Origin of the sequence: Maribacter aquivivus (assembly GCF_900142175.1) — a bacterium.
Classification (GTDB): domain Bacteria; phylum Bacteroidota; class Bacteroidia; order Flavobacteriales; family Flavobacteriaceae; genus Maribacter; species Maribacter aquivivus.
In genome coordinates, this window is the sequence record NZ_FQZX01000001.1 from 57,672 (window position 1) to 288,357 (window position 230,686).

The 230,686-nt window shown below is 35.7% G+C and carries 203 protein-coding genes, 2 tRNA genes and 1 pseudogene (2 of these 206 only partly in view); 116 read left to right on the forward strand and 90 right to left on the reverse strand.

Annotated elements, in window-relative coordinates; all coding sequences use genetic code 11:
- Positions 1 to 224 carry the 5' end (the start) of an alanine/glycine:cation symporter family protein gene (locus BUC31_RS00220; RefSeq protein WP_073240369.1) on the reverse strand. The gene continues 1,141 nt to the left of window position 1, outside the view, so 224 of the gene's 1,365 nt are visible here — the first part of the coding sequence; it begins with the start codon at positions 222 to 224; the stop codon falls past the left edge of the window.
- 194 nt (positions 225 to 418) lie between these two features.
- Between BUC31_RS00220 and BUC31_RS00225 the strand changes: the two genes are divergently transcribed.
- The 22 genes and pseudogenes from BUC31_RS00225 to BUC31_RS00325 all read left to right on the forward strand — a co-directional run bounded on the left by BUC31_RS00225 (position 419) and on the right by BUC31_RS00325 (position 24,476).
- A tRNA-Met gene (locus tag BUC31_RS00225) sits at positions 419 to 491 on the forward strand.
- 264 nt (positions 492 to 755) lie between these two features.
- Positions 756 to 1,175 carry an HYC_CC_PP family protein gene (locus tag BUC31_RS00230; RefSeq protein WP_073240370.1) on the forward strand — a complete coding sequence of 140 codons (420 nt, stop codon included), beginning with the start codon at positions 756 to 758 and terminating at the stop codon, positions 1,173 to 1,175.
- A 119-nt stretch (positions 1,176 to 1,294) separates the two neighbouring features.
- Positions 1,295 to 5,047, forward strand: a complete 3,753-nt coding sequence (locus tag BUC31_RS00235; protein WP_073240371.1) for an efflux RND transporter permease subunit — start codon at positions 1,295 to 1,297, stop codon at positions 5,045 to 5,047.
- Positions 5,044 to 6,261, forward strand: a complete 1,218-nt coding sequence (locus BUC31_RS00240; RefSeq protein ID WP_073240372.1) for a TolC family protein — start codon at positions 5,044 to 5,046, stop codon at positions 6,259 to 6,261. Before BUC31_RS00235 ends, BUC31_RS00240 begins: the two co-directional genes overlap by 4 nt.
- Positions 6,262 to 6,264: 3 nt before the next feature.
- Positions 6,265 to 6,831 carry a helix-turn-helix domain-containing protein gene (locus tag BUC31_RS00245; protein ID WP_073240373.1) on the forward strand — a complete coding sequence of 189 codons (567 nt, stop codon included), beginning with the start codon at positions 6,265 to 6,267 and terminating at the stop codon, positions 6,829 to 6,831.
- A gap of 72 nt (positions 6,832 to 6,903) precedes the next feature.
- Positions 6,904 to 9,306 (forward strand): multicopper oxidase domain-containing protein, encoded by a 2,403-nt coding sequence (locus BUC31_RS00250; protein WP_073240374.1) that lies wholly within the window; start codon positions 6,904 to 6,906, stop codon positions 9,304 to 9,306.
- 31 nt (positions 9,307 to 9,337) lie between these two features.
- Complete coding sequence (locus BUC31_RS00255; RefSeq protein ID WP_073240375.1) at positions 9,338 to 9,928, forward strand: DUF3347 domain-containing protein; 591 nt, start codon at positions 9,338 to 9,340, stop codon at positions 9,926 to 9,928.
- Positions 9,929 to 10,189, forward strand: a pseudogene (locus BUC31_RS20455) (heme-binding domain-containing protein); the annotation flags it as partial.
- Complete coding sequence (locus tag BUC31_RS00260) at positions 10,169 to 10,588, forward strand: universal stress protein (RefSeq protein WP_396627743.1); 420 nt, start codon at positions 10,169 to 10,171, stop codon at positions 10,586 to 10,588. The pseudogene BUC31_RS20455 and the gene BUC31_RS00260, both read left to right, overlap by 21 nt.
- Before the next feature lies 1 nt (position 10,589).
- Complete coding sequence (locus BUC31_RS00265; RefSeq protein ID WP_073240377.1) at positions 10,590 to 10,883, forward strand: phosphoribosylpyrophosphate synthetase; 294 nt, start codon at positions 10,590 to 10,592, stop codon at positions 10,881 to 10,883.
- 14 nt (positions 10,884 to 10,897) lie between these two features.
- The gene (locus BUC31_RS00270; RefSeq protein ID WP_073240378.1) at positions 10,898 to 12,253 is read left to right on the forward strand and encodes an APC family permease; all 1,356 of its coding nucleotides are present in this window, start codon (positions 10,898 to 10,900) and stop codon (positions 12,251 to 12,253) included.
- A 14-nt stretch (positions 12,254 to 12,267) separates the two neighbouring features.
- Complete coding sequence (locus BUC31_RS00275; RefSeq protein ID WP_073240379.1) at positions 12,268 to 14,778, forward strand: heavy metal translocating P-type ATPase; 2,511 nt, start codon at positions 12,268 to 12,270, stop codon at positions 14,776 to 14,778.
- A 19-nt stretch (positions 14,779 to 14,797) separates the two neighbouring features.
- Positions 14,798 to 15,289, forward strand: a complete 492-nt coding sequence (locus tag BUC31_RS00280; RefSeq protein WP_073240380.1) for a DUF305 domain-containing protein — start codon at positions 14,798 to 14,800, stop codon at positions 15,287 to 15,289.
- Between the two features lie 109 nt (positions 15,290 to 15,398).
- Complete coding sequence (locus BUC31_RS00285; RefSeq protein WP_073240381.1) at positions 15,399 to 17,141, forward strand: efflux RND transporter periplasmic adaptor subunit; 1,743 nt, start codon at positions 15,399 to 15,401, stop codon at positions 17,139 to 17,141.
- Between the two features lie 145 nt (positions 17,142 to 17,286).
- A complete protein-coding gene (locus tag BUC31_RS00290; RefSeq protein ID WP_073240382.1) occupies positions 17,287 to 18,117 on the forward strand; it encodes a class I SAM-dependent methyltransferase in 831 nt (276 codons plus the stop codon).
- Positions 18,118 to 18,282: 165 nt separating this feature from the next.
- The gene (locus BUC31_RS00295; RefSeq protein ID WP_073240383.1) at positions 18,283 to 19,077 is read left to right on the forward strand and encodes a CPBP family glutamic-type intramembrane protease; all 795 of its coding nucleotides are present in this window, start codon (positions 18,283 to 18,285) and stop codon (positions 19,075 to 19,077) included.
- Positions 19,078 to 20,003: 926 nt separating this feature from the next.
- Positions 20,004 to 20,348, forward strand: a complete 345-nt coding sequence (locus BUC31_RS00300) for a single-stranded DNA-binding protein (protein WP_073240384.1) — start codon at positions 20,004 to 20,006, stop codon at positions 20,346 to 20,348.
- A 78-nt stretch (positions 20,349 to 20,426) separates the two neighbouring features.
- Positions 20,427 to 20,807 (forward strand): DUF6876 family protein, encoded by a 381-nt coding sequence (locus tag BUC31_RS00305; RefSeq protein ID WP_073240385.1) that lies wholly within the window; start codon positions 20,427 to 20,429, stop codon positions 20,805 to 20,807.
- A 12-nt stretch (positions 20,808 to 20,819) separates the two neighbouring features.
- On the forward strand, positions 20,820 to 21,017 hold the full coding sequence (locus tag BUC31_RS00310) for a hypothetical protein (RefSeq protein WP_073240386.1): 198 nt from the start codon (positions 20,820 to 20,822) through the stop codon (positions 21,015 to 21,017).
- Between the two features lie 432 nt (positions 21,018 to 21,449).
- Positions 21,450 to 21,830, forward strand: a complete 381-nt coding sequence (locus BUC31_RS00315; protein WP_073240387.1) for a BfmA/BtgA family mobilization protein — start codon at positions 21,450 to 21,452, stop codon at positions 21,828 to 21,830.
- 10 nt (positions 21,831 to 21,840) lie between these two features.
- Positions 21,841 to 22,872 (forward strand): MobB family relaxase, encoded by a 1,032-nt coding sequence (gene mobB / locus BUC31_RS00320; RefSeq protein ID WP_073240388.1) that lies wholly within the window; start codon positions 21,841 to 21,843, stop codon positions 22,870 to 22,872.
- A 5-nt stretch (positions 22,873 to 22,877) separates the two neighbouring features.
- Positions 22,878 to 24,476, forward strand: a complete 1,599-nt coding sequence (locus BUC31_RS00325) for a type IV secretory system conjugative DNA transfer family protein (protein ID WP_073240389.1) — start codon at positions 22,878 to 22,880, stop codon at positions 24,474 to 24,476.
- A 299-nt stretch (positions 24,477 to 24,775) separates the two neighbouring features.
- Here BUC31_RS00325 and BUC31_RS00330 read toward each other — a convergent pair whose 3' ends face one another.
- The 14 genes from BUC31_RS00330 to BUC31_RS00400 form a co-directional block, all read right to left on the reverse strand.
- Positions 24,776 to 26,743: a heavy metal translocating P-type ATPase gene (locus tag BUC31_RS00330; RefSeq protein WP_073240390.1), complete on the reverse strand. Its 1,968-nt coding sequence runs from the start codon at positions 26,741 to 26,743 to the stop codon at positions 24,776 to 24,778.
- 41 nt (positions 26,744 to 26,784) lie between these two features.
- Positions 26,785 to 27,201, reverse strand: a complete 417-nt coding sequence (locus BUC31_RS00335; RefSeq protein ID WP_073240391.1) for a Fur family transcriptional regulator — start codon at positions 27,199 to 27,201, stop codon at positions 26,785 to 26,787.
- Between the two features lie 9 nt (positions 27,202 to 27,210).
- Entirely contained in the window at positions 27,211 to 28,353 is a 1,143-nt protein-coding gene (locus BUC31_RS00340) for an efflux RND transporter periplasmic adaptor subunit (RefSeq protein ID WP_139251874.1), read from the reverse strand.
- A gap of 43 nt (positions 28,354 to 28,396) precedes the next feature.
- Entirely contained in the window at positions 28,397 to 32,782 is a 4,386-nt protein-coding gene (locus tag BUC31_RS00345; protein WP_073240393.1) for a CusA/CzcA family heavy metal efflux RND transporter, read from the reverse strand.
- A gap of 118 nt (positions 32,783 to 32,900) precedes the next feature.
- The gene (locus BUC31_RS20615) at positions 32,901 to 33,212 is read right to left on the reverse strand and encodes a DUF6660 family protein (protein ID WP_073240394.1); all 312 of its coding nucleotides are present in this window, start codon (positions 33,210 to 33,212) and stop codon (positions 32,901 to 32,903) included.
- A 371-nt stretch (positions 33,213 to 33,583) separates the two neighbouring features.
- The gene (locus tag BUC31_RS00355; protein ID WP_073240395.1) at positions 33,584 to 33,844 is read right to left on the reverse strand and encodes a hypothetical protein; all 261 of its coding nucleotides are present in this window, start codon (positions 33,842 to 33,844) and stop codon (positions 33,584 to 33,586) included.
- Positions 33,845 to 33,847: 3 nt separating this feature from the next.
- Positions 33,848 to 34,210 (reverse strand): hypothetical protein, encoded by a 363-nt coding sequence (locus BUC31_RS00360; protein ID WP_073240396.1) that lies wholly within the window; start codon positions 34,208 to 34,210, stop codon positions 33,848 to 33,850.
- A gap of 7 nt (positions 34,211 to 34,217) precedes the next feature.
- On the reverse strand, positions 34,218 to 35,051 hold the full coding sequence (locus tag BUC31_RS00365; RefSeq protein ID WP_073240397.1) for a DUF4138 domain-containing protein: 834 nt from the start codon (positions 35,049 to 35,051) through the stop codon (positions 34,218 to 34,220).
- A gap of 32 nt (positions 35,052 to 35,083) precedes the next feature.
- The gene (gene traM, locus BUC31_RS00370; RefSeq protein WP_073240398.1) at positions 35,084 to 36,013 is read right to left on the reverse strand and encodes a conjugative transposon protein TraM; all 930 of its coding nucleotides are present in this window, start codon (positions 36,011 to 36,013) and stop codon (positions 35,084 to 35,086) included.
- Complete coding sequence (locus BUC31_RS00375) at positions 35,994 to 36,617, reverse strand: conjugal transfer protein TraK (RefSeq protein ID WP_073240399.1); 624 nt, start codon at positions 36,615 to 36,617, stop codon at positions 35,994 to 35,996. Before BUC31_RS00375 ends, traM begins: the two co-directional genes overlap by 20 nt.
- Before the next feature lie 20 nt (positions 36,618 to 36,637).
- Complete coding sequence (locus BUC31_RS00380) at positions 36,638 to 37,462, reverse strand: hypothetical protein (protein WP_073240400.1); 825 nt, start codon at positions 37,460 to 37,462, stop codon at positions 36,638 to 36,640.
- Entirely contained in the window at positions 37,462 to 38,049 is a 588-nt protein-coding gene (locus BUC31_RS00385) for a conjugal transfer protein (RefSeq protein ID WP_073240401.1), read from the reverse strand. The genes BUC31_RS00380 and BUC31_RS00385 overlap by 1 nt, the downstream gene beginning before the upstream one ends.
- Positions 38,050 to 38,053: 4 nt before the next feature.
- Complete coding sequence (locus BUC31_RS00390; RefSeq protein WP_073240402.1) at positions 38,054 to 40,456, reverse strand: TraG family conjugative transposon ATPase; 2,403 nt, start codon at positions 40,454 to 40,456, stop codon at positions 38,054 to 38,056.
- A 271-nt stretch (positions 40,457 to 40,727) separates the two neighbouring features.
- On the reverse strand, positions 40,728 to 41,015 hold the full coding sequence (locus BUC31_RS00400) for a hypothetical protein (protein WP_073243663.1): 288 nt from the start codon (positions 41,013 to 41,015) through the stop codon (positions 40,728 to 40,730).
- Between the two features lie 188 nt (positions 41,016 to 41,203).
- Here BUC31_RS00400 and BUC31_RS00405 point away from each other — a divergent pair, with 188 nt between their 5' ends.
- The 7 genes from BUC31_RS00405 (at position 41,204) to BUC31_RS00435 (ending at position 46,715) form a co-directional block, all read left to right on the forward strand.
- On the forward strand, positions 41,204 to 41,833 hold the full coding sequence (locus BUC31_RS00405) for an N-acetylmuramoyl-L-alanine amidase family protein (RefSeq protein WP_073240404.1): 630 nt from the start codon (positions 41,204 to 41,206) through the stop codon (positions 41,831 to 41,833).
- 212 nt (positions 41,834 to 42,045) lie between these two features.
- Complete coding sequence (locus BUC31_RS00410; protein WP_073240405.1) at positions 42,046 to 42,420, forward strand: ArsR/SmtB family transcription factor; 375 nt, start codon at positions 42,046 to 42,048, stop codon at positions 42,418 to 42,420.
- On the forward strand, positions 42,417 to 43,016 hold the full coding sequence (gene merTP / locus BUC31_RS00415; protein WP_073240406.1) for a mercuric transport protein MerTP: 600 nt from the start codon (positions 42,417 to 42,419) through the stop codon (positions 43,014 to 43,016). Before BUC31_RS00410 ends, merTP begins: the two co-directional genes overlap by 4 nt.
- On the forward strand, positions 43,016 to 43,222 hold the full coding sequence (locus BUC31_RS00420; protein ID WP_073240407.1) for a GDCCVxC domain-containing (seleno)protein: 207 nt from the start codon (positions 43,016 to 43,018) through the stop codon (positions 43,220 to 43,222). Before merTP ends, BUC31_RS00420 begins: the two co-directional genes overlap by 1 nt.
- A 35-nt stretch (positions 43,223 to 43,257) precedes the next feature.
- Entirely contained in the window at positions 43,258 to 43,668 is a 411-nt protein-coding gene (locus BUC31_RS00425) for a Fur family transcriptional regulator (RefSeq protein WP_073240408.1), read from the forward strand.
- Between the two features lie 67 nt (positions 43,669 to 43,735).
- Positions 43,736 to 45,919 carry a TonB-dependent receptor gene (locus tag BUC31_RS00430; RefSeq protein ID WP_073240409.1) on the forward strand — a complete coding sequence of 728 codons (2,184 nt, stop codon included), beginning with the start codon at positions 43,736 to 43,738 and terminating at the stop codon, positions 45,917 to 45,919.
- 1 nt (position 45,920) lies between these two features.
- Positions 45,921 to 46,715 (forward strand): cation efflux transmembrane domain-containing protein, encoded by a 795-nt coding sequence (locus tag BUC31_RS00435; protein ID WP_073243665.1) that lies wholly within the window; start codon positions 45,921 to 45,923, stop codon positions 46,713 to 46,715.
- A gap of 6 nt (positions 46,716 to 46,721) precedes the next feature.
- Here BUC31_RS00435 and BUC31_RS00440 read toward each other — a convergent pair whose 3' ends face one another.
- From BUC31_RS00440 to BUC31_RS00470, 7 genes are all read right to left on the reverse strand, one after another.
- A complete protein-coding gene (locus BUC31_RS00440) occupies positions 46,722 to 47,384 on the reverse strand; it encodes a P-loop NTPase family protein (protein WP_073240410.1) in 663 nt (220 codons plus the stop codon).
- Positions 47,368 to 48,120, reverse strand: coding sequence for a hypothetical protein (locus tag BUC31_RS00445; protein ID WP_073240411.1), 753 nt, complete (start codon positions 48,118 to 48,120; stop codon positions 47,368 to 47,370). Before BUC31_RS00445 ends, BUC31_RS00440 begins: the two co-directional genes overlap by 17 nt.
- Before the next feature lie 3 nt (positions 48,121 to 48,123).
- Complete coding sequence (locus BUC31_RS00450; protein WP_073240412.1) at positions 48,124 to 48,408, reverse strand: helix-turn-helix domain-containing protein; 285 nt, start codon at positions 48,406 to 48,408, stop codon at positions 48,124 to 48,126.
- A 320-nt stretch (positions 48,409 to 48,728) separates the two neighbouring features.
- Positions 48,729 to 49,565: an RteC domain-containing protein gene (locus BUC31_RS00455; protein ID WP_073240413.1), complete on the reverse strand. Its 837-nt coding sequence runs from the start codon at positions 49,563 to 49,565 to the stop codon at positions 48,729 to 48,731.
- Between the two features lie 271 nt (positions 49,566 to 49,836).
- Positions 49,837 to 50,751, reverse strand: a complete 915-nt coding sequence (locus tag BUC31_RS00460) for a helix-turn-helix domain-containing protein (protein WP_073240414.1) — start codon at positions 50,749 to 50,751, stop codon at positions 49,837 to 49,839.
- Positions 50,752 to 50,762: 11 nt separating this feature from the next.
- Positions 50,763 to 51,248 (reverse strand): asparaginase domain-containing protein, encoded by a 486-nt coding sequence (locus tag BUC31_RS00465; protein ID WP_073240415.1) that lies wholly within the window; start codon positions 51,246 to 51,248, stop codon positions 50,763 to 50,765.
- A gap of 104 nt (positions 51,249 to 51,352) precedes the next feature.
- On the reverse strand, positions 51,353 to 52,558 hold the full coding sequence (locus BUC31_RS00470; RefSeq protein ID WP_073240416.1) for a site-specific integrase: 1,206 nt from the start codon (positions 52,556 to 52,558) through the stop codon (positions 51,353 to 51,355).
- Positions 52,559 to 52,821: 263 nt separating this feature from the next.
- Here BUC31_RS00470 and BUC31_RS00475 point away from each other — a divergent pair, with 263 nt between their 5' ends.
- The 3 genes from BUC31_RS00475 to BUC31_RS00485 are packed head-to-tail and all read left to right on the forward strand — an operon-like array spanning position 52,822 to position 55,343.
- The gene (locus BUC31_RS00475) at positions 52,822 to 54,141 is read left to right on the forward strand and encodes a tyrosine-type recombinase/integrase (RefSeq protein ID WP_073240417.1); all 1,320 of its coding nucleotides are present in this window, start codon (positions 52,822 to 52,824) and stop codon (positions 54,139 to 54,141) included.
- Positions 54,134 to 54,877: a hypothetical protein gene (locus BUC31_RS00480; protein WP_073240418.1), complete on the forward strand. Its 744-nt coding sequence runs from the start codon at positions 54,134 to 54,136 to the stop codon at positions 54,875 to 54,877. The genes BUC31_RS00475 and BUC31_RS00480 overlap by 8 nt, the downstream gene beginning before the upstream one ends.
- 37 nt (positions 54,878 to 54,914) lie before the next feature.
- Positions 54,915 to 55,343, forward strand: coding sequence for a hypothetical protein (locus BUC31_RS00485; RefSeq protein WP_073240419.1), 429 nt, complete (start codon positions 54,915 to 54,917; stop codon positions 55,341 to 55,343).
- A gap of 927 nt (positions 55,344 to 56,270) precedes the next feature.
- Here the strand turns inward: BUC31_RS00485 and BUC31_RS00490 are convergent.
- The 11 genes from BUC31_RS00490 to BUC31_RS00535 all read right to left on the reverse strand — a co-directional run bounded on the left by BUC31_RS00490 (position 56,271) and on the right by BUC31_RS00535 (position 69,742).
- Complete coding sequence (locus BUC31_RS00490; protein WP_073240420.1) at positions 56,271 to 57,230, reverse strand: fumarylacetoacetate hydrolase family protein; 960 nt, start codon at positions 57,228 to 57,230, stop codon at positions 56,271 to 56,273.
- A gap of 15 nt (positions 57,231 to 57,245) precedes the next feature.
- Positions 57,246 to 58,385 carry an FAD-dependent monooxygenase gene (locus BUC31_RS00495; RefSeq protein WP_073240421.1) on the reverse strand — a complete coding sequence of 380 codons (1,140 nt, stop codon included), beginning with the start codon at positions 58,383 to 58,385 and terminating at the stop codon, positions 57,246 to 57,248.
- Positions 58,386 to 58,425: 40 nt separating this feature from the next.
- Positions 58,426 to 59,541, reverse strand: coding sequence for an alpha/beta hydrolase family protein (locus tag BUC31_RS00500; RefSeq protein WP_073240422.1), 1,116 nt, complete (start codon positions 59,539 to 59,541; stop codon positions 58,426 to 58,428).
- Between the two features lie 48 nt (positions 59,542 to 59,589).
- Positions 59,590 to 60,582, reverse strand: coding sequence for a VOC family protein (locus BUC31_RS00505; RefSeq protein WP_073240423.1), 993 nt, complete (start codon positions 60,580 to 60,582; stop codon positions 59,590 to 59,592).
- Between the two features lie 282 nt (positions 60,583 to 60,864).
- A complete protein-coding gene (locus BUC31_RS00510; protein ID WP_084134913.1) occupies positions 60,865 to 61,497 on the reverse strand; it encodes an O-methyltransferase in 633 nt (210 codons plus the stop codon).
- Between the two features lie 6 nt (positions 61,498 to 61,503).
- A complete protein-coding gene (locus tag BUC31_RS19850) occupies positions 61,504 to 61,800 on the reverse strand; it encodes a DUF3861 domain-containing protein (RefSeq protein ID WP_084134914.1) in 297 nt (98 codons plus the stop codon).
- A 99-nt stretch (positions 61,801 to 61,899) separates the two neighbouring features.
- Complete coding sequence (locus BUC31_RS00515; RefSeq protein ID WP_073240424.1) at positions 61,900 to 63,111, reverse strand: MFS transporter; 1,212 nt, start codon at positions 63,109 to 63,111, stop codon at positions 61,900 to 61,902.
- A gap of 12 nt (positions 63,112 to 63,123) precedes the next feature.
- A complete protein-coding gene (locus BUC31_RS00520) occupies positions 63,124 to 64,749 on the reverse strand; it encodes an arylsulfatase (RefSeq protein WP_139251875.1) in 1,626 nt (541 codons plus the stop codon).
- A gap of 134 nt (positions 64,750 to 64,883) precedes the next feature.
- Positions 64,884 to 67,757: a TonB-dependent receptor gene (locus tag BUC31_RS00525; protein WP_073240425.1), complete on the reverse strand. Its 2,874-nt coding sequence runs from the start codon at positions 67,755 to 67,757 to the stop codon at positions 64,884 to 64,886.
- A gap of 290 nt (positions 67,758 to 68,047) precedes the next feature.
- A complete protein-coding gene (locus tag BUC31_RS00530; protein ID WP_073240426.1) occupies positions 68,048 to 68,959 on the reverse strand; it encodes a helix-turn-helix domain-containing protein in 912 nt (303 codons plus the stop codon).
- Positions 68,960 to 68,983: 24 nt separating this feature from the next.
- Entirely contained in the window at positions 68,984 to 69,742 is a 759-nt protein-coding gene (locus BUC31_RS00535) for a cyclase family protein (RefSeq protein ID WP_073240427.1), read from the reverse strand.
- Positions 69,743 to 69,960: 218 nt separating this feature from the next.
- On the opposite strand from BUC31_RS00535, the gene BUC31_RS00540 reads away from it, so the two are divergent.
- From BUC31_RS00540 to BUC31_RS00565, 6 genes are all read left to right on the forward strand, one after another.
- Entirely contained in the window at positions 69,961 to 71,022 is a 1,062-nt protein-coding gene (locus tag BUC31_RS00540; protein WP_211573843.1) for an aromatic ring-hydroxylating dioxygenase subunit alpha, read from the forward strand.
- Positions 71,022 to 71,999, forward strand: coding sequence for a PDR/VanB family oxidoreductase (locus BUC31_RS00545; protein ID WP_073240428.1), 978 nt, complete (start codon positions 71,022 to 71,024; stop codon positions 71,997 to 71,999). The genes BUC31_RS00540 and BUC31_RS00545 overlap by 1 nt, the downstream gene beginning before the upstream one ends.
- Before the next feature lie 24 nt (positions 72,000 to 72,023).
- On the forward strand, positions 72,024 to 73,322 hold the full coding sequence (locus tag BUC31_RS00550) for an MFS transporter (RefSeq protein ID WP_073240429.1): 1,299 nt from the start codon (positions 72,024 to 72,026) through the stop codon (positions 73,320 to 73,322).
- A gap of 41 nt (positions 73,323 to 73,363) precedes the next feature.
- On the forward strand, positions 73,364 to 73,957 hold the full coding sequence (locus BUC31_RS00555) for a protein-methionine-sulfoxide reductase heme-binding subunit MsrQ (RefSeq protein ID WP_073240430.1): 594 nt from the start codon (positions 73,364 to 73,366) through the stop codon (positions 73,955 to 73,957).
- 418 nt (positions 73,958 to 74,375) lie between these two features.
- Positions 74,376 to 74,825, forward strand: coding sequence for a hypothetical protein (locus tag BUC31_RS00560; protein ID WP_139251876.1), 450 nt, complete (start codon positions 74,376 to 74,378; stop codon positions 74,823 to 74,825).
- A 221-nt stretch (positions 74,826 to 75,046) separates the two neighbouring features.
- Positions 75,047 to 77,815: a TrlF family AAA-like ATPase gene (locus tag BUC31_RS00565; protein ID WP_073240432.1), complete on the forward strand. Its 2,769-nt coding sequence runs from the start codon at positions 75,047 to 75,049 to the stop codon at positions 77,813 to 77,815.
- A gap of 160 nt (positions 77,816 to 77,975) precedes the next feature.
- Here BUC31_RS00565 and BUC31_RS00570 read toward each other — a convergent pair whose 3' ends face one another.
- Positions 77,976 to 78,845, reverse strand: a complete 870-nt coding sequence (locus BUC31_RS00570; RefSeq protein ID WP_073240433.1) for a helix-turn-helix domain-containing protein — start codon at positions 78,843 to 78,845, stop codon at positions 77,976 to 77,978.
- A 203-nt stretch (positions 78,846 to 79,048) separates the two neighbouring features.
- Between BUC31_RS00570 and pcaH the strand changes: the two genes are divergently transcribed.
- The 8 genes from pcaH to BUC31_RS00610 all read left to right on the forward strand — a co-directional run bounded on the left by pcaH (position 79,049) and on the right by BUC31_RS00610 (position 87,298).
- On the forward strand, positions 79,049 to 79,756 hold the full coding sequence (pcaH, locus tag BUC31_RS00575; RefSeq protein ID WP_071340299.1) for a protocatechuate 3,4-dioxygenase subunit beta: 708 nt from the start codon (positions 79,049 to 79,051) through the stop codon (positions 79,754 to 79,756).
- A 6-nt stretch (positions 79,757 to 79,762) separates the two neighbouring features.
- The gene (gene pcaG / locus BUC31_RS00580) at positions 79,763 to 80,305 is read left to right on the forward strand and encodes a protocatechuate 3,4-dioxygenase subunit alpha (RefSeq protein ID WP_073240434.1); all 543 of its coding nucleotides are present in this window, start codon (positions 79,763 to 79,765) and stop codon (positions 80,303 to 80,305) included.
- 13 nt (positions 80,306 to 80,318) lie between these two features.
- A complete protein-coding gene (gene pcaB / locus BUC31_RS00585; protein WP_073240435.1) occupies positions 80,319 to 81,629 on the forward strand; it encodes a 3-carboxy-cis,cis-muconate cycloisomerase in 1,311 nt (436 codons plus the stop codon).
- Positions 81,630 to 81,633: 4 nt separating this feature from the next.
- Positions 81,634 to 82,764 (forward strand): bifunctional 3-oxoadipate enol-lactonase/4-carboxymuconolactone decarboxylase PcaDC, encoded by a 1,131-nt coding sequence (gene pcaDC / locus BUC31_RS00590; protein WP_073240436.1) that lies wholly within the window; start codon positions 81,634 to 81,636, stop codon positions 82,762 to 82,764.
- Between the two features lie 4 nt (positions 82,765 to 82,768).
- A complete protein-coding gene (locus BUC31_RS00595) occupies positions 82,769 to 83,962 on the forward strand; it encodes a 4-hydroxybenzoate 3-monooxygenase (RefSeq protein ID WP_170861910.1) in 1,194 nt (397 codons plus the stop codon).
- Between the two features lie 6 nt (positions 83,963 to 83,968).
- Complete coding sequence (locus BUC31_RS00600; protein WP_073240437.1) at positions 83,969 to 85,315, forward strand: 3-oxoacid CoA-transferase; 1,347 nt, start codon at positions 83,969 to 83,971, stop codon at positions 85,313 to 85,315.
- A 4-nt stretch (positions 85,316 to 85,319) separates the two neighbouring features.
- Complete coding sequence (pcaF, locus tag BUC31_RS00605) at positions 85,320 to 86,537, forward strand: 3-oxoadipyl-CoA thiolase (RefSeq protein ID WP_073240438.1); 1,218 nt, start codon at positions 85,320 to 85,322, stop codon at positions 86,535 to 86,537.
- Between the two features lie 191 nt (positions 86,538 to 86,728).
- Positions 86,729 to 87,298: a glycoside hydrolase family 3 C-terminal domain-containing protein gene (locus tag BUC31_RS00610; protein WP_073240439.1), complete on the forward strand. Its 570-nt coding sequence runs from the start codon at positions 86,729 to 86,731 to the stop codon at positions 87,296 to 87,298.
- A gap of 461 nt (positions 87,299 to 87,759) precedes the next feature.
- Here the strand turns inward: BUC31_RS00610 and BUC31_RS00615 are convergent, their stop codons facing one another.
- The 4 genes from BUC31_RS00615 to BUC31_RS00630 form a co-directional block, all read right to left on the reverse strand.
- Positions 87,760 to 88,134 (reverse strand): BLUF domain-containing protein, encoded by a 375-nt coding sequence (locus BUC31_RS00615; RefSeq protein ID WP_084134915.1) that lies wholly within the window; start codon positions 88,132 to 88,134, stop codon positions 87,760 to 87,762.
- A gap of 132 nt (positions 88,135 to 88,266) precedes the next feature.
- Positions 88,267 to 89,538, reverse strand: coding sequence for a Y-family DNA polymerase (locus tag BUC31_RS00620; RefSeq protein WP_073240441.1), 1,272 nt, complete (start codon positions 89,536 to 89,538; stop codon positions 88,267 to 88,269).
- The gene (locus tag BUC31_RS00625) at positions 89,535 to 89,900 is read right to left on the reverse strand and encodes a S24 family peptidase (protein ID WP_073240442.1); all 366 of its coding nucleotides are present in this window, start codon (positions 89,898 to 89,900) and stop codon (positions 89,535 to 89,537) included. The genes BUC31_RS00620 and BUC31_RS00625 overlap by 4 nt, the downstream gene beginning before the upstream one ends.
- Before the next feature lie 20 nt (positions 89,901 to 89,920).
- A complete protein-coding gene (locus BUC31_RS00630) occupies positions 89,921 to 90,193 on the reverse strand; it encodes a hypothetical protein (protein ID WP_073240443.1) in 273 nt (90 codons plus the stop codon).
- Between the two features lie 376 nt (positions 90,194 to 90,569).
- Here BUC31_RS00630 and BUC31_RS00635 point away from each other — a divergent pair, with 376 nt between their 5' ends.
- Together BUC31_RS00635 and BUC31_RS00640 are read left to right on the forward strand one after the other, a co-directional pair.
- Positions 90,570 to 92,630, forward strand: a complete 2,061-nt coding sequence (locus BUC31_RS00635) for an ATP-dependent helicase (RefSeq protein WP_073240444.1) — start codon at positions 90,570 to 90,572, stop codon at positions 92,628 to 92,630.
- Between the two features lie 9 nt (positions 92,631 to 92,639).
- Positions 92,640 to 94,046 carry an exonuclease domain-containing protein gene (locus BUC31_RS00640; protein ID WP_084134916.1) on the forward strand — a complete coding sequence of 469 codons (1,407 nt, stop codon included), beginning with the start codon at positions 92,640 to 92,642 and terminating at the stop codon, positions 94,044 to 94,046.
- Between the two features lie 67 nt (positions 94,047 to 94,113).
- Here BUC31_RS00640 and BUC31_RS00645 read toward each other — a convergent pair whose 3' ends face one another.
- The 4 genes from BUC31_RS00645 to BUC31_RS00660 form a co-directional block, all read right to left on the reverse strand.
- A complete protein-coding gene (locus BUC31_RS00645; protein WP_073240446.1) occupies positions 94,114 to 96,414 on the reverse strand; it encodes a type IA DNA topoisomerase in 2,301 nt (766 codons plus the stop codon).
- Between the two features lie 303 nt (positions 96,415 to 96,717).
- Complete coding sequence (locus BUC31_RS00650; protein ID WP_073240447.1) at positions 96,718 to 97,158, reverse strand: DsrE family protein; 441 nt, start codon at positions 97,156 to 97,158, stop codon at positions 96,718 to 96,720.
- A 150-nt stretch (positions 97,159 to 97,308) separates the two neighbouring features.
- The gene (locus BUC31_RS00655) at positions 97,309 to 97,776 is read right to left on the reverse strand and encodes a response regulator (RefSeq protein WP_139251877.1); all 468 of its coding nucleotides are present in this window, start codon (positions 97,774 to 97,776) and stop codon (positions 97,309 to 97,311) included.
- Positions 97,777 to 97,952: 176 nt separating this feature from the next.
- The gene (locus tag BUC31_RS00660) at positions 97,953 to 98,393 is read right to left on the reverse strand and encodes a BLUF domain-containing protein (protein WP_073240449.1); all 441 of its coding nucleotides are present in this window, start codon (positions 98,391 to 98,393) and stop codon (positions 97,953 to 97,955) included.
- A gap of 231 nt (positions 98,394 to 98,624) precedes the next feature.
- Between BUC31_RS00660 and BUC31_RS00665 the strand changes: the two genes are divergently transcribed.
- Both BUC31_RS00665 and BUC31_RS00670 read left to right on the forward strand, forming a co-directional pair.
- A complete protein-coding gene (locus BUC31_RS00665) occupies positions 98,625 to 99,089 on the forward strand; it encodes a hypothetical protein (RefSeq protein ID WP_139251878.1) in 465 nt (154 codons plus the stop codon).
- A gap of 109 nt (positions 99,090 to 99,198) precedes the next feature.
- Positions 99,199 to 99,708 carry a peroxiredoxin-like family protein gene (locus tag BUC31_RS00670; RefSeq protein WP_073240451.1) on the forward strand — a complete coding sequence of 170 codons (510 nt, stop codon included), beginning with the start codon at positions 99,199 to 99,201 and terminating at the stop codon, positions 99,706 to 99,708.
- 93 nt (positions 99,709 to 99,801) lie between these two features.
- Here the strand turns inward: BUC31_RS00670 and BUC31_RS00675 are convergent, their stop codons facing one another.
- Together BUC31_RS00675 and BUC31_RS00680 are read right to left on the reverse strand one after the other, a co-directional pair.
- Positions 99,802 to 100,518 carry a ribonuclease activity regulator RraA gene (locus BUC31_RS00675; protein WP_073240452.1) on the reverse strand — a complete coding sequence of 239 codons (717 nt, stop codon included), beginning with the start codon at positions 100,516 to 100,518 and terminating at the stop codon, positions 99,802 to 99,804.
- A 23-nt stretch (positions 100,519 to 100,541) separates the two neighbouring features.
- Complete coding sequence (locus tag BUC31_RS00680) at positions 100,542 to 101,510, reverse strand: sugar phosphate isomerase/epimerase family protein (RefSeq protein ID WP_073240453.1); 969 nt, start codon at positions 101,508 to 101,510, stop codon at positions 100,542 to 100,544.
- A 173-nt stretch (positions 101,511 to 101,683) separates the two neighbouring features.
- Between BUC31_RS00680 and BUC31_RS00685 the strand changes: the two genes are divergently transcribed.
- From BUC31_RS00685 to BUC31_RS00710, 6 genes are all read left to right on the forward strand, one after another.
- Positions 101,684 to 104,002 (forward strand): chondroitinase-B domain-containing protein, encoded by a 2,319-nt coding sequence (locus BUC31_RS00685; protein ID WP_073240454.1) that lies wholly within the window; start codon positions 101,684 to 101,686, stop codon positions 104,000 to 104,002.
- A 26-nt stretch (positions 104,003 to 104,028) separates the two neighbouring features.
- The gene (locus tag BUC31_RS00690; protein ID WP_073240455.1) at positions 104,029 to 105,081 is read left to right on the forward strand and encodes a polysaccharide lyase family 7 protein; all 1,053 of its coding nucleotides are present in this window, start codon (positions 104,029 to 104,031) and stop codon (positions 105,079 to 105,081) included.
- 246 nt (positions 105,082 to 105,327) lie between these two features.
- Positions 105,328 to 107,664: a chondroitinase-B domain-containing protein gene (locus BUC31_RS00695; protein WP_073240456.1), complete on the forward strand. Its 2,337-nt coding sequence runs from the start codon at positions 105,328 to 105,330 to the stop codon at positions 107,662 to 107,664.
- A 5-nt stretch (positions 107,665 to 107,669) separates the two neighbouring features.
- Positions 107,670 to 109,898, forward strand: coding sequence for an alginate lyase family protein (locus BUC31_RS00700; protein WP_073240457.1), 2,229 nt, complete (start codon positions 107,670 to 107,672; stop codon positions 109,896 to 109,898).
- Between the two features lie 19 nt (positions 109,899 to 109,917).
- The gene (locus tag BUC31_RS00705; RefSeq protein ID WP_036156630.1) at positions 109,918 to 110,292 is read left to right on the forward strand and encodes a cupin domain-containing protein; all 375 of its coding nucleotides are present in this window, start codon (positions 109,918 to 109,920) and stop codon (positions 110,290 to 110,292) included.
- Between the two features lie 106 nt (positions 110,293 to 110,398).
- A complete protein-coding gene (locus BUC31_RS00710; protein WP_084134917.1) occupies positions 110,399 to 111,649 on the forward strand; it encodes an Nramp family divalent metal transporter in 1,251 nt (416 codons plus the stop codon).
- A gap of 2 nt (positions 111,650 to 111,651) precedes the next feature.
- Here the strand turns inward: BUC31_RS00710 and BUC31_RS00715 are convergent, their stop codons facing one another.
- Positions 111,652 to 112,746, reverse strand: coding sequence for a type I phosphomannose isomerase catalytic subunit (locus BUC31_RS00715; protein WP_073240458.1), 1,095 nt, complete (start codon positions 112,744 to 112,746; stop codon positions 111,652 to 111,654).
- A gap of 613 nt (positions 112,747 to 113,359) precedes the next feature.
- On the opposite strand from BUC31_RS00715, the gene BUC31_RS00720 reads away from it, so the two are divergent.
- From BUC31_RS00720 to BUC31_RS00740, 5 genes are all read left to right on the forward strand, one after another.
- Positions 113,360 to 116,359: a SusC/RagA family TonB-linked outer membrane protein gene (locus tag BUC31_RS00720; RefSeq protein ID WP_073240459.1), complete on the forward strand. Its 3,000-nt coding sequence runs from the start codon at positions 113,360 to 113,362 to the stop codon at positions 116,357 to 116,359.
- 25 nt (positions 116,360 to 116,384) lie between these two features.
- Positions 116,385 to 117,980, forward strand: coding sequence for a RagB/SusD family nutrient uptake outer membrane protein (locus BUC31_RS00725; RefSeq protein WP_073240460.1), 1,596 nt, complete (start codon positions 116,385 to 116,387; stop codon positions 117,978 to 117,980).
- A gap of 273 nt (positions 117,981 to 118,253) precedes the next feature.
- Positions 118,254 to 118,955, forward strand: coding sequence for a FadR/GntR family transcriptional regulator (locus BUC31_RS00730; protein ID WP_073240461.1), 702 nt, complete (start codon positions 118,254 to 118,256; stop codon positions 118,953 to 118,955).
- 110 nt (positions 118,956 to 119,065) lie between these two features.
- A complete protein-coding gene (locus BUC31_RS00735) occupies positions 119,066 to 120,373 on the forward strand; it encodes an MFS transporter (RefSeq protein WP_073240462.1) in 1,308 nt (435 codons plus the stop codon).
- Between the two features lie 24 nt (positions 120,374 to 120,397).
- On the forward strand, positions 120,398 to 121,159 hold the full coding sequence (locus BUC31_RS00740; RefSeq protein ID WP_073240463.1) for an SDR family NAD(P)-dependent oxidoreductase: 762 nt from the start codon (positions 120,398 to 120,400) through the stop codon (positions 121,157 to 121,159).
- 57 nt (positions 121,160 to 121,216) lie between these two features.
- On the opposite strand, the gene BUC31_RS00745 is transcribed toward BUC31_RS00740, so the two are convergent.
- Positions 121,217 to 122,233, reverse strand: coding sequence for a LacI family DNA-binding transcriptional regulator (locus tag BUC31_RS00745; protein ID WP_073240464.1), 1,017 nt, complete (start codon positions 122,231 to 122,233; stop codon positions 121,217 to 121,219).
- Between the two features lie 149 nt (positions 122,234 to 122,382).
- On the opposite strand from BUC31_RS00745, the gene BUC31_RS00750 reads away from it, so the two are divergent.
- The 6 genes from BUC31_RS00750 (at position 122,383) to BUC31_RS00775 (ending at position 128,877) form a co-directional block, all read left to right on the forward strand.
- Positions 122,383 to 123,429 (forward strand): sugar kinase, encoded by a 1,047-nt coding sequence (locus BUC31_RS00750; RefSeq protein WP_073240465.1) that lies wholly within the window; start codon positions 122,383 to 122,385, stop codon positions 123,427 to 123,429.
- Between the two features lie 35 nt (positions 123,430 to 123,464).
- Positions 123,465 to 124,685 carry a 6-phosphofructokinase gene (locus BUC31_RS00755; protein WP_073240466.1) on the forward strand — a complete coding sequence of 407 codons (1,221 nt, stop codon included), beginning with the start codon at positions 123,465 to 123,467 and terminating at the stop codon, positions 124,683 to 124,685.
- A 7-nt stretch (positions 124,686 to 124,692) separates the two neighbouring features.
- Complete coding sequence (locus tag BUC31_RS00760; protein ID WP_073240467.1) at positions 124,693 to 125,361, forward strand: bifunctional 4-hydroxy-2-oxoglutarate aldolase/2-dehydro-3-deoxy-phosphogluconate aldolase; 669 nt, start codon at positions 124,693 to 124,695, stop codon at positions 125,359 to 125,361.
- 255 nt (positions 125,362 to 125,616) lie between these two features.
- Positions 125,617 to 127,278, forward strand: coding sequence for a tetratricopeptide repeat-containing sensor histidine kinase (locus BUC31_RS00765; protein ID WP_073240468.1), 1,662 nt, complete (start codon positions 125,617 to 125,619; stop codon positions 127,276 to 127,278).
- Between the two features lie 3 nt (positions 127,279 to 127,281).
- Positions 127,282 to 127,947 (forward strand): response regulator, encoded by a 666-nt coding sequence (locus tag BUC31_RS00770; RefSeq protein WP_073240469.1) that lies wholly within the window; start codon positions 127,282 to 127,284, stop codon positions 127,945 to 127,947.
- A 207-nt stretch (positions 127,948 to 128,154) separates the two neighbouring features.
- Positions 128,155 to 128,877, forward strand: coding sequence for a hypothetical protein (locus BUC31_RS00775; RefSeq protein ID WP_073240470.1), 723 nt, complete (start codon positions 128,155 to 128,157; stop codon positions 128,875 to 128,877).
- 73 nt (positions 128,878 to 128,950) lie between these two features.
- On the opposite strand, the gene BUC31_RS00780 is transcribed toward BUC31_RS00775, so the two are convergent.
- The 3 genes from BUC31_RS00780 to BUC31_RS00790 are packed head-to-tail and all read right to left on the reverse strand — an operon-like array spanning position 128,951 to position 135,740.
- Positions 128,951 to 129,841, reverse strand: coding sequence for a transglutaminase family protein (locus BUC31_RS00780; RefSeq protein WP_073240471.1), 891 nt, complete (start codon positions 129,839 to 129,841; stop codon positions 128,951 to 128,953).
- A 2-nt stretch (positions 129,842 to 129,843) separates the two neighbouring features.
- Complete coding sequence (locus tag BUC31_RS00785; protein WP_073240472.1) at positions 129,844 to 132,405, reverse strand: circularly permuted type 2 ATP-grasp protein; 2,562 nt, start codon at positions 132,403 to 132,405, stop codon at positions 129,844 to 129,846.
- An 11-nt stretch (positions 132,406 to 132,416) separates the two neighbouring features.
- Positions 132,417 to 135,740 (reverse strand): transglutaminase family protein, encoded by a 3,324-nt coding sequence (locus tag BUC31_RS00790; RefSeq protein WP_073240473.1) that lies wholly within the window; start codon positions 135,738 to 135,740, stop codon positions 132,417 to 132,419.
- A 251-nt stretch (positions 135,741 to 135,991) separates the two neighbouring features.
- Here BUC31_RS00790 and BUC31_RS00795 point away from each other — a divergent pair, with 251 nt between their 5' ends.
- Genes BUC31_RS00795 through BUC31_RS00805 form a run of 3 tightly spaced genes read left to right on the forward strand, consistent with a single transcriptional unit; the run spans position 135,992 to position 139,923 of the window.
- A complete protein-coding gene (locus BUC31_RS00795; protein ID WP_073240474.1) occupies positions 135,992 to 136,534 on the forward strand; it encodes a DUF4287 domain-containing protein in 543 nt (180 codons plus the stop codon).
- Between the two features lie 28 nt (positions 136,535 to 136,562).
- Positions 136,563 to 138,998 (forward strand): carboxypeptidase-like regulatory domain-containing protein, encoded by a 2,436-nt coding sequence (locus BUC31_RS00800; protein WP_073240475.1) that lies wholly within the window; start codon positions 136,563 to 136,565, stop codon positions 138,996 to 138,998.
- A 52-nt stretch (positions 138,999 to 139,050) separates the two neighbouring features.
- Positions 139,051 to 139,923, forward strand: a complete 873-nt coding sequence (locus tag BUC31_RS00805; protein ID WP_073240476.1) for a cation diffusion facilitator family transporter — start codon at positions 139,051 to 139,053, stop codon at positions 139,921 to 139,923.
- A gap of 1 nt (position 139,924) precedes the next feature.
- Here the strand turns inward: BUC31_RS00805 and BUC31_RS00810 are convergent, their stop codons facing one another.
- The 5 genes from BUC31_RS00810 to BUC31_RS00830 form a co-directional block, all read right to left on the reverse strand.
- Complete coding sequence (locus BUC31_RS00810) at positions 139,925 to 140,815, reverse strand: flavin reductase family protein (protein ID WP_073240477.1); 891 nt, start codon at positions 140,813 to 140,815, stop codon at positions 139,925 to 139,927.
- A 31-nt stretch (positions 140,816 to 140,846) separates the two neighbouring features.
- On the reverse strand, positions 140,847 to 142,082 hold the full coding sequence (fahA, locus tag BUC31_RS00815) for a fumarylacetoacetase (protein ID WP_073243675.1): 1,236 nt from the start codon (positions 142,080 to 142,082) through the stop codon (positions 140,847 to 140,849).
- 17 nt (positions 142,083 to 142,099) lie between these two features.
- Positions 142,100 to 143,254, reverse strand: coding sequence for a homogentisate 1,2-dioxygenase (locus tag BUC31_RS00820; RefSeq protein ID WP_073240478.1), 1,155 nt, complete (start codon positions 143,252 to 143,254; stop codon positions 142,100 to 142,102).
- 162 nt (positions 143,255 to 143,416) lie between these two features.
- A complete protein-coding gene (gene hppD, locus BUC31_RS00825) occupies positions 143,417 to 144,547 on the reverse strand; it encodes a 4-hydroxyphenylpyruvate dioxygenase (protein WP_073240479.1) in 1,131 nt (376 codons plus the stop codon).
- A gap of 62 nt (positions 144,548 to 144,609) precedes the next feature.
- Positions 144,610 to 145,716 carry a pyridoxal phosphate-dependent aminotransferase gene (locus BUC31_RS00830; protein WP_073240480.1) on the reverse strand — a complete coding sequence of 369 codons (1,107 nt, stop codon included), beginning with the start codon at positions 145,714 to 145,716 and terminating at the stop codon, positions 144,610 to 144,612.
- Positions 145,717 to 145,836: 120 nt separating this feature from the next.
- On the opposite strand from BUC31_RS00830, the gene BUC31_RS00835 reads away from it, so the two are divergent.
- The 4 genes from BUC31_RS00835 (at position 145,837) to BUC31_RS00850 (ending at position 147,663) form a co-directional block, all read left to right on the forward strand.
- Positions 145,837 to 146,283 carry a MarR family winged helix-turn-helix transcriptional regulator gene (locus BUC31_RS00835; RefSeq protein WP_073240481.1) on the forward strand — a complete coding sequence of 149 codons (447 nt, stop codon included), beginning with the start codon at positions 145,837 to 145,839 and terminating at the stop codon, positions 146,281 to 146,283.
- Between the two features lie 104 nt (positions 146,284 to 146,387).
- Positions 146,388 to 146,461, forward strand: a tRNA-Arg gene (locus tag BUC31_RS00840).
- Between the two features lie 136 nt (positions 146,462 to 146,597).
- Positions 146,598 to 147,029 (forward strand): BLUF domain-containing protein, encoded by a 432-nt coding sequence (locus tag BUC31_RS00845; RefSeq protein WP_073240482.1) that lies wholly within the window; start codon positions 146,598 to 146,600, stop codon positions 147,027 to 147,029.
- Between the two features lie 196 nt (positions 147,030 to 147,225).
- Positions 147,226 to 147,663 (forward strand): response regulator, encoded by a 438-nt coding sequence (locus BUC31_RS00850; RefSeq protein WP_073240483.1) that lies wholly within the window; start codon positions 147,226 to 147,228, stop codon positions 147,661 to 147,663.
- A 174-nt stretch (positions 147,664 to 147,837) separates the two neighbouring features.
- Here BUC31_RS00850 and BUC31_RS00855 read toward each other — a convergent pair whose 3' ends face one another.
- From BUC31_RS00855 to BUC31_RS00880, 7 genes are all read right to left on the reverse strand, one after another.
- Positions 147,838 to 148,833 carry a helix-turn-helix domain-containing protein gene (locus BUC31_RS00855; RefSeq protein ID WP_073240484.1) on the reverse strand — a complete coding sequence of 332 codons (996 nt, stop codon included), beginning with the start codon at positions 148,831 to 148,833 and terminating at the stop codon, positions 147,838 to 147,840.
- Positions 148,824 to 148,985, reverse strand: a complete 162-nt coding sequence (locus BUC31_RS20210; protein WP_170861911.1) for a hypothetical protein — start codon at positions 148,983 to 148,985, stop codon at positions 148,824 to 148,826. The genes BUC31_RS00855 and BUC31_RS20210 overlap by 10 nt, the downstream gene beginning before the upstream one ends.
- A gap of 119 nt (positions 148,986 to 149,104) precedes the next feature.
- Positions 149,105 to 151,036: a PAS domain-containing sensor histidine kinase gene (locus BUC31_RS00860; RefSeq protein WP_073240485.1), complete on the reverse strand. Its 1,932-nt coding sequence runs from the start codon at positions 151,034 to 151,036 to the stop codon at positions 149,105 to 149,107.
- A gap of 130 nt (positions 151,037 to 151,166) precedes the next feature.
- Positions 151,167 to 151,607, reverse strand: coding sequence for a response regulator (locus BUC31_RS00865; protein ID WP_073240486.1), 441 nt, complete (start codon positions 151,605 to 151,607; stop codon positions 151,167 to 151,169).
- Between the two features lie 37 nt (positions 151,608 to 151,644).
- Positions 151,645 to 152,178, reverse strand: coding sequence for a helix-turn-helix domain-containing protein (locus tag BUC31_RS00870; RefSeq protein WP_073240487.1), 534 nt, complete (start codon positions 152,176 to 152,178; stop codon positions 151,645 to 151,647).
- Positions 152,179 to 152,358: 180 nt separating this feature from the next.
- Positions 152,359 to 154,155: an alpha-amylase family glycosyl hydrolase gene (locus BUC31_RS00875; RefSeq protein WP_073240488.1), complete on the reverse strand. Its 1,797-nt coding sequence runs from the start codon at positions 154,153 to 154,155 to the stop codon at positions 152,359 to 152,361.
- A gap of 199 nt (positions 154,156 to 154,354) precedes the next feature.
- Positions 154,355 to 156,007, reverse strand: coding sequence for a PAS domain-containing sensor histidine kinase (locus BUC31_RS00880; RefSeq protein WP_073240489.1), 1,653 nt, complete (start codon positions 156,005 to 156,007; stop codon positions 154,355 to 154,357).
- Positions 156,008 to 156,375: 368 nt separating this feature from the next.
- Here BUC31_RS00880 and BUC31_RS00885 point away from each other — a divergent pair, with 368 nt between their 5' ends.
- From BUC31_RS00885 to BUC31_RS00975, 20 genes are all read left to right on the forward strand, one after another.
- Positions 156,376 to 157,236: a sigma-70 family RNA polymerase sigma factor gene (locus BUC31_RS00885; protein ID WP_073240490.1), complete on the forward strand. Its 861-nt coding sequence runs from the start codon at positions 156,376 to 156,378 to the stop codon at positions 157,234 to 157,236.
- A 141-nt stretch (positions 157,237 to 157,377) separates the two neighbouring features.
- Complete coding sequence (locus BUC31_RS20065) at positions 157,378 to 157,569, forward strand: hypothetical protein (protein ID WP_073240491.1); 192 nt, start codon at positions 157,378 to 157,380, stop codon at positions 157,567 to 157,569.
- A gap of 34 nt (positions 157,570 to 157,603) precedes the next feature.
- Positions 157,604 to 158,425, forward strand: a complete 822-nt coding sequence (gene proC, locus BUC31_RS00895) for a pyrroline-5-carboxylate reductase (RefSeq protein ID WP_073240492.1) — start codon at positions 157,604 to 157,606, stop codon at positions 158,423 to 158,425.
- Positions 158,426 to 158,663: 238 nt separating this feature from the next.
- Positions 158,664 to 159,362, forward strand: coding sequence for an NUDIX hydrolase (locus tag BUC31_RS00900; protein ID WP_073243677.1), 699 nt, complete (start codon positions 158,664 to 158,666; stop codon positions 159,360 to 159,362).
- A gap of 27 nt (positions 159,363 to 159,389) precedes the next feature.
- On the forward strand, positions 159,390 to 160,268 hold the full coding sequence (locus BUC31_RS00905) for a sugar phosphate isomerase/epimerase family protein (protein WP_084134918.1): 879 nt from the start codon (positions 159,390 to 159,392) through the stop codon (positions 160,266 to 160,268).
- Between the two features lie 166 nt (positions 160,269 to 160,434).
- Positions 160,435 to 160,947 (forward strand): hypothetical protein, encoded by a 513-nt coding sequence (locus BUC31_RS00910; protein WP_073240494.1) that lies wholly within the window; start codon positions 160,435 to 160,437, stop codon positions 160,945 to 160,947.
- 375 nt (positions 160,948 to 161,322) lie between these two features.
- The gene (locus BUC31_RS00915) at positions 161,323 to 162,597 is read left to right on the forward strand and encodes a metal-dependent hydrolase family protein (RefSeq protein ID WP_084134919.1); all 1,275 of its coding nucleotides are present in this window, start codon (positions 161,323 to 161,325) and stop codon (positions 162,595 to 162,597) included.
- A gap of 140 nt (positions 162,598 to 162,737) precedes the next feature.
- Entirely contained in the window at positions 162,738 to 164,498 is a 1,761-nt protein-coding gene (locus BUC31_RS00920; RefSeq protein WP_073240495.1) for a serine hydrolase, read from the forward strand.
- Between the two features lie 403 nt (positions 164,499 to 164,901).
- Positions 164,902 to 165,285, forward strand: coding sequence for an endonuclease domain-containing protein (locus BUC31_RS00925; RefSeq protein ID WP_073240496.1), 384 nt, complete (start codon positions 164,902 to 164,904; stop codon positions 165,283 to 165,285).
- A 311-nt stretch (positions 165,286 to 165,596) separates the two neighbouring features.
- On the forward strand, positions 165,597 to 165,821 hold the full coding sequence (locus BUC31_RS00930; protein ID WP_073240497.1) for a hypothetical protein: 225 nt from the start codon (positions 165,597 to 165,599) through the stop codon (positions 165,819 to 165,821).
- Positions 165,822 to 166,533: 712 nt separating this feature from the next.
- Positions 166,534 to 166,677 carry a hypothetical protein gene (locus BUC31_RS20215; protein WP_170861913.1) on the forward strand — a complete coding sequence of 48 codons (144 nt, stop codon included), beginning with the start codon at positions 166,534 to 166,536 and terminating at the stop codon, positions 166,675 to 166,677.
- Positions 166,678 to 166,744: 67 nt separating this feature from the next.
- On the forward strand, positions 166,745 to 166,945 hold the full coding sequence (locus BUC31_RS00935) for a hypothetical protein (RefSeq protein ID WP_073240498.1): 201 nt from the start codon (positions 166,745 to 166,747) through the stop codon (positions 166,943 to 166,945).
- A gap of 12 nt (positions 166,946 to 166,957) precedes the next feature.
- Positions 166,958 to 167,278, forward strand: coding sequence for an HPF/RaiA family ribosome-associated protein (locus BUC31_RS00940; protein ID WP_073240499.1), 321 nt, complete (start codon positions 166,958 to 166,960; stop codon positions 167,276 to 167,278).
- A 2-nt stretch (positions 167,279 to 167,280) separates the two neighbouring features.
- Positions 167,281 to 167,661, forward strand: coding sequence for a hypothetical protein (locus BUC31_RS00945; protein ID WP_073240500.1), 381 nt, complete (start codon positions 167,281 to 167,283; stop codon positions 167,659 to 167,661).
- 723 nt (positions 167,662 to 168,384) lie between these two features.
- Positions 168,385 to 169,767 carry an AAA family ATPase gene (locus tag BUC31_RS00950; RefSeq protein ID WP_073240501.1) on the forward strand — a complete coding sequence of 461 codons (1,383 nt, stop codon included), beginning with the start codon at positions 168,385 to 168,387 and terminating at the stop codon, positions 169,765 to 169,767.
- A 1-nt stretch (position 169,768) separates the two neighbouring features.
- Positions 169,769 to 170,623, forward strand: coding sequence for a DUF4435 domain-containing protein (locus BUC31_RS00955; protein ID WP_073240502.1), 855 nt, complete (start codon positions 169,769 to 169,771; stop codon positions 170,621 to 170,623).
- Between the two features lie 117 nt (positions 170,624 to 170,740).
- On the forward strand, positions 170,741 to 171,481 hold the full coding sequence (locus BUC31_RS00960; protein ID WP_073240503.1) for a hypothetical protein: 741 nt from the start codon (positions 170,741 to 170,743) through the stop codon (positions 171,479 to 171,481).
- A 276-nt stretch (positions 171,482 to 171,757) separates the two neighbouring features.
- Positions 171,758 to 172,999: an alginate lyase family protein gene (locus BUC31_RS00965; RefSeq protein ID WP_084134920.1), complete on the forward strand. Its 1,242-nt coding sequence runs from the start codon at positions 171,758 to 171,760 to the stop codon at positions 172,997 to 172,999.
- Between the two features lie 141 nt (positions 173,000 to 173,140).
- On the forward strand, positions 173,141 to 173,635 hold the full coding sequence (locus BUC31_RS00970) for a hypothetical protein (RefSeq protein ID WP_073240505.1): 495 nt from the start codon (positions 173,141 to 173,143) through the stop codon (positions 173,633 to 173,635).
- Positions 173,636 to 173,680: 45 nt separating this feature from the next.
- Positions 173,681 to 174,217, forward strand: a complete 537-nt coding sequence (locus tag BUC31_RS00975) for a DinB family protein (protein WP_073240506.1) — start codon at positions 173,681 to 173,683, stop codon at positions 174,215 to 174,217.
- A 5-nt stretch (positions 174,218 to 174,222) separates the two neighbouring features.
- On the opposite strand, the gene BUC31_RS20590 is transcribed toward BUC31_RS00975, so the two are convergent.
- Entirely contained in the window at positions 174,223 to 174,357 is a 135-nt protein-coding gene (locus BUC31_RS20590) for a hypothetical protein (protein ID WP_262987443.1), read from the reverse strand.
- Positions 174,358 to 174,533: 176 nt separating this feature from the next.
- Here BUC31_RS20590 and BUC31_RS00980 point away from each other — a divergent pair, with 176 nt between their 5' ends.
- Complete coding sequence (locus tag BUC31_RS00980) at positions 174,534 to 175,775, forward strand: DUF2130 domain-containing protein (RefSeq protein WP_084134921.1); 1,242 nt, start codon at positions 174,534 to 174,536, stop codon at positions 175,773 to 175,775.
- Positions 175,776 to 175,901: 126 nt separating this feature from the next.
- On the opposite strand, the gene BUC31_RS00985 is transcribed toward BUC31_RS00980, so the two are convergent.
- Complete coding sequence (locus tag BUC31_RS00985) at positions 175,902 to 176,096, reverse strand: hypothetical protein (RefSeq protein ID WP_073240507.1); 195 nt, start codon at positions 176,094 to 176,096, stop codon at positions 175,902 to 175,904.
- A 284-nt stretch (positions 176,097 to 176,380) separates the two neighbouring features.
- Here BUC31_RS00985 and BUC31_RS00990 point away from each other — a divergent pair, with 284 nt between their 5' ends.
- On the forward strand, positions 176,381 to 176,680 hold the full coding sequence (locus tag BUC31_RS00990; protein ID WP_073240508.1) for an immunity 53 family protein: 300 nt from the start codon (positions 176,381 to 176,383) through the stop codon (positions 176,678 to 176,680).
- Positions 176,681 to 176,708: 28 nt separating this feature from the next.
- Here BUC31_RS00990 and BUC31_RS00995 read toward each other — a convergent pair whose 3' ends face one another.
- The 3 genes from BUC31_RS00995 to BUC31_RS01005 all read right to left on the reverse strand — a co-directional run bounded on the left by BUC31_RS00995 (position 176,709) and on the right by BUC31_RS01005 (position 179,006).
- Positions 176,709 to 177,470, reverse strand: coding sequence for a LytR/AlgR family response regulator transcription factor (locus BUC31_RS00995; RefSeq protein ID WP_073240509.1), 762 nt, complete (start codon positions 177,468 to 177,470; stop codon positions 176,709 to 176,711).
- Complete coding sequence (locus BUC31_RS01000) at positions 177,467 to 178,501, reverse strand: sensor histidine kinase (protein WP_073240510.1); 1,035 nt, start codon at positions 178,499 to 178,501, stop codon at positions 177,467 to 177,469. The genes BUC31_RS00995 and BUC31_RS01000 overlap by 4 nt, the downstream gene beginning before the upstream one ends.
- A 121-nt stretch (positions 178,502 to 178,622) precedes the next feature.
- Positions 178,623 to 179,006 (reverse strand): hypothetical protein, encoded by a 384-nt coding sequence (locus BUC31_RS01005; protein WP_073240511.1) that lies wholly within the window; start codon positions 179,004 to 179,006, stop codon positions 178,623 to 178,625.
- Between the two features lie 207 nt (positions 179,007 to 179,213).
- On the opposite strand from BUC31_RS01005, the gene BUC31_RS01010 reads away from it, so the two are divergent.
- Positions 179,214 to 179,708 (forward strand): heme-binding domain-containing protein, encoded by a 495-nt coding sequence (locus tag BUC31_RS01010; protein WP_073240512.1) that lies wholly within the window; start codon positions 179,214 to 179,216, stop codon positions 179,706 to 179,708.
- Between the two features lie 39 nt (positions 179,709 to 179,747).
- Here BUC31_RS01010 and BUC31_RS01015 read toward each other — a convergent pair whose 3' ends face one another.
- Positions 179,748 to 182,063: a glycoside hydrolase family 113 gene (locus tag BUC31_RS01015; protein WP_073240513.1), complete on the reverse strand. Its 2,316-nt coding sequence runs from the start codon at positions 182,061 to 182,063 to the stop codon at positions 179,748 to 179,750.
- Positions 182,064 to 182,324: 261 nt separating this feature from the next.
- On the opposite strand from BUC31_RS01015, the gene BUC31_RS01020 reads away from it, so the two are divergent.
- Positions 182,325 to 183,005 (forward strand): head GIN domain-containing protein, encoded by a 681-nt coding sequence (locus BUC31_RS01020; protein ID WP_073240514.1) that lies wholly within the window; start codon positions 182,325 to 182,327, stop codon positions 183,003 to 183,005.
- Here the strand turns inward: BUC31_RS01020 and BUC31_RS01025 are convergent, their stop codons facing one another.
- From BUC31_RS01025 to BUC31_RS01060, 8 genes are all read right to left on the reverse strand, one after another.
- On the reverse strand, positions 183,006 to 183,188 hold the full coding sequence (locus BUC31_RS01025; protein ID WP_073240515.1) for a CPXCG motif-containing cysteine-rich protein: 183 nt from the start codon (positions 183,186 to 183,188) through the stop codon (positions 183,006 to 183,008). It lies immediately after the preceding gene.
- Positions 183,189 to 183,197: 9 nt separating this feature from the next.
- Positions 183,198 to 183,866, reverse strand: a complete 669-nt coding sequence (locus BUC31_RS01030; protein WP_073240516.1) for a hypothetical protein — start codon at positions 183,864 to 183,866, stop codon at positions 183,198 to 183,200.
- Positions 183,867 to 183,923: 57 nt separating this feature from the next.
- The gene (locus tag BUC31_RS01035) at positions 183,924 to 185,285 is read right to left on the reverse strand and encodes a TolC family protein (RefSeq protein ID WP_073240517.1); all 1,362 of its coding nucleotides are present in this window, start codon (positions 185,283 to 185,285) and stop codon (positions 183,924 to 183,926) included.
- Positions 185,285 to 188,572, reverse strand: a complete 3,288-nt coding sequence (locus BUC31_RS01040) for an efflux RND transporter permease subunit (protein ID WP_073240518.1) — start codon at positions 188,570 to 188,572, stop codon at positions 185,285 to 185,287. The genes BUC31_RS01035 and BUC31_RS01040 overlap by 1 nt, the downstream gene beginning before the upstream one ends.
- Entirely contained in the window at positions 188,572 to 189,702 is a 1,131-nt protein-coding gene (locus BUC31_RS01045) for an efflux RND transporter periplasmic adaptor subunit (protein ID WP_073240519.1), read from the reverse strand. Before BUC31_RS01045 ends, BUC31_RS01040 begins: the two co-directional genes overlap by 1 nt.
- A gap of 428 nt (positions 189,703 to 190,130) precedes the next feature.
- Positions 190,131 to 191,015, reverse strand: a complete 885-nt coding sequence (locus BUC31_RS01050) for a leucine-rich repeat domain-containing protein (protein WP_073240520.1) — start codon at positions 191,013 to 191,015, stop codon at positions 190,131 to 190,133.
- 211 nt (positions 191,016 to 191,226) lie between these two features.
- On the reverse strand, positions 191,227 to 192,102 hold the full coding sequence (locus BUC31_RS01055; protein ID WP_073240521.1) for a leucine-rich repeat domain-containing protein: 876 nt from the start codon (positions 192,100 to 192,102) through the stop codon (positions 191,227 to 191,229).
- A 161-nt stretch (positions 192,103 to 192,263) separates the two neighbouring features.
- Positions 192,264 to 194,174 (reverse strand): ABC-F family ATP-binding cassette domain-containing protein, encoded by a 1,911-nt coding sequence (locus BUC31_RS01060; RefSeq protein ID WP_073240522.1) that lies wholly within the window; start codon positions 194,172 to 194,174, stop codon positions 192,264 to 192,266.
- Positions 194,175 to 194,314: 140 nt separating this feature from the next.
- On the opposite strand from BUC31_RS01060, the gene BUC31_RS01065 reads away from it, so the two are divergent.
- On the forward strand, positions 194,315 to 194,710 hold the full coding sequence (locus BUC31_RS01065) for a DUF983 domain-containing protein (protein ID WP_073240523.1): 396 nt from the start codon (positions 194,315 to 194,317) through the stop codon (positions 194,708 to 194,710).
- Here BUC31_RS01065 and BUC31_RS01070 read toward each other — a convergent pair.
- From BUC31_RS01070 to BUC31_RS01110, 10 genes are all read right to left on the reverse strand, one after another.
- Entirely contained in the window at positions 194,700 to 195,743 is a 1,044-nt protein-coding gene (locus tag BUC31_RS01070) for an NAD(P)/FAD-dependent oxidoreductase (protein WP_073240524.1), read from the reverse strand. The genes BUC31_RS01065 and BUC31_RS01070 overlap by 11 nt on opposite strands.
- Before the next feature lie 99 nt (positions 195,744 to 195,842).
- Positions 195,843 to 196,730: a type IX secretion system ring subunit PorN/GldN gene (gene porN, locus BUC31_RS01075; protein WP_073240525.1), complete on the reverse strand. Its 888-nt coding sequence runs from the start codon at positions 196,728 to 196,730 to the stop codon at positions 195,843 to 195,845.
- A 64-nt stretch (positions 196,731 to 196,794) separates the two neighbouring features.
- The gene (gene porM, locus BUC31_RS01080; RefSeq protein WP_073240526.1) at positions 196,795 to 198,354 is read right to left on the reverse strand and encodes a type IX secretion system motor protein PorM/GldM; all 1,560 of its coding nucleotides are present in this window, start codon (positions 198,352 to 198,354) and stop codon (positions 196,795 to 196,797) included.
- A 55-nt stretch (positions 198,355 to 198,409) separates the two neighbouring features.
- Positions 198,410 to 199,066, reverse strand: a complete 657-nt coding sequence (gene porL / locus BUC31_RS01085) for a type IX secretion system motor protein PorL/GldL (RefSeq protein WP_073240527.1) — start codon at positions 199,064 to 199,066, stop codon at positions 198,410 to 198,412.
- Between the two features lie 84 nt (positions 199,067 to 199,150).
- Positions 199,151 to 200,515: a T9SS ring complex lipoprotein PorK/GldK gene (gene porK, locus BUC31_RS01090; protein ID WP_073240528.1), complete on the reverse strand. Its 1,365-nt coding sequence runs from the start codon at positions 200,513 to 200,515 to the stop codon at positions 199,151 to 199,153.
- A 121-nt stretch (positions 200,516 to 200,636) separates the two neighbouring features.
- Entirely contained in the window at positions 200,637 to 201,794 is a 1,158-nt protein-coding gene (locus tag BUC31_RS01095) for a formimidoylglutamase (RefSeq protein ID WP_073240529.1), read from the reverse strand.
- Between the two features lie 58 nt (positions 201,795 to 201,852).
- Positions 201,853 to 204,357, reverse strand: coding sequence for a type I DNA topoisomerase (gene topA / locus BUC31_RS01100; RefSeq protein WP_073240530.1), 2,505 nt, complete (start codon positions 204,355 to 204,357; stop codon positions 201,853 to 201,855).
- A gap of 214 nt (positions 204,358 to 204,571) precedes the next feature.
- Positions 204,572 to 205,492 carry an LVIVD repeat-containing protein gene (locus BUC31_RS01105; RefSeq protein ID WP_244533987.1) on the reverse strand — a complete coding sequence of 307 codons (921 nt, stop codon included), beginning with the start codon at positions 205,490 to 205,492 and terminating at the stop codon, positions 204,572 to 204,574.
- 24 nt (positions 205,493 to 205,516) lie between these two features.
- Entirely contained in the window at positions 205,517 to 205,837 is a 321-nt protein-coding gene (locus BUC31_RS20465; protein WP_244533988.1) for a hypothetical protein, read from the reverse strand.
- 58 nt (positions 205,838 to 205,895) lie between these two features.
- Positions 205,896 to 206,639 carry a hypothetical protein gene (locus BUC31_RS01110; RefSeq protein ID WP_073240531.1) on the reverse strand — a complete coding sequence of 248 codons (744 nt, stop codon included), beginning with the start codon at positions 206,637 to 206,639 and terminating at the stop codon, positions 205,896 to 205,898.
- A gap of 170 nt (positions 206,640 to 206,809) precedes the next feature.
- On the opposite strand from BUC31_RS01110, the gene miaB reads away from it, so the two are divergent.
- The 7 genes from miaB (at position 206,810) to groL (ending at position 213,767) form a co-directional block, all read left to right on the forward strand.
- Complete coding sequence (miaB, locus tag BUC31_RS01115) at positions 206,810 to 208,255, forward strand: tRNA (N6-isopentenyl adenosine(37)-C2)-methylthiotransferase MiaB (protein WP_073243683.1); 1,446 nt, start codon at positions 206,810 to 206,812, stop codon at positions 208,253 to 208,255.
- A 20-nt stretch (positions 208,256 to 208,275) separates the two neighbouring features.
- A complete protein-coding gene (locus BUC31_RS01120; RefSeq protein WP_073240532.1) occupies positions 208,276 to 209,562 on the forward strand; it encodes a sigma-54 interaction domain-containing protein in 1,287 nt (428 codons plus the stop codon).
- A gap of 21 nt (positions 209,563 to 209,583) precedes the next feature.
- Positions 209,584 to 210,105 (forward strand): LptE family protein, encoded by a 522-nt coding sequence (locus tag BUC31_RS01125; RefSeq protein ID WP_073240533.1) that lies wholly within the window; start codon positions 209,584 to 209,586, stop codon positions 210,103 to 210,105.
- A 5-nt stretch (positions 210,106 to 210,110) separates the two neighbouring features.
- Positions 210,111 to 211,229 carry a tetratricopeptide repeat protein gene (locus BUC31_RS01130; RefSeq protein WP_073240534.1) on the forward strand — a complete coding sequence of 373 codons (1,119 nt, stop codon included), beginning with the start codon at positions 210,111 to 210,113 and terminating at the stop codon, positions 211,227 to 211,229.
- 6 nt (positions 211,230 to 211,235) lie between these two features.
- Complete coding sequence (secG, locus tag BUC31_RS01135; RefSeq protein ID WP_073240535.1) at positions 211,236 to 211,589, forward strand: preprotein translocase subunit SecG; 354 nt, start codon at positions 211,236 to 211,238, stop codon at positions 211,587 to 211,589.
- A 148-nt stretch (positions 211,590 to 211,737) separates the two neighbouring features.
- Positions 211,738 to 212,016, forward strand: coding sequence for a co-chaperone GroES (locus BUC31_RS01140; protein WP_073240536.1), 279 nt, complete (start codon positions 211,738 to 211,740; stop codon positions 212,014 to 212,016).
- Positions 212,017 to 212,135: 119 nt separating this feature from the next.
- Complete coding sequence (gene groL, locus BUC31_RS01145) at positions 212,136 to 213,767, forward strand: chaperonin GroEL (protein ID WP_073240537.1); 1,632 nt, start codon at positions 212,136 to 212,138, stop codon at positions 213,765 to 213,767.
- A gap of 418 nt (positions 213,768 to 214,185) precedes the next feature.
- Here the strand turns inward: groL and BUC31_RS01150 are convergent, their stop codons facing one another.
- From BUC31_RS01150 to BUC31_RS01165, 4 genes are all read right to left on the reverse strand, one after another.
- Positions 214,186 to 214,551, reverse strand: a complete 366-nt coding sequence (locus BUC31_RS01150; protein ID WP_073240538.1) for a heavy-metal-associated domain-containing protein — start codon at positions 214,549 to 214,551, stop codon at positions 214,186 to 214,188.
- A gap of 21 nt (positions 214,552 to 214,572) precedes the next feature.
- Entirely contained in the window at positions 214,573 to 216,837 is a 2,265-nt protein-coding gene (locus BUC31_RS01155; RefSeq protein WP_073240539.1) for a TonB-dependent receptor, read from the reverse strand.
- 21 nt (positions 216,838 to 216,858) lie between these two features.
- Positions 216,859 to 219,351, reverse strand: coding sequence for a heavy metal translocating P-type ATPase (locus BUC31_RS01160; protein ID WP_073240540.1), 2,493 nt, complete (start codon positions 219,349 to 219,351; stop codon positions 216,859 to 216,861).
- A gap of 213 nt (positions 219,352 to 219,564) precedes the next feature.
- Entirely contained in the window at positions 219,565 to 219,969 is a 405-nt protein-coding gene (locus BUC31_RS01165; protein ID WP_244533989.1) for an HYC_CC_PP family protein, read from the reverse strand.
- A 220-nt stretch (positions 219,970 to 220,189) separates the two neighbouring features.
- Between BUC31_RS01165 and BUC31_RS01170 the strand changes: the two genes are divergently transcribed.
- From BUC31_RS01170 to rodA, 8 genes are all read left to right on the forward strand, one after another.
- The gene (locus BUC31_RS01170) at positions 220,190 to 221,287 is read left to right on the forward strand and encodes a hypothetical protein (protein ID WP_073240542.1); all 1,098 of its coding nucleotides are present in this window, start codon (positions 220,190 to 220,192) and stop codon (positions 221,285 to 221,287) included.
- Between the two features lie 113 nt (positions 221,288 to 221,400).
- Positions 221,401 to 221,850: a GAF domain-containing protein gene (locus tag BUC31_RS01175; RefSeq protein ID WP_073243685.1), complete on the forward strand. Its 450-nt coding sequence runs from the start codon at positions 221,401 to 221,403 to the stop codon at positions 221,848 to 221,850.
- Positions 221,851 to 221,942: 92 nt separating this feature from the next.
- Positions 221,943 to 223,475 (forward strand): bifunctional phosphoribosylaminoimidazolecarboxamide formyltransferase/IMP cyclohydrolase, encoded by a 1,533-nt coding sequence (gene purH / locus BUC31_RS01180; RefSeq protein WP_073240543.1) that lies wholly within the window; start codon positions 221,943 to 221,945, stop codon positions 223,473 to 223,475.
- 56 nt (positions 223,476 to 223,531) lie between these two features.
- Positions 223,532 to 224,560 (forward strand): rod shape-determining protein, encoded by a 1,029-nt coding sequence (locus BUC31_RS01185; protein WP_027066022.1) that lies wholly within the window; start codon positions 223,532 to 223,534, stop codon positions 224,558 to 224,560.
- A 168-nt stretch (positions 224,561 to 224,728) separates the two neighbouring features.
- Positions 224,729 to 225,550, forward strand: a complete 822-nt coding sequence (gene mreC / locus BUC31_RS01190; RefSeq protein ID WP_073240544.1) for a rod shape-determining protein MreC — start codon at positions 224,729 to 224,731, stop codon at positions 225,548 to 225,550.
- The gene (mreD, locus tag BUC31_RS01195) at positions 225,543 to 226,052 is read left to right on the forward strand and encodes a rod shape-determining protein MreD (protein ID WP_073240545.1); all 510 of its coding nucleotides are present in this window, start codon (positions 225,543 to 225,545) and stop codon (positions 226,050 to 226,052) included. The genes mreC and mreD overlap by 8 nt, the downstream gene beginning before the upstream one ends.
- On the forward strand, positions 226,049 to 227,917 hold the full coding sequence (gene mrdA, locus BUC31_RS01200) for a penicillin-binding protein 2 (RefSeq protein WP_073240546.1): 1,869 nt from the start codon (positions 226,049 to 226,051) through the stop codon (positions 227,915 to 227,917). Before mreD ends, mrdA begins: the two co-directional genes overlap by 4 nt.
- A complete protein-coding gene (gene rodA / locus BUC31_RS01205) occupies positions 227,907 to 229,190 on the forward strand; it encodes a rod shape-determining protein RodA (RefSeq protein ID WP_073240547.1) in 1,284 nt (427 codons plus the stop codon). The genes mrdA and rodA overlap by 11 nt, the downstream gene beginning before the upstream one ends.
- On the opposite strand, the gene BUC31_RS01210 is transcribed toward rodA, so the two are convergent.
- Positions 229,187 to 229,999, reverse strand: a complete 813-nt coding sequence (locus BUC31_RS01210) for a DNA/RNA non-specific endonuclease (protein WP_073240548.1) — start codon at positions 229,997 to 229,999, stop codon at positions 229,187 to 229,189. The genes rodA and BUC31_RS01210 overlap by 4 nt on opposite strands.
- Positions 230,000 to 230,088: 89 nt before the next feature.
- Here BUC31_RS01210 and msrB point away from each other — a divergent pair, with 89 nt between their 5' ends.
- The gene (gene msrB / locus BUC31_RS01215) at positions 230,089 to 230,547 is read left to right on the forward strand and encodes a peptide-methionine (R)-S-oxide reductase MsrB (RefSeq protein ID WP_073240549.1); all 459 of its coding nucleotides are present in this window, start codon (positions 230,089 to 230,091) and stop codon (positions 230,545 to 230,547) included.
- A protein-coding gene (gene msrA / locus BUC31_RS01220) for a peptide-methionine (S)-S-oxide reductase MsrA (protein WP_073240550.1) crosses the window boundary here: on the forward strand, positions 230,540 to 230,686 show its 5' end (the start). 396 nt of this gene lie beyond the right edge of the window; 147 of the gene's 543 nt are visible here — the first part of the coding sequence; the start codon lies at positions 230,540 to 230,542; its stop codon lies off the right edge, out of view. The genes msrB and msrA overlap by 8 nt, the downstream gene beginning before the upstream one ends.

Sequence of the window (230,686 nt, forward strand, 5' to 3'; positions counted from 1 at the left end):
GTTGCAGCAACAGCTGCCGATAAAGCCTGAAAAGAACTTACATCTCCTTTTGAATCTTTATTATCATATTTACCCGCTGTAATTGCGATTGCATGACCGAAAAAACGGTATGGCATTAGTTTTGAATAGAAGACAAGGAAGAGTCCGCCACCTATTAATAAAAGGAACATTGGCCACTCCGTATACGGTAGTGCGCTGGCTATAAAGTCGTTAATTGTATCCATAGAATTGTAAAAAACCGAAGTTATGGATTTAATGTTTTTTAAAAGATAATGGTCTTAAAAAATATTATTTAAATAAGTTTTGAATATAGAGAAAATGTGTTGTATATTTGCAGCCCGTTACAAATAGTAACGCACCTTTATCTCGTCAGCTTAATGACCTGAAGTCGCAAGACAAGTGAGATAAAAACCCATATCGCGGGGTAGAGCAGTAGGTAGCTCGTCGGGCTCATAACCCGAAGGTCGCTGGTTCGAGTCCAGTCCCCGCTACTAATAAAATCAAGCCTTTCAAGAAATTGAGAGGCTTTTTTTATGCTTGGGTACAACATAGGTACAACATTTCTTTGTTTTGCTAATCAAAATAAAAATTATCATTATTTGACATTAAAAACAGTCAATAGCAATTATTTGAGTACTACTCCCAAAGATTTTAAATTGTAAGTCCCCGATTTTCAGCTTACTTGGTTCAAACCATTACAAATTAAATTATTGTTAAACTCAATAAAAATTTTAAATTTTTATATATTTGTGCTAATGAAAAAAGTATCTCAAAAAATAATGTCAATCTTGATGGCGTTCGTAGTGTTATTCTCTACGATGTCATTTACCATTGATTTGCATTACTGTGGAGATACTATTGTCGATTATTCTTTCTTTCATAATGTGGAAACTTGTGGAATGAAAAAAGAGCAAGTTGTATCAACTTGTGAAAATCCAGAAATGAAAAATAAATCCTGTTGCTCAGATGAACAAATCATCATCGAGGGACAAGAAGATTTAAAAAATAATTTCAGCACACTCACATTTGAGCAACAGATTTTTGTTGCATCATTCCTTTACTCTTACATCAATCTTTTTGAAGGAACGGCATCAGAGGAGGTTCCTTATAAAGATTATCCACCACCATTTGTCATACGGGATGTGCAAGTCTTGCACCAGACCTTCGTAATTTGATTTATTAAACATTCGTGATTCGCCCTTCGATAACTATCGACTAGGGCTCAATTTGTTGTATTTGTATTTCTGTGTTTCAGGATTTCAAATCATTCGTAAATGTTTAATAATCAAAGTATATGCTTAATAAAGCTATCAAATTTCTTATCGAGAATAAGCTCGTTGCAGCTCTATTGTTATCCCTGTTTGTAAGCTGGGGAATTATAAGCACTCCATTTAATTGGAATACCGGAATTCTACCATCAAATCCTGTTGCCGTAGATGCAATACCAGATATAGGAGAAAATCAACAAATAGTATTTAGCAAATGGGTTGGTAGGTCTCCTCAAGATATAGAAGACCAAATTACGTACCCTTTAACAACCACTCTTTTGGGAATACCTGGAGTTAAAACTATTCGTAGTTCATCTATGTTCGGCTTTTCTAGTATTTACATCATTTTTGAGGAGGATGTTGAATTTTACTGGACTAGAAGCCGAATTCTTGAGAAAATAAATTCTTTACCTAATGGTTTGCTTCCCGATGGTGTCAACCCCACATTAGGACCTGATGCTACAGGATTAGGACAAATTTATTGGTACACTTTAGAAGGTCGAGATAAGGATGGTAATGTAACCGGTGGATGGGATTTACAAGAACTACGAAGCATTCAAGATTATTATGTTAAGTATGGCTTGGCTTCTGCAGGTGGTGTTTCTGAGGTTGCATCAATTGGTGGTTATGTGCAAGAATACCAAATTGATGTTGAGCCTGAAAAAATGCGTCAATATGGTATTGGATTAAGTGATGTCGTTAAGGCGGTTAAAAGGTCTAATCAAGATATTGGTGTACAGACTTTAGAAATGAATCAAGCGGAATATTTAGTTCGTGGCTTAGGTTATGTGAAATCTATTTCTGACCTAGAAGATGCTGTGGTTACTTCAAAAAACTTTACCTCAATTCATATCAAGGATATTGCGAATGTACATTTAGGCCCCCAAACGAGAAGAGGTATTCTAGATAAAGAAGGAGCTGAAGTTGTAGGTGGCGTTGTGGTTGCTAGATATGGTGCCAATCCATTAGAGGTAATTAACAATGTAAAAGAACAGATTGTAGAAATTTCATCAGGTTTACCCTCAAAAGTATTGAAAGATGGGAGAACATCTCAGTTAACAATTGTCCCCTTTTATGATCGTACAGAGCTTATTCAAGAAACCTTACATACGTTAAACGAAGCACTTACGCTAGAAATTCTTATTACTATTCTTGTAATTATAGTTATGGTGTTCAATCTACGTGCATCTATACTTATTTCGGGTTTATTACCGGTTGCAGTATTGATGGTCTTCATTGCCATGAAATTGTTTAATGTAGACGCAAATATCGTTGCTTTATCTGGAATTGCGATCGCTATAGGTACTATGGTAGATGTCGGGGTAATACTCGCTGAGAATATGATTCGGCATTTAGAAGATGAGAAACTGCGCTTTCAAGCAAATGGTGTAGAGTATACAACCAATGAAATTATATATAACGCAACGGCAGAAGTATCAGGGGCAATATTAACAGCTGTCCTAACAACGATTATTAGTTTTTTACCCGTATTTACAATGATAGGTGCAGAAGGTAAACTTTTTCGTCCGCTAGCATTTACCAAAACAATGGCATTAACGGCATCTTTGGTAATTGCACTTTTCTTGATACCACCAATCGCCGCATTTCTTTTTAGAAAGCGAAGTTTAAAAACAGCAACAAAATTCGTTATTAATGGGTTATTAATAATTCTAGGTTGTATCGCCATTTTTTATGGCTATTGGTTGGGCTTATTGTTAATTGCTTTTGGTGCTGTGGCTTTTTTAAAGATCAGGTCTTTTATATCATCGAAACAAGAGAATTTGACAAACATCGTACTATCAACGTTAGCGATTGTAATCTTACTTGCAGAATACTGGAGACCACTTGGGTTTGATCGTAGCATTATCATGAATTTGATTTTTGTTTCTATTATTTGTTTCGGTCTATTGGGAGTATTTACCGTTTTTAAAAAGTATTATGACCAAATTCTTCGCTGGGCTTTAGAGAATCGACTTCTTTTCTTAACGATACCAACAGTGATTTTAATACTGGGGGTTCTCATTATGAGAAATACTGGCAAAGAATTTATGCCTGCTCTTAATGAAGGCTCTTTTCTTTTGATGCCTACTTCTTTACCGCATGCTGGTGTTGAAGAAAATAAACGTGTTTTGCAACAACTAGATATGGCTGTTGCCAGTATTCCAGAAATAGAGACTGTGGTTGGCAAATCTGGTAGAACAGAATCTGCGCTTGACCCAGCTCCTTTATCTATGTACGAAAACATGATTCAGTATAAGTCTGAATATATGAGAAATAGTAATGGATTAAGGCAACGTTACAAGGTTAACGATGACGGATTGTTTGTCCTTAATAATGACAAGTATATCATCAACCCGAACAATGACATAAATGATGATGCAATTTATGAAGCTTCAAAACTAAAAACTACAGCTACTAACAGAGATTTAATTGCTGATGATGACGGAGAATATTACCGAAATTGGCGACCAGAAATAAACAGTCCAGATGATATTTGGAATGAGATAGTTAAGGTAACCAAATTTCCAGGTGTAACATCTGCCCCAAAATTACAGCCTATTGAAACTAGACTTGTAATGTTACAGACCGGTATGCGAGCTCCAATGGGTATTAAGGTAAAAGGTCCCGATTTAAAAACTATCGAAGATTTCGGATTGCAATTGGAAACCATTTTAAAGGAGGTGAATGGTGTAAAGAAACAAGCTGTTTTTGCAGATCGCATCGTTGGTAAGCCCTATTTACTAATTGACATTAAGAGGAAGCAATTAGCCCGTTACGGATTAACCATAATGGACGTTCAAGAGGTACTACAAGTAGCGGTTGGCGGTATGTCTCTTACGCAAACGGTAGAAGGAAGGGAACGATATGGAGTAAGAGTTCGTTACCCAAGAGAATTAAGGTCAAACCCAGAAGATTTGAAAAATATCTATGTTCCCATTAAAAACGGTACACAAGTGCCACTTGGTGATCTTGTAGATATAAGATATGAACAAGGACCACAGGTAATTAAAAGTGAGGACACCTTTTTAATAGGTTATGTATTGTTTGATAAATTAGATGGTTTTGCTGAAGTTAATGTTGTAGAAAGTGCACAAGCTCGAATTGAACAAAAAATCGAAAATGGTAGTTTAATAGTTCCGCAGGGTGTCAGTTATCGCTTTACCGGAACCTATGAGAATCAGATAAGGGCAGAGAAAACACTTTCAATCGTAGTGCCTATGGCGCTGTTAATTATTTTCTTGATATTATATTTTCAGTTTAAATCGGTAGCCACATCATTAATGGTATTTACAGGAATCTCGGTTGCATTTGCTGGTGGCTTTATTATGATCTGGTTATATGGTCAAGATTGGTTTTTCAATTTTAGTTTATTCGGAGAAAATCTACGGACACTTTTTAATATGAAAACCATTAACCTAAGTGTAGCTGTCTGGGTTGGTTTTATTGCACTGTTCGGTATAGCTACTGACGACGGTGTTGTTATGGCCACCTACCTGACCCAAACATTTGATAGAGAAAACCCTACTGATAAAAAAGGGATTAGACAAGCAACTTTAGAAGCTGCAGGCAAGCGAATAAGACCTTGTTTAATGACAACCGTAACTACCATATTGGCACTACTGCCTGTATTAACATCTACAGGAAAGGGAAGTGATATTATGATACCGATGGCCATTCCCATATTTGGAGGAATGATCATAGATATAACTTCCTATTTTTTGGTTCCTGTTCTGTATAGCTGGAAAAAGGAGTATGAACTTAAAAAAGTATACAAATGAAACAGTTAAATCTAGTTATTTGCTTATTCCTTCTAACTGCATTTGTTAATGCCCAAGAATTACAGTCTTTTATACAGGAAGCTAAAAGTAATAGTCCAGAGATACAAGCATACAATCTTCGCCATAACATAGCTGAAGAAAAAGTGAACGAAGCTAATTGGATTCCGAATACGGAATTTAGCGCTGGCTATTTTGTAAGTGAGCCAGAAACTAGAACGGGAGCTCAACGAGCACGTTTTTCAGCAAAACAAATGCTGCCTTGGTTTGGTACTATCACAGCTAGAGAAAATTACGCGAGTTCAATAGCTAATGTCGAATATGTAGAAATCGTAATCGCCAAGCGTAAACTAGCACTTTCCGTCTCTCAGTCGTATTACAGCTTATACACAATTAAGACAAAACAAAAAGTGCTTGACGAGAATATAGAGCTACTTAAGACCTATGAAAAATTGGCACTTACTTCCGTAGAAGTTGGCAAAGCTTCAGCGGTAGATGTGTTGCGATTGCAGATTAGACAAAACGAATTGCAGCAACAAAAAGAGGTGCTGGAGGAAACCTATTTGGGAGAGCAAACTTCCTTCAACAAGTTGCTGAATCGAGATGGAAATACAGGTGTAACCATTCTCGAAGCATTGATGTTGCCCAGCGAAGACATCTTTTACGATGAAAATAACCTATCACTTAATCCAGAGTTGCTTAAATATGACAAACTCTATGAATCCATAGCACAATCAGAACTGTTGAATCAAGCCGAAAGCAATCCTATGATTGGTTTTGGATTGGATTATTTGCCAGTTTCTGAGCGTCCCGATATGAATTTTAGTGATAATGGGAAGGATATTTTAATGCCGATGGTTTCGGTCTCTATCCCCATTTTCAATAAGCAGTACGATTCTAGAAGCAAGCAAAACGAATTGAAACAGTTAGAAATCAACGCTCAAAAAGAGAATCGATTGAATGTTTTAGAATCCGCTTTCGCGAAAGCGCAATCGCAACGTAATCAATCCAGAATAGCATACAATACACAAGCTAAAAATTTAAAGCAAGCTAAAGATGCTGAGCAAATTCTTATTAAAAACTATGAAACAGGCACTATCGATTTTAACGATGTACTGGATATACAGGAGCTTCAACTCAAATTTGAGTTGAATCAGGTGGAATCCATACAAATGTATTACATACAATCTGCACTGATTAATTACCTAATTAACTAACCGATGGAAAAGAAATTATTCATAAAAAATATGGTGTGTAATCGCTGTATTAAAGCAATTCAGAGGGATGTTGAAATATTAGGTATTCAATTAAAGCATATTCAATTAGGCTCTATAATCTATGAAGAGAGATCTAAAGATGATTTTAATAATATAAAAACGATTTTAGAAAATAATGGTTTTGAAATTCTACTTGCTCAAGACCAGCAACTAGTAGAACAAATTAAAATTGAACTCATCAAGTTACTGCAAAAACTGCCTTTACAATTGGAAAAAACTCTCTCTAAATATTTAGAAAGCACGATGAGTATCGAGTACTCAAAAATCAGTAAGATTTTTTCATTTAATGAAAGTATAACTATAGAAAAATACTTTATCAAGTTAAAAATAGAAAAAGTAAAAGAGTTGATACAATTACAAGAAAACAACTTTACAGAAATTTCACAACTACTTGATTATAGCAATGTCAATCATTTAAGTAGGCTATTTAAGAATGAAACTGGTATGAGTTTAACGGAATATAAGAATAGTCAAAAAAGCATAAGAAACGCCTTAGACCAAATTAGGTAGATAAGAACCATAATTGTGATACAAAAAGCTTTAATTCAAGAGTAATTTCGTGTCTACAAAATAAAAGCTAAAATGAAAACTAAAATAATTTTGTTGTTTCTAATTGGGTTAACTACAGGTGTTTATGCACAAGACACACAAGGAAATATAGATAACCTTCCAGTAAGAGAACACACTATTACCTTGCGTGAGGCTACTGTGAATAAAGCAGGCAAAGATGTTGTGGGAATGACCGTTAACGGGACAATTCCCGGTCCAACTTTAGAGTTTACAGAAGGTGAATATGCAATAATATATGTAAAAAATGAAATGAGTGTAGAAACCTCAGTGCATTGGCACGGACTTTTACTTCCTAACTTTTACGATGGTGTACCGTACTTAAATACACCACCTATAGAACCAGGACATACACAGAAATACGAATTTCCTATCAAACAATCTGGAACCTATTGGTACCATTCCCATACAATGTTACAAGAACAAAGCGGCGTATACGGTTCCATTGTTATTCAGCCTAAAGAAAAAGTGTTGGATTATGACAAAGAATTGGTGTTGGTCTTATCTGACTGGACGAATGAAAAGCCGATGAACGTTCTGCGTAATTTAAAGCGTGGGAATGAATGGTACAGTATTAAAAAAGGAACAGCTACACCTTTAAATCAAGTAATTGCGCGTGGCGCTTTTGGAGCACAACTCAATTTTTGGAGGCAACGTATGGAAGGTGCAGATATAGCAGATGTATATTATCCTGCATTTTTAATTAATGGAGAAGAAAGCATTGACTATCCAGAATTTAAAGCTGGTGAAAAAATAAGACTGCGAATGATTAATGGAGGAGCTTCTACCTCTTTTTGGATGACGTTTGGAGGAGAGATACCTGTACTGGTTTCTTCAGATGGATTAGATGTGGTTCCTGTCGAAAGAAATAAAACTTTTATAGGAGTAGCCGAAACGTATGATTTTATTGTCACGGTACCAAAAGAAGGTAAGATGGAATTTAGAATTACTGCACAAGATGGTTCTGGTACAGCCTCTGCTTTTATAGGTAATGGTACAATTTTACCTGCAATGGATGTTGCTCGACCAGATAAAATCGGGATGATGCAGAAAATGGCTAAAATGGATATGAAAATGGGTGCACACGCTTTAAAATTTCAGCCAGGTAAGGATGAGCGTTTTGAGATGAAAGAGGAATACGGGATGCAGATGGATAAAATGGAAGGAATGAAAATGGATGGAGAGATGAAAATGGATCATTCTAAAATGAAAGGTATGAAGATGGATCATTCAAAAATGTCTGGAATGGATATGAATAAGCCAAAAGATACTACAGAAATGGGTAAGATGGACCATTCTAATATGGCAGGAATGGATATGAAGAAAGACAAAACAATGTCTGGAATGAATATGAAGAAAGAGAATTCTATGCCAGGAATGAAGATGGAGGGAATGGATCTATTTGCCGAATACAATTATGATTATTTGAAGTCGCCCAGCAAAACAACATACGACAAAGATGTTCCCGTTAAGGAAATATTACTAAATCTTACTGGTAATATGAATCGTTACATCTGGAGTATGAATGGTGTACCACTATCTGAGGCTGATAATATCAAAATAAATAATAAGGAGGTAACGCGCATTACATTCAATAACCTGACGATGATGCACCACCCAATGCACTTACACGGTCACTTCTTTAGAGTACTTAATGAAAATGGAGAGTACTCGCCATTAAAGCACACGGTAAATGTGCCCCCAATGGAAGAAATGACTATCGAGTTTTATGGAAATAATGGCGATGAGGCTGGAGACTGGTTTTTCCATTGCCACATTTTATATCATATGATGGGTGGTATGGCAAGAGTAGTGTCTTATGATACGCCACGAGACCCAAGAATGGATGAATTTCCAGCTTCTAAAATTATTGAAGAAACCAACAAATGGTATTCTTGGGGACTGGTAGATGCAGCGTCGCATACTACTGGTTTTAATTTGATGACCTCTAATATTAGAAATCAATTTAATGCTTCTTTTGAATATGGATGGAATGAAAATCTGGAAGGAGAATTCACGTATGAACGGTATCTACACGATTATTTACGAGTTTTTGGTGGTGTAAACATTGAGAATTCAACACGTGATAGCTTAAATGAGTTTAGCACAACGGCAGTTGTTGGTGTTCGCTATTTAACGCCCTACTTATTCAATTTAGATGTGCGTGTTGATAATAAATTAAGACCAAGAATTGGTGTAGGTCGCAGTATAATGATTTTCCCAAAACTGTCTGTATTCGGTTATTATGAATACCAAATAGATTTAGGTTTCGTAGATGACCTACCTATGAATAAAGACTTTACTTCAGAAACAGTATGGAGTGCAGGAGCTGAATATATGCTATCAAGAAACTTTTCTCTTATGGCGAGTTACGATAACCGTTTTGGTGCCGGTGGAGGATTATCAGTAAGATTTTAAGTAAATAATATTAACAATAAAACAAATAAAAATGAAAACAATTAAAAGAAGTATTAGAACAGTAGCCTTAGTCGCTACAATGATTTTAACCGTGTCTTGTAAAGATGCTAATAAGAATGAAGCACCTTCGTCTGCTAGCAATGAAGTAATGCAAGAAAATATGGATAGCTCAAAAAATATGGCAATGAATAATTCTCAAAACGCAATGGCAGAAGCTATTTTAAAAGATTATTTTAATCTTAAAGATGCGCTAGTAGGAGATGAAAATGACAAGGCTAAGATGCTCGGTGGAACACTTGCTAAATCACTTGGCAATCTTGACAAGTCAACATATTCTGAAAGTCAACAAAAGGAATTAACAGACATTATTGAAGATGCAACAGAACACGCAGAGCATATTTCTGAAAGCGATATCAAACACCAACGTGAACATTTTAAAATTTTGAGCAAGGACATTACAGTTATGGTTTCCATAACAGGAACTGCGACAAAGTTGTACGAGCAATTTTGCCCAATGTACGATGGTGGAACAGCCTGGTTAAGTACAAAGAAAGAAGTAAGAAACCCATATTACGGAAGCTCAATGTTGAAGTGCGGTAAAGTACAGCGAGAAATCAACTAAATGAAAATTGTAAAAATCATAGCTTGGGTAGCATTAATCGCCTTTGTGATTATTCAATTTTTTCCAACGGATAAAAATGAAAGGTACACAATACCTGAAACTGATTTTATGATGTTTAACAAAGTACCGTCTAAAATCGAGAATCAGCTTAAGGTGTCTTGCTATGATTGTCACAGTAATAATACTGTATATCCTTGGTATAGCAAAGTTCAGCCAGCAGCTTGGTTTTTAGAAGACCATATTAAAGAAGTAAAAGAAGATGAAATAACATTTCCTTTTAAAAATATTGCTTTCGTATCTGACTTTAAAGAAGACATATCCAATGCATTCAAAAATGCAGAAGAAATCGCAAAAAAATGCAATGCAAAAATTCACTTGTTAAACATCAATACGACATCAGATTTTAATAGTGTTGAAAATGGTTTACAACCAATAAAGGACTTCTTAACGCATTTTCCAAAATTGGAAAACTATCAGATGCACGTTTATAGTGAAACTAATATAGAAAGTGGTATTGAAAAATTTGAAGATTCTATTGATGTAGATTTAATAGTAATGTACACTCATAGTAGAAAGGGATTATCAAGCATATTTTCAAAGAGTATTACTGAAAGTATTACCAATCATTCAAAAAAACCAGTGATGACAGTTCATTTATAATATGGAAAATTACGATACCCTTTCAGAAGCAATAAGTAATCTACAGACAAGAGGCTATACCGTTGATTTCAATTTGAAAGAGAAACATCTGGAATGTAATGCCTTAAAGTTAAAGATACATCCAGAAGATTTTGATGTTGATGAGATGCATCGTTTTGAAGGGATGAGCAGTACAGATGACAATAGTGTGCTTTATGCCATTTCATCCAAAAACGGAATTAAAGGCTTATTGGTGGATGCTTATGGAGTTTACGCCGAAAATATTTCAGAAGCAATGCGGAAAAAATTAAGATAAATACAGATTATTAAATGAAACCCTTAAAAACAAATACCCAAAAACTGTCATTATTAGGCTCTGTATCATTAGGTACAGGTGTGATGATAGGTGCTGGTATTTTTGTATTAATGGGGCAAATAGCCGAATTGGTCGGCGATTTATTTCCTATTGCATTTGTGGTAGGAGCTTTTATCGTAGGATTTAGTTCGTATTCGTATGTAAAATTCTCAAACGCTTATCCGTCTTCTGGAGGGGTTGCAAAATTTTTAACAGAGGCCTATCACCCAGGTACACTTGCGGGTTCATTTTCCTTGTTAATGTACGTTTCAATGGTTGTTGCCGAGAGTTTGGTGGCAGGTACTTTTGGGGCGTATGCATTACGACTGTTTCCGCAGGAGTATGCCGGCTACGCATCTGTATTGGGAGTCATACTTATTGGTATTGCATATATTGTCAATATTTCAGGTAATAAAATTATTGAACGTACCGCCACCTTTACTGCAATTATAAAAGTTGTTGGTATCGCTGTATTGGCCATTTCGGGATTGGTTATTTCTGGTTTACCTACTATCACAGGTAGTTATAGTCCTGCAACTACCCAATCCTTTCCTGAGGGTTTTGGATTTGTTGCCGCATTAGCCTTATCGATTCTTGCTTATAAAGGATTCACGACAATAACGAATCAAGGTGGCGACATAAAAAATCCTCATAAAAATGTTGGGCGTTCCATAATTATTTCAATTATCGTTTGTACAGTTATTTATGTTGTTTTGGCGTTATCGGTTGCTGGCGGATTGAGCATTGAAGAAATTATAGTAGCAAAAGATTATGCTTTGGCAGCTTCCGCAAAACCACTATTTGGCGAATGGGGTTCCACTTTAACAATTTTACTTGCCATTGTAGCAACAGTTTCCGGTGTCATTGCCAGCGTGTATTCTGCTTCAAGAATGTTAGGAATGTTAAGCGATATGAAACAAGTTCCTAATTTGAATAGAATCAAGAAACTTAAAAACCCTTCGTTGATTCTTACCGTTTCATTAGCAATACTATTAACTATTTTGTTCGACTTAACTCGAATAGCGTCTATTGGAGCAATTTTCTATTTGATAATGGATATTGCCATTCATTGGGGACTTTTTAAACACCTTAAAAACAAGGTAAAATTCAATCCAGTAATTCCCATAATTGCTTTAGTAATGGATATTGTTGTTTTGGCAGCATTTATCTATTTAAAATTTTTGACCGACCCATTTGTGCTTATTGTCGCAGCAATAGGTATTGCTCTCATTTTTCTTTCTCAATTTCTATTTATGAAATCACATACAGATAAGGACGGCAATATGAATATGGGAATGGAAATGAGTGAAGATGAAATGACCAAAATGTAAAAAATTAAAATAAAATGAAACACACCTATCACATACAAGGAATGACCTGCAACGGTTGTCGCAGTCACGTTGAGCAAACTTTATCTAAAGTTGATGGTGTGACAAACGCATCTGTTGATTTAAAAAAGCAGGAAGCAACAATTGAGATGAGTTCTCATATTTCTCTGGAAACTTTTCAGAAAAGCTTAAAGGATGATGGAGGGCGTTATTCCATCCACAACCTTGGCGAGCATCATCATAAGGAAGATTCGGCAAAAGAGAAAAAGCTAAAACAAAAAGGCAAAGGAACTGGCACTTTCTACTGCCCGATGCATTGCGAGGGCGACAAAACATACGACGAGCCAGGAGATTGTCCTGTTTGCGGTATGGATTTGGTTGAAGAAGTCAATCTTTCCGCAACCACTACAGAACAATGGACGTGTCCAATGCACCTAGAAGTCGTGAAAAACGAAGCTGGAGCTTGCCCTATTTGCGGAATGGATTTAGTACCGATGGAAGCAGATAGTTCAGCAGAAGAAAAGAACTATAAAAAGCTGTTGAAAAAATTCTGGATAGCTGTTGGGTTCACGTTACCCATTTTTATAATCGCAATGAGCGAGATGATTCCTAACAATCCGTTATACGATGTAATGGAGCAAAAATGGTGGAACTGGATTCAATTTGGCTTATCCATTCCAGTTGTGTTTTATGCCACGTGGATGTTTTTTGAACGTGCCTATCGCAGCATCAAAACTTGGAATCTCAATATGTTTACGCTAATAGGAATAGGTGCTGGTGTGGCGTGGCTATTTAGTGTTTTCGGAATGCTGTTTCCAGACTTTTTTCCAGAACAGTTTAAAACAGAGTCTGGTGCAGTACACGTTTATTTTGAAGCAGCAACCGTAATACTCACATTAGTTTTAATGGGTCAAGTTTTAGAAGCGCGTGCGCATAGCAAAACCAATTCCGCAGTTAAGGAATTATTGAAACTTGCACCCAACAAAGCCATTAAATTAGTTAATGGAAATGAAGAAGAAGTTTCCATTGACCAAATAGAAAAAGGAGATATTCTACGAGTGAAGCCTGGAGATAAAATTCCCGTCGATGGCAAAATTACCGAAGGCGAAACTACTGTAGATGAATCGATGATTTCGGGCGAACCTATACCAGTTAACAAAACTACAGATGATAAAGTAAGTAGTGGTACAATCAACGGCAATCAGTCTTTCTTGATGGAAGCTGAAAAAGTAGGTAGTGATACGCTGCTTTCCCAAATTATACATATGGTAAACGATGCCAGTCGTAGTCGTGCACCTATTCAGAAGTTGGCAGATACCGTTTCCGGGTATTTTGTACCTGTTGTAGTAATTATTTCGCTCATCACTTTTGCGGTATGGGCAATTTGGGGTCCAGAACCAGCTTATGTTTATGCCTTGGTCAATGCCATTGCCGTATTAATTATAGCCTGTCCTTGTGCTTTAGGATTGGCTACACCTATGTCTGTGATGGTAGGAGTTGGCAAAGGTGCACAAAATGGTGTACTAATCAAGAATGCCGAAGCCCTTGAGAAAATGGATAAGGTGGATACCCTTATCGTGGACAAAACAGGAACCATTACGGAAGGGAAACCAACCGTTGAGAAAATAGGTATTTTTGGAGACCACTTTCGCGAAAGCGAGATTCTACATTTTATCGCATCCCTAAACAGTTCCAGCGAGCATCCACTTGCCGAAGCTACCGTGAAATATGGAAAGGAACAGAAAACCGAAATATCCAAAACCGAAAACTTTAGCGCAGTAACAGGAAAAGGCGTAGAAGGAACAGTTGATGGCAAGAAGCTCGATTTAGGCAATGTCAAAATGATGGAGTACGCAAATGCTACGCTATCATCTGAAATGGAAACCGAAGCACAATCCTTTCAGAAACAGGGAAAGACCGTTTCTTACTTATCCATTGATGGCGAAGTTTCAGGCTATGTGGTCATAGGCGATAAAATAAAAGAAACGAGTGCCAAGGCAATCAAAGAATTGCAAGACAAAGGCATCGAAGTAATAATGCTCACAGGAGATAATCACGACACCGCCCAGGCAGTAGCCAACGAACTTAATCTCGCCGACTTCAAAGCGGGAATGTTACCAGAAAACAAACTGGACGAGGTTAAAAAGTTACAAGAACAAGGCAAAGTAGTGGCGATGGCTGGCGACGGTATAAACGATGCACCAGCATTAGCCAAAAGTGATGTAGGTATTGCAATGGGAACAGGAACGGATGTCGCTATTGAAAGTGCAATGATAACATTAGTAAAAGGCGATTTACACGGCATCGTAAAAGCAAAGAATTTAAGTCATAAAGTAATGCGGAATATCCAGCAAAATTTATTTTTTGCCTTGATATACAATACCCTCGGTGTACCCATTGCAGCGGGAGTTTTATTCCCATTTTTTGGAATACTCTTATCGCCAATGATTGCCGCGTTGGCAATGAGTTTCAGTTCGGTTTCGGTCATTGTAAATGCACTCAGACTTAAAACAAAATCAATTAATTAAAAACTAAAAGCCATTAGAAATGAATTCAAAAGAGAACAATCACGGAGAAATGAAAAAAGGAAATTACTCAAAATTTGTTGGTATGCTCGTGGCATCCTTTATAGCAATGTACATCACGATGTATCTAAACACCTATGCAATCGAACACGTATATTTTAGCCTCACAAGGTTTTATATGAGCTGTTTAGGTATTGCAGCGATGGCCATAATAATGTTTGTGGCAATGCGAAATATGTATCAAAATAAAAAGAAAAATGTTGCCATAGTTTTAGGAAGTATTATTCTATTTGTTGGTGCGCTAGGACTGGTACGTGACCAAAAATCAACTGTGGGCGATGTACTCTGGATGAAAGCTATGATACCGCACCACTCGATAGCAATATTAACCAGTGAGCGTGCAAATATTCAAGACCCTGAAGTGAAAAAATTAGCCAATGATATCATTAAAGCTCAAAAGAAGGAGATAGAAGAAATGAAACAAATGATTGACCGATTGCAAAATCAGAAATAGAGCATTCGAGCAGTCTTTTCGCTATATCTTTTGTTTGCAGAAATAGCAAAAAAAGGATGCCGCTACAATCCCTAACACCCATCGTGCTACACATTAAACAATTTTTATTATGAACAAAAACATATTATATATAGCAGTCGCAGTAATAGTGGGATTATTTGCAGGCTGGCTCATTTTCGGAAATTCTGAGATTGATGTTGACGCAAGCAAGGATTCGTCTAATATGTCAGATTCCCACAACCACTCTAGCGATACGGCAAACCAAATGTGGACTTGCTCAATGCACCCACAGATTATGCAACCAGAAGCAGGCGACTGTCCTATATGCGGGATGGACTTGATACCTGCTGAGTCTGGCGCTGAAGGTCTCGCTTTGAATGAGATAAAAATGACAGATAACGCAATGGCGCTGGCCAATATTCAAACTACAGTTGTAGGTAGTGGTGCACCTTCTGATGAAGACGGAATGATCTCACTCTCAGGAAAGATTGCTACAAACGAAGAAAATAACGCTGTACAAGCAAGCTATTTTGATGGTCGTCTGGAAAAATTGAATGTAAGCTATGAAGGTCAAAAAGTAAATCGTGGTCAATTACTGGCTACTATTTATGCGCCTAATTTAGTAGCGGCACAACAAGAGCTTTTAACTACGACTGCTTTAAAAGAATCGCAACCTGCTTTGTATAAAGCTGTGCGAAACAAGTTGAAACTCTGGAAGCTTTCAGAAAGTCAAATTAATGCTATTGAAACTTCTGGGAAGGTTCGTGATAATTTCCCCATTTATGCTACTGTTTCAGGAACTGTCTCAGAAGTTGCGGCAAGAGAAGGAGACTATGTAAAACAAGGTCAACCAATTTTAAAAGTGAGTAATTTGAATTCAGTTTGGGCAGAATTTGATGCCTACGAAAGTCAAATCTCTAATCTAAAAGTAGGTCAGAAAATGATGATAGTAACCAATGCCTATGCCAATAAAGAATTTGACGCCACGATTTCTTTTATTGACCCTATGCTGAACAACGCAACGCGTACTGTTACCGTAAGAGCAACACTTAAAAATATAGATGCCCTATTTAAGCCAGGAATGTTTGTCACGGGCAAACTCAAAGGAGAATCCAAAATGAATGACGATTTAATTACCGTTCCTGCAAGTGCAGTGATGTGGACAGGAGAACGCTCATTGGTGTATATAAAGACCAATCCTAACGAACCAATTTTTGAAATGCGTGAAATTGTGATTGCGAATCGTAATGGAGAAAATTTTAGGGTAAAAGAAGGGCTTGAAAATGGCGATGAAATCGTGACAAATGGAACATTCTCAGTAGATGCCGCCGCACAATTACAAGGAAAAAAATCGATGATGAACAAGAGCAAAAAGGAAACATCGGATATGTCATTGTCTCAAATGATAATAGACTTACCATCAAGTTTTCAGAAGGACTTTGAAAAAGTGCTCACATCCTATCTTCAAATGAAAGATGCATTTGTCTCAAACGATGCTAACCAAGTTGCCGCTTTTGCAAAAGAGACATCCAAGGCCTTAAAATCTATAGATATTAGTGGTTTAGGAAAGATGGAGCAAGCACACTTAAATAAAACTATTAAAATGTTTGACGCCATTGTAGAAAATGATAATCTGGAAAATCAACGTGACCATTTTGTAATTCTGAATGAAAATTTAGTGCCCATTGCTATGAATATTGAGAATGTTGATCCCATACTATATTTGCAAAAATGTCCTATGGCAAATAAAAATAAAGGTGCTTTTTGGCTAAGTAAAGATAAAGATATTCGAAATCCATATTATGGAGATGAAATGTTGACTTGTGGAAGTATCATTAACATAACTAAGTAAACTGTCAAAGAATAGAACACAAATTTTTCAAATAGTCCAGATTAAAATAGTTTAAGCTAAAACCTTAGAAAAGATAAATTTTTCTAGGATATAAAAAGAACCAAACTATAGAATTAAAGAAATAAATGTTATAGCACACTAGCAAATGAAAAAAATAATTAAAGAATTCATTGGAGCAATTTTGATTAAGTTACAACCCCAAAAAGTTGAAATATTAATAAAAAAAGGCATCAGTTTTAATGTCAAAAATGAACTCAGTTTAAGTGAGCGATTCATGCGTTCGGCACTTTTAAAAAATGCCGAAAAAAACCAAGACTTCGATTTGCTGGCAGATTATCATGAAAATTTTTGGAAAGAGACAGGTAGAAAATATTTTTCAGATAAAGAGAATGTATTGAAAGATTTTTTTTTTCCTAATTGTTTACCAGTATTTGAAAAGCTTCAGAATATTTTAAAAGATACATCACATGAATTTCACACCATTGTCGAGATTGGAACAGGCAATGGGGATGTTTTAGATTACTTGAGCGCTGAATTTTCACAAATTGAAAGATTTATAGGTATTGATTTAAGTGTTGAGCAAATTAAATTTAATAAAAAACAGTATGTTGAGAATATTAAAATCGAATTTGTAGCCGCAGATGGATTTGATTGGATTAAAGAAAACGGAACCAATAATATGATAATCTTTACTTCAGGTGGTGTCCTAGAATATTTTTCAGAACAACGATTGCAAGAGTTCTTTTCTTACCTAAACAAATTAGGGACTTCAATATTTATTGCAATTGAGCCCATTGGAGCAAATATTGACTTTAGCAAGAATCCAAATTCTCAACCTTATGGTGTTGAGCGATCATTTTCTCATGATTATGCACGCCTTTTTAAAAATGCAGGTTTTAATTTATGGCACGAGTCTAAGGCACCAGGCAAGATGCATGAAGATTATTTTGGGGTTTTTGGAGCAATAAATAAATGAATGTTATTCATTAATAATTACATAGAAATTGACGTTTAATCCAACATAACAGTTCGAATAACCAAAAGGTCTTGTATAAAAAAATGATAAGACTATCTTGGCAAACGATTTTTTTACAAAGAGATTAAATCAAAATAACACCAAACCATAACTAGAAATTTACTGATGACCACAAAAATGATAGACTTTTTAAAGAGGTACGAAATATGGGTGTTTTTAACACTTGCACCAATGCTGAATTTTGTAATAACTTTTGCTAAAAGCAAAGGCGTAATAGAATTTTTCCCGTACACCAATGGTCGCTTTTACGCTTTAATGTTTTTGTTGTTATTTATTGTAAAAATTACAAAAGGTAATGAAGGTATAAAGAATTTATTTAGACCTATGCTAGTTTGGAAAGTACACCCAAAGTGGTATGTATTTAGCTTACTGTTCGCATTTACCATAGGTTTAATAACTTTAGTAATTGTAGCTTTTTATAATGGAGATATGTCCATTCTTGATTTCGAAATTTATATACCTACCTTAAAATTCACTTTGTTTCTTTTGTCTTGGGCATTTCTAGGTGAAGTGGTATGGATAGGTTATGCATTTCGTGAACTTTCGAAAATTACTAAACCATTTTACGCAACTCAGGTTATCGGCTTTGTATGGTCTTTATGGTGGCTACCTTCCGTTTATATAAATGTTGGTGTAATTGAAGACCTTCCTGTATGGCCGTTGTTTTTAAATATGATGGGAGCTGCTGGTATGTGTGCTATTGTATATTCAAAAACCAGAAGTGGAATATGTGTACTGGTAATACAATCGATGTTAAATATGTCTCTTGTTTTGTTGCCGATTTCACCAGATGCGGGTGACCATACCTATACTATATTTGCGGTTCTTTACTTTATAATAATGTTGGTCTTTATGTATTTTATGCCACCAAAGATAGATTCTAATTCATTGAAATTGTAGTCTTTCTTATTAATTAATTACTTTAAAAAATTTTAAATATTATCCGTCAGCACATACCCCAACATTCCGCGAAGAGCTTCATTTCGGGAAAAGCGCTTCATTAAAGGTCTTAGACACAATCCCAAAGATTCCGATTTCCACTACGCTAATCCCGCCCAAAAGCAGGAAACGCTTCATTCCCAATCTACATATTTGAAATTTAGTCCGCTTTAAATTCTGCTAAAGAGGTTAATTCGTTTTCACAATCCGTTCAGCACATTCCCCTACATTCCTTAAAAAACTTCATTCCGTGAAAAGAGCTTCTCTACAAATGTCTTGGACACACCTATTGTTTTGCTTCCTTCATTACGTTAACCCGAACCGCTACGCTGGTTTGGGACACTTCATTTCGTTAGAAAAAATAGGTAAGTCCAACAAAACATCGGAAAGCCATCGACTCGATTTTCTTAACAGGATTTTCGGCGAAGTCTTCTTGAGCCTTCACTCGAAAATCCTTAAAAACCGAACCGCTGCCTTACACATTTTAAGGGGTTTATAATGGATAAAGCCTTTGTTGTTTTTCGGGGCGTCGAAAAACAGGCACGACATAACCAATTCTAATTTAATCACAGCTGCTTATCTCGCTTAACTGTCGGTACGCTCAAACGCAACTGCGCTTAAAAGAATTACTAATGCCCTTATGGAACTTGTCAAGACTATACAAGTTTTAGTGAAAAAGAAGGTTTCTACTTCCTTGAAAATCCAAGGATTTTACTACGTCGCAAACACACCTGATTTGTTCCCGAAAAGTCTGGACAAAACCCACTCTATCCATTGTGCGGTGCACAGAAGAAAAGAACAAACACCCCTTAAAACTTAATTCAGTTTAAATCAAATAGGGGAAATATAAACCAGTCTGTAACAAAGCAGACACAAATCTTTTTATTATGAGTACTATTAAAAATCACGTACAGTTAATTGGAAACGTTGGACAAGAACCAACTATTACGAACCTTGAAAGCGGAAAGAAAGTAGCCCGTTTTTCACTCGCCACAAATGAGTATTACAAAGATGCCAAAGGCGAAAAACAAACTGACACTAATTGGCATACGGTAGTTGCTTGGGGCAAGACTGCCGAAATTGTAGAGAAGTATGTTGTTAAAGGCAAAGAAGTTGGAATATCGGGAAAACTTAAAACCCGAAGTTATACAAGTGATGATAACGAACAACGCTATGTTACGGAAGTTGTAGCCGATGAAATTCTATTACTTGGAAGCAAAGACGACAAGTAAATCTTAAAATGAAAGAGGGCGTAACCGTCGAAAGATGCGCCCTCTTTTTCATTATTCACACTTTAAATAATATGTACAATGAAAGCACAAGTTAACGAAATCAAAGAAGGATTGCAACATTTTCACGGAACGGAAATGTTCTATCAAATCCCATTATTAAAAACACGTTTTACAGACGGTCTAAAATACCTTGCTAACGTGGCAGATTGTTTTTGGCTCATTACAGATACATCCGTAATCGCAAAAAGTTTGATGAACCGAAGCGAATTTGTAACCATAGACTTCAAAAGATTGTCCGAAGAAAAACAGGATTTTACAGGTTATGAAGCTGAAATTATTTATACAGATGGCAACGATACTATTTTAGAAAAACACAGCTATCGTGTAACCGATTTTCCACTCGACGAACTGCGGTTATTTTTTGTAAATAATACGCTGATGTTACCTAGCGAATATTAGAATTTTGAAGCTATGATTTACATAAAATTTCAGGATTTGAGCGAGGAAAAACAAGAGGACCTTTTACAGGTTTCGAGAGAGCACGTAACACATCTTTATGGGGAATCCATAAAAAAATATGTGGAAGAAACTGGTGCAGATTATGAAAACTTGATTGACGAGGAAATGATTAAAAACTTATACACCTATAATTTCGTTTTCAATATTTAGCACTATTATATAGAGCAACGAACACCTCTAAAATTTTAGAGGTGTTTTTCTATGCAATTAATATATAGTCAAGAAAAAAACGTATCTTTATTTCGCTGAAATTCAGCATTCAAATTTAAGTAGGGTTATCCACTTTTCGACTTTCGCCGATAACCGTACACATCGAAAAATAACATATCGGAAAATCATTTTCCCTGAAAATGGCAATCGGCTTTTTAGCCGGATTGTATGGATTTTTGTCACGCTTGCGCGTGACGAAAAGGAATAGCAAGAGGGTAACACGCTGCGCGATGTTTCGGATTCCTTTTCGTTTTCAAATAGCTGATTGCCAGCGATTTGAAGGTGTTTTAATTTCCTGACAATCAGAGATTTGCGACAAACGAGCTGTAAACGCCCATTTTTAGGGAAGATTTTGCGACAAATAGGCGAAATATGGACTCATTTATTGGAATTAGATTTAAAAAGGAAACTGCAAAACGCTTCCAAAGTTTCTCACGCACTTACTTCAAATCGCACACCGAAGCAATGGCTACGATGCTCGATTTTTTCTTCTACAATGAAATCTCGCCAAAGGAAAAATTGGGTCCGACGGGGCGAACCATCGAAGCCAAATTACTTAAAAGAATCAATGCTGTAATTGCCATAATGAGGGATGTGGAAAAGACACAAACCAAACCTACGGTAGCGATGATTCAATCACTTTTTGAAACAGAAGAACCAACCAAAAAACCGTTGATTGTAGAAAAGAAATATGCCGAACAAAAACCTAAAGTGAGATTTCAGGAAAAACAAAATCAGAATAACGAACTCTAATTTTTGAACTATGTACATCACAATAACACCCCAAAAATTAGGTGGCACTTATGGTCAAAGTTCGGCGGATTTTGTAGGCTATTTAGAGAAAGAAAACGAAGGTTTAGAACAACGAGATATGGAACACTTTTTCAACCAATATGGCGACGAGATTCCCGCTGAAGAAGTGGTCAAAGAAATTGATGGAAATACCGCAAAATTAAAAAAGAAAGAACCCAAGTTTTATTCGATTACGGTCAGTCCTTCAAAGTATGAATTACGAAAACTAAAGAACAATAGCCAAGATTTAAAAAATTACACTCATGAGCTGATGAAGGATTATGTCGCCAGTTTCAATCGGGAAATAAATGGACGACCTATATCAATCAATGACATAAAGTACTATGCTAAAATTGAACATCAAAGAACATTCAAGGGTACAGATTTTCAGATTAAAGAGAACCAACCTTACGCTTCAAAAATTCTTCAACTAAAAACTGAAATCCGAAATATTCAAGATGGACGAGCAAAAGGGAATATTAAAAAGATGAACAGGGAAATTGCCAAACTGGAACGCCAAGCACCGCATCAACAAAATGGAAAACGCATTGTCCAAGGAATGTCAAAAGATGGAAACCAAAGTCATATCCATATTATCGTAAGCAGAAAGGATGCTTCCAATTCGGTAAGTCTTTCGCCTGGTAGTAAACACAAAGCTTCTGAAGTAGAGATGCACGGCAAAAAGGTAAAGCGAGGTTTTGATAGGGATGCCTTTTTCGTTAAAGCGGAAAAGACGTTTGACAAAACTTTTGGATATAAACGCAATTTTGCCGAGACCTATAAAGCAAGAAAAGATTTTGTTAAAAACCCTAACCTCTATTTTGCTGCCTTGATGAAACTACCAGCTAACGAAAAGGCATTGGCTTTTAAAATGATTACAAAAACAGGCTTGCCAGTAATACCTAGTATTCCTTTAAGCCAAGCACAAATTGCGCTTCGGGTTTTCAAACGGTTAAGACGTGGTGCAGAAATAGCAATTAAATCAAGTTCCATCGGAATATAAGTAGTATGCAGATAGATAATATCATAACGACACTTTCAATTATTGGTTTTACCAGTACTGTTTTCTATGCGATGTTTCGGCTAAGTAAGTTTGCGTTTCTTTTGAATATCGCAATACTGTCATTTTTCGTATTCTATGTTGCTGCTGGAAATGAATTAACATTCATTTTGTTGTATCTAGTTTGTCCGCTACTATTAATTAATACAGGACTATACGTTTTTCTGCATAAAACTGAAAATTCGCAAAATGGCGATAGTAAATACCAAGTCAACTTTGCTACGAGCAAAGGGAATTTTAAATTGGATAATATTAAACGTGGCGCATCCGTCATCGGATCCGCTGGAAGCGGAAAAACCGAAAGTGTCGTTTACGGATTTCTTAAACACTTCCAAAAAGAAGGCTTTTGCGGAATCATTCACGATTACAAAGATTTTGAATTGACCGAAATGGCATATCCACTTTTCAAGGATAGCGATATTCCATTTAAGGTCATTTCCTTCGATAAAATCATCCATAGGGTAAATCCTATTGCGCCACGCTATTTAGAGAACGAGGAAAGCGTCAATGAGGTGTCAAGGGTGTTAATCGAAAACCTTTTAGAGCAAAGAGAAAGCGGAACAACTGGCACGACAAAATTCTTTAACGATGCTGCAGAGGGGTTGATTGGTGGTTTGATTTGGAAACTGAAAACGGAATATCCAAAATACTGTACGTTACCCCATTTGATAGCTGTTTATCAATTCCTTGATACAAAAAGCCTAATCCAGTTTCTGGAAACCAACACCACCTCAAGGGCGATGGCAGATGCTTTTATTAGTGGCAAAGATTCTGAAAGACAGACTGCTGGTGTAAAAAGCACCTTGGCCAATGCGCTCAAACGAATTAGTACCCAACGTATTTTTATGGCATTGTCCGCAGACGAAGTGCCATTGAATATTAATAGCGAGGAAAATCCATCAGTAATTTCAATAGTGAACAACCCAAAATTTGAAACCTCCTATTCGCCCGTCATTGCTACCATCATTCATACTATCACCAAGCAAATGAGCGTGCGGAATTCTAAACCGTCGTTCTTGCTGATGGAAGAAGCACCGACCATACGTTTGTTGAATATGCATCGTATTCCAGCAACCTTACGTAGTTACAACATCTCAACTATTTACGTGATGCAAGACAAGATTCAGAATGATATGATGTATGGCGATAAAGCAAGTAAAGCGATTTTGAGCAATTTATCCTATCAATTCTTCGGTAAGGTCAATGACCCGGACACCGCCAAATATTACGAACGCTTTTTTGAAATTATTAAAGACCCGACCAAGAGTATCAGTCGAGGACATAACCTTGATTTTGATACGCGTATTACTACGGGCGAAAAGGAAATTCCAAAGATTAGAGCTGATGTTTTCTTCAGGTTGAAACAAGGCGAATTTATTACTTACGCGGATGGAAAGGATAAGAAAATTCAATTTAAATTGGATGATATTCAAAGAGAATTACCAAAGGAATCGAAACAGTTTGCACAGGCTGATTTAGCAGCTAATTTTGAACGGGTTTATGATGAGGCGCGTTCGATATTTGAAAAGCGACTGTATGTGAGTTAAAGTAGCGACGTTCTTTGTACTCTTAGCAAAAAGCGGATTTTGTAAAGAGTGTGGCATTTTTGAAGCATACTTTAATGAGTTTGACTGCAATAACGAAACGAAGCACAACAAGTATAATGTTAAGAGTACATTTAAACAATCGTTTAATTATACTTTTTTAGTTCCGTAAAAGGTGAATTACCGGAACTACTAAAAAGAACGACAAATTGAACTGGAAGCGAATATGTTAGCAACATTTTCAAGTCATTTTGTAAAACGGCCGTTTTAAGGAACTAAAATCTATGTATTTTATTTCTTTACTAACTCCACTTCATCTTCTGCAATCGCACCGCATTCAATATAGCTAGCAACGCCACCCCCACATCCGCAAAAACGGCTTCCCACATTGTGGCAAGTCCACCAGCACCAAGAATAAGAACTATAATCTTTACACCAAATGCCAAACCAATATTTTGCCAAACAATTTTTCGGGTAGAACGCCCAATTTTAATTGCTCTTGCGATTTTTGAAGGTTGGTCCGTCTGGATAATGACATCCGCCGTTTCAATGGCAACATCGCTACCCAAACCGCCCATCGCGATACCTACATCACTTGCTGCCAATACCGGTGCATCGTTGATACCGTCGCCTATGAAGGCAACCTTCAAATCTGGTTGTGCTTTGAGCTTTTCGACTTCGTTCAATTTATCTTCCGGTAATAGACCGCCCTTAGCCCAATCTATGCCCAATTCTTTTGCGACCTGTTGAGTTATGGAATCCTTATCGCCCGAAAGCATAATGATTTTGGAAATCCCAGAATCCCTAATTTGCTTTATGGCTTGGTGCGCATCTTCCTTTAGTTCATCGGCAATGGTCACATAGCCCGCAAATTTTCCATCAATGGCGACCATGACGATGGATTCCACAATGTCATTGGTTGCAGATGGAGCTTCGATGTTATTTGAGGTCATCAAAGCCTTATTCCCTACCAGAACAGTCTTACCATTAACCGTTCCCAATAAGCCTTTTCCAGCCACCTCAGAAACATTCGTGGCATCTAAATCTGCACCTTCAGCTTTATATTCCAGAATTGCTTTTGCAATAGGATGGGTAGATTGTTCTTCCATTGCCATCAAGTATTTCATAAATACCGCTTCCGAGAAATTGGAACTGTTTATTACTTCCTTAATCTTGAAAACACCTTTGGTCACGGTTCCCGTTTTGTCCATTACCACAGTAGTCACTTTGGTCATTGCATCCAAAAATGAAGCTCCTTTAAATAGTATACCGTTGTGCGAGGCTGCACCCAGACCACCGAAATAGCCGAGAGGAATCGAGATGACCAATGCACAAGGACACGAAATCACGAGAAATATTAAAGCTCTGTACAGCCAATCACGAAACACATAATCATCCACGAAAAAGTAAGGCAAGAATGTCAGACCGATAGCGAGAAAAACAACGATAGGCGTATAAATCCTTGCGAACTTCCTTATAAATAATTCCGTCTTTGATTTTCTTGCAGTCGCATTCTGTACCATATCAAGAATTCGTGCAATGGAACTATCTTTAAACTCTTTTGTGGTCTCGATTTCGATTACACCATCGAGATTTATGCTTCCGGCAAAAACACTATCTCCTTTGGCGATAGTATCGGGTTTGCTTTCGCCTGTTAAAGCTGCGGTATTAAATGAACCTTTATCAGAAAGCAGAATACCATCGAGTGGTACTTTTTCGCCCACACGCACCTGAATCTTTTCGCCTATCTGAACAGTCTCGGGATTGACCGAAATGAAATCGCCATCACGGTTTACCAAGGCTTCATTAGGGCGCACGTCCAATAATGCTTTTATATTTCTTTTAGCACGGTTAACAGCAGCATTCTGAAACAGTTCTCCAACGGCATAGAAAAGCATTACCGCAACACCCTCGGGATATTCGCCTATGGCAAATGCGCCCAAGGTTGCAATGGACATTAGAAAAAATTCTGTAAAGAAATCGCCATTCTTGATACTGTTCCATCCTTCTTTTATGACTGGAAATCCAACTGGAATATAGGCTACCGTATACCAGACAACACGAATCCAACCCTTAAAAAATGGAAAAGCATCGAAATAATCAATGGCGATTCCTGCTATCAACATTACAAAGCTAAAAATCGCTGGTAAATAAGTTCTGAAATTGGAGGCTTCTTCTGGACTGCCGTGATTGTGTCCGTCATCGTGATTGTGCCCGCCTTGGTGTTCCTTTGGGTCTAAATCCCGTAAGTTTACTTTTTTCTTTTTCATGAGTGTAATTTCCTAATTATTTTGATGCAACAGAAGTGCATTTATTGCCTGCTGCATTTGTCACAGATTCCCTTCAAAACCAAATTTGCGTCTTCGGCAACGTAACCGTCCGGGAGGTTGATATGTGGAATCTTATGTTCAGTCAGACAGACCGTCTCATTGCAGTTGCTGCAATGAAAATGAAGGTGTAAATCCTGTTCAATCTCACAGTTACAACCGGGCTCACATAAGGCATACTTGGTTGTGCTAGTGCCATCGTCTATCTGGTGTACGATTCCTTTTTCCTCAAAGGTTTTCAGCGTTCGGTATAACGTAGTCCTGTCAGATTTCGCGAAAGCGTTCTCAATATCCGTAAGGGCGACCGCAATTTCCTTTTCGGCCATATATTTATAGATCAAGATGCGCATTGCCGTAGGACGCACATTTTTATTTTCCAATGTTTTTTCTATTTCCTTCATGCTTTATTATTAATGGCCGTGACCTCCTTCTTCTTCGCTATTCTTTGCTTTTGCCAAAAGGGTAAAAGAATCCTTTAAAACAATTTCCATAGAAGTAATGTCCTGCGTTTCATCGACAAATTCGAACGCAACAAAACCTTCTTCCTCGTTACCTTTTGTGATTTCGAGCATTTCAAAATCATTCATCGGGTTTTCACCTTCTCTCCGTTTTCCGAGGGATTTAAAAATATACTGTTTTGCTTCAAATCGAACTATGGCTTCTTCTGGAACGGCATATCGTTCCTGCGCTTCCACTTCAATAGCTGCATTGACGAACATTCCTGGCAATAAGTCTTCATTTTTTTCCTTTAAATGACCGTGAATCGTAATAGACCTATCGTCACGCACGTTGCTTCCAATGAGAAATACTTCGGCTTCCATCCATTCTTCCGGTGCATTTGCCAGTCTAAAGCGAATGCGTTGCCCATTACGAATCAAGGGAATATCATCTTCATATACCTTAAGTTCTACATGTAAATCTGTTGCATCGGTAATATCCATTATTACATCTTGGGGATTGAAATATTTTCCTGTGTTGATATAAACATCCCGAACCACACCATTTATGGGCGAATACACATTCACGACAGTTGATAGATTACCATTTTTTACACTTGTTGGGTTTATACCTATCAATCGAAGTTTACTTTCAAGCGACTTGATGTTTGCCTGATTGGTCAAATACATACTTTTCGCCTTTTGGAATACTTTTGTTGATGTTACATTTTCATCGTTCAAGGTTTGCTGACGGTCAAAATCTGCTTTGAGATAATCATTATTTGCCAGAGCTTCCAAATATTCCCTTTGGAACTCGATAAATTCTGGATTTTCCACACTTGCTATTACCTGACCCTTTTTAATTCTGCTACCAGGAAGCATTTCGGTATATTTCAAAAATCCCCCGTACAGTACTGTAACTGAAATATTGCCCTGTGGTGGCACATCAATCATTCCGTTTACCGAGATTTCGTGTCCTATTTTTCGTTTTTCAACCTTACCAATGACAATGTTGGTCTGTTCCATTTGCGCATCGGTCAGTTCAACTTGATTTTCTTCTCCTTTGTGGTCATCTTCAACCATTGGTTGTGCATTATCCTTACAACCTGTTGACATTAAAGCGACGATAAAAAAGATTGTTATATATATATTCTTCATTTTATTGATTATTAGCGATGAGTTCTTCGATTTTTATGAGTGTTTGATTGTACTGGTTTACAAAATCCAAATATTTCACTTGAATAGTCATTGCCCTGTTAAGCCCTTGGATGTATTCGATATACCCAACTTCCCCTTCCTGAAATCCACGTTGGGAATTTTTCAACAGCAATTCCGCTTGCGGCAAAGCATTGTTTTTGTACGATTCCAGATTTGTTTGCTCCGTTTGAAGCGTTTCCCATAAGGTATCAAACTGGGTCTGCGCTCTGTTTTTTATAGCTTCCAATTGTGCTTCGTTCTCCATTTTTTGGATTTTGGCAGCTTTGATTTTCGCTGTGTGTGGTTTTAACCAAATTGGGATACTCAAACCCAATTGCACACCTGTAAATCTATCTCCAGAATCGAATACTGTTGGTGTTCCGTTTGCGGTTTCGCCATTGCCTATAAAGGATTGATTGAAATAACCCAATGTGATATCTGGTAATAGTTTTGAAACAGCCACGGATTTTTCATTTTCGGCAAGTTCGATTTGCTTTTGGTAAAAAGCGAGCGTTGGATTATTTGAGATTGCTGTGGAATCCTTCAACTGGGGTAACATTTCAGTTTTTACTTCTAAATTTCCTACATTGATATCAACCAAACTATCTGTATTCATCAGATTTTGCAATTGTAGTTGATGGTTTTTAAGGACAGAAGCGTTATCCAAAATCATAATCTGAATATCTGCCAGTTCCACATTGGCTGTTGCCTGCTCCAATGCATTGCTTTCGCCTGTTTTATAACGCAAGTTCGCGGCGTAGGCAAACCGTTCATAAATGCTGTCCTGTTTTTGCAGTACCATTTGTTTGCTCTTGATATACCACAATTCGTAATACGTGGATTTAACTTGGGCAATCAAATCATTTTTTAGAACCGCTTCATTCAGTTCGCTTGCCTCAATTTTGGTTTTTACCAATTTATTTTGGCTTCCATAAAGTGTTGGGAACGCAAACTTTTGACTAACGCTAAAACGTGTATCATTATCTGCAATGCTATTGATTTGTCCATATTCCAAACCAAAATCAGTTTTAGGTAAATCGAAACTACTGCCTTTCAATGCCTGCTGCTGTTCTGTCTCCAAACGTGACACCTTGATATTGGGATTGTTTTTTAATGCTGTTTCAATTACTTCATCAATATTTTGATAGACTTTTACTTGAGAAGTTGTCTGCGCATTTATGGAAAAGGCACTTCCGAATAATGCCATCAGCATAACAAGAGCTGTCTTATTAGGTTTCATCTTTAATTTTTTTTCAGAATAATAATAGAGGATTGGCAATACCACGAGCGTTAAAAAGGTTGCTGTAATCAAACCACCAATCACTACGGTTGCCAAAGGTCGCTGTACTTCTGCGCCAGAAGTTTGGGAAATTGCCATTGGCAAAAACCCTAGAGAGGCTACGGAAGCGGTCAAAATTACAGGACGTAAACGGGTCTTTGTGCCTTGATAGATGCGTTGGAAAATATCTGAAATTCCGTCTTTTTTAAGTCGGTTAAATTCCGCAATTAAAACGATACCATTTAGGACCGCTACACCAAACAAAGCAATAAATCCAACTCCTGCAGAAATACTAAATGGCATATCTCGAAGCCAAAGTGCAAACACACCCCCAATGGCTGATAATGGAATTGCCGTAAAAATGAGCACACCTTGTTTGATTGACCCAAACGTAAAGTATAACAGAATAAAAATGAGCAACAATGCGAGTGGAACTGCAATTGCCAAACGTTCTCGTGCTTCCACAAGATTTTCAAACTGCCCTCCATACGAAATAGTATAGCCTGGTTTCAGATTGATTTGTGAATCGATTTTTGAACTTATTTCATCAACAACGCTTTCCACATCCCGATTACGCACATTGAAGGCTACGATTATTCGTCGTCGTGTATCATCTCGTTGAATTTGGTAAGGTCCATCTTTTATGGAAACATTTGCTACCTGTTGCAAGGGAATCTGTTGGCCATTGGCACCATTGAGATACAGATTCTGGACATCGTGAAGGTCTGTTCTGTTTTTATTTTCCAAACGTACTACCAAGTCAAACTGCTTTTCGCCTTCATACACCAAGCCTGTGGAAGCTCCAGCGAATGCAGCTTGAATCGTATTGTTTACCGATTTTATATCCAATCCGTATTTTGCAAGTTGTCCACGATTGTAGTTGATGACTATTTGTGGCACTCCCGTGACCTCCTCCGTATAGACATCCACAGCACCTTCCACCGTTCCTGCCAATTTTCCGATTTGGCTTGCATAGGTAGAAAGTTGATTTAAATCTTCGCCATAAATCTTGATGGCGACATCTTGACGCACACCTGTCATCAACTCATTAAAACGCATTTGAATCGGTTGTTGAAAACCAAAGGTAACACCAGGAATAACTTCAAGTGCTTCAGCCATTTTATTTGCCAAATCTTCCCTGTTGGATGCCGAAACCCATTCTGATTTATCTTTAAGAATTATCATTAAATCGGCAGCCTCAATCGGCATCGGATCTGTTGGGATTTCTCCCGAACCAATTTTAGATACGACTTGTTCCACCTCTGGAAAATTATCCAAGAGGATTTTTTCAGCTTTGGTAGTCGCTTTTATTGTATTTGAAAGGGAACTTCCCGTAATAACTCGTGTTTCTACCGCAAAATCGCCTTCTTCAAGTGTTGGAATAAATTCGCCACCCAAGCTTTGGAACACTAAAAAAGCGGTGACGAAAAGTGCAATGGTACTACCAACTACAATAATTCTTGTACGCATTGCCCAATGTATGATTGGTTCGTAAATGCAATAAAAGAAGTCCATTATTTTATCGGAAATATTCCGCTTGTGTTCTGTTTTTTTGCTCAAGACCAATGCCGACATCATTGGAATGTAAGTCAGCGACAATAAGAATGCTCCCAAAATAGCGAAACTTACCGTTTGCGCCATCGGTCCGAACATTTTGCCTTCCGTTCCCACCAAGGCTAAAATAGGTAGATATACAATTAGGATGATGATTTCTCCGAAAGCTGCTGAATTTCGAATTTTACTTGCAGATTGATACACTTCTTCATCCATTTCAGCCTGCGTCAATTTTCTGGAAATTTTTAACGCCCCTAAATGGAATAGGGTCGCTTCCACAATAATGACCGCACCATCCACAATTAAACCAAAATCAACTGCTCCCAAACTCATCAGGTTTGCCGAAACACCAAAAATATGCATCATACTAAACGCAAATAGTAAAGCGAGAGGAATAACGGATGCTGTAATCAAACCAGCACGCCAATTGCCCAACAATAAAAGTAAAATGAAAATCACGATAAGCGCACCTTCCACAAGATTGGTGGTAACTGTACCAATGGCATTGTCCACCAATTTAGTTCTATCCAGAAAGGGTTCGATAACCACACCTTCGGGCAAGGTTTTGCTAATGGTTTCAATTCTATCTTTTACATCCTTTATTACTTTGGCGGAGTTAGCGCCTTTCAACATCATAACAATCGCACTAACCACTTCGCCTTCGCCATTTCGGGTTGTTGCGCCATAACGAATCGCCTTTCCTGTTTGAACTGTTGCAACATCACTTATCAAAATAGGAATGCCACTTTCTGTCTGCTTTACAAGAATATTCTTGATATCTTCTATCGAACCAACAAGGCCTTCGCTTCTAATAAAAAGTGCTTTGTCATTTTTTTCAATATAAGCACCGCCAGTATTTTGATTGTTATTTTCGAGTGCGCTGAAAAGGTCGGAAATGGAAACACCCATACCGTTCAAGCGTTCTGGACGAACTGCAATTTCATATTGTTTTAGATAGCCACCAAAACTACTGACGTCTGCAACGCCTTTCGTTCCCAATAGCTGGCGTTTAATGACCCAATCTTGTATCGTCCGAAGCTCTGTTGCTGTGTATTTGTCCTCATAACCAGGCTTTGTAGCAATGACATATTGATAAATTTCACCAAGTCCCGTAGTCAATGGTGCGATTCCTGGCTTACCGATGCCCTCTGGAATTTGGGATTGAGCATCCGCCAGACGTTCGTTTACCTGTTGTCTTGCCCAATACACATCTACATTCTCCTCAAAAACAATGGTTACAACCGATAATCCAAAACGTGAAAAAGAACGAATTTCATCGATTTGGGGAATGGTTGTCATTGTGAGTTCAATGGGAAAAGTGATTAATCGCTCAACCTCTTGGGCTGCAAGTGTTGGCGAGGTCGTAATGACCTGTACTTGATTATTGGTAATATCCGGAACGGCATCTACAGGAAGCTGTTGCAATGAATAAGCACCCGTGATAATCAAGGCTAGAGTGAGTAAACCAATAACCAGCTTATGGGTTATGGAATACCTAATAATTTTATTAAGCATAGAAAGAATTTAATACAGTTAAACATCACGGAATTATGCCAAAAAATTGCAATTGTCCGCAGCGGAGTGTGACCTTTCTCGGTCAAAATCGGATATAGTTATCCTAGTGTAAAACTGACTATGCCTTTGGAGGCTGGAAAAGAGAGTGTGAAATGTCATTGCCGAAGCTATCGAAATGCGCAAATTTTTCCTTGAAATTCATAAGAATCAAGGGTTCGAACGAAATAATGTTGGATTCGATGGTATGGATATGGCAGCAATGGCAATTGCAAAATGGGGAACACAGGTCGGTTGCGCCATGGTCATGATTTCCATCCATCGCGATTACATTTTCGATTTCCGCATCATCACTTGACATCTTCCCATCATTACACGGAATGAAATTGAGTGCCAAAAAATATAGCGATAATATGATTGCGATTGATTTCACTTTCCAAAGATAACAAGAAATTCATGCAACTGTATTGCAAAGCTTTACTATGCTATGAGTTCCTAAAAAAAGAAAGTTGTACGGGACTGCATTTAATTTCTAAAGTTCAAATAAGGGTATTTCCATAGAATTTAACTAGTACGTTTAAACCCACCTTTATTTAGACTTTCAAAATTGCAGATTTAGTCTACTTATAACGACCGTTTAAATGGACCTTTCTCAACATTATTTAGTAACTATTTACAAATAGCACTTTTAATAGAAAGTTTTTGCATAGAGGACTATTACATAAAAGGTGCAAATAGTGAAGTAATCTCTTCTAGATAAAATTAACGATAAAATCTATTTTAGACAGAGTTCAGTTTACACCATCATTCATGGACTAACCGATTGTAATAGGATACAAATTCCACAACATCCTCATCGCTGATTTCATCCGAAATTTGTTTAGATGAGATGACCATATCTTTGATATTAATTTTCAAAATATCGTTGAGTTCTATTAAGTCTGATTGGTTATGACCAAAAGCGGTATAGGCTTCAATTTTACCTTTTATAATACTCTTGAAAATATCCAGCGCTATAAACGCGGTATCAGGGATATTATTGTTATGGACCTGTTCATTATCCATAGCTTAAAAAGGCCCTTTTTCCCTCGGTCTTTTACTGGTAACTTTCCATTGACCGTTTTCTCTAACCAACTTGAAAATTCCAGTTTTCCCATCGTAGGTGCTGCTGTATTTTATCCAGGCAATTTCGCCATCAACAGCTTCATCTAAAATTTCCACTTCGATGTTTTTATCAGAATCCGGTATCATATTCTGTACAGTAATCAAACTGGCATAGCCTTCTGTAGTAGTATGTTTTTTTAAAGCTGATTCATCTTTTGAAAAAAAACTTCCCGCAACTGCCTTGGCAGTTTCAGAAGGGGATTTTGTTGTGCTTTCTGAACAAGAAAGGAACAACAGTACAAGCGAGCAAATGACGATTTTTTTCATAACAATTTTAATTTGGGTTATTGATATACTTATGCGATACCTTCAATTTTAAATCCCTTTCCCCATTTTTCTCATTCAGCTCAACCACTAATCTACGGTCATTAATTATTGAAAATTTAGGCATTACATAAACTAATTTTACAACTTCGCCCTCAGCTATTCTGGACGGTACGTTGTGCTTAAAAATGGGTTCTTGAAGCAGCTTTTGTAACGATTTTCTTTTGCCTTTTTGTCTTGTTTCTAGCGAGAGATTTAAGAAATTTAAGTCGTAATCCAAACTCGATTTATTCTCAATCTGGATAACAAAGTAGAGTTCTTCCTTATCAAAAACTATATTCTCAACACTCAAAACGATGCTTTCATTTCGTTTTTGTATCGTACCTATTCGTTGCTTTCTTTCAAGAAGATAAGAAGAGAATTTTGTGTAGTAAAATCTGCTGTTATCTACTAAATTCTCAACTTCAGTTACTTCGGTAGTGTCAATGATGATAGGTTTTTCATTGCCTATACTACTTGATTGTGACACGAAATAATTGAGCTTCGATAGCTGCTTTCTATATCTTATAATATACGAAAAAATCGCCCCATTTCTATTGATTATCAATAAATTACTTTCTTTTCCAGGGGTTGCCTGAAGCAATCCAAAGTACTGTTCTTTTTCACGATTGTAGGTAAAGACAAAATTATCCGAACCAGTTACACCTTGCCTAATAGGTTCTGGAAAGAACAGCGCAACGTTTTTGGTGTCGTTGGCATAAATGGTGTCGAGAACTTTGGTTGTTTGTGCTTTCGCGAAAGCGGAAATACATATGACTGCTATTATTAAGACTGAATTTTTCATAAGAGTGCGTTTTTAAATACCCATTATAGGCCTCATAATTTTGGTTTTAAGATTAATTTGTAATTGTTCAAAACCGTAACTTTTACGTTACGATTACTACGTCTAAGAACTTTTGTAATTCCACCTACTTGCGGAACGGCAGGTATGTTGATGTCGCCAATAATGTCGTCAAGAACTTCGGTGGTGGCTTCTGCTCTAAAGTTATTCTCAACATAAATACCTTCGCTTCCATCTTGCAAATCGAATGCTTTGAGCTTTGTAGGATGATGACTAATATTTTCAATTTCAATCAGCGCGCGATTGGGTTGAAAACTAATAAACCCAAAAACTGGTGTATTCTTTGGCATCAGCTTACCATTGATAGTTGCCGATTTAGTAAGGCGCATTCTTAATCTTGTATTTGCCATTACGATTTGGCTGCCATCAACGATGACATAGATACTGTCATCTGTATTTCCAATACTAGAAAAGGCATTGGGTTTAGGCGAAGCAGCAAAAAACAATTGATGTTCTAGACCCAATTCTTTAGCTTGAATTTTTTGTTCTCTTTTAATATCGGCTGAGTCAATTTGCTGGATATTCTTTTGAGCGACTTTCCTTTGTCCAAAATTTTGATATCGTTTTTCAGAATATTGAATTTTACCAGCATTATAAATACTATCCACAATACGTTCTTTTTCACGTTCCGGAAGGTCTTGGTCATAAAATCCCAAGGAATCAATTAGTTTTTCATCGTAGATACTAGGCGCATTATTTTCTCGCACTTCCTTTAGGTCGTTAATAGCATCCAATTTAGAATCATACTCTTTTTGGTTTTCGTCCAAATCGGGTATCAAGGTCTGTTCAAGGTTTTCAGTTTCACTTTCATCATCGCCCATAACCATTACAGAATAGGAAATCAGGAATATGAAAATCACAGCCAATACAGCTGCAAAGACAATTTTATTTTTCTCTACTTTCATCAGATAATTTTTTAAGTGTGTTTTCAAAGTATTCCGTAATCAAAAGACCGTGCGGATTGTTTGGAAAGTTTCTATCAACTGGAATTAAGTTTCCACTAGAAACGAGTTCGTAGGTATCTATTATTGAACCTCTATTAATTTCAAAGACGCTAACCGTTCTAAATACGTATGTTCCATTTTGTTCTTCGATTTGTGAGTCTATACTCAGTACTTTTTGAACTAGCGAATATTGTAGCAATCGGTTATAGACACCATCTGCTTTTTTCTGACGGTACAAATTATCCACAGAACTATTACCCAACCAAAGCGCCTTTTCCAGATTCCGTTCATAATTGCTAGCATCAATGTTATAGAAGTACTTATGGAACAGGTCTAAATGGGCTAAAGCTTCAACCTGAAAATTTTCTTTTTGGGTAACGAGTTTAAGCGGAATAATACTGCCATCGGTATTAATGGCGAAAGCGCTATTGAGTGCTTTTTTATTCGTTTTAAAAGCCATCCAAAGTGAAAAGGTGCTGGACAGCATTGCAAAAATGACAACTGCCAACACGATAAATCTGTTTAATTTTAAGACCTTGTATATGTTCTTGTATGGTGTTTTCATATTTCTATTTTTAATCTGCCTTAGGCAGTAAACAATCTGAGCGTAAAAGATGTGGCGCGTTTATATAATTTGAACTTTAGAAAAAGAATGAAACCAACAGACCCAAGCTGAACGACAGGTGCAAAAAAGCCCTGGCCAACATCTGTCCCAAAAAGGTTTGTCCAAAAATTTGTATTGATTTCAGTATAGAGAGCGTTTACAAATACATTGACCAAAAAGAAGGCTGGCACCAACATATAGACCGCAGCGTACAACTTGAAAAATGTATAAGCAAGCGAACGGAATTTTCCAAAAACTGCTAAACTTATAACCAAGGGGAAGAAGGCTTGCATTATGCCCAATAAAAAATAACGTTCTGAAAGGAATAACGGATAGATGAACAAATCCAAAATCCAGAGGAAAAGGCTAATAATAAATGCAAGTATTTTGAACCCGTAAAGTGGTGTCACCAATGCTTCATATAGCAGCGTCATTGCTGCTGTTGCGACCTCGATAATATTGACATCTTCTTCAATGGGAATATCCTGCATCTGCAAAGGCAATAAAGCTGGTGCTGTACCACGATACTGCCCTTCAATGGAAACTAGGATGCTATCGAAAAAACCTAGTACTTGTGTAGAGAAAATCACCAGAAGAACAACTGCAAAATTCTTTGTGAGTTCCGAAGGACTTAGCCCCCAGGTATAACCATCTTTATCCGCAACCCCTTCATTATATTTTTTTAGGATATTGACCAAAAAGAATAGTACAGCAAGCGTTTTCATTCCAGCAATGGTGTATTGCGAAAAATCACTTGCCTTTATCGTTTGAAAGACTGCATCTACATATTCAAGCCCAAAACTCATTAGTAATCTGTTTCGCGGTTATTGACTTTATCCTGCATTTTTCTAAAGGAAATAATATCCCTGTAGCGTTTCGTTTTTGTCTCAATATTGGAAACCATTTGTTTAGATTCTAGTTCTTTTTCCTTTAAAACTTCAGCACGTTCAGCATCCGACATTTTTAGGTTATCGCTTGATAAAATTTCACCCATAAAATCAACCGTATCTAATGAGTTTTGGACTATGGCATCAAATGATTCCGCAACCCGTGTTACTTCCTCGGGCTTGATGTAAGGCGAGTTTAAAATATCCTGTAAGTCGTTTTGCATTACATTAATAAGGCGTTGATTGTTTTGTGCAATTTGCTCAACTGCTCTAAGTTGTTGTACCACACTCGATACTTTCTCAATGCTTTCTTTTGCATCTTTCAAGAACTGTACGGACTTAATCATTTGAGCTGTCTGCTTTCCAGATTCTACCAGTTGTTTTACTAAACTGATAAAATTGGTATTGTCGTAAGTGGGCATTCCTTGGGCAGTAGCACCGCCAGGCAATAAAATGGCTACCGTGAAGATTAGTCCGAACAAGATTGTTTTGATTTTTGTGTTCATAATATTATGTTTTATATGTGAATTCAATTATTGCTTTTTCCATATCGTGATGCTCATCGTAGAGCTTCATTATTTCCTCGTTTTCTTGTCCATCCGTTAAGTAAGCTGCATACACTTCTTTGGGAACTTCTAACCTGAAAATGTTGCTTTCCTTGCCTATTTTGATGAACATTTCGGTGTATTTCCGTGGACCAGAAAGATTGTTTTTGATGGATTTTAATTGGTTTAAATCGTGGCTGGATAGGTTGAGTCTTTTGACCAATTCGTCATAACCCTTTTCATTGTTCAGGCTATAAATGACTTGTGTGTTTTCAAGTATGCTTGCCGATGTTGCATTATTTGGAAGCTGATTTATCGACTGAAGAATAATACCAATAGCACCATTTTGTTTACGGATGGCTTGGTAATAGAATTCCACACTTTCCAGTACATTATCAAACTTCAGTTGCTTTGCAAACTCATCGAAAAGGATGATGCCTTTTTCAGCACGATTTTTCCATATCGTTCTTTGAATGGCTGACTTTATCAACTTCAACATTACGGACAAGATTTCTTTATTGTCCTTGACTTCATCCAGTTCAAACACAATCAAGCGTTTGTCTTCAATTTTATAGGTTTGGTCTTCACTAACTTCAAACAGGAAGCTATATAGACCATCGCCGACATATTCGGACATTACGTGCAAGAAGCTTGTAATATTGAAGTAGTCGGGATGGATTTTTAAGGTGTCCAGAAGATCTTTCTGATTCCTCTCTATAAAGTTGTAGAAACCATCTAAGGAATGATTTTCTGAAGTATTATTGTAATAATGGCGTAGTATCTTTTTAACCGAAACCGATTGTGCTTTGGTAACTTTTAAATCTGAGGCGAAAAGTTCAAACAAGAAAACGGACAAGTCTTCCAAACGTTCTGGTGTTAGGTCATTTTTATCACTTATATAAAAAGGATTGATGCCTAAATTTTTGCCACTTTCATAGCGAAGCACAGTATATTTTTCGGGATAGAGTTTGGCAAATTTGGTGTAGGATCCACCAAGGTCAATTATGACCAGGCGGACACCACTTTCAAAATACTGGCGCAGAATGTTATTTGCCAAAAAGGACTTGCCTTCGCCAGTAGGTGCAAAAATGGCAAAGTTTCTTGCCTTAATGCGCTTCTTGCGTTCGTCCCAAACATCTTTAAGAACAGGCACATTATGTTCCCTATCATTAAAGATGATTCCGGTAGTATCAGAATTATAATTGGTGTTATTGATGAACAGGCATAAAGCGTGTTTTAAATCGGTAACATATAAATCGTTATTTGAAAAGTTTGAAGAAAAACAGCAGTAACTATTTAGGATATAATTCTTTCGTTCCTCACCTCTAGGATAGTAAGGAATAATGTCTAGTTCCTTAAACTCGGTCTTTATTTTTGAACCGATTCGACTTAAATTTTCTGGGTTCTTGTCCCAATAGATGATGTTTAAATGACCTCGAATAATACGTGCATTATCATCAGCGTTGATTTGGTCAAGGATATGCTGAATTTTACCGAGGACTACTTTATTCTGCGAACCGAAGTTGGAACTTTTATTAAGTTCTTCAACTTTCTTATCCAGTAGCTTGCGCCACTTCTGTTTGTCATCCAGATAAAGGATTTGATTGACAATATGATTTTCATTAAGCGTGAGCCCTAAGCCATCAATAAACCCTTGATGAAACACAAAATCGTCAGAAGTGAATTTCTCATTGGTCTTGCTACTCTGTACACTTTCGCCAAAGCACAGTTCGCTATTGATAGCCAGGGCATCAAAATGGTTTTCGCCAATATTGACGCTTTTTTTATCTAATATGATATCGGTGTCAAACCCTTCATTAAAACCATTGAAATATCCATTCGTTAACTGCTGAATATCTTTCGCTTTAAGCGAAGCAAATTTCATTTTTCGACTATTGTTTATGAAGGAAACAGAATCACTAACAGAACCGACAAAGCTCTTAACGTTGTCATCCAATTGTTGTGTAATCCCTTTGGAAACTTTACGGAAAGGGTTGACATATTTTGAATTGTTCAGCGCTTTATTCTTAGTGAGCGTAAAGAACAAAAAGCAACGATGTTCCATATAATCACGTCCTTTGAAGTGGTCGTGTGTTGCTTTTTCCAAAAACGTTGTATTTGGAAGCGCTTCTGAAGTGTATGTTTTTTTAAGATATATGTCCTGTTTTTGCACTACAGTACCAATAGGTAATGATTTCAAAGCCTGAAACCAAGCACCGTGTATATCTTCAAAGTCTTTTTCGGACAATGAATAAATCTCTGGTAACGTACCTTCATAGCACAGGACAACATTACCATTGTTGGCAAATATGATATTGTCTTGAATATCTACAATAGGTTGATATGCTGAAAGATTAATCTTGTTCATAGTTGAAGCCAGAGTTTCTTTTGTTACTTATTATTCTCGGAAAAGCATTAGCCATCTGAAAAATTTGTGGGTTATGTGTTATTCTCGTTAAGGCTACGTACAAGGCAGCATTAAAAACGAGTATTCCAATTATTATCCCGAAGCTGAAAGAGAAGATTATGATGAGCAGCGAAGCCAAAATGGAAACCATCATTAACGCAAACAGGGAAATAGGCAGCCCAAAAATGACCGCCCGTTTCCTAATGTTTTTATAGACCTCGAAGCGTTTCATCTATACTACGATTCCTATTAGGTATGTGAAGATGCCGACAACTGCGCCAGCAATCAAAACAAACACTAGCACTCTGGTAATCCCTTTTTTAAGGTCTGCATTTTCCCCAAAGAAATGCCCTGCATTAAACAGGAAACCAACTAAAAAAATGACACCAAGTAAAATTGGAAAGATGGTACGTATGGTATCGCCCACATCATTAACGGAATCTTCAATGCCACCAATTTGTGCAAAAAGTGATGTTGAGAGCAACGATAAAAAAGTTGCTAAATAGATTGATTTTTTCATAATAAAACTGTTTAAATTTTTATTCATTTTCTCTTTCTGAAATTTACATATATTTGTACATAAATAACTGATAATCAAATATTTGTGAAAAAAATATTATTTGAAATCCATTGAATTTAATTACTATTATTTGGCATCAAATTCTATGATTTTTTGAATGGAAATTGTTGATAACCTAAAAACTGAAAATGAAAAAAGTGCTCAAAAACGTCAGTTTTGTCTTTTTGCTTCTAAAAATGTGTATCGTTTTGGGACAAGAGACAAGTACTAAAAAACGAATTATAATTGATGTTGGACACGGTGGAAAAGATACCGGTGCGATAGGCATAAATAAAATCCAAGAAAAGGATGTTGTATTGGATATAGCGAATGCCATTTTGAAGCTGAATAATAAATTAGATACCCCTTTGGATATTTATTTAACCAGGTATACTGATACACTCATTTCGTTATCGGATAGAGCAAAACTGGCCAAAGCTCTAAAAGCCGATTTGTTTGTGTCGCTGCATTGCAATCATTCAGATAATCCAGATGCAAGAGGGATAGAAGTTTATGCTTCACAAAAGGGAACAAATAATTCCAAAGAATCTATTTATACAGGTTATCAAATTGAAAAAGCACTTTGCAAAGCCATAGGATATAAAAGTAGAGGAGTGAAGTTTGCAAATTTTCAGGTACTACGTGAAACTATTGACTATTGTACTTCGGTTCTTTTGGAACTGGGTTTTTTGAGTAATAGGGATGAAAGCAGTTATATTTCTGCTTCTAAGAATATCAAATTAATTGCCTTAGCCATTTTATTATCTATTAAAAACTAATACTATTATGAAAGATATATTTTTAGAGTTGACAAAAAGTTTAAAAGCTATTGTACTACAATTTATTGCAGAAGTAGTTTTATTATATAAGTCTTTTAGAAACTAGACTACTGCCATTTGTTTCTAGCAGTTCTATTAATCAAATAATTGCTATATTAAATATTATATATTTAAGTGTTTGCTTAAATAATAAAATAATGTAACTTTGCTTTATGGACAATAATTCTTGCATAAGACAACAAGCCGATTTAGAACAAATTAATCGTTGCAAAGACACGGTTTCGGAATTAAACGAATCGTTCGACTATTTGGCGAATGGACTTTCATTAGTTGGGAATAGCGTAAGACTTAAAGTACTATACCTACTCTTTGAAGAAGATAGGCTTTGCGTTTGTGATTTAAGTGATATTCTTGGAATGAATATTTCGGCCATTTCCCAGCATTTGAGAAAAATGAAAGACCGAAATCTATTAGAAACCGATAGAGAAGCCCAAACGATTTATTACTCATTGACCGCTGAATATGAAAAACTACTCAATCCGTTTTTCGCAATACTTGATAAGAACAAAGTTTTAGAAGCAATATGAAAAGTGAAAATAAATTAATTGGAGCAGGCTTGCTAACTGCAATTACAGCTTCCTTATGCTGTATTACGCCTGTTTTGGCTCTTATCGCAGGAACAAGTGGGATTGCTTCAACATTCTCTTGGATAGAACCTTTTAGACCTTACCTAATCGGGCTTACAATTTTAGTTCTTTGTTTTGCCTGGTATCAAATGCTAAAGCCTAAAAAGGAAATCGATTGTGAATGTGAGACAGACGAAAAACCAAAATTCACACAGTCCAAAACTTTTTTAGGAATTATAACTGTATTTGCAATAGTAATGTTGGCATTTCCATACTATTCAGGAATTTTTTACCCAGACACGGCAAAACACATTATCGTAGTAGATAAATCGGATATTAAAACAACTGAATTTAAAATTAGTGGAATGACCTGTGCGGGTTGTGAGGAACACGTAAACCACGAAGTAAATAAACTCAGCGGAATCGTGAGCTCAAAAGCATCATACGAAAGTGGAAATGCAATCATTGAATTTGATAAAACCAAGACCAATGAAGCGGAAATTGAGAAAGCAATTAATTCTACAGGTTATAACGTGACCGACAAAAAAGAAAAATAATGGAAACTATATTGACATCTGAAATAACTTGCCCAAACTGCGGACATAAAAAAGTAGAAGAAATGCCAACGGAATCTTGTCAATTCTTTTATGAATGTGAGAGTTGCAAAACGGTTCTAAAACCAAATGAAGGAGATTGTTGTGTTTATTGTTCTTACGGAACTGTGCCTTGTCCGCCGATTCAAGAAAACAAAAGTTGCTGCTGAAAAGACAATACTCTAAAAAATGATATATTAGGAAAATGCAAACGGAAGAAGAAATCCTAAAAATAAAAAAAGTAAAAAACACCGCAGTACGAATGGTTGTTCTGCGCCATCTTTTAAGCCTAGAAAAAGCTCAATCATTAAAGGATATTGAAAATGCGCTGCCCTATACGGATAGAAGTTCTATTTTCAGAACACTAAAAACATTTGAGGAAAACAAAGTTATCCACAGCATTGAAGATGGCTCTGGAATGACCAAATATGCAGTTTGTGCGGAAGGCTGTAACTGCGACCCAAAAGATTTGCACTATCATTTTTATTGTACTAACTGCGACAAAACGTTTTGTCTTTTCGACGTTCCTATTCCCAATATTCAACTTCCAAAAAATTTCAAGTTGCAACAAGCAAATATGGTCGTGAAAGGCCTGTGCGACAACTGCAACAGATAATCTTTGCAATCGAGTTGCGGTAAATGCTAAATACATTTGCAATATTCTTAAAAACCAGAATAAGCAAATGAAAAAAGTATTTTTAAACACATTATTTTTAATGTTATCAATTATATCATTCGCACAAACGAGTGATATTTCCATTTCTGTGAGCGATGCCGAAACAGATGGGCCATTATTGGGAGCGACTGTATATTTTGAAGAATTAGAGAAAGGAGCAGTAACAGATTTTGACGGAATTACCACATTTACAGAAATCCCAAATGGAAACCAAACCGTAAAAATTTCATATGTAGGTTTTAAAACCATTGAAACCACTATTGAGGTTGGCACAAAAAAAGAGTTCTCTTTCAAGCTCGAATCGGGAGGAAATGAATTGGATGAAGTCGTAATACAATCTTCAAGAAGTACACGAACTGTTAGAAAAATACCTACGAGAATAGAATTTATAGGTGCGGAAGAATTAGGCGAAAAAGCAGTAATGAATCCGACTAATATTTCAATGGTGCTTCGTGAAAGTACCGGAATACAAATGCAACAAACCTCGTTAAGTAGTGGAAACACCAATATTAGAATTCAAGGTCTCGATGGACGTTATACACAACTTTTAAGAGACGGATTTCCTTTGTATGGTGGATTTTCAAGTGGTTTGAGTATTTTACAAATTCCGCCTCTAGACCTACAACAATTTGAGATAATAAAAGGAAGTTCTTCTACACTTTATGGAGGAGGGGCTATTGCGGGTTTAATAAATATGGTATCAAAAACACCTGATGAAGAACCATCTTTGGATATTATGCTAACTCAAACACAAGCGTTGGGTAGTACAGCAAATGTCTTTTATAGTAAGCGAAATGAAAAATTTGGAGTTTCATTATACAGTTCTGGTCATTACCAAAAAGCGTATGACCCAGAAGATGATGGTTTCAGCAATCTACCAAAAACAACTTCGTTATCTTTTAACCCCAAATTCTTTTATTATCCTTCAGAAAAAACAACTTTTTGGATAGGTTTAAATGGAACTTATGACGACAGAATTGGTGGAGACATTACAAAAATTGAAAGTGGCGAAAATGGGATTCATCAATATACCGAAGAAAATCTTTCTAAAAGATTGACCAGTCAGGCTGTTTACGAAACACAGATAGATTCGGTCAGTTCATTGAACATCAAGAATAGCATCTCATTTTTCGATAGAAAACTATCTATTACCGATTTCAGTTTTGACGGCAAACAAACCAATACATTCACAGAAATCAACTATCAAAAGGCATCCAAAAAAACCGATTGGATTTTTGGTGCAAATTTATACACATCTAATTTTGATGAAAATGATAATGCGACATTACAACGAGACCAATCAGACGTTACTTATGGAGCATTTGTAAACAACATTTACGACGTTTCAGATAGTTGGATTTTAGAAACAGGATTAAGAGCAGACTACAATACAGATTTCGGTTTTTTTCCACTTCCAAGAGTTTCCTTGCTTTACAAGAACGACAGCGGATTTTCGAGCAGAATTGGTGGTGGATTAGGTTATAAAATTCCAGATATTTTCACCGAAGAGGCGGAATATATCAGTTTTGAAAATGTACTTGCTATAGATAAATCTGCTTTAAAGGCAGAACGTTCCTATGGTGTCAATTTTGATGTGAATTACCAAACAAGGTTATTCGATGTGGTAGGTTTTAGTGTTAACCAACTCTTCTACGTTTCAGCTATTAACAACGGGCTATTATTAAACTCAACAGACGATGGATTTTTTATGTTTGAAAATGCAACCGATAAAATAATAAGCAAGGGAGCGGAAACCAATATTAAATTTACGTACAAGGATTTTAGATGGTTTTTAAACTATGCACTCATTGATACAAAGCTGAACTATTTGGCAGGAAATCCGCAAAAACCGCTCACAGCAAAACATAATGCAGGTAGCGTTTTAATGTACGAATCTGATAAATGGCGCATAGGTTATGAAACTTTTTACACAGGAAAGCAGTTTTTGTCTAATGGCACAGAAACCACGGATTTTATAACTATGGGATTGCTTTTAATGCGCAATTTCAAATGGGGAACAACCTTTGTAAATTTTGAAAACTTTACAGACAGAAGACAAAGTAGGTTTTCACCTTTGGTTTTGCCACCACACGACAATCCAGAATTTCCAGAAATTTATGCGCCTACGGACGGTTTTATTTTTAGTGTAGGAGTAATTATTAAACCTTTTGGAAACGAAGATGAAGACTAAAATGAACAAAACGGTATTTGAAATTAGCAAGATGGATTGTCCTTCCGAGGAAAACCTAATCCGAATGAAACTGGACGGAATTCCAGAAGTTAAAAACCTTGACTTAGACATCGCTAAACGAAAACTGACCGTTTTTCACAACGGACAGGCAGACCAAATTGAAAAGTCGATTGACGAATTGAAATTAGGAGGAAAGAAAATTTCAACAGAACAAACCCACGAAACGGATTTTGATGAAAAAACAAGCCAAAAAAGGTTACTTTGGATTGTTCTTGCAATTAATTTCGCCTTCTTCATTATTGAAATGACGACAGGACTGATTTCAAAATCAATGGGATTAGTTGCGGATAGTTTGGATATGCTTGCGGATAGTTTTGTTTATGGAATTAGCTTGTTTGCGGTTGGAGGAACGTTGATTAAGAAAAAACGCATTGCAAAATTAGCTGGATATTTTCAAATAACACTTGCAATTATTGGATTTGTGGAAGTGTTGAGAAGATTTTTCGGAGCCGATAGGCTTCCCGATTTTTCGACAATGATTATCGTTTCAATTTTTGCACTTATTGCGAACGGCTTGTGCCTTTATATTTTGCAAAAGTCCAAAAGCAAAGAAGAGGCACATATGAAAGCGAGTATGATTTTTACTTCTAATGATGTCATTATTAATTTAGGGGTTATAACCGCAGGAGTTTTGGTCAATTGGCTAAATTCTAATAAACCTGATTTGATTATCGGAACAATCGTATTTGTCTTGGTAATTCAAGGTGCTTTTAGAATTTTAAAACTTGGTAAGTAATTTATTCTACTTTCTCTTATCCCCAGCCCGCTTGTCAAAAGCAATCAAATTAAACAGTTCTCGCATTCTGCTACGAACGCGATTACCATAGCGTTCTTCTAGTTCCTCGGCATTCAGATTAGTTGTAGCGTGGGTTTTCATTTTATGTTTGGTCTCAAGGTAAAGTTCGTATCGGGAAAGTAATACTTCGCCCATCACGTTTAAATCTTTACCATAAAATCTTCCTGCAGGTTCAATACCCAAATCATCAAAGCAATAGAATTTGGTACTGCCATAATCTTCAATAGTCTTAAAGCCTAGGTGGTTAAAGCTAAAAGCAACATTCCTGCACGGAATCATTTCGTACGGTCGTTGTAGCGGTACGATGTGTCGCAATAATTTCATTAAACTTGTTTTTCCACAGCCTACGGGTCCAGAAAGCAAAATGCCTTTGTCAATGTCTATTCCATACTTTTCACAATTGTCCTTATCCTTGATAAAATAGTGGCAGAGCTTTCGGATGATTGTGATATCTTCATCGTAAATTCTGAAATTTTTTCCGAATAATTGTCGGCCTTTGGCATTCAAGTAAATCAAGATTTTATCAAAATCGTAGAGAACACTTTTGCCATCAAATTTTCCTAGCGAATATTCCACGCCACCTTCGTTAATTTTAGAGGGGTTGTCCATAGTCTTTGTTTTTAGTGGTTCGCAAGTTGTCCTTGATTTGGGACGCCTCTTTAAAGTTTGGTTTGTTTTCCTCAGCGAAAAGTTCGGTTCTATCCATCCAATTTGTAGCTACTGCGCGCCAATCTCTAATCGCTTTTCCGTCGCTAGTTTGCCAATTACGAGTTTCATAGTGTTTATAGAATTTTTTTCCTTCATCAGCATTAATACCTTTTTCAATAAAAAAATCAATAATGGCCTGCCAGCCCTTTGGTTGTTTTATATTGTTTACTTGTTTGGTATTGTTTATAGTAGATACTAATGCTTGTCCACCTATGGGAGGGTGCAAGTCCACAGCTTGTCCGTTTATGGGATGGTGCTGTCCCGTAAGCGGTACACCATTGGGACGGTACTGTTCCGCAACCTGTTCTAATATGGGACTGTACCGTCCCATATCCGGTTCATCACTTGTCCCGATAATGGACATCTTGATTTTACTGCCCTTATATGGATTGTTGGAAGGAAAGTAGCTTAGATAGTCCCAAGCATTTAAATCGGTCACACATCTGTGGTATGTGGATTTTGAGCCTATTTTAGACGCAAGCATCAAATCCCTGCGGTTCACGTAAAATTCATCCGCAAATCTAGAGCTGTTCCATTCTTGGAACAGCGCCATATACAAACTGATATGTGTAGGATTGAGCCGGTCATCAAAAAAGAACTTTTCAAAAGCCGCATTGAGTAGCTTTATATAGTTCATCGCCTAAGAATTAAGACCGTGCTGCACTCGGTTGGCGGTCATTATCGTTTGAATTTCTTCAGAATCATAGTAAATGATTCCCCCAACTTTGGTGTAAGGCAATGTACCATTGATACGTAGGTTTTGTAAGGTGCCTGGACTTACTTGTAATAAATCCATAACCTCGGAAGATTTGAGGTATTTCTTGAGCTTTCCCTTGGCCTGATTGGTCAATAGTTTTTTAATGTCATCGAGTAATTCTAGTTTGAATTCCCGAAGGTCGTCTGTGGTAATAATACTTGTCGGCATAATAAAACGGGTTTAATGGTGAGGGACTATCTGAGTTTGAACTTTTAATTGATAGCCCCTGACCTGATTTGACTTTCGTTCTACAAATTTGAATAGGTTTATCGGATTTTATTCCCCAGTACGACCGTAGTACGGGCAAAATTTAACATATTGAAATTTGATATGTTCTGTAGTGTTTTGAAGGTCATAAAATAGAAATCACACGCCAAATCATAGTAAAATAAATGAAAAAAGTTTTCAAAATCGAAAGACCGTAGGTCTACCGTAGTACGGTCTTATTTTAACATTTTAAAATTGAGTTTAAGGAAATCATTAAAGGCTTATTCTTCGCTCTTTTTTATTTCGATTTGAAGTGCTATCGAAAGGTCGTCAAGAAAAAGAGTTCTACTATTTTTCCGATTTTTAATGTCCTGAAAAGTTTTGTAAATGTCTTTTGGCTCAAAATCGAATACCTGCTGCAATCGCTTAGAAACTTTCATTATACTTTGATTATCCTGCTTGCCTAAACCTTTTGCACAAAGGGCATAGACCAATTCTACCCAATCCGTATTAGAAAACGGCCACCGGATTTTTTGAAAAGATGTAGCTGAAGTTAAAGGGACATTTGAACCATTCTGAATTCGAGTTTTTTTTTCATCCAGATAAATTATCAGAGAATTGAACGCCTTGAACTTTCCTAAAAGCATATCTCTTGGTGTGCAAAATTCTGGGTCTTGAAAATAGAATTTTGAGGTAATAATGCGAAAAGTGTTCATATGGTCTCTTGTATAATACTCTTTATCAAAATGAACTGCTTCAGAATTAATATAACGCCCAAAATCGATATTATACAAGAAGAAACGATTGAGTTTGTTGATTTTCTTTTTGATATATTTTAACTGATTATTTTTACCCGCCTTCGGGAACTGTGTTTCAAAAGAATGTATCTCTGAAAAATAAATTAGTGCTGTTAGCGGAATTTGCTTGGTTTCCTTAAAGAATGTTATTTCGTCCTTGATGGTATTAAATCCTTCTCTAAGAATTTCTTTCTTAAAGGTGCTGAGTAAACTGCTGCATAGTGCGATGGATTGATACGCCCTTTCCAAGATGTCATCATTTTGAATTCTAACATCATCCAAATCTTTTATCAGCTTTTTTGATAATAATTGTAAATTCATAAGAAGGCGTATTAAAAGTGTAAAACATATTAACGTGTTTTAATTAAAGGTTTCAAAAAGGATATTTTTGTGATTTAAACTAGATTAAATCGCACCCATATTCTAAAAAAATCAAGTTTTGCAAGGGTTGTAATGGAATTCTTGTTAATTTACTTTTTTAGTAAAATAAAGTCAAGAAAATGTGACGTACTTAATTACGGAATATACCGTATTTTTCTACGGAACTACAGTCATTTACTGTAAACACTAGGTTTGAAGTCTTTGGTAGCTATTACTTTTTCTTCCGGAATCGTTTTAAAAATTCAGTTCTATTTTTCACGCCACTCTTTTTAAAAATATTGGAAGCGTGTTTTGATACTGTACTTTCAGCGATGAATAAATCTTTAGCGATATTTTTGTAGCTCAAGTTACTTAAAATGGAAACTGCAACCTCGATTTCACGCCGGGTCAAATCTTCATAGATAATCTTATTCTTTATTAATTCGGTTCTATGCTTTTTCTTCAACGCAAAAACCTGATACATCCTGTTCTTGTTTTCGATAAAATAAAGATACCTGTCGATTTCTATGGTCGTAATGGCGTAAAATGCAATATTCATTACGCTAAATGTAAGCCATTGATAATCGCCTATCAGCGTGCAAACGGGAAGCAATGCAATACTTGATGCGCCAATTAATGAAAGTTTGTTCCTTCTCAAGATAACAGGCTTAGGATTATTTGGTATTGATATTCGACGATAGAAAATGGCTAGAAAAACGAAGGCAATTATCGAAATCGGAATTGAAAAAAAAAGTCTTGCCGAATTAAGATTGTCCGTTAGTGAATAAGGAATTATAAATAATATTAAAAAACAGACTGCTACCATTATAGCAACATTCCGAACAGATGATTTAAAGGATAGAACTACTATATCGTATTCTTTATATAAGTGGTATATAATGAAAACGCAAAGGGCAATGGCCACGCTATAGGTAACGATATATTGAAGAATAATTGGACCTGGTAAGCTATCTACAGGAAGTAAACCGCCTGTAATATTGTATGTAATAAAAAGTAAGCCTAGACTGATAAAACGTTCAAGGCTCCTACAGTTCTGTTTTCTAGAAGCGTAAATTGCAAACAATACAATAAACGTATCTAGCAATAGATAGAAAAACGTTGTCCAATGTATAGATGTACCAAACATTTATAATGTTACTATTCATTATGCTCAAATTTGTTGGTTTCTAAGTTTTTTGAAACATTGTTCCAATGAAATACTTTTCCGTTCATAGCAATATAAACATCTGGCTTTAGAAATTGTAGTGAGCTAATTGCATACCCTAAATTAAATGGGGCATCCGTATTAGCAGACGACCCTAAAATGAAAGACCCAACTAAAACTATAGTTTTGCCAATATTGAGCTTTCCTATATAGTTTGCGGTAGCTTCCATCGTGAAAGTACCGTGTGTAATTAATACTTTGGTCGCATTAGTTCCAATTATCTTACTGACAAGCAATTCAAGGTCATTTTCAGTAATAGCTCGACTATCCTTTTTAAAGATACTTTCGATGGTATATTCAAAGTCAACATTTGCACTATCTAAAAAGTCTTTAATTGTTATATTAGTTTCTGTAACACCTTGGTCATTTTCATAATCCAAACCTTCGATTGTGCCGCCCGTTGTGAATATATGTATCATAATTAATTGTCATTGTAATACTTTTAAAGTTAACCGAAATATTTTATAATGGTTTTGAGGGGATTTAATGTAGATAAATTTTAAGATTAAACATACAAGTATGATTAGAAATTAATGACACTATCAAGCGCATCATCAGTATCTTTATTGATGAAGTTTGCTTGGTAGCGTATTGTTGTGGTCACCGAAGAATGACGATATAATTTTTGTAACATTTGAATTGGTATTTTATCCCCAGAAATATTTCCGAAACTATGTCGAGCTATATGCATACTTATGTTTTTAGTTATGCCTAGTTGCTTTGCTGCAATTTTTAGCCTTCTGTTTAGGTTTCTGGTAATGGATTGTGTCCTTTTTGAAACTTCCTCGGTATTATTTAGGTCTATATGATTTAATTGAGGAAACACCAATCCGTTGCTTTCTGATTCATCCTTATAATTTTCGATTATTTCAATTGCTTTTTCAGGAACCTTTAGAGAAACCAGTTTGCTATTTTTATTCATTCTATAAAGTAGCCTACCATCATTAAAATCCGACCATTTTAGTTGAAGTACATCCCCAACTCGTATGCCAGCGAAATAAAAACTAATAAGCCAAATATGAATTGCCTTTTGTTGGGCTTCCGTTATACCTTGCGCATTTTCAAGTTTTTGTATTTCATCGGCGGTAAACCCTATTTTTTGAGATTCAGGAATTCTAATGGTCATCTTACCTTTCCCAAAAGGATACAACCCTCTATCTACAATAGATTCTGAAATAGCTAAATTATAAATGGTTCTTATAAGAATCAGATAATTCACAACAGTTCTAGGCGATAGGTTTTTGCGATGTAATAAGTGTGTTTCAAACTTCTTTAGGATTGTAACGTCCAGCTTGTTAAAAGGAAGTGAATCCTTACCTAGAAACTCTTTAAACTTTTTCAATCGACCAAATTCCGTATCGTACTGATGGTGTTTGTTTCTGTTCTTAAGATTTTGAAGATGCATATCTGCAACCGTAAAAAAGTCTAAACCCTTCTTCTTAATTATTTTATTTCTTATTTCTGAAACAGTTTCATACTCAGATTTCATTTCCGATTTGAGAACCTTGTCATTTGCTTCGGCTAGCTTACCTGTTATAAAATTGTTGAGGACTTTGGAGTTAGGGTGGGATTTTCTAACATTACGATTCCTTTCATCCCAAAACTTTTCATCGATGTATTGACCCGTATTTAGAAAGGTGCTTTTACGGTCTTTTGTGATTCGAATAGCAATAGGAAGCTGTCCAGCTTTGTTTTTTTTCTTTCTCGTAACTGCTCTAATTGTTGCCATATCGAATTTATTAAATCTTCAGTATAAAGGTAATCATTTTGGGTACAACATAGGTACAACATTTGTTGATTTCGTTTGATATTATTTGATACCAAATTATATTAATTTTTAATTAAATAATTGAATATCAGTATGTTTATATTATTATGATGCATTAGTATCAAAAACTCATAACCCGAAGGTCGCTGGTTCGAGTCCAGTCCCCGCTACTAAGTTTAAAGTATTTAAAAACAACGGTTTAGTTTTCGCTAAACCGTTTTTTTATGCCTAATTTCAAGGAGTTAGTTACCTTTGAATACGAAAATGAATACGAAAGTGCATACGATTTGTCTGTAAAAAGAACCTTTTCCTCACCTAAAATATATTCTGCAAACGGCGATTTAAAAAAACGCTGGTATGTCTATTTTTCTTTTCGGGAACCTAAAAGTGGAAAATTAAAGCGTCAAACTCCTTTCTACGGGGACGCAAATAAATATAAGACCAAAGAAGATAGAATGTCCGTTTTGGTCATCTATAGAAAAGTTTTATTAAGACTACTGAACCAAGGTTATAATCCTTATTCCGATAACTTAGAATTACACCAAAGTTTACATCGCAAAAACAATGTTGCAGTTCCTGCCGATCTAACCAATAATAATTTAGAGAAATCCATTCCACTGCCAGGGAAAACATCGATGACAGTAAAGGAAGCTTTTGATTTTGGAATGAAGCTAAAAGAAAAATTGGTAAGCACTAGTACCAAAAGAGATTATGAAAGCAAAATAAAGAACCTTTTGGAATGGCTTTCAGTAAATCACCCTGAAATACGATTCATACCTGAGCTTAACAAAAAGCTTGTTGTAGGATTCTTAAACGATGTGTTACACAGAAATAGTGCTCGTACAAGAAATAATTACAAGACCGACCTAAGTAGCATTACCCAAGTATTGGTAGACAATGAAATTATAGAACAAAATTTCATAAAGAAAATACCTAACTTAAAATCCATACCAGAACGGAATAAAACATATTCCCAGAATATTCAAGAAAAGATTTTTGAATACCTAGAAGTTCACGACCCGATTTTATTACTCTACATTAAATTTATTGCCTATAACTTTTTACGCCCTATAGAAGTCTGTCGACTTAAAGTAAAAGATATTGATATCGAAAACAAAAGAGTTCAATTCAAAGCTAAGAACAGTCCATTAAAGACCAAAATAATACCAGAGCTATTGTGGATGGATTTGCCAGACCTTACGAAACTGGATAAAGAAGCCGTCTTATTTACACCGGAAAAAATTGGCGGCGAATGGGACACCCTTGTAGATAATAGGCGAGACTATTTCAGTAAACGCTTTAGAAAAGTCGTTAAAGAGCATTTTAAATTAGGAATAAATTATGGGCTATATAGCTTTAGACACACCTACATAACTAAGGTTTATAGAGCTTTAATGAAGGACTCCTCCCCTTTTGAGGCTAAAAGTAAGTTGATGTTGATCACAGGACATTCTTCCATGACGGCCTTAGAAAAATATTTAAGGGATATAGATGCCGAACTTCCCGAAGATTACTCAACAATGTTAAAAAATGTACATGAATAAAACCTCTTTGGAACTATTGTACAAGAACCTGATCTCAAAGCTGTGGGAAGAACTATTATTTTTCATCCCTGATAATGAAGTTTCAAATGAATTCTTAGAAAACCATAAAGAAATAGAATTCGAAAAACTTCGTAATAAAATATTAGTGATAGATTATTATAAGGGGCCTACACGCTACGAAACAGGTAGGGACAATTACATGATAATACTTAAAGACAGCACATTAAAAAAAAGTACACGTCAATTATTAAATGCAAAAGCAAATTCCAATGCACAGGAATTTAATTACATTCTAGAATTATATTTCGAGCAGGTTGAGTGCTTACATTTTATTACAAATTGGCTGAATAAAAATATAACCCAAGTACTACCTCAAGAGGACACTATTCTAGGTTTGTTTAAACTCCAATATAATTTTCACAAGTCACATTTTGAAACAATTCTTAAACAGTTTTATCCCGATATGCAATCTTTGCCGAAAGGTAATTTTAATATCGGAAAATCGGTAGAGTCATCTTTGCCTCATGTATCCAAACTTTTTTATACTAGGGATATACAAAATGTAATACCTGGAGTTTCAAATTTACAAGAAGAGCTGCATGAAAACCTTCCCACTTCTACAGATAAGAAAACACAGCGCAGCAAAAATAAAAAACTACCTCTTATTTCCGATTCTGAGGCAGAAGCGATTTTATTAAAACGTATTTTCAATATTGATTCAAAAGTACTTAAATAAATTATACGTAAATTAAACGTTTAATTTACGTATAATTATGACAAAAACTGAAATTTGCAAGTATTGTGGTGGTGACTATGTTCCAAAAAGAAGAGGTGCGCAAAAGTTCTGTAGCAACTCTTGCCGTAGTTTAAACTGGAAAAACAACCAACAGATTAAAGAATTGAAGGTACCAGATGTAAACACTATAGATGAGAAACCTGTTTTAGTACAAAAGCCGAGCTTTCATGAAAAAATGTCTTTAGCAGGAATTGCAAATGCTGCCGCAGGAGCTGCTGTTACAGAAATAGCAAAGGATTTTGTAACACCTTATGCTAACAAACCTGCTACTAAAAAAGATATTGAAGATTTAAAAGCATTTCTTAAATCTCGTTATTTACCTATCTACAATTTAGGCAAAGATGTATATGATAGAATCCCATATTATGATGTCAAAACATGTAACATTATTTACTTGAAGAGTTAAAATAGAACAGACAAACTTCACTCATAAATATTTAAAAGCTTAAAAATACCAGAATTTTAAATCTCTATTTGCTGGTTAATGTTCCTATATCTTGCTCTATGGTGTTCCGGATTTTTGGCATTCTACTCTCGGTAATTTTAAAAAAAAGCATACTTAAAAATAATATACTATTCTATAGAAACTTTGGAATTAAATTACAAATTAACATTCTCCGCACAAATTTAAAGCAGTTTTATAAGTATAGGTGGGGCATTAAAATATTGCGAAAAGCGCCATTAACATAGTTATAGTTTTGCGAAAATAAAGTTCGAGCGAAACCGGTCGTTGCTGCACTTGAGTAAAAAAAATAATGAACCAGAAGAATCCTGTAGTATTTTATAAATGATACGTCTTAATTTTGAGGGTTTGATATGATTTAATAATACTGATTTTGATTTGAACCCTGTTTAAGTTTTTCATTTATGCTTTATTTTTTGATTTAAGACAAGGGAAGTATGAATTTGTTGATCTGTAAGTTTCGTTTAAAATATTTCGGAGCAATTCTCCTATTATCAAACTATAAATAATCTTCTTTATAGGAACTGATAGAATAATTTTCTCAAATTCTCAAATGAATCAATGTGATGGTAAAGCGTATGACGCCATTAAAAAATACGCGATGCCTTAATATTCCGAAATTAGTTTAGAAATATTCAATAAAGGTACACTCTAAATGTGATGATTAAAATCAACGAAATAGGAAATACGGGCTTCAACCTTGCAATTGCACCTAAAAAGGATAGTTATCTTATACTAAATGAAACGTTTCAACAAGGAAATCAGCTAAACTTATTTTAAATATACTATTACATTCTAGAATATGCTTTTAAATAAATGAAGCTAACTTAAGTAAATCGAATCCACGAATCAAACAGAAAATTTACAAATTTAAACGACTTTATTCCTCAACACCCCAATCCCCTCAATCTCTAATTCAACCTCGTCCCCAGGTTCTAATGGTCTATGAACCGAAAAGTTATTTTCAATAAGACTTCCCCATCCAACGGTACCACTACCTAAAATGTCACCAGGCATTAACTGAACATTATTTTCTGAAGCTCTTTTTATCATTTGCGGAAAGGTCCAATACACGGTTTTATAATTGCCTTCACAGATGGTTTTTCCGTTTATTCGTGCAATCATTTTTAAATCGAAACGGCCATCAGTTGTTTGAGGCATTTGCAAATGCTCTGGATGCATTTCTCTTGAAATCGTACACCTATATTTCTCGAATTCATCTTTGGTAACAATGCAAGGCCCAATGGCATTTGCAAAATCTTTGCCTTTATGCGGTCCAAGAGGCACGGTCATTTCCTGTCTTTGAATAGCTCTAGCGGTCCAATCATTAAATATGGTGTATCCAAAAATATAGTCATCGACATTTTCGACCTGAATATCTTTACCTTTCTTACCCATGATAACAGCCAGCTCTAACTCAATATCAAACTTGGATTCCTTTTCTGGGCGCTTTATTTCAGCTTCTGGCCCATAAATCGCCTGATGATTGGTAAAGTAAAAGATAGGAATGTTATACCATTCTGGGCTAACGGTATGTCCAAAAGACTTTGAAGCATTTAACATGTGCTCCTCAAAAGCAACATAATCTCTAAAACTTCTTGGATTCGTTAGTGGAGCCAATAGTTTTACTTCTGATAATTGATAATGAGGTGCTAGGTTTTCTAAATTATTATCCTTTATTATTTTGAAATACGTTTCATGGTCATCAATAAAGCTTAACATATCATTTGGTAAACTGGCGTCCGCTTTTTGCATAGCAATTACACCATTGCCTTTTAACCAGCCAATTTTAACAGCTCCTATATTATTTTGAAAAGTAACTAATTTCATAACATTACTATTTTATTAATGTGGTGCCATTAAAGTACCAACAGCCTTACCAATGACTTGACCAATATTTGCTCCTTCAGGAAGCGGTTTTCCTTCAAACTCCAATAATTCCCATTCTGCGAGGGTTTCTGATGCATCTACAATCGCCATACATCGTTGGTGACGTCTTTTCATAAAGGCTGTGAAAGCTTTTTCAACAGTATCTGCCTTATCCAATTCCTCTGCTAAAACTACACCATCTTCAAGCGCCAATGCGGCTCCGGAGCCTAATTGCGGAACGGTTGCATGGGCACCATCACCTATAACAATAGCTCTGTTTTTAAACCAAGGTTCTGGTAAATGACTTGCTTCTATTGGACGATAATTGACCAAATCTGGTTCTGTAATTTGAGGGATGATGTCTTGGGCAATCTTAGCTGGAAATTCAGATAAATAATCTTTTAACATAGGCACATAGGCAGATTTCTCAATCCATGGGTTATCGGCTCCTTCAGCAGACACCAAGAACATATACATACTGTCATCAGACATTGGTATAAATCCAATTTTACTACGCTTTCCATAATACATATATGCTGTATCTAGGTCCTCATGCTTTTTAAAGGCATACCGCCAAACTGAAACACCCATATACTTTGGTTTAAAATCACCAAAAATCAATTTACGCATATCAGAATTTATACCATCTGAAGCGATTAAGATATCATAGGTTTTTTTAGTGTTATCCGTAAATGTTACGGTAACGTCATCTTTGTTGTTTTCGATATGGGTAACCGTAGTTCCCATTTTATAGTGAACACCAAGTTTGATAGCCTTATCATACATGATTTCATGTAAGGTACGTCTTGAAATACCATTATGGCTAGGGTACTTCCCTATTGGTGGTGCTCCTGCAAGACCAATAAAATGCCCTGTAGAAGTGTACATTTTTAATTGTCCGTAAGGATAACCTTGCTTCATGGTTTCATCAGCTAAGTCTAATTCATCCAATGCTCGAAGGGCATTCATTTGTTGAATAATTCCTACTCCATATACATTATACACATCTAGTCTTTCTGCTATTTCAACTTCAACACCCTTTTGGGCTAAAGCAATTGCAACAGACTGACCTCCAATACCACCACCAACTACGAGTACCTTTTTTACTGCTGACATTTTTAGAACTTTTAAAATTATTAACTATAGAAATAGACTATTAGGCGTGAATTTTCTCTGCAATCCAATCGAACATGTCTAATGCAGGCATAAAATTGTCTACTTGACAATGCTGAGACCCACTTTCACCTTCTGGTACAATTTTCATTTTATGTTCACACGTTAGATGCTTTTCTAATGTTATTGCGTGTTCCACAAAATTCTGTTTATCACCACCACCATGCATAATGAATGTTGGCATAGAGATTTTTTCGGCAACACCGTTCTCTAAGGTGAAGCCTTCTAATTTTTTAAGAACAGCTTCATAACTATCAACACCCATAATATGTTGTACAATTTCAGCTAAAGGATGTTTCCCACTTCTACCTGCCCAAACAGAATAGTAAGACCAGACAGCCCCAAATACCATACATACTTTAAAACGAGGCTCAAATGCTGCACAACGTGCTGCCATGTAACCTCCCATAGATACCCCTGCAATACCAACACTAGTAGTGTCAACTTCATCTTTCAAGTTTTCTAAAACCCAATCCAAAACAGCTGTACCAGCAACATTATAATCATGTCTAGAGTGAATATGGTTTAAACGTAAAGCAGCTCCTTGACCTGGTCCGTCCATAGCTAACAAGGCAACACCTCTTTCCATTAAATGGTCACCTATTCCAAAATAAAGTTCTTCAGCTAAACTATCTAAACCACCAAACATGACCATTACTGGTGGATTTTTCACGCCTTTTGGCTTAAAAAGATATCCTGGTAAAAAAGAACCTTCAAAAGGAACTTCCACCTGAATTGGTTTTTCTTCAAAATATTTGGTCGCCTTTATAAAAGCCTCTCTTGCTTTAAGGTAGGTCGGTATTTTTCGGTCATCTTGTAGATTCATAAAAAATTCCGCCGTGCGTAAATAATTAAATGCTCTTAAATAGGTTCGCCTAGCAGATACAAAAGCATTGTTCTTTTCATAATCTTCTGCCCAACCATAAACCTCATTACCTTTATTTAGCCAAGCTATATTAAAGGTTTCTCTATTATCTGGGTCAATATTGCCCGCTGCTTCTAATATTTCTGCAAACTCGCCACCACCATAATGTGCTTGGGTCAATGCTCTATTAACTTGATAAGAAGGCATGTATTTGCCTGGAAAAAAATGCCACATAATACGTGTGTGTTTTAAAAATTGTTATTGCTACTTAAATCAAGTAGCCTAAATATCTACAGGTTTCACTGTACCATCATCAGAAAGTCCAAGTTTTTTACCTTTCGCCATTTCTGCAAACGGATTTACAGAGCCCCATGCATCATTTGGATTATCTTTTAAATAATGAACATCTAAATGATCTGGTGCAAACACTAATCTAGCACAAGCATAGAATTCAAATAAAATTCCACTTCCAGGATCAACAATGTAGATAAAGAAACCTTCATCTGCCTTGTGCCTTGTTGGTGCACCCATAACACTCTTATACCCCTTTTCTATAAAATAGTCTAAAGCTAAAAGTACCTCTTCACGACTATCTACATTCCAACAAATATGATTTAAAACTGCTTGATTTGGTTCTATATTCGGGTCTGTAAAGATGGCAATGTCATGTGATAAGTTTGCAAGGGTATGTAAACCTCCAATTGGGGGTATTTCATCTGAAATACGAATTTCATCTGGATTTTTGAATCCTAAAGCTTTCCAAAATGCTTTTTCAGCAGGGTAAGCACCTTTTGATACCATATATGTTACGTGGTCAAATCTTCTTGGATTAGCACCTTGTAAACGATTGCTAGCATATCGATCGGCATACACACTACCACGTTCCCCTTCTTCACGAAGCCATTGTACATCCCAAAAAACCTCATGCATATGGCCTTCAGGAGATTGAAATTTAAAAGCTTTACCATGACCTAGGTCACCATCATACCAACCTCTGCCTGCACCAATACTTTCCAAATATTCAACAGCTTCTTCTAAAGCCTCTGGGCTATCCGCTCTCCACCCAATATGTCCAAGTCCAGACTTGTCGCTTTGCGTTAATTTTAAGGTATGATGAAAATAATCTCCCCAAGCTCTTAAATAAACCGAACCTTCTTCTCTTCCTGTTATATCCATTCCAACGATATCACCAAAAAAATGTACCGATTTCTCAAGGTCTTTGGTTAAGACCTCAACATGGGCCATTTGCGAAAAATAATGTGGGTTTTTTGCCATTTCTATAAATTTTATTATTCTTTCTTTAGTATTACAAATTTACTTTATACTTACTCAAATTCTGAATCATTAAGAGGGATGTACTATTCTAAATCAATTATATTTATATTTATTACAAGGTTTATTTGGTTTAAATTATTCATTTTAAGCTAAAATCTGCTTAAGACAAGAAGGTTACTGATTTAGTGCTTAAGACTAATTTTACATATTAGGTCTCAATTACACTGAACTATTATCAATTATCTATTTATGCTTTTCGATAATTAAACCTTTTCGTAAAACCTATTTTATTTGCTCGTATTGACTCAATTCCATTCCACTTCCAATAGGCAATAATACTGAAGAGAAAACTCCTGTATTACGTATTCGGTTTTGATAGCGTTTTGTTTCTTCAATTGATTGTGTCGGGAATATCATATTATCTGCAACCACCCAAGCCTTATTTTTTAATTTAGGATAAAATAATTCAAAGCAAGGCAGGTATAATTCTTTCCAAACATCTACTAAAACAAAATCAAAAGTCTCTTTTGCTTCTTTCATAAGCGTTAAAGCATCACCCACTCTAAAATCAACATATTTCGAAAGACCCGCTTCGTATAATCTATGTTTAGCGTATGTTACTTTGGTTTCATCGGCCTCTAACGTAATTACAATGCCGTCATTTTCTCTTGCTGCTTCTGCCAACCATAGGGTAGAATAGCCATAAGATGTTCCTATTTCTAATATCGTTTTCGATTTAGCTGATTTTAATAAGGTATTCATAAAAACGGCAGCATCTTCACCTACCGATAACAAAAACTCATCACGCCGTTTCATACCTTCAACAACAGGCAAAGACTTCATAATCTCATCCTCTGACTGCATGCGCTCATCATAAGCCGCTAAAACTTGAAGAAATTTCGAATCCTTTGTCATTCCTTTTTATTCCTCGGATTTTAATTTTTTCATCATAGCACCAAAAGCTGGTCTGAAATCTTCAAATAGTGGATTGTCTTTGTTCTTTAACATAACTTCACTAAAAAGTTTAAGTCCAATTGCAAATTCTACCGAATCTTGTTCCGTTTTAAAACGGTTTCGTTTTTTCATACGTTCGATAATATTGAATATATTATCATGGTTGCCAAATTCAAATTCAATAGGTTCATAGATTTTGTGATCTGGTCTTAGTAATTCTAAAAGCTCTAGTTTTAATTTATATTTATTTGCTTTCTTTTCCATAATCTATGTGTTTCAGAACTAATTGATTTTTTTGCATTTACGAACAGTTTCTCTCTTAACTAAAATGCCTAGGCAGCTAATATTTCATAAACTATTTATCTACTTGCTTACGCTCTCAACAAACACTTTTCCCTTGGTTTCCTCTAATTTGGATAAGAAAAATAAGGCCAATACTGCCAATGCTGCAGCAACCCATAAAAATGCTGATTCATCAAAAATATCTGAAAGTGCTCCAGATACGGCAGGAATAATTACACCACCAACAATTTCTGCAACCGCAGTTACAAAACCAATTGCTTTTGCTTTTAAATGATTAGGAACGGCTTCAGAAGGCACTATAGCAGCAACTAGAGGTATTGCACCTACCATAGCGTAACTTAAAAACATTGCTGGTAAATGAATACCAGACCCATTTAGAAAATATACTGCAAAAGGATAGAATATACCCAGACCAACAGCGATATAAAGTGCTTTTTTTCTTCCAATCTTGTCAGAGATACCTGGAAAAAATAAAGATGAAATAAGCATCGCAACACCTAATAGACCCATGGTTTTTTGCATATCACCAGCAGACATTCCTTGTACATCAGTAAAGTATTTGGTAATGAAAGGTATGGTAGCAAACCACCAACCAAAGACGCAGCAAGCTAAAGCAGTTCCCCATTTTATATTCTTGTAAGCCCAAATTTCTTTTAGTGCAAAACCAGTATTGTTTTCAGCGCCCCTACTTTCTGTAGTTGATTTTTTAAGATAGAAAGCCGCAATTAGCCCTAGTGCCAAACCAGGAACACCAGCAATATAAAAGGCTGTGCGCCAACCCATATTTTCAGCTATTTGAATCAAAATTACGGGTGCTAAAATAGAACCAAATAAAGCTCCACCAACAGCTTGTAAAATGCCTACATTAAGACCAAGTCTACTAGGTGTAGATTCTCGTTCCACAAAGACTTGCGCCAATGGAATTACCGGACCTTCTGCCAAACCCATAATTAAACGAGCCACCAATAAGGTCCCAAAACCAATAGCCATACCTGAACCAAATGAACAGACAGAAAAAATAACGATGGCAATTAGAAACGTGATTTTGTTTTTGTTTTTAGACTCTGACCATGCTGTAGTATAATAACTTGAAAAAGCCCAAGCCAAAGACAATACTCCTGCTAAGAGTCCTATTTGAGTATTATTTAAATTAAGGTCTTTGGCTACGAAGGGAACTAAATAATTTAGCGCTAACCTGTCAAAAAATAGTACTCCAAAGGTCAAGGCCATTAAGCTAACTATTCCATTTTCGTAAGAGAAAAATTTTTTCATTGCTACAATAATTTAATGTGGTGATTTTCTAAACTGTGTTTTTTTACTCATTTCCTCAGACCATGGAATAACTCCATTATTTTTTGCCCATTCATTGTAAATAGCATCCATTTTTGCGATGGTTTCAGGTTGTGTAGCTGCTATATCGTTTGATTCGGTTCTATCGGTGGAAAGGTCATACAATTCCCACTCTTTGTTGTATTGATGAACACCTTTTAAATCGCCAAGCCATACCGCGCGATCACCAAACCACTCAAAACATATAGGTTGATCTCTAGTCCAATCTTCGCCTTGTAATAGAGGTAAAAAACTTTCACCAACAAGAGGGTTAGGTGTTACACCATTATAGCTTTCAGGATATTCAATATCGGCAATATCTAATAATGTTGGCATGATATCTACAAGATGCGAACCTCCCTTTAAAATCTTACCAGATACTTTTTGGCCTGGATAACGTATGATAAATGGAGTTGCTGTACCACCTTCATAAGGAGATGATTTGTAACTTCTAAGTGGACTATTTGAAACTTGAGCCCAGTTTTTTGAATATGCCTCCATTGAACCGGCAGTACCTACAGGGCCTTCGTTTCGTTTAACGGTAAAAGGCATTTTACCAACATCCATATTTTCAGCACCATTATCGGATAGGAAGATTATTACGGTATTATTCAACTGTCCTGTTGTGCCTAAATAGTTTAATAGTTTCCCTATATTTTGGTCTAGGTTATCTACCATGGCGGCATAAACTTCCATTTTCAAAGTCCACTCGCTTTTTTCTTCTGCGTTCAGGCTATCCCATGCTGGTAATGATTTGTCCTTAAATGGATTCCATTCCTCTTCTGCCAAACCTAGTTTTTTAACATTTTCAAAACGTAGCTTGCGAAGCTCATCCCAACCTGCATCATATTTACCTTTATATTTTGCAATGTCTTCTGGCTTTGCATGTAAAGGCCAATGTGGTGCGTTATAGGCCATGTATAAAAAGAATGGTTTTTCTTTTTCTTTGTTGGTAACAAAATCAATGGCCCTGTTAGTCAATTCATCCGTTAGGTAAAAGTCTTCTTTATCAATATTGTAAACCTCGTTGCCTTCATATAAAAATGCTGTAGAAGGCGGGCCCTTCAAAAGTGGCTTGGTATCAAAATAACTTTCCCCACCATCTAAAAATCCAAAAAAGTTATCAAAACCACGTTGTATTGGCCAATGTGGTTTATCGTTCCCAACATGCCATTTTCCCGTCATATAGGTAGAATAGCCCCCATTTTTAAATACTTCGCCTAAGGTTAAAGATTCTTTATTAAGATAGCCTTCATAGCCAGGCAGACCAAAGTCTTCATTAAAAAAGCCTATACCTGCTTTGTGCGGATATTGACCTGTGAGTAGACTTGAACGTGAAGGGGCGCAAATAGTATTTGTGTAAAATCTTTCTAACCGTGTTCCTTCAGATGCAAGACGGTCAAGACTGGGAGTGTTTATTTCCGATCCGTAATTGCCCAGGTCTGAAAAGCCCATATCATCGGCCATAATTAAAACAACGTTTGGCTTTTGATCGGTTTGAACAATTTCTTTCTTATCTATAGCACCATGTTTGCAGCTCAAAAAGAAAAGCGTCATAATACCTAAAACTAGTATTCTCATAATGTATTTTTTAATTTTTAAAATATATAACAGCCTTAAGTATATTCAGATGTTTTAAGTGACCAGAGATACTGAATCATAAGAAATCCTGTATCTCTAGTTTAAAACACTTACTTAAAAAGCTAAAACAAAACTTAGAATCTATAGGTCGCTGTCAAGAAATAAGCTCTTGGCATACTTCCTTGGGTCGAAAATATAGCATTAGGATTGTTGGCGATAAAATCTGGCGGAAAACCATCTCTGTTTAGTGCAGCAGGGAAACCTCCAGGTCCTTGCCATCCTAAAATCCCATATTTATCCAAGACGTTGTTAATGTTCAATTGTAAACCGAATTTTTTAGAAAAATCATAACCGAAGGCTAAATCTACACTACCGAATGCAGGTAATAGAAATGAATTGGGCACGTTAGCCTGTCTTGCTCCCATATAACTATAGTTTAAAGAACTATAGAATTTTTCACCGTTGTAAATTGGGTTAATATTGAATATTACGTTTGCACTGTTATCTGCTTCGTTGCCCGAGTATTCAATAATGGTATCGTCTGCTGGCCCATCTCTTCCTTCATTCCAAGTCGTGTATTTGTCGGCTTTAGCATATTGAATTACCGCATTACTTCTTACCATCCATTTATCGGTTAAATTAATGGTTGTTTCTAACTCAAAACCAAGAGTTGTATACTCGGCAAATTGAAAAGGAGGTGAATACCTCGTACCATCTTCATTTGAAAATGTTTGAATATTAGGAACATTATTCAGGTTGCTGTAAAAAGGTGTTGCTACCAATTGTAGTTTCTCGGTATTTACTTTATAACCTATTTCAAATTGTGTTATTTCTTCCAGTAATGCCGGTGTATTTTCTACCAGTGCATCATCATTTAAATCAAGGTAGAAGAAAGTCGATGGTGCTTTATTACCCCGAGCAAATCTGGCATAAATTGCTTGCTGGTCACTGAATTTATAGTTAAGACCTGCGGTATAAGAAAAACTATTTAATTTATAATCGTAATTAACAGGGGCGCCTGCGGTACCACCACCGTTATCCCAAAGGGTTAGCGGATTTCCATCAAGCCCACCAAAAGATGGATCATTTTGTCGTGGATTTGGAACACCGATAGAATTAAAACCTTTAGAGGTTACATCCTCATATCGCATTCCATAATCTAATGTAAGTTTTTCTGTAATCTTCCAATTATGACCAAAGAAGAGCGCAAAAATACCTTGTGTGGTTTCACCATCATCAGAACCAGTCCATCCAACATTCATAAAACCTTCTGGACTAGTAACATCATAGGTTTGACCATTGTCTGCGTCTAACGTAATTTGGGCAGGTACCGGTTGGTTTTGAATTAAACCACCGCTTAGCCCCATACCTTTGCTCCAGTTGGTAATATCTAATTTAGAACGACTATAAAAACTACCTAAATTAAAACTACTTTTCTCTGTTTTTTTAGTAAACACCAATTGATTGGCAATTTCATTTCTGTCAATATCTTGATAGAACAATGGCATAAACAAAAGCGAATTTGGTTGAATGTTTGATCCAGGAAAATTATTGTTAGGCCCTGGTGTAAGAATTGCTGGAGGTCCAGGGACGGCATTTGGACCTACATTTGGCGCTAAATTAACAGTACCAAATTCCTGTCCTGTTCTCGGATCTGCAAAACGATATGTTCCTGTTCTGGCAGGGTTTGGACCAGCAAACAAACCTGGTATCGCATAAAAAAGAAAACTGGTAGTGCTTATTGGCGTAACCACTGCTGTAGCGTTTCTTTCATCATCTTTTCTTGAATATTTAAAATCGTTCTTTAAAGAAAAACCATTGCCTAAATCCTGTTTCCAATTAAAACCAATTGAACGGTCTATGTTGTGTAATAAATCTGTAGAATTGATGGTTCTTGTACCCGCTTCATTAAAAGGTACTTCCATTGAGAAATCATATAAAGCATAAGAATCGTATTTAGAAAAGCCATCTGCAATTTGTGGGTCTTGCCAATTGGTAGATGGTATAAACGCCATTCTATCATTCTTATCATTTAGATATTTTAAATTCAATTGAAAGAATCCTGTTTTATATTTTTTTACCAAGTTAGCTCTTATCTGACCACCTTTGTTTACAGGATATCCACGATCTCTTGCGCCGTCCGATTGGCGGAAGAAACCTCCAACATTATAAGTCCAACCATTACTCATTGGTCCGCCAATATTAAAGTCAGCCCTGTAATATGGGTTTTTTCCATTGCCTTCTAGACCATACTTAGCACGTACTTCACCAGCAAATTTATCACCTCCGGTTTTAGAAACGTAATTGAAAATTCCGCCTGGGGCGTTTGCACCAAGAATAGATGCGGTACCACCTCTAACAGCTTCTACTCTTGCCGTCATAGCATCAGCTCTCAAAAATAAATCTGGAAATAATTCCACATTTGTAACAGGTAAACCATCCTCTTGCAAGGATACATATCTATACCCATTAATATTATCAATTGAGTTTGCCGAAAGTCCTCTTGAATAAACCGAGTTCCAAATTTCTCCCCGTGCTTGGTTTACAAATACCCCCGGTATATTTTTCAATAAATCCGCTGAACTCGTAGGTGCAACTCTTGCCAATTGTTTGGCACCGATAGTTGTAATCGCCACAGATGCATCCATACGACTACGTGAATCAAAAACACCAGTGACAATAACATCATCTAATTGTGTGGCATCTTCAGATAACATAACGGACAATGGTTGGGATTGAGGTACGGATACCGTAATTTTTTGTCTTGAAAATCCAACGTAGGAAACAATTAATTGATATTCTCCAGAATCCAAACCACTAAGGGTAAATTTTCCGTCAAAATCTGTCATTGTGCCATTTTTTGTGCCTTCAATCAAAACAGAGGCACCAGGTAGAACGGCACCAGCTTCGTCTTGTACTTGACCAGAAATTTCACCCGTTTGTGCCTGGGTAAAACCAATCAATAAGAAGCCTAAACAAGTTAAAAGTAGTCTAGCGTGATTTTTCATTTTAGTTAGTTTAAGTTGGATAAAAAATGATATTTATCATTTTAATATTTAAATTTTATTAATATATCAAAAATGATGTCTACAAATTTCTAATATAATAATGGTATTTGTGAATCAAAAAAAGAACTATACTATTCAAAATCAAATCTTTTTGATGATTTTTTAATTTAGATTTTGTTTAAACACAATCCAAATAGATATAATTTTTCTACAAAATCATTTAGCAGAATCGATACCGGAAAGTGGCAAAATTTAAAATGGGAATAAAGGGCAATTTAAAATGGAATACACTAGTTGGTTTGTGCGTATTCTTTTGGAGAAAGTCCGGTTTGTTTTTTAAAAAAACGCGCAAAATTACTTGGGGTCTGATTACAAAGTTTCACGGCGATTTCCGAGATGTTAAGTTCAGAATGTTTGATTAATGTTTTTGCTTCTAAGATGAGCATTTCTTTAAGAAGATCCTGTGCGGTTTTATCAATTGCGGTTTTAACACATTTATTAAGGTAGTTTGGTGTAACATTCAATAAATCTGCATAGTCGGTTATATTTTGATAATCATAAATATGTTTTGCAAGTGCATGTTTATACCGTTTTGTAATTTCAAAATTCGACTTTCTATTTTTCGTTACAACCTCTGGCATTTCAGATTTAAGTTCCTCAAAAATTGTCATTAAATATAAGGAAATCAAGTTTTTACCAGAACTCTCTCCTCTATAAATAGTGAATAACCGCTCTAAAATATCAGCAATGATATCCTGTATTTTAGTATTTAACTGTACTATAGGATTAGACTGGTATTGAAAAAAAGCAAAACGCTCGGTCAACATACCTTTTGGGAATATATCTAGAATACGTTCATGAAAATGGCAGTAAAAACCTTCGGCATCTTCACTGATCATATCATGCTCCGTAATTTGATATGCGGGTAAAAAGAAAATAGCGGGAGCCTTTATTTCATAACTATTTAATCCTTTACTTCTTCTAGAGGTTCCTTTGGTTAAAAAAAAGAAATCGTGAAAAGTTTTACGATGGGGTAGTACATGAAAACGTTTCTTGTCACTAATATCATCGATCCTATTAATATGAAAGTCATCATGTCTTGTATTGGATATTATGGGCAACCAATCAATAGAATGCATATGAAAATTAGATATTTCATATGAACTTAAGGTCGGTATATTTTTTTCTTTACCAATTTTCATGTTTGCTCAATACCTAAGTGAAAATTATTCATCCAAAATGGCTACCGCACGGGTCCACCCTGCGCTGGCTTTTTCAATTTTTGCCGGAAAACAAGCTACTTTAAATCCAAAAGGGGGAAGTTTATCTAAGTTAGCCAATTTTTCTATTTGGCAGTATTCTTTTTCAATACCTACGTAGTGAGCTTGCCAAATGATCCCTGGTCTAGGGTTTGATCTGTAATCTTTAGCTTGTAGGTGTAAAGGAATGTCCCAACTCCATCCATCTGTACCCATAACCTTAATACCTTGGTCTATTAGCCAATGAGTTGCTTTTGCAGAAGCACCAACATGCCTACTGGTAAAATCTTTTTCGTGTAAATGTTTGGAAGCATCACAACGAATTAAAACAATATCGTAAGGCTTTAAGGTGTATTTAATGGCGGCTAATTTCTCTTTTAAATCGTTTGGTTCAAACATAAAACCGGCGGGCTTATCCGTAAAGTCCAACACAACTCCATCTCTAAAAAACCAATCCAGGGGCATTTCATCAATTGTTCTTGATGGTTCGCCATTACAGGTTGGGTAATAATGGTAGGGAGCATCAACATGAGTTCCAGCATGACTATTTACCGTTAAAAATTCTCCGGCAGGGCCATTTCCATCTGGAAATACATCACCTAAACCATCGAATAAAATCTTACCCATGGTTTTAGCCCCTTTTTTGTGGTCTTCATAATTAATGGCGGTAGGGAAAGGCTCTTTTACTTTGTCTGAAATGGTTACGGATAAGTCAATTATTCTCATAGTCTATTGGTAATAATTCATTTTAAGCATGAACTTTATTAATAAATCGTATTTTTTGTAGGATACTTTTGTAAAGTTGCTAAAAAGAAATATAAAAATTGAATCAATTATAGGCTAAAAATATTCAATATCAATCCTTTATTGTGAAATTTATTAAAAATGTATCAAATTGTATTCTAAATCATAAGGTTTAGCAGATAATCCTATAAAACCACATCATGTCTACACATACTTTTACCATGAACGAATCTTTCCCCATGAACGCTTGGTATGCCGTTGCATGGGATGTAGAACTAAAGCATAAATTACTACCACGTACAATTTGTAATAAGCCTTTGGTATTATATAGAAAAAAAGATGGAACGCCAATAGCTTTAGAGGATGCTTGCTGGCATAGACTATTGCCCTTGTCTAAAGGTAGCCTAAGAGAAGATACGGTTGTTTGCGGTTATCATGGGCTTGAGTATAATAGTGATGGGCGTTGTTCGTATATGCCATCGCAAGAAACCATAAACCCATCTGCCTGTGTACGCTCATATCCTGTAATTCAGAAATATCGTTTTATTTGGGTATGGATGGGCAACCCGGCATTGGCCGATGAATCAAAAATTCCGGATATGCATTGGAACGATGATCCAGACTGGGCAGGTGACGGACAAATGATTAAAGTGCACTGTAATTACAGGTTGGTGGTTGATAATTTGATGGACCTTACCCACGAAACTTTTGTACATTCAGAAACTATTGGTGACCGTAATGTGGCAGAAGCACCCTTTGATGTACACTACGATGAGAAAACGGCGACCGTTACGCGTTGGATGAAAGATATACAGCCACCACCATTTTGGAAAGGGCAATTGAACAAAGTATTTGACCATGATGGTACTGTAGATCGCTGGCAGATCATAAAATTTGAAGCTCCCTGTACCGTAAATATAGATGTTGGCGTAGCTATAGCGAATACGGGTGCTCAAGAAGGTGATAGGTCTAAAGGGGTCAATGGCTACGTATTAAATACCATAACACCAACTACGAACCAGACCTGTCTTTATTTCTGGGCGTTCAGCAGAAATTATAACTTAAAGGACCAAAGCAATACCACAGAACTTAAAAATGGGGTCGCCCATATTTTTTCTCAGGATGAGGATATTTTAGAGGCCCAACAAAAGGCAATCAACGAAAACCCGGATCGTGAATTTTATAATTTGAACATAGATGCCGGGGCCATGTGGGCAAGAAGAATTACTGATAATATGGTCGCAAAAGAAAAGAAGGACTAATGAGATATAGGAATACTTGGGAAGATGCCGTGGTGAGTAAAATGGAAAAAGTTGCAGATAATGTAATGCAGATTCAAATTATCCCTGCAGGTGATACAGCGGCTTTTACAGTGGGGTCACATTTAGATATTGCTGTTTTAATCAATGACTTGCCAGAAATCAGGAGTTACTCTTTGGTTGGGCGGTACGGTTCAAATAAACCCTATACCATAGCGGTAAAACGTTTGCCCGCAAGCCGTGGCGGGTCCAAATATATGTGGGGATTAAAAGAAGGTAGCAAATTGCGCATTTCACAGCCCACCAATCATTTTGAACTTAGTTTTAATACTTCTAATTATCTACTTATAGCAGGCGGTATTGGAATTACGCCCATTCTAGGGATGGCCGAAGAGTTAATGGCGAAAACTGACAAAAATGTACGCATGTTATATTTGGGCAGGTCTGCCCAAGAAATGCCTTATATAGAGGCGTTGCAAAAGTTATTGGGGCAACGCTTAACAGTACATTATAGTGATATTGATGGTTTTTTTGATACGTCAAAAATTTTAAATCTTTGCGATATTGAAACGCAAGTATACTTATGTGGACCCATTGGCTTAATGAATGCAGTTCGAAAGACATGGGAAAATGGACCGTTAAATAATCAAAATTTACGGTTCGAGACTTTTGGGGCTTCGGGTTTGTTTGCTCCCCAGGCATACACTGTTAAATTACCAAGGTTTAATAGAGAAGTACAGGTAAATGAAAATCAAACCTTATTGTCAGCTTTACTTGATGTAAAAATAGATGTCATGTATGATTGCAAAAAAGGAGAATGCGGATTATGTCAAGTAGATATTCTTGAGTATTCTGGCGATATTGATCATCGCGATTTCTTTTTCAGCGAAGAAGAAAAAGGTAAAAATAAAAAAATGTGTGCCTGTGTAAGCAGGGTTGCCAATGGTAATATTACCATAGACACTGCTTATAGGGGATAGTTACAACATCTAATACGCGATAAAATGTCTAAACCAATTACACTGCAGTTAGATGAGCGTGCCATCTCTACCATGCAATACGCTACCATATTCGTTTGTTTTTTAATGAACATTTTAGATGGTATGGATGTGCTGGTCATTTCATATTGTGCCCCTGCAATCGCTAAATCGTGGGCTATAGGTCCAGAAGCTTTAGGTATGGTATTTAGTGCAGGTCTTGCAGGAATGGCATTGGGGGCATTGTTACTGGCGCCATATGCGGATAAGATTGGCCGAAAAAAAATGATTTTGATAAGTGCCTTTTTAATGGGTACAAGTATATTTTTAACAGGTTACACAGAAACAGTACCGCAATTGATTTTTCTTCGCTTTATTAGTGGTTTAGGCATTGGTAGCATGCTCGCCAGTACCGCATCTTTAACGGCAGAATACACACCAAATAAATCTAAAGATTTTTGGGTAAGTTTTGTTATAGCAGGTTATCCTGTTGGGGCAGTTTTGGCTGGGTATGTAGCAGCGTCTGTTGTGCCATCTAGCGGATGGCAAATGATGTTTAAATTAGCAGGCTTGGCTTCATTTATTACTATTCCGTTAATTTTTATATTCCTTTCGGAATCCATTGAATATTATGTAAGAAGGCAACCAAAGCATGCACTTGTGAAGGTTAATCGTCTTTTAACTAAATTAAAAATACCTGAAATTTCTACCTTACCAGAAAAACCGGCTAAATTGTTGGGTATTCCTGTAAATCAATTGCTTTCTAAAAAATACAAACGATCCACTATTCAGTTATGGGTAGCCTTATTTTTTGCCTTCGGATGCTTGTATTTTCTCATCAGTTGGATTCCTAAACTGGCTACGAATGCGGGCTTGTCTATGGAACTGGCCATTTACTCGGGCACGGTATTTAATGTAGGTGCGTTTTTTGGTGTTATTATACAAGGGTATATTTCATCTAAAATGGGACTTAAAAAAACCATTGCCCTGTTCTTGGGGATAACAGCTGTTTTAATGGCAATGTTCAGTGTATTTGTGGGTTCAGATTTTATACTGATAGTCTTTGGGTTATTAGGTTTTACCCTTCAAGGTGGTTTTGTTGGGCTGTATGCCGTGGCTGCCCGTATGTATCCCACAGAATTTAGAACTACAGGTGTGGGTTGGGCCATTGGTGCAGGTAGACTGGGAGGTGTATTGGGCCCTGCACTTGGCGGTGTACTCGTAGGTATGGGGCTTTCGATGTCCGCCAATTTTATGATTTTTGCCGTTCCTGCGCTTTTGGCAGGGATAGTTACTTATTTTATTTCATCAAAGGAAATTTCTTAGAAAAACAGAGCATAAACAAGTATTACTTAAAACAAGCAACAATGAGCAATTTGAAATCACTTCTCACAGGAAAATATATGCTTTGGCTTCTATTGGCCATACCGGGCGTTATGATGACCTTGAATTACGCAAAAGGACAATTTAAGTATGAAGACATCATGCATATTACCGGAGAATTTGCTGCTCGTATGTTGATTATAAGTCTTATTGCAACGCCAATTCGTCTAATGTTCCCTAAAACGAAAGTAGCGCAATGGTTATTAAGAAATAGACGCTTTTTTGGTGTTGCGGCATTTGCCTATACCTTACTCCATACCATTTTTTATGTGCTGGAATTTCCAATTTCTAAAATAGTAAATGAATCAATAGAGCTATCAATACTTACGGGGTGGATTGCTTTTTTCGTGTTTATTCCTTTAGCCATGACGAGTACCAATGCAGCAGTCAAACGAATGGGGCGCAATTGGAAAAAATTACAACAATGGGTGTATTTGGCTGCTATTATGGCTTTCGCTCATTGGGCACTTCTTGGGCTACAAAGTGAAGAAGGTAGTATGGCCGGAGCTTTGGCTCATTTTGTACCTGTAATGCTTTTACAGCTGTACCGGGTTTACAAGCAGAAGTTTTCAAAGTAATCAGCAATCTTTTTAGGTTTCTGTCTCTGTTGAATTATGCTTTAATTTTCATTCTAAAAACTGTAAAATTGAACTTCCCAATTTTGCTAGCCAAGGGGAATACTCTTATCCTTGACTTAAAACTCGAGTGACTGGTAAACCCAATGACTGAATACGTTCTTTGGTGTATTGTATTTACACTGCCCTAAATACCAATTTCGGAACAATAGTTTTAGCGTTAGTAAACCCACCACAATAGCAATCGTTTTTTTATCATAATTACAGTACCCTTTTTTAGGCGCTGGGTTTCAATGCAGAAAACAACATTATATAAATCGTATCGTTACTTTTTAGTAGCGGTATGTAGACAAAAGTGCTCACATAGGGTTATAATACTATGTGGCGTATATTGAGAAAACTATAAAATAATAGGTGTAATATGGTAACGAAGACCGTAGTATCCAATTTTAAGCATATCATGAGCGGAAAAATGTATTTCTTCTTTAAGAAAAGTGTGTGGCGCTACCTTTTGGCAACCTTAATGATTGCTGTTGTGGTACCCATAAAACAGTATAATTTCATCACCTCATTTCTGATCTATTTTTTTGGTTTACTGCTGATCGTATTTCCAATAATGATTATGGCCGCTAGCGTTCAAGGAAAAAAAATGGGATTTGATGCAGAGGTAACATATTCTGAAGAAAAGATAACAATTAGGCATAGAAATAAAGACTTGGTTGAAACCAAGGATTGGAATTGGATCAAGAAAATAAGTGCTACAAAAGATAGGTTTGTTTTGGTGGTAAACCAACGACAACAATTTGTAATTTCATTAGCTAAAGATGAGCTTACACAAGATGAAATAGCGTTTTTTGAACGAAAAAAATAAACAACTCCTAACTACCCTATAGAATCCAACAACGAACAACGAACAACCAACAACCAACCTTTTACGCTTTCCCGTAATCTAGTACCATTAAGTTTATTTACCTTTCCAATAAATACTAAAGCATACTTCCCTCTACTGCTTTAGAGATTAGGATTTTTTGTAACGAGGTTAATGTATGATTGCATATAGCAGTACGTTATGAGGCATAAAAAACAAACTTTATGAGTAAAAAATATCCGAAAGGTTCTGAATGGAGAAAATGGGATTTACATGTTCATACACCTTCCTCAATTTATCATAGATATGGTGCAGATACAGAAGAAACTTGGGAAAAATATATAGAAGATTTAGAAAATTTATCTTCTGATTTTTCAGTGTTAGGAATCAATGATTATTTCTTCATTGACGGCTATGAAAGGCTTGTTAAGGAAAAGGCTACTAAAGGTAAACTTAAAAACATTGACCTTTTATTACCTGTAGTTGAATTCAGAATTGAAAAATTTGCAGGAATCGATTTCGGACAATTAAAAAGAATCAATTTACACGTTATTTTTTCAAATGAATTACCTATAGAAACTATAAAAAGTCAATTTCTACAAACTCTTGAACAAAGTTATTTCTTAGAAAATGGAGAACAATGGACAAGAGCAATAACAAAAGAAAGTGTTCAAGAACTTGGTGCAAAAATAAAGAGTACTGTTCCCTCAGAGCAATTACATAAATATGGTACTGATTTAACAGAAGGATTCAATAATTTAAATGTAAAAGAGGATAAGATTTTTGAAGCATTACAAAAAGACTGTTTTAAAGGAAAATACCTCATTGCCATTGGAAAAACAGAATGGGGTGATTTAAAGTGGACTGATGCGTCTATTGCAACTAAAAAATCCATAATTAACAAAGCGAACATTGTTTTTACCGCTTCTGAATCTATTGAAGCTTTTCATAAAGCCAAATCACAACTTACAGCTCAACAAGTAAACGATATACTTTTGGATTGTAGTGATTCGCATTATTTATCTACAGAAACCGATAAGGATAGAATAGGCAATTGTTTTACTTGGATTAAAGCAGACCCTACTTTTGAAGGATTAGTTCAAATATTATATGAACCAAATGAAAGAATAAAAATCTCTGATAGTAATCCAAATTTAGAATTTGATAAACCTTATATCTCAAATATCACGATTAATGATGATGTAAAAGTATTTCAAGATGAAGAAGATTTAAGTTTTTCAAAAAATGAAAGCATACCGTTAAATCAGAACCTCGTTGCAATTATCGGAGGACGTGGAGAAGGAAAAAGTATGCTTACAGATTATTTAGCTAGTAGTTTTATAGGTCAAGAACATTCTAAAGAGGGAGATTTCAACAAAAATGGTGTAGTTAATTTATCATATCATAAGTCGAATCAGAGTGAAGAGGATATTATCAATTTTGACTTGACCGAGGATAAAAAAGCTGTTGATTTCATATACATCAATCAAGGTCGTCTAAAAAACTTAGTTGAAAAGAAAGACAAGCAATTCCAACTTGCAAATTCAATCAGACGATTAGCCAAATTAAAGCAACCAGAATTTAATACAGAGTTGGACAAGAAAATTCGTGAATCGATTAATGAGTATCACGAATTGGAAAGGTTCTTCGAACAAAAGGATGAGGATAATAATTTAATAAACTCAATAGAATATTTAGAGATTCAAGAAAAATCAATTAACGATTTCATTAGTAATATTACTACAAGTGAAAACAAAGATAAACTAGAAAAATATTCAGAGAACTTAAGGCTTAGAAACAATTTAAATTCTAAGTTGAAGGAATTGTTTGAGTTAGAAAACGAACTTAAAAATGCTATTGAAGAACTCAACTTAAAAATCATCAAAACGAATGGAGAATTAAAAAGAATATCACTTATTGAACTGAATTCATTACAAAAACAGTTTGATGAAATCAACAATTGGAAAGGTGAATTGGAAAAGGAAATAGCATCTATATCTGTTACTATTTCTGTTGTTAAAGAGGAATTTAAGGATTACAAAGGTGACCTTACAACGCTTTTAAATGACATTGCTAAATTTCAAAAAAGATTATCTGAAATTCGCGAAAACATTGCTGTATCAAAAACCAGAAAAGAAAGACTTGAAAGTTTGAAAATATCACTTTTCGAAACGACAGACGATTCTATTTCATTAATAGACAAGATGAAACTTGACTATAACAACCAAGTTGTTGAGCTTATTAAAAGTTGGGATGAATTTAAAGATGTAGATTCAAAAGACACCTTAAATCCCTCACAAAAATCAATAATGAAAAATCTATTAACTGACCTTGAAATTGAAGTTAAAGTAGATTTTGATGTTTCAAAATTCTATGATGAAATATATCATTGCATAGATGGAGCAAAATGGAGAATTAAAGGAAATAAAGAAGCTCAAAAAAACTCTTTTGAAATTCGAGACTCAGATACGTTTTTTGAATTTCTTAGAAAAAAATATCTTGAATTTTATCATTATGATGGTATTCATAGTAAAACTTTTAAAAATAAACTCTTTGACGAATTAGAAAGGAAAAAGTATTTAAAAGTATTTCCGATTCTGAAGTACAAAGGCAAGGATTTAAACAAAATTTCTGTTGGTCAAAAAGGAACTGTTTATTTAAAGATGATGCTCGCAACAGAAGCTTTTTCTAAACCAATAATTTTTGACCAACCCGAAGATGATTTAGATAACGAATTTATTATGCAAAATCTGATTGGGCTTTTCAAGGAATTAAAGCAATATAGACAAGTGATTATTGTTACACATAATGCAAACTTGGTTGTAAACGCAGATGCTGAACAAGTCATTGTCGCTTCAAATCTTGATGGAAAACTTAATTACTCTAGCGGGAGTCTTGAGGATAATGAAATAAATTCTAAAATCTGTCAAATCCTTGAAGGAGGCGAAATAGCATTTGAAAAAAGAAGAAATAAGTATCAAAAAATAGGATAAATAACCCAGTACAACAATGTATATAAAAAATAGGCGAATCAGCAATAAATCCAAGGGTTTTGCTCATGCCAAACTTTGCGTATAACCGAAAGTTCAGTGCTTCAAAATCACCTACTTTTCATAAACTAACCATTATCCAAAAACAACCACCAACCAAAAATCATCCCTTCCTAAACTCGCCAGGTGCTACGCCCACCCGCTTTTTAAACAAGCGGCTAAAATAGGCAGGGTCGTTAAAATTTAAAAAGTAAGCTACTTCGGCAATGGAGTATGAGGTGTTAAGCAGGTATTTTTTAGCCTCGTTCATGGTAAAATCTTGTACCACTTTAAGGGCAGATTTTCCGGTTACGGTATGGCAAACACGGTTGAGGTGGGTTTGGGTAATGCCTAGGGCATCGGCAAATTTCTTGATGCTCAACAGGTTCTGTGCATGTTGTCGTATCAGTTCTTGAAATTGCTGATAATACGCCAAGTTTTTATTATTGGAAAGTAGGGCATCTGCCGTATTTCTGAATTTTTCACGAAAAAGCGCTAGGTACACCAATTCAAAATACCTTCTTAAAGCTAAAAGTTTTTCTGGAGCATCTTCAAAAATTTCGTTTTGTATTTTGTCTTTAAGGTACCGCACATCAGAAAAAGTAGTGGTGTTCCCTAAAAATGAAAAACAGTTCAATTGGTTACTCTGCTTTTTTATACTGGCTTTATCCTGTAAAAGTGTGTCATAAAAAGATACGGAGAGGGTAATGACCTCCCCGACAATAGAAGGCTCAAAATGAAACCCATGTAATACGTTGGCAGGTACCGTAACCACGCAGGGAGCAGCAAGTTCAATACGGTTACCTTCAGAAAGTAAAAAACCGCTACCTACTTCTATGACAAACAACTGCACCAAATCTGTATGAATATGCTCGGCAATCTCCCATTCATAAATTTTACTGCGATCCTCCAAGGGTTCAATATGTATAAAGTCGGTCACCAAAGGCTGTTGATGCTCGCCGTACAATCCCTTATAACGTAGTAAATCGTTCATTATGTTTATTTATAACTGATGTTATTTTGTTTTAAATATAGTATAAAGTAATGTATTACAGTATTTTAATGAAATATATTATCTTATTTAAACATTTTACAGTATTGATAATGTTTATTTTGTCCTACTATTATTCAAAATTGTCCTAAGGATTAAAAATTGCTTGTACTAGCTTTGGAAGACAGTAGTTTAATACATTGAACATGAGCATTACAACGGACTCCAAATTTGATATCGAAGTACAACCGCCCTATTTGGACGAAGCCTATAAATCGACTATTTTAAGAGCGCCATTGCAACCCTTGGTCGTGCCTAAAAAGAAAGACATTACCTTATCAGGTCCGCTTTTTAAAGATTTTAAATTAGGGGCTTTAGACCATGATCTTACCAAGAATTCTGTAAAAGATGGAGAACCTATTGGCGAGCGTATTGTGGTGCATGGCAAAGTCACCAATGAACATGGGCACCCGTTACCACATACGTTAATTGAGTTGTGGCAGGCAAATTCTGCTGGGCGCTATGTACATAAGGTTGATCAACATGACGCACCCTTGGATCCTAATTTTTTAGGTACGGGACGTTGTATGACAGATGCACATGGCTATTATAAATTCTACACCATAAAACCGGGTGCATACCCTTGGGGAAACCACCCTAATGCATGGCGGCCAAATCATATACATTTTTCGTTGTTCGGGGGCGATATTGCCAGTAGGTTGATTACCCAAATGTACTTTCCTGGCGATCCGCTCTTTGAGCATGACCCTATTTTTAAGGCTGTCCCCCCAAAAGGCAGGGAATTGTTGGTGTCAGCTTTTGACCTATCGGTTACCGAGGCCAATTTTGCACTGGGCTATCGGTTCGATATTGTTTTACGTGGAAAAAATGCAACCCCATTTGAAAATTTGTAAACAAGTATGAAGACATCAGCAGTTAAAAAACAGACTCCTTCACAAACTATAGGGCCTTATTTTGCCTACGGGTTAACGCCACAACAGTATGGCTATGATTTTGATAGTTGGGTAGACCATGATATGGTTAAAGGGTTAAATAATGTGGAAACCATTACCATTACGGGTACCGTTTACGATGGTAATGCACAGCCCGTAGATGATGCCATGATAGAACTTTGGCAGGATGATGGAGTGCATAAATTGTTTGGACGCTACGGCTCGGGTACGGATGAAGGAAATACATTTACCTTTAAAACAATAAAACCAAAATCGGTTAATGGTCAGGCACCATTTATTCATGTAATACTATTTATGCGTGGTCAATTATTGCATTCGTATACACGTATTTATTTTGCCGATGAACAGCAACTTAATGAAACCGATGCTAATTTAAATGCTGTTGACGCCGATAGAAAGCACACGTTGATCGCGGAGAAGAAAGGCGATTCCTATGTATTCAATATTCACATGCAGGGCCCCAATGAAACCGTTTTTTTTGAAATTTAATACATAGCAGTACATGTCGCTCTACACTGAGACTTTTTACGCCAATGAACTCACTGAACTTTTTTCCGATCGTGAGTCCGTCACCAAACTTTTAAACGTAGAAGCTGCCTTGGCACAGGCACAAGCTGAGGTAGGGTTAATCCCATCAACGGCATCAAAAATAATATCAGAGTGTTGTATGGTAGATGCTATTGACATTAATGCTTTAAAATCTGATATTGTTTTAGGGGGTAATGTTGCCATTCCTTTAGTAAAGCAATTAACAAAGGCCATTAAAAACCGTGATTTTGAAGCTTCTAAATATGTGCATTTAGGAGCTACCAGTCAAGATATAATAGACACTGCAACGATACTAACGATTAAGGAATACGTTGTTTGGTTAGAGGGCAAATTAGAAGTTTTAAAGCATGCATTGGTACAACTCACCAAAGACCATGTGCACACGATTATGATGGGTAGAACCTTGTTGCAGCAAGCAAAACCCATGACGTTCGGTCTGAAATCTGCCGGATGGCTAGAAGGTATTTCGCGCACTAGAACACGATTGAACGAACTAAAAAGTCGTTTGTTTTGCATTCAGTTGGGTGGCGCCGTTGGTAGTGGTAATGCCAATATTACAACCGAAGTTCAAATGGCCTTCGCGAAAAACCTTGACTTGAATGCATCTTTTCCATGGCAGTCACAGCGAGATTCCTTAGCGGAATTTGCTTCTGTTTTAGGAGTTCTGTCAGGTTCTTTGGGTAAAATAGCAAAAGATGTTTCCTTACTCATGCAAACAGAAGTGGCAGAGGTTTTTGAAGGTGCCGAAGAAGGCAAAGGCGGTTCCAGTACCATGCCGCATAAACGCAATCCTGTTGGCTGCGCACTTATTTTAAGCAACGCCACCCGCACACCCGGTTTAGTGGCAACAATGCTTACCGCTATGCCCCAAGAACATGAACGTTCTGCTGGATTATGGCATGCGGAATGGGAAACATTAACGCAGCTCATGAATTTAACGGGCGGTTCTTTAGAAAAGTCAGTCGATTTAATAACGAATCTAGAAGTTAATAAAGACCGGATGCTTCAGAATATAGAGATTACGAACGGACTCATTTATGCCGAAAAGGTGTCATTGTATCTGTCCAAATCCTTAGGAAAAATGCAAGCGCACGAATCGGTAAAAAAGGCGTGCACCTTGGCATTGCAACAACAAAAGCATTTAAAAGAGGTAGTGCAAGAAATGCACCCACAAATAGAGTCTATAGAAGATTTGTTCAAACCTGATAATGCCATAGGCAATAGTGTGGTCTGGACAGAAAACATATTAAAAAAGTATTCATAAGGTTATGAAAACAAACTATAAATTACAAGGAACACCCAACAGTCCCGTACTGATGTTCTCCAATTCTTTAGGGGCAGATTTAACCATGTGGGATGAATTGGTGCCGTATTTACTGCCTTATTTTAGGGTTTTACAATATGACACTAGGGGGCATGGGCAAAGCGAACTTACAGATGGACCCTACACTATAGAACAATTGGGCCACGATGTAATTGACCTTTTGGATACATTAAAAATAGATAAAGTGTATTTCTGCGGCTTGTCCATGGGCGGGTTGATCGGCCAGTACTTGGGCATCAACCATCCAGACCGTTTGCACAAACTCGTTATCAGTAATACAGATGCTAAGATTGGTACTGTAGAACGATGGAACGACCGTATTAAAACCATCAATGAACAAGGCATGCAAGCTATCGTAGATGCCACAATGGAAAAATGGTTTACCGAAAGCTATCACCAAACGCATCCATCCCGCGTAGCGGAAATGAAAAAAATATTCTTGGCGAACAGACCAGAAGGATATACCGCTTGTTGTGCTGCAATTGGCAATGCCGATTTTAGGGCGGATATTAAACAAATTAAGCTAGAGACTTTAATCATTACAGGTGATGAAGATGCCGTTACTAATGTGGCCCAAGCCGAAATCATTCAAAAAGAAATAGCAGGTGCTGAGCTAAAAGTGTTTCATGCCAGACATTTGCCAAGCACCGAATTACCGGCATATTATGCAGAAACGCTTATCAATTTTATAGTCGGCGAAGATACTTTTGATAGAGGTATGTATGTACGTAGAACGGTTTTAGGTGATGCCCATGTAGATAGGGCCAACGGAAACAAGAATGAATTCAACACCGATTTTCAAGAATTTATTTCGCATTACGCATGGGGAGAAATTTGGACCCGACCGGGTTTGCCCAAACACAGTAGAAGCCTTATAACCCTTGCCATGTTGATACCGCTCAATAAGAAAGCGGAGTTTAAAATGCATGTAAAAGCGGCATTCAACAATGGTGTAACCAAAGATGAAATAAAAGAAGTGATTCTACAATCAGGAATTTATTGTGGTTTACCCGCAGCCAACGATGCCATGCATTCGGCAGAAGAAGTATTTACAGATTTAGGAATAGAATACTAACCGGATGATACATATTAAAACACAAGTAGGAATAATAGGTGCCGGACCTTCGGGGATGGTCTTGGCAAATTGGTTGAAAAAACACGATATAGATGCCGTAGTCATAGAACTACGCTCACGGGAATATGTTGAAGGTAGGGTTCGTGCCGGTTTGGTAGAACAGAACACCAAAGATATTTTGAAGGAATTGGGGCTTGATGCCCGAATGAAAAAAGAAGGCATTGTTCATGATGGCGTATACCTTAGTTTTGATGAGGAACGTGTTCATATACCATTTGGCGAATTGACCGGCGGCAGAACCATAACTATTTACGGTCAGCAGGAAATTACCAAAGACCTTACGGATGCTTGGTTGCAAAAGGGCGGAGAACTGCACTTTGAAACCAGGGCGACAAAAATAGTAGATTTTGATACGAAGCGTCCTAAAATACATTTTGAAAAAGACGGCGAAGAAGGAATTCTGGAATGCGATTTTGTGGCGGCCTGTGACGGTTTTCATGGCATTGGACGTAAGACCTTGCCAAAGAAAAGTTTCCAGTCCTATGATATTACCTATCCGTTCAGCTGGTTGGGAATATTGGCAAATGTAGCGCCTTCAACAGATGAATTAATATATGCATATCAGGAGAATGGTTTTGCATTACATAGTTTACGTTCAGAGACCGTAAGTAGATTATATGTTCAGGTAGACAATGATGAATCGGTAGATAATTGGTCAGACGACCGTATTTGGAGCGAACTTTCCCAACGTCTTGCGGCCCCTGGTTTTGACTTGGAAGAAGGTCCTATTTTTGAAAAAGGAATAACGCCTATGCGCAGCCATATGATTGATAGTTTGCGAAGTGGCAGATTATTATTGGCTGGCGATGCGGCTCATATCGTTCCACCAACAGGGGGTAAAGGAATGAACTTGGCCATTGCCGATGTTAAACATATGGTTGACGCCTTTGTGGCCTATTATAAAACGAATTCTGAAATGTTACTGGACACTTATACCAATGATGCCCTTCGTAGAATATGGAGAGCGCAGGACTTCTCTAATTTTATGACCAAATTATTTCACAAACAAGACGCTCATGGGTCATTTACCTATCGCTTACAAAAAGCAAAATTTGATTATCTAAAAGTATCTAGAGCATATAAAACCACCATAGCAGAGAACTATGTAGGGCTACCGTTTGAATCGTTTAAAAATTAAATTCCAATGAAAACAGTTCCAATAATAAGTGCTGAAAAAGCGGCAAGTTTAGTAAAAGATGGCGACATCATTTTAGGGGGTGGCTTTGGTATGACGGGTAACCCCGTGAATATCATTCATGAATTGGCAAAGACCAAAACCAAAGACCTCACCTTTATTGCAAACAATGTAGGCGAACCCAATATGGGCGGTGGTCGCTTGTTGAACAATGGACAATTAAAGAAAATGATCGGCTCTTTTTTCACTTCGAATAGAGAAGCCGTTTTAGCGGCACAAGAAGGTCGTGTGGAATATGAATTATTGCCTCAAGGAACTTTGGCAGAAGCTATACGGGCAGGTGGTGCAGGTATTGGCGGATTTTATACGCCCACATCAGCAGGAACCTTAATCGCTGAAGGACGAGAAACCAAAATGCTTAATGGAAAAGAGCAAGTTTTTATAGAAGGTATTAGAGGAAATGTAGCCATCATAAGAGCTTGGAAAGCAGATACGGCAGGAAATCTGCAATATCGCATGACCGAACAAAATTTCAATAGAGCAATGGCAACAGCTGCTGATATTGTAATTGCCGAAGTGCAAGAAATTGTTCCTAATGGGGAAATTGACCCTAATGAGATTCATACTCCAGGTTGTTTTGTGGACTATTTGGTGAAGCGAAAACTAACAGAAGAAGATTTGGGTTCATCAGCATCGGTAGGTTCGTCAAAAGTAATTGATGAAAAACGGATGAATATGGCCAAACGTGCGTTTGCGGAATTGGAAAAAGGCGATGTGGTGAATCTTGGAATTGGCATCCCAACTTTAGTAGCCGATTTGATAAAACCAGAAGACGGCATCATTCTTCATACCGAGAACGGAATGCTAGGTGTAGGCCCCGAACCAAAAGATGGTGGCGGCGCTATGTATTATCCTGTAAATGCAGGTAAAGTTCCAGTAACGGCTTTGCCTGGAAGCAGTTATTTTGATAGTGCCGATAGTTTTGCCATGATTCGTGGCGGGCATATTGATGTGGCCATTATGGGCGGATTGGAAGTAGATGCGCAAGGAAATCTGGCCAACTGGTCCGTACCCGGAAAACCTTTATTAGGAGTAGGTGGAGCGATGGATTTAGCATCGGGCGCCAAAAAATTAATTATTACATTACGCCATACGGATAGAGACGGCGGTTCAAAAGTAGTTGAAAATTGCACGTTACCCATTACGGATTTTAGCTGTGTAGATATGTTGATTACGGAATTGGCCGTGTTCAAATTTATTGACGGGCAGTTGACCCTTATAGAGATTTTACCAGGTAGTACCTTGGAAGAAGTTCGTGAAAAAACCGAAGCCAAATTTGTAGAACAATTACAGTAGAAAAATGAAAGAAGCATATATAGTTGACGCGATAAGAACCCCAATAGGAAGTTTTAGAGGTGCTTTGGCACAAGTGAGAGCAGATGATTTGGCGGCAATTCCCATCAAAGCCTTACTCGAAAAATATCCGAATCTACCCAAAGATGCGATTGATGATGTTATACTAGGATGCCATAATCAAGCTGGGGAAGATAATAGAAATGTGGCGCGTATGGCGCTACTCTTGGCAGGATTACCATATACCGTTCCCGGTGAAACGATCAATAGATTATGCTCATCAGGTATGTCTGCCGTGGTGCAAGCAAATCGTGCTATTAAAGCTGGAGATGGAGATGTATTTATTGCCGGAGGAATGGAACACATGTCTAGAGGGCCTTTGGTGATTTCAAAACCATCAACGGCGTTTGGTAACGATTCCAAAATGGAAGACTCTAGCTTTGGATGGCGTTTTGTGAATAAAAAGTTACATGAAATGTATGGTACGGATGCCATGGGAATTACCGCAGAGAATCTAGCTGAGATGTTTAGCATAAGTAGGGAAGACCAAGATTTATTCGCGTATAATTCTCAAATGAAAGCTGCAAAAGCACAGCAAAATGGAATTCTTGGGGAAGAAATTTGTCCAGTTGAAATTCCGCAACGAAAAGGAGACCCAATTATCGTGAGTCAAGATGAATTCATAAGACCGAGTACAACGGTAGAAAAATTAGCCACTTTAAGAACCGTCTTCAAAAAAGATGGAACGGTAACCGCAGGTAATGCATCAGGATTAAATGACGGTGCAGCAGCTATGTTAGTTGTTTCAGAAGATGCCTTGAAAAAATACAATCTCACGCCAAAAGCTAGAATAGTAGCTTCAGCTGTAGTGGGTGTAGAACCAAAAATAATGGGTATTGGTCCTGTCTACGCCACAAGAAAAGTCTTGGCAAAAGCAGGCTTGGAATTAAAGGACATGGATGTACTGGAATTCAACGAAGCCTTTTCCGCTCAAGCGTTGGCCTGCACACGCGAGTTAGGTTTAGCAGATGATGATCCAAGAATAAACCCTAACGGCGGGGCGATTGCTATTGGTCACCCTTTAGGAATGTCCGGTACACGAATACTTCAAGCGGCAACGAACGAATTAGTTCGCTCCGGAGGAAAATATGGTTTGGCTACCATGTGTGTTGGTGTAGGCATGGGGTATGCTACTATTATTGAGAATGTCTCTACAAGTAAGTAAATAAATCAAGAAAACACTCATTTTTTTTTAAGATATCGATATGAAAGTTATTTAAAGTTAGGATTCGTTTGTGTAGCATATGAACGGAAAATATGGTTCTCCCAACCTCAGAAGAAGATAATCCTTTGGCTACGGATTTGGCGAGAGCGTAGGTAGACGATTTTCAATCTACCAATGGAGGTAATTGGGGCATGGAGAGCGTAAATGCCATGATAAAACATTGGCCTGCCGGTGGACCGGAAGAGGGTGGTAACGTGTACATTCCGATTAATTTACAGTATAGCCCCTATACAGCTGATACAGCTGATACAGCAAGGGAAGTAAGTTTGGCCGGAGGTAGTCCTTTAGAGGACTTTACCAATAGAGGTTATGAAGGAAAATCAGTTAAGACCATCAATGCGACCGATATGCAATTGGTAAAAGATACAAAAGCAAAAATGGGAGACAAACCGGTCATTGTATCAGTAAAAATAGCAAAGCCAATGGTTTTTTCTCAGATAGAAGTTAGCGCTGCCGCAATTCTTGTGCCTATGGGTATTCAAGAACAAGCCTTAATGGAAATTATTACTGGTGCTGCAGAACCGTCAGGCTTGTTGCCATTTCAAATGCCTGCCGATATGTTGACAGTAGAGGCACAATTCGAAGATGTACCAAGAGATATGCAGCCTTACTCAGATTCAGATGGCAATACTTATGATATCGCCTTTGGATTGAATTGGAACGGGGTAATCGAAGATGCAAGGGTGCAAAAGTATCGGTAAAACTAAACCTTAGGGAGGTCACACATTTTAATAATTTCTTTAAGAAAAAAATACATATCGGTCACTCCAAATTTTGGAGCTCATAATAAACGATGTGCTAATTTTAGACAAATGAACTATTTCTAAATCTAAAACTGAAATGAAAATTGAATTTAAAAGAATTAAAATAATCTGAACACCAATTTCTTTTTAACCTAAATTGCAATAAGAATTTATTAATAATCAGAAAACTAAAACTGCATACGTTTTTGCATACGATTTTATAATTTAATAGCGGTTGAGCCCAATAAAACCGTTGGGAATTTTCCATACGAGGAGCTCATAACCCGAAGGTCGCTGGTTCGAGTCCAGTCCCCGCTACTAAGAAAAAGCCACTGAAATTTCAGTGGCTTTTTTTATTTATAAAATTACACATCTGAATTTGGTTTGCCTACCAGAATATTTGCATCGTTGCCGAGATTTCACCCATTCAAATTCGCACGAACTGTAGACCAAAAAGATAATAATGCAGAAGTTGTTTTTTTAGAGAGATCGGCAAGCAAGGTCATGTTGGTAACAAAAGCTTCTTTTGAATCATAATATTCAGAATCATCAACAGGTGCATATAGCGCCATATCCCATTTTGGAAAATATCTTCGTCTTGACGGCCCTTCCCACAATAAATCTAAGGTATGGTGTCTTTTATCATTTTTGATTTTTTCAAATAACTGGAGTACATCCTCCTCCTCGCCTTCTAAAATTTGTACGATACTCTCTTCGAAATACACAAGGCATCCGGTTATTTCTCGAGCATGATTTTTTTTTCCGAGCATCAATGAGAATATTCTCAATTTCATCTATAGTTAATTCTGGTGATATCTTAGATTGGTAGGTTAGTTGAAACATTAATCTTGTACGTATATTTTCACAGACATTAAGTTAATGAAAAAGTTGATCTATTTAATTCGCTTCATCATAAAATAATAATTTTATAATTTTCCTATGGTCATCAACTCTCCCCATTGCGTGGTAAACCTTGGACTGCGATGCTCTTTAATTAATGCCCATTCTTTACTGCGATTGCCTACTGTAGCAACCTTGATTTTATTCTTGCCGTACTTACCATTTAAATTATCGATAAGATTGGTAATAACATCACTCTCGCTCTTATGCGGATTATCGAACATGTTTGTCTGTACCTCGTTTCTGTGTACTAACTGAGTTAGGTTTACGCCTACTTTTTTATATCGATAACCTGGTTTAAATATCTTCTGCAAGCCTTTCAAAGCTTCTTTTGTTAGCTTTATGGTGCTATCTGTCGGTGTATCCAGGTTTATGCTGATACTGTTTCTATACTGCTTATCAATCGCACTATGTTGATTGGTCTGCAATGAGATTTCTAGTTGAGCGGCTAGACTATGTTGCTGCCGTAATAAATCTGCAACCTCTGCCACATAATAACTACAGGCTTCCTCTATAAGCGAATAATCGGAGAGCTTAAATCCGAATGATTTCGCTGTTCCGATACCCTTTTTAGCATTTGCTTCGGTCTCCAATTCTAAACAAGGCACATTATTCAATTCTCGCCATAAACGCTCACCAATTACGGTCATTTCTTTTCTTACCCAAGCTACGGGCATATTAGCAAAATCCAACGCTGTATGTATGCCATTATTTTGAAGACGAATTGCGTGTTTCTTGCCTATTCCCCATATATCCTTCACTTCAAGATTATGTAATAAATGTTGCCTTTTTTGTTCACTATCTACCATATAAACATTGTTGTTCTTCGTGATTTTCTTAGCGTATTTATTGGCTAATTTCGATAACGCTTTTGTCTTTGCAATACCAACCCCAACAGGTATTCCCGTGTTTTTATGAACCGTATCTTTGATTGTATGTGCAATTGCATTGTAGTCATCCACCTTTATGCATCCTAAATCTACCCAACTTTCATCAATACTATATTCTTCTACTCTGGGGGAAAATATCATCAAAGTATCCATCACCCTTCTAGACATATCACTATACAACGTATAATTTGAAGAGAAATAGGTGACATCATTATCATCCAGCAATTTCTTGATTTTAAATATGGGCTGAAACATGGGAATGTCGGTCAACGCCTTTGCTTCCTTATTTGCCGCAATGATACATCCATCATTATTACTTAAAACAACTACCGGTCTGTTAATCAAATCTGGTCTAAAGACTTGTTCGCATGAAGCATAAAAACTATTACAATCTACCAATGCTATCATAGTACCGACTTTATGATATAGGTTAATACTCCCCAAATATTCAGTTCTACGTTATTGGTCTTATCAATTCGAACAATTTTAAAACTATCGTCTACAGCTGCTAAAACAAGTTGATTCAATTTCGGAGTCAACGATTTATCGACAATTAAAACATCGTTCGTAAAAGCATCGAATTCCTTAAATTCATCATCCACCACCCTAATGAAAAATGTTGAAGATGAATTGGATACCAATACGTCGTTCAAATCGATTCGAGGTTCACTATAATGTGTTGCCGGACTCGAAAAACCCGTCTGTGTTGGACTTTTGACCCTATGGTTATTATCAGATTTTTTAATTAACCGCTTATCTTCTACAATCATAATTTTAAATCGTATTCCTATTATTTTCGCTCCCTAACCCAGTGATCGTGTGGAACGTTCCAAAAGCCAAGTACCGGCATTATAAAACAAACTACCCTAGAAGGATATTCATAGTACAGATTAACATCTTGGGTATCGGTCTCGTACTCCACAAAAAAACCATCCATAGCTAATGGTTTGCTTTCCAGCAGTCCATTATCTTTTAATGCACCTTCATAGCGCTCCTTCCCTATCTCTTTAAGAAGGGCTTTTATGCACTTAATATCATAATTTCTAAATACTGTTGTGGACATTGTCCAAATTTCAGGATATTATCCAAATAATTTAATGTAATTTTGAAAATATTATTAACAACGGGTAGAAAAGAGAAAAACCACTTCTAAATGCCAGGTGGTCAATCGCTCTTCATTTAAAAACCTTCTATGAAATGATGAGGATCAATAATTTTAGTATAACTAACAACAGCATATACTATCACCATTAAAAATGATTAAATCATATAATAAACATATCCTCTACTATATTTTATACCGTTAATCATTAACCAATTAGAGTTATGTTTTTAAGCATGACTGCAGTAATTTATAAAAAATTTAGAATCTCAACAGAGCTTTAACCATTAGTGATGAGTCAGTTAACATGAGTACTCTAATTTAATATTAAGACTACATGAGTTTAAAAGAAGAACTTAATAAACAACAGTTAAAAGCTGTTGAATTTTCTGGTAAACATCTTCTAGTACTTGCCGGTGCGGGTACAGGAAAAACACGTACAATAATTGCTAGGGCAGCCTATTTGATTGAAAATGGTGCAAACCCGTCGAAAATACAGATACTCACATTTACCAAGAAAGCTGCTAACGAAATTGTTGAGCGTGTTAAAGCAAGCTTACCTCAATCTAGTGGGCGTTCATTGAATGGTGCTACATTTCACTCTTGGTGTAATCAGTTAATTATTAAATATCCTAACCTGTTCGGGGCAGCCAATTTTACGGTAATTGACCCAGATGATCAATTAGGTTTAATGAAAATGGTTTCTGGTAGCCATAGCGATGTTTATGGTAAGCTTCGAATAAAACCGCAGCAGTTATTAGATGTTTATTCTTATGCCAGAAACACTAAAAAGAATCTGACCGAATCTATACGCACCCTAGTTTATAAAGGCAAAGAAGATAAGGATACCGAGTATGAGATAACTGCTATGAAGCCTAATGTAGAAATTTTACTTAGGGCATATCAAAAGAAAAAGATGGAGCAACATTATCTAGATTATGATGATTTGCTATTAGTGGTATCAACTCAATTAAAATCTAACCCCGAAGCTAGAAAGTTATTATCTCAAGATCTTGATTACTTACTTGTTGATGAAATGCAAGATACCAACCCTTTGCAATGGGAGCTACTTTCGCCATTTATTGATATCTGTAGTTTGTTCTGTGTTGGTGATGATGCACAATCTATCTATTCTTTTAGAGGGGCAGATTTTAGAAATGTGCATCAGTTTAAAGAACGTGTACCCAACTCTGAGGTGTATAAGCTTGAAAAAAATTACCGTTCTACGCAAGAGATATTAGATATTTCGAATTGGTTGTTAGACAAATCGCCCATAGATTATAAAAAACAATTACAGTCTGTACGAGGAAGTGGAGAAATACCTGTATTGTTAAACGTAAGTGATGAATGGCAAGAAGCAAATTGGGTAGCTGATGAGATTTTAAAAAACTATACTGATGAGGACCGAAAATTTAGTGATCATTTAATTTTATCGCGTTCTCAGTATTACACAAAAACTTTACAGGCAGTATTTATAAGAAGAAAAATACCCTATGTCACCTATGGCGGACGCAAATTTTTACAAGCTGCCCATATTAAAGATTTAGTTTCCTTATTGCGAATAGTCAACAACCCTTACGATGAAATTGCCTGGGTAAGATTCCTGACTTTTTGGGAAGGAATTGGTGAAGTAAGAGCTTCTAGAATTATGGCGGTAATTATTGCGGATGAAGGTAAAACCGATATCCCTACCCTACTACAAGGTGCCATACCCGGAAAGGACGGAATCAAGATTGCAGAGCTTTATAATGCCGTTCAAAAAGAGAAAGGTAAAGTGGGTAAAATGGTAGACATTGCCTATGATGCCATGTCGTTAGGATTAGCTTTTAGATATCGAAAAGATTGGATAGAAAAGCGTAAGGGAGATTTTCCTGTTTTAAAACTTTTGGCAAATAGTTACTCGAGCCTAGGTGAATTTATTGGTGAGGGACTATTAGATAATGCTGAAAAGATGAACGGTGCACCTGTGCTAAGTGAATCGCAATTAGAGACCGACGAAGAAAAAGACCATGTAGTTATATCCACCATTCACTCCGCAAAAGGATTGGAAGCAGATGTTTGTATTGTTCTAAATGTTTCTCCAAAGGCATTTCCTTCCGCATGGTCTTTAGATGATGTAGATGCCATTGAGGAAGACCGCAGGGTTTTGTATGTGGCATTAACCCGTGCTAAGAATAGATTGATAATCACCAGAAATACCGCTTCTATATCGGCAATTCATGGTAAATCTATCCCCACAAATTCGGGGCAGAAAGCAGATGACGCAGAAACCTATTTTTTAACGGCTATACCTGACGGATTAATAAAACAAGAAACCATTGGTTACGATTTTAAGCCAGTGAAGGATGCTGCAGAACCAAACAATATGGACTTATCTTCAGGGATGGATTTTAGCTAAATATCAGAAATGTCAGAAAGAAAATTTGCCATTATTTCGATGACCACTTTTGGTTACAAACCAAACCCCTTAAGAATAGTTCAGCTGACTATAAGTAAACTAAATGGGGAATATTATGAACCTATATTTCAAACGAACATTAACCCCGAAGAACGTATACCAAATTACATTCAGCAAAAATCAGGCTTGAACGATAGTTTATTACTCCAAGCACCTACGTTCTCAGAAGTTGCCAATACCATTTTAAGAGAACTTGATGACCACATATTGGTGGGTCATAACGCGTCATTTCTACATTATGCTTTACAATCTGAATTTAAATATTTGGGGTATTCTTTTAAAACTCCCCAGCTATGTTCTGTTCGATTGGCGAAAAAGTTAATACCGAATATGACCAGTTATGAATTACCTTATTTGAGCAGTGTTCTTAATATTCCATACACAGAATCTAATAATTTAGATGATGACAATGCTGCGGTTGCCATATTATTTCAAAGATTGATTTTGCTTGATGACGATGAAATGGTCATCTCCAAATTCTTAGAACCTAAAGTTGAGAAAGAAAATATAGCACCCAAAAATATAGCTTATCAAAAACTAAACTCTTTACCTAACTCCCCCGGCATTTATAAGTTTCAGGATGAAAGAGCTGAAGTGCTTTACGTGGGCAAGGCGAAGGATATTAAAAAGAGGGTGTTGAGCCATTTCTATAACTCGAGCGAGAAAGAAATAACTCTTTGTGATGCCACTTACCACATAGATTTTGAAACTACTGGCAGCGAACTAATCGCCTTATTACGAGAGGCGGACTTGATCAATAAATTAGACCCACCCTTTAATTATATTCAAAAGAAAAGCTATGTCACCTACCATATCGTACCACAAAAAAACAGAAAGGGCATTCTGGAATTAAAAATTGAAAGAAGACCTTTTCAACACTCCCCCACCGAAATATTTTTAAAGCGAGGTGATGCAATCAAACGCTTGATCGAGCTGACCAAAAAATTTAGATTATGTCCGTTACAAACAGGATTAAAAAGTAAGTTGGGCAGATGTACCCATGGCGAATATAATGATTGTGATGGTGTCTGTACTGGGGAAGAAACGGCAGGAATATATAATGAAAAAGTAGAAAGCGCCTTAGAGTACCTCAACAATGAAAATGACAATTATGTACTTTTTGAAAAAGGAAGAACTAAAGAAGAACGTGGTTTTGTTTTAGTTCTTCATGGTGTTTACCAAGGCTTCGGTTTTCTTGATAATTCTCAATCCGTTTCCAGTCTAGAAGATTTAAAAGATATGCTTGACCCTAAAAAACATTCGTACCATACCGCTAAAATTATTTCAAGTTATACTCAGCGAAATCCATGGAAAATTAAGCCCTTGGAAAAAGTAGGATTTTTTTTAAAATCATAACCTGAAAGTCACAGGACGGAGTTTTGTTCTCCATAAAAAAAACTTTTCAGTAAACTGATGGATATTTCTATGCTCCCCTAAATATTTCAAAAACCAAATCTTTGGTCAATGGTCGTCCTTTTGCTTTTTCACGAATAGCATCGAAACTAAACCTAAAGTCGCACCCTGCTTTGTATTCGCTACAGCCATAAGCCGATTTTCCTTTTATGATAACGCCCTTATTACATTTTGGACAATTATTTTCTTCAGAAGTATTCTTTACTTGAACTTTAGCCTTCTTAGGCTCTAACTTTAGCTTAAAGCTTTCATCAAATCTAACCAAACCTTCAACGGAAGCATTATTGACTTTAAAACCTTTTAAATTCACCGTGGATCCTTTTTGAAAAAGTCTTGTATATTGTTTTTCTGAAATAGTTTTTCCTTCAAATTTAAAAGGAATAACAAAATCACAAGTCTTATTAAACTCAGAACAGCCATAAGCTGATTTTCCTTTTCGAATGGTGCCTTTCTTACATTTAGGACAAACCTCTGATGTTATTCCTGTGGCCTTTTTAATAGCTTTTTTCTTAGAAGCCGCTGCTGCCGGTTTATTATTTACAGCTGAAATATTAGCCTTTCTGGTTTCACTTCGAACTTCGTAAACCAATTGATCCACCATTTGTTTCATCTGCTTGATAAAACTACCTGCACTAAACGTACCTTTTTCTATATCTTTTAATTGCTTTTCCCATTTACCGGTAAGCTCGGCAGACTTCAACATTTCATTTTGAATGGTATCTATTAACTGAATACCTGTAACTGTCGGTATCACTTGTTTTTTATTTCGCTTTATATATTTTCTACGAAATAATGTTTCAATTATATTGGCACGGGTAGAGGGTCTACCAATACCGTTTTCTTTCATTAGCTCACGAAGTTCATCGTCATCGACCTTTTTACCTGCAGTTTCCATCGCACGTAAGAGTGAAGCTTCTGTATATTGCTTTGGTGGCTTCGTTTGCTTTTCTAAAAATGAAGGTTCGTGTGGTCCTTTTTCGCCTTTCTTAAAAGTTGGCAATATTCCCGGTTCTTTTGACTGTGAATCAGGTGTTTCGAAAACAACACGCCACCCTTTTTCTAAAATCTCTTTTCCGGTGGTTTTAAACTTTACTGTTTCTGCTTTACCGATTACAGTTGTATTAGAAACTTTACAATCTGGATAGAACACCGCAATAAAACGACGAACTATTATATCATAAACCTGCTGCTGGTTGTATTGCAAGTTCATTTGTTGACCGGTAGGAATAATAGCGTGGTGATCTGTAACCTTACTATCGTCAAAAACTTTTTTGGTTTTCTTTAATTTCTTACCATCAAGAGGCTTTGTTAGCGTATCGTACTTCGTGAGGTTCTTAAGTATTCCTGGTACTTTTGGGTACACATCATTAGGTAAAAATGTAGTATCTACTCTTGGGTAGGTTACTACTTTTTGCTCATATAATTTCTGAACAATCTTTAACGTCTCGTCTGCACTAAATCCAAATTTGGTGTTACAATACACTTGTAACCCTGTTAAATCAAAAAGCTTTGGTGCATATTCATTACCTGCTTTTTTTGTTGTAGATACAATTTCGAAATCGTGCTCTTTTACAATATTGGCAAGTTTCTCACCATCTTCTACTTTTAGAAAACGTCCTTCTTCATAACTGAACAACGTCTCGCGATATAATGTTTGTAGCTCCCAATAGGGTTGTGGCTTAAAATTCTCTATCTCTTTAAACCGGTCTACCAACATAGCCAAGGTTGGTGTTTGTACACGCCCAACAGATAACACTTGTTTGTAGCCGCCATGTTTTAAAGTGTATAAACGAGTAGCATTCATACCCAAAAGCCAATCGCCTATAGCACGAGAAAAGCCTGCATAATATAAATTATCGTAATCTGTAGATGATTTTAAATTATTGAAACCTTCTTTTATAGCTTCCGTGGTAAGTGAGGAAATCCAAAGTCGTTCAACTTTACCTTTGTAGTTCGCTTGATTTAATACCCAACGTTGTATTAATTCTCCCTCTTGCCCGGCATCACCACAGTTTATAACCACATCTGCCTTATCAAATAATTGCTTTATAATTTTAAACTGTTTTTGAATACCAGAATCTTTTGTCACTTTGGTTTCAAAATGTTCGGGTAACATTGGCAGATTATTTAAATCCCAACTTTTCCAATGCGGTTTATAATCGTTTGGCTCTTTAAGTGTGCAAAGATGTCCGAAAGTATAGGTTACTGCATAGCCATTGCCTTCGTAATAACCATCATGTTTGGTATTTGCCCCAAGAACGGAAGCTATTTCTCGAGCTACAGATGGTTTTTCAGCAATACAGACTTTCATTTTATGTGTTGAAAATTAAAAAATTTAGGCATGAATATCGCCGAAGCAAATAACATATAATAATTTGAAACCGTCCAAGGTATGTATGAACTGAAAACTCATAACTGTCGGACATTATTATATGGACAAATATATAAATTGTTTGTCATAGGTAATAGTATATAAAAAGCTTCTAAAACTGAGTTTTAGAAGCTTTTTTATTCTGTTACTTAGCAAATATAAAAACATGCTAATTACGCAGAGTTTATAAAGAAAACTTCCCTAATAAGAGATGTAGGGTAGTTTTTACTTTTATTTAATCTCTTAGTACGTTAACGTATTGTAACCGTTTGCCTGTAGTTGCAATACGCGTACTGAGGCTGTTGGGGTAACATCGAGACCATTAAAAAGTGTTTCTTCTGCTACACCTAGTTTTTCCATAGCAACACTGCATACACTTACCTTTACCTTACCCTTATATTTTTCAAAAAACTCTTCAAGCTCTGAACCTTTTACCAATTGGGTCACAACTTTACCTTTAACCACAATTTCGTATTCCTCTATTTTTACGCCGTTTTCAATAAGAAGGTCATACATACTTAGCACTCCCTTAAAATGCCTTTCCGTGGTAAGTATAAAACCATATTTAGGTGTTTTCTGTAAATCTGCAACAGCTTGTTCATCTATTTTTTTTTGACCGTACACTTCTGTGCCACTAGCAATCATTACCACTACTACTAAAAGAGTTCGTAAAATATTATTCATAATTTCTATTTTGATGGGTGTATCTGTTAACTAAAAATACAGAAAATTAATTCTAAGTATTGATTTATAGATTATAAAAAATGGAATCGTTTATTGGCTTTACATAATACTACTAAACGACTATAAAAATACCAGTAAAGTTCACATCATTTACCATAAAACAACGAATTCATTTTTCAACACCTCTTCATCATTCTTGTACGGTACTTTTTTCAAAGACTTCGACAATAGCTCTCTCAATTCTTTTAAAGAAGATGATTTTTTCAAGAACTGATTAGCCCCTTCTTCTTTAAGCTGATTCACTTCTCTATCCCTATAAATTGAAGAATAGGCTATGATGTATATATCCTTAAATTTTTTAAAATTTCTGATATCAACAAGACACTCAAAACCGTCCATAATAGGCATATATAAATCTAAAAATATTACGTGAGGTAAGGTTACATCAGAAAATAATCTATCCATTAAATCGACGCCATTGTCAAATTGAGATACTTCTGTATCTATATCTATACTCTTCAATGCATCCATAAAAAAATCACGGTCGTCAAAATCGTCATCCGCAATATATATTTTCAGTTCTTCCATTCTTTCTATATAAGTCAGTATGTCTTTCAAAATTATATAGAAATATTTAATAAAATTCTACCAATAAAAATGAATAATGACTCAAAAGCTTATAATTACAAAATATGCTCTATTAACAACAAACTGAAAATCAGTTATTTAATTATTATATTTATTAATAAGTGCACAAAACATTTACTCCAATAATATGATTCGGATTACCTATTCTAATTAAAATTATCATGCCCTATTTTGTTCAATAAATTCTTTGCAGCTAGCCAAAATCTTTTAGAAGTTGGATTGGGAATAACCGACATATCGGGAATTTCAAATTCGGGACTAACCATTAACTTAATATATTGAAAAGCTTCGTTTGGAAGTTTATCGGAGAGGTACGCCATACTCCATGTATCAAACTCCCTTGAATAAATATTACCCTGAGATAAAAGTATAACTTCATAATGCCGAATATCTACCCTTATCTTCTCAAATAATGCCAAGACTATTTCGGCATCGCCTTCTAAATATTGCACAAAAAATCCATCATGATAAATAAGACATCCTGTAATATCATGTTTGTCATTAAAATCTCTTGATTCCTTTAGAATTTCATCAACTTGAGCAGTTGTTAGGCTATTGGCAATTGACTTATACACAAGATTGTACATATATTTTGGTATATAGATCTACTTAAAACAGTTATTAAGATACCAACTTTCAATGAATTACACCTGTTTTCCAGTGTTATTTTTCTTACAAAAATTATTTACCATTAGATTTTTCTGGAACTACAATAAACAACAATCAATACACCCTAAGAGTCAATTTTAAATGTGATAGCGACTATAGAAATTTATTTTAAGTCATAATTTTCGATGGAATCTGAAAATACGAAAATCATGAAAAATAGAATTATAGTTACCCTAGCATTAACTGCCATTTTAAACGCATGCTCGAGTACTAAAAAGACAACTTCGAACAATACGGAAGCAACAACTGAGCAGATGAATACTGCACAAATTGAAACGAAGGCAAAATCAAAAGAAAGTAGTGGTAACGAATCAGCTATAAATCAAAAGAGTACAACAGAACATGTAAACGCCTCAACTGATGCTATGAACAATGTAGCGACTAAAAATAGCTTAGGTACCGAGTATTCAAAAATGTTTACCGCATTAGAAATGAGCGAAAATCAAATCAGCATTTTCAAATCTTCTATGGAACGCTTTAAAACAAAACAGGCAAATTTGGCTAGTGGCGAAATGTTAGGCAGCATAGAAAGTGAGCGTACACGACAGATGGAAAGTATTTTGTCTAGCGCACAGTATGCAAAATACGAGCAATGGTTAGCAGACAATCAATAAATAGCCAATTCATATTCATGAATTGCATCAATTCTAAAAGGTATGCAACAAAGCTTTTGAAAGAACCTCATATACCTTTACAGCATACTAATTATAAAATAATATTACCATGATAAAACCCACAACAGAAGTACCTGATTTAAAAATACCTTTGATTAACGATACACAATGGAGCTTATATGACCAAGCTAGTACATCTTTTACTATGATCGTTTTTTATAGAGGATTGCATTGCCCAGTCTGTAAAAATTACTTGGAAGATCTAGCAACAAAATTGAAAGATTTTAGCGATAGAGGTGTTCATTTAATCGCCATTAGTAGTGATAGTGAAGAAAGAGCTAAGAAAGCAGGCAAAGAATGGAATGTACCTGAACTACCTATTGGTTATAATTTACCTATTGAGACTGCTAGAGAATGGGGATTATATGTATCTAAAAAAACATCGGACAAAGAACCAGATGAATTTTCAGAGCCTGGGTTATTTTTAATTCGACCTGATAATACCCTCTATGCAAGTGCTATTCAAACAATGCCATTTGCCAGACCTCATTGGGACGATATTTTGAACGCAATAGATTACGTCAACAAAAACAACTACCCTGCAAGAGGTGGTGAGTAGAATAAATTTCTAGAATACTTTACATAAAAAAAGGTGATTAGTACTGTTATATCCCTAATCACCTTTTTTATATTATCTATTTAGATAAGTCAATTACATATTATCTAACTTCCATTTTTCGAATTTAACTTTAGCTTCATCACTTACCATTGGGTACAACCCTATCACAGGTTCTCCTCCTTCTACCATTTCCAAAACGAAATCTTCATATAAGGTCATCTGAATACATTCATCTGCAACCTCATCGGCAAGATGTGCCGGTATTACCATTACTCCGTCATCATCTCCGAGTATAATATCACCAGGAAAAACTGCTACATCGCCACAACCAATAGGATCATTTATAGCTATAGCTTGGTGCAATGTTAAATTGGTAGGTGCCGTAGGTCTATTATGATATGATGAAAAATCTAAATCGGCAATTTCGGCGGAGTCTCTAAAGCCACCATCGGTAATTATACCTTCTGCTTTTCTAACCATTAATCGTGTTACCAAAATAGATCCTGCAGATGCCGCTCTGGCATTTTGCCTACTATCGATTACCATAACACTACCTTCTGGGCATTCTTCTACCGCTACCCTTTGTAAATGCTTTGGATCTCTAAAAACCGTAATAGGATTCAGATCTTCGCGAGCAGGTATGTAACGCAAAGTATACGCCTCGCCCACCATAGTAGGTCTGCCTAATTTTAAAGGTTTTACGTGTTGTATGAACTGATTTTTTAATCCTTTTTTAAATAAGCAGGTTGCAACGGTTGCCGTACTAACCTTTCTTAATTTATCTTTTGTTGCTTTAGCTATTTTGGTCATTCTATTTGATCTGAAAATTTATATTATTCCGCTTTTTTCCATGCTTCTTTGATAAAGGTTAAATCCTTTTTCATCTTAGCGAACACTTCTTTTTTATCAATTGTGATGTTCGACGCGCCGTGCTCGGCTCCACCGAGATCATATTCTAAATGTAATGATATGGGAACGTTTATCTTATACTTTTTAAGTAAAGAAAAGTACCGATTAAAATCTACCATACCTTCCCCTAAAGGGGTATTAATAGGCTCCCACATTCCACCTTTCTTTCCCCATTTAAAATCTTTTACAACTATAGATTTAATGTACGACTGAATGCGTCGCAAATCTAGCTCCCAACTTTTGCCTCCCTCTACTATTGCATGCCTTATATCATACTGACATCCTAAATATTCTTTATTCGTTTTTGAAAAAATCTCAGGCAGATCCCAAATCGGCGCTCCAACGTGATTGCCTGCATGATTTTGATAGCATCCAATTAATCCTAACTCTTTATTTAAGTCTTCTAAATTTTTAGCTTGTGTAGCAAATTCTATAAGACTTTCTTCTATGGATATATCTTCAGGATAACTTAACCAACCTGTTCTATAATATTCAAATCCCAATGAGCTAGCTGACTTTATAACTTTTTGCTGACTGGCATCTGTAATATCCCAAACATTTGTGGTCATCATCTTGGGCTTCAATCCATATTTTTTCATGGTTTCTACTGCCGCTGGTAAATCTTCATCTACCCTGTCTGGTAAGACATGACCTTTTGGGCGAACCGTTAAATCTAACCCATTGAAACCCATTTCTGCCGCAGCAGCAGACATCTCATTATAATCAAGAAATTGTAAGTGTTTAGAGAATAAGTGTACTTCAATAGCATCATCTGCAGTGAGCATTGGTTTTAGCAAATCACTATCTAATTGTACCAAAGGTATGCCTGCCAATGCCATAGCTGACTTTTTTGTGAAATTTCTTCTAGAAATACCTTTTTTATCTTCTCTCATTTTTAATATCTCTTTTGTATTTTATCAATAGGTTTTGTGTTAATTAGTTGCCATTCTTACAAATATATGTATTTTTGGTCAACCAAACTGGTTAACCAGTTTACCGTGATTGCAATATAAATCACATACCTAAGACCTACATTTAGTTTCAAATCAGTTTAACAACACAGATAATGAAAAAGTATTTTCTACTATTAGCTTCCGTTTTTCTACTAATCTCTTGTAGTGAAAAAGCAATTAACAATGCTATCACCGTAAACGATATTACAGAGTTAAATACAGCAATATCTGAAGCAAAACCTGGCGACGATATTGTTATGGCCAATGGAGACTGGAAAAATGTGAATATCAAATTTATAGCCTACGGAAAAGAGAAAAGCCCCATTACTTTACGTGCAGAAACGCCTGGTGAAGTTAGAATTACCGGCACATCTGACCTGAAACTTGCCGGCGAGTATTTAATTGTTGATGGGCTGCACTTTACTAATGGATCATCTCCTTCTTCAGCTGTTATCGATTTCGGTATTAGTGAAGACTCGGTCGCAAATCATTGTAAGATTACCAATTCTGCTATTATAGATTTTAACAAAGCACAGCGAAACCAAACAGATTTATGGGTTTTATTTAAAGGTCGACACAATGAGCTTGACCATTGCTACATTGCAGGAAAATCTAATAGAGGACCAACGGTTAGAATTGATTTAGCAGGCAATAATAGTATTAAAAACTACCATAAAATTACTAATAACTATTTCGGACCTCGACCACCTAAAGGCGGACCTAGTGCCGAGACCATTCAACTTGGTAATAGCTTTACCTCTATGGCCCCTAGTTATACTTTGGTTGAAAATAACTTTTTTGACCACTGTAATGGTGAAGTAGAAATTATCTCTAGTAAAACCAATTTCAATGAGTTTAGAAACAATGTGTTTTATAAAAGTGAAGGTTCTCTAGTTACAAGACATGGTAACTACTGTATAATTGATGGTAATGTTTTTATTGGGGATGAAAATTCTGAACAAATAGGTGGTATTAGATTAATAGGAACGGGACACTGGGTAACTAATAATTACTTCTACAATTTAAACGGACAAACATTTAGGAGTCCGCTTGCTGTAATGAACGGTATTCCAAAATCTCCATTAAATAGATATTTACAAGTTACAGATGTTGTTGTTGCCAACAATTCTTGGGTAAATTGTGTATCGCCTTGGCAATTTGGAGTAGGGTCTAATATTGACCAAAAAGATATTTTACCTAAATCTGAGATTAGATCTGCGACACCTATACGAACTATTGTAGCAAATAACCTTATTTACAATAATAAGGGCGATAAGCAACCTATAGTTGAGCACGACTCTATTAACGGTATTGATTTTAGAAGCAATGTCATCAACAATCAAGGTGTGATGTTCAAGGCTGTTGACGGACTTACACAAAAAGATTTTGGAACAGCTGTAGCCGACGGAGATATTTTAATGCCCGATAATTCATTAGCTGACTTTGAACTTTATAACGGATTTGAATTTAACCAGATCACTGCCGATTTATTCGGGAACTCTAGAGCTGACAAAAATTTGGTTGGTGCTGTAACAGGTAAACCAGTGAACAAAAAAGATATGATGGATGTATCTCAATATGGTCCTGATTGGTATTCTAACACAACTTCTAAGAACGAATCAAACAAAACACATTCTGCTAGTTCTAGTGAAGAACTTATCAGTGCAATTACAACTGCAACCAGTGGAGATACGATTATCTTATCTGCCGAGCGTTACGATTTAAGTTCTCCATTAAAAATTGACAAGACCATTACAATAATGGCCGCTACATCAGATGCAAAAGCCATTATTCAATATAAGGGAGCATCTGAAACTCCGGCATTTGAAATGAATCCTAAAGGGCAACTTACACTTAAGAACATTAAACTTATTGGAAATAAGGAACAGTATGCTTTTGCCAGTTTAAAAAACAATATGTCTAGCCTTTACAACCTTACTGTTGTTGACTGTGAAATATCGAATTTCGATTATGTTTTAAAAGCTTACAAACTTTCGTTCTCTGAGTATATTACTTTTAAATCTACGCAAATTAAAGATTGTGCAAATGGTTTAGAACTATCTGAAGAAACAGATGACAAAGGCGAATACAATGCCGAGAACATTACAATTGACAACTGTCTGTTTGATGGTGTTGCGAGTAATGTGGTCGACTATTATAGAGGAGGCTATGATGAATCTACCGTTGGTGGTAATTTAATAGTGACCAATAGCACATTTACACATTGTGGATCAAAAGCTGAAGAAGGACTACTTCTTAATACCTATGGCATTATCAATGTAAACCTGGCTAACAATAAGTTCATTGACAACCCTATAAAATTAGTTGCTCGTCTTTGGGGTGCAAAAAACAACAGATATTCAGATAACGAAATAAAAAACTCAGGTAAGATACTAGTTGAAGAAAATTTACCTCTAAAACTGATGTATTAATCTCGCACTAGCAAAAACAATACACCATGAAAAAATCTTTAGTTACCATCATTGCCTTAGTAGCACTATTTGCCTGTAAAGACAACTCAAAGAAATCTTCAACCACAAATGAAGAATCAACGATCGATAGCATAATTGCAGTAAAATACCCTAGCGATGTTATTCCGTTTATGGCCCAATGGAAAATTCTATTAGGTGATGGTACCTACGAGGATAATCTTAAAGATTACGCTAAAGATGATTTCTTTTATGTTGCCAATGATGGAAAAACGGATTGGGTAGTTTACAAAACACCTAATAGCGGTATCACTTCAAGAACATCTAGTAATACCAGAACTGAGCTAGGTCAAAAAGCACATTGGATTCCTGAGACTGGCGGAAAATTAAATGGGACTTTAAAAGTACAACATGTATCTACTTCTGGCGATGCAAGAGTTGCGGCTTCTTATGCTGTTGTAGTAGGGCAAATACATAGTGATGAGGGACACGAAAATGAACCAATAAAAATTTTCTACAAGAAATTTCCTGGACATACAAAAGGTTCTGTTTTCTGGAATTATGAGATTAACACTGCCGGTGATAATTCAAAAAGATGGGATTACTCTTCGGCTGTTTGGGGCAATGACATGTCAGTTGTGGGATCGGACGCAACAACCCCGCCCGCAGAACCAGAAAATGGTATTGAATTAGGTGAAGAGTTTAGCTATGAAATAAATGTTTACAAAGGCATTATGTACCTGACTTTTGAAAGCGATGGACATGAAACCGTAAAATTCACTAAGAATCTACTAGCGTCTGAATTCACCAAAACGTTACCAGAACAGATTAAAACATTATACGCCTCTATTGGTCGTGATGGTTTAGAACGCGAAAATGCATACGCTGGTGAAATTCAGTATTTTAAACAAGGTGCATACAACCAAACCAATGGTAAGTCTCCTGAAGATAATATTGTTTGGAGTACAGGTGCAGACACCTATGATGGCGATATTGCAAAACAATATGCAAATGGCGATTATACTGAAGTATGGTTTAGAGAAGCAAGTGTAGGTGCAGGTACTGAACCAAGTGAAGAATAACATTCAGTTTTCTTATTGGGTTATGATTTGAAGTTTATTTATGTTGAAACAAATCACTCTTTATTTAACCAAATAGACTTCTAATTACTGAAAGGTTTTCCAGTAATTGAATTTATCAAATTGATGATTTGTAAAGTAGATAATTATCGATTCGTAATTTAAACAACCCTTTTTATGTTAAATATTTGCTAGTCTTACAAATATCCTTATTTTTGGTAAACCAATTTGGTTAACCAATTTCAACTAATGAGACGATACCACCTTCTATTCTTATCTGTTTTTATATGCCTTGCATATTCCTTTACCACACCACAAAAAACTCATACTGTAAAAAATGTAGCAGAGTTTACAGCTATACTTCAAAAAGTGCAGCCTGGTGACAGCATCGTTCTTGCCAATGGTGTTTGGATGGATTCTGAACTTCTGTTTGAAGCGAATGGCACTGCAGAAAAACCAATTACACTTATAGCGGAAGAAAAAGGAAAAGTGATTTTATCTGGTGCATCTAATTTAAGAATTGCTGGTGATCATTTAATTGTAAAAGGTCTTGTATTCAAAAATGGTTTTACGCCTACCAACGCTGTTATTTCGTTCAGAAAAAGTAGAGAACAAATGGCTAATAACTCTCGCCTGACCGAATGTGTAATTGATAACTTTAATAACCCTGAGCGTCAAGTTCAAGATTATTGGATTACCATCTACGGAAAAAATAACCGAATTGACCATAATCATATTGCAGGTAAAAAGAATTTAGGTGTTACCATGATTGTTGGCTTAGATACTGAAGACAGTAGAGCGAACAATCACCAAATAGATCATAACTATTTTGGACCACGCCCTACCTACGGAAACAATGGAGGAGAAACCTTAAGAATAGGAACTAGCCACCATGCATTAGAAAAATCCAACACCTTGGTTGAATCTAACTATTTTGATAGAACTAACGGTGAGCACGAAATCATCTCTAATAAATCTTGTAATAACACTTTTAAGTACAATACATTTTTTGAATGCACTGGTACTTTAACCATGCGCCATGGTAACGAAACATTGGTAGATGGTAATGTGTTTATAGGCAACAATAAACCAAGTACTGGTGGAGTTCGTGTCATCAATGAAACACAAACAGTAATTAACAACTACCATGTTGGTTTAACAGGATATCGTTTTAGAGGTGCCTTTGTAATGATGAACGGTGTACCAAATTCACCACCAAACAGATATGTGCCGGTGATAGATTCTAAAGTAAACAACAACACTTTTGTAAACTGTGACAACATACTTTTTGGTGCAGGTAGCGATGCAGAAAGAAGTCAGGCACCACGTACTTCTGAGTTTTCAGAGAATATCATATATAACGACACCAAAAAAGATGTTTTCACTATTGACGATGATATTAGCGGTATAACATTTAAGAATAACATTCTAGGTGAAAATTCTGAAACTACTATTGAAGAAGGTTTTAAGAATGCCAAAATTAAATTGGTCAATGACAAAAACGGTTTCCCAATTCCTACTTCTAATAAGATAAAAACTAAAGTTGTAATTAGCCCGAATATTGCAACTAAAGAAAATACAGGGGCATCTTGGTATTCAAAAGCAGATAATACTGTTGCATTAAACTCTGGTAACACTATCAATGTAGCCGCAGGTATTAATACGTTGTACGATAAAGTAAAAGAAACGAAAGCAGGTGATATTATTATTCTTGAAGAAGGTGGCACCTACTTATTGACCAAGGCGGTAAAAATCAACCATCCACTTACCTTTAAAACACTTGGCAAAGAAAAAGCTACAATCTTATTTGAAAGAATGATGGCTTTTGAAATTGAAAATGGCGGTAGTCTTTCTTTAGAAAATATCACTTTTGACGGTACCAAATCCCCAGACTACGCAGGCAACTCGGTTATTAGTACTAGCAAAAAATCAATGATCGATAATTATAAATTATTCATTGATAGATGTGAGTTTAAAGATATGGTGGTAAATCATTCTTTTGATGTTCTACGTGTTTCAAAAGGGACTTTTGCCGACACTATTAGTATTCAAAACTCTAGCTTCAAAAACATCTCCGGTAGCATTGCAGCCTTAGACAAAGAAACTGATGACATTGGTGCTTACAATGTAGAATACTTTATAATGAAAAACAATGCCATCAATGATTTACAAGGTGCTGCATTAAGATTGTATAGAGGTGGCAAAGATGAAAGTACCTTTGGACCATTTTTAGAAATGGAGCATAATGTATTTGACCATGTTGGCTATGGTTCTAAAAATAAATATGATGCTACCGTTTCTTTATACGGCGTTCAAGAAACAGCTATTAAAAACAATATTTTCAAAGATAGTAAGGCCATTAACATGCACCTGGTAGTAGGTGAGCCAATTGTTAAAGTTCTAAATAACGCTTTAAGTAATTCAGAAAAACTTATGGTTACTGGCGATCAGAAATACCAAGTGGAAAACCAATGGGAACTTGACCCTGAATTTTCTAAAGACACCAACTATTCATTACCTTCAGATTCTCCATTAAAAGGAAAAGGTACTGACGGTACAGACTTAGGCCTACTAAAAAACGAATAACAAACATGATCAAATACTTAAAAACAGTACACGTTTTTATTTGCGCTATTTTAATAACGTTAAGCGCAGCTGCACAAGAACACCCTAGCCTTATTCTCACCAAAGAAGGGGTTGAAAAAATTAGAGCAGAATTAGGTTCTGTACCTTTATTTGATGCCTCGTTAAAAAAGTTAAAAGCAGAGATTGATGCTGAAATTGCTTTGGGTATTGACACACCTATACCAAAAGATTATTCTGGTGGCTATACGCATGTTCGTCATAAACGCAACATGATCGTAATGCAACAGGCTGGTGTTTTATATCAAATATTAGACGATGAAAAGTATGCGAAGTATGTAAAAGACATGCTTATGCAATACGAAGGAATTTATAAAACATTACCTCTGCACCCAAAAACAAGATCTTATGCTCGAGGCAAATTGTTTTGGCAATGTTTAAACGATTCTAACTGGTTGGTTTACGTGAGCCAGGCTTACGATTGTGTGTATAATTACCTAAGTGCAGCCGAAAGAAAAAAGCTAGAAAAAAATCTTTTTAGACCATTCGCAGATCACATTTCAGTTGATAGTCCGCAATTCTACCAAAGAGTACACAACCATAGCACATGGGGTAATGCAGCTGTTGGAATGATCGGTTTAGTAATGAATGACAAAGAATTAATTGATCGCGCTTTATACGGTATTCCAGATTTAGAGATGGATAAAACTGCAAAAGACGATGACGGCGGATTTATTAATAAAGAAGGTAAAGCCGGATTTTTAGCAAACATAGAAGAACCTTTTTCTCCTGATGGGTATTATAATGAAGGTCCATACTACCAGCGTTATGCGATGTATCCATTCTTGATTTTTGCGGAAGGATTACACAATGTAAAACCAGAATTGAAAATTTTTGAATATAAAGACGGAGTACTTTTAAAATCAATCAATGCCCTTTTAAATTTATCTGATGCAGATGGAGATTTCTTTCCCCTAAACGATGGTCAAAAAGGAATGTCTTATTACAATGATGCTTTGGTTACCGCTGTAGATATTTCTTATTATTTCGGAAACCAAGACCCCGGATTGCTAAGTATCGCAGAAAAGCAAAATAAAGTATTGTTAGACGATTCTGGATTGGCAGTTGCCCTTGGAGTGAAAAATGGAAAAGCAAAACCTTTTGATAAAAAATCAATTAATTTATCTGACGGACCTAACGGAAAACAAGGTGGTGTCGGTATTTTACGAAGCGATGATTTAGAACTTGTTTTTAAATATGCCGCACAAGGGTCAAGTCATGGTCACTATGATAAATTATCATACTCCTTCTACGAAAATGGCAATGAAGTACTGCAAGATTACGGATTAGCTCGTTTTGTAAATATTGAACAAAAAGGAGGCGGTAATTATTTAAAGGAAAATAAAACTTGGGCGAAACAAACGATAGCCCACAATACCCTTGTGCAGAACGAGAAATCTCACTACCAAGGCAAATTTGATATTGGTAGCAAACACCATCCAAATCTGTATCTTTTTGATGATTCTAATGCCGATGTTCAAATAGTAAGTGCAATAGAAACTAATGCCTATCCTGGAACAAAGATGCACAGAACAATGGCTATTATTAAAGATGATGCATTTGAAAAGCCTTTCATGCTTGATATTTTAAGCGTTAAGTCTGATAGTACAAATCAGTACGATTTGCCCTTTTATTTTATGGGTCAAGTATTGAACACAAATTTTGAATATGAAGTTCCAAAAACTCTTGAGCCTTTAGGTTCTGATAACGGGTATCAACATTTATGGTCAGAAGGCTGTGGAAGTACAACAGAAGAAAACACTAAATTAAGCTGGTTAGATAAAGGGAAGTTCTACACCTTAACATCTGCAACATCAAAAGAAGATGAGCTAAGGTTTGTACGAATAGGCGCCAATGACCCTCTATTTAATTTGAGGAGAGAGGCTGGTTTTATTATCCGTAGAAAAGATACTCAAAACACACTTTTTGTTTCAGCGATCGAAGCACACGGTAGCTATAGCCCAGTTTCAGAATCTGCTGTTAATTCTAATAGTTCTATTTCAGCATTAAAAATAGTTTTAGACACTGCAGATTACACTGCTATTTCAATAACTACAGTAAAAGGCACTACCAAACTATTTATTATTGCAAATACAAATGCTTCAAAAGAAGCTACACATACATTAAAAATTAACGATAAGAACTATGAGTGGTCTGGTTCTTATTATTTTAAATAAAAATTAAAGAACAAAAATTATGAAAAGATTCAGTGAAAAATATGTCATCACAAAAGACATGGAATGGGAAGTACTTGGCGGCGGAGTATCAAGAAAATTCTTGGGGTATGACAACCAAATTATGATGGTAAGAGTAAAATTCGACAAAGGAGCATTAGGTGCACCTCACCAACACTTTCATACACAAGCTACTTACTGTGTTTCAGGTAAATTTGAATTTGTAATTGACGGTGAGAAGCAAATAGTAGAAGCTGGAGACGGAGTTTACATTGAGCCAAACTTATTACATAGTGCTGTTTGCCTTGAAGAAGGTGAACTTATTGACACTTTTAGCCCGGTGAGAGAAGATTTCTTAAGTGGTGTGGGTCCATCTTATTTCGGAGATAAGGAATAAAGTATAATCTGACTGAAGCTTTTATTAGCTGATATAGACAGATTTAATTTTTAAAAATTACTAAAAGTAATTTTATAATAACATTCTAAATGCTGAACCAATACTTATGACAACAGAAAATATGTCCTTCTCAGGAAAATTCAAAAAACGTCTCAAAGATTTTGGTCCAGCATTTTTTATTATTGGTTATGTTGTAGGTACTGGTAGCGTTACCTCAATGGTTGTCTCAGGTGCTAAATATGGTCTTAGTCTTTCATGGGCTCTATTACTCTCTTGTTTTTTCACCTACTTCTTATTGGTGTCTATTAGTAAATTGACCATTGTTTCTGGAAATACCCTAATGTTCAATTTCAAAAAGGCATTCGGTAAACCACTCACCATTTTTATTATTACTGCATTACTCGTCTCTATAGTTTCATCATGCATTGGCGTTATGGGCGTAGTAGCCGAAGTTACAATGGAGTGGATTTCAGTAAAAACTTCTATTTCATTTCTTAACAAACCTGTAGTTTCCATCTTTTTTATTGCATTACTTATCGGACTTTTTTGGACTGGCAAACACGAAAATTTCATAAAAGCCATGAGTATTATGGTTGGCTTTATGGCTCTAGCTTTTATAATTACCAGCTTTATGGTGGTTAAAGAAGCGGGCACTTCTATTACCGAATTTTTTCCAGAATTGCCTAAGGGAGATAATAACGGATTGGTAATTGCCGGTATAGTAGGTACTACAATGGCTGGTGTTTGTTTAGCGTCAAGAAGTATTCTCGTTCAAGAACAAAACTGGGGCTTAAAAGATTTAAAAACTGAAAACAAAGATGCAATGTCTTCAATGGTTATGACCTTTTTTATAAGTCTTGCCATAATGATCAGCGCAACGGGTACATTATACTTTAAAGGCGCCCCTGTTGAAGACGCTACAGATATGATGCATGCTTTAGGACCATGGGCAGGAGATTTCGCCCTTACCCTATTTACATTAGGTATTATCGGTGCGGGTTTGTCATCCATCTTTCCCAACCTATTATTATTCCCTTGGTTAGTTGCTGATTACACAGGTACAGAACGCGACATGAAAAAACCACTGTACAAACTAATTGTTGTTTTGGTAGCACTGTCTGGTTTAATAGTCCCTATTCTAGGAGGAAAACCAGTTTGGATATTAATTGCTTCACAAGCATTAAGTCCGTTTGTAATGCCATTGATTACACTCTTTCTAATTATCCTCTTAAATAAAGAGAGTATCATGAAAGAGTACAAAGTAGGTATAGGGATGAATTTAGCCTTAGGCGCAACTTTTATTTTCAATTGCTATATGCTTTACGTTGCATTAAACGGATTTATTGATTTTATATAAGCTTACTTAGGAGGATAACACAATAATATCTTCGATTCTATAGTAGACTTAAATTCAACTTCTTCTATTGCTGCAGAAAAGAATATTTCATCACCTTGGGCAAAGCTATATTCTTTACCACCACATACTATAGTGCCTTCACCAAAGTAAATAACAGCTACAAAAAAGCTCCCATTTGCCTTAATGGTATGTGACCCATTTAAATCTAATTCACTTAGACCAAAACAATCGGTATGTGTTTCATTGAAAATCGTATTCAATGTATGTGTATCAGATGAATTTATAGTTTTAGGCGACACCTTCCATCTTTTTAATGCCTCTTCATAAGTACAACCATCATAATGAAAACAATCTAGCATATTTTGCTCCCCTACCCCTTGGTGTATTAATTCATCAGAAATTGTTAATCCTGCGGGAGTAACCTTTTCTACCCGCATGGTATAATCTGTAGGTTCTTGAACTTCCATTAAAAAGCAACCACTACCAATGGCGTGTGGCACACCCCCATAAATCATATAAGCATCACCTGGGTTAACTTCTATCTTATGCAGACTGTTAAGCATTCCCTCAATATCTTGATTCGCAAAAAGTGTTTCCCATTGAGCTCTTGTAACACCTTCTTTAAAGCCCATATAAATGACACTTTTCTCGCCATTTATTTCCCTCTTATTTAAAACGTACCATGACTCAGTTTTACCAAAAGCGGAATTCAACATCGTCTTTGCATAATCTTTATCTGGGTGCACCTGTATCGTTAATCTTTCTTTAGAATCGAGCATTTTAATCAAGACCCCTGTAGTGCCAAATTTTTCAGCTAATGCTTTACCTAGATATAATTCTTTGTTAGATGCCACTAATTCTTTTAAGGAATGCGTACCAGACGGAGTTTCAACAAGAGAGAGCCCTTCGTTTTCTGGTCTGCCGTTCCCTCTTGCAGTTACGGTAGACATAATCCATTCTTCTGGCATGCTACCATCTAGTTCTGGCGTATCTTTTTTCCATTTATCAATTAGTGCTCCACCTTCATAAGTTCGCCATACTCTGTTAGAAAATTGTTTTAAAGGTATATACGCGTATTGCTCAAAATCAGTATTCATAATAATGTATTAATGTTCATTAAAAATCATAGAAATCAATGAAAATCAAAATGTTGAATTCATTAATTTTAATATAAAACCAAATGACTTTTTGAAAATTTAGAGAGGAAAACCGTTCAAATCTAGCAATTTATATATGAATTTTGACAAAAAAAATGCTCTAAATAGCTTAAAAAATTCCATTTTAAAAAACACTTCATTTGTTAACAAAATACCATATCCTCAATATTCATAGTACTTAAAAGAGGAATTCAAAAAATTTACTAAGCTCAAAGTTGTTAAAATGTATATTTCTCTTTTTTTAACGAATAAATAACATATATTTGGTAAACCAAATTGGATAACCAGTTTGGAAAACCAAAATAATATTTTACTCAAATTATTATCGAACTTAATTTTAATTTAAACTCAATGACAAAAAACAAATTAAAACATTTACTAAAAACATCTTAATTATCAGATAAGAATATTATTAAACTGTTTACGCAAACTTTTAAATAAAAGAATTACAAAGTGTAACAGACTAAAAATGAAACAAAACTCAATTTTCATTTTAGAATGCTTTAATCAGACTTTAATTAGTCGAACTTAAATTAACATAACAAGACTACAAATGAATTTAAAAACAAAATTAGGATTAGTGATGATGTTGTTATTCAACATATCATTATTCGCACAAGACGGTTATAACTTGACCGGTACGGTAACAGATGAGACAAGTATGCCAGTACCAGGTGCAAATGTTGTTATACAAAATACAACTACAGGTACTTCTACAGATTTTGACGGTAATTTCTCTATCACAGTTTCTAACGGAGATGTTTTAGAGTTTTCTTCAATAGGATACGCTACTAAAGCAGTTAACATTACAGGTCAACAAACTTTAAACGTTGTTCTTGCCGAAGATGCAAGTCAACTTGAAGAGGTTGTTGTAGTAGGTTACGGTTCTCAGAAAAAAAGTGACATTACAGGTTCTGTTTCTTCAGTTAAATCTGAGGAATTAAATGCATTTCCTTTAGCAAGTGCAGAACAAGCACTTCAAGGTCGTGCAGCAGGTGTTGTTGTTCAATCTAACAATGGTGGTGAGCCAGGTGCCCCAATCGCTATTAGAGTAAGAGGTAATACTTCTATTGGTGCAAGTAGCGGTCCATTAGTAGTTGTTGATGGTTTCGTTGGTGCAACAATGCCACAACCAAATGATATTGAATCTATTGAAGTATTAAAAGATGCTTCTGCAACCGCTATTTACGGTTCTAGAGGTTCTGGTGGTGTTGTATTGGTTACTACTAAAAAAGGTAGAACCGGTAAAATTTCTGTTGAAGTAAACACTGCTTATTCTGTTCAAAGTACTGCTAACAGATTAGATTTATTAAATGCAGATGAATTTGCTAGATACCAACAAATTATAAACCCTGCTTACGAGCAAGGGCCAGCAAATACTGACTGGCAAGATGTTATTTACAAAACAGGTAGCACAGCTAACCACCAATTTTCTTTCTCTGGTGGTAGCGAAAACATTAATTTCTATGCTTCCGCAAACTATTTCAAGCAAGAAGGTATTGTTACCAATTCTGATTTCGAAAAAATGACTTTCTTATCTAATATTGATGCTCAGGTAACTGACAAGTTAAAATTAGGTATGAATCTTTTTGGTAGTAGAGATACTAAAAATGGTGTACTTACACAATCAACTGGTGAAACTGCTAATGGTGGTGGTGATGATGTTATTTCATTAGCATTTAGATTTGCTCCAGATAGAGGTATATATGATGAAGATGGTAATTTCACTCAAAACTCTGTTGGTGATGGTGTTGAAAACCCATGGGCTATTGCAAATGAATTGGTGAACGAAACTAAAGTCGATAGATATAGAACAAATTTCTATGCGAATTATGACATTTTAGATAACCTTGCTTTTAAAACAACATTTGGTTACAGTACGCTTAATGAAACTGTTGGTTCTTTTAAGCCACAAACTTTTCAACTTTCAACAGGTTTTGCAAGCTTAGCAAATAGAAGAACAACAAACCTTTTAAGTGAAAACTATTTAACCTATAATGCTGAAATAGGAAAAGGTAATTTAACTTTATTAGGAGGTTACTCTTACCAAAAAACTAATACAATTAGATTCTCTGCACTTACGCAAGAACTTCTTTCTGATGATTTCTTATTTTACAATTTAGCGGCTGGTGAAGTTCAAACACGTAGGGTTACTTCATCTTTTTCAGAATCTGAAATTCAATCACAATTTGGTAGATTGAACTATGATTACGATGATAAATATTTATTGACTGCAACGGTAAGACGTGATGGTGCATCTAACTTCGCAGAAAACGAAAAGTACGCTATTTTCCCTTCTGGTGCTATTGGCTGGAAAGTTTCAAATGAAGACTTCTTGAAAAATAGCGAAACTATTTCTAACTTAAAGTTAAGAGCTAGTTACGGTGTAACTGGTAACCAAGCAATTTCTCCTTACCAATCTTTAGCAGAATTGGCAGTAACACCTGCAACTGCTATTGAAACAGCTCCTTCTGTATCTGTTGCCCAAGAAGCTAACCCAGATTTAAAATGGGAATCTTCTTACCAAACAAACATTGGGGTTGATTTAGGCTTATTAAGCAATAAAATTTCTCTTTCTCTTGATTACTATAACATTGATACGAAAGATCTTTTATTAGAAACAGCAACTTCACCTGCTTATAGTGGTGCTGTTGATTTAGAAGTGTTCTCTAATGTTGGAGAAATCAACAATAAAGGTTTTGAAGTTACTTTAAGTACTAGAAACATCAGTAAAGAAAACTTTAGCTGGACTACAGATTTTAACATAGCTACTAATAAAAATGAAGTTATAGCACTAAACAATGGTGATATCATTGACAGCGCAGCTCCTGGTTATTTCTCTGGAAAAGACACATATATCTTAAGAGAAGGTGAAGCTATCGGCTTATTCTGGGGTCTTGATTACCAAGGCGTTTACCAAGGTGGAGATTTACCAGCAGGTACAGCACTTAAAGGTGGTTTCTCAGAAGCAGGTGATCCTTTGTTCAGAGATGTAGATGGTAGTGGCGAAATAGATACAGGTGATCAAACTATTATGGGTGATCCAAATCCTGATTTCACATTTGGTTTCACTAACAACTTTAGATATAAAAACTTAGATTTAAATATCTTCTTTCAAGGTTCTCAAGGTGGCGACATCTTAAACCTTACCAACGTACAGTTATTTAATGGAGATTCTAATACAATATCTGAAGCGTTCAATGCTTGGTCTCCAACTAACACAGACTCCAATATACCTTCTAACAAAATTAGAGATAGAGAAATCTCTTCTAGGTTTGTTGAAGATGGTAGCTATATCAGATTAAAAAATATTGCTTTAGGTTACACTTTCCCAATTGATATTGTTGAAAAATTAGGAATGGATAATCTAAGAATTTCGGTAAGTGCACAAAACTTATTGACTTTTACTAACTATTCAGGTTTAGATCCTGAAGTAAGTTACTTTGGTAGCGGTGGTGGAAGTACAGGTTCTGGTAACGTAGTTCAAGGTCATGATTTTGGTAATTACCCAACTGTTAGATCTGTAAACTTTGCCCTTAACCTGAAATTTTAATCAATAATTTAAAAACATATATATAATGAAAACATATAAATATTTATTCTTATTGATTGGATTAACAATCGTAGGATGCTCAGATTTAGAAGAAGATTCAATTACAGAATTAAGTCCTGATAGTTATTTCAGCGCCTTAAGCTTAACAGAAGTTGAAGGTTTCGTTGCTGGTTCTTACGCACATATGGTACATAGAAACTTTATGTCTAGAGAAATGACTCAGGCACTTATGTTTCGTAGCGACATGATGGCTATCGGTAGAACAGGTGCTCAAGAAAGAATTGACCATGATAACTTTACCGTTCAAGCAGATAACGGACTTATTGCTGGTGGTTCTAACGTATACTGGCCAAAAGTATATCAAATAATTGGTGCAGCTAACGAAGCAATAAAATCTGGTTTATCATTAACTGATGTTGATGAAGCAGATAGAAACGAAGTAATAGCTAGAGCTCGTTTTGCAAGAGCATTTGCTTATTTTCATTTAGTAAGACAATTTGGTGACATCCCTTATTTAGATGATACAACAATATTGTCTGAAGCTGCAGTTGCAGAAAGAACACCTGCCGCTACTGTATATGAAAATATTATTGCTGATTTCGAGTTTGCTAAAGCTAATTTACCAAACACTCAATCTTCAAGAGCTATACCTGCTAAATCAGCAGCTAGCGCTTACTTAGCATTGGTGTATTTAACATTAGAAGAATGGCAAAAATCTTATGATGAAGCAAAAGAAATCATAAATAACGAAGGAACTTATAACTTAGGTTTAGAGCCAAATTTTCAAGACTTATACGATGCTATTAAAATAGACCAGTCTTTAGAACCAATCTTTGTTTTAGATTTTACAGGTGTTTCTGACGGCGATCAAGGTAGAGATTACCAAGTAGCATTTACCGGTATTAGATCAGATGACCAATATGATATGGGAGGCGGATGGTCTGTAGAGGTTCCTGCCCTTAAAGTATTCACTTCTTGGGATGATTTAGATTACAGAAAAGTAGTTACTTTCGATGCTACTGCTGTTCAAGGTGATGCAGTTGTGCCTTATACAAATTTTACAGATGCTGATGGTAGAGCTGTAAATAGACCACATGTTGGTAAATACACTCGTATGGCAAGTAAATTACCTCAACAAGATGGTAATGGTAGATCATCACACTCTAACTATATGATGATGCGTTATGCAGAGGTATTAATGATTGGTGCTGAAGCAGCAAATGAATTAGGGCAAACTTCTGATGCTGAAATGTGGGTAAACAGAGTAATGGAAAGATCTAGAGCTGGTGGTGTTTCTTGGGCAAATGGTGCTGAAGTAACAATTGCTCCTAGTACAGTTCCTGCAGATTTTTCTGGACTTTCTCAAGATGATTTTAGAACTAGAATCTTAGATGAGCGTAGGTTAGAATTTGCTTACGAAATGAAAAGATGGTACGATATTGCTAGAAGAAAATTAGGAAATGATGTTTTTGGACCTGATGGCCTAGAGTCTGAAGTTTCAACGGAATCTGGAGTTGGACCTGGTCCAAAATCTTTTGACCCTGCCAAAGATTACTTATTCCCAATTCCTCAATCTGAAATAATAATAAACCCTAACCTAACACAAAACCCAGGGTATTAAGTCATAAGCTTTAATTTTTACTATCTGTAAACTCATGAATTAGCTTATAGAATATATAGATATTAAAAATTAAAGCATTGTATAAAGAAAGTTGTTTGAGTTAGTTTTTTTAAGATTGCTGGCTTGTTAAGCGGGTCAGCAATCTTTCATAATCAATATTTTTAGTGAAGTTCTTAATATTAAGGTCTTGAAAAATTTGATAACACAGTTATTTTCATAAATTTGATAAACCAATCTGGTTAACCAATTTATTTCAGTAAAGAAATGTGAATTATGAAGCTAGAAATTTTTACAAAAAATGAACACAAAGAACTGCACAACGTTATAATTTCCAATATTAGAGATTTAATAAATAACAAGAATCTTGAACCAGGCGACAAATTACCCTCTGAGCGTATGCTCTCTGAAAGATTTGAAGTTAGTAGAAGTAATGTTCGTGAAGCAATTCAAAAACTAGAATTCTACGGTATTTTAAAATCGAAACCACAAAGTGGAACATTCGTAGCCGATATTGGGCAAGTAGCCATGAACGGTATGATGGATGATATTCTTGGATTAGAAGACCCTGATTTTAAATCACTGGTTGAGACAAGAATTCTGTTAGAACTAAAAACAGTTAGACTAGCAGCAAAAAGAAGAACTGATGACGATTTAAAATCAATGGAATTGGCATTAGACGCTTTCAAAGAAAAAGTATTGAATAATGAAGACGCTGTTCAAGAAGATTTACTTTTTCATTTAGCAATTGCTCAAGCATGCGGCAACAGTACCATTAATAGAATGATGTTGATTATTACGCCAGAGATCATTAACAATTTTGAAAAATATCACGTCTGCGATAAAAACCAGAGTGAAAAAAGACTTAAAGAGCATCAAGATATTTTTGATGCTATAAAAGAACAAAATACACAGAAAGCAAAACAAATGATGAAAAATCATTTTGTTGAATTGTATAAATACTGTTATAACATATAAGAGACAAACGATAGTATCTCTATTAACCAACAATTGAAAACAAAAGGTCATTTAGATAATAAAGACCAATTAATTTCATCAACAAGCCATAACCAAAAAAGAACAGAATTATGAAAATTAAAGGATTAAGATGGTGGGTTATTGCTTTGATTGCAATAGCTACTATTATCAATTATATTGATCGTCAGTCTATCGGAGTTCTTTGGCCTGATATTGCAGAAGATTTATTCCCAGAAAGCTCAAATGATGAACGTAAAGAAATCTTTGCCACTATTTCAGTTGTTTTCATGTTCGCTTATGCTTTCGGACAAGCCATTTTTGGTAAAATTTTAGACTGGGTCGGCACCCGAATTGGTTTTGCTATTTCAATTGGTGTTTGGTCTATTGCGACCGCACTTCATGCACTAGCTCAAGGTGTTTTAAGTTTTGGATTTTTTAGAACAATTTTAGGAATCGCCGAAGCTGGTAACTGGCCGGGAGCTGCAAAAGCTAACGCAGAATGGTTTCCCACAGAAGAACGTGCATTTGCTCAGGGTTTATTTAACTCTGGCGCTGCTATCGGCGGTATTATTGCAATACCAGCTATCGCATTTATGACCGTTTATTTTAGTTGGCAGATGATATTCGTTATCGTTGGTATTCTAGGGTTATTATGGTTAATACCATGGTTAATATTAGTAAAAGCTCCACCAAAAAATCATCCTTGGATTTCTGATGAAGAACGAAACTATATCTTAACAGGTCAAAAAAACCAAGATATAGATAACGATGGTACTCCAGACGAAGGGTATAACCCAGACACTTCCAAACTTTTAAAGCATAAACAAAGTTGGGGCGTAATCATTGCCTCAGCGGCTATCGATCCTATTTGGTGGCTTTTTGTTGTATGGATTCCTATATATCTAAATGAGGTTTACGGTATGGACGTAAAAACTATTGGTATTTATGGATGGGTACCATATGTAGGCGCTATGCTAGGTGCTTGGTTCGGCGGACTTTTTGCTCAGAATCGATTAAAGGCAGGATGGACTGTCGATAAAACTAGAAAAATAATAATCACGATAGGTTGCTTAATTATGTTACCAAGTTTGTTAGCAATGGCTAACCCAGGTGGACCTACCGGAGCCGTACTAATTATGGCGCTAATATTATTTGGTTTTCAAACCGCAATTGGCAATGTTCAAACTTTACCAAGTGATTTTTTTGGAGGAAAAACAATAGGAACTTTATCAGGTATAGCAGGAATGGCTGCTAAGTTAACAGCTGCCGCATTAATTTATTTAGTGCCTTGGTTAACTTCTGGTGGTAATTACACACCTGCATTTGTTATAGGTGCAACAATGGCAATTATTGCTTTAGCAAGTATCTGGTTATTATGCGGTAAAATTGAGCCGTTAAATGAAAATAAACTGAATTAAGAATAGATTAAAATAAATCATAACATGAGTACAGAAGGAAAAGTAGCAGTAATTACAGGAGCAACTGGTGGAATCGGTTTTGAAGTTGCCAAAAGATTAGGACAAGACGGATTTACAGTAATCTTGAATGGAATAGATGACGCAGCTGGTGCACAAAGAATCAAAGAACTTACTGCAGAAGGTATTACTGCTGAGTACTTAGGGTTTGATGTTACCAATGAAGAAGCAGTAACTAAAAACATCAAAGCTATTGGTGACAAGTATGGTAAAATTGACACCCTTGTAAACAATGCAGGTGGATTAGGTGGTAGATCTCGTTTCGAAGAAATGACTACTGAATTTTACAGATCAGTAATGGCATTGAACCTTGATTCAACTTTCTTTGCTTCAAGAGCAGCTATCCCTTACCTTAAAAAAGGTGAGCACCCATCTATAATCAACTATACATCTAACGCAGCTTGGACAGCTGGTGGACCAGGTGCTGGTATCTACGGTACTTCAAAAGCAGGTGTTAATGCAATAACTAGAGCTTTAGCAAAAGATCTTGCTGAATATGGTATTAGAGTAAATGCAGTATCTCCTGGTACTATCGATACTCCTTTCCACGCACAGATCAAAGCTACCAAACCAGAAGTTTTTGCTTCATGGGCAAATAATATTATGTTAGGTAGATTAGGTCAACCTGGTGATGTTGCAGGTGTTGTTTCTTTCCTTGCAGGTAAAGATGCAGCTTTCATTACTGCAGAAACTATCCAAATTGGTGGTGGACAAGCTTTAGGTATCTAAGAAGTAAAAATTATTTATAAAAAAAAGCGTTATTGTAAGATTACAATAACGCTTTTTCTATTTAGACGAATCACGTATGATCAGTTCTGAATCTAATATGATTTTATTCAGAGATTGTTTCACCGCATCTTTTTCAACATAACTTAAAAAAGTATCTGCCGCTAGTTTCCCTATTTTATAACTATGCTGACTAATACTGGTGATAGAAGGCGTAACCAAAGAAGTAAACGGTTCATTTCCAAAACCTACCAATTTTATCTCTTCAGGCACTTTGATGTTTTTCTCCTTTAAAACTTGTAAAGCACCCAACGCAGCATAATCACTTGCCACATAAACGGCATCAGGTCTATTTTTTAAAGACAATAATTTTTCAATTTGTTGTCTGCCATCTTCCAATGTTAAGCTGCTTTCTATTAATAACTCATCATCATGAGGTAAATCGTGTTTTTTTATAGCATCTATATAACCACGTATTCTGTTATTAAATATTCGAGTTCTACGGTATCCGCCTATATGGGCAATACGTTTACAACCTTGAGCTACTAAATGCTCTATTATCATATGACTACTAGCATAATCATTAATACCTACATAATCAACATTCAAATCATTCTCTCCCCTATCAAACAGAATTAATGGAATTCCATTAGATTTTATTTTTTCATAATATGAAAGATCAACAGTTTCATTAGCCATCGATGCAATGATACCATCTACCTGTAAATATAGAAGTGTATCTATATTATTACACTCTTTTTTAAATGATTCGTTAGACTGCGTTATTATAATATTGTAACCGGCTTTATTAAGAACGCCCTCCATACTCTCAACCACAGAAGAGAAGAAATGGCTATTAGTTCTAGGTACTATAACGCCCACTAATTTGCTTTTCCCTTTTCTTAGCGCACTTGCCAAATGATTAGGTTGATAGTTCAACTCTTTAGCAACTTGCTTTACAGCTTTTTTTGTTTTTACACTTATACGCGCATCATCATTTAAAGCTTTGGAAACAGCTGCAGCTGAAATACCTAAAACATTTGCAATGTCTTTTAAAGTTGTTCTTTTTTTATTCAATTACTTTGTATATATTTGTTTAATCGATTAACCAAAAGTAAGACTTTAATTAACTTAAACAAAAATTGTCTGTTTTGGTTATTTTTTACCCAAAGTGGTTAATCGATTAAACAAACGATAAATCAGTATATATTAAACTTAATATTCACATGAAAAAAGTAGTAACATTCGGCGAAATAATGCTTCGCTTAGCTCCAGAAGGATTTTTGAGATTTTCACAAGCAAATAGATTTGATGCTATTTACGGTGGTGGCGAATCTAACGTAGCTGTTTCTTTAGCTAATTATGGCGTTCCTGTAGATTTCGTAACACGTTTACCTAAGAATGATATTGGTGAATGTGCAATGATGGAAATGCGTAAAAGAGGTGTTGGTGTAGATAAAATTGTTTATGGTGGCGATCGTTTAGGTATCTATTTCTTAGAAACTGGTGCAGTATCTAGAGGTAGTAAAGTAGTATACGATAGAGCACATTCTGCTATTGCTGAAATTGAATCTGGCATGATCGATTGGGATGCCGTTTTTGAAGGTGTAGAATGGTTTCATTGGACGGGTATTACACCTGCAATTTCTCAAGGAGCTGCAGATGTTTGTTTAGAAGCTGTAAAAGCTGCTAGTGCAAAAGGAATTACTATTTCTACCGATTTAAATTATAGAGCTAAACTTTGGACATTCTGTGATGATGCACATAGAGAAAAAATCATGTCTGGCTTAACTGAATATTGTGATGTTATCTTAGGAAACGAAGAAGATGCTGAAAAGCACTTTGGCATTCACCCAGAAGGACTTGACGTTCATAAAGATGGTGCTGATGTAAAAGCGGAAGCATTCTTATCTGTATGTAAGCAGATGATGAAAAAATTCCCTAAAGCTAAAAAGGTAATTACAACTTTAAGAGGTTCTATTTCTGCATCGCATAACACATGGGCAGGTGTATTATGGGATGGTTCTAAAATGTACGAAACGCGTCAATACCAAATTACAGATATCGTTGACCGTGTTGGTGGTGGAGATTCTTTCATGGGTGGTTTAATCTACGGATTATTGAAATACCCAGAAGATGATCAGAATGCACTTGATTTTGCTGTAGCTGCATCATGCTTAAAGCATACTATTAAAGGTGATGCCAACCTGGTAACAGTTTCTGAAGTAGAGAAACTAATGGGTGGTGATGCTTCTGGTAGAGTTGCTAGATAATTAGAAAATTGCTTTAGAACTTCTAAAAACTAAAAATGTCGAAAAAATCTGTTTTAATTCTTTGCGGTGGCGGTCCTGCACCTGGTATAAATACCGTAATCAGTACCGTGGCAAAGGCTTTCTTAAAAGATGATTATCGCGTTTTAGGATTACACGAAGGCTTTAAAGGAATTTTTGATGAAAATCCTCAAATCAAGGAATTCGATTTTTTCCATGCCGATAGGATTTTCAGTAGAGGTGGCTCTACATTAATAATGAGCCGTTTTAAACCTAAAAACGAAAAACTAAACACTAACCTGTTTATTGATAATAATGTAAAACTGTTGGTAAGTATTGGTGGTGACGATACTGCTTCTACTGCCAACAGAATTACAGGTTTTTTGAAGAAAGAAGGTATTTCAATTGCTAACATTCACGTACCTAAAACCATTGATAACGATTTACCGTTACCAGATAGAAACCCAACATTTGGTTTTCATTCTGCAAAAGATGAAGGTGTACGTATTGGCAATACTACTTATGAAGATGCTCGTACCAGTCAAAACTGGTTTGTGATGTCTACCATGGGTCGTTCTGCAGGGCATTTGGCATTCGGTATTGCAGCAAGTTGCCACTACCCTATGATGATTATACCAGAAATGTTTGACCGCACTGCTATCACCTTTGATAAGGTAGTAAGAATGGTCATCTCTTCAATGATCAAACGTAAAATTGAAAACATCAATTACGGTGTCGCACTAATTAGTGAAGGGGTTTTTCATAATATGCCAGACTCTGAATTAAATAAATGTGATATTAAATTCACCTATGATGACCATGGGCACCCAGAATTAGGAAATGTAAGTAAAGCGCATATTTTTAATATGCTCGTTCAAAAAAAATTAAAGGAGTTAGGTATTGATATCAAAAGTAGACCTGTTGAACTAGGCTACGAATTACGTTGTTGCAGGCCTATTGGTTTTGACCTTACCTTATGTACGGTTTTAGGTCTTGGCGTAAAAAAATTATTTGACGAAGGTAAAAGTGGTTGTATGGTTACTGCGAATTCTAGAGGTGAAATTACGCCACTATTCTTATCAGAAATTCAAGATGAGAACGGTAAAATTGCCCCTCGTTTGGTAGATATTAATTCAGAATTGGCAGAATTATGCTTGCAAAACTTATTTTATTTAGGTGAAGACGATTATGAGGATGCAAAAAAATATGTAGAAAACCCTTCGGACTACGATTTCAACAAAATTTTAACTGAGAAATAAAAAATAAATGGCACAATATTCAAGAATAGAAGTAGCAAACGTAATGAAGGAAACCGGTATGGTTCCTTTATTTTATCACCCAGATGTAGAATTAGGTAAAAAGGTTTTACAAGCTTGTTATGATGGTGGTGCACGTTTAATGGAATTTACCGCTCGTGGCGATTTCGCTTTCGAAGTATTTTCAGAATTAAACAAATACGCTATCAAAAACTTACCAGGTATGATTATGGGTGTAGGGTCTATTACAGATGCCGGTGCCGCTTCATACTATATGTCTATTGGTGCTAATTTTATTGTAACACCTTCTTTAAGAGAAGATATTGCAATTGTTTGTAACCGTAGAAAAGTATTATGGTCTCCTGGTTGTGGGTCATTGACCGAAATCAACAAAGCCGAAGAAATGGGCTGTGAGATTGTAAAATTATTCCCTGGTGACCTTTACGGACCTGGTTTCGTTAAAGGTATTAAAGGACCTCAACCTTGGACAAGCATTATGCCTACCGGCGGTGTAAGTACAGATGAATCTAACCTTAAAGGTTGGTTTGATGCAGGTGTTACTTGTGTTGGTATGGGATCAAAACTTATTAGTAAAGACATTTTAGCAAATAAAGATTACGCTGGTTTAGAAGCTTTAGTAAAAAATACTTTGGCTACTATTAAAAAGTTGCGTTCATAAAGTATAAAGATCTCACTGCTTAGTTTAGTCTATACAGTGTCATCTTTTAAAAGTGCATATTTAAGTTGTTAGTTGGAAAAGGGCATTTAAACTTTGGCATTACGCTGAAGTTTGGTGCTCTTTTTGTTTATCCTAATATCAAGACCCCTTCTCCTTATTAATTAACTCATTTAAAATCAGAGTTATAATTTTATATAACCAATAACCACATCCTAATTCAAAACATAATACCTAAAAAGTTTCTACATTAGAGGAATGAAATACAACAAGGTTTCATTTATAATACATCTTTGCAATATTATAGTTTTTGCATTTAGCTTTTCTTTAAGCGCCAAAGCACAAACATCTTCTGATAATTCTATTTATTATCGTAATGCCATTGTAAACCCTACAGAACCAAATGACCTACCCTCAGGCATTCATTTTTTTACCAAAAAAAAAGATAAAGATTTAGAACTAAATGACACCTTAAATGCTATTTATGACTTAAGGCTATTGTCTATTGCCGAGTTTAAAATAGGAAACAACTTTAATAGCGAAAATCATGCAGTAGAAGCTTTGAATATCATTGAATCAATGGGCACTAAAGACACGTTGATTGATTCTAGGGTTGGACTATACAACCAACTAGGCCGAATTTATAGAACTTCTAATAATCCTACAGAAGCAATAAGAACTTTTGACAAGGCTTTAGAGATAGCGAATAAATTAAAGGACAGCGTTATTATTTTAAACAATAAAGCAAATGTTTATAAAGACGAATTAGATTATATCAAAGCTCTTGACATTTATACTTTACTACATAAAAAACAAGCACAATTAAATACCTACGAACTAGCTCTAGTCGCAGACAATTTAGGACAAGTACAATCTAAACTGAATTTACCTGAAGGTTTACAAAATTTAAAAAACGCATTAGAGTTACGCGAAAAAAATAATGACTTTATTGGTCAACACTCGAGCAACACCCATTTAGCTGAATTTTATCTCGATAAAAAAGACACTACCATAGCGAAAATGTATGCAGAGAAGGCATTAGCCTTATCAGGTAAAATTAATAGTAGTTCCTTTAAGCTTGAAGCTATTTCAACGCTTATGAATATGGATAGAAACCCGTTACTTCATGAATACAAAAAGCTGACAGACAGCATTACAAATGCCAAACAAATAGCAGAAAACAAAAATGCTTTTCTAAAATACAATGTTGCTGAAGAACAGAAAAAAACCCAAGCCAGCATTTTACTTCAAGAAATAGAATCTCGCAAACGACTTGCATATCAATCTCTAGCCTTCATCATTTTTTTAATCTTAGTTGGTTCTTATTTTATCTATCGCAACAGATACCGTAAAGCTAAAATTGAAGAAATCTATAAAACGGAAACCAGAATTGCTAAAAAAGTACATGATGAAGTAGCTAATGACATGTATAAAGTGATGACCTCACTTGAAAATAATTCGGGTGTTGACAGCAATGTTATTGATGAAATGGAGAAGATTTATACAAAAACTAGAGATATTTCAAGAGAAAATAGCGCTATTGACCTAAGAAATGATTTTGATCTTCAATTAAATGATCTATTGCTTGGCTACAAAAATAACAAGGTAAATGTGATTACCCGCAACCTTTCTAAAATGCCATGGAATACTGTAACAGAACATAAAAAAACCGCTATTTATAGGGTGTTACAAGAGCTTATGACCAATATGCGCAAGCATAGCAAAGCATCATTTGTTACACTAATTTTCAAAAAAGAAGGGTCTAAAATTCAAATAATTTACCGCGACAATGGGGTTGGTTGTGATCTTTTTAAAAAAAATGGACTCCAACATACGGAATCCCGTATCGCTTCTTTAAATGGAACTATTAATTTTGAATCTAAGCAAGGTGATGGCTTTAAGGCATCAATAATAATTTAACGCATGTTCAAAAAAGTTTTAATCGCGGAAGATATGGAAGACATCAACAAAGGTGTATTTTCATTACTGACCGAATTAGGGATTTCACAAATAGACCAAGTACAGTATTGTGATGATGCCTACCTAAAAGTTAAAAGAGCCAACCTAGATGGTGAATCTTTTGATTTGGTTATTTCTGACCTATCTTTTAAAGTAGACCACAGATCACAAACCTACACCTCTGGGCATTCACTAGTAGAAAAATTGAAAACGGAATTTCCAGAATTAAAAGTAATTGTGTATTCTGTTGAAGATAGATTACAAGCCGTAAGAACGCTATTTAACCAACATCATATTGATGCTTATGTATGTAAGAGTAGAGACGGACTCAAAAATCTTACCCAAGCTATCAATGAAATAGCTGAAGGCAATACCTTTTTATCTCCTGAAGTGGCTAACGCATTTAGTAGTGAAAATGAACTAGAGATAGATGATTACGATATTTCTCTTCTAGATCATCTTAGTAAAGGATTATCTCAAGATGAGATTAGCGCTTTATATAGAAAAGAAAATATTTCACCTGCTAGCTTAAGTTCTATTGAAAAACGATTAAATAAATTGCGTATTCAATTCAATGCCAACAATGCCATACACCTAGTGGCTATTGTGAAAGATTTAGGGCTGATTTAATACTGAATATTACATCACATTACGGAAAACCGTAATGCTTTTTCATTGAATGGTATTAATTTGGCCGTACTTAAAAATAAGAATAAACACTAGTCAATAACTATAACATTAATGCTATGGCCATCCTACCGAAAAGGTATTTCGGGGGAACTAACCGATTTGGTGGGTATGGCCTATTTTTTTTAAATCAACTACTTACTAATAATTATGCGCAAATTAATTCTGATTTTATTCATCCTTACTATTTTAATTCCTAATGAAAATCAAGCTCAAGATAATGGTGCTGTAGTCGCTGGTGCAGTTGGCGCATTGGCAGCAATAGGTGCAGGAGTTGCTGCTGTAGAGCAAATGAAAGAGCGTGCTGAATTAACAGCAACAGAATGGTTACTAGCGAATAACCCTAACATTACTAGCTTTTCATTAAAAACAATAGATTTTGATGGCAAAAAACTTAAGGATATGTCTTCTGCATCTGTCATCACCTTTAAAATTCAGGAATTTGTACCAACAGACAAACCAGAATTAGATGGAAAAAAGCAAGTTTTACTAGGTTTTACCAGTCATGGCTGGATCAACGAATACGGAATTGATTTCAATAAAATAAAATGGTTTTTAATTGATGAAGCAGAATGGACAAACATGATGATTTCTTATGTAAAAGTTGCATCAGGCGAAACAAATAATTCAGAAGTCGAATCTACTATAACTAATGGAAGAATAGTTAATAAAGGAGTTAGGCTTAAAAATAAAATGTCCATCCCGTTTTATCAACTTTCAGGAGATATGTATGTAGTAACCGATTATTCTAATGAGATGAAATTTGTTTACAACGAAAAATCATTAGGCATTTTCCTAAAAGATACCGGAGACCTAGTTCAAATAAAAAGAAGCAGTTTAATTGAATTACATGAATTCTTTTTTGAAGAATAGTAATAAATAAGCAAGCTCCTTAACCAAAAGCAATATCAATAAAAGTATACATGGAGCGTTGTAAATGGTAATATTAAACCACCGCTGCAATATCAACCGATACATGCAATTTACTCTGACCACTACCATACACTACTCCTTTTAAAGGCGGTACATCATAATAATCTCTACCCCAACCTACTACAATATGCTGGTCTTTGGGTATTTGGTTATTGGTAGGGTCAAAATCTACCCAACCAAAACCTGGTATAAAAATAGCGAACCATGCATGCGATGCATCTGCACCTACCAACTTCTTTTTACCCGGGGCAGGTAATGTTTCTATATACCCACTTATATACCTAGCTGGTAAACCAACCGAACGTATGCAGGCAATGGCAATTTGGGCGAAATCTTGACAGACACCCTTCTTCTCTTTCATTACCTCTTCTATCGGAGTAGATATTGTGGAGAATTCTGAATCAAAATCAAAATCTGTATAAATACGTTGCATCAATTCATAAGCGGCTTCAAATACAGACCTATCCCCTTTAAAAGAAACCTCAGCATAATCACGTATCGCCTTATCTGTTCTTCTTATAAAAATAGATTCTAATATGTATTGCTTAGCCTCTAGAATTTCTGGGTGCATGCCATTTAATGCTGCCAATGCATCGTTCATCGTTATACTCTTACAGGCATCACTATTGAAAGATTCTTGAAACTGAGCGTATGCTCTTTTAATTTTACTCCGAGTAGTAACCTTTAAGGTTTTATGTTCTGTCTGTATAGAAAAACGGGTAATATAATTACCGAAAAAATCTACTCGCTCACTTATTTCTGCCGGTTCTGGCGAAATATCAATACTGTATTCCAACAACTCTTGCCCTTTAGATTCTCTTGGGCGTAGCGTTGCTATATTATGACAATAGCTTACAGGAGCATTATAATCGTACTTAGTAATATGTGTAACGTTAAATATCATAATCAAATAGGAAAAGACTGCGTAAACAATTGGGTCTGCTTGTCTGTATGATTGAAATAGGTGTTGGAAATGGACTGCGATGCCTTGTACAACAAATCTGAAAGCTCCTCTAAAAGCGTATCTAAATCTTCACGTTTAAAATCTGTTTCTGATTTGGTCATTGCCAACTTTGTAGACTCTGCCAACCTCAACTTAGAAAATGCCTCGAAAATATACTTTTGATAATTATTTAATTGATGGTCATGTTTAGAATGTGGTAAACGTGCAATATCTTTTTGAATGCGATTGATCATAAAAGTTAACGATCGCGCATAATCTAAATCTAACACTACCAAATCTAACACATGTGCCAACTCTATATGAGAGCGATAACTGTATCTATAAATATTTAAGCTTTCATGACTGGTCAATAAATACTCAAGCAAATCATACTCAACCTGCTCATCATATTTTATAGTCAATAAGGCTCTGCATTTGGTAATATTTAAAGTGCTTTGCTCTAATTGTAAGCCTATGAAGTATAACAACAAACCTTGTTGTACCATAATGCTTTCTTCAATCAATCCCATAAATGCAATTAAACGTGTAATCAATTGATTTAGGACTTTGAGAATTTTATTTATGGAGTGATCATCACCATCTACCAAGGAGTTCCAAATTTTTTGGATATTCTCAAATACACGCCACATATCCGAGGACCATAAATTACGGATGGAATAATAGGAGTTCCCGAACATACTAATGGTATGTGCCAAACTACCTATTCTGTTTTTATCAAGAATTACCGACAACATTTCTTCATACGGATTATCCATTGCCAGCTTACCGTTCTTATCCTTTTCTACAAAACCTGGGTATGTGCCCGTTAACTGAGTAACTGCCTTAAACAGTACTTTAAGCTTCTCAGAATCTGGCTTTTCATCTCTATTCTGCACTATTGCCATTTGGCGCATTACCGTACGCAAAAATCGTGCATTGACCAATGTACGACCTACATAACGACCTGCCCAATATAAATTCTCTGCTGTTAAGCTTGGTAGATCATCAAGACCAGAAATAGCTATCGATGATTTCTTTTGCCAATGCCTATTTTTATCTTCTTTTATTTCTGCATCATCTAAAATCCAAAAATCTTTACTGGTACCTCCTCTTTGGTTTGAAACTCTTACAGTTTCGCCATCGGGTGCTACTCGTACCAAACCGCCAGGCATAACAGAATACTCACCTTTTGATGCGATACAAAATGATCTAGCGACCACATTTCTAGGTTCTAGTTTATCTTTGGAAAGATTAGGTGCGGTTGAAAAATTAATTCGCTCTTGCGCAACAAAACGATAAGGGCGCTCTATAATAACTTTTTTAAGCTCTTCTAATTCTTTAGCGCTCATTTGCTCACAAAAGTATATACTCTCTCTATTGGTGCGATCTATTCTCTTTATTACCAATTCAGATATATGCTCTAGTACATAGTTTCTTTCTTTCTCTTGTCCACACCACCAAGACGCAATCTGAGGTAATTTTAATTCTTCCTTCAAAAAATACTTTGCAATTGCAGGCATGAATGGAATCAATCCTGGATTTTCAATTACCCCGCTTCCAATAGGATTGATGACAGCTACATTTTTTCTTCGTACTACATCTAGTAATCCGGCAACGCCCAAATGGGAATCTTCACGCAGTTCTAAGGGATCTGTAAACGCATCGTCTACTCTACGTAAAACGACATCTATCTGCTTTAAACCTTGCAATGATTTCATCCACAGAAAACCATCTCTCACTACTAAGTCATTACCCTGAACTAACGGGTAGCCTAAGAACGAAGCCATATAGGCATGCTCAAAATACGTTTCGTTATGTGAACCGGGTGTAAGAATTACAATTGTAGGATTTTCTTTTTTACCAGGCGCCGCATCAATAAGCATTTGATTGAATTCTTGAAAGAAGCCAGACAATCGCTTTACCTTCATTTCGGCGTACATATCTGAAAGAATTCTACTAGTAGTAGATCTATTCTCCAATGCATACCCCATACCTGAAGGTGCTTCTGTACGATCATTTACTACCCACAATCGCCCATCTGTACCACGGCAAAGATCTGCTGCATAAATGGATAGATACTGTTCTATTTTAAGTTCCATACCAGAACATTGCCTTAGAAAACCACGGTGACCATAAATAACCTCATAGGGCACAATGCCATTTTTTATCAGCTTTCGTTCGCCATAGACATCTTTAAGAACCAAATTGAGCAATTCTGCCCTTTGCTTTAAGCCTGCCTCTACTTTTGTCCACTCATCTTGGTGCAACATAAAAGGAACCACGTTCAGGTTCCAAGGTCTATGTAAACCTTTTGGGTCATTATAAACATTATAGGTGACACCGTTCTCTGATAACAACCAGTCAATATCTTTTTGACGGGCGGTCAATCCTGTTATTCCTAAAGTGTCAAATTCGGTTAATAATTTATTCCAATAGGGCTTCATTCCATTGTTCAATGAATACATTTCATCATTGCCCTTTTGGGTATCATAATTATTAAACCAGCGCGTTTTTGTTGTTGGCATTACCTCTTCAATTACTTCTTACGTAAATCTGTTACATGCGGATACTCTGGGTTAATCGGCATCTCTTTGTATACAAATGTATTTGAACCTGACTTAGGTTCTACCATTCTACCCGTAAAATTTGTTGAAGCGACCAATTCTGTAGGTGTTACCGCATCTTGTGTTACCCCAATATCCCAAAATCTGTTGATTCTGCGCGATTCTGCTTCTAAACTGTTTACAGGGTATGTATCATAAGAACGCCCACCTGGGTGCGCTACAAAATATGTACAACCACCAATAGACTTCTTGTTCCAATCATCAACAATATCGAAAACTAGCGGAGTGTCTACACCGATAGTTGGGTGTAATGCCGACCATGGTTCCCATGCTTTGAAACGAACACCAGCAACATACTCTCCTTTTGTACCGGTTGAGCTGAGCTCTATTTTTACCCCATTACAGGTCAATATATATCGCTTACTATTAAAATTATTCACTTTTACCTGTACACGTTCTAATGAAGAATCTACATAACGCGATGTACCACCACCGGTCATTTCTTCCCCAAGCACATTCCAAGGTTCTATCGCCATACGCAATTCCATCTGAATTGAATTTATTTCTACCATACCGTATAATGGAAAACGGAATTCAAAAAATGGATCAAACCAATCTAGCTTAAACGGATAACCCGCGTCATTCAATTGCGTTACGATATCTTTTATATCTTCTTTTACATAATGCTCTAGCAAGAACTTATCATGCAACTCTGTACCCCAACGTACCAAATCATGCTTATACGGTTTTTTCCAAAACCAAGATACTAAAGTACGTACCAGTAACATTTGCATTAAGCTCATTTGTGCATGTGGTGGCATATCAAAAGCACGTAGTTCTAATATACCTAAGCGACCAGAAGAAGAATCTGGCGAGTATAATTTATCTATACAGAATTCTGCCCTGTGGGTGTTTCCCGTAATATCTGTTAATAGGTGACGGAATAATCGGTCGGTAATCCAAAACGGCACTTCTTTATCGTCTGGTATTTGAGAAAAGGCGATTTCAAGTTCGTACAAATTCTCTAATCTTGCCTCATCTACTCGTGGCGCTTGACTTGTAGGCCCTATAAATGCACCTGAAAATAGGTAAGATAAGCCTGGGTGATGCTGCCAGAATGTTAATAGGCTACGTAATAATTGAGGGTTTCGTAATAGCGGACTATCAGCTGGCGTTACGCCGCCCAAGGTTACATGGTTACCACCACCTGTACCGGTGTGTTTGCCATCTAACATAAATTTTTCTGTTCCTAAACGGGCTTGTTTGGCTTCGGCATAAAGTGTCAACGTATTATCTGTTAATTCTTGCCAGTTTTTTGCCGGATGCACATTTACCTCGATCACCCCTGGATCAGGTGTCACCTTTAACACCTCTAACCTATTATCTCTTGGCGGTTCGTAACCCTCCAAAATAACAGGCACTTTTAATTCTTTCGCAGTAGCTTCAATACATGCTACCAAATCTAAAAAGTCTTCTGCACTGTCTAACGGCGGTAAGTATAAAAATAATTTTTTCTCACGAACCTCCGCGCAAATTGCTGTACGTACATAAGGGTGCTTTCTTGGGTGCGAAGTAGATTTTAACTTCATTCGCTTTTGTAAAGCATCGCCAGTTGTTGGTAAATCTGGAGTATTTTCAAACAGCTCTACCTCTGCCGTTGGCTCTGACGGAATTGGTGGGTCTTTTGGTAATGCGGCTAAAGGCAAACGCAAGCCAATTGCCGAATTACCTGGAGTAAGCAACAAATTCTTATTTCTGAACTCCCATTTATTGGTAATCCATTTATCCTCTTTTTTAATTAACGGGTATACATGACCTACCGTTTTGCCTAAACCTTGTTCTAAAATCTCCCCTAATTTTCTACGAAGGTGGCTATCGTCTTTATTATATTTTTTCGGGTTTACATCTACAGGTAGTTTTCCCTCTTCCCACAAGAAATAAAAAGCATCTTCATAAGCAGGAATTATACTATTGGTTTTACAACCCAAATAGCCACCCAAAGTCTTTAAAAATCGTTTGGTAATATTCCTAGGCATTTTATATTCCTCAGAAAATGATGCCAATAAGCTTGGGTCTTTCCAAATTGGTTTTCCGTCTTTTCTCCAATGTATGCCAATTAACCATCTAGGTAGCGCTTCACCCGGGTACCATTTACCTTGCGCGTGATGCAACAATCCGCCTTTACCAAAAACCTCTAATAATCTAATAGATAATTTACTTGCCAATTCTCTTTTATGTTCACCATCTGCAGCAGTATTCCACTCTTCAGACTCCATATCATCTATAGAAACGAACGTAGGCTCACCACCCATGGTTAAACGAACATCATTTGCCTGTAGTTCTTCTTCTACCTTAAAGCCAAGATTGTAAATAGCGTTCCATTGCTCATCGGTATATGGTTTTGTCACCCTCGGAGATTCGAATATTCTAGTAACCGAATTATCGAATTCAAAGGTGGTTTCTGCAAAATCTGTGAATCCGCTTACGGGGGCTGCACTTTCATAAGAAGGTGTACAAGCCAACGGTATATGACCTTCACCAGTAAAAAGACCAGATGTGGGATCTAAACCTACCCATCCTGCTCCTGGTAAATATACTTCTGCCCATGCATGTAAATCTGTAAAATCTTCTTCAGGACCAGACGGACCGTCCAATGATTTTTCATCTGATTTCAATTGCACTAAATATCCTGACACAAAACGTGCCGCCAAACCTAAATGACGAAGTACTTGTACCAATAGCCAAGCAAAATCTCTACAAGAACCCAATTTAGCCTCTAGCGTTTCTTCACATGTTTGCACACCAGGCTCCATACGTAAGGTATAGTTCAGGTAAGTATACAAGTTGCTATTAAGATTTATTAAGAAATCGATACTTCTAAGCGGAGTTAAATCTATTTTAGAGAGATACTCTTTTAATAACGGACCACTTTCCACTTTTTCTAAATAAGGTAAAAGCTCCTTTTTAGCTTCTTCAGAATACTTAAAAGGAAACTCTTCACAAGCTTCTTCTACGAAAAAATCGAACGGATTAATGGTCTTTAAATCTGCAATGATTTCTACATCAACAGAAAGTTCAGTGGTCTTATCTGGGAACACGATACGAGCCATGTAATTACCAAATGGATCTTGCTGCCAATTAAAGAAATGATTCTCTGGTTTTATTTTTATTGAATACGCCTCTATAGGTGTTCTACTATGTGGCGCAGGGCGTAACCTGAATATGTGAGGAGATAGATTTATACTTCTATCATAGATATATTTCGTCTTGTGTTTAATTGCAACTTTTAATGCCATAATGTGGTGGGATTTCAGTACTACCTAATATAAGCACTAATATCAGCAATTACAGAACACAATGTCTTAATCGCCAAATTTTTATACATATTAGAGTTGCAGCGATTTTTATTGATAGATTCTTAATGTGATGATAGAATTGTTGTTTTTTCTTTGGATGGGATAATGGAGCAAGGGCGATGATTTAAGAGAAGTACATTAAAAAACTTTTAATTTTTGTACTTTGATATCTTCAACCAAACCTTAAAAAAATGGAAAAGGCACTGCAAACCATGATTGATAATATGCCCGAGAAAACGGGCAAATCTTTAAACGAATGGAAAGTTGTTTTAAAAACGAAATCGTTTACCAAACATTCTGAAGGTGTCAATTTTCTAAAAAAGGAGCATGGAGTTACACACGGTTTTGCTAATACCATAGTCACCTTGTCCAAAGAGGAGAACAATTCACCAGCTGATTTGGTTCACCAACAATTTAAAGGCAAGGAAAACCTAATCCCAATTTACGAAGCACTTTTAAACGTTGTAAAAAGTTTAGGTGGTGATGTTACGATCACACCTAAAAAAACCACCGTAAGTATTATTCGCAAAAAACAATTTGCACTAATAAAACCTGCAACCAAAACAAGAATAGACCTCGGACTCAAAATCAAAGATAAGCCTACCGCTAACCGACTAGAATCATCTGGACCATTTGGTTCAATGTGTACACATAGAGTTCAAATTACTGGAGCTAACCAAGTGAATGATGAATTAATTGCTTGGTTGAAGGAGGCTTATGAAAAAGCGGAGTAAGTTTGTTTAGTTCTTGACAAAAAATACAATGAAAAGCATATCCATATTAATTTCGATTCTATTTCTAAGTCTCATATCTACTAGTACTCTTTTTAGTCAAGATTCACTTTTCAAAGGAATATCACCTGCTGAATTTGAAATCATTTTACTTGGAGAGCAAACCCATGGAGATGGTGCCGTTTTTGACAAAAAGCTAGAAATGATAAAAGACCTGCATGAAAACCATGGGTATAATCTATTAGTTTTTGAGAGCGGTATGTATGATAATTTTAAAGCAAACGAACTTTACAAAAATCAAAAAGAGGAGATCGACATTTTCAAGCAAAGTGTTGGTTGGCTGTATACCACCACAGAAGTTTTTCAACAACTTTTAAATTATCTAGAAACACACCCTGAATTAAAAATACTCGGATTCGATTCTCAAGAATCAACGCTCTTTGAAGAGTACTTTCTTAATGACTTTAAATCTCTTTGCTCAAAAAATAACATTGTAATTTCTAATGAAGACTATATAGAAATTGAAAAGACAATGATTGTTAGAGATTTTGAAAATTATGCTTTTAACAAAAAAGACTCTACCAACCTTTACAACAATATTAATGCTGTCATTAAAAAAATTGACCAAATTCCTAAAAATGATATTGAAACAGCAGTGTTAGTTCAAACATTTAAGAGTGTATTTTCTGACTTGGATTTCGGATTAAAAAGTTTACAAAAAGAAAAAATAGCTATTCAAAACCCTAGGGATAAACAAATGGCTGAAAACCTAATTTTCATTAAGGACATTTACCCTAATGAAAAAATAATTGGGTGGGGCGCTAGTTATCATTTTGCCAATAAATTGAATGAATTTGAGTATACCATAGAAACTGAAAATTACATTAAAAAACAAATTACAATCACAGACAGTATTCACGGTGATAGCCACACCAACACTGAAGAAGAAATTGCGCAAATAAAAGAAATGAAATATGCTGTGCCTATGGGTCAAATTCTTAAAGAAAAATATGGCTCAAAGTTGTTTAGTTTAGCTTTCACCTCTTATGAAGGTTTCTATTTTGATTTTTCAGTAGAACAGATTTCTCCAATTTTACAACCGCCAGCTAATAGTATTGAATCCGATTTTAAAAATCAGAACATTAAAACAGCGCTATATGTTTTAAATAATATTCCGCATCAATTTTATTCTTCTACTCTAGGCTACATTCCGCTATCTGCCAATTGGGAAAATATTTTTGATGGTATTTTTTACATTGAAAAAATGTATCCTCCAAAGTATGTAATATATGATAATAAAAAGACTAAGACAGTTACATTTAAAGGGAGCAGCATAACGGGCTCTATTATTGACTACGATACTTCTGAACCCATAAATTATGCCGATGTATATTATTCTGATTTGAATTCAAGTACAGTTTCAAACGCAAAAGGACAGTTTAACATCCCGAATAAAAAAAGTACAAATAGCTATTTAGTATTTTCTTCAATTGGGTATGAAAGCGATTCTCTTTCTACCAATTCACTTTCAAAACAAATTAACATCCGTCTTAAAAAATCTAAAGATGATATTGTTTTAAATGAGGTCGTTGTTTCCGCTGCAAGGATAGAATTAAGCGCTGAAGAAATCATTAAAAAAGCTCGAGAAAATATTGAAATGAATTACGTGCAAACTCCATACAACCAAAGTTTCTTATTTAAAATAAGTCAAATCAACAGCTCAGATTCGTTAGCCATTGGTGAAGAAGCCGTTATTGATACCTATAATAAAAAAGGAATTAATGGTAGCAACAAACCTGAGAGTAACATATTCGCAAACATTAAACATTTAAGAACTAATACAGATGCTTATGAGAAAAGTAAATGGCAGAATGGAATAGGCTCATTATGGGCAGTTTTAAATAGAGATATCATTTTAAGCAAAACCAATGTTTTGTACAGAAACGGTTCTTATGACCTGAAAAAGCAGAAATTATTAAACTATGAAGGACAAAAAGTGCATAAAATAGATTTCATTAACACCTCTCCTGGCTCTTATTCTACTGGGTATGGTTATCCAGCGCCAATAGCATCATCTGGCAGTATTTATATTAGTACAAAAAACTATGCTGTTTTAAAATATGAGCATACTATTGAACGTGCAGAATACCAAACTAAAAAATCTAAAAAATGGATAAAACAAGAGCACAACATTGTACAGACTTATAAAAACGTACATGGAAAATACTTTTTTAATCTATTAGAAGTCTCAACGAACACCGATATATTTTCAAGGGGACATCAATATTTACAGAGCACCTATACCATTAACAAACTTGTATCTAATGATATAGAGACTTCATCTGTAAAATTTTTAAACAGACCACTTATAGAATTAAAACAAGGGTATAAAAAGCAACTAAATGACCCATATTGGGAGGACAAGCCAATGGATTTTATGATTGAAATACCGTCAAGAAATTTTTAATATTAACTACTAAAAAATATCCTTTCATACTCAAGACTACTACCTTTGTTTAATGAGTATTGAACAGACGGCAATTAAGACCACGTATTTCAGCATCATAGGTAACATATGCCTTGCTTTGATTAAAGGTCTTGCCGGTTTTTTCGGCAATTCTTATGCCCTAATTGCCGATGCTATTGAATCTACCACAGATATTTTTTCTTCTATTCTGGTGCTCTTAGGTTTTAAATATGCCGAAAGACCTGCAGATGAAAATCACCCATACGGACACGGAAAAATAGAACCTATTATTACTTTTCTTGTCGTTGCCTTTTTAGTCGTTTCTGCTACTGTTATCGCTTATGAGAGTATAGAAAATATTCAAACTCCACATAAAGTTCCTAAACCATGGACACTAATCGTTCTAGGGTTAATTATTGTATGGAAAGAAATCTCGTACCGTATAGTTATCAAAAAAAGTGAAGAGACCCAAAGCACCTCTTTAAAAGCGGATGCTTGGCACCATAGAAGTGATGCTATTACGTCTATAATGGCATTTATTGGTATTTCTATTGCTGTAGTACTTGGCAAAGGTTATGAAACGGCAGATGATTGGACCGCCCTTATGGCATCAGGATTTATTCTTTATAACAGCTACTTAATTCTAAGACCTGCTTTAGGAGAAATAATGGATGAACAACGTTACGATGATCTCTTAGAAGAAATACGTATTAAATCATTAGAAGTACCAGGTATTACTGGTACGGAAAAATGTTTTATTCGTAAAGCGGGAATGAAGTTTCATGTGGACTTACATGCCATGGTAAATGGTGATATTTCTGTCACTGAAGGGCATGATATAGCTCATCTCTTAAAAGACTACCTGCACGAAAATATCCCTAATTTAGAGCATGTTTTAATTCATATTGAACCAGACAATCTTTAGCCTACAAATGCAGCAATGCTAAAGCATCTTCAGTTTTACCATCTGCTAACCACTGTTGCGCTAATTTGTGTATTTCTAAAACATCTTCAGCTCCATTTAAAATAGATTTTACCTCAGCGTGTTCTGTAATCTTGGCGATAGCTTCTTTAGTAGGCAATTCTTCCAAATTTCCTAATCTACCTAAATTATTGCCTGTTAGCACAACGCTATTTCGAACAGCTTCCGGTAGCATATCTACTCCTATTCCTTGGGTACGAATTGGTTTAGGTATCTCAAATAAAGCATCGCCATTTGCTCTACAATACCAATTACCACCCATACGTGCCACTAAATCTAACTTGGGAGTATCTAATTTCCCCTCTGCATCTAAAAATGCTTTTTTTACATGAATCTGAACTACTTTGGCTAGTACCAAATTACCAGCTCCTGGTCCATCACCCAATGCTATTACTTGATCTACCACACACTCAAAAGCTACAGGTGCCTCTCCTACTCTTGGTGGTTTTACTTTATCGCTTGGCACTTGAGTAAAGCCGGCTTTTACAAATTCGTTTACACCATCGCCATATTCGGTACTTGACAATGACATTTGCTCTACCATATCATAATTCACGATATTGATCACCGTTTCTTGTACCTCCAACACATTCTCTAACGTATGCTTCGTAGTATTGTCACGACCTCTTCTAGAAGGGGAGAAAATCATGATTGGAGGATTTACACTGAATAGGTTAAAATAGCTGAACGGACTCAAATTTACATTTCCATCCTTATCGATCGTACTGGCAAAACAAATAGGTCTTGGTGCTACGGCAGATAATAAATACCCGTGTAATTCTTGTTGAGAAATACTGTTTGGATCTATAGAATTGATTTCCTCGTTCTTTGACATGTGTTATTCTTCTATTTTGTAAAGTATTATTTTATTTACTTGGCAATATTGTTCCGGTTACTTGGCCAAAACCCACTCTCTTTCCGTCTTTTTCTGCAAAACCTCGCATAGTTACGGTATCATTATCTTCTATAAAAGTACGTTTGCTGCCATCTTTTAATTCAAACGGTTTTTTACCGCCCCAAGAAATTTCTAACAATGACCCATATGAACTTTCGTCTTTGCCAGATATGGTTCCTGATGCCATTACATCGCCTACATTCAAATTACATCCGTTTACGGTATGGTGCGCCAACTGCTGCATCATATTCCAATACATATATTTGAAGTTAGATCTACTAATGGTTGTTTCTTCAGAAGTTGATGAAGACATACACACTTCTAACTTAATATCGTAATTGTGCTCTCCTTCATATTTTAAATATGAAAGTACCTCTGGTTGCTGCTCGGGTCCCTGAACTTTAAATGGCTCTAAGGCTTCTAAAGTAACGATCCATGGCGACATGGATGATGCAAAGCTTTTCCCTAAAAACGGACCTAAAGGCACATACTCCCATTTCTGAATATCGCGGGCAGACCAATCATTGAACAACACCAAGCCAAAAATATGGTCAGCAGCATTTTTTGTAGAAACCCGTTCGCCTAGTTCTGTGCTTTTACCTACTACGAAACCCATTTCCAATTCAAAATCTAAATTACCTGAAGCTTTAAAAACCGGCACTTCCATATCATTGGTTTTCACTTGCCCCATTGGTCTGTGAATATCAGTACCGCTCACCACAATTGATGATGCACGACCATGATATCCTACCGGAATATGCCTCCAATTTGGCAACAAAGCGTTTTCTGGATCACGAAACATTTTACCCGCATTGGTAGCATGCTCTATACTTGAATAAAAATCTGTATAATCACCAACGTGCACAGGCAAATGCATTTTTGCATCTTTTTGACTAACAAAAACCTCTGAATGATTTTTTAATGGTGAGTTTTCAATGGACAATAATTGTTGCACATCTAAACGGACTTTATTAGTGATTTTCTTTCCTAGGGAAATAAATTCATTTAAAGTTTTTTGTTTTAAATATGATGCATCAACAGCGATTAAACCCAACTCTGAAATTGCCGCTAAATCAATTATCTGCTCCCCAATAGCGATTCCTGCTTTTGGGGCATCATCATTAACTGAGAATATTCCAAAAGGAAGATTATAAATTGAAAAATCTGAATTATGGGGTACAGTGACCCATGTTTTTAGTGTTGTCAAGTGTTTTCTTATTTCTGTTATAACCAAGATTGATAATAGTCTCCATCATCTAACTTCATTGCATTTTCAGTAACCATTAATGGCTTAAAAGTATCTATCATTACAGCTAGTTCTTCTGAACCTTTTTGACCGATACTACGCTCTGCTGCTCCTGGGTGCGGACCATGAGGGATACCTGCGGGATGCAACGATATATTACCTGGCTGCACTCCATTCCTACTCATAAAATCTCCATCAACATAATACAGCATTTCATCAGAATCTATGTTCGAATGATTATAAGGTGCCGGTATCGACAGTGGATGATAGTCATACAACCTTGGGACAAAAGAGCAAATCACAAAAGCATTTGTCTCAAATGTTTGGTGTACTGGTGGCGGCTGGTGAATTCTACCGGTAATGGGTTCAAAGTTGTGAATAGAGAATCCGTACGGGAAATTATATCCGTCCCAACCAACAACATCAAAAGGGTGCCCAATGTAGACCATTTCATGCATGACACCTTGCTTCTTCACTTTTATTAAGTGCTCATCGGTATCGGTAAACGTTTCTAAATTTTGCGGCAGTTTATAATCGCGTTCACAAAACGGTGAATGCTCTAATAACTGCCCAAACCAATTGCGGTATCTTTTAGGCGTGTAAATAGGAGAAAACGATTCTGCGTATAGAATACGATTGTCTTCAGTATCAAAATCTATCTGATAAATAGTACCTCTAGGAATTATTAAATAATCGCCATACTCAAACGGAATCTGACCAAAAATAGTTCTTAGTATACCTGTACCTTTATGAATGAACAACATTTCATCGGCATCGGTATTCTTATAGAAATACTCGCGTAACGATTTTCTAGGGGCAGCTACGCCAATAATAATATCGCTATTCACCAAAAGTGGTTCTCTAGCTTCTAAAAAATCATCTTTTGCCGGAGCATTAAAACTCACTAATTTCAACGAACGTATATTTTTCTCCAAAGCAATTTTAGGAGAAACATCTGTACTCTTTAATATCTCCTTGACCATTGTTGGTCTATTGTGGTGATATAATAAAGAGGACATACCGTCAAACCCTATAGTACCGAACAATTGTTCTGAATACAACTCTCCATCTGGTTTTCTAAACTGCGTATGTCGCTTAGGCGGCAACGCTCCTTGCTTATGATATATAGGCATATACGTTGATTTTACTCGAAAGTCGAGATTAAAAACTACGAGGATTACCCCGAACTTTTGAATTTATGTTTTAAGAATACCTCGCGAAAATTCCACGAGGTATGTAACTAATTCTTCTCTTAAAAATACGCTATTCTTGGTCGCTCAAGAAATCTGTTGAACTTATAATGTTCCTCTTAATTCTTGCTCACGCTCAATAGCTTCAAATAATGCCTTGAAATTTCCTTTTCCAAAAGAAGTAGCTCCTTTTCTCTGAATAATTTCAAAAAACATTGTTGGTCTTGCTTGTACTGTTTTCGTGAAAATTTGCAATAAATATCCTTCATCATCACGATCAACCAAAATACCTAGCTTTCTTAATGATTCAATATCCTCATCAATTTCACCTACCCTTTCTGTCAATACATCATAATACGTAGTTGGTATGTTTAGGAACTCTACTCCTCTACTCTTAAGATCTGAAACCGTCTTTACAATATCGTCTGTTGCAACGGCAATATGCTGAACACCTTCACCTTCGTAAAATTCTAAATACTCATCTACTTGAGATTTTTTCATACCTGGTGCCGGCTCGTTAATTGGGAACTTAATACGACCGTTACCATTGCTCATTACCTTACTCATTAATGCCGTAAAATCCGTAGAGATATCCTTATCGTCAAAAGACATAATTTGCTTAAAGCCCATAACATTGGCATAGAAATCTACCCAATAGTTCATTTTACCCTCATGTACATTACCTACCATATGATCCACAAATTTCAAACCTGTAGAAGTTGGTTGGTAATCACATTCCCATTTTTGGTATCCTGGTAAAAATGTACCGTTATAATCTTTACGCTCAACAAAAATATGAACTACCTCACCGTAAGAGTAGATACCAGAAGTAACCACCTTACCATGTTCATCTTTCTCCGTCTTAGGCTCCATATAACTTTTGGCTCCTCTTTTCATAGCCTCTTCATAAGCATACGTAGCATCATCTACCCAAAGTGCAGTAACTTTTACTCCGTCACCATGCTTGTCAATATGTCTACCTACATCAGTACCACTTTTTAAAGGAGAAGTCAATACCAACCTAATCTTATCTTGCTCTAATACGTAAGATTCAAATTCTCTACTGCCCGTCTCTAAACCTTTATAGGCTAATGATTTAAAACCAAATGCAGTTTTGTAATAATGTGCTGCTTGTTTAGAGTTACTTACGTAAAGTTCTAAATAATCTGTACCATTGATAGGCATAAAATCTTGTGCCTCTTTGTGTTTGTTCTCTGCTTTTGTTGCTGTTGACATAGTGTTGAGTTTTATTTTTGTTTTATTAATTGTTGCTTCTGCAACATATATTGTAAAAAAAATTATGCTGTTGTCGTTTGGGTTTTCATAAGTACTTCTAAAGCTGCTAACAGTGCTTTATTAGCTTCTCTCACACCAAATGAGATTCGTACTTTTCCTGGAGCTCCAAAATTACCTACAGGGCGCACCATAATACCACGCTGCTCTAAGAATGAGGTAAATTCCATATCATGGATTGGCGGATCTATTAGCACAAAATTACCTTGTGCAGGCCAGTATTTTATCTGCAAAGCATCAAGTCCGTTCAAAACAAACCTTCTTTCCTCTTTTACCAATGCCACAGTTTTGTTTACAAAATCTACATCTTCCAATGCTGCAATTGCCCCTTCCAATGCCAATGAAGACAACAAAAATGGCTTACAAATTCTTCTCATATAATTACTGATCTCTAATGGAGCATAGCAATACCCTACGCGTAAACCTGCCAAACCATAGGTCTTTGAAAAGCTATTAATGGCAATTACATTTTTGCCTTCTACCACAAACGGCAAACCTGATGTGTAATCTTCTGCATCAGCAAAATGTCTATACACTTCATCTAACACCAAAATTACATACTCTGGTAACTTTTCAATGAAGTTTCGCAACTCTGCCATAGGAATGTAATTTCCTGAAGGATTATTTGGAGAAGCAAGAAATACCAATTTCGTTTTATCGGTAATTGCGGCTAGAATACCATCTAAATTATAATCATAATTTTCGGTCATAGGCACATTAATTGCCTTTGCCCCCATCCAACGAGTAAAAGCTGTATAAGGAAGAAAACATGGCTGACTCACAATTACCTCATCGTTTTCGTTCAAAAATGCCTTCGAAATCATATCAATAATTTCTGAACCACTATTTGACGTAATGAAATTATCTGCAGTCAACACTCCGTCAAAATCCTTTACTAATGCTTCTCGCAATCTGATATCTGTATTATCCGGATAAAAACTTAAATCATCTAGTGTTTTTGCTAAAGCTTTTTTCACTTTTGGGGAATACCCTAGCGGATTCTCATTAGACGAAAGCTTGTGCACCGTAATACCATCAGGCATAACAATCTTCTTACCACCACCTTTATAGGTGCTGTCTTCTAATATATATTTCTTGAAACCTAGCTGCATATTTCTACTTCTTTTAACCAATTTATCCGAAGTAAATATACACTTTTTTTTAATTATTGTTGCACCAACAACAATATTAACGATAAACTCTGTTACTTTTGGAGGAATAACATTTGGATTATGGACAGGACGGAAGGCTTCGGGGTATATATTGATCGTACTCTAAAAAAGGTTCAAAGCACTTTTTTACAAGTTTTTGCAGAGAATAATATTGATTTGACCATTGAGCAATGGGTCATATTACAACGTGTACAATTAGAAGGCAAAGAGGCATCTCAGGCTGATATTGCCAAATCTAACTTTAGAAATAGGGCAACAACTTCTAGAGTTATTAGCGGATTATGCAAAAAAGGCTTCTTACGAAAGTCTAGATTTAGAGATGATCAAAAAAGATACAAACTTGTAATCACTGATGAAGGATCTGCACTAATAAAACAGGTAATGCCTTTTATTACCGATTTACGAAAAGTTAGTACACTGGGTATCACCGAAGAAGAGTTTGAAATATTCTATAAAGTACTTGATCAGCTATGGGAAAATTTCGATCAATACGAGGGGCGTTCATAGCCGTAAATTGGCATATTAAAGAAATAATTAAATTTTTGTTGATTTTGGTTTTACCAGTCTATAAAAATCACTAAGTTTGCACCCACATTTGAAAAAATGGTGTCGGTCGCATAGCTCAGCTGGATAGAGCATCTGCCTTCTAAGCAGACGGTCGGAGGTTCGAATCCTCCTGCGATCACTCTGAAGCCCCTTTTAGGGGCTTTTTTGTTTTTAGTACTTTCCTCTTACATTCATTTTCTTCACTTATCTGCCTATCTATAGAGTTATTTTAACATTTTTATTATTTTTACCAATTAAGAAAAAATTCATTTTAGATGTATACTTTGACTTATGAATCTGTCGCTACTGAAACACTTAAAAGCTTTGAAATGGAAGAGCTTCTTGAGAAGGCGCGTGAGAACAATATGCGTGATGACATTACAGGTTGTCTAATCTATTACAAAGGTCGTTTTGTTCAACTACTAGAGGGTAATAAAACGAGAATAGAAGCACTTTACAGCAAGATTAAAAAAGATCCTCGCCATAAAAATGTAACTCTTTTTTCTGATGACGAAACAAGTAAAAGAACCTTCCCAAATTGGGGAATGGCATACTACCCTATTGACGAGAACAATACTAACAGATATGAGTACGAGCAATTTAAGAGAAACCTGATTCTAATGGCAGATCTTATTGAACCTACCAATGTTACATCAAAACACTTCTGGAAGAAAATCAAAACCATGATTTCAGAACCACCAATGTAACCTGTAGAACATCTTAATACATTTTTACTCAAAATAGTAATATGTGCTCATATACTGGCGTTATATTTTAGGTATTGAGCTATTTTTTAAACGAATCGCATTAGAGAATAGACTTCTTAAGTTTTACCTTGCTGTTAGATTTTGATTAAAATTTTTGTGAACAAACATTTTTTAGCGTTTTAAATTATTAATTGCCATGAGCAAAAATTTACTAAATGTCTTTCTAGCTGACGATGATAGTGATGACAGAACATTCTTTTCTGATGCATTAAGAGAGATACCTATACAGACTACAATTTCTGAATTTAATAATGGCGTGGACCTAATGGCAAGTTTGCTATCAAATACCGCAGAGAAACCAGATGTTATATTCTTAGATTTAAAAATGCCAATGATGGACGGATTTGAGTGTCTTGCTGATATTCGTGATCTTGAGAAATATGCAGATACTCCCGTAATTATCTACTCTACATCTTATCACCCTAAAGAGATTACCCGTTTAAATGAAATGGGTGCTTCTCTATATTTACAAAAACCTTCTTCATACAACCAGCTTAAAACACTTTTACACAAATGTTTACGCTATGTAAATGATTCTGAAAAAAACGAGAAGGAGTTCGTGATTTCCATTTAATATTTTTAGATACATTTAATACTACCTTTTTAAAACAACTATCCCTCTAACTATTTAAATAGTAAGGCTTTCTTCTTTAGAATTTTTTCCATCTTCAAATAGTATTTACTTACTGTTAGTAACCAAAAAAGCCAGCTCAATTGAGCCGGCCTTATCTTTTTCATATTATTTATTTTATGCCGAGATTGACGCGTTTCTAATATTCATTAGGTACGCTTTAGGTGTACACTTAAATTTATTTCTAAAGATTTTTGAGAAGTAACTTCTGCTTGTAAACCCAATAGAATATACTATCTCTGAAATGTTCATATCAGACGTCTGTATTAATTCTTCTGCTAAGATCAATCTTTCGTTTCTAATGAAATTTGTTACCGTAGTACCTTCCATCACCTTAAAACCTTCTTGTAATTTTGTTGGCGAAAGACCGTATTCTTTACTTAAATCCGTTACTGTATAAGGAAACTCTGGCTTTCTCTTGATAGCGTTTACCGCTTCTTCAATTCTTAACAGCTCTTTTTTGGTTAACATAGTAGCAACTTGTCCACTGTTCTCAATATCTTGCTTACAGTGTAAAATCTCTAATGCCAAGGTAAAGTTTACAATACCCTCTATAAGCAGTTTTCTTACCAAACCTACTTGGGTAATTGATCTAATCTGTAATAATTGTTCTTTTATTTTAAGGTTGAAAGTACCTATGTGAGCACTACCATCTTCATTTAAGAATGAAGCAAACAATTGCTCATATAATTCATTATTGTTAACATTCTTACTTAATGACTCACCATCTTGTGTTACCTTAATAATAGACAAGTTAGACTTAGTTGCCTCTCTTAATTTAATATTAATAGTCTCATGAGATCCACCAATAACTACTGTTTGTAAAGCTTCAACTTTACTTGTTTCTTTACCTTTTGAAAATCTAAAACTACCTTCTAAACAGTAAATGAAGTATAAACTACGATTCTCATCCAATTTTAAATCGAAATTGAAATCATCGTTCAAATCCAAATCATACTCTGTGTAAGAGATTCCTGAACCCAAAGAAACGGTCTGTATTCTACCGCTACCTTTATCGTTATCATATTGAAGAATACGATCTCCTTGAAAACTTGAGATACTTCCTCCTAAAACATTATTAAAATGACTTAATTGATTATGAACTACTTGCATGAATTATTATTTAGATGGTTATTATTTAATGAAGCCTCTTGCGCTTGAAAGTTTTCGAAAAAACCAGGAGTACTACTTTGTACATTTAAGGTCTGACCATAAGACTCTTTTGGTCTTACGTTACCTACTCTAGCATATTGAAGATTATTCATAAAGGCTTACATTTCTTGTTGATACAAAGATGCAGCCGATGCAATCTAAATCTGTTACATCATTTTTAGAAGCTGTTACACAATTTTAAGAAAGGTATGTTATATAGTGTAAAAACTTACTATAACAAGGTGGGAAGATAAACGGTAAACTCAGCACCTTTGCCCAATTCACCTTTTGCAGTGATGGTTCCGTTATGCGATTGAACAATTTTTTTACAAATAGATAAGCCTAACCCAGTACCTGAAAATTCTGTTTTTCCATGAAGACGTTGAAATATCTCAAAAATTTTCTCTTGGTACTTTTTCTCGAATCCTATGCCGTTATCAATAAATTGCAGCTTCACATAATTTATGTTTGGCAATAAACTTTCTACCGAACTTTTGTCACCGCTAACAATACTACCTTTAATTTGAATATTAGGTTGTACGTCTTCCTTCACATATTTGAGTGAATTACCAATCAGGTTGGCGAATAACTGTTCTAACTGAAATTGAATGCCATTTACCACCGGTAAACTCACAGACACTACCTTGGCATCTAAATCATTTATACGTTCACCTAAATCTTCTAGAACATTATTTAAAACATCATTAAGGTCTACGCGCCTTGGTTGTTCGCCCACCTCATCTATTTTAGAATAGGAAAGTAGATTGTTAATAAGGTTACGCATTCTATCTGACGAGTACTTTATTTTAGATAAGTACCCTTGTGATCTATTACTTAATCTCCCCTCTTCTTCTTCATCTAACCTACTTACAAACATTTGAATTTTACGAAGGGGTTCTTGTAAATCATGACTGGCAACACGGTTAAAAGCTTCTAAATCTGCGTTGGTTCTTTTTAATTCTGTATTCTTAATCTGTAGTACCGACTCTGCTTCTATTTGCTTGGTAACGTCTCTAATAACACCTACCATATACCAATTACCTTCTTTCTGGTAACATTCGCCAATGGTGTTCATATACTTTAATTCGTTAGATTTTGTATACACACGAAAGACAAGGTCAGATTTAGTCTTATTCTTTTTAGCCTCCTTAAAACTAGATTTAACCTTATGTAGGTCATTGGGGTGTAAGAACGTTAGTAAACGATCATACTTATCATCGAACTCTTTGGGGTCATACCCGAACAACCTGTATACATTGTCTGAATATTTAATTTCCTCCTTAGCTAGATTCCATCGAAAACTACCAATATTGGCTACATGCTCTGCTTCTGAAAGCAACCTGTTCTGTATAAATAATTGTGCCTCGTAAGTCTTCTCTTGCGTTACATCTTTAGAGAATAGAATTAAACCATCGTTCATTTTTACTGCCCGGGTAGTCAACCAAACAGATTCTTCGTCAAATATAAATTCTTTGGTATACTCTTTATTCTCACCAGACAAATAACCATCTGCTAGAATTTCCAAAACTCCGTTCTCCGCATTATTTGGATAATACTCCAGTATCGTCTGCCCTTCAATGAACGCAGATTCTTCATTTGCAATTTCACCCATTCGATTATTTATATAATCGATACGAAAGTCTTCAACATCACCTTTTTTATTAAAAATAGGTTTCAAATAACAAATAATACTATCGTTACTATCTAAAACCCGTATTCCAAAAAGATTAGAAATTTCAAGCTCTCTCTTCCTCGACTCAAGACTACCTAAAGGGGCTTTAGATTCTTTGTCGTTGATAAAGTTAGGTTTAACCAAAGTTAGGGTGAACAATAGACCTGTGTCAAAAGAATTGATTCTAACTTGATAACTAAGTAAATTATCTTCTTCTTTAACTATAATATTGAAATTATCTTCTTCACCAGTTTCTAGCACCTTATTCGCTAAAATTATGATTTCATCATAATTTACAAGCTCTCCCAAAGATTTCTTTTCAATACTTTCAAAAGAAAAAGAAAAGAAATTTTGCGCACTCTGGTTCGCGTACTTAACAAAATATTCTTTTGTGCTTAAAGAATTTGGCACCGATGGTTCAGCATATAATACAGCAGTGTTGGCGTCGTCAACTATTTTTTTTAAAAAATCATCTGCTACAGTATTCATCATTTGTACTAACTTTTTACTCTTCTGTTAAGATTCTACGAAATAAGTATTTATAATTCAGCTCGACTAGTGCTAAAACAAAAAAAGTTGTTCCGAATGAAACAACTTTTTTACTATAGCTTTATTTGAGACCTTATATTTTCAATAAAAAATTCTCTTTCTTAAAATCATTTAAATGATAAGCCCAATTCATTTTAACCACTTGTTTTAATGATTTTTTAAGCTCATTGAAACTAGAAGGCTTTTTAATATAGATATTCGCCCCTTTTTCAAAAGTTTCTTCTATATCTCTTTCTGCAGAAGAGGTTGAATAAATAGCCACCAACAAATCTTTTAAATGTGGCGTACGTCTAATCGCTTCTAAACATTCAAACCCATTCATGATTGGCATATTTAAATCTAGAAACACCAAATCGGGAGTATTGTCTGTATCGGTCAATAAGTATTCCATACAGCTTTTTCCATTCTCTAGTTGATGTAAATCGGTGTTTAATTCGATTCCCTCCAATGCATCTGCAAAAAATTGTCTGTCGTCTTCGTCATCGTCAACGAGTAGTATTCTTAATTTATCCATTTTCACTTTTCATGTATTGAAAGAAGAACCGTTCTTCTCACTTTTTTCTAAACTTAATATACTGGGTGATGGTTAACCCAGTTACCTTCTTAAACTGATTCGATAAGTGAGGCACACTGCTAAAATTTAAATTGTGGGCAATCTCGCCTAAACTCGTGTTCTCTAACAGTACTAAATCCTTTACCTTTTCAATGCGCACTAATATATAAAAATTCTCTATAGAGGTAAACGTTTTACTAGAAAATAGATTTGAAAGATATGGATAACTAAAACCCAATTGTTTAGAAAGTAATTCTGAAATTTTTACATTTCTAATATCGCCCTCATAAACCATCTTCTTAATATAAATCTTAATCTCTTCAACGATATCTCGATTCTCTTTTGTCTGAATCTTTATACCAAAACCCTCTAGCTGCGATGAAATAAATGTAAGCTTTTCATCACTTAAATCTTTAGGTAACTTAATGGTACCGTCTTGCAACATTTCAAAATTAACCCCTGCAGCGACCATTGTTTTTCGAAATACTTCATTAACCATTTTTTCAGGGTTGTATATGAAACTATATTCCATTCAATAAATCACAATTAGTTTGCTGCATAAGAGCTTGTAAAATTATTATTTTAGAAAAACATTATATAACAAAATACAATAAAATATTACCACTTTTAAACCTTAGCTCAAAAAACAAACTTATTGTAGGTTTTTGACTACAAAAAAATACCCATGCGCCAATTAAAAACAGTAAGACAATTAAGATTTCGTAAAAATTAATGCCCCATAAGCCGGAATATTTATTTTCCCTGTCCAGTTTTTAGCATCTGTGCTTTCTTCAATTACTTCAACACTATCTACTGATATTTCTGAGAAATCCTTATCGTAAATTGTACTACCTCCATTGATCTTTAGCTCAAAAGGTTCGTTTTCGTTTAAACCTATACCATAATCTTCATACTCTTGATTACTAAAATTCAAAACTACAAGAACTGGTTCTGTTGGATCATTGCCATCGAAACGGGTATATGCCAATATTTTTGTTTCATGGTTAAGATGCAAAATTTCTATATGCTGACTTCTTAATCCGCGGCCACCTTCAGTTTCACCTGTTCTTAACTTAATAACATCTCTAACCAAATTCTCTATACCCTTGTGCTTTTCTTCTTTGTTCCAATCTAAGCCTTCTGTATCCTGAAAATACTCGTCTTCAATAAATTCTTGACCTTGAAATAGCATTGGTATACCTGGCGCAGTCAATGTCAATACAATACCTAATAGTGCTCTCTTTTTAGCGAAGGCACTTTCTGCATCGCCCGGCTGTATTTCTTCTGGCACTCTTGCCTTACCATTTGCAACCTCATCATGAGATTCGGTATATACAATACGGCTAAATGCATCATTACTATATGTAAACTCTAATGCATCAACGATTTTCTGTAGGTCCCTACTATTGTCATGTGTATCTTCTATAACCTCTCTTACTGGGTGAACAAAATTCATATCCCACTGCGATCCGTAAGCTAAACCATCGTATTCTACAGCATCGGTAACCCTACTATCGCCTTTTAAATCTTCTGCAATAGTTAATACATGTGGATATTTCTCTCTGATTTCCGAGTTGATATCGCGCATTAAAACATTGCCTTCTTCAATCTCTGTATCGTAACCTAAACCACCACCTTCGTAGCGTATGTAAGAAGTAGCATCCATACGTAAACCGTCGCAATGATATTTCTCGATCCACATTAATGCATTGTCCCTCAAATATTGCCTTACCTCTTCCCTACCATAATCTGGTCTGGTATCTCCCCAAGGTGTATCGCTTCTATGGTCATTGTAGAAATAAATTCCGCCTTTGTCATTTTCGCTCCATCCATCGAACTGCCATAAATCTACATCTGACGGACCAAAGTGGTTGTAAACAACATCCATTATTACGGCAATTCCCCTTTTATGAGCTTCATTGACCAGTTTTGCAAATGCATCTGGTCCGCCATAATCTTGTTCTATTGCAAATGGGTGAGCGGGATTGTAACCCCAAGATATTCCACCAGCAAACTCCGCCACGGGCAGTAATTCTATACAGTTAACACCTAAGTTTTTTAAGTAATCAAGCTTGACAATTACATCTTCAAAAGTACCCACCGCATCTGGTGAAGAACGATTAAAAGTACCTACGTGTAGTTCATAAATTACAAGCTCATTCCAGCTAGGCATTTTAAAATCTTCATCTTCCCAGTTGAAATCTAATGTTCTTATAATAGAATTACCGTTACTATTTGTTACCTCATAGGCATACGGATCATTTCTTGATAAAAGCTTACCGTTATATTCGATAAAGAATTTATATTCATCACCTTCTGATGCTTGCTCAGTACTTACTGACCAATATCCATTATTTTCTGCTTCGAGAACAATCTGGTTTTCAGACCAATTATTAAAGCTACCACCAACGAAGACTTTCGCTGCATTCGGAGCCCATACTCTAAAGGTTACAGCACCATCATTTATGACAGCACCCATACCTGCCGATTTTGTTATTGTAGTATTCATGAGTCAAAAATAGAATTGAATTCCCCTATATAATATCCTTAAAAGAATATGCTTTAACTCTAAAAAATTTTCTTTTAAATAACTTGAAAATAATCGAAATCAACTAGCTATTGACATGAAATACAATGACATACTAACTTAATCTTATCAATATAAATGAATAGATTATTAGAACTTTGGATGAAATTATAAGTTGTATTTATTGCTTTTTAGGAAGTATAATTGTAAAAACAGATCCCTTATTTAATTCACCTGTAGCACTAATGACTCCCGCGTGGTTTAGGACAATCTTTTTTACAATGGCCAACCCAATACCTGTACCAACATACTCTTGCTTAGAATGTAGTCGTTGAAATACTTCAAATATTTTTTTAGAAAACTGTTCTTCAAAACCAATGCCATTATCAGTAATAGTGATTTGAACGTATTCTTTATTTTTCAATAGCTTCTCATCTATTGAATTAGCATTAGTGATTACTTCCGTTTTTATAGTAATTACTGGAGGTACATCACTTTTTGAGTACTTAATGGAGTTAGATAAAAGGTTGTACATCAACTGGCGAAATTGAAATTTTACCACTTCCACCTCAATTGAATTTACAAGTGTAATTGTGCCATTTTTCTTATGGAGCTCTTCACCCAAATCATTTTTAACATCTTCAACGAGACTCCTTAAATCGACAGTTTCAAAAACCCTTTTCTCTGTATCTGTGCGGGAGTATGACAACAGGTCGTTTATAAGCGATTGCATTCTGTTGGCAGCAGATTGTATCTTTTCAAATTTGGTCTTTCCTGAGGAAGAAAGTTTATCAAATTCTTTCTCCATTAACACCTCTGAAAACATCTGAATCTTACGTAAAGGCTCTTGTAAATCATGGCTAGAAATATATGCAAAGGACTGAAGCTCTTTATTCATTTCCTCTAGCTTTAAATTACTATCTGCCAATTGTTTTGTTCTACTGCTTACTTCTTCTTTTAATTGATCTGCGAATGATTTTTGCTTGTTAATATTCATTCCTGTACCAATAAAGCCAACCATTTCGCCTCCCTCAAATTTAGGAACACCTAGTACTTTAAACCACTCATATTTTTTACTAAAATCATTTATCACTCTATATTCTAAAGTAAAACCCGTTTGTTTTTCTAAAGCTTTTCCAAAACCAGCATATACTAAAGCTAAATCATCAGGATGCACAACATCTACCCACACTTGCCCTGTAAATTCAGCCTCATTTTCTACACCTACATAATCTAATAATGCTTTGTTGGCATATTCAATATTAATATCATTATCGGTAATCCATATCCAAACGGGAGATAGATTGGCTAGTTCCCTAAACCTACGTTCACTCTCTCTCAATCGTCGCTCCGCCAATACCGCCTCGGTAGTTTCGGTAACTATAACCAAAACCCCAGAAACACGACCAGACTCATCCTTTACAGGACTGTAGCTAAAGGTCCAATAAACATCTTCCATTTGACCATTCCTAAAGATAGGAATCAATAAATTCTCTCGCCAAATAGATTCACCTTTATCAGTGACCACTTTAAGCATAGGTTCAATATCTTCCCATATCTCCGCCCAAGATTCCTTACCATTTAATCCTAATATGTACGGATGCTTTCCATCAACACCTAAAATTGGTCTATATGCATCATTATAAAAACCTTTTAGGGCTTCTCCCCAAAACAAAAACATGGGAAATGGTGAGTTCAATAAGATATTAAGTGTAGTTCTAAGACTCTGCGGCCAACCTTCAGGTTTACCTAGCGGTGTTAAAGACCAATCTTTTTCGCGCATTAACTTACCCATCTCGCCACCATCATCAAGAAAATGAAATTCTTTATTCATAAGAATATATAATTGAGCGATCTATAATTAGATAAACGCCTACATTAAAATTATTAAACAACAATAAAAATACGCCATTGAGATTAACAATTTTGTAAAACGTATTTTGAATTTGCCTTCAAATAAACCAATTTTAACATTATAGAATTGACTCTATAAAATTTGAAGTGCACTGTTACCGTTTGGGATTACCAATATAATAATAAACCAGAAAAAAATACCAAAATCCAAACACTTCAAAAACAGCCCGTTTTCATTCAAAAACAAGCAAAAAACTGTTTAAATTAGTCAAACTTATCATAAAAAGTGTCATTTTCTTGCATTTTAACGAAATTATAGTATGTTATATATGAACTTAAAAATAATCTATGCGACAACTAAAGATCACCAAACAAATTACGAATAGAGATTCCATTTCATTAGAAAAATATTTTCAAGAAATCAGTAAAATAGATTTGATTACTGCAGAAGAGGAAGTAGAATTGGCAAGAAAAATTCGTAAAGGTGATCAGAAAGCGTTAGACAAATTGGTAAGTGCCAATTTAAGGTTCGTAGTATCTGCCGCCAAGCAATATCAAAACAGAGGACTACGCTTGACCGACCTCATCAACGAAGGTAATTTAGGATTGGTAAAAGCTGCAAAGCGCTTTGATGAAACTAGAGGTTTCAAGTTTATCTCGTATGCCGTTTGGTGGATCCGCCAATCAATTCTTCAGGCACTTTCTAATACCTCGCGTATGATTAGAATACCGCAGAACAAAATTGCAGTAAACAGTAAAATCTATCAAGTATATTCATCTTTAGAACAAGCAAACGAAAGACCACCGAGTGCGGACGAAATTGCATCTGAATTAGACATAAGCGTTTCTAAAGTAAAAACCTCTATTAAAAATTCCGGCAAATCTATTTCTTTAGATGCCCCTTTTAAAGAAGGAGAATCTTCTTCTTTATATAACGTGTTGGAGTCTACAAAACTAAATAGTCCTGACAATGACTTGATGGCAAAATCATTAGAAACAGACATTAATCAGGTGTTGAGAAAAATTCCAGAAAGACAAGGTGACGTTTTACGTCTTTTCTTTGGCTTAGGTAATCAACCTGCAATGAGTCTTATTGAAATAGGTGAAGTCTTTGATGTTACTAGAGAACGGGTACGACAAATAAAGGACAAGGGTATTAAATCTCTTAGACGTACTTCAAATACCGAATTATTACGCGCTTACCTATAATTTTTAAGTTACCAATTATCATCACAAGGAAAATCTTTTCCAATATTCATTTACCACTTTATAATAGTATAACATAAGCTTAACAGCGCTAATTAGGAGTTAGCAACGCATATGTTATGTTATTGTTTGAAATACCATTACATGAAATTTATTTATATCAAAAGAGAAAGCAATACCAAAGAATTATACAGAACACGTAACGGACTTAAAAAGTCGAAGGTGACCTCAATTACAAAGTACTTTATGGGTATACCTATAAAAACCCTGCACACTTACAGACAAATATATTACAGGCGTAAAAACAACGCCATTGAAAAAATGCTATTTATCTAATTATACATACTATCCAATAATTAAAATTGAATTCATGAAAATACTAGTAATAGGAGCCGGCAATATGGGATTGACTTATGCAGAAGGCATGTCGAAATCAAAATTACTTAAGAAGAGGAATATAATGGTGCTCGATACTTCTGAAGAGAAGTTAGAAGAACTACGCGAGAATCCACAATTTGATGCTTTTGATGATTTAAAAAATTGTGCCCCACAGGCAGATATTATTTTTATTGCGGTAAAACCATATCACGCAGAAAGTGTTTTCTTAAAACTGAATCCCCTTGTAAAACCTGGTCAAATTGTTATTTCTATTATGGCCGGTGTTACAATCGATACTATTCAGAATTTAACGGGACTCACAAAAATAGTTCGCGCTATGCCTAATCTACCTGCATCAATTGGTAGAGGACTAACGTCATTCGTAGCTTCTAAAGAAGTAACTAGAATTGAGTTGTTAACCATAGAAAGTTTGTTAGACACTACGGGTAAATCTATTCAAGTAAGCAATGAAAACTTCATTGACGCTTCTACCGGTATATCTGGTAGCGGACCAGCTTATGTATTTTATTTTATGCAAAGCATGATGGAAGCTGCGCTAAAAATGGGCTTTACACCAAATGTTTCTAAAGTTTTAGTCGCACAAACATTTACGGGGGCTATTGAACTTTTTAACCAAAATGAACTTTCCCCAAATTCTTGGATGGACAAAGTTGCTAGCAAAGGCGGTACTACTCGTGCAGCACTAGATTCTATGGAAAACAATAATGTTGGAGAATTAATAAAGGAAGCCGCTTTCGCCGCATTTGAGCGTGCAGTTGAACTTGGTAAAGAACAGGTAAATTCTATAGAATAACATATTATCAATACTACACACCTGAGTATTTATAAGGTAGAAGAAACACATTTACAATCACACTAAATTCTACCTAGTACTATAGAAAATAGTTTTTTGACTATTTCATTTTAAAGAATTACAAGTTTAATATGGAATAGTCAAATCCTATTGTCTCACTTTATGACAATAATTCTTTGATTACATGTTTTTTTGTGCTTTATTTGATAAAGACAACAGAAATTTATCAAATTCACTAATGAAAGGCATCAAAAATAAGAAATTCATTCCCAACCTTTCTTATGATTGCGTGATTTTTGGATTCAATGGCGTAAATCTAAAAATTCTTATTTTAGAATATCACAACACTGGTTTATTTGCACTTCCAGGGGGATTTATCAAAAAAAACCAAAGTCTACAAGATGCCGTAAATAAAGGCGTAGAAGAACGCACAGGACTAAAAAATGTGTTCTTAGATCAATTTCAAATTTTTGGAAAACCAGAAAGATCTGATCCCGCTGCCATGCGTCGTATTTTAGTTGCAAATGATAAAAATTTAGAGAAAAATGAATGGATGATGGACCGCTTTATTACCGTAGGCCATTATGCGCTCATCAACTACGAAGATGTTAACCCGAAGCCCGATCACCTTTCAGATAGTATTGATTGGTATGACATTGATAGTGTACCCCAATTAATGATGGATCATAACGAGATAGTAGACAAAGCTCTTGAAGTACTTCGTAATAATATAAGTGAGAAGATTATAGGCATGAATCTACTACCTCCAAAATTTACTATGAAGCAGTTACAGCAAGTGTTCGAGGCTATTTTAGACCAAACACTAAGACGTACTAGTTTTCAACGTAAAATGTTATCTCTAGATATATTACAACGGCATGAAAAGCTTTTTGAGGGCAAAGCTCACAAAGCTCCATACCTATACAGTTTCAAATAAAATCAAATACTTAAACTAACAACAACAATGAACAAATCAACACTTAACAACTTTTTAAAATGTACCGTTCTCGCAGCTCTTATGTTCGGAACATTAACAACCTACGCTCAAAAGAAATTTGGGGGTCTTGCGCTTTACACTGTTAGAGACGATATGGGTACCGATGCGAAGGCAACTTTACAAGCTGTATCTGAAGCAGGTTATAAAAATATAGAAGCTGCCGGTTACAAAGACGGCAAGTATTACGGTATGACTCCGGCAGATTTTAAAGACCTATTGAAATCTTTAAAATTAAAACCGATTAGCACACACCAAAGTGCAGTAACTGTTGACAATGCAGATAAGATGATGGCCGATGCTAAGTCTGCAGGCTTCAAGTATTTTGTAGTTCCTATTCCACCAATGGGTATGTTCACTTTCAACGAAGAAGATAGAACAATGGGCATGACAGGTACTGTAGAAGATTTGGCTAAAATTTTAACTACACTTGGCGAGAAAGCGAACAAAGCAGGATTAAAATTATTGTACCATAATCACGATTTTGAATTCAAGAAAAACGCAGAAGGCATTGTTCCGATAGACTATTTGCTAGAAAATGTAGATCCTAAATTATTGAATTTTCAGATGGATTTATTTTGGGTAACCAAAGCAGGCGCCAACCCAATTGCTTACTTCAACAAATATCCAGGTCGTTTTAAAATATGGCATGTTAAGGATATGGATGAGCAAGGTAGATTTGCACCAGTGGGTACAGGTTCTATAGGTTTCAAAAATATTCTAGATAACAAAGAACTTTCTGGCATGAAATACTACATGGTAGAGCAAGACATGACTTTTGAAGGTCTTAAGCCTCTAGACGCTATTAAAATTAGTCACGACGGACTTAAAGAAATAGGTTTTAAATAATTACTATTACCAAACAACGGAGATGACCCCGAAGAGATTTTCTCTTTGGGGTTTTCTTTTTTAAGTACTTTCTCATTAAACCTTTCATCACAAATACTGTCTTAATCACTTATTAAATTATGTGCCTATTTTTGCACACTGAACACCAACTTTAAAAAAGTACAGAATGAGAATGACCACAAGTTTACGCATGAGAATTATTCACAGATATTTAGGTTTCTTTTTAGCCGGTATTATGGCGATGTACTCCATTAGCGGAATAATAATGATCTATAGAAATACAGACTTTCTAAAAAGTGAGAAAATCATAGAGCAACAATTAAAGCCAAATTTAAAAACTGCTGAACTTAGTGGTGCCTTGCGAATTAAAGGCGGAGTAAAACCTGAAAAGACCGAAGGTGATGTTGTGTACTTTAAACAAGGTGAATACAATACGGCAACAGGTATGGCTACCATTAAAAAAATGGAGCTTCCATTTATTTTAGATAAGATGGAACACCTGCATAAGGCAACCACAAATAGCCCTGTGTATTTTCTGAACATCTTTTTCGGACTCTCACTACTATTTTTCGTGGTGTCTTCCTTTTGGATGTTTATGCCAAAGACCACAGTTTTCAAAAAAGGACTGTACTTTTCACTTGGTGGTATCGTACTAACCATTATACTGCTTTTCGTTTAATACAAACTTGACTAATTCAAACGTAAACCGTTGTAAGGAACTTTCTTTACAGCGGTTTTTTTGTTTTTGAAAAACACTGTAACCATCAAGAACCCACCCCTGACCCCTCCCGAGAGGGGAACAATTTATAACTGAAAATAAATTTTAGAGATAAAACAGACGAGGCAACTCTTATAAAAACTAAACTCGCAACACCCCACAAACCCGCAATAAAAAACGCAACTCTCCCCTCTTGGGAGGGGATTAAGAGGTGGGTTCCGCGATAATATCACCCTACTTCTTTATTAAAAACGAAAACGTAAACAACTTATTTTCACTACTTTCATGTAAAATAATCTAACTCAAATACAGACCATCAAAAGCAATCAATCTAAAATGAAAAATCTCTTACTACTTGTACTACTATTCACCACTACAATTTCCATTCATGCACAATCTAAACTGATAAAAGCAGATTCGTACTTAGATGTCAGAACCGGAAAATTAATTTCTCCTGCTAATCTGCTTATCGAAAACGGAACCATAAAATCTATTAACCCAAAGGCACTTCCCGAAGGTATTGAAACAGTCGATTTAACAGGCAAAATATTATTGCCAGGTCTTATGGATATGCATGTGCATTTAGACGGTGACTTTACTGGTAGCTGGGATTATGTGTATAAAGAAAGTGCTAGCCAAGGTACTGTAAGGGCTGTGGTCAATGCAGAAAAAACATTAATGGCAGGCTTCACTACCATAAGAAGTATAGGGCAATTACACATTACACCCGAGCTTATCGATGTTGCCGTTTCTGAGGCTTCTGATAAAGGGATGATTGCTGCACCTAGAATCATTCCTTCGGGACATATGATTTCTATTAGTGGCGGACACGGAGATATTTCTCTTGGTCTTGCCGAGGGATTAGTGACTGTTGGACCTAATGACGGAATCATTAATGGAAAATATGATGCTATCGAAGCAGTGAGATATCAAATTAAACATGGTGCTAAATTCATTAAAATGCATGCAACGGCAGGCGTACTTTCTATGGAAGATGCCATTGGTGCACAACAATTAAGTAATGAAGAAATGAAAACCGTTGTAGACGAAGCGGCAAGACATCATATTAAAGTAGCTGCCCACGCACATGGTACCGAAGGTATTAAAGAAGCTATTAGAGCTGGTGTGTATTCTATTGAGCATGGTTCTATAATAGATGACGAGGGCATACAATTAATGAAAGAAAAGGGAGTATACCTAGTTCCAACAAGAGGACTCGCTACCATAATCGAGCCTATGATTGATAAAATGGATCCTGTTATGGCCGGTAAAGCTAAATATGTAATGCCTATTGCCAAGCAAAACCTTAAAAATGCCATTAAAGCAAACGTCAAAATTGCCTTTGGTACAGATACGCCTATCATCCCTCATGGAAAAAATGCTATTGAATTTGCGGCATTAATGGAGTGTGGCATGAATTCTATGGAAGCTATACAAACAGCTACCACCAATAGTGCAGAAATGTTAGGTCTTGTGGATCGCGGTGAGCTAAAACAAGGGTTACTCGCAGATATTATTGCCGTAGATGCCAATCCTATTAAAGATATATCCACTTTAGAACATGTGAAGTTTGTAATGAAAGGTGGTGTCATTTATAAGAATGAAAAGTAAATAACCTCGTGGCAAGCCCGCGATACATTGTATTGAAAAATAATTAATATTTCGACCCAATCGTCGCGGCATTTGAATCTCGATTATCGAGTAGAAGCCACTTGTTGGTACTATAGTCAATCAATTAAAAAACGAACATCATGAAATCATCGCATCACATTTTAATCAGAACACTTCTTTTAGGCTTTTCTGTAATATTATTTTCAGGTACTGTAGCATACGGCCAAACGAAAGCCGAACAGATAGATGAGCTTTTAAAGGAATATCTAGCCTATTCTAAATTTAATGGTTCTGCTCTAGTTGCCAAAGATGGAAAGGTCATTTTCAAAAAGGGATATGGCATGGCGAATATGGAATGGGATATTCCAAATAACCCCAACACCAAACATCGCCTAGGCTCTGTGACCAAGCAATTTACTGCCATGCTTATTCTACAATTGGTAGCCGAAGGTAAACTAGATCTGCAGGCACCTATTACTAACTACTTGCCAGAGTATCCAAAAGAAAACGGAGACAAAATTACTACCCATCATTTATTAACCCATACTTCTGGTATACCGAACTACACGTCATTTCCCGATTTTTTCAAAGACGTAAGTAGAGACCCGTACACCCCAGAAGAGTTTACTACAAAGTTTCAAGATATGGAGCTAGAGTTTACTCCCGGCGAAAAGTTCAATTACAGTAATTCCGGTTATTTTTTATTGGGAGTGCTTGTTGAAAAACTATCCGGTAAAACGTATGAAGAAATGCTAGACGAGAAGATATTTTTTCCATTAGGTATGAAGGAATCCGGATTCGATCATCATTCCGACATCCTAAAAAATAGAGCAACAGGTTATGAAAATAATGGTAACGGATTTATCAATTCCCCTTTCCTAGATATGTCTATTCCGTATGCTGCAGGATCGTTATACGCTACCGTAGAAGATTTATACCTGTGGGACCAAGCATTGTATACCAACAAATTGTTATCCCAAAAATATATGGATATGTATTTTAAACCACACACACCCGCTTTCGGCAGTTTTCATTATGCCTACGGATGGATGGTTGGGAATGAAGCCTTAGGTAACACAACCGATAGTATCGCAGTAATTACCCATGGTGGTGGTATTAACGGATTTAATACACAAATTTCAAGACAGCTTTCAGACAAGTCATTGATTGTGCTTTTAAACAATACAGGTGGTGCCCCATTAGGTAAAATCACGCAATCTATACTTGGTATCATAAACGATAAAAGTTACGACCTCCCTAAAACTCCTTTAGCATCTAAACTTTTAGAGGTCATAGCATCAAAAGGTATTGATGCAGGGGTTGCATATTTTAATAAAAATAAAGACAACAAAGATTTTGATGTCAATGAAAATGAAATGAACCAAACGGGATATCAACTATTGAGATCGGACAAAACCAAAGAAGCTATTCAAGTTTTTAAACTGAACGTAGACGCGTATCCAAAATCTGCCAATGTATATGATAGTTATGCCGAAGCATTAATGAAATCTGGCGATAACAAAGGTGCTATTGAGAACTATACAAAAGCGGTAGAAATGAATCCTGGTAATGAAAATGCCATAGATATGCTTACAAAATTAGGTGTCGATACCAGTAACTTAACAAAAGTGTTCGAAGTACCAGAGGCACTATTAGAAAGCTACATAGGTGTCTATGAATTAATGCCCACTTTTAAAATTACCATAACCAAAGAAGGCAAGCAATTAAAAGCACAAGCAACAGGGCAGCCGATGTTGGATATTCTCGCCAAATCGAACGATACTTTTTACTTAAAAGAAGTTGCTGCTCAAATTCAGTTTATTAAAGATAAAAACGGAGCAATTGAAAGTTTAACTCTATTTCAAAACGGGCAAGAAATGAATGGTAAGAAGGTGGAATAGTGTGAGATTATTTAGTCTTATCACCCACCGCTAGCCCCTCCCAAGAGGGTAACAACTAGCGTCTTCAATTAAAATATATTCTAAGAATAATTTTATGAAAACAGAAGTTTCAACTAACTCTAATTTCGCAATCAATAATGTACTTCTCCCCTCTTGGGAGGGGATTAAGGGGTGGGTGCTACGATGAGAAAGATTATTCCATACAACCCAAATTTAGTTGAACTCGCTAGAACACTAAGAAACAAAACAAGAAGCCCGAAAATCTTGCCCCAACCCTAAAGGGTGGATTTTCTATAATAGAGAAAATAACTTTTATGAAAAGAGAAGTTTCAACTAACAATAATTTCGCAATCAATAATGTACTTCTCCCCTCTTGGGAGGGGATTAAGGGGTGGGTCTTACGATGAGAAATATTATTCCATATAATCCAAAATTAGTTGAACTCGCCAGAACATTAAGAAACAACATGACCCTTGGTGAAATTGCGCTATGGAGAGAGATAAAAGGTAAAAAGCTAGGTCAAAAATTTAATAGACAAATTCCTATCGATCAATATATAGTTGATTTTTATTGCAAAGATCTTCAACTCGCAATAGAAGTAGATGGCAGTATTCACTTTAAAGAAGGACATGAAGAAAAAGATAAGAAAAGGCAAGCACGCTTAGAATCTCTAGGGGTACATATGCTCAGGTTTTCAGATACCGATGTGAAGAATAATTTGGGGGTTGTTTTAGAAGAGATTAAAGTAATAATTGAGAAATTAGAACAAACAAGAACCCACCCCTAGCCCCTCCCAAGAGGGGAACAGCTAGTGACTTTAAATAATTTTTTTAGATAAAACAGACGAAATAGTACTTTTAAAAACGCAATTTCCCAACAACCAAAAACTCGCAACCAAAAACGAAATCCTCCCCTCTTGGGAGGGGATTAAGGGGTGGGTGCTACGGTGATGAAGATTTCATTGAACATACTAACTCAAAAGAACCCACCCCTAGCCCCTCCAAGGAGGGGAACAGCCGTTGACTAAAATTGAATAATTGCAGACCTATACCCTTTACCTCACCCAACACTGGTATCTTGCATATATAAACTACCCTTATGAAAATCAATTTACTTACTTGTGATGCTCAAAGACCAGATAGAAGAGCGATTGCGAAATGCATTGCAGAATTATCATCTAATGTTAGCGATTCGCTTGCCAATGAACTTACAGATATACTTTTAGAAGGTGATGCAGTAGATATTGAAGTAAGCGATAAAAATTCTGGTTCTGCATTAAGGGCTTTGCGAAAGCTGAGTATAGATTATGAGATTATAGAATAAGGGGTTCTACATTCAGCTCTTGTTAGCTTGTTCGTTATAAGTACTCTTGTCACTTCGAGTGAACTACGAGGTACGAGGAGTTTGTATCGAGAAACATTCGTGTACCAAAGGGTTCTCGATACAATTTTAAGTTTCCATTGCATTATAACTTAAAACCACTCGAACTGACAATGCGTATTCAATTCAATAAATGTTAGCCCTTTCGTTCTAATTAACATTGTCACTTCGAGTGAATTTTCGAAGAATGAGAAAATTTGTATCGAGAACTCGTTTGTCACCATCTCCCAACTTGCCAAAACCCAAAATACCCACCCCTAGCCCCTCCCAAGAGGGGAACAGACCGTGACTGTGATTAAGCTTATTAGAGTAAGACCACACAACAGCACCAAACTGCGCGCGGGCGCCCTTTAGGGTTGGGGTGAGCGGGGCATTGCAAAAACGCTACTTCTCAGAAACCAAAAAACCCACAACCAAAAACGAAATTCTCCCCTCTTGGGAGGGGATTAAGGGGTGGGTGCTACGATACTGAAGATTTCATTAAACCCCCTCACCAATTTCTTTACAAAATTATTCCACTAAAAGCTGTGAAGGAATTAATAGTATCTATCCCTAAACAGTACCATCTCAGTATAACTTCTTGAGTTTAAGATAGTATTGGTAAAGTTCAAGTATTAAAGCTGTATAATATGAATGAACAATTAAAACAATAGACATGGGAATGATTAAGGATAGAAAGAAATTCAATAGAACAAAAGAGCAAACCAATCCAACGAATCCGACCGGTAATACCAATCAGCTGAACAAAGAGTACAACATTGATAAGCCGACCATTAAAAAACAACAAAAAGATAAATGATGTTGGTTATATAAAAGAGCTATAACAATCCCTTTTAAAAAATATAATAAGATTAAAATCAGAAGAAATGGAATCACAAAATGATCTTAATACTAATATTCGATTAACAACCATAAAAATACAGGAGGAACATCCAGAACTGGTTAAATACATAAATGAAATACCACGAATCTTTTTTAAAGATGAAGAAGAAGTAAATAACAAAGCGCTAAAAGGATATTTAGATTCCCTAAATATGATATTAGAAACCTATTCAGAAAAACACTAAAAAACTATACATATGACAATCCAGATAAATACAGACAAAACCATTAATGGAGAAAAAAGAAATGCCGATTTTTTTTCTTCTCAGATTGAAGAGGCATTACAAAGGTTTGAGTCTCACATTACCAGAGTAGAGGTACATTTAAAAGATGAGAATGGAAAAAAAGACGGATTCAATGATATCTCGTGTCTGCTAGAAGCTAGAATCGAGGGCAGAAACCCCATTGCGGTTTCTAATCAAGCAGATACTATGGATCAAGCCGTTAAAGGTGCTATTGATAAAATAAAAACTGCTATAGAAAGTATTCTTGGTAAAATTCAAAAACAAAATCATTAGATATGAAAGCAAAAAGTAATTTAGGTATTTGGATGGACCACTCCATCGCTAATTTGATTGATATCGATGCAAGAAAAGAATGCGGATCTATTGCATCTAATTTTACATCAGACACAAAGGAAGATGCATTGAATAAGAGCGAAAATCTTATGCATAATAAAAGACAGCAAATGAATGAAAAATTCTATGACACAATTGGAGCTCAAATTTTAAAATATAACCACGTGCTGCTATTTGGACCAACAAACGCAAAAGTAGAATTGCACAATTATTTGAATAAAGATTCACATTTTAAGAATATTAAGATTGATGTAGTATCATCAGACAACATTACAGATAATGAACAAGTAGCTTTTGTGAAAAATCATTTTGCTAAAGTTTAGAATTCTATTAGAGCAATAGGTATTAGGTTAATATGATGCCGCTAAGTGCTGTTGTTACTTGGAGTGAATTATATCGAGAACAGCTTTGGTGCACCAAAGCTGTTCTCGATACATTTTCTTTCAGAAAACACTCGAACTGACAGACGTTTATATTAAGCTCGCGTTAGCTTGTTCGTTATATGTACCATTGTCACTTCGAGTGTTTTATAGATGAGCAGAGCGGTTCTAAAAAATGTATCGAGAACTCGCTTGTCACCATCTCCCAACTTGCCAAAACCCAAAATACCCACCCTAGCCCCTCCCAAGAGGGGAACAGACCGTGACTGTCATTTAGCTTTTTAGATACATTAGAAGAAATAGTAGTTGTAGAAACAGAAGCTCTAACAACCAAAAAACCCACAACCAAAAACGAAAATCTCCCCTCTTGGGAGGGGATTAAGGGGTGGGTGCTACAGTGCACTAATTTCAACTACAAACGCAGCTCGTTATATTCTCTTTACACCTCATTTATTTTTCTGACAGTTTTACGGAAACCCGTAAGAAAATATACCGTAAACTTCTTTATATTGCAGTACCAAGCAAAGTATACTCCCCCTACCACTTTAACGGAAATTATATTAATAACTATTACATATATACCTCAATATTTAGGAGTGGATGTAATTATACATATACCGTAATGTTAGCTGGAGTGCCAAAAAACCTTGAACTAAAAATTAAAATATGAGAATTACAAAATTTGAAGCAGAAGGCGTAAACGGATACTTGCGCTTCAATATCGACTTCAACGAATCATTAACTTTTCTGATAGGAATAAATGGTTCGGGTAAAACAACTGCTATAAAATTGATATTAGGTTTGCTTAGTCCAAGCTGGATAAATCTAACTCAGATAAAATATGAATATGCTCAGGTCGAATGTGAAATCAATGATGAATTAATAAGGATTAAATCTGACTTTAATGATAAAGAAAAAATAAAGCTCAGTATTTCTTATCCTAATACAAAGAAAAAAACCATTACAAGTACAGTAAGAGTACAAGAATTGCCTAATATTCAAATGAGTGATTATGGCAGGATGGAGTATCGTCAAATTATGAGTCGATTTTCTCGATACGAATCTCACTTTATTGAATTAGATGCAGTAAAAAAGATAAAAGAAATTAGTACACCTGTATTTTTAGGGTTGGATAGACGTATTTATGAAGGTGGTGAAATTGACCTATTAAGTATTGACTCTTTTATGCAAAAAAGAGACTTTACAACTGACATTAAAGGTAATTTGTATGAGAGCTTATTAGAAATAGAATCTTTAATAAAAACGAATTTTATTGAATATTCTCAAAAACAAGCATCCATCAGTGCTTCCTTAAAGAATAAAATCATTTATTCTTCATTTGATATAATACAAGGAAATGAAAATTTTGGTTTTAACACTAAAACAGATGTTGATATAGAATCAAGGAAAAAACGAATTATTGAAGCATCAAAAAACTTTGAAATTCCTGATTTAGAGTCAAAAATTATTGATTATTTCAATGAATTGAGTAAAATTCAAAAATCACTTCAAAAAGAGCAAGATAAAAAAGGGAAAGACAAGGAAACAAGTCAACAATTTTTAAAAGTTTTAGGACAATGGTTTATTAATAATCCTCAACTTGAGAGAATTGATAATATTATTTCACTTTACGAAAATGCTCAAACAGAGATTGAATTAAGCTATAAGGAGTTTATAAAATTTGAGTCTTTGGCCAATCTATACTTTGAGGAAAACAATAAGAAACTTACTATTAAAAAGAATGGGGAGATTTCAATAAAACTACCCACTGATAATACAACAGGAATTTTTAAACTTTCGTCAGGTGAAAAACAGATAATTGTAATGCTTGCCCAATTAATTTTCGGAAAGAAGAGACAAATATTTATAATCGATGAACCAGAATTAAGTCTTCATCTAGGATGGCAAGAGTTATTCGTTAATTCTCTCTTAGAAGCAAGTCCTAATACTCAATTCATAATGGCGACACATTCACCAACCATTATTGGAAAAATAGAAAACCAACTGTATTGCCAAGATTTGTCGCAATCAATGACAAATCGAGGATAATATGCTGAAATTTAAAGATTTTGTTTTACCAAACGTTGGCTTGTTTTTTAGGTATAAAAATACAGTAGATGTTTTTATAGAAGACTCTTATGATGATGAATTTTATCTAACATTAGTCAATAGAGTTTTCGAAAAAACTGGACATAAAATAAACAAGTTAATTTCTTTAGGTTGCAAGAATAATGTTTTAGCAGCTTGTCAATCCGACCAAGTAAAAAGAGATGTTTTGCGAGTTTATATTGTAGACGGTGACCTTGAATTAATTACAGATACTAATGAAAAAACATTAAAACATTTGTTTGTACTTGAAAAATATTGCATCGAAAATTATTTAATACATAAAGAAAGTATAATCGAGATTATTCACGATTATCTAATTATAGATAGAGATAAAATTGAAAAACAATTAAGTTTTGAAAATTGGCTGAAAGGTTTGTCTAAAGATTTAATAGATTTATTTCTACATTACTCTATTTCAAAAGAAGTATGTCCAACAATTCCAACAATCTCTTTAGGTGTTGGAAATCTTTGTGAACCAATAAAAAGAATACCTGTTTTAAATGAAGATAAGTGCAATAAACGAATTGCAGATATAAAAAAAGAAATTCTCAAATCTATCTCAGCCGAAGAGTACAATGACAAAATATATGAGCTAAGAGAGAAATGGCCGTACAATATGGAAACAATGCTCAAAATTGTTTCTGGGAAAGATTACATTTTACCTTTATTAGAATTTAGATTTCATAAGTTTAAGTCAACGAATTCAATAATTATGAGACGAGAAACCTTAAGATTAAGATTAGCTAAATTATGTGATGTTTCTGAATTAAAGAAAATAGCGGGAAAAATAGCGTAAGCGCAGCAATTAACAATGTATAAAAAATTGGATAAAAAGTGCTTAATCAAAAGACCTGGGTTTATTTGCAAAGTCGCCAAATTTTTAAATTTGGTATAATTAAAGAAAGAGAAGGAAATGAACAAACCGACATTAATTTTACTTCTAATTCTTACAGTGTTTGGTTGTAAAAAAAATGTTGAGCGGAAGAATATTGCAAATGAATTACGAGGGAATACTTTTGATATGTTCTCTATTGAAGAAAAAGATACGCTCACAATAGCATTTAAAGATTCGACATATGCAGTATTTGAATATAACGACAGAGAATTACCATGGAGAATTGCAACTTTTGACAATAACGACATTTTAGTATTTAACAATCGATTAATTGCTATCAAACAAATAGCTGATAATAGCTTCGAAGGGCTTTTCATTTCTGAAAAAGATTATGAAATAAAAATTGAAAAAAGAAAAGTAAAATGGAGTAAAGAACTTCTAAATGGAACATGGATCGAAGAGCAGCATCATGCACTGTTCTTTAATGACAGTACTGAAAAACCGCCTCTTCCACCTGCGCCTCCAGGAGTATCTATAGAGAATTTTCAATATCCCCCATTATATATAATAGACAAAGATTCTATTTCTACAAAGTATTTTTATCAAGAGTCAAAATCAAAAATTGAGATCAATAATACCGCAGAATTTATTAGAATGAACTTACGCGGTGAGTTTAATAAGGTTGAGGAACAGTGGGTAATTAAGAATCTAACTGATAGCATAATGATTATTGACAGAACTCTAGAAAGGGAAAATGAAAAATTTAGTTTCTTGAAAACTAAAGAGAAAAATATAAAACTGATTAAAATCAATAGATAAACATCTTATCATTGAAAAATTAAAATCGCTCAATCCTATTTCAATAGTTCTTTCCACAAAACCTGTTCACCAGAACAGAAACAATTAGCAATTTCACTCCATTTTCTAGCAATATGATAGCAATTATCACTATTTTCAATAGCATCTTATTGAAAATAGCTATTTCTATGCATTTACAGCATTTTTGGTATACACCACAAACATCAAGTTTAAATAAAATTTAATTAGATTGTAGGCCGCATTTTTCATTTCAAACTTGCCATAAAAAATTACATCATGAATACTCTGCTAAAGCAACGGCTCCACTTCCTTTCTCTGTCATTGGTATTGATGCTAAGTACAGCTTTCACTTTCGCCCAAGACATTGAAACTAATACCACACCATCTTTATTACTGGGTCAAGGTGATCAGCTCCCAAGAATAAAAAAAGAACTTGCGGCAGGCAAAACTGATTTGGTGGCAGCTTTGAAAAATATCGTTGCAGAAGCCGATGCCGCGCTTGAGCAACCCATTGTAAATGTAGTAGCAGAAGGTGCCTTGCCACCGAGCGGCGACCCGCACGATTACTTTAGCTATAGCCCTTATTGGTGGCCAGATGCTGAAAACCCTGATGGTCCTTACATTTGGCGTGACGGAGTTACAAACCCTGATCGCCGCACTTCTGATGTCTCTAGGCTAGAAGCCATGAGCAAGGCGGTAACTTCTCTTGTTCCTGCTTGGTATTTCACGGGCGAAGAAAAATATGCCGAACGTGCCGTGCAGCAAATTCGTGCTTGGTATCTAGATCCTGAAACCAAGATGAACCCTAATTTTCGCTATGGTCAAAAGCGCCGTGGTCACGATTACAACAGTAGTGGTGGCATACTAGAATCTAATCGTATGGATTGGGTTGTGGATTGTGCTATCCTGCTAGAAGACTTTTCTGGCTGGACAGCTAAAGACAAAACCGACCTACGTAACTGGTTTGGTGAATTAGCTACCTGGATGGTGGAAAGTCCGGAAGGTATTGAAGAAGCTATGCAGCCCAACAACCATGGAGCTTGGTATAATCAGCATCTTATTCTCTTTTCGCTCTATGGTGAAAAACCCGAGATTGCACGCACTTATCTTGAGCTCATGCCCGCACGTATTTTTGGACAGGTCTTTATAGATGGTCGCCAACCGCAGGAACTTATTCGTACAAATGCATTAAGCTATAGTATTTACGGTGCACGTGCACTAGTAGGTGTTGCCCGACTTGGTCTTCATCTTGATGTTGATTTATTTACCTATCGTAGCACTGAAGGAAGAAGTATACGGCTTGCCATAGATTACATTACGCCCTTTATTCTCGGTAAAGAAGAATGGCCAGGCAATCAAATTAGACCGCTGCGTACTGGAAGAGCCAACGAGTTATATTGGAATGCGGCACTTGGATTTCAGGAGCGTGAATTTGCCACTATTCTACAAAAGCTTCCGGGAGATTCCATGCCATCGCCTATTGTGCAGTTATTAGATCCTCTACCAGAAGGCTGGTAAAACTTGCTTGTTCTAAAAAAATAGGCGGCCTCCATTTTCTGGATATTATAAATTACAGAGCGTATACAGTGAATTGGCTTAACGAGTAGTCGCATTCCAATAATAGAGTACATTAATGGAGCATCTCAATCAAAAATTGTTATGAAAAGTAACCTTATCCTCTTAGTATCTACCCTATTCTTTTTAGGCGCTTATGCCCAAGACAGTTTCAAAAAACTCCCTCTAGCAGCAAAAATTAACTGCCCAATGCTATTGATTGACGAGCATATCATCGCCAATAGAAATATCATCACTTCAAAGGAAGATATTGAAGAAATAGCAGTGATAAAAGATAAACCTAACCGCGAAACCCATGACTTTTACAATCTGAGTGAAAACGGTATTGCTTCAGTGACTTTAAAGAAAAAAATAGCCTCTAAAACTCAAGCTGAGCTAAACACCTTTTTTGGTTTAAATGCGAACAATAGTATTTATGTAAATGGGTATTTAATAGAATCCGCTAAATACAAATTCTCAACCGAAAGTATTGTTGAAGTGGAATTGGTGACACCTACTGCCGAAAATAAACTAAAGCAAAAAGTCATCAATATTTGGACATTAACACAAGATGAAAGAGTTAATGGGTGTAAACAGTAATAAAAGAATTAAATTTAATTGCTAATCATCTCATCATCAATCATCATGAATAAAACAATCACACTTATTACCTTCCTCCTATTTACAACAACTTGTCTTTTCGCCCAACAAGATAAATTTATTGAAGACTCCATAGAGCGATTAGAAAACTCCCGTAAGTACTTGTTACTGGTAGCCGATATGATGCCTGAAGAAAAGTATGGGTATAAAGCAACAGATGAGTCTTTGAGTTTTTCAGAGAACCTAATGCATATTGGGTATGCGCTAGATTGGCACAGCCAGTCGCTCATAGGAGACCGAGAAGCACGCGTGTACCAAACGGACACCATTTTTAAACCTGCCAACAAAACAAAAGCAGAAATGATGGCACGTATAGACCAAACGTTTACCGAAGCCATTGCGCTTTTACAAGATGTTAAACCTGCAGAATTAGATATTGAACTAGACTATTTTGGATCTACCAGAAGTAAGCGCCAAATTTATATGCTATTGGCAGACCATATTACCCACCACAGAGCACAAATGCTGGTATCTATGCGATTAAATGGGCTAGTGCCGCCTAGATATGTGTTGTATCAATAAAAACCTTACTCTTGCTTTTTCTTATCGTTCTTCATTAAATTTAGAACAACAAGTACTAGCCCTAAACATACTACTGCAAAACTGGCAATAAGAATTACGCCATAGCTCCAATTAACAAGGGGTATCATCTGTGAAATCATAGGTCGGTCATTTTAGAGCAACAAAAATAGATTGAAGTTGCAAGGCATCATATGACAATTGTCAGTAAATCAAAATACTAGCGCATTTATATATTTTCATTTCATAAGAGTGCGATCAAATATTGTAGGCTTGGTAAGGGTTCTGTATTTTTATAGTTGAATTTGGTATGTTATAAATGATGGTAGATAAAATTAAGTGTCCCAATTGTGCGCATGAGTTTGATGTTGAAGAGGCGTTGTCCGGTAAAATGCAAGCACATTTTAAGGCTGAGTACGAGCGTAAGGTAGCAGAACAGGCAGAAATCTTTAATAAGGAGCGTAATAAACTTGCGCTAGAAGTTGAAGAATTCGAGAAGAAAAAAGAGAAAGAAAACGAGCTTTTTAAAGAAAAGCTAGCACAACGCCTTGCCAAAGAATCTGAAAAAATACAACAGCAGACCAACGAATCTTTTGAGCAAAAGTTAAAAGCGCTACAAGAAGAGAACGAGAAAAAGAAAGAGGAAAACAGGGCATTACGTTCGCAAGAAATAGATTTACTGAAACGGGAGAACGAGCTTAAAGAAAAAGCGGAGGATCTAAAGCTGAACGTGCAAAAAGAATTGCTGGAAAAGCAGACCGAAATTGAAGAAAAAGCCAAGGCCAAAGAACGCGAATCTATGGCGCTTAAGGAGAAGGAATACCAAAAGCAACTAGACGACCAAAAGAAGCTTATTGATGAAATGAAGCGCAAGGCAGAGCAAGGTTCTATGCAAATGCAGGGCGAGGTGCAAGAATTGGCTTTAGAAGAGCTGTTACGTGCTACCTACCCTTTTGATGATATAGATGAGGTAGGCAAAGGTGTACGTGGTGCAGATTGCGTACAAACGGTTATTAACTCGCTACAGCAAACCTGTGGTTCTATTGTTTATGAGAGTAAGCGTACCAAGAACTTTAGTAACGACTGGATCAATAAATTAAAGCAAGATCAAATTAACTGTAAGGCAGATATTGCCGTGATCGTAACCGAAACTTTTCCGCCAGATATGGATCGCTTTGGAGAGAAAAACGGTGTGTGGATCTGCGGATTTAACGAGGTTAAAAGTGTATCGCTGGTATTACGTGAGTTGCTGCTTAAAACCCAATCTATTAAATCTTCGGATGAAAATAAAGGTGATAAGATGGAGCTGCTATATTCTTACCTTACCAGTAACGAGTTTGTACAGAACATTAATAGAATTATAGAGAACTACGATTCTATGATTAAGCAACTGAACTACGAGAAGAAAGCGGCATTCAAGAATTTTGCGGTTCGTGAGAAACAAATTTGGGGCGTTCAAGAAAACATCAACGTGCTATTCGGTTCTATTAAAGGCATTGCAGGTAATGCGTTATCTACAAGTACCATTTTAGAATTACCGGATGCGGAGATAGACGAGTAATTAGTGAGATAGTGGGTTAGTGAAATAGTTTGTTAGTGAGCTAGTTTGCTATTGAATTAATGGTTTTGCGCTGCGCGCTTTTTATTTTGCGTGATGCGTTTGGCGCATTGCGAAATACACGTTACCCTATGTGCTCCTTGTTTTTGAATTTAGCTGAGCAATCATTTTTTCGACTTTGAATGATATCCAAATTAGGTAAATACATCCTGCGGCACTGTAAATATTACTACTTGAAGCATCTTTAAAATAAAAAACATTTAAAATAGTAGCAACCAAGCCTAAAACGCCAATAGTAAGTAAAAAATATTTTAAGAATTTCATAGTAGATGATTTAATGTGTTTTTGCTAATGCCGTTCCAAATGTCTCGCCCAACTCAAAAAAATACCCGAACGCTAATAAGTTCATAATCAAAAATATAACCATGTGCCAATAATATGAAGTCTTTAATTTTTTCATCATAATGGGAGTTATATATAGCAACTACTAATTGGTAGCTTATTGAACATATTTGTTACAGCATACGTTGAAATAAATTTTCAATCCCTCTAAAAACCTATATTAGCAAATTACACAAACAAAACTTAGGTTCACTTACGCATACAATATGGATATTTTAGATTGGATACAAGATTGGTTTAAGGATAATTGTGATGGCGATTGGGAAAGTAGTGATGCTATTCAAATAAACACATTAGATAGACCGGGGTGGGAAGTGGAAATTGATATATCGAACACTTCTATAGCTAGTATGGAGCTAGATTGGATCCTTAATGAAACCAGTAAACAAGATTGGTACGGGGTTAAAATTGCGGACCAAAAATTTACCGCCGCAGGTGACCCCGATAAACTCAAATTTTTATTGAACCTTTTTAAAGAGATGATCGATAAAATTGAAAATCAGTAGCGCAGGTTTCTTTTCTGGTAACGGTTGATTAAGAGCCTACCCAATTTTTAAATTCCGACGCTTTTGCCTTGCTTACCACAATTCGTTCACTACACACAGGGTGAACATCTACCAACAACTTACTATTAAAATGGAATTTAATGGCGGTAATAGCTTCTCGCCTAACAATAAACTGTCTGTTTGCCCTATAGAACACTTCAGGATCCAAAGCCTCTTCTATATCTTCTAATTTAATATCGAGCACATATGACCGATCTTGTACCGTTACCGCTTTTACAAGACCGGTATCTATAAAGAAATAAGCAATATCCTCAGTTTTAATCGGTAATAATTGGTCGCCCAATCCTACTAAAAATGTCTGCTTAAAATGTGTAGGTTTATGCTGGATTAGTTGCATTAAACTTTGCATTTGTTGCTCATCAATACCCTTTTGTTGGTTTAGGGCATTAAACCGATCTAGCGCATCAGACAATTCTTCTTTATCTATTGGTTTCAATAAATAATCGATGCTATTTACCTTAAATGCCTTTAACGCATATTGATCATAAGCGGTGGTGAATATGATCGGAATAGTAATATCTACTTGATCAAAAATCTCAAAGGAGATACCGTCTGCCAAATGAATGTCCATAAACACCAAAACCCCATCATGCGGCTTGGAAAAATAATCAACGGTTGCTTTTACCGTATCTAGAATTTGAATTACCTCTATATCTGGATCTATTTTAGTTAATAGATACGACAGGTTATCACTAGCAGCAAGTTCATCTTCTACAATAATTACTTTCATGCCGGTTGGTTTAAAGGGAGTTCTACTTTAAATATTTCATTATCGTTACTTACGATCAGTTCTTTTTTCAACAAAAGAGAATACCGCTTTTTAAGATTATAGAGTCCGGTTCCCATACCTTCTGCCAATGTGCTACGGCTACGAATAGGGTTTTCTACAAATAACGACTCTCCGTTAGAATATACTTTTACCGTTAACGGGTTGGTAGAGGAAATCTCATTATGCTTTACCGAATTTTCTACCAGTGATTGCAATGCCAATGGCGGAACCATACGATCCAAAAAATCATCTGCAACATCCACTTCTATTTGTATGCGGTCTCTATAACGGGTCTCCATTAAAAATATATAGCTACGCAAAAATTTTAACTCGTCTTTTACCGGTACCAAATTAGTCTCTCCGCTTTGTAAAATATAACGGTACATGTACGAGAGTTTATTTACAAATTGAGTTGCCTTTTCATTTTCACGAATTAACGATGATAAGGAATTTAAGGAATTGAATAAAAAGTGTGGATCGATCTGATTTTTTAAAGCTGCCAATTCATTCTCCAAATTTTGCTGCTTTAATTGCTCGTTCTCTATTCTACTTTCTTGCTTATCTGTACTTACACGAAGTAACCGGGCAATAAAAAATAGTACAATAGATAGGTTGATAAACGTAAAATTGATCCAGCCCTCTTCATTCGGTTTTAGATCCCTACCGTTTATTAGTGGATAAAATGCTTTAATCACTTTTATAACAGCAAAAAGCAACACCACATTAATGATTAATATTACAATCCATTTAAGAATTGGAGACCATTTAAATCCGTCATAATCAATGTTGGCATTTAGTTGAATGACCAACCAGGAAAAACAATAAAAGAATAGATAACGGTATAGAAAATCTGTTACCCAAGACATGGAGAAATCTAAGTTTCCCTCCATAATACCATTGTATAAATAAATGGTTTTTGGCAATGATACCAGAATACCTAATAAAAGGGCGGTTTTAACTACCTCTCCTTGTTTAACTTTTGTTAATGCCATGTAACTTCTTTTCTAATCGGTATTTCTCAAATATACCCTAATAAACCTTTTCAACCGTAATGCATGAAAAGTTGGTCTTTACCTAAGCAAAGACCAACTTAATTTAAACTACACTAACCTTTTAAAGTGAATAAGCATTGAACTCTGTTGGCAAATATGCCGCTGTGTCAAAACCTAAATCTACTATTTCTTCTTTTTCAAATATTTCAAAATCTTGCTCCGTTAAATTATTACCTGCGTATGCATTAAAATCTAGTGGCAAATATTCAAAGGCATCAAAACCTAAATCTATTTCTTCATTAATCTCTACAACTTGAATTTCACTGGCACCCAATTGATCCATCTTTAAAGATGCTTCTAGTTGTGCTTCTAAATCAATGATGCAATCATCGAAAATCGCAGTGATTTCTGCCTTCTCTGTTTCTTTATGTTTATGCACTCCTTTAAAGGAGATAAAGGTGACGGCAAGTATGATTACTGCAGATACTATTTTAATATGTTTCATTATATAAGTTTTTAGAATTGTTTTCTATACCCCAAAGGTATTGCGGATTACTGCTGTAAAATGGGATAAGTACCCCAACCGTCTATTTTACCATCTAAAGCGGCCTTAGACTATTCTGAATTTTTAATAGATTGACAATGAAGCGGATGTACCCATAAAAATGTTTAATTTTAATAGTAATAAATGGAATCTTAAATCAATATCATCATGTGGAAAAAAGCAGGAATTGCCATCGTCATTATTCTAATTGTCATTCAATTTATACGACCGGATAAAAATGTTTCTGGTGATGAAACATTTGCTATAGAAACCAAATACAGTATACCAAATGATGTAGAGAATATTTTGCAGGTATCTTGCTATGATTGCCATAGTAACACTACTGAATATCCTTGGTATTCAAATGTACAGCCAATTGCATGGTTTCTGGACGAACACGTAACCGATGGAAAGAAGCATTTGAATTTTTCTGAATTTACGAACAAACCACTTTTTGTACAAAACCATAAGTTAGAGGAAACTATAGAGATGGTAGAAGAAAAAGAAATGCCATTACCATCCTATACTTATTTTGGTCTTCACCAAGAAGCTGACCTGACAGATGCACAACGCCAGAAAATTATAGATTGGGCAAACTCGCAAATGAGCTACTTAAAAGAAACGTACCCAGCAGATAGTTTGGCGTTCCCAAAAAGAGACTAGTATAACTTTTAAGCCATGGTTATCCCATAAAGGTTTTATTTACTTTGTAAACCAATCGCGCACCGTTTCTTCTGCCAATTTATTGTTGGGTGTAAAAGCGCTGTTTTGCTCGCCACGGTATTCGATGAAGCTAGGGAATTTCCACCACAATATACCTTGGCACCAAGGTTCATCTTGTATGCCTTCAAAGATGATTTCGTAAGATCTACGCTGTGCTTCTTCGTTAATGGTATCGTCTGCCTCTGCATGCGGATTCTTCCACGGGGTGTCAACACTTCTAAAGCCTATTTCTGTAAATACGATGGGTTTTTTAAAGCGATCATAGACCTTTTTAATCTTTGTCTTTACCGTATCGAACTGCAGTCTTAATTCTTCATTAGTAGGATTGTCTTTTTTACTCAATGGATAATAAGAGTTTAAACCTATGAAGTCTAAATCGTCCCAAAACTCAATTTTTTCAAATTCAGCTCCCCAATTGGCGGCATAGGTCAGTTGCCCAGAATATAATGCCCGCGTTTTTTTGATCATCTCACGCCAAGCATCGGGTTGTGACAATGTCGCTTTGGTAAACTCCACACCTATGCATAAGGCATCCATCTCATGAATTTCTGCTAAAAAGGCATAGTGACGAATCCACCGGTAATAGTAATCATGAAACTTATCCCAATGTGCATCGGTAGGCATATCTATGCCACCTGGCCAGCTACCGCCCACATATATTTGAGGTTTCAACAAGGTATACATGCCCATATCACTCGCCATCGCCACCGCGTGTACTACGGCGTCATCATTTTCACTACCCGCATTATTACTAAAATGAAGTGGCGTTGGTGTATTTATATCATTAATCCCCGTATATGGTACAATCGCCATAGCATTACTGCCCATGTTCTTTTGCTTCAATAGAGATTCCGTGGCTTTTTGAGAACCATAGCCGTTGTAAATACTATAGCCCTCATGTGCAAAATTGAAACCTTTTAAGTAGGGTAATTTTTTCTTTTCCGTTTTTTTCTTCGGATGTTGTTTTGGTAATCCCCTTAAATAATTCTGCCACTTTACCTCTAGACTTTTTATTTCTCGTTCAGAGAGTGATGCATTTTTGTAACGTTTTAGGTACGTATCTTTCCCCCAAGTGCTAATTAGAAAATTGGTAAATGCCCCTGCCATACAATCTCTAATAAGTGATGATTCCATCTCCATAAAAGAATTGTCTAACAGCTCAGTCACCGTAAACGTATTCTCAGATTCTACTAACCTTGCCGACCAATATTGGTAGCCTTTCATTTGCCAGGTTTCTGTAAAATAAATGGGTAGACCTAATGTGATTATATCCTTATCGCTCTTACCAATAAGGTTATGCAATAACAAGGCATTATCTCTACCAATGTTATTATTGGCATAGATTTTATTGACAATAGTATGTACAGAATTTGTAACCGTATCAAAAGTAGAGTGGTCAGTATTGCCCGTCATCAAGCCTTTTTCTTCTGTACAGGTATAAAAATTATAGGTGATTTTTGGTGTATTATTACCACCTACAAAATCTACAATGGTTGCTTTTGATGCCTTAACCTTTGCTTGCCAACTAGCAACATCTACTAATTCAATAGCTTTTTGGTGGTCTATAAATTTAAACTCATCTGTATCCAATAGAACTCTGGTACCCGTGGCAAAATTGAAAAATGTAGAACCTTCAATACCCCAATTGGTATTAAAATCTCCCATGACCAATCGCTCTTTATTCTCATATACCTCATATTCTAAATTCTGACGGTAGAACGATTGACCTCGTTCAGCTACTTTTTCTGCAAATAATGAAAATACTTCTTCTGCATCTGTTCCAGTTAAAAAACTAAAAGGAATTTTAGGATCCGTAGGATTCGGATAAAAACAGACTCCCAATATAGAATTGTTATTGGGTACTTCTTTTGACCCTATTTTAATTTCTGAGTGTGAAACCTGAAAAGGCGTATCACCCATATATTTTTTTATCAGCGGATTCTCATCTATGGCACCTACCAAAAAAACAATATTATTGCTCAATGATTGTTCGCTTACCTCAGCAACATTTTGGTAACTGACCTTTACACTGCGCCAAGATTTGGAAACCTCCTTTATAGAAAGCTCATGAAGCATATTTTTATACTGCTGTTGCAATGCTGAATCTTTTGCACCATAGACCACTAAAATCTCTCTTTTATCAAAGAAGCTTCTACGAAGATCTCTACGTGTAGCCACAGAATCTATGGTCTTGGGTATTCTCTCATTTTCAGCTGTAGGGAAGTATTCTGTACCGGCAAAGCCAACAATACCGACAACAACAAATAACACAACAAAGAGATATTTCTTTTTCATAAATGCAACAATGAGCAAACTATTGTTTAAGATAGCAAAACTGCAAAACCTAAATCTACAAATGGCGTTATTTAACTTTTAAAAAGGGGTTTGTGTGGTAGCGTGTTCCAAACCTGTTCTCGATATATTTTTAAAATTCGCTACGCTCCTTTCAAAAACACTCGAACTGACATTTTAAGCAAAAAAGGTTTTGAAACAATAGCCGTTGTGAAACGAACCCATTTGTATCTTAACTTTGTACTACCAAATAGGCAACACTACATGAAATCAATTCTACTTTTTGCTTGTATCTTCTTTTCAACTTTAAACGCTGTTGCTCAAGGCATCGCAACTGTTCCTCTAGAGAAATATACAGAGCTACGTGTGTATGATAGAATTAGTGTTACACTTGTAAAGGGCGAAGAGAATAAAATTGAAATATCTGCCGAGAATAAAAAAGATTTGAGCATAACCGAAAATGACGGTCGTTTACGATTGAAAATGTGCTCTGGAGAATCTGTACTGAACTCCATCTTAAACATTAAACTTTTCTATACCGATGCACTTTCTGTTATTGATGCAAATAAGAACTCTCGTATTATTTCTACAGGATTAGTCATTGGTAACGACCTGGCTATTGAAGCGCAAGATGCCAGTACCATCACCTTAAATATTGCTTACAATAATGTTTCTGCAAAAAGCATAAGTGGTAGTGAAATAAAATTATCTGGTACTAGTCGTAATCAAGAAGTGATGATCAATACCGGAGGTAGACTTTTTAATAAAGGTCTAAAGACCAAAAGGAGTACTGTAATTGTGCTGTCTGGTGGTAGCGCCGAAGTTTATGCTAGTGAAGCTGTTATTGCAAAAGTAAAAGCGGGTGGGTCAATTACCGTGTACGGTAATCCAAAATCTGTGGATAAAGATGATACTTTCGGTGGCAAAATCGCCATACCCGAATAGCTATTGTTCTATACTCTGAACATCAAAACCTACAAGCTCGTTTTCTTGAAACTGCGGAGTAACCTCTATCGGGTTACAACATACCTCGCAATCTTCTACATATGTCTGTTGTGAAATAGATGGGTCTAGAAGCATAGAAACTTCTTCCCAACAATACGGACATTGAAAATAATGCTCGAACATAATTATAATTTATGCTTTCAATTCTTTTGCCAGCTCTTTTAAAGTAAGGCTCTGTATTAAATTACCACCATTAGAAGTAAATATAGTATCGTGACCCAATTTTAACGAAAGTAAATCATGATCGCTATCTAAATGAATGTCTGAAGGATTTACATTGATTTCCTCTAACTTCACATCAAAACGCTTTTTTAACGTTACCAATCCGTTAAGCTTACGTAATTCAAATCCGTAGAAATCAAACAAGCGTTGTAATCCGCTGAAAAAGCTAATTCCAATAAAAATTAGACCTGCCATGGCAAATTTATAAGCCAGGGTAAAAACATCTAATTCATCACCATTTATAAAAGTATACACCAAATTAATACAGCCATAAATACCTAACAAGAATACTAGTAGACCAACGATAACAGCAAGCACATCATTAAGCAATGCTTTGGTAGTTCTGGTCACCGTTAAGCCATCTGCTGTTTTGTTAGCCTGAAATCCGAAATCTTTTAGATACTCTAGATTATTTATTTGAGCTAGTTTATTGGCAATGGTAGTTTCTAAACCACTAATATCTACAACAATAGCGCGTTTCTGCAACTCATCTTGTAAATTTAACTGCGCTTCAAAAGTGAGTAATGAATGTTGATCCAGAATCTCTATAAGCTCGCTATTTGTTCTATCGCTATACATGTTATTCCCTAATTAATTTACTCGACAATCGAGATTAAAAACTTCAAGACCTACTTCTTACAATTCTATATTCAATAACTGCCCCGTAAGTTGCAATAATTGAAGCTCTGCCAACTTTGCATCGTACTTCGCCAAATTCTTATTGGTCTGTGCATTCAACAAATTGATCTGTGCCTGTCTAAACTCGATCGATGTAATACTCCCCAATTGAAATTGCTCTTTTGAACGTTCAAAATTGTTTTGGTTTGTAAATACGTTTTGCTCTTGAATTTGATATATTTTCAAAAGATTCTCATACAATGCCAAAGCATTCTGCATATCTCTATTCACCTCTAGTTCTACCTGCTTGCGCAACAATTCTTGATTAGCATATGTAATCTTTGCATTCTTAACACTTACCGTTGTGCTACCACCATCAAAAAGATTCCAAGTAAGACTTGCACCTAAAGATACACTACCCGCAATAGAATTTGTACCTGGAAAAACAGCCCCTGTTAAGAAAGCAGATGGTGCATTCTGGTTTCTGTTCCAACCATAAGAACCTGTTAGATTTAGAGTTGGCAAATACCCAGATTTGCTCACCTTAATATCATAATCGTTAATAGTTAAATTAGATTCGGTCTGTAGCATAGCAACGTTATTTGTCACCGCCTGATCCATAAACTCTATAATCTGAAACTTAGGTAAAAACACAATGGTCGTATCTACTGCATATTGCGAACCTAAATTTTGGTTCAATACCACATTTAAATCTCGCTTTGCATTCGCCAACTGCTGTTCCGTATTCAACAGATTAATACTATCATTGGTCATATCTACCTGAGCATTCAATATATCTAACTTGGTATTTTGACCGTACTCAAAAGAATATTCTGAACGTTGAATTCTATCTGTTGAAATTTCTAATGCCTGTTTCTGTACATTTTTATTTTCGGTTAATCTGGCGATTTCAAAATATACCGTAAACATTTGAATAATCGTATTCTCTATAGTCTCACGCGCTTGTAACGTACTTAAATTGTACTGCTCCTTTAACCTTTTGTAATTATAAAACCTACCTAAACCATCGAACAATGTATAATTAAGATTTAGCGCGGCATTATAGCGTTGACTTTCAGCATCATTAACCTCTATATTGTCACGAGCACTACCATCATCATTCAATTGACCTGGAAATTCAGTAGTAGTGTCATTGGTATTATACGTGGCACCAGCAGTACCTGTTAACGTTGGTAAATATCCTGAATTAAGAATACTGGCGTTATTCTCCGCAATATCAACTTGGCTTTTCGCAATCTCAATTCCGAAATTATTTTCCAAAGCTTTTACAACCGCCTCTTCTTTTGAAAGTGTTTTCTCTTGTGCAAAAACTACACAAACTGGGAGAAACACTAATAATATGATGAATTTTAATCTCATTATAACTTATCTATATTCTTATATGGGTGTGAACCACCTTCTATTTGCTCTTGATGCTCATTGCCTTCAATTGCTTCTTGTGAATGACCTTCTAAATGAACAGCTTCTTTTCGTTCTTTAATCGCTCTTTCTACTTCTTCTTTCGTAATCTTATGACCCGAAGCAAAAGAAAGATTCTGTGCTTTTAAGTTGTTACTAAACGATAAGAACAATGGCAACATCAATAAGGTAAGTACCGTAGCGATACCAATACCATAGGCGATAGAAATAGCCATTGGCTTCAAAAACTGTGCTTGTCTACTCGTCTCTAACATTAAAGGAGCTAAACCTGCTATAGTCGTTATCGATGTTAAGAAAATTGCTCTAAATCTAGATTTACCTGCTTCAAATATTGCATTATCAAAGGACATACCTTCTCGTAAATTTGAATTGAACTTACCTATAAGCACCAAACCATCATTCACCATAATACCTATTAATGCGATAATTCCTAATATAGAAAGTACGTTTATTGGGAAATCATGAATCCAGTGACCCCATGCCACTGCAGTAAAGCTAAATGGTACTAATAACAATAACATTAATGGCTGACTGAAACTTCTAAATGTAAATGCGATGGTAATGTAGATTAATAATATTACCGTAAAACCAACCAACTTTAAAGAGCCTGTTAATTTCTCTAACTCTCTATTCTGACCTTCATATGATGCGCTTACCGTTGGATATTTAGATTGTATCTCTGGCATGTGCACATTCTGAATTTCGGTCATGATTTCCGTAGGACTATCCTTTACATCTTTCATATCGGCAGAAATCTGAATTTCTCGTCTACCTTCTAAACGATTGATAGCAACATCGCCACGTTCAATAGTATAATCTGCAATCTCACTCAATGGCACACGATCACCTGAAGGAGTTACAATTCGCATATCATCTAAATTGGAGATTGACGATCTCTCATCCCTATCGTAACGAACCCAAACCCTAATCTCATCTTGAGAACGCTGAAAACGTTGCGCCTGTACACCAAAGAAACCAGCACGAACTTGAGTCATTAACGTTTGAAGATCTAACCCTAATAAATAGGCATTCTCCTTTAAGGTTAATCGAATCTCTTTAATACCCGCCGGATCATTATCTGAAATATCCTTTAACCTTGGGTTTTTTGTCAAAATTCCTTTTAACTCTGCTTTAGCCGCTTTTAGTTGTTCTATATTATTACCCAATAAAGATACTGAAACCGGTGAGCCACCAAAGTTTCCACCAGAACCATAAATAAGACTTTCTACTCCCACAACCGGACCAACAAGTTCTTCTAATCTACTGGTGACCAAATCTGCAGAAATTTCATTTGGTCTTTCTTCACCTGGCAATAAGTTAATAGTCAATACCGCTGATGATGATCCCGGACCTAATCTTTTGATTACATTCTCAAAAACATCTTTATCAGAATTAACCATATACTCCTCTGTCAATTCTTTATTGACAATCAAAGCCTTCTCTTCTATCAATGAGATAATAGAGTCTGTAATTTTCTCATTGGTACCGTTTGGCATCTCTAATTCTATGCCTACCCTATCACTAGCAATTCTTGGAAAGAAAGCCGTTCTAATAATACCTCCACCAACTGAACCTAATGTTAAAATGAAGGCTGATGCAAATACGGCGAACATGAATATTTTATGATTCATTGAAAAACGCAGAACTGGTGTATACAATGTATCACGCATCCATACCATTAACTTATCACCAAACTCATTAATCACCCTAAGTTTAGCAAATGCATTTGCCAAACCGCTTTTTGGTTTATTATCTATTGGTTGCAATGCTTTAGAATGAGCCAAGTGAGCAGGTAAAATAACCAATGCCTCAACTAACGACACAACTAATGTCAAAATAACAATAACCGATACTTCACTAAAAAACTCACCAATTCTACTATCTAAAAACAAGAAAATTGAAAAGGCTAAAATTGTTGTAATAATTGCAGAAATAATAGGAGGCAAAACTTCCATTGTACCATCTACAGCTGCTTGCACAGGAGATTTCCCTTTTTCATAATGCTGATAGATGTTTTCAGCAATAACAATACCATCATCTACCAGAATACCAATAACGATAATCATACCAAACAATGAAAGTACATTGATGGTCACATCAAAGAAACCCGCAAAAACAAACATTCCCAAGAATGCAACCGGTAGACCAAAGGCAACCCAGAACGCTAATCTTGTATTTAAGAAAAGAGATAAAAATATTAATACCAAGACCATACCCATGATGGCATTCTCAGTTAATAACTGTGTTCTTTGATTTAGCGTTACTGATTGATCGGAAACAACATCTAACTTAATGTTGTTATATTTTTGATTGAACTCAACAACATATTCATTTACCTGATCTGCAGCTGCTATTAAATCTTCATTATTAGTACTTGTAATAGTTGTACTTACCGATAAGTTACCATTGAAAAATGTTGCATTAGGACTTTCTGCAAAACGATCTCTTACTACAGCTACATCTTTTAAACGAATAACATTACCAGATTGATCTGCACGAACTACAAGATTACCTAGCTCACTACCATAGTAAGAACGGTTATTGGCACGTATTAAATATTCCTCTGCATCAGTTTTAATATTACCACCCGTTACTAGAATATTCGCATTTGCTACTGAACTTGCTACTTCAGAAAACGATAAACCATAGGCCAAAAGATCATTTTCATTTACGGCAATTTCAATTTCTTCATCAGGGAAACCAGATATTGCTATTTGCGAAATTCCCTCCATTGCCCTAAGGTCATTTTCAATATCTCTACCTACACTTTTAAGGGTTGCTAATGGAATATCTTCGCCACTAATAGCAAATGAAATGGTTTGACGAACAGTCTCTAGAATAGAAACAATTAAAGGCTCCATACCTGTTGGAAAAGTAGGTACTCTATCTACTGCATTCTTCACCTCTAAAAGCATGAAATCGATATTCTCTCCTTTTTCGATTTCTACATTTATAGTACCACTGTTCTCCCTAGAAGTAGAAGTTACACGATCAACACCTTCAAGTCCTTTTAAGTTATCTTCGATTTTTAGAACAATACCTTCTTCTACCTCTTGTGGCGATGCACCAGGGTATGTAATGGTGATTGCAATATTCTTAGAATCCGTCAACGGAAAGTAAGAAGACTTCAATGCTTTTGCTCCTACAATACCAAATAAAGCAAAAGAGATAACTACAACATTAACGGCAACATGATACCGAATAAAATATTCTATCAGTTTACGCATTATTCTTTTATATTTTCTGGTTGTTCTGAGTAAATTTTTACAGCCATACCTGTAAAGGCTCCACTAATAGGCTTAGACACTATTGTAATGCCATCAGGTACGTCTTTAAGCACCACACTCTTATCTGAAAAATAAACAGGGTTAACATCTATCTTATCAAGTACCGAGTCGCGTACAATAAATATCTTGTTACCTTCCAACAACAACCCTCTATCTACCTGAATAGCATTTTCTTCTTTCTTAGCATCTAAATCTGCCTCTAGATACATACCTTCTCTTAAATTCTTATCGTCAACTTCTATATATGCATTTACCGTTTGGGTAAGCTGATCAATACTACCACTAATTCTAGTCACCTTGCCTTTATATGTACTATTATCATCTAAGTTGGTAAGTTCAACAGACTCCCCTACTTTTAATAGATCGGTATAGCGCTTGCTAATAGCAACTTCAAGTTCGTAAACTTCAGTGTTAATGAATTCTCCTAATTTCTGACCTGATCTAACTAAAGTACCCTCTGTTACCAAAGTCTCTGTAAGAATCCCTGAGAACGGAGCCACTATACGGTATTTAGATAACCGTTGCTCTAAATTTTTAACATTATAAAAGCTGGTTAAAATACCTCTACCTGATATGAAAAACTTTTCTTTCTCCGTAGCCAATTCTGGAAGCGGTGGAGTGGTTTTAGACATATCGAAATTTGAAAGGTAATCTTGCCACTTAGAATATATATCTGGATAGTCTAATCGTAAATCGGGCATTACTGCCGTTAATTGATTGAAAAGATTACTCTTTGCAGACTGTACACTTGCTGCATATTCATTTGCATCGATACTTATGATGGTCTCACCTTTACGAAAAGCTTGCCCTTCTTTAAATAGCTTACTACCTTTTTTAAATACACCCTGCACCTCAGCATATAACTCTACACGTTGCTTAGCCGTCAGATTACCATTTGCAGATACTACAATTGGTACCGTGCCATTTTTTACTACCTCTGTAAAAACAGTTTTCACTACTTTCTCAGATTTCGGCTTGAAAGTTTTCTTACTATCAATAATAGCTCCTGCTAGAAAAAAGGATACTACAACTAGTAAAATACCTAGAACGGTAAAAATAATTTTTCGCATTTTATTATAATTTATAAGCGTATTTTAAAAAACACAGAGTCAAAAATACTTTTTAATATCGGTTAGATTTTTGCTAATGAAATGAAACGACCAAATTTCGAAGTGAAACGACTTTGACACTATTTCAGCTCAATTCTCAATTACTCTTCCTGAACTTTATTTCCATAAAATATCAATACTAACGTCTTAAATTTTGCTCTTCATGTCTTTAAACAATCAAAGTATTGTTAAAATTGAACCGCAATTTTAAATAGACTTTAACCAGAAACTTTTGGAAATCAATTAATCATCGGCGAAACTACGAAAAAACACTTCTGGCAATGAAAGCCTTAATGGTTAAAGTAATCATAAAACTGTAGCTATCTAAGATTATTAGAAACAAAAAAAGGGATGCTTTTGCATCCCTTTTAATTTATATTTCAACTTCTTTAGTTTCGCTTTACATCTTCGTATTTTGTGTCTACAATACGGGTTCTACTAGCTTCTGTTGTTCCAAATTTCATATTTAAAAATTCATCGTCACTATCAAAAACTGCGAGTTTAGAACTTTGCATTCTTAACAGTGAATTTAAAGATCTAAAATCGTTACCCTGTAATTGTACAAACTCTAAATTACTTAAGGTTGCCATACCCGTTGGCAAATCACCTTCAAACTGGTTATATGAAAGAATCAATTCTTTTAAATTTACCAAACGCCCTAGATCTACTTCTATAGCACCTGCAAGTTTATTACCGAAAAGCTCTAACCTTTCTAACTTACTTAATTTTTCAATTGACTTAGGTAGGCTTCCCTCTAAATAGTTACTTGAGAGGTTTAAAGATTTTAAACTTGATAGCTCTCCAATACCATTAGGAATTGCACCTTGTAATAAATTATTGAACATTGACAGCTCTTCTAACTGCGTCATTTTTGAATAATCTTGAGGTAAACTACCTGTTAGTTTATTCATCTCTAAACGCATAGATGTCAACTTTTCTAATTTAAATATATCTTCTGGCAAACTACCTTCGATTACATTAAATGCAAGATTTAATGTCTGTAAATGAGATAGGGCCGAAATTCCTTCAGGAATAGTTCCTGTAAGATTATTACGATATAGCTTTAATGCTGTTACGTGACCATCATTGATCTCTATACCGTACCAGGTTGACGGGTCTGCTTTCACATCCCATTTATTTTGCCATTGATTACCAATGGTACTTTTATTAAGATCTAAGAGGTATTGTTTTTCGCTTTTAGGTATTTGTGCGTTGACCACAAAGCTGCAGGTCAGCAAAAGAATTAAGCAGGTATTGGTTAGAACATTTTTCATACTGAAAAAATTATATTGTTTGGGGAAACTTTACACATACCATTTACACAACTATACTGATATTAATTGAGTTAGTGTAAAAAGTACTTTTATTATAACGTGCAAAAAATACATTTATGATACATAGCTGGTAATAATGCATAAAAACAAGAAAGAGATGCTGTTCAACATCTCTTTCTTTCACCAAACTAACTAAAAGTGTAAACTACTCTTACTCTTCTATATCTTCAAACTTCGTATCTGCCATTCTGGTTTTACTGAAGTTGATATCTTTAAACTCTAATTTTCTATCATCTTTATCATAATCAAAAACCAAATACTCTTTCGTTTCTAAAAACTCTAAAGCTTTAAAAGAACTGAAATTATTATTCTGAATTTGAAATACTTCTAAACTTGCCAAATCAGCAAACTCACTAGGTATATCACCTATAAATCTATTATTTGCCAAAACCAATTCTTTCAACTTGCTTAACTTACCCATATCTCTTGGTATAGCACCTTCTAATCTATTTTCAAATAGCCCTAAAGTTTCTAATTGAGATAGTGCACCTAACGAATTAGGTATGTCACCATAAAACTCATTACTTGAAAGGTTCAGTACTTTTAAAGCCGTAAGGTTACCTAACGTAGCTGGAATTTCACCTGTGAAAAAATTATTGAAAGCTGAAAGCTCTTCTAATTGTATTAAACTACCAATACCTTCTGGCAATTCACCATTAAGCCTATTCATCTCTAATTTTAAAACTTTTAAATTAGATAGGTTTGCTATTTCTGCAGGTAAAGAACCTGTTAATGAATTGAATGCAAGATTTAATACTTTAAGGTTTTCTAAATTTCCTATTTGCGAAGAAATTGCGCCCATAAGATTATTATGGAATAAATTAATTTCTACTACTTTATCATTTTCTACCGTAATACCGTGCCACTGAGAAACAGGAGTCTTTAAATCCCATTTTTTTACCCAATGAGTACCATTGGCGGTTTCATAAATATCAATTAACGCTTTCTTCTCCTTTTGAGAGACTTCCGCAAAACAAACAGTTGTCAGAAATAATAGACTGAAACTTAAATAGTATAATTTTTTCATAAGATGGTGGTTTGATAAATTCTGTATACTAAGAATTATCCTACAAATTTGAACTAATAACGTCGAAAACTGAAATTTTATCGTTCATTGACCCCTCTTTGTTGTGAAAGTAGAAGAATATGTTGTGAAACCCCAAAAACTGTATGTCAGTATATGTAGGACTAAATTAACTCATCAATATCAATTGTAAGAGTTTCCCAGTTCTGCATTAGTGTTTCCAATTTTTTCTTTTTCGCTTGGTAACCTTCGAAAAAGTCAGGCTTGGCAATAGTGGTATCGTAGTCTACCAACAGCTTATGGTCGATATCTTTAATCTCTTTTTCAAGCGAACCAATCTTACTCTCTACTGAGCTTAACTGATTTTTTAAACTTTTTAGTTTCTTCTGATCTTGAAATGAATTTGATGGTTTAGATTTTGTCTTTTCTACAACAACTGCCGACTTCTTCTCAATAGCTCTAAAGTTTTCTACTTTACGTTGTTCTAGGTAAAAATCTACATCACCTAAATATTCCCTAATTTTTTGATCTTTAAATTCATATACCTTATTGGTAAGACCTTGTAGAAAATCTCTATCGTGAGAAACCAATATCAAAGTACCTTCAAAGTTCATACATGCTTGCTTAAGTACATTCTTTGATTTAATATCTAAGTGGTTGGTAGGCTCATCCATCACCAATACATTAAAAGGCTGCAATAACATTTTTGCTAAAGCTAAACGGTTACGCTCACCACCCGATAGTACTTTTACATACTTATCTACTTCATCACCTCTAAACAAAAATGAACCTAAAATATCTCTTACCTTACTTCTATTCTTTTCGTTCGCTGCATCGATCATCGTATCTAAAATGGTCTTATTACCATCAAGATACTCCGCCTGGTTTTGAGCAAAATACCCTATCTGTACATTATGCCCCAGTTTTAGGTGACCGTCATGTTCAAGCTCACCTACAATGATTTTTGCCAGAGTAGATTTTCCTTGTCCGTTCTGCCCAACAAAGGCAGTTTTACTATCGCGCTCAATAAGCAGGTTGATATCGTTCAATACTAAATTATCACCATAAGCTTTTGATAGGTTTTCTATCTCTACAACCACTTTACCAGGAGTAACAGAAATTGGAAAACGAAGACTCATTACACTATTATCATCTTCATCGACCTCTATACGCTCTATTTTGTCTAATTTCTTAATTAAAGATTGCGCCATTGAAGCTTTGGTCGATTTCGCCCTAAACTTTTCAATTAATCTTTCTGCTTGTTGAATTTCTTTTTCTTGGTTCTTTTGAGCGTTTACCTGCTGCTGCTTTATCTCATTTCTCAATACCAGGTATTCGGTATACGGTTTATTATAATCATAAATACGACCTAACGAAATTTCAATAGTTCTGTTGGTAACATTATCCAAGAACATTTTATCGTGAGATACAATAACCACCGCACCGGTATAACTGTTCAAAAATTGCTCAAACCATATAATAGATTCAATATCCAAGTGGTTGGTAGGCTCATCTAATAACAAGACATCATTAGTTTGCAATAATAATTTTGCAAGCTCTATACGCATACGCCAACCACCAGAAAAGGTTTCGGTCTTCTTATCAAAATCTTCTCTTCTAAAACCTAAACCTTGTAGTATTTTTTCTGTCTCGCCTTGGTAATTATAACCCCCTAAAATTTCATAGTGGTGGGTAATATCACTTAGATCTACAATTAACTGACTGTATATATCAGATTCATAATCGGTTCGTTCTGCTAATTGATGATTAATCTCATCTAACTTCAGCTCTAAAGCTTTTATCTCTTCAAAAGCCTGGTATGCCTCTTCTAAAACTGATCGACCTTCTACAAAATCTATATCTTGTCTAAGAAAACCAATTTTAATATCTTTTTCTATTGCAATAACACCGGTATCTAAAGCCATATCCTTGTTAAGCAATTTCAACAAGGTTGACTTACCTGCGCCGTTTTTACCTACTAGCCCTGCTCTATTTCCTCCATTTAAGCGAAATGATATTTCTTCAAATAAATATTCTCCTCCAAAAGAGACTGATAGGTTGTGAACGTTTAACATAAATTCTAATTATTCTAGTTTTTTCTTAAAAGCAAAATCTATTTTACCATAGAAACTTTTAAGTTAAATTTTTCTTTTCAATGATATATATCAGGCATTAAAAATACCTCAAAATCGTACCTTAGTGTAAAGTTTTGCAAATGTTAAAAAAAGGAAACAAACTCTACAGTATTTTAACAGGAAGTTGCCCTAGATGTCATGAAGAAAGTATGTATTTGGACAAAAACCCGTACCATATGGGTAAAATCTTTAAAATGCATGAAAAATGTAGCCATTGTGATTTAAAATATAAAATAGAACCTTCGTTTTTTTACGGGGCTATGTATGTGAGTTATGGAGTAGGTATTGCCTTTGCCGTGGCGGCATTTGTTATCGCCTATCTTTTTCTAGGCGCTGGCTTGATAGAAGCGTTTATTGCTATAATTATTACCCTTATTGTATTTATGCCGGTAATAATGAGGGTATCTCGTAATATATGGATCAATATATTCATCAAGTATGATGCTAACGCTACCTCAAAAAGTCTTAATTCGTAGCAAAACGCTCTATATTCATTTCTTCCAATAAAGGAATTTGATGTTCTATACGCTCGTAAAGAGATTTAGCCGCCCAAGGTGCGATGGTTATACCATGAGACCCAAAACCATTTAACAGCCATAAGTTGTTATACTTTGGATGCCTACCCACCAAAGGTCTTCTATCTTGTACTGTAGGGCGCATACCTGCTTCGTGGTCAACTATCTCATAAGCGCAACCTAATAGGCTATCTAATTTATTGGTAAGCTCATTTTTAGCCTCTAAAGTTGTTAAATTGTCTTTCTGATCTCTATTATACGTTGCTCCAACTTTGTACAAATCATCGCCAAGTGGAATTAAAAATATGGATGATTTAATTATTTGAATTTCTTTTAATTCTTTAGCCTTTATGACAATGTATTCACCTTTTGACCCTTGCATTGGTAAATGGTTGAAATACGGATTCTGCATCATACCATAACCTTCAGTAAAGACTATGTTCTTTGCTTTTATATCTTGATAACCAACAGCTTCTTGCTCAATTTTAAGTTGATTATAATCAAATGTATCTGAAAATAACTTGTTTTCTTTTTTTAGCCAGTTCGCGTAGCTATTAAAAAGCAATTTGGTATTTAACTTACCTGTTTCCAATACTTTTCCAAATTGATGCTGTGCTTTGAGCGAGGCATTCTCATTACTTACCAATTTTGAATCTAGATATGGCTTTAGTTTTTCTTTATCGGCAGCTTCAAACCAAAGGTTTTGCTCTTCTATAGATGCAAATTTTCGCAGAACATTGAGCTTTTCATCAAACTTAACATTTAAAAATTTCTCTAATTGCGTATAAAAATCAGTTGCTATAGGTAGCTGCTCATCTGCTCGCCAAGAGAGGGTAAATCGCTTTAAGATAACAGGATTATACAAACCGCCTGCCACACGAGAAGATGTTTGAGATTGATCATTAAAAACCACAAACGTTTTGTTGTTTTTACGTAGAGTTTCGCAAAATGCGACACCCGCCAACCCTAGTCCTACTACCATATAATCTACCATGGCACAAATGTAATGACAATTGCACAAAACATAATATAAAAACAAAAGACCCAATCTTTCGATTGGGTCTTTATTATGTGAATTGGATTTTCAGTAAGCTTAGTAAGCCCACATGTCTTGTTCCTTATCTCTAATTGTTTCTTTAATTCGTTTTGCTTCCAATAATTGGAACAAAGCATTATCAGAAATGTAATCATCTACTTTTCTATCGCCTTGTACGTTATCTTCTTTGTAAATAACGGCATCGAATCTTCTTGCATTTAACAACATATCAAATGAGATAGGCTGAGCTGAATTCTGTGAGTTGAAAACTTTAGCTTCGTGCAACATTTCACGAGCATCTGGATACCATACCCAAAAAAGCTCTACCATATCTGGATTGTCATCATCCATAAAGTTTACATCTGGCGCTACTGGAGCAATACCTAAAAGACGGTATTTTAATTCTCCCTGTCTCTTATCAAAATACCATATTCCTTTAACGTGGTATTCTTCAATATCAGCTGCAGAAATAGTTCTACGAGTAATATATTCTTCTGAAACAGATTCGCCTGCATTCATTTGCTCATACCCATAATCAAGAGTATCAACCATTTGCAAGGCATCTTTTAAATCGCCAAAAGTTCTTTTTTGTGTAAAATAAGAATCTGTGTAAGTTTCTAATTTTCCACTTTTTAAATTTTTAACTAGAACGTGGTATAAAGACCTTCTATCTGGGCCAATATCCATAGTATCTGTTGGATAATATAATGGGAAATTAACTCTCTCATCTAAATCTATGGATTCCCATAACGTTTTAGACCAAAGGATATCCCTATCATCTACATAACCATATTCTAATGGAGCATCGTTATCGACAGCTTTCTGTGCTTCTGTACGAATACCAACCTCATCTGGTTTCTTTGCATTCAATACATTTGCTTGGGCCATCATTGATAAAGGTAACATTGTTACCGCTCCCATTACTAAAACATTTTTCCAATTCATGTTTGCTTCACTTTAAAATTAACCGGGCAAGACCAATAGGCTCACCCGGTATCATTCTATTTATTTAGTTTGTAATCTCCACAACTACTGGAGATACTTTCTTCAACTTGTAACTCTTATTGTTTGTGATATAAGCTTCGATATCAAATATTTGAACGATATCTCCTCTTTTAGCACGTGATAAAGCTTGTTTAGCCTTAGCATTCATTTTGTTTCCTCTTACTGAAACAGTTGGTTGACCTGGTACTTTGAATTTAAATCCGCTTACTGCAAGGTTTAAATCAAAATCGAAATCTTCTAAGCCAGCACCTACAGTAGCGATCTCAACATTCCTTTTTGGAAGTTTAATACTACCTGTTTGCTTACTTACAGAACCTTCTGGTCTTGGAATATCTTTAATTCTGAATTCAGATTTAGAAGATACAGACTGACCATCTGGTAAAGTACCTGAAGCTGTAATAGTAACGTTTCTTCCAGTACCTGGAGTCATTACATACTTACTACCACTTACAGATTTAAGACCTGGAGCAGATGCTCTTACCTTATTGTTTGGTATACCTGGTATAGAGATAGACATTGGGTTAGCAACACCTCTATAAACAACATTCATTTTATCAGCAGCAATTAAAGCAGCATTAGGCTTAGATATTGTTGCGAATGAATTTTTAACCTCAACAGGAATTTCTTCACCGTCTTGCTTAAAGTAGATAGTACCTTTTACTTCATGATCACCAGCAGAACCAGAACCAATCAACATTTTAACACCACCAGCTTCTAATTTATAATCAGAACCTTCTGTTAATTTTCTACCATCTAAAGTCAATTCAGCTTTTATTGGGGTAGAAGAGTTATCAGTTTTGCTGATAATAATCTTACCATCATACTTCTCACCTGCATAGTATGCAGATTTAGTAGATGAAAGCGATGTTGCAAAGTTCTTTAAAGAAACTTGGTTAGACAACTCACCTGCTAACATAGATTTTAAAGCTGCTTCTTCAGTTATTTTAACGTCAGCTTGTAACTGAGTTAATTTTGCTAAAGATGCTACTAAAGGATACCCTTCATAGTGATAGTTGATCCAATCTTGTTTGGTACCGTCTCTTTTTTCAACTTTACCATTCTCATCTCCTGTTTGGAAACGATCAATAACAGATTGCTTTAAGGCTGCAGGCACTATCGCCGCAACTTGATCTCTATAACCAGTTAAGTTACTCATGAATTTTTTACCGTCTTCTGATAAAGTTTCACCTTGGAATAATTTCTGATCTAAGTAATCAGCCATATCCATACGAGCATAATCTTTAGGATCTTCGATCCCTTCCATCATACCTGTTTTAAGTCCTTCTAAGTAATCATAATACTCTTGAGACATTGCTTTTATCTGCTGAGCATTCTTATATAACTTATCGTACTTTGCAGCATCTTCAGATGCTTTAGTTCCAAGACTTTCCAAGAACGCATCGTTACTTGCGGTTGTCTTTTGATTTGAAGTCTCTAGCTTTTCATTCATTATACCGAATGCGGCTAATACTTCTTTACTCATGTTTAGTGCCAGCATTGCGATGAAGATCAAATACATTAGATTGACCATCTTCTGACGTGGTGAATTTTTTCCTCCTGCCATGGATTTTTAATTTAGATTTTTATTAATAATTGATTCGGGTTGGTAAAAATCCAAATTAGTTTTTGCTCATTGCAGATAACATACCACCATATACACCATTCAATGAAGAAAGGTTTGTAGACAAAGATGCCATTTGATCTTTAAGTGCACTTGCATTTTGAACAACTTCTTCATTAACTGAAGCTTGTTTGCTAGCACTTTCTAATTGTACTTTATAAAGACTGTTCAAAGACTCCATTTGAGAGGCAGCCTGAACCATTTCACTAGAATATTTCTTAGTAGATTCCATTGCATCAACTGTTGGAGCGATACCTTTAGCAGCACCTTCAAAGTTTTTAATGCTTGAACCTAAGCTTTCCATAAGACTTGCGTCTACACCAGCTTCTTTTAATAAATCATCTAATTTCTTAGATAAAGATGCTTCAGCTTCTTTTACTTCTGTTGCAGCTTGTGCTTTCTTTGGTGCTTTACCTTCACCACCTGCTAATTCTGGGTATACTAATGCCCAATCTAACTCGTCATCTACTGGTTCAAATGCACTGATCGCGAAAATTAATGCTTCTGTAATAAGACCTATCGCTAGAAGAATACCACCATTTAATGGTCCTAACTCCCAGTGAAGAATTTTAAATAATGCACCAATAATTACAACTGATGCTCCAAGCCCGTAGGCCATGTTAAATAATTTTTTTGTGGATTTTGACTGTGCCATGTTTAATTTAATTTAAGGTTTAAAAAAAAAGATTTGGTTAAAAAAATGAATTTGAATTTATACTAAAACTGTTAATATTATTATTTATTGTGTGGAATCTTCCTCACCCATATAATCTTGTACTGTTCTGAACCCTATGTAACTACGAGCCGAATCAGCGTATTCGTAATCTCTTGTACTTACTTGTAAGAAGTAAGCTACATCTTTCCAAGATCCACCTCTAATAACTTTTCTAGTATTAGATGAGTCTCCTCCGTTAGGGTTCATTGTTGATACATAATCGTATGCACTTGGATCGTAACTTGAATTTGTCCACTCAGAAACGTTACCGGCCATGTTGTACATATTAAAGTCATTAGGCTCGTAAGATTTCGCTTCTACTGTATATAAAGCAGCATCTGCAGCATAATCTCCACGTTGTGGCTTAAAGTTTGCCATAAAACAACCAGTATCACTAATTACATATGGTCCACCCCATGGGTACGTACCACCTTCTATACCACCTCTTGCAGCATATTCCCATTCAGCTTCTGTTGGAAGTCTAAATTGATTAACGAATTGTCTATTACGACTCTTGTTATCATCATTTTTGAACTTCGTTCTCCAGTTACAGAATGCTTTAGCTTGTTGCCAGCTGATACCAACTACAGGATATTCGCTATACGCATCATGCCAGAAATAATCGTTGTGCATTGGTTCGTTATAAGAATAAGAGAAATCTCTGATCCAAACTGTTGTATCTGGGTATATCTCTACTTCTTCTGTACGAATGAAGTCTTTACGACTCTTGTTTCCTTTTACAGAAGCACGTGCAGCTGCCTCAATATCCATCCAGCTATACTTATACTTAAGACTTTTAACATCTATGGTACGTTGACCATTATAAGACTCTTCTTCTGATAGATAGATAGAATCCATAATTTCAGTATAATACTCATCTGGATAGTCTGATGTGTTCCATACCAGGTCTTCATCTTTGCTCAACGCCCTACCTTCGTAGCCCGTTTCACCCATACCTGAGTAATTGTCCAACATATACTTATCGTATACAGATGCTCTTGTAGTATCTGCATCTTTAAAAGCATAGTCACCAATACCGCCTTCTTCTGGACCGATACCTAACTCATCAGCTAAAATGGCTAACTTGGTTCTAACTATAGAATCCTTTACCCATTCTACAAACTGACGATACTCACTATTCGTGATTTCTGTATCATCCATGTAAAAAGAACGTACCGTAACTGTCTTAGTCGGCGCATTCAATAACTTTCCTTGATCTTCTTCACTCTTACCCATTATGAAAGAACCCCTTGGGATAAGTTCCATTCCATATGGTTTTTCTGGGTACCATTTTTTTCCCTGGACTCCAGTTAGCTCACCTTTTTGCTTAGACCCACAACTTGTGAGTAAAAAAACAAACGCTATAGAGGATAACAATAGCTTCTTCATACTTTAGGTTAAATTTCGATTATGGTTAAACTCAGAATACAATAATTTATTCTAACAACTAAAACTAGGTTTTATATAAAATATTGTATTAAAGTCTTTTTATGCTTTAAAAAAAATAATGTTAATTAAAGCCTTTCTTGTAGGCCTTAAACCACCTTTCTGGAATTTGTTGATTACATGCATCTAAATAATCCTTCTCGGTGCAAGGTAATAACGCTGGTGTATGGCCTTTAGTATGTGAAGTAAAAATAGATGGAACTTCTGTCCACCATCTTTCTGTTAATAAACTTTTGTAGAATACCAATTCTTCGTCTTCACTAGGTACATTATACTTAACAAAGTCGTCTGTTTTGGTATATGGAGATTCTTTAATTCTAAAATTGATACCTTCTATAAAGTACCATATAATCTGCGCTATCAGCTGTTGTGACTGTACGGTGTTCTCCATTTCATACAATCCAAATACAGAAACTTTATCACTAATACCGGCATATCTAGAAATGGCACAGATCTCCCTACCATTAAATCCGTTCGGAGAAAAATTTGCTGATGAAGAAATTTCACTTGCTTTAACAGATCGTAAGTCTAAACTTACCATATGTGCATTTCTAAGTACAGGTTCTGCTAAAGAAATGTCGTTTGCAACTTCTCCAAGTCTGTAGGCGTCAAAAAATAAACGCTCCATTAAATCTATTTCTTCTTGAGCATTAAAATAACTTTGATAGCCAATATTTGAAAAATTAAAAAGATTATTTGGCTTATCTGTTATGATTTTACTCATATAGGAATGTGATGAAATAAGCTCATCTTCTATTCCAAAATCGAACCTACTATCTATCGCTACCAGATTAATCATATCTCTGATACCGTCAAAAGCTCTGTAAGCTGGGTAGGTTATATCTTGTGTTGCACCTAAAATAATAGGAATAACATGTTCTTCTAATAACTCAGCCACTACTTCTTTAACAACAAAATAAGTGTCATTTACGGTAGCTCCTTCTTCAATATCACCTAAATCTACAATGGTTGCATTCCAGTTTCCTATCAGAAGTTTGTAGAATTGTAATCGTATTGCAGAAACATCTAACTTCTCATGCTTCTTTTCATAGGCATTTCTAGATTCTCTAACACCAATTATTGCTACCGTGGCATTTGCCAATACAGGCAAACCATCCTTTTCTGTATGAATATGGGTGTTTTTACCAATGGACTGACTAGGCAATAACTCATTATGGGCTAAAACTTTATCCGATACCGGAACTAGAAAATCAAAGGCCATTTATTAAAGGTTTTTAGAAATCATAAAATACTATACTAATCTTCGACCTAAAATTAAATTACTTTTTTGACTTAGGTTTAGCTTTTGCCTTTTTCTTTGGAGTTTTTTTCTTCGGAGTCTTTGCCTCTATCAACTTCTGGGCTTCTTCTAAAGTCATATTGACAACATCAACAGTTTTTGCCAATTCTACCTTTATTTTACCTTTTAAGACATTATGACGACCCCATCTAGCTTTTTCTATACGAATGCCTTCTTCTTCCCAGTTATGAATAACCTTATCTATTTCTTTTTGCTTTTTGACTTCGATAAGTTCTATAATGTCATCATTTGATAAATTATCAAAATCGTATTTTTTATTCACGTTGATAAACATACCGTTCCACTTAATGAACGGTCCAAATCTACCTGTGCCTTTGGTTACCTCCATATCTTCATACATGGCAACTGGTGCATCAGCTTTCTGCTTAGCAACTATAAGTTCTATTGCCCTATCCATCTCTATTTCAAAAGCACTTTCGCCTTTATCCATAGAAATAAACTTTTCTCCGAACTTTACATATGGTCCAAATCTACCTACGTTAGCCAATACTTCTTCTCCTTCATAAACCCCTAATTTTCTAGGAAGTTTAAAAAGATCCATTGCCTCGTCATATGAAATGGTATTTAAAGATTGTTCTGGTAGTAAACTTGCGAATGTTGGCTTCTCCTCATCATCAACAGTACCTATTTGTACCATTGGTCCGAATCTACCTAAACGCACGGAAACTTGTTTTCCGCTTTTAGGATCTTTACCTAATATTCTTTCTCCGCTTGCACGTTCTGCATTTTCTTCAACATCTACTACATTAGGATGAAAATCTTTATAGAAGTTCTTCATCATCTTCTTCCAGTCTTCATCACCAGAAGCTATTTCATCAAAATCTTCCTCTACTTGTGCTGTAAAATTGTAATCTAAAATATTGGCAAAATTAGTCACCAGGAAATCGGTAACAATCATACCAATATCTGTTGGCACCATTTTACCTTTATCTGAACCTACATTTTCAGTAAGATTCTTTTCTTCTATTATATCTGATGCTAACATTAATTGCTGATACTTACGTTCTGTACCTTCAATTGTGCCTTTTTCAACATAGCCTCTATTAAGAATTGTAGATATTGTTGGTGCATATGTAGATGGTCTACCAATACCCAATTCTTCTAACTTCTTTACTAAAGATGCTTCTGTAAATCTATATGGTGCTCTTGTAAAACGTTCTGTTGCTGAAATAAAATTATTCAACAAACGCTCGCCTTCTTTCATTGCCGGCAACATACCTTCTTGTTCTTCGGCTACATCTTCATCATCTACACCTTCCATGTACACTTTTAAGAAACCATCGAACTTTATAACCTCACCGTTTGCAGTAAATTCTTCTGAATGCTTGCTTGCTTTAATCTTAACATTGGTACGTTCTAATTGAGCATCACTCATTTGAGATGCAACTGTACGTTTCCAAATTAAGTCATATAATTTAGATTGATCACGCTCCAATGATGGAGATTGATTACCCATATCTGTAGGTCTAATAGCTTCGTGTGCTTCTTGAGCTCCTTTAGACTTTCCTTTAAAATTTCTTGTTTCGCTATATTCTTTACCGTAATTCTTTTCAATAGCTTCTTTCGCAGATGTCAACGCTTCGTTAGAAAGGTTTACACTATCTGTTCTCATGTAAGTAATTAAACCCGCTTCATATAAACGCTGGGCTACCTGCATGGTTCTACCTACAGAAAAATATAATTTTCTTGATGCTTCTTGCTGTAATGTAGAAGTTGTAAACGGCGCAGATGGCGATTTCTTAGCTGGTTTTTTATCTAACTTACTTACTGAAAAATCAGCGGCTTTATTTTTCTCTAAAAATGTTTTTGCTTCTTTTTCTGATTTAAAGGTCTTGTTTAACTTAGCTGAAAAAGTACTTCCCGCTTCTGTTTGAAACTCCGCTGCAATCTTAAATGAAGCTTGCGGCTCAAAGCCTTCAATATCTCTTTCTCGTTCAACAATTAACCTAACGGCTACAGATTGAACACGACCGGCAGAAAGACCCGGCTTAATCTTTTTCCAAAGTACTGGCGATAATTGATACCCAACCAAACGGTCCAATACTCGTCTCGCCTGTTGCGCATTTACAAGGTTGTAATTAATTTCTCTTGGGTTCTCAATCGCTTTTTGAATAGCAGCTTTTGTAACCGAGTTGAAAACAATACGTTTTGTCTTTTTCTTGTCTAAACCTAGCTCTTCGGCCAAGTGCCAAGAAATAGCCTCTCCCTCTCGATCCTCATCACTCGCGAGCCATATAGTCTCTGCTTTATCGGCAAGACTCTTAAGTTTTTTCACTAAAGCTTGCTTGTCTTTATCGACTATATATTTCGGTGTAAAATCGCCCTCAACATCTACTCCTAACTCCTTTGAAGGTAAATCGGCAATGTGACCAAAGCTCGATTCAACCTTAAAATCCTTTCCCAAAAACTTCTCTATAGTTTTGGCCTTTGCAGGAGACTCAACAATTACTAAATTTTTCGCCATCAACCTTGTTTATACTTACAAATGTATACTAAAAATTAAACTTTGGAATTTTAGGAATTTATTTTTTCCCATATTTCAATAGAGTTTAGCCTTTATATTCATAAAATTCTTGATTATTATATCGGCTATATCTCAAGCCACAAACCAATTAGGGTATCGAAATAAAAAAAGGGAAGCTAAACCAGCTTCCCTTTTTTTTTACCTTTTATTATTCTTACAATTGAAAGGTACTTAACAACCTAATGTTATTATCTACATATTCATATTGATACAATGTGCGATCACCAATCATTAATAATGATGATGCTAACGGTATAACATCATAGGCAACAATATCTTCAAAAGTATTGACTAAAGTAACGTTTGGCGCATCTGTTTTATCATATACTTTTAAACCTGAATCACCGTCGCATACAAATAGCGTATTATCTTTTACTCCTAATCCGTTTGGTCCATCCATCGGGTAAATTACTTTTAATTCAGGATTCTCAAGATTAGATATATCAATCACATACAATCCACTTTCGGTATTTCCACAGAAACCTCCGCCTTTTAAAGTTACATATGCATAATCGCCATCAACAACCACAGGATCACAAGCAGTACCATGCCTAAATTCTGAAATAAACTCCGGATTTTTCGGGTCCTCTATTCCATAAATATACATGCCCTGGGCACCGCCTATAAATAAAATATCTCCTTGACTGTATATCGTTTCAATATCCCAAGCTACTTGTACATCATCTAAAACTTTTACATCTTCAACATCTGCAATGTTAAAAATATTGATATTACTATAATCTACTACGTATAAATAATCACCTATTATTTTAAAACGCGCCAAAGAGCCGCCTTGCCCAGTACTAGGCTGACCAGAATCATTACTTTCTGCTGTTTGGAAAGCTAAATCATCAGTATATCGATACCGCTCTTCATACTCTACAACAGACCTTCTTTCTGTGCTTACCTCCCAGCCTACAACAATATCTTTACCATAATCAATATCGCCATACTCATAAAAATCTGCCTGAGGATACTCTATATTCGAAAGCCATACATCATTATTATATATGGCATTTACAATTCTACTTTGAATGGTAATATTAGTAATATCTGATATGTCAAAAATTACCAAATCGCCATAACTATCGGCATACAGCTAATCGTCTTTTATAGAAATATCGAAGTTGCCTTCCAACTTTATAAAAGCAATACTTTCTGGCGCTGACGGATTCTTATTATCTAAAACATGAAAACCAAGGTTTACATCATTTACAAAAATATAGTCTTGGTAAGCATATATTTTACCCGATGATACAATAGCTACAGGTTCTGTAATATCAATCGCTTCTGCCTTAAATGAAATTGCATCTTGTACAATTGGTCTAGCCACTAAGTAATCTTCATACGGTCCATCATCATCACAAGAAACAAATGCAGATAATGCAATGGCACAAAAAAGAAAAACAAAATTCTTCATGGTCTATAATTTAACTGATTATAACTAATAGATGAAGAAATAAGCAATAGTTGCGTTATTAATAGTTTGAAATTTCTTCCACCTCATTAAAACCAACTCCGTCTTTATACATATAATATGTAGGTACTTTAGCAAGCATTGCTGTAAACAGTACCCCTACGCAACATAAAACCAATCCTAGTTGAGCCACAAATGCCGAAACGAAAACCAAACCAAATATGACTAACCAATTTTTGTTACCCAAGGTAAAGCTAGCCTTCACCATTTCTAATGGAGAAAGTTCATTTGAAAACGCTAAAAAAGCCGGTATCAATGAAACAGGAACAATTACATAAAACATTCCAACACCACAGGCCATCGCTCCTAAAATTGAGAGCCCGAATGTATACAAAGCAAGAATAAAGACCTTACCTAAACGCCCTTCTTTAAAAAAATAGAAGTAATCATCACTAGATTCTTTTCCTAAATCTTTTTCTCTACACATCTTTAAGAATGCTGCATTTAATGCCAAGGCGAAAGTAGTTACCCCTATCGCAAAAACAGGAAAAAGAATAGCCATTGCAATAGCCGCCATTGGTGGCAATTCATTATGCTGAAGCGCCTCTGGATCAGTTATACCCAAAGCAATCATAGGTATATATAAAACAATATAAAATGGGAGTATTACAACGAACGTCAAGAGCAAAACAATAAAGCCCTGCAACCATACCTTCTTAAAAAGGTCTATAGACCTACTGAATATGGTGCCAAATTCTAAATCTGGTTTCGATTTAATGTGTTGTGTCAAGTTTTCTGAATTCATAAGTATTGGTGGTTATAATTGGTGATAATTGGTGATAATTGGTGATAAATCTAAATAATTTTCATGTAGAAAGCATAAACAAACCCTAAATAATCATGTCATCTTGTCATATTTTTGATTATAATAGTATCTTTGCCATCCAAAATATTTTATTGCAACGTATTACAAAAATGGAGAAAACCATAGACGAAAATGTGCAGGGCACAACTTTGGTAGTTGACGGAAAAGAGGCTAACAAACGAAATCTCTACATTGAGAGTTACGGTTGCGCCATGAACTTTGCAGACAGTGAAATTGTAGCATCTATACTTGCGACCGAAGGTTTTAACACCACCCAAACGCTAGAAGATGCAGATTTAGTACTTGTAAACACATGTTCTATTAGAGATAAAGCGGAACAGACCATTCGCAAAAGATTAACCGAATATAATAAGGTTAAAAAAACTCGACCACATTTAAAAGTCGGCGTTCTTGGCTGTATGGCTGAACGCCTAAAAGACAAGCTTTTAGATGAAGAAAAAATAGTAGACATGGTCGTTGGCCCAGATGCCTATAAAGATTTACCCAACTTAATAAAGGAAGTAGATTCTGGTAGAGATGCGGTTAATGTTATTCTTTCTAAGGATGAAACTTACGGCGATATTGCACCCGTTAGGCTAAACACAAACGGAGTTACCGCTTTTGTTTCTATCACCAGAGGATGTGATAACATGTGTACATTTTGTGTTGTACCATTTACTAGAGGCCGCGAACGTAGTAGAGACCCACAGTCTATTTTAACTGAAGTAAAAGAGCTTTCTGAAAACGGATTCAAAGAAATTACATTACTTGGACAGAATGTAGATAGTTATTTATGGTATGGCGGCGGACTCAAAAAGAATTTTGTGAATGCTTCTGATATGCAAAAAGCGACAGCTACCAACTTTTCTAAACTGTTAGAAATGGTCGCATTGGCAAACCCAAAAATGCGTATTCGCTTTTCAACATCTAACCCGCAAGACATGACTTTGGATGTGATCAGAACCATGGCCAAACATAAAAATATTTGTAATCACGTTCATTTACCCGTACAAAGCGGTAGCAATCGCATTTTAAAGGAAATGAATCGTTTACACACTATCGAAGAGTATTTTGAACTGACAGATGAAATTAGAAAAATTCTACCTGGCTGCTCTATTTCTCAAGATATCATTACTGGTTTCCCTACAGAAACAGAGGAAGATCACGCGGCTACTTTAAAAGCCCTAGAGTATGTGAAGTATGATTTTGGTTTTATGTATTCTTATTCTGAAAGACCTGGCACTATGGCTGGCAGAAAAATGGAAGATGATGTGCCAGAGGCTACAAAAAAGAGACGTCTATCTGAAATTATAGCCTTACAGAGAAGCCACTGTCAGTTTAGAACAGAAAAACATGTCGGTCAAATTCAAGAGGTTTTAATAGAAGGGACTTCAAAAAAATCGGAACATGAATGGAAAGGAAGAAACACTCAAAGTACTGTAGTAGTTTTTCCGAAAGAAAATTACAAGGTAGGCGACTTTGTAAACGTACGAATTAACGACTGCACTTCTGCAACCTTAAAAGGTGTTGCTGTTGGGTATTCTGACAATAACTAACTTTATAGTACCCATTTTATATGGAAAGCATACAAAGTATAAAACAACGTTTTGAAATTATTGGGCAAGACCCAAAACTGAACCGTGCCATTCAAAAAGCAATGCAAGTTGCGGCTACAGATATTTCAGTTTTGGTTACTGGTGAAAGTGGAGTTGGTAAAGAATCTATTCCAAAAATTATTCATTCGCTCTCCCATAGAAAACATGCAAAATATATTGCCGTAAACTGTGGCGCAATACCCGAAGGCACTATTGACAGTGAACTTTTTGGACACGAAAAAGGTGCTTTTACAGGTGCTACACAAACTAGAAGCGGTTATTTCGAAGTCGCCGATGGCGGCACCATATTTTTAGATGAAGTAGGCGAATTACCGTTAACTACCCAAGTAAGACTTTTACGTGTGCTAGAAAATGGTGAATTTCTTAAAGTGGGATCATCTCAAGTTCAAAAAACAGATGTACGTATTGTTGCGGCAACGAATGTAAATATGTTCGAAGCAATCAAAAAAGAGCGTTTTCGAGAAGATCTTTATTATCGTTTAAGCACTGTAGAGATTAACATACCACCATTGCGTGAACGTCAAGATGACATTCACTTGTTATTTAGGAAATTTGCATCAGATTTCAGTCAGAAATATAAAATGCCTACCATTAGGTTAGATGACCATGCGGTATCCTTATTAACAAAATACAGATGGCCTGGTAACATTCGTCAGTTAAGAAATATTGCAGAACAAGTTTCAGTTTTAGAGGAAAATAGAGCCATTACTGCTGCAACTTTAAATGGTTATATACCCAATAATACCACTACTAACTTACCTGCTGTTGTATCTAATTCTAAATCTGAAAACGATTTCAGTAACGAAAGAGAGATTCTATACAAGGTATTGTTCGATATGAAAGGTGACCTTAACGATCTTAAAAAGTTGACGATGGAGTTGTTAAAAAACAACGACTCTGAGAAGGTTCAAAAGGACAATGAAAATTTAATACGTAAAATCTACGGTAATGATGATGAAGATGATGCAGATATCGACCATGACACTCAAGAAGAATCGCCAAGAAATCTTTTGCATTTACCTGAACCTAAAAAAGAAGAGCCTTCTTTAATTCAAGAATCATACGAAGACAAATATCATTTTGCCGAAGAAATTCAAGAAGAAGAAACCCTATCTTTACAAGAGAAGGAAGTAGAATTGATCAAAAAATCTTTAGAACGTAACCGCGGAAAAAGAAAGGCTGCAGCAACAGAATTAGGTATTTCTGAACGAACGCTTTACCGTAAAATAAAACAGTACGACCTTTAATTTAAAATGAATCCCATTTCAATGAGATACCTTAAAAAATCTATAATTTTCACATTACCCATCATCTTACTTTTAAGCTGCGTTGTATATAATTTTACCGGCGGTAATGTTGGCGAAGCCAAAACGTTTAAAGTCAATTATTTTCAAAACTATGCCACTCAGAGTCCCGGTTCTACATTTGAACCAGGCGTGGACAGGGATTTCACACTGGCGTTACAAGACAGAATATTAAATCAAACCAGTTTAGATCTTATTTCTTCTGGTAATCCAGATTTATTATATGAAGGTGAAATAACTGAATATAAGATTTCACCTATGTCTGCAACCGCTGCGCAAACGGCTGCACAAAATAGACTTTCCGTACGTGTGAAAGTTCGTTTTTACAATCAATTAAAAGAAGATGCTGCTTTTGACCAAAGTTTTTCATTCTTTTACGATTATCCTGCAGACACACAACTAGCAAGCATTAAGAGCGAAGCACACGAAATAATTTTCGAAAGGCTAACACAAGATATTTTCAACGCCTCATTGGCAGATTGGTAACTAAAATGAACGTTAAGGATTTTACATATTTTCTAGAACACCCTACCAAAGTGGTAGAACCTATACATACAAAACACCTAGAAGATATTATTGCCGAATATCCTTATTTTCAAGCTGCACGTGCCTTACATCTAAAGGGATTAAAAAATTTAAACAGCTACAAGTACAACAAAGCATTGAAAGTAACTGCTGCCTACACTACAGACAGAGATGTACTTTTTGAGTTTATTACCTCTAAAGATTTTTTACAATATGATGGTAATATCTCAAAAGAGAATACTGTAATACTAGAAAGTAAAGAGGAAATCGTTGACATTGAAGAAGCTGAGAAAATTTCGGATTACAATCATATTGATATTGTTAAAGAGATTGAAGATGTCACTGAAATTGAAGCCGAAAACGAACCTGAAGATCAAATTTCAGAAGACGAAATTATAGAAATAGAAGAAAATGATTTTTCTATAAGCGAAACAGCTATAGCTTCTTTAATTATACCATCTGAAGACAAACCTTTACCACAAGATGAACATGATGCCGACCAAATATTAGATCCAGAGTTATTTCAAACTAAAAACCCTGAAAATACCGAGGAAGAAGATGCCCTTGACATAGGTAAGCCTTTAACTTTCGATGCCAAAGAAAAATATTCTTTTTCCGAATGGTTAAGTCTCGCATCTAAAAAACCACTAGAAGAGCCAGAAGAAAATATTGCTGAAATTCAAGAAGAAGAAATTATTGAGCAAGAGCCAGAGGTAAGAGAAAGTAATATTAAAAAGACGGTACAAAAGGTAAACGAACTCAAAATTACTCCAAAACCTATTAGAAAACCTAAGGTTAAAAGTGAGGCAATTAAAAAGAAATACGACCGTATAGATAAGTTCATTGCCTCTAATCCTAAAATAGTGCCCACTGAACAAAATACCGTTATTGACATTTCAAAGTCCTCTAGAATTGACCATAACGAGCTGATGACAGAGACTTTAGCGAGAGTTTATCTAGAGCAAAAAAAGTATAAAAATGCAATTCAGGCTTACAAAATTTTAATTTTGAAATATCCAGAAAAAAGTAGTTTCTTTGCAGACCGAATTAAAGCGGTAGAAAAATTACGAAAAGATAATAAATAATTAATAATGAGTACATTTTCAATTTTCCTAATACTTATCATTGTCGTTTGCCTATTGTTAATATTAGTGATCATGGTACAGAATCCAAAAGGTGGTGGACTTTCTTCTTCTTTTGGTGGAGGAGGTAACCAAGTTGTTGGTGGAGTTAAAAAAACAGGTGACTTTTTAGATAAAAGTACGTGGACTCTAGCAGGTTTATTAATAGTTTTAATCTTAGCATCTAATGTTGCCCTTAAAGGTAATTATGGTGATGCAGATTCAAAATTATTACAAGGTGATGATATCGAAACTGTAGTGCCAGAAACACTACCAGAAACTGTAACACCACCCGTAACTAACGATGAAACACCTTCAGAATAGTTTATAAAATTATTACTACATAATATTTAAATGCCAGCTTGTCATAAGCTGGCATTTTTCGTTTACAATTTGTCAGTAAATAGGCAATGGCATAATTTCTGCCTTTACATTACCACGAAACTAAAAATCAATTTAAAAATTAATAATTATGGCTAAAGTTAATATCAAACCATTGGCAGACCGAGTTCTTATCGAGCCAATGGCAGCTGAAACTAAGACTGCGTCTGGACTTTATATTCCTGATACTGCAAAAGAGAAACCACAGAAAGGTAAAGTTGTAGCCGTGGGTCCTGGAACAAAAGATGACAGTGTTACCGTTAAAGTTGGTGATACCGTTCTTTACGGAAAATATGCCGGAACTGAATTGAAGTTAGAAGGTTCAGATTACTTGATGATGAGAGAAAGTGATATTCTTGCTATAATCTAAAAATAGCAATTGGCTGTTGACTCTTAGTCATTAGCCTTTGAATTTTCATTTAAAAAAATTAATAATTTTCTTGACTTTATGCCCAGTGCAAAAAGTCATAAATCAAAATAAAATTAAAAATGGCAAAAGATATTAAGTTTGATATAGATGCAAGAGACGGCCTTAAAAGAGGTGTTGATGCATTGGCAAATGCTGTAAAAGTAACATTAGGCCCAAAGGGTAGAAACGTTATTATCAGTAAATCATTTGGTGCACCACAAGTAACTAAAGATGGTGTTACCGTAGCAAAAGAAATAGAATTAGCTGATCCATTAGAAAACATGGGTGCTCAAATGGTAAAGGAAGTTGCTTCTAAAACCAATGATTTAGCTGGTGACGGTACTACTACCGCTACAGTTTTAGCTCAAGCTATCGTTAAAGAAGGTTTAAAGAACGTTGCTGCGGGCGCAAACCCAATGGATTTAAAAAGAGGTATCGACAAGGCTGTTGAAGCTATCGTTGCTGATTTAGCTAAACAAGCTAAAAAAGTTGGCGATTCTTCTGAAAAAATTAAGCAAGTTGCTTCAATTTCCGCTAACAACGACGAAACTATTGGTGAATTAATCGCTCAAGCTTTCGGTAAAGTTGGTAAAGAAGGTGTTATTACTGTTGAAGAAGCTAAAGGAACAGATACGTATGTTGATGTTGTTGAAGGTATGCAGTTTGATAGAGGTTACCTTTCTCCTTATTTCGTAACCGATTCTGAAAAGATGGTTTCTGAATTAGAGAGCCCTTACATTTTATTGTTCGATAAGAAAATTTCTTCAATGAAAGATTTACTTCCTGTATTAGAGCCAGTTGCTCAATCAGGTAAGCCTTTGTTGATTATCGCTGAAGATGTTGATGGTGAAGCATTAGCTACTTTAGTTGTAAACAAATTAAGAGGTTCTTTAAAAATTGCCGCTGTTAAGGCTCCAGGTTTTGGTGACCGTAGAAAAGCAATGCTAGAAGATATCGCAATCTTAACTGGTGGTACTGTTATTTCTGAAGAAAGAGGTTTCTCTTTAGACAACACTACACTAGATATGTTAGGTACTTGTGAAAAAGTACAGATCGACAAAGACAATACAACTATCGTTAACGGTGGTGGTGTTGCAAAAGATATTAAAACTAGAGTTAACCAGATTAAATCTCAAATAGAGACAACTACATCTGACTACGATAAAGAAAAGCTTCAAGAGCGTTTAGCTAAATTGGCTGGTGGTGTTGCAGTACTTTACGTAGGTGCAGCTTCTGAAGTTGAAATGAAAGAGAAAAAAGACCGTGTTGATGATGCATTACACGCTACAAGAGCTGCCGTTGAAGAAGGGATCGTAGCTGGTGGTGGTGTTGCATTGGTAAGAGCTAAATCTGTTCTTAGCAAGGTTTCTACTGAAAATGAAGATGAAGCTACAGGTTTGCAAATTGTTGCCCGTGCTATTGAAGCTCCTTTAAGAACTATCGTTTCTAACGCTGGTGGTGAAGGTTCTGTAGTTATCGCTAAAATACTTGAAGGTAAAGGTGATTTTGGATACGATGCTAAATCTGAGCAGTATGTTGAAATGATGAAAGCTGGTATTATTGATCCTAAGAAAGTAACTAGGGTAGCATTAGAGAACGCTGCTTCTGTTGCCGGTATGATCTTAACCACTGAATGTGCTTTAACTGACATTAAAGAAGATGCTCCTGCTATGCCTCCAATGGGAGGTGGCGGTATGCCAGGAATGATGTAGTGGCGAGCCGCCACTGGCAATTATTTGCTTGTTCGCGGGCACACATTATTTTTAAAGCTGCACTTGAAATTTTCAAGTGCAGCTTTTTTTTGTACTACTACCAACAAAAAAACCACCTTCTTTATTTACAGAAGGTGGTTTTATCGTCCAAACGGTATTGCCTTCTAAAGGCAATAACTTAACTACTTCTTTTTAGGAGCAGCTTTTGGAGCAGCCTTTTTTCCAGCTTTTGCCGGAGAAGGTTTTGCAGCTGGTTTCCCTGCTGATTTTGCTTGTGCCATTGGTATAGAATTTAAAATAAATCTATAGCTAATGTATTTCAGATTTTGATTCGTGATTATCACGTTGGCAAAAAATTAACTAAAATTTGTTCACCGATTTTCAACTCGAAATAACACTCAAATAAAAGCACTTATTACTACTTATTCTCATGATGTTTACCATCATCAGAATTATCTTCTCTATACAAACAACATGGGTGAACGCTATTATAAGCTTCATCTGTTGCCTTCAATTCTTTAGTGTCATGACCTACTGCAACTATTGCTGTTTTAATCTTCATGGCATCGGTTTTACGCTCATCCATAATTATAGCTAATTGATGCGTTGGTATATCCCAATTTGCATATTTTACACCTTTTACATTAAGTGCAGCTTCTTCTATACGCTCTTTACACATGGCACATCTACCATTAACGTCAAAAGTCATTTTCTTATTCTTGTCTTGCGCATAGGTTACTACAGCTATTAGCATCATTGCTATTGATAAAATCGTTGCTTTCATATTTTTTATATTAATCGTTAATTATTGAATTTTAAATCTGAATCCGCCATAGAACATTCTCCCCATAATTGGCGCATATACTATGGTTGTATCAAAATTGGGACCAAAAGGGTCATTTGCACCTAAAACCGGATTATTTTGTTGCTCTCCCGTTAAATTCTCACCACCAATATATAACTCTATGGTATTAGAAAACACCTTGGTTATTTGTGCATTCATTAAATTATAGGGTGATGAATATTTGCCTAATTGATACGCCGGCTCATTAACACTAGTATCTGGCAATCTCATTTTACCTAAAGCATGCAAGGTATAATCGAACTTCCATTTTGCACCATTTTCTTTTGCTTCGGTTTCATACCCTAAATTAGCAAAAAAACGGTTTTGAGCCAATAAGGGTTTTTGTAAATTTCCAGTGTTATAATCTGTTGACACATCATAAAACTTATATGATGTTCTAAAATTTAAACGGGTTAATAGCTCGTAATTAACCTCAACTTGAAAACTCTTAGCGCTACTGTCCCCATCTAAATTATAAAAAGAAACCTCTTGTGGATTTTCCCAATCCACCACTACCTGATTTTCAAAATCGGTGATGTAATAATCCAGCGAAATATCTCCTTTCTTACTTAAAAAATTGAATCCCTGCAAAAAGCTTACTCCGTAATTCCATGCATCTTCAGGATCCAAGCCATACACCTTACCACCTGTATCATTTATATTAATTTGCCTAGCAGATGCAAACAACTGCTGATTCTCTGCAAATATATTTGCCGCTCTTTTACCTCTACCAAATGAGCCTCTTAGACTACCTTTTTCCCAAGGAGTATAGCGAATATGAAATCTTGGCGTCACAAAAGTACCTAACCTATTATGGTTATCTACCCGTAAACCAGCCGTAAGACTTACTTTTTCTAGATTCTCATAGCTATATTCAAAAAATGCCCCTACAGATGTGTCATCTCTAGAATAATCTGTTGCCGTAACCATTTCATCATAACCATCATAAGCAAAGGTAATTCCGGTTTTAAACTTATTTCTGGTATCGCCGATTATAGAATTGAAAAGCAAATTACTATACAAACTTTCATGATTAATATCATAGGTTCTAAATCCGAAATAGGAATCTTGTTTATGCAAACTGTATGATGTTTGAAAACCTATACTCTGAAAGGGCAATTCAGGAAAAACATAACCCAGTTTCAATGAAGTATCGAACCTACGCGTATTAATTTCACTTCCCCACACTTCGGCTCCGCTAAGTGACCCATTGGCTCCGTCTACTCTATCTGTATCAGGATTAAAATCTACTTGCCCAACTTGTTTTTCATCATTTAAAAAACGAACATTAAAAAAACTGACCCATCCCTTTTCTGCATCTTGGTACTGCCAACGGTTCATTACATTAATTTGATCCGCCAAAGGAGCATCTAAAAATCCGTCTTCATTATTATCTTCTTTTTGTGTCCGCTTGTTTCCATGAATATACAACCCTGTACTCCACTTGTCAGTTAACTTTCTATTGAAGTGGGTGTTCAACTCATAACGCCCGTTTTGGTTTGCGTAACCGTTCACAAATACAGCATTATCAGTCAATGGTTTTACCAACTCGGTATTAATCTGACCCGATATACTTTCATAGCCATTTACAACACTACCTGCACCTTTAGTTATTTGAATACTCTCTATCCAAGTACCTGGTGTAAACGTTAATCCGTATGCTTGTGATGCCCCACGAACCATAGGAATATTCTCTTGGGTTATCAATAAATACGGACTAGTTAAACCCAACATCTGTATTTGTTTGGTACCCGTTAACCCATCAGACAAATTCACATCAATAGACGGATTCGTTTCAAAACTCTCAGCCAAATTACAACAAGCAGCCTTCAATAATTCAGCGCTATTGACTGTAATGACATTTTGCGGACTGAAATAGGTTTTTTGAATAGCATCTCGCTCTTGCTGCACCACAACCTCATCTAATTCATTAGATGGTTTTAAACTTACACGAATTGTCTTAGGTTCATTTATAGTTAATGTATCAGTTTCAAAACCGACATAACTAATTATTAATTTATTGAATTCTTTGTCAAACGGAATTGAAAATTTACCGTCAAAATCTGTCACTACTCCCGTTTGGGAATCTTGCCAATAGACATTTGCACCCGAAAGTGTCAACGCATTAGACCCTTCAGAATCCAAAACCACCCCTTCTACCTTTTCTTGAGAAAAAGCAAACCACGGCAACATGGTTATTATTGTTAGTATTATATATTTATTCATTTAATTTTTTATTCAATTTGATTAATCAATTTTTGCTGCTCGTAATCGTAATGCATTAGCAATTACCGAAACAGAACTAAAACTCATTGCTAAAGCGGCAATCATAGGTGAAAGTAACAATCCAAAAAATGGATATAAAACTCCCGCTGCAATAGGAATACCAACGGTATTATAAATCAGTGCAAAAAATAAGTTTTGCTTGATATTTTTCATCACCGCCTTACTTAGGTTGTGTGCTTTTACAATACCATGTAAGTCACCTTTAACTAACGTAATAGTAGCACTTTCAATGGCTACATCCGTACCAGTTCCCATCGCAATACCCACATCACTTTTTGCTAATGCAGGCGCGTCATTTATACCATCGCCAGCAACAGCTACTTTTTTACCCTCAGACTGTAAACGCTCCACTTCTGCCAGCTTGTCTTGAGGAAGCATTCCCGCTTTAAAATCCGCCAAGTTCAACTGATCCGCTACAGCCTTTGCCGTATCATAATTATCACCTGTTAACATGATTACCGAAATACCAGAATTCTGAAGTGCTTCAATTGCCTTTTTACTAGTCTCTTTAATCTGATCACCAATAGCCACAAAACCTACAGCATTGCCATCGATTGCCACATAAGAAACCGTTTTACCTTGCTTTTGATGCGCAGCTATTACGACCTGTAAATTTTCAGGAACATCCACTTTAGCCTCTCCCATCATCTTATCATTTCCTAAAACAACAGCTTCTCCATTAATTTTACCAGAAACACCCATACCTGTGACAGAATTGAAATCATCAACTTTCAATATATCTACATTTTTAGATTTTCCGTAATTAACGATGGCATCTGCCAATGGGTGCTCACTTAACTGGTTTAGAGAAACAATATACTGCAGCACCTTTTTAGAATCAATTTCTGCAATACTTCCTACCTTTTCTACCGATGGCTTCCCTTCAGTTATAGTTCCTGTTTTATCTACAATTAACGTATCAATTTTATCCATACGCTCCAGCGCTTCTGCATTTTTTATCAACACACCAGATTGCGCTCCTTTGCCCACACCTACCATAACAGACATGGGTGTCGCCAAACCTAAGGCACAGGGACAAGCAATAATCAATACCGCAATAGCATTCACCAACGCATATACATAAGCTGGTTCTGGACCAAAAATGACCCAGACTATAAAGGTTACAATAGAAATAAAGACAACAGCCGGTACAAAATAACTAGATATTTTATCTGCAAGTTTCTGAATAGGCGCCTGGCTACGACTAGCCTTATTCACCATATCAATGATTTGAGACAACAATGTATCCGCCCCTACTTTCTCTGCGGTCATTATAAAAGAACCCTTACCATTTATAGTACCTGAACTTATTATATCGCCAACTACTTTTTGAACCGGAACAGGCTCACCCGTAATCATAGATTCATCGACCGTGCTTTCACCTTCATAAATACTACCATCTACAGGTATTTTATCGCCTGGTTTTACACGAAGCAAATCTCCTCTTGAAATCTGATCTATGGAAATGCTCACTTCTTTACCGTCTACAATTTTAATAGCTTTATTAGGCGCTAATTTCAACAGTTCTTTTACCGCAGAATTCGTTTTACTATGTGCACGGGCTTCTAATAACTGACCAAATAGCACTAAAGTCAAAATTACCGTAGCAGCTTCGAAATAAACATGAACAGTACCTTGATCAGTTTTAAATTGCGGCGGAAAAAAATTAGGCACCAAAATAGCAAATACACTAAACAACCACGCCACACCTGCACCAATACCAATTAATGTAAACATGTTTAAATTCCATGTTTTAACAGAACGATAGGCACGTTCAAAAAACATCCACGTTGCATAAAATACCACAGGAATTGACAATGCGAATTGTACCCAATTCCAATATTTTAAACTCAAAATATTCTGAAGCGGATTATTAGGTATCATATCTGACATTGCAATAAGAAAGATTGGCAACGTAAACCCAACTGCTATTTTAAACTTATTAAGCAGTTTCTTATAACTTTTTTCTTCGGCTGAAATATCTGCTTGCTTCGGAACTAGATCCATACCACAAATTGGGCAATCGCCAGGCTCATCGCTAATTACCTCAGGATGCATTGGACACGTATACTCTTGACCTTTATTCGTTGTAGCACTCACCTCTTCCACCAAATCCATACCACAAACCGGGCAGTCGCCAGGTGCTGTATATGTTTTTTCTCCTTCGCAATGCATGGGGCAATAAAAAGTACCATTGCCATTCTCAACCGTTTTTGATTTTGTAGACTCATGTACATGAGCACCAAGTTCATGGATAGAATAATGCCCACCGTCAGCTTCCATAGCCATCTGCAAAGTTTTTAAGGAAATCTCCTTATCCATTTCCAAAATCGCTTCTGCCTTTTCTAAATTAACCGTAGCGTTCGTTACTCCACTAATTTTTGCCAAGGTCTGCTCGACATGGCCTCTGCAGCCATTGCAGGTCATACCAACTATTGTATATGTATGTTTCATAATGAGATTATGATTTCTTTCAGTTATTACAAACTGCTTCTACTATTTAAACTAATCGTATTCCTTAAACTTTTAAAAAACCTACCCAAAAAGCGAAAACATCTGAGTATTTGGCAGATTTGCTTTAGAGTACAGTAAAAGAAAAAGGTAAATAGTTAAAAGTAGTACTTGATTACACTGTATTTGCGAACTAACGCTTATCATCAATTCAAATCAAATCAAGAAAACTTGGTGTAGAATATTCAAATCTTCAGCCAATATAGGCGGCGGATAGGAATCAAAATCAATATTCTCGCTTGTAGTTTCTTCAAACAAGCCTATATATGAACTTGTAAAAGAGATTAAGAATATCTGTTGTGAAAAATCAAAATTAGAAATATCATGTGTCAAATCATCTTGACCTTGCATAGTAAAAGCCTCATTATCACAACAATGCTTTTTTACTGTAGGTACATCTTCCAACAAAGACAGACCAGCTTCCATGCCACAATCATCTGCATGATTAAACAATGCTATGTCCATAACACGACCCATACACAAATGCTTTTCTACTGTCCAAGAAATTGTAGACAGCAACAACAGCATTGCCATGAATATAGAAAATAGTTTATGTAGCAATTGTTTCACATTACAAAACTACGAAATATTGAATATTTAAAATCTTAAACCACAATTCTTTAACGAAATTTTGCTATAAGAAATGCCTTACAACTGCTAAACCCATAAAAAATAGCACATACAGTATACGATTTGCAATAATTTTAAGTTAAAAGGGTTAACACATTAACAAAATATTAATCATTTACAGTTTTAACACTAACTATTTAAATTAAAAATCATGAGAAAACATTTAAAATACACATTTCTAATATGCACAATTGCCCTTTTTGTAGGTAGTTGTAGTTCTGACGACGGGTCAGTTTTTGACACTCCTATACCTGACAACACAGGCGGAGAAGATGATGGTGAAACAGATGAACCAGAAGTAGCAACGATAGTTTTTAACGAAGCTGTTCCTTCTTCAAATATTACAACGGCATCTGCAAGTGGAGAAGCAGGTACAAACGTTACGGGTAGAGTTATTTTTACATCAGATGCTACTACACAACGTAGAATGTATATTACTCAGAATTATTTAGGACAAGGAGAAATGCCTTTTAGTTCTTTTGATTTGGTGAGTGATGATTTAACTAAAGCTTTAAAAGCTGATGGTTCTATTGACTTAGACGGTGCTACAAAAAAAGAAATCGATTTTTCTTTCCCTCTACCAGTGCCAAATATTGACAACGGAGAAATTGTATACTCTTTTTGGACAACTACCGGTAAAGGTGACTTTAGAGATAGTGAAAAAAGATTGGCATTAGGTGTAGGTCAAATTACGGTAACAGTTGGTACAGGTACAAACCCAGCTGCTGCAGTTAGAGAATTTACAGATATAAAACTATTTGCTCCAGCGCAAGACGGATCAACAGAATCTTTCTTTTCTCTATTGAACGAAACCGTTTATAGAATTGATGTTGGACCTGAATTTAGAGCTTTCTGGGATTTTGGCTACTACTACGGTGCTTCTGGTGATTCTGCCGGCGACAATGCTTCTTTTGCTTCAACGGAACAATATGATGCTTCTTTTGGATTTGATGTAGAAGGACTTGAGCCAGGTGCTGACGAAGAGAATGCAGCAACGGAAACATTGAATCAAATGTTCTTCTCAACTTCTACGACTATAGATGCTACTGCATTTGACGCAATCTCTCTAAACAGTGAATTAAATTTTATTGCAAGTTCAAGTTCTCAAAACATAACTAACTTAAGTGTAGGTGATGTTGTAGAGTTTGTAGATAACTACGGCAAAAAAGGTTTAATTAAAGTTACCGCTATTGAAGCAGGTTTTAACAATAACGATTTCATTGAATTCGATGTTAAGATTCAACCATAAGTTTTACAAATAAAATTTAGTTTCAAAAGAGGATGTTTTCAAAAACATCCTCTTTTTTTGTTTTTGAGCACACAGACACATTACAACAATATGTATTTTTGCAAAAAAAAGTTATGTTCGATGCACTTCGCCCTCAAGTAAGTTCTATTATAGACTCAAATAAAACACCAGATGCTAAAATGCAAGACATCTGCGAGCTTTTAAAAGCTAGTGTACCGCATTATGACTGGGTAGGGTTCTATTTTAAGAATGGTGATAAGCGTGAACTAAAATTAGGTTCTTATGCTGGTGCGCCAACGGATCATACCATTATTCCATTTGGAAAAGGAATTTGCGGTCAAGTAGCCGAAAGCAATGAGAATTTTGTTGTACCAGATGTACAGGCTCAAGACAACTACATCGCATGTAGCATTACCGTTAAAGCAGAGATAGTGGTACCGTTATTCGTTAATGGCGAAAACATTGGTCAAATAGACATTGATTCTAACACTCCCGACCCTTTCACAAAGGCTGATGAGACATTTTTAGAATTTATAAATTTTGAAGTAGCCAAAATTCTTTAAAACTTTAGGCTTTTTGTTGATAAACTAGCTCATTTTATAGCTGCAAAAAAAGTACTTTTGCTTGCTTATTAAAAACATTTAAGCATCATACAATGAGCAGTGTAAAAAAAGCGTCTTCAGCCTTAATTTCAGTTTTTCATAAAGACGGATTAGAGCCAATAGTTAGAAAATTTCAAGAATTAGGAATCACTATTTACTCCACCGGAGGAACTGAAAAATTCATCACCGATCTTGGTATCGATGTTGTTCCTGTAGAAGACGTTACTAGTTACCCATCTATTCTTGGAGGCAGAGTTAAGACCTTACACCCAAAGGTATTTGGTGGTATTTTGAACAGACAGGATAATGAAAGTGATGTTGCTCAACTAGCAGAATTCGAAATTCCACAAATAGATATCGTTATAGTTGATTTGTATCCGTTTGAAAAAACAGTTGCCAGTGGTGCTTCTGAACAAGATATTATCGAAAAAATTGATATAGGCGGAATTTCTCTTATTCGTGCCGCAGCTAAAAACTTTAAAGATGTCACCTGTGTTTCTTCAATGGAAGATTATGCAGAATTTCTTGACGTTGTTTCTGCTGACAACGGTAACATTAGTTTAGAAGACAGAAAGCGTTTTGCTGCTAAATCTTTTAATGTTTCTTCTAATTACGATACTGCTATATTTAACTATTTCAATAAAAACCATGATATCGCTGCTTTAAAAGTTAGCGAAACTCAAGGCAAGGTGTTACGTTATGGTGAGAACCCACACCAAAAAGGATTTTTCTTCGGCGATTTCGATGCTATGTTCTCCAAATTGCACGGTAAAGAATTATCATATAACAACCTTTTAGATGTTGATGCTGCAGTTAATTTGATGTTGGAATTTAAAAATGACGCTCCTACTTTCGCAATACTCAAGCACAACAATGCCTGCGGACTTTCACAAAGAGATACTTTACACCAAGCTTATGTTGACGCTTTAGCAGGTGACCCTGTTTCTGCTTTTGGAGGCGTTCTTATCAGTAATAAAGAAATTGATAAAGTTACGGCAGAAGAAATTCATAAATTATTCTGCGAAGTTGTTATAGCACCAAGTTATAATGCAGAGGCTCTTGAGATATTAAAAGGAAAGAAAAACAGAATTATTCTTATACAGAATGAAGTTGAAATGCCAGAGATGCAAGTAAGAACTTGCTTAAATGGTATGCTTCTTCAAGAAAAGGATCATAAAACAGATACAATTGCAGATTTAACAAATGCTACTAATACGAAGCCAACAGATCAAGAATTAGAAGATTTAATTTTTGCGTCTAAACTTTGTAAGCACACGAAATCAAACACTATTGTTATTGCGAAGAACAAACAATTATGCGCAAGCGGTACTGGACAGACTAGTAGAGTTGATGCTTTAAACCAAGCAATACACAAAGCACAGACCTTTAATTTTGACCTAAAAGGATCCGTTATGGCGAGTGATGCTTTCTTCCCTTTCCCTGATTGTGTGGAGATTGCAGACAAAGCCGGGATCACTAGTGTTATTCAACCAGGCGGATCTATTAAAGACCAATTGAGTATAGATTATTGCAACGAGCACAAAATTTCAATGGTGATGACAGGTACACGTCATTTCAAACATTAATTTCATTACTTTTGTCGATGAAATACACCCTTTTATCTAAAATTTAAACATCACATATGGGATTTTTTGATTTCTTGACCGAGGAAATAGCTATAGATTTAGGTACAGCGAACACCCTTATTATACATAATGACAAGGTAGTTGTCGATAGCCCATCCATCGTTGCCAGAGATAGAATTAGCGGAAAAATCATTGCAGTTGGTAAAGAAGCTAATATGATGCAAGGTAAAACCCATGAGAATATAAAAACCATTAGACCATTGAAAGATGGTGTAATTGCCGATTTTGATGCATCTGAAAAGATGTTAATGATGTTCATTAAGAACATTCCGGCATTAAAGAAAAAATGGTTTCCACCAGCATTGCGTTTGGTGATTTGTATACCTTCTGGTATTACCGAAGTTGAAATGCGTGCGGTAAAAGAATCTGCCGAACGTGTAAACGGTAAAGAAGTGTATCTAATTCACGAACCAATGGCTGCGGCAATAGGTATCGGTTTAGATATTATGCAACCAAAAGGTAACATGATTGTAGATATAGGTGGTGGTACTACTGAAATTGCAGTTATTGCTTTAGGTGGTATTGTTTGTGATAAATCGGTGAAAATTGCAGGTGATGTATTTACGAATGACATCATTTATTACATGCGTACGCAACACAACTTATATGTTGGTGAGAGTACAGCAGAAGCAATTAAAATTGAAATAGGTTCTGCAACTGAAGATTTACAATCTCCACCTGATGAAAAATCTGTACAGGGTCGTGATTTGTTGACAGGTAAACCAAAGCAAGTTCAAATATCTTACAGAGAAATAGCAAAAGCTTTAGATAAATCTATTCTACGTGTTGAAGATGCGGTTATGGAAACATTATCTCAAACTCCGCCAGAATTAGCTGCAGATATTTACAACACAGGTATTTATCTTGCAGGCGGTGGCTCTATGCTACGTGGATTGGATAGAAGGTTGTCTCAAAAAACCGACCTGCCAGTTTATATTGCAGAAGATCCATTACGTGCCGTAGTACGTGGAACGGGTATCGCATTAAAGAATTTAGAACGCTACAAGAGTATATTAATTAAGTAAGAAGTTCATTTTACGAACCGCTTCTTAAGTGATGGCAGAAAACCTTGAAGAAATTTCAAGAGCAATTTATTAATGAGTATTGATAGAACTTCGAGGCTTGCCTCGAAGTAGCTTGCCTAACGGCAGTCAGATTTAAATCTCGATTATCGAGTAAAAATTTAGGGGTGAATGCAACAGATCATAAATTTTCTAATTAGGTATAAGATATTCTTACTTTACCTTTTTCTGTTATTAATTTCTTGCATTTTTACGTTTCAATCGCATTCGTACCATCAATCTAAATTTTTAAATTCTTCTAACTATATTTCAGGAAGTATCTATACTTTTTCAGATAATGTAACTTCATATTTTGGTTTAAGGGAAGAAAACAACAAACTTGTTGAAGAAAATAAAAGACTTAGAGATAAACTCTTTAACAATGTAGTTCTTTCACCTTCACTAATAGATTCCACTTCTGTAGATTACGAAGTTGTTAGAGGTCGTGTCATCAATAACAGCTATGCTGATCAACGTAACTACATTACTATCAACAAAGGTAAAAATGATAGTATTGTACAAGACATGGGCGTTATTACAGACAAGGGTATTTTAGGTATCGTTGAAAATACATCAGATAAATTTTCTACCGTACAGAGTATTTTAAGTGACAAATCTAACATAAACGCAAAAATCAAAAACTCTAATCACTTTGGGTCTTTAGTTTGGGAAAATACCACAGATTACAATGTTGTTCAATTAATAGACATTCCAAGACTAGTACCACTTACCATAGGTGATACCATTGTCACAGGAGCCATGAGCAGCATCTTCCCAGAAAACATTCCTATTGGTACGATTAAAAGATTTGATTTAGACAACTCAAAAAGTTTCTATTTTATAGATGTAGAACTATTTAATGATATGACTAATATTGGTAATATTTATATCATTAGAAATTTGAACCGAAAAGAGGTTTTAGAATTAGAAGCAGAAACAGAAGCCAATGATTAATAGTACTACATTTTTAATTGTACTCCGATTTATATTATTGGTACTATTGCAGGTACTGGTATTCAATAAACTGAATTTCTTTGGCTATATAAATCCGCTGATATATATTCTTTTCTTGTATTGGTATCCTATCAAACAAAATAGAACTACCTTTATAATACTATGCTTTTTCCTAGGACTTTGCGTAGATATTTTTTCTGACACACTTGCCATAAACGCAGCAGCTACCGTTACCATAGCTTATCTTCGACCAACCATTATGCGTTTTGTCTTTGGTGTCAATTATGAATTTCAAAGTTTTAAGTTAAACAACAGTACAAAGGCACAACAATTCACGTTTTTAGCGTTATTGATTATAATACATCACTTGGTATACTTCACGTTAGAAATTTTCAGCTTTTCAAACAGCTTGTTAATTTTACAGAAAACGGTAATTGTCAGTATTTCCACATTGATTTTAGGCATGTTGTTCAGTACATTATTCAGCAGTAAAAAAGAATGAGAAAAATTCTTTTATCATTAATTATAGTTGTCATCGCAATTACCTTTTTGGGAAGGCTATCCTATTTGCAAATTTTTAGTTTTTCTGCGGAGCAAGTTCTAGAGGATCCGGCAATTAAAGCGATATATGATTATCCTGAAAGAGGCTACATTTATGATCGTAACGGTCATCTGTTAGTTGGTAATGACCCTGCTTACGATGTCATGGTTATACCTAGAGAAGTTCAACCTTTAGACACCCTTGAGTTTTGTGGGCTATTGGGAATTGACAAAGAAAAATTCGTTGAAAAATTAAGAAGAGCCAGAGTATACTCACCAAGACTACCTTCAGTATTGGTTCCACAACTTTCTAAACAAGATTACGCAAAGCTACAAGAGAAAATGCGTAAGTATAAGGGCTTCTATATTCAAAAAAGATCTTTACGGTATTATGACACCCCTAGTGCTGCAAATGTTTTAGGCTATATTAGTGAAGTAAATGAAGGTGATTTAGCAGTTAATAAATATTATGTTCAAGGTGAACTGAAAGGTAGAACGGGAGTTGAACGTTACTACGAAGATTTATTAAGAGGCAGAAAAGGTGTACAATACATTCAGAAAGATAGATTCAACAGAGATATAGGTCCATATAAAAATGGAACCATAGATACCTTACCTGAACAAGGGAAACAAATAAGCATCACCATTGATAAAGCGTTGCAAGAATATGGCGAATTATTAATGAATGGTAAAAGAGGTGGTATTGTGGCCATAGAGCCTGCAACGGGTGAAATCCTTTCCATGATATCAGGACCAACCTATGATCCTGCATTATTAGTAGGGCGTGAGCGTTCAAAAAATTATACTAAACTTTATAATGATACAATTGCAAACCCAACATGGGATCGCTCTATTCATGCTCAACAACCTCCGGGCTCTCCTTTTAAAACACTAAATGCATTAATAGCTTTACAGGAAGGTGTTTTAGACGAAAATACAACCATACAATGCTACCACGGTTTCTATGTGGGTAAGAAAAAAAGAGGTTGCCACTGTGGTGGTGGTTTACGAAGTTTGAATAAAGGAATATCGCAATCATGCAATGCTTATTTTGCAGGAGCATTCAGGAAAATATATGAAAAGTTCGAAACTACTGATGAAGGTATGGATGTGTGGGAAAAACACATGAAAAGCTTTGGTCTAGGTGACTATCTAGGTTATGATTTACCATTCGGGCAAAAAGGGCGTATACCTAACAAAGAATATTACGATAAATGGTATGGTGATAATAGATGGAGTTCTTCTTATATCATCTCTAATGCTATTGGGCAAGGTGAAATTTTAGCAACACCTGTTCAGTTGGCAAATATGACGGCTGCTATTGCCAATAGAGGACATTACTTTACACCACATATTCTAAAGAAAATTGAAGGTAAAGATATTACAGAACCTAAATTTACCGAAGCTAAGCACACTACCATAGACCCAAAGCATTTTGAGCCCGTAGTTCAAGGTATGGCAGATGTCTATGTAAGTGGTACAGCTAGATGGTTGCAAATACCAGGTATCGAAGTAGCAGGTAAAACAGGTACCGCCGAGAATTTTACGAAAATAGATGGTGTACGTACACAATTGACAGATCACTCGGTTTTCGTAGCTTTTGCACCCGTCGATAATCCTAAAATTGCCATAGCGGTATATATTGAAAATGGATATTTTGGATCAAGATACGCCGGACATATCGCTACTCTTATGATTGAAAAATACCTTAAAGGTGAAATCACCTTAAAGACCCTTGAGAAGAGAATGCTAGAAAAAACATTAGAAGCAGAATACGCGAAACCCTACAGTGGGGAGGAGTTTAAAATAAACGAGCGTGTCTGGTAGAAGCATCTTAAAAAGAATTGACTGGTTAAGTGTTTTCATCTATTTCGCACTTGTTTTTATTGGCTGGATCAATATTTACTCTAGTACATTTACAGACGAGCATAGCTCCATCTTTGATTTCAGTACACTTTACGGAAAACAGTTATTTTTTATAGGCGTTAGTTTAGTTACTATAGTTGTGGTACTTGCCTTAGAGGTAAATTTCTACGAACGATTTTCTAGTTTACTATACCTCATTTCTATGGTCTCGCTACTAGGGCTGTTTGTTTTTGGTAAAACTATTGCCGGTGCAACATCTTGGTACGACCTTGGTTTTTTTAACCTACAACCTTCAGAACTTGCAAAAGTGGCTACTGCACTGGCGCTCGCTAAATATCTCAGCGATATACAAACAGATATTAAACGTAGAAAAGATCAGTTCTATGCTATTCTAATTATACTTATACCAGCTATTTTAATTATACCACAACCAGATCCCGGTAGTGCACTAGTTTTCTTTGCAATGATTTTTGTAATTTTCAGAGAAGGCTTACCACTTTACTATTTAGTTATTCTACTAAGTTTTATTCTCATTTTTGTTATTACCTTAATGTTTGGTACTGTTTGGCTTATTATTGGTCTAGTTCTAATGATTATACTTTTATATGCATTAAAGCGTAAAACATTAAAAATCCCAGTGATTCCGCTTAGTCTTATTAGTGTAGCGGTAATTCTATTCTCCCTTTCGGTAAATTTCGTTTTCAATAACGTGTTTGAGCAACGACATAGAGATCGCTTTGGACTATGGTTACGATTAGAAAAAGACCCTAACAAATTAGAGCAGATTAGAAAATCTATAGGATACAATACTTATCAATCTGAAAAAGCAATCGAATCTGGCGGATTCTTCGGAAAAGGTTTTCTTGAAGGCACACGTACAAAAGGAGATTTTGTACCTGAACAGCACACAGATTATATTTTCAGCACTGTTGGTGAAGAATGGGGCTTTTTAGGTACCGCAACAGTAATCATTCTATTTACCGTATTATTTCTAAGGTTAATCTCTTTAGCCGAACGACAGAAAAATGCCTTTGCCAGAATGTATGGCTATGGCGTTATATCTATTTTATTAATACACTACTTTATTAATATAGGTATGGTAATAGGTATTTTACCTACTATTGGTATTCCACTACCCTTCTTTAGTTATGGTGGATCCGGGCTCTTATTCTTTACTATTCTACTCTTTATTTTCTTGAAATTGGATACGAATAGATTGAAAGAGAGTTTCTAAAACTTCCACCCAGTAGTATTCTTACTCCCTTCGAAAGCACTTTGTTGTTTTTCTGATAGTTGGGCAAAAAAGTCAATTCCAGTTTCTTTTTCTATCTCATCAACAGACACTACGAAATTACGTAAAGATGTAAATTGAGGTTTATTCGGCATTAAAAAAGACAGGGTATATATCTTATCTCCCTTTTTACGGGCAATAATCTTATAGAAAGCATCGGGCACATCAACATCTTCTTGTCCGATCTCTTCTAATCCACTTTCTAACACGCCACCGGTAAACACATATAAAGTTCCATACTGCTTCGCCCAGCGTCTTGTTTGCTGCTCTAAGTCGTTCCAAATACCAGCATTGAACTCTCTATCTTGCGGACTTATATTACTTGTATAAAAAGTTTCATTGTATGCCTGTAACGAGAATCTACGATCACCAGCTGGTAGTAAATGTCCACGATCATAACCAGACCCCTTATAATTACGCCAGTCTGCAGATTTAGAGGAAACATATGGGTCCTCTATAAAATACGGTCGTTTTCTATCATCATATGTTAAGTGACTTTTGTCAAGAGTATACGCTACCCACTCTGCTTGTTCATATGGTTCATTATAAGACAATGTAAAATATTCATGATTTACAATTTCACCAGTAGTTGACGACGGAAGCAGCTCTTTAGGGAATTCATTTGAAATTGGTTCCTTATCACTATTTGAATAAGTAGCCGGAGTATAAAAGTTTTCAAATAACCAAAAGCCAATTACACATACTAGAATTAAAATACTATAAAGAGATCCATTTTTTTTGCGGTATGCCATACGCCAAAATTACCTAATTTTGTAAGATATATGATAAATTACCGACCAATAAACCTAGTAAATAAAGTCTAAACGAAAGGAAAATTATGATGTTAACTTGGAAAGATGTAATTCATTTTTCAGTGAATGGTAACCCTGAGCCTGACAGAAGAGTTGAAAAAACAGAACAGGAATGGAAAGAGATTTTGACACCTGAACAGTTTAGAGTTACTCGAAAAAAAGGCACTGAAGCTCCGCATTCTGGTGCACTTTGTACTGCTCATGAAGCAGGGAAGTATGAATGTGTTTGTTGCGGCACTCCATTATTTGACTCTACTATTAAATTTGAATCTGGTACCGGGTGGCCTAGCTTTACACAACCTATTAAAGAGAATGCTATAAAATATCATAAAGACTCTTCCTTCGGAATGATTCGAGTAGAAGTGATGTGTAATACTTGCGATGCGCATTTGGGACATATATTCCCTGATGGACCAGAACCTAGCGGATTACGCTACTGCATTAATTCTGAATCTATGCAATTAGAAAAGGAGGAATCGAATGACTAATACAAAATTAGAAATCGCGACAGTTGGCGGTGGCTGCTTTTGGTGTACCGAAGCGGTATTTCAAGAAGTAAAAGGTATACATAATGTAGTTTCTGGGTATACAGGTGGAAAAGCTCCAGGAAGACCCACGTATAGAGAA

What these genes read in the sequence shown, in the direction of transcription:
- BUC31_RS00230 (WP_073240370.1), top strand. Translation starts at nt 756, where the DNA reads ATGAAAAAAGTATCTCAAAAAATAATGTCAATCTTGATGGCGTTCGTA.
- BUC31_RS00235 (WP_073240371.1), top strand. Translation starts at nt 1,295, where the DNA reads ATGCTTAATAAAGCTATCAAATTTCTTATCGAGAATAAGCTCGTTGCA.
- BUC31_RS00240 (WP_073240372.1), top strand. Translation starts at nt 5,044, where the DNA reads ATGAAACAGTTAAATCTAGTTATTTGCTTATTCCTTCTAACTGCATTT.
- BUC31_RS00245 (WP_073240373.1), top strand. Translation starts at nt 6,265, where the DNA reads ATGGAAAAGAAATTATTCATAAAAAATATGGTGTGTAATCGCTGTATT.
- BUC31_RS00250 (WP_073240374.1), top strand. Translation starts at nt 6,904, where the DNA reads ATGAAAACTAAAATAATTTTGTTGTTTCTAATTGGGTTAACTACAGGT.
- BUC31_RS00255 (WP_073240375.1), top strand. Translation starts at nt 9,338, where the DNA reads ATGAAAACAATTAAAAGAAGTATTAGAACAGTAGCCTTAGTCGCTACA.
- BUC31_RS00265 (WP_073240377.1), top strand. Translation starts at nt 10,590, where the DNA reads ATGGAAAATTACGATACCCTTTCAGAAGCAATAAGTAATCTACAGACA.
- BUC31_RS00270 (WP_073240378.1), top strand. Translation starts at nt 10,898, where the DNA reads ATGAAACCCTTAAAAACAAATACCCAAAAACTGTCATTATTAGGCTCT.
- BUC31_RS00275 (WP_073240379.1), top strand. Translation starts at nt 12,268, where the DNA reads ATGAAACACACCTATCACATACAAGGAATGACCTGCAACGGTTGTCGC.
- BUC31_RS00280 (WP_073240380.1), top strand. Translation starts at nt 14,798, where the DNA reads ATGAATTCAAAAGAGAACAATCACGGAGAAATGAAAAAAGGAAATTAC.
- BUC31_RS00285 (WP_073240381.1), top strand. Translation starts at nt 15,399, where the DNA reads ATGAACAAAAACATATTATATATAGCAGTCGCAGTAATAGTGGGATTA.
- BUC31_RS00290 (WP_073240382.1), top strand. Translation starts at nt 17,287, where the DNA reads ATGAAAAAAATAATTAAAGAATTCATTGGAGCAATTTTGATTAAGTTA.
- BUC31_RS00295 (WP_073240383.1), top strand. Translation starts at nt 18,283, where the DNA reads ATGACCACAAAAATGATAGACTTTTTAAAGAGGTACGAAATATGGGTG.
- BUC31_RS00300 (WP_073240384.1), top strand. Translation starts at nt 20,004, where the DNA reads ATGAGTACTATTAAAAATCACGTACAGTTAATTGGAAACGTTGGACAA.
- BUC31_RS00305 (WP_073240385.1), top strand. Translation starts at nt 20,427, where the DNA reads ATGAAAGCACAAGTTAACGAAATCAAAGAAGGATTGCAACATTTTCAC.
- BUC31_RS00310 (WP_073240386.1), top strand. Translation starts at nt 20,820, where the DNA reads ATGATTTACATAAAATTTCAGGATTTGAGCGAGGAAAAACAAGAGGAC.
- BUC31_RS00315 (WP_073240387.1), top strand. Translation starts at nt 21,450, where the DNA reads ATGGACTCATTTATTGGAATTAGATTTAAAAAGGAAACTGCAAAACGC.
- mobB (WP_073240388.1), top strand. Translation starts at nt 21,841, where the DNA reads ATGTACATCACAATAACACCCCAAAAATTAGGTGGCACTTATGGTCAA.
- BUC31_RS00325 (WP_073240389.1), top strand. Translation starts at nt 22,878, where the DNA reads ATGCAGATAGATAATATCATAACGACACTTTCAATTATTGGTTTTACC.
- BUC31_RS00330 (WP_073240390.1), bottom strand. Translation starts at nt 26,743, where the DNA reads ATGAAAAAGAAAAAAGTAAACTTACGGGATTTAGACCCAAAGGAACAC.
- BUC31_RS00335 (WP_073240391.1), bottom strand. Translation starts at nt 27,201, where the DNA reads ATGAAGGAAATAGAAAAAACATTGGAAAATAAAAATGTGCGTCCTACG.
- BUC31_RS00340 (WP_139251874.1), bottom strand. Translation starts at nt 28,353, where the DNA reads ATGTCAACAGGTTGTAAGGATAATGCACAACCAATGGTTGAAGATGAC.
- BUC31_RS00345 (WP_073240393.1), bottom strand. Translation starts at nt 32,782, where the DNA reads ATGCTTAATAAAATTATTAGGTATTCCATAACCCATAAGCTGGTTATT.
- BUC31_RS00355 (WP_073240395.1), bottom strand. Translation starts at nt 33,844, where the DNA reads ATGGATAATGAACAGGTCCATAACAATAATATCCCTGATACCGCGTTT.
- BUC31_RS00360 (WP_073240396.1), bottom strand. Translation starts at nt 34,210, where the DNA reads ATGAAAAAAATCGTCATTTGCTCGCTTGTACTGTTGTTCCTTTCTTGT.
- BUC31_RS00365 (WP_073240397.1), bottom strand. Translation starts at nt 35,051, where the DNA reads ATGAAAAATTCAGTCTTAATAATAGCAGTCATATGTATTTCCGCTTTC.
- traM (WP_073240398.1), bottom strand. Translation starts at nt 36,013, where the DNA reads ATGAAAGTAGAGAAAAATAAAATTGTCTTTGCAGCTGTATTGGCTGTG.
- BUC31_RS00375 (WP_073240399.1), bottom strand. Translation starts at nt 36,617, where the DNA reads ATGAAAACACCATACAAGAACATATACAAGGTCTTAAAATTAAACAGA.
- BUC31_RS00380 (WP_073240400.1), bottom strand. Translation starts at nt 37,462, where the DNA reads ATGAGTTTTGGGCTTGAATATGTAGATGCAGTCTTTCAAACGATAAAG.
- BUC31_RS00385 (WP_073240401.1), bottom strand. Translation starts at nt 38,049, where the DNA reads ATGAACACAAAAATCAAAACAATCTTGTTCGGACTAATCTTCACGGTA.
- BUC31_RS00390 (WP_073240402.1), bottom strand. Translation starts at nt 40,456, where the DNA reads ATGAACAAGATTAATCTTTCAGCATATCAACCTATTGTAGATATTCAA.
- BUC31_RS00400 (WP_073243663.1), bottom strand. Translation starts at nt 41,015, where the DNA reads ATGAAAAAATCAATCTATTTAGCAACTTTTTTATCGTTGCTCTCAACA.
- BUC31_RS00405 (WP_073240404.1), top strand. Translation starts at nt 41,204, where the DNA reads ATGAAAAAAGTGCTCAAAAACGTCAGTTTTGTCTTTTTGCTTCTAAAA.
- BUC31_RS00410 (WP_073240405.1), top strand. Translation starts at nt 42,046, where the DNA reads ATGGACAATAATTCTTGCATAAGACAACAAGCCGATTTAGAACAAATT.
- merTP (WP_073240406.1), top strand. Translation starts at nt 42,417, where the DNA reads ATGAAAAGTGAAAATAAATTAATTGGAGCAGGCTTGCTAACTGCAATT.
- BUC31_RS00420 (WP_073240407.1), top strand. Translation starts at nt 43,016, where the DNA reads ATGGAAACTATATTGACATCTGAAATAACTTGCCCAAACTGCGGACAT.
- BUC31_RS00425 (WP_073240408.1), top strand. Translation starts at nt 43,258, where the DNA reads ATGCAAACGGAAGAAGAAATCCTAAAAATAAAAAAAGTAAAAAACACC.
- BUC31_RS00430 (WP_073240409.1), top strand. Translation starts at nt 43,736, where the DNA reads ATGAAAAAAGTATTTTTAAACACATTATTTTTAATGTTATCAATTATA.
- BUC31_RS00435 (WP_073243665.1), top strand. Translation starts at nt 45,921, where the DNA reads ATGAACAAAACGGTATTTGAAATTAGCAAGATGGATTGTCCTTCCGAG.
- BUC31_RS00440 (WP_073240410.1), bottom strand. Translation starts at nt 47,384, where the DNA reads ATGGACAACCCCTCTAAAATTAACGAAGGTGGCGTGGAATATTCGCTA.
- BUC31_RS00445 (WP_073240411.1), bottom strand. Translation starts at nt 48,120, where the DNA reads ATGAACTATATAAAGCTACTCAATGCGGCTTTTGAAAAGTTCTTTTTT.
- BUC31_RS00450 (WP_073240412.1), bottom strand. Translation starts at nt 48,408, where the DNA reads ATGCCGACAAGTATTATTACCACAGACGACCTTCGGGAATTCAAACTA.
- BUC31_RS00455 (WP_073240413.1), bottom strand. Translation starts at nt 49,565, where the DNA reads ATGAATTTACAATTATTATCAAAAAAGCTGATAAAAGATTTGGATGAT.
- BUC31_RS00460 (WP_073240414.1), bottom strand. Translation starts at nt 50,751, where the DNA reads ATGTTTGGTACATCTATACATTGGACAACGTTTTTCTATCTATTGCTA.
- BUC31_RS00465 (WP_073240415.1), bottom strand. Translation starts at nt 51,248, where the DNA reads ATGATACATATATTCACAACGGGCGGCACAATCGAAGGTTTGGATTAT.
- BUC31_RS00470 (WP_073240416.1), bottom strand. Translation starts at nt 52,558, where the DNA reads ATGGCAACAATTAGAGCAGTTACGAGAAAGAAAAAAAACAAAGCTGGA.
- BUC31_RS00475 (WP_073240417.1), top strand. Translation starts at nt 52,822, where the DNA reads ATGCCTAATTTCAAGGAGTTAGTTACCTTTGAATACGAAAATGAATAC.
- BUC31_RS00480 (WP_073240418.1), top strand. Translation starts at nt 54,134, where the DNA reads ATGAATAAAACCTCTTTGGAACTATTGTACAAGAACCTGATCTCAAAG.
- BUC31_RS00485 (WP_073240419.1), top strand. Translation starts at nt 54,915, where the DNA reads ATGACAAAAACTGAAATTTGCAAGTATTGTGGTGGTGACTATGTTCCA.
- BUC31_RS00490 (WP_073240420.1), bottom strand. Translation starts at nt 57,230, where the DNA reads ATGAAATTAGTTACTTTTCAAAATAATATAGGAGCTGTTAAAATTGGC.
- BUC31_RS00495 (WP_073240421.1), bottom strand. Translation starts at nt 58,385, where the DNA reads ATGTCAGCAGTAAAAAAGGTACTCGTAGTTGGTGGTGGTATTGGAGGT.
- BUC31_RS00500 (WP_073240422.1), bottom strand. Translation starts at nt 59,541, where the DNA reads ATGTGGCATTTTTTTCCAGGCAAATACATGCCTTCTTATCAAGTTAAT.
- BUC31_RS00505 (WP_073240423.1), bottom strand. Translation starts at nt 60,582, where the DNA reads ATGGCAAAAAACCCACATTATTTTTCGCAAATGGCCCATGTTGAGGTC.
- BUC31_RS00510 (WP_084134913.1), bottom strand. Translation starts at nt 61,497, where the DNA reads ATGACAAAGGATTCGAAATTTCTTCAAGTTTTAGCGGCTTATGATGAG.
- BUC31_RS19850 (WP_084134914.1), bottom strand. Translation starts at nt 61,800, where the DNA reads ATGGAAAAGAAAGCAAATAAATATAAATTAAAACTAGAGCTTTTAGAA.
- BUC31_RS00515 (WP_073240424.1), bottom strand. Translation starts at nt 63,111, where the DNA reads ATGAAAAAATTTTTCTCTTACGAAAATGGAATAGTTAGCTTAATGGCC.
- BUC31_RS00520 (WP_139251875.1), bottom strand. Translation starts at nt 64,749, where the DNA reads ATGAGAATACTAGTTTTAGGTATTATGACGCTTTTCTTTTTGAGCTGC.
- BUC31_RS00525 (WP_073240425.1), bottom strand. Translation starts at nt 67,757, where the DNA reads ATGAAAAATCACGCTAGACTACTTTTAACTTGTTTAGGCTTCTTATTG.
- BUC31_RS00530 (WP_073240426.1), bottom strand. Translation starts at nt 68,959, where the DNA reads ATGAAAATTGGTAAAGAAAAAAATATACCGACCTTAAGTTCATATGAA.
- BUC31_RS00535 (WP_073240427.1), bottom strand. Translation starts at nt 69,742, where the DNA reads ATGAGAATAATTGACTTATCCGTAACCATTTCAGACAAAGTAAAAGAG.
- BUC31_RS00540 (WP_211573843.1), top strand. Translation starts at nt 69,961, where the DNA reads ATGTCTACACATACTTTTACCATGAACGAATCTTTCCCCATGAACGCT.
- BUC31_RS00545 (WP_073240428.1), top strand. Translation starts at nt 71,022, where the DNA reads ATGAGATATAGGAATACTTGGGAAGATGCCGTGGTGAGTAAAATGGAA.
- BUC31_RS00550 (WP_073240429.1), top strand. Translation starts at nt 72,024, where the DNA reads ATGTCTAAACCAATTACACTGCAGTTAGATGAGCGTGCCATCTCTACC.
- BUC31_RS00555 (WP_073240430.1), top strand. Translation starts at nt 73,364, where the DNA reads ATGAGCAATTTGAAATCACTTCTCACAGGAAAATATATGCTTTGGCTT.
- BUC31_RS00560 (WP_139251876.1), top strand. Translation starts at nt 74,376, where the DNA reads ATGGTAACGAAGACCGTAGTATCCAATTTTAAGCATATCATGAGCGGA.
- BUC31_RS00565 (WP_073240432.1), top strand. Translation starts at nt 75,047, where the DNA reads ATGAGTAAAAAATATCCGAAAGGTTCTGAATGGAGAAAATGGGATTTA.
- BUC31_RS00570 (WP_073240433.1), bottom strand. Translation starts at nt 78,845, where the DNA reads ATGAACGATTTACTACGTTATAAGGGATTGTACGGCGAGCATCAACAG.
- pcaH (WP_071340299.1), top strand. Translation starts at nt 79,049, where the DNA reads ATGAGCATTACAACGGACTCCAAATTTGATATCGAAGTACAACCGCCC.
- pcaG (WP_073240434.1), top strand. Translation starts at nt 79,763, where the DNA reads ATGAAGACATCAGCAGTTAAAAAACAGACTCCTTCACAAACTATAGGG.
- pcaB (WP_073240435.1), top strand. Translation starts at nt 80,319, where the DNA reads ATGTCGCTCTACACTGAGACTTTTTACGCCAATGAACTCACTGAACTT.
- pcaDC (WP_073240436.1), top strand. Translation starts at nt 81,634, where the DNA reads ATGAAAACAAACTATAAATTACAAGGAACACCCAACAGTCCCGTACTG.
- BUC31_RS00595 (WP_170861910.1), top strand. Translation starts at nt 82,769, where the DNA reads ATGATACATATTAAAACACAAGTAGGAATAATAGGTGCCGGACCTTCG.
- BUC31_RS00600 (WP_073240437.1), top strand. Translation starts at nt 83,969, where the DNA reads ATGAAAACAGTTCCAATAATAAGTGCTGAAAAAGCGGCAAGTTTAGTA.
- pcaF (WP_073240438.1), top strand. Translation starts at nt 85,320, where the DNA reads ATGAAAGAAGCATATATAGTTGACGCGATAAGAACCCCAATAGGAAGT.
- BUC31_RS00610 (WP_073240439.1), top strand. Translation starts at nt 86,729, where the DNA reads ATGGAGAGCGTAAATGCCATGATAAAACATTGGCCTGCCGGTGGACCG.
- BUC31_RS00615 (WP_084134915.1), bottom strand. Translation starts at nt 88,134, where the DNA reads ATGAAATTGAGAATATTCTCATTGATGCTCGGAAAAAAAAATCATGCT.
- BUC31_RS00620 (WP_073240441.1), bottom strand. Translation starts at nt 89,538, where the DNA reads ATGATAGCATTGGTAGATTGTAATAGTTTTTATGCTTCATGCGAACAA.
- BUC31_RS00625 (WP_073240442.1), bottom strand. Translation starts at nt 89,900, where the DNA reads ATGATTGTAGAAGATAAGCGGTTAATTAAAAAATCTGATAATAACCAT.
- BUC31_RS00630 (WP_073240443.1), bottom strand. Translation starts at nt 90,193, where the DNA reads ATGTCCACAACAGTATTTAGAAATTATGATATTAAGTGCATAAAAGCC.
- BUC31_RS00635 (WP_073240444.1), top strand. Translation starts at nt 90,570, where the DNA reads ATGAGTTTAAAAGAAGAACTTAATAAACAACAGTTAAAAGCTGTTGAA.
- BUC31_RS00640 (WP_084134916.1), top strand. Translation starts at nt 92,640, where the DNA reads ATGTCAGAAAGAAAATTTGCCATTATTTCGATGACCACTTTTGGTTAC.
- BUC31_RS00645 (WP_073240446.1), bottom strand. Translation starts at nt 96,414, where the DNA reads ATGAAAGTCTGTATTGCTGAAAAACCATCTGTAGCTCGAGAAATAGCT.
- BUC31_RS00650 (WP_073240447.1), bottom strand. Translation starts at nt 97,158, where the DNA reads ATGAATAATATTTTACGAACTCTTTTAGTAGTAGTGGTAATGATTGCT.
- BUC31_RS00660 (WP_073240449.1), bottom strand. Translation starts at nt 98,393, where the DNA reads ATGTACAATCTTGTGTATAAGTCAATTGCCAATAGCCTAACAACTGCT.
- BUC31_RS00665 (WP_139251878.1), top strand. Translation starts at nt 98,625, where the DNA reads ATGAAAAATAGAATTATAGTTACCCTAGCATTAACTGCCATTTTAAAC.
- BUC31_RS00670 (WP_073240451.1), top strand. Translation starts at nt 99,199, where the DNA reads ATGATAAAACCCACAACAGAAGTACCTGATTTAAAAATACCTTTGATT.
- BUC31_RS00675 (WP_073240452.1), bottom strand. Translation starts at nt 100,518, where the DNA reads ATGACCAAAATAGCTAAAGCAACAAAAGATAAATTAAGAAAGGTTAGT.
- BUC31_RS00680 (WP_073240453.1), bottom strand. Translation starts at nt 101,510, where the DNA reads ATGAGAGAAGATAAAAAAGGTATTTCTAGAAGAAATTTCACAAAAAAG.
- BUC31_RS00685 (WP_073240454.1), top strand. Translation starts at nt 101,684, where the DNA reads ATGAAAAAGTATTTTCTACTATTAGCTTCCGTTTTTCTACTAATCTCT.
- BUC31_RS00690 (WP_073240455.1), top strand. Translation starts at nt 104,029, where the DNA reads ATGAAAAAATCTTTAGTTACCATCATTGCCTTAGTAGCACTATTTGCC.
- BUC31_RS00695 (WP_073240456.1), top strand. Translation starts at nt 105,328, where the DNA reads ATGAGACGATACCACCTTCTATTCTTATCTGTTTTTATATGCCTTGCA.
- BUC31_RS00700 (WP_073240457.1), top strand. Translation starts at nt 107,670, where the DNA reads ATGATCAAATACTTAAAAACAGTACACGTTTTTATTTGCGCTATTTTA.
- BUC31_RS00705 (WP_036156630.1), top strand. Translation starts at nt 109,918, where the DNA reads ATGAAAAGATTCAGTGAAAAATATGTCATCACAAAAGACATGGAATGG.
- BUC31_RS00710 (WP_084134917.1), top strand. Translation starts at nt 110,399, where the DNA reads ATGACAACAGAAAATATGTCCTTCTCAGGAAAATTCAAAAAACGTCTC.
- BUC31_RS00715 (WP_073240458.1), bottom strand. Translation starts at nt 112,746, where the DNA reads ATGAATACTGATTTTGAGCAATACGCGTATATACCTTTAAAACAATTT.
- BUC31_RS00720 (WP_073240459.1), top strand. Translation starts at nt 113,360, where the DNA reads ATGAATTTAAAAACAAAATTAGGATTAGTGATGATGTTGTTATTCAAC.
- BUC31_RS00725 (WP_073240460.1), top strand. Translation starts at nt 116,385, where the DNA reads ATGAAAACATATAAATATTTATTCTTATTGATTGGATTAACAATCGTA.
- BUC31_RS00730 (WP_073240461.1), top strand. Translation starts at nt 118,254, where the DNA reads ATGAAGCTAGAAATTTTTACAAAAAATGAACACAAAGAACTGCACAAC.
- BUC31_RS00735 (WP_073240462.1), top strand. Translation starts at nt 119,066, where the DNA reads ATGAAAATTAAAGGATTAAGATGGTGGGTTATTGCTTTGATTGCAATA.
- BUC31_RS00740 (WP_073240463.1), top strand. Translation starts at nt 120,398, where the DNA reads ATGAGTACAGAAGGAAAAGTAGCAGTAATTACAGGAGCAACTGGTGGA.
- BUC31_RS00750 (WP_073240465.1), top strand. Translation starts at nt 122,383, where the DNA reads ATGAAAAAAGTAGTAACATTCGGCGAAATAATGCTTCGCTTAGCTCCA.
- BUC31_RS00755 (WP_073240466.1), top strand. Translation starts at nt 123,465, where the DNA reads ATGTCGAAAAAATCTGTTTTAATTCTTTGCGGTGGCGGTCCTGCACCT.
- BUC31_RS00760 (WP_073240467.1), top strand. Translation starts at nt 124,693, where the DNA reads ATGGCACAATATTCAAGAATAGAAGTAGCAAACGTAATGAAGGAAACC.
- BUC31_RS00765 (WP_073240468.1), top strand. Translation starts at nt 125,617, where the DNA reads ATGAAATACAACAAGGTTTCATTTATAATACATCTTTGCAATATTATA.
- BUC31_RS00770 (WP_073240469.1), top strand. Translation starts at nt 127,282, where the DNA reads ATGTTCAAAAAAGTTTTAATCGCGGAAGATATGGAAGACATCAACAAA.
- BUC31_RS00775 (WP_073240470.1), top strand. Translation starts at nt 128,155, where the DNA reads ATGCGCAAATTAATTCTGATTTTATTCATCCTTACTATTTTAATTCCT.
- BUC31_RS00780 (WP_073240471.1), bottom strand. Translation starts at nt 129,841, where the DNA reads ATGATATTTAACGTTACACATATTACTAAGTACGATTATAATGCTCCT.
- BUC31_RS00785 (WP_073240472.1), bottom strand. Translation starts at nt 132,405, where the DNA reads ATGCCAACAACAAAAACGCGCTGGTTTAATAATTATGATACCCAAAAG.
- BUC31_RS00790 (WP_073240473.1), bottom strand. Translation starts at nt 135,740, where the DNA reads ATGGCATTAAAAGTTGCAATTAAACACAAGACGAAATATATCTATGAT.
- BUC31_RS00795 (WP_073240474.1), top strand. Translation starts at nt 135,992, where the DNA reads ATGGAAAAGGCACTGCAAACCATGATTGATAATATGCCCGAGAAAACG.
- BUC31_RS00800 (WP_073240475.1), top strand. Translation starts at nt 136,563, where the DNA reads ATGAAAAGCATATCCATATTAATTTCGATTCTATTTCTAAGTCTCATA.
- BUC31_RS00805 (WP_073240476.1), top strand. Translation starts at nt 139,051, where the DNA reads ATGAGTATTGAACAGACGGCAATTAAGACCACGTATTTCAGCATCATA.
- BUC31_RS00810 (WP_073240477.1), bottom strand. Translation starts at nt 140,815, where the DNA reads ATGTCAAAGAACGAGGAAATCAATTCTATAGATCCAAACAGTATTTCT.
- BUC31_RS00820 (WP_073240478.1), bottom strand. Translation starts at nt 143,254, where the DNA reads ATGCCTATATATCATAAGCAAGGAGCGTTGCCGCCTAAGCGACATACG.
- hppD (WP_073240479.1), bottom strand. Translation starts at nt 144,547, where the DNA reads ATGTCAACAGCAACAAAAGCAGAGAACAAACACAAAGAGGCACAAGAT.
- BUC31_RS00830 (WP_073240480.1), bottom strand. Translation starts at nt 145,716, where the DNA reads ATGCAGCTAGGTTTCAAGAAATATATATTAGAAGACAGCACCTATAAA.
- BUC31_RS00835 (WP_073240481.1), top strand. Translation starts at nt 145,837, where the DNA reads ATGGACAGGACGGAAGGCTTCGGGGTATATATTGATCGTACTCTAAAA.
- BUC31_RS00845 (WP_073240482.1), top strand. Translation starts at nt 146,598, where the DNA reads ATGTATACTTTGACTTATGAATCTGTCGCTACTGAAACACTTAAAAGC.
- BUC31_RS00850 (WP_073240483.1), top strand. Translation starts at nt 147,226, where the DNA reads ATGAGCAAAAATTTACTAAATGTCTTTCTAGCTGACGATGATAGTGAT.
- BUC31_RS00855 (WP_073240484.1), bottom strand. Translation starts at nt 148,833, where the DNA reads ATGCAAGTAGTTCATAATCAATTAAGTCATTTTAATAATGTTTTAGGA.
- BUC31_RS20210 (WP_170861911.1), bottom strand. Translation starts at nt 148,985, where the DNA reads ATGAATAATCTTCAATATGCTAGAGTAGGTAACGTAAGACCAAAAGAG.
- BUC31_RS00860 (WP_073240485.1), bottom strand. Translation starts at nt 151,036, where the DNA reads ATGATGAATACTGTAGCAGATGATTTTTTAAAAAAAATAGTTGACGAC.
- BUC31_RS00865 (WP_073240486.1), bottom strand. Translation starts at nt 151,607, where the DNA reads ATGGATAAATTAAGAATACTACTCGTTGACGATGACGAAGACGACAGA.
- BUC31_RS00870 (WP_073240487.1), bottom strand. Translation starts at nt 152,178, where the DNA reads ATGGAATATAGTTTCATATACAACCCTGAAAAAATGGTTAATGAAGTA.
- BUC31_RS00875 (WP_073240488.1), bottom strand. Translation starts at nt 154,155, where the DNA reads ATGAATACTACAATAACAAAATCGGCAGGTATGGGTGCTGTCATAAAT.
- BUC31_RS00880 (WP_073240489.1), bottom strand. Translation starts at nt 156,007, where the DNA reads ATGAATAAAGAATTTCATTTTCTTGATGATGGTGGCGAGATGGGTAAG.
- BUC31_RS00885 (WP_073240490.1), top strand. Translation starts at nt 156,376, where the DNA reads ATGCGACAACTAAAGATCACCAAACAAATTACGAATAGAGATTCCATT.
- BUC31_RS20065 (WP_073240491.1), top strand. Translation starts at nt 157,378, where the DNA reads ATGAAATTTATTTATATCAAAAGAGAAAGCAATACCAAAGAATTATAC.
- proC (WP_073240492.1), top strand. Translation starts at nt 157,604, where the DNA reads ATGAAAATACTAGTAATAGGAGCCGGCAATATGGGATTGACTTATGCA.
- BUC31_RS00900 (WP_073243677.1), top strand. Translation starts at nt 158,664, where the DNA reads ATGAAAGGCATCAAAAATAAGAAATTCATTCCCAACCTTTCTTATGAT.
- BUC31_RS00905 (WP_084134918.1), top strand. Translation starts at nt 159,390, where the DNA reads ATGAACAAATCAACACTTAACAACTTTTTAAAATGTACCGTTCTCGCA.
- BUC31_RS00910 (WP_073240494.1), top strand. Translation starts at nt 160,435, where the DNA reads ATGAGAATGACCACAAGTTTACGCATGAGAATTATTCACAGATATTTA.
- BUC31_RS00915 (WP_084134919.1), top strand. Translation starts at nt 161,323, where the DNA reads ATGAAAAATCTCTTACTACTTGTACTACTATTCACCACTACAATTTCC.
- BUC31_RS00920 (WP_073240495.1), top strand. Translation starts at nt 162,738, where the DNA reads ATGAAATCATCGCATCACATTTTAATCAGAACACTTCTTTTAGGCTTT.
- BUC31_RS00925 (WP_073240496.1), top strand. Translation starts at nt 164,902, where the DNA reads ATGAGAAATATTATTCCATATAATCCAAAATTAGTTGAACTCGCCAGA.
- BUC31_RS00930 (WP_073240497.1), top strand. Translation starts at nt 165,597, where the DNA reads ATGAAAATCAATTTACTTACTTGTGATGCTCAAAGACCAGATAGAAGA.
- BUC31_RS20215 (WP_170861913.1), top strand. Translation starts at nt 166,534, where the DNA reads ATGGGAATGATTAAGGATAGAAAGAAATTCAATAGAACAAAAGAGCAA.
- BUC31_RS00935 (WP_073240498.1), top strand. Translation starts at nt 166,745, where the DNA reads ATGGAATCACAAAATGATCTTAATACTAATATTCGATTAACAACCATA.
- BUC31_RS00940 (WP_073240499.1), top strand. Translation starts at nt 166,958, where the DNA reads ATGACAATCCAGATAAATACAGACAAAACCATTAATGGAGAAAAAAGA.
- BUC31_RS00945 (WP_073240500.1), top strand. Translation starts at nt 167,281, where the DNA reads ATGAAAGCAAAAAGTAATTTAGGTATTTGGATGGACCACTCCATCGCT.
- BUC31_RS00950 (WP_073240501.1), top strand. Translation starts at nt 168,385, where the DNA reads ATGAGAATTACAAAATTTGAAGCAGAAGGCGTAAACGGATACTTGCGC.
- BUC31_RS00955 (WP_073240502.1), top strand. Translation starts at nt 169,769, where the DNA reads ATGCTGAAATTTAAAGATTTTGTTTTACCAAACGTTGGCTTGTTTTTT.
- BUC31_RS00960 (WP_073240503.1), top strand. Translation starts at nt 170,741, where the DNA reads ATGAACAAACCGACATTAATTTTACTTCTAATTCTTACAGTGTTTGGT.
- BUC31_RS00965 (WP_084134920.1), top strand. Translation starts at nt 171,758, where the DNA reads ATGAATACTCTGCTAAAGCAACGGCTCCACTTCCTTTCTCTGTCATTG.
- BUC31_RS00970 (WP_073240505.1), top strand. Translation starts at nt 173,141, where the DNA reads ATGAAAAGTAACCTTATCCTCTTAGTATCTACCCTATTCTTTTTAGGC.
- BUC31_RS00975 (WP_073240506.1), top strand. Translation starts at nt 173,681, where the DNA reads ATGAATAAAACAATCACACTTATTACCTTCCTCCTATTTACAACAACT.
- BUC31_RS20590 (WP_262987443.1), bottom strand. Translation starts at nt 174,357, where the DNA reads ATGATTTCACAGATGATACCCCTTGTTAATTGGAGCTATGGCGTAATT.
- BUC31_RS00980 (WP_084134921.1), top strand. Translation starts at nt 174,534, where the DNA reads ATGATGGTAGATAAAATTAAGTGTCCCAATTGTGCGCATGAGTTTGAT.
- BUC31_RS00985 (WP_073240507.1), bottom strand. Translation starts at nt 176,096, where the DNA reads ATGAAATTCTTAAAATATTTTTTACTTACTATTGGCGTTTTAGGCTTG.
- BUC31_RS00990 (WP_073240508.1), top strand. Translation starts at nt 176,381, where the DNA reads ATGGATATTTTAGATTGGATACAAGATTGGTTTAAGGATAATTGTGAT.
- BUC31_RS00995 (WP_073240509.1), bottom strand. Translation starts at nt 177,470, where the DNA reads ATGAAAGTAATTATTGTAGAAGATGAACTTGCTGCTAGTGATAACCTG.
- BUC31_RS01000 (WP_073240510.1), bottom strand. Translation starts at nt 178,501, where the DNA reads ATGGCATTAACAAAAGTTAAACAAGGAGAGGTAGTTAAAACCGCCCTT.
- BUC31_RS01005 (WP_073240511.1), bottom strand. Translation starts at nt 179,006, where the DNA reads ATGAAACATATTAAAATAGTATCTGCAGTAATCATACTTGCCGTCACC.
- BUC31_RS01010 (WP_073240512.1), top strand. Translation starts at nt 179,214, where the DNA reads ATGTGGAAAAAAGCAGGAATTGCCATCGTCATTATTCTAATTGTCATT.
- BUC31_RS01015 (WP_073240513.1), bottom strand. Translation starts at nt 182,063, where the DNA reads ATGAAAAAGAAATATCTCTTTGTTGTGTTATTTGTTGTTGTCGGTATT.
- BUC31_RS01020 (WP_073240514.1), top strand. Translation starts at nt 182,325, where the DNA reads ATGAAATCAATTCTACTTTTTGCTTGTATCTTCTTTTCAACTTTAAAC.
- BUC31_RS01025 (WP_073240515.1), bottom strand. Translation starts at nt 183,188, where the DNA reads ATGTTCGAGCATTATTTTCAATGTCCGTATTGTTGGGAAGAAGTTTCT.
- BUC31_RS01030 (WP_073240516.1), bottom strand. Translation starts at nt 183,866, where the DNA reads ATGTATAGCGATAGAACAAATAGCGAGCTTATAGAGATTCTGGATCAA.
- BUC31_RS01035 (WP_073240517.1), bottom strand. Translation starts at nt 185,285, where the DNA reads ATGAGATTAAAATTCATCATATTATTAGTGTTTCTCCCAGTTTGTGTA.
- BUC31_RS01040 (WP_073240518.1), bottom strand. Translation starts at nt 188,572, where the DNA reads ATGCGTAAACTGATAGAATATTTTATTCGGTATCATGTTGCCGTTAAT.
- BUC31_RS01045 (WP_073240519.1), bottom strand. Translation starts at nt 189,702, where the DNA reads ATGCGAAAAATTATTTTTACCGTTCTAGGTATTTTACTAGTTGTAGTA.
- BUC31_RS01050 (WP_073240520.1), bottom strand. Translation starts at nt 191,015, where the DNA reads ATGAAAAATGTTCTAACCAATACCTGCTTAATTCTTTTGCTGACCTGC.
- BUC31_RS01055 (WP_073240521.1), bottom strand. Translation starts at nt 192,102, where the DNA reads ATGAAAAAATTATACTATTTAAGTTTCAGTCTATTATTTCTGACAACT.
- BUC31_RS01060 (WP_073240522.1), bottom strand. Translation starts at nt 194,174, where the DNA reads ATGTTAAACGTTCACAACCTATCAGTCTCTTTTGGAGGAGAATATTTA.
- BUC31_RS01065 (WP_073240523.1), top strand. Translation starts at nt 194,315, where the DNA reads ATGTTAAAAAAAGGAAACAAACTCTACAGTATTTTAACAGGAAGTTGC.
- BUC31_RS01070 (WP_073240524.1), bottom strand. Translation starts at nt 195,743, where the DNA reads ATGGTAGATTATATGGTAGTAGGACTAGGGTTGGCGGGTGTCGCATTT.
- porN (WP_073240525.1), bottom strand. Translation starts at nt 196,730, where the DNA reads ATGAATTGGAAAAATGTTTTAGTAATGGGAGCGGTAACAATGTTACCT.
- porM (WP_073240526.1), bottom strand. Translation starts at nt 198,354, where the DNA reads ATGGCAGGAGGAAAAAATTCACCACGTCAGAAGATGGTCAATCTAATG.
- porL (WP_073240527.1), bottom strand. Translation starts at nt 199,066, where the DNA reads ATGGCACAGTCAAAATCCACAAAAAAATTATTTAACATGGCCTACGGG.
- porK (WP_073240528.1), bottom strand. Translation starts at nt 200,515, where the DNA reads ATGAAGAAGCTATTGTTATCCTCTATAGCGTTTGTTTTTTTACTCACA.
- BUC31_RS01095 (WP_073240529.1), bottom strand. Translation starts at nt 201,794, where the DNA reads ATGGCCTTTGATTTTCTAGTTCCGGTATCGGATAAAGTTTTAGCCCAT.
- topA (WP_073240530.1), bottom strand. Translation starts at nt 204,357, where the DNA reads ATGGCGAAAAATTTAGTAATTGTTGAGTCTCCTGCAAAGGCCAAAACT.
- BUC31_RS20465 (WP_244533988.1), bottom strand. Translation starts at nt 205,837, where the DNA reads ATGAAGAATTTTGTTTTTCTTTTTTGTGCCATTGCATTATCTGCATTT.
- BUC31_RS01110 (WP_073240531.1), bottom strand. Translation starts at nt 206,639, where the DNA reads ATGAATTCAGAAAACTTGACACAACACATTAAATCGAAACCAGATTTA.
- miaB (WP_073243683.1), top strand. Translation starts at nt 206,810, where the DNA reads ATGGAGAAAACCATAGACGAAAATGTGCAGGGCACAACTTTGGTAGTT.
- BUC31_RS01120 (WP_073240532.1), top strand. Translation starts at nt 208,276, where the DNA reads ATGGAAAGCATACAAAGTATAAAACAACGTTTTGAAATTATTGGGCAA.
- BUC31_RS01125 (WP_073240533.1), top strand. Translation starts at nt 209,584, where the DNA reads ATGAGATACCTTAAAAAATCTATAATTTTCACATTACCCATCATCTTA.
- BUC31_RS01130 (WP_073240534.1), top strand. Translation starts at nt 210,111, where the DNA reads ATGAACGTTAAGGATTTTACATATTTTCTAGAACACCCTACCAAAGTG.
- secG (WP_073240535.1), top strand. Translation starts at nt 211,236, where the DNA reads ATGAGTACATTTTCAATTTTCCTAATACTTATCATTGTCGTTTGCCTA.
- BUC31_RS01140 (WP_073240536.1), top strand. Translation starts at nt 211,738, where the DNA reads ATGGCTAAAGTTAATATCAAACCATTGGCAGACCGAGTTCTTATCGAG.
- groL (WP_073240537.1), top strand. Translation starts at nt 212,136, where the DNA reads ATGGCAAAAGATATTAAGTTTGATATAGATGCAAGAGACGGCCTTAAA.
- BUC31_RS01150 (WP_073240538.1), bottom strand. Translation starts at nt 214,551, where the DNA reads ATGAAAGCAACGATTTTATCAATAGCAATGATGCTAATAGCTGTAGTA.
- BUC31_RS01155 (WP_073240539.1), bottom strand. Translation starts at nt 216,837, where the DNA reads ATGAATAAATATATAATACTAACAATAATAACCATGTTGCCGTGGTTT.
- BUC31_RS01160 (WP_073240540.1), bottom strand. Translation starts at nt 219,351, where the DNA reads ATGAAACATACATATACAATAGTTGGTATGACCTGCAATGGCTGCAGA.
- BUC31_RS01170 (WP_073240542.1), top strand. Translation starts at nt 220,190, where the DNA reads ATGAGAAAACATTTAAAATACACATTTCTAATATGCACAATTGCCCTT.
- BUC31_RS01175 (WP_073243685.1), top strand. Translation starts at nt 221,401, where the DNA reads ATGTTCGATGCACTTCGCCCTCAAGTAAGTTCTATTATAGACTCAAAT.
- purH (WP_073240543.1), top strand. Translation starts at nt 221,943, where the DNA reads ATGAGCAGTGTAAAAAAAGCGTCTTCAGCCTTAATTTCAGTTTTTCAT.
- BUC31_RS01185 (WP_027066022.1), top strand. Translation starts at nt 223,532, where the DNA reads ATGGGATTTTTTGATTTCTTGACCGAGGAAATAGCTATAGATTTAGGT.
- mreC (WP_073240544.1), top strand. Translation starts at nt 224,729, where the DNA reads ATGCAACAGATCATAAATTTTCTAATTAGGTATAAGATATTCTTACTT.
- mreD (WP_073240545.1), top strand. Translation starts at nt 225,543, where the DNA reads ATGATTAATAGTACTACATTTTTAATTGTACTCCGATTTATATTATTG.
- mrdA (WP_073240546.1), top strand. Translation starts at nt 226,049, where the DNA reads ATGAGAAAAATTCTTTTATCATTAATTATAGTTGTCATCGCAATTACC.
- BUC31_RS01210 (WP_073240548.1), bottom strand. Translation starts at nt 229,999, where the DNA reads ATGGCATACCGCAAAAAAAATGGATCTCTTTATAGTATTTTAATTCTA.
- msrB (WP_073240549.1), top strand. Translation starts at nt 230,089, where the DNA reads ATGTTAACTTGGAAAGATGTAATTCATTTTTCAGTGAATGGTAACCCT.